Origin of the sequence: Streptomyces griseoaurantiacus, from assembly GCF_036189845.1 — a bacterium.
Lineage (GTDB): Bacteria > Actinomycetota > Actinomycetes > Streptomycetales > Streptomycetaceae > Streptomyces > Streptomyces griseoaurantiacus.
The window spans coordinates 1526553-1757238 of the sequence record NZ_CP108326.1; the positions used below are offsets into that span (position 1 = coordinate 1526553).

At 72.4% G+C, this 230686-nt stretch carries 198 protein-coding genes, 1 tRNA gene, 3 rRNA genes and 1 riboswitch (2 of these 203 only partly in view); of the genes, 92 read left to right on the forward strand and 110 right to left on the reverse strand.

The features are described from left to right. The 5 genes from OHB09_RS06940 to OHB09_RS06960 form a co-directional block, all read right to left on the reverse strand. Positions 1 to 815: the 5' portion of a ParA family protein gene (locus tag OHB09_RS06940; RefSeq protein WP_078630775.1), read on the reverse strand. Its footprint begins 319 nt before the window's first position; only the first 815 of its 1134 coding nucleotides appear in the window; the start codon lies at positions 813 to 815; the stop codon falls past the left edge of the window. 446 nt (positions 816 to 1261) lie between these two features. Continuing rightward, on the reverse strand, positions 1262 to 2386 hold the full coding sequence (gene ald, locus OHB09_RS06945) for an alanine dehydrogenase (protein WP_328921732.1): 1125 nt from the start codon (positions 2384 to 2386) through the stop codon (positions 1262 to 1264). 242 nt (positions 2387 to 2628) lie between these two features. Beyond that, positions 2629 to 4821: a tetratricopeptide repeat protein gene (locus tag OHB09_RS06950; protein WP_328919103.1), complete on the reverse strand. Its 2193-nt coding sequence runs from the start codon at positions 4819 to 4821 to the stop codon at positions 2629 to 2631. 173 nt (positions 4822 to 4994) lie between these two features. Further along, a complete protein-coding gene (locus OHB09_RS06955; RefSeq protein WP_006138347.1) occupies positions 4995 to 5621 on the reverse strand; it encodes an NUDIX domain-containing protein in 627 nt (208 codons plus the stop codon). A gap of 141 nt (positions 5622 to 5762) precedes the next feature. After that, entirely contained in the window at positions 5763 to 7430 is a 1668-nt protein-coding gene (locus OHB09_RS06960; protein WP_006138348.1) for a CTP synthase, read from the reverse strand. Positions 7431 to 8126: 696 nt separating this feature from the next. Between OHB09_RS06960 and OHB09_RS06965 the strand changes: the two genes are divergently transcribed. Next, a complete protein-coding gene (locus OHB09_RS06965) occupies positions 8127 to 9929 on the forward strand; it encodes a glycoside hydrolase family 15 protein (protein WP_006138350.1) in 1803 nt (600 codons plus the stop codon). Positions 9930 to 10025: 96 nt separating this feature from the next. Here the strand turns inward: OHB09_RS06965 and OHB09_RS06970 are convergent, their stop codons facing one another. From OHB09_RS06970 to OHB09_RS06990, 5 genes are all read right to left on the reverse strand, one after another. Then, a complete protein-coding gene (locus tag OHB09_RS06970) occupies positions 10026 to 11186 on the reverse strand; it encodes a glycosyltransferase family 4 protein (protein ID WP_191852327.1) in 1161 nt (386 codons plus the stop codon). A 461-nt stretch (positions 11187 to 11647) separates the two neighbouring features. Next, positions 11648 to 13417, reverse strand: coding sequence for a DNA repair protein RecN (recN, locus tag OHB09_RS06975; RefSeq protein WP_191852326.1), 1770 nt, complete (start codon positions 13415 to 13417; stop codon positions 11648 to 11650). A gap of 141 nt (positions 13418 to 13558) precedes the next feature. Continuing rightward, on the reverse strand, positions 13559 to 14464 hold the full coding sequence (locus OHB09_RS06980; RefSeq protein WP_006138353.1) for an NAD kinase: 906 nt from the start codon (positions 14462 to 14464) through the stop codon (positions 13559 to 13561). Beyond that, positions 14461 to 15276 carry a TlyA family RNA methyltransferase gene (locus OHB09_RS06985; RefSeq protein ID WP_006138354.1) on the reverse strand — a complete coding sequence of 272 codons (816 nt, stop codon included), beginning with the start codon at positions 15274 to 15276 and terminating at the stop codon, positions 14461 to 14463. Before OHB09_RS06985 ends, OHB09_RS06980 begins: the two co-directional genes overlap by 4 nt. 7 nt (positions 15277 to 15283) lie before the next feature. Then, positions 15284 to 15670: a hypothetical protein gene (locus OHB09_RS06990; protein WP_319119606.1), complete on the reverse strand. Its 387-nt coding sequence runs from the start codon at positions 15668 to 15670 to the stop codon at positions 15284 to 15286. A gap of 42 nt (positions 15671 to 15712) precedes the next feature. Between OHB09_RS06990 and OHB09_RS06995 the strand changes: the two genes are divergently transcribed. Then, positions 15713 to 16060, forward strand: coding sequence for a hypothetical protein (locus OHB09_RS06995; RefSeq protein ID WP_006138356.1), 348 nt, complete (start codon positions 15713 to 15715; stop codon positions 16058 to 16060). On the opposite strand, the gene OHB09_RS07000 is transcribed toward OHB09_RS06995, so the two are convergent. The 4 genes from OHB09_RS07000 to OHB09_RS07015 form a co-directional block, all read right to left on the reverse strand. Next, positions 16044 to 16961 carry an ABC transporter ATP-binding protein gene (locus OHB09_RS07000; RefSeq protein ID WP_191852324.1) on the reverse strand — a complete coding sequence of 306 codons (918 nt, stop codon included), beginning with the start codon at positions 16959 to 16961 and terminating at the stop codon, positions 16044 to 16046. The two genes, OHB09_RS06995 and OHB09_RS07000, sit on opposite strands and share 17 nt — an antisense overlap. Next, positions 16958 to 18001, reverse strand: coding sequence for a FecCD family ABC transporter permease (locus tag OHB09_RS07005; RefSeq protein ID WP_093592302.1), 1044 nt, complete (start codon positions 17999 to 18001; stop codon positions 16958 to 16960). The genes OHB09_RS07000 and OHB09_RS07005 overlap by 4 nt, the downstream gene beginning before the upstream one ends. Then, positions 17998 to 19044, reverse strand: coding sequence for a FecCD family ABC transporter permease (locus OHB09_RS07010; RefSeq protein ID WP_328921733.1), 1047 nt, complete (start codon positions 19042 to 19044; stop codon positions 17998 to 18000). Before OHB09_RS07010 ends, OHB09_RS07005 begins: the two co-directional genes overlap by 4 nt. Before the next feature lie 194 nt (positions 19045 to 19238). Next, on the reverse strand, positions 19239 to 20273 hold the full coding sequence (locus tag OHB09_RS07015) for an HAD hydrolase-like protein (RefSeq protein ID WP_328921734.1): 1035 nt from the start codon (positions 20271 to 20273) through the stop codon (positions 19239 to 19241). An 83-nt stretch (positions 20274 to 20356) separates the two neighbouring features. Between OHB09_RS07015 and OHB09_RS07020 the strand changes: the two genes are divergently transcribed. Then, on the forward strand, positions 20357 to 21646 hold the full coding sequence (locus OHB09_RS07020; RefSeq protein WP_328921735.1) for a DUF1015 domain-containing protein: 1290 nt from the start codon (positions 20357 to 20359) through the stop codon (positions 21644 to 21646). A 108-nt stretch (positions 21647 to 21754) separates the two neighbouring features. Here the strand turns inward: OHB09_RS07020 and OHB09_RS07025 are convergent, their stop codons facing one another. The 6 genes from OHB09_RS07025 to OHB09_RS07050 all read right to left on the reverse strand — a co-directional run bounded on the left by OHB09_RS07025 (position 21755) and on the right by OHB09_RS07050 (position 30327). Next, complete coding sequence (locus OHB09_RS07025; protein WP_328921736.1) at positions 21755 to 22501, reverse strand: tetratricopeptide repeat protein; 747 nt, start codon at positions 22499 to 22501, stop codon at positions 21755 to 21757. Next, positions 22438 to 23658: a hypothetical protein gene (locus OHB09_RS07030; RefSeq protein ID WP_328921737.1), complete on the reverse strand. Its 1221-nt coding sequence runs from the start codon at positions 23656 to 23658 to the stop codon at positions 22438 to 22440. Before OHB09_RS07030 ends, OHB09_RS07025 begins: the two co-directional genes overlap by 64 nt. A gap of 298 nt (positions 23659 to 23956) precedes the next feature. After that, positions 23957 to 24073: ribosomal RNA gene (rrf, locus tag OHB09_RS07035) — 5S ribosomal RNA — on the reverse strand. Between the two features lie 110 nt (positions 24074 to 24183). Then, positions 24184 to 27306: ribosomal RNA gene (locus OHB09_RS07040) — 23S ribosomal RNA — on the reverse strand. A 318-nt stretch (positions 27307 to 27624) separates the two neighbouring features. Beyond that, positions 27625 to 29148 (reverse strand): 16S ribosomal RNA (locus OHB09_RS07045). Together the 16S, 23S and 5S rRNA genes form the textbook arrangement of a ribosomal RNA operon. A gap of 537 nt (positions 29149 to 29685) precedes the next feature. Next, the gene (locus OHB09_RS07050) at positions 29686 to 30327 is read right to left on the reverse strand and encodes a DNA-3-methyladenine glycosylase (protein ID WP_191852752.1); all 642 of its coding nucleotides are present in this window, start codon (positions 30325 to 30327) and stop codon (positions 29686 to 29688) included. Positions 30328 to 30499: 172 nt separating this feature from the next. Here OHB09_RS07050 and OHB09_RS07055 point away from each other — a divergent pair, with 172 nt between their 5' ends. From OHB09_RS07055 to OHB09_RS07065, 3 genes are all read left to right on the forward strand, one after another. Next, complete coding sequence (locus OHB09_RS07055) at positions 30500 to 31282, forward strand: sporulation protein (protein WP_006143327.1); 783 nt, start codon at positions 30500 to 30502, stop codon at positions 31280 to 31282. A 120-nt stretch (positions 31283 to 31402) separates the two neighbouring features. After that, on the forward strand, positions 31403 to 31942 hold the full coding sequence (locus tag OHB09_RS07060) for a YbhB/YbcL family Raf kinase inhibitor-like protein (RefSeq protein ID WP_328921738.1): 540 nt from the start codon (positions 31403 to 31405) through the stop codon (positions 31940 to 31942). Positions 31943 to 32133: 191 nt separating this feature from the next. Continuing rightward, entirely contained in the window at positions 32134 to 32640 is a 507-nt protein-coding gene (locus OHB09_RS07065; protein ID WP_167794269.1) for an HNH endonuclease, read from the forward strand. An 81-nt stretch (positions 32641 to 32721) separates the two neighbouring features. Here OHB09_RS07065 and OHB09_RS07070 read toward each other — a convergent pair whose 3' ends face one another. From OHB09_RS07070 to OHB09_RS07080, 3 genes are all read right to left on the reverse strand, one after another. Continuing rightward, the gene (locus tag OHB09_RS07070; RefSeq protein ID WP_093598939.1) at positions 32722 to 33681 is read right to left on the reverse strand and encodes an SPFH domain-containing protein; all 960 of its coding nucleotides are present in this window, start codon (positions 33679 to 33681) and stop codon (positions 32722 to 32724) included. Between the two features lie 130 nt (positions 33682 to 33811). Beyond that, a complete protein-coding gene (locus OHB09_RS07075) occupies positions 33812 to 34246 on the reverse strand; it encodes an NfeD family protein (RefSeq protein ID WP_006143331.1) in 435 nt (144 codons plus the stop codon). A gap of 122 nt (positions 34247 to 34368) precedes the next feature. Further along, a complete protein-coding gene (locus OHB09_RS07080; protein ID WP_006143332.1) occupies positions 34369 to 35166 on the reverse strand; it encodes an ABC transporter ATP-binding protein in 798 nt (265 codons plus the stop codon). A gap of 165 nt (positions 35167 to 35331) precedes the next feature. Here OHB09_RS07080 and OHB09_RS07085 point away from each other — a divergent pair, with 165 nt between their 5' ends. Next, positions 35332 to 36123, forward strand: coding sequence for a hypothetical protein (locus OHB09_RS07085; protein ID WP_328921739.1), 792 nt, complete (start codon positions 35332 to 35334; stop codon positions 36121 to 36123). A 542-nt stretch (positions 36124 to 36665) separates the two neighbouring features. Here the strand turns inward: OHB09_RS07085 and OHB09_RS07090 are convergent. The 3 genes from OHB09_RS07090 to OHB09_RS07100 form a co-directional block, all read right to left on the reverse strand. Next, positions 36666 to 36905: a chaplin gene (locus OHB09_RS07090; RefSeq protein WP_006143334.1), complete on the reverse strand. Its 240-nt coding sequence runs from the start codon at positions 36903 to 36905 to the stop codon at positions 36666 to 36668. Positions 36906 to 37132: 227 nt separating this feature from the next. Beyond that, positions 37133 to 37774: a response regulator gene (locus OHB09_RS07095; RefSeq protein ID WP_191890768.1), complete on the reverse strand. Its 642-nt coding sequence runs from the start codon at positions 37772 to 37774 to the stop codon at positions 37133 to 37135. Continuing rightward, positions 37767 to 38912, reverse strand: a complete 1146-nt coding sequence (locus OHB09_RS07100; RefSeq protein ID WP_006143336.1) for a GAF domain-containing sensor histidine kinase — start codon at positions 38910 to 38912, stop codon at positions 37767 to 37769. Before OHB09_RS07100 ends, OHB09_RS07095 begins: the two co-directional genes overlap by 8 nt. Positions 38913 to 39121: 209 nt before the next feature. On the opposite strand from OHB09_RS07100, the gene OHB09_RS07105 reads away from it, so the two are divergent. The 3 genes from OHB09_RS07105 (at position 39122) to OHB09_RS07115 (ending at position 42198) form a co-directional block, all read left to right on the forward strand. After that, positions 39122 to 39823, forward strand: a complete 702-nt coding sequence (locus OHB09_RS07105) for an SDR family NAD(P)-dependent oxidoreductase (RefSeq protein ID WP_328921740.1) — start codon at positions 39122 to 39124, stop codon at positions 39821 to 39823. Continuing rightward, the gene (locus OHB09_RS07110; protein WP_328921741.1) at positions 39820 to 41067 is read left to right on the forward strand and encodes an S-adenosylmethionine:tRNA ribosyltransferase-isomerase; all 1248 of its coding nucleotides are present in this window, start codon (positions 39820 to 39822) and stop codon (positions 41065 to 41067) included. The genes OHB09_RS07105 and OHB09_RS07110 overlap by 4 nt, the downstream gene beginning before the upstream one ends. Positions 41068 to 41439: 372 nt before the next feature. Then, entirely contained in the window at positions 41440 to 42198 is a 759-nt protein-coding gene (locus OHB09_RS07115; protein WP_006143339.1) for a transglycosylase SLT domain-containing protein, read from the forward strand. Between the two features lie 97 nt (positions 42199 to 42295). Here OHB09_RS07115 and OHB09_RS07120 read toward each other — a convergent pair whose 3' ends face one another. Next, complete coding sequence (locus OHB09_RS07120; RefSeq protein ID WP_078631226.1) at positions 42296 to 44830, reverse strand: ABC transporter ATP-binding protein/permease; 2535 nt, start codon at positions 44828 to 44830, stop codon at positions 42296 to 42298. A 381-nt stretch (positions 44831 to 45211) separates the two neighbouring features. Between OHB09_RS07120 and OHB09_RS07125 the strand changes: the two genes are divergently transcribed. Beyond that, positions 45212 to 47281, forward strand: coding sequence for a streptophobe family protein (locus OHB09_RS07125; protein ID WP_234551944.1), 2070 nt, complete (start codon positions 45212 to 45214; stop codon positions 47279 to 47281). 112 nt (positions 47282 to 47393) lie between these two features. Further along, positions 47394 to 48605: a phosphoserine phosphatase SerB gene (serB, locus tag OHB09_RS07130; protein ID WP_006143344.1), complete on the forward strand. Its 1212-nt coding sequence runs from the start codon at positions 47394 to 47396 to the stop codon at positions 48603 to 48605. A gap of 126 nt (positions 48606 to 48731) precedes the next feature. Here the strand turns inward: serB and OHB09_RS07135 are convergent, their stop codons facing one another. The 4 genes from OHB09_RS07135 to OHB09_RS07150 all read right to left on the reverse strand — a co-directional run bounded on the left by OHB09_RS07135 (position 48732) and on the right by OHB09_RS07150 (position 51313). Next, positions 48732 to 49250 carry a SixA phosphatase family protein gene (locus OHB09_RS07135; protein ID WP_006143345.1) on the reverse strand — a complete coding sequence of 173 codons (519 nt, stop codon included), beginning with the start codon at positions 49248 to 49250 and terminating at the stop codon, positions 48732 to 48734. Positions 49251 to 49304: 54 nt separating this feature from the next. Next, a complete protein-coding gene (locus OHB09_RS07140) occupies positions 49305 to 49580 on the reverse strand; it encodes a hypothetical protein (RefSeq protein WP_267972651.1) in 276 nt (91 codons plus the stop codon). Between the two features lie 187 nt (positions 49581 to 49767). Beyond that, on the reverse strand, positions 49768 to 49884 hold the full coding sequence (locus OHB09_RS07145; RefSeq protein ID WP_086011014.1) for an SGM_5486 family transporter-associated protein: 117 nt from the start codon (positions 49882 to 49884) through the stop codon (positions 49768 to 49770). A gap of 136 nt (positions 49885 to 50020) precedes the next feature. Then, positions 50021 to 51313 (reverse strand): CynX/NimT family MFS transporter, encoded by a 1293-nt coding sequence (locus OHB09_RS07150; RefSeq protein WP_006143349.1) that lies wholly within the window; start codon positions 51311 to 51313, stop codon positions 50021 to 50023. A gap of 130 nt (positions 51314 to 51443) precedes the next feature. Here OHB09_RS07150 and OHB09_RS07155 point away from each other — a divergent pair, with 130 nt between their 5' ends. Further along, a complete protein-coding gene (locus OHB09_RS07155; RefSeq protein ID WP_006143350.1) occupies positions 51444 to 52136 on the forward strand; it encodes a FadR/GntR family transcriptional regulator in 693 nt (230 codons plus the stop codon). A gap of 93 nt (positions 52137 to 52229) precedes the next feature. On the opposite strand, the gene fabI is transcribed toward OHB09_RS07155, so the two are convergent. Together fabI and fabG are read right to left on the reverse strand one after the other, a co-directional pair. After that, on the reverse strand, positions 52230 to 52997 hold the full coding sequence (fabI, locus tag OHB09_RS07160) for an enoyl-ACP reductase FabI (protein WP_006143351.1): 768 nt from the start codon (positions 52995 to 52997) through the stop codon (positions 52230 to 52232). Positions 52998 to 53002: 5 nt separating this feature from the next. Further along, positions 53003 to 53707 carry a 3-oxoacyl-[acyl-carrier-protein] reductase gene (gene fabG, locus OHB09_RS07165; RefSeq protein ID WP_328921742.1) on the reverse strand — a complete coding sequence of 235 codons (705 nt, stop codon included), beginning with the start codon at positions 53705 to 53707 and terminating at the stop codon, positions 53003 to 53005. A gap of 278 nt (positions 53708 to 53985) precedes the next feature. Here fabG and OHB09_RS07170 point away from each other — a divergent pair, with 278 nt between their 5' ends. From OHB09_RS07170 to tyrS, 3 genes are all read left to right on the forward strand, one after another. Then, positions 53986 to 55509 (forward strand): TldD/PmbA family protein, encoded by a 1524-nt coding sequence (locus OHB09_RS07170; protein WP_093598921.1) that lies wholly within the window; start codon positions 53986 to 53988, stop codon positions 55507 to 55509. Next, positions 55506 to 56900: a metallopeptidase TldD-related protein gene (locus tag OHB09_RS07175; protein WP_328921743.1), complete on the forward strand. Its 1395-nt coding sequence runs from the start codon at positions 55506 to 55508 to the stop codon at positions 56898 to 56900. Before OHB09_RS07170 ends, OHB09_RS07175 begins: the two co-directional genes overlap by 4 nt. A gap of 94 nt (positions 56901 to 56994) precedes the next feature. Next, positions 56995 to 58266: a tyrosine--tRNA ligase gene (gene tyrS / locus OHB09_RS07180; protein WP_328921744.1), complete on the forward strand. Its 1272-nt coding sequence runs from the start codon at positions 56995 to 56997 to the stop codon at positions 58264 to 58266. 87 nt (positions 58267 to 58353) lie between these two features. Here the strand turns inward: tyrS and OHB09_RS07185 are convergent, their stop codons facing one another. Continuing rightward, on the reverse strand, positions 58354 to 58638 hold the full coding sequence (locus tag OHB09_RS07185) for a GlsB/YeaQ/YmgE family stress response membrane protein (protein WP_093598915.1): 285 nt from the start codon (positions 58636 to 58638) through the stop codon (positions 58354 to 58356). Positions 58639 to 58889: 251 nt separating this feature from the next. Here OHB09_RS07185 and OHB09_RS07190 point away from each other — a divergent pair, with 251 nt between their 5' ends. Together OHB09_RS07190 and OHB09_RS07195 are read left to right on the forward strand one after the other, a co-directional pair. After that, positions 58890 to 59285, forward strand: a complete 396-nt coding sequence (locus tag OHB09_RS07190) for a DUF3099 domain-containing protein (protein ID WP_040896843.1) — start codon at positions 58890 to 58892, stop codon at positions 59283 to 59285. A 213-nt stretch (positions 59286 to 59498) separates the two neighbouring features. Next, positions 59499 to 59753: a hypothetical protein gene (locus tag OHB09_RS07195; protein ID WP_191853199.1), complete on the forward strand. Its 255-nt coding sequence runs from the start codon at positions 59499 to 59501 to the stop codon at positions 59751 to 59753. On the opposite strand, the gene moaA is transcribed toward OHB09_RS07195, so the two are convergent. The 3 genes from moaA to OHB09_RS07210 form a co-directional block, all read right to left on the reverse strand. Further along, positions 59736 to 60725 (reverse strand): GTP 3',8-cyclase MoaA, encoded by a 990-nt coding sequence (gene moaA, locus OHB09_RS07200; protein ID WP_191852760.1) that lies wholly within the window; start codon positions 60723 to 60725, stop codon positions 59736 to 59738. The genes OHB09_RS07195 and moaA overlap by 18 nt on opposite strands. Before the next feature lie 164 nt (positions 60726 to 60889). Then, entirely contained in the window at positions 60890 to 62524 is a 1635-nt protein-coding gene (locus OHB09_RS07205) for a solute symporter family protein (RefSeq protein WP_093598906.1), read from the reverse strand. Next, positions 62521 to 62877: a DUF485 domain-containing protein gene (locus tag OHB09_RS07210; protein WP_006143361.1), complete on the reverse strand. Its 357-nt coding sequence runs from the start codon at positions 62875 to 62877 to the stop codon at positions 62521 to 62523. Before OHB09_RS07210 ends, OHB09_RS07205 begins: the two co-directional genes overlap by 4 nt. A gap of 382 nt (positions 62878 to 63259) precedes the next feature. Here OHB09_RS07210 and OHB09_RS07215 point away from each other — a divergent pair, with 382 nt between their 5' ends. The 7 genes from OHB09_RS07215 (at position 63260) to OHB09_RS07245 (ending at position 71274) form a co-directional block, all read left to right on the forward strand. Beyond that, on the forward strand, positions 63260 to 64786 hold the full coding sequence (locus tag OHB09_RS07215) for a S8 family peptidase (protein ID WP_391037567.1): 1527 nt from the start codon (positions 63260 to 63262) through the stop codon (positions 64784 to 64786). A 100-nt stretch (positions 64787 to 64886) separates the two neighbouring features. Next, complete coding sequence (locus OHB09_RS07220; protein WP_328921745.1) at positions 64887 to 66293, forward strand: CoA transferase; 1407 nt, start codon at positions 64887 to 64889, stop codon at positions 66291 to 66293. An 84-nt stretch (positions 66294 to 66377) separates the two neighbouring features. Continuing rightward, positions 66378 to 67388, forward strand: coding sequence for a DEDDh family exonuclease (locus OHB09_RS07225; protein WP_006143364.1), 1011 nt, complete (start codon positions 66378 to 66380; stop codon positions 67386 to 67388). A gap of 88 nt (positions 67389 to 67476) precedes the next feature. Then, positions 67477 to 67710 (forward strand): hypothetical protein, encoded by a 234-nt coding sequence (locus tag OHB09_RS07230; protein WP_078631246.1) that lies wholly within the window; start codon positions 67477 to 67479, stop codon positions 67708 to 67710. An 84-nt stretch (positions 67711 to 67794) separates the two neighbouring features. Continuing rightward, on the forward strand, positions 67795 to 68586 hold the full coding sequence (locus OHB09_RS07235) for an SURF1 family cytochrome oxidase biogenesis protein (RefSeq protein ID WP_167795407.1): 792 nt from the start codon (positions 67795 to 67797) through the stop codon (positions 68584 to 68586). Between the two features lie 79 nt (positions 68587 to 68665). After that, positions 68666 to 70468 (forward strand): glycoside hydrolase family 15 protein, encoded by a 1803-nt coding sequence (locus OHB09_RS07240; RefSeq protein ID WP_167795408.1) that lies wholly within the window; start codon positions 68666 to 68668, stop codon positions 70466 to 70468. Positions 70469 to 70518: 50 nt separating this feature from the next. Beyond that, positions 70519 to 71274: an SDR family oxidoreductase gene (locus OHB09_RS07245; protein ID WP_006143368.1), complete on the forward strand. Its 756-nt coding sequence runs from the start codon at positions 70519 to 70521 to the stop codon at positions 71272 to 71274. A 129-nt stretch (positions 71275 to 71403) separates the two neighbouring features. Here the strand turns inward: OHB09_RS07245 and OHB09_RS07250 are convergent, their stop codons facing one another. The 3 genes from OHB09_RS07250 to OHB09_RS07260 form a co-directional block, all read right to left on the reverse strand. Next, on the reverse strand, positions 71404 to 72207 hold the full coding sequence (locus tag OHB09_RS07250; protein ID WP_167796157.1) for an enoyl-CoA hydratase/isomerase family protein: 804 nt from the start codon (positions 72205 to 72207) through the stop codon (positions 71404 to 71406). A gap of 144 nt (positions 72208 to 72351) precedes the next feature. Then, positions 72352 to 72573, reverse strand: a complete 222-nt coding sequence (locus OHB09_RS07255) for a helix-turn-helix domain-containing protein (protein ID WP_006143370.1) — start codon at positions 72571 to 72573, stop codon at positions 72352 to 72354. Between the two features lie 417 nt (positions 72574 to 72990). Then, positions 72991 to 74589, reverse strand: coding sequence for an ABC-F family ATP-binding cassette domain-containing protein (locus OHB09_RS07260; protein WP_006143371.1), 1599 nt, complete (start codon positions 74587 to 74589; stop codon positions 72991 to 72993). A gap of 323 nt (positions 74590 to 74912) precedes the next feature. Here OHB09_RS07260 and OHB09_RS07265 point away from each other — a divergent pair, with 323 nt between their 5' ends. Then, positions 74913 to 75326, forward strand: a complete 414-nt coding sequence (locus OHB09_RS07265; RefSeq protein WP_093598891.1) for a VOC family protein — start codon at positions 74913 to 74915, stop codon at positions 75324 to 75326. An 88-nt stretch (positions 75327 to 75414) separates the two neighbouring features. Here OHB09_RS07265 and OHB09_RS07270 read toward each other — a convergent pair whose 3' ends face one another. From OHB09_RS07270 to OHB09_RS07280, 3 genes are all read right to left on the reverse strand, one after another. Beyond that, positions 75415 to 76863 carry a hypothetical protein gene (locus OHB09_RS07270; protein WP_191852766.1) on the reverse strand — a complete coding sequence of 483 codons (1449 nt, stop codon included), beginning with the start codon at positions 76861 to 76863 and terminating at the stop codon, positions 75415 to 75417. A gap of 217 nt (positions 76864 to 77080) precedes the next feature. Further along, positions 77081 to 78217, reverse strand: a complete 1137-nt coding sequence (locus OHB09_RS07275; RefSeq protein WP_006143374.1) for an alpha/beta hydrolase — start codon at positions 78215 to 78217, stop codon at positions 77081 to 77083. A gap of 91 nt (positions 78218 to 78308) precedes the next feature. Further along, positions 78309 to 79082 carry a class II aldolase/adducin family protein gene (locus OHB09_RS07280; protein ID WP_191852767.1) on the reverse strand — a complete coding sequence of 258 codons (774 nt, stop codon included), beginning with the start codon at positions 79080 to 79082 and terminating at the stop codon, positions 78309 to 78311. Positions 79083 to 79281: 199 nt separating this feature from the next. On the opposite strand from OHB09_RS07280, the gene OHB09_RS07285 reads away from it, so the two are divergent. The 10 genes from OHB09_RS07285 to cobI all read left to right on the forward strand — a co-directional run bounded on the left by OHB09_RS07285 (position 79282) and on the right by cobI (position 93038). Next, positions 79282 to 80001 carry a lysozyme gene (locus OHB09_RS07285; protein ID WP_328921746.1) on the forward strand — a complete coding sequence of 240 codons (720 nt, stop codon included), beginning with the start codon at positions 79282 to 79284 and terminating at the stop codon, positions 79999 to 80001. A gap of 134 nt (positions 80002 to 80135) precedes the next feature. Next, positions 80136 to 81467 carry an inorganic phosphate transporter gene (locus OHB09_RS07290; RefSeq protein ID WP_093598879.1) on the forward strand — a complete coding sequence of 444 codons (1332 nt, stop codon included), beginning with the start codon at positions 80136 to 80138 and terminating at the stop codon, positions 81465 to 81467. A gap of 11 nt (positions 81468 to 81478) precedes the next feature. Next, entirely contained in the window at positions 81479 to 81694 is a 216-nt protein-coding gene (locus OHB09_RS07295) for a hypothetical protein (protein WP_006143378.1), read from the forward strand. Between the two features lie 129 nt (positions 81695 to 81823). Next, positions 81824 to 81964, forward strand: a riboswitch (cobalamin riboswitch). Between the two features lie 100 nt (positions 81965 to 82064). Beyond that, positions 82065 to 83039 carry a cobalamin biosynthesis protein gene (locus OHB09_RS07300; RefSeq protein WP_191890754.1) on the forward strand — a complete coding sequence of 325 codons (975 nt, stop codon included), beginning with the start codon at positions 82065 to 82067 and terminating at the stop codon, positions 83037 to 83039. Next, positions 83036 to 84631: a cobyric acid synthase gene (locus OHB09_RS07305; protein WP_191852770.1), complete on the forward strand. Its 1596-nt coding sequence runs from the start codon at positions 83036 to 83038 to the stop codon at positions 84629 to 84631. The genes OHB09_RS07300 and OHB09_RS07305 overlap by 4 nt, the downstream gene beginning before the upstream one ends. Continuing rightward, positions 84628 to 88296, forward strand: a complete 3669-nt coding sequence (gene cobN / locus OHB09_RS07310; protein ID WP_093598870.1) for a cobaltochelatase subunit CobN — start codon at positions 84628 to 84630, stop codon at positions 88294 to 88296. Before OHB09_RS07305 ends, cobN begins: the two co-directional genes overlap by 4 nt. Then, positions 88293 to 90305, forward strand: a complete 2013-nt coding sequence (locus OHB09_RS07315; protein ID WP_093598867.1) for a putative cobaltochelatase — start codon at positions 88293 to 88295, stop codon at positions 90303 to 90305. Before cobN ends, OHB09_RS07315 begins: the two co-directional genes overlap by 4 nt. Then, positions 90305 to 90913 carry a cob(I)yrinic acid a,c-diamide adenosyltransferase gene (gene cobO / locus OHB09_RS07320; protein ID WP_006143384.1) on the forward strand — a complete coding sequence of 203 codons (609 nt, stop codon included), beginning with the start codon at positions 90305 to 90307 and terminating at the stop codon, positions 90911 to 90913. Before OHB09_RS07315 ends, cobO begins: the two co-directional genes overlap by 1 nt. Beyond that, positions 90907 to 92301, forward strand: a complete 1395-nt coding sequence (locus OHB09_RS07325; RefSeq protein WP_006143385.1) for a cobyrinate a,c-diamide synthase — start codon at positions 90907 to 90909, stop codon at positions 92299 to 92301. Before cobO ends, OHB09_RS07325 begins: the two co-directional genes overlap by 7 nt. Further along, positions 92298 to 93038, forward strand: coding sequence for a precorrin-2 C(20)-methyltransferase (cobI, locus tag OHB09_RS07330; RefSeq protein ID WP_006143386.1), 741 nt, complete (start codon positions 92298 to 92300; stop codon positions 93036 to 93038). Before OHB09_RS07325 ends, cobI begins: the two co-directional genes overlap by 4 nt. Positions 93039 to 93058: 20 nt before the next feature. Here cobI and OHB09_RS07335 read toward each other — a convergent pair whose 3' ends face one another. Continuing rightward, complete coding sequence (locus tag OHB09_RS07335) at positions 93059 to 93787, reverse strand: ZIP family metal transporter (protein ID WP_093598858.1); 729 nt, start codon at positions 93785 to 93787, stop codon at positions 93059 to 93061. Between the two features lie 212 nt (positions 93788 to 93999). Between OHB09_RS07335 and cobM the strand changes: the two genes are divergently transcribed. From cobM to cobC, 6 genes are read left to right on the forward strand one after another with little or no spacing between them, the layout of a single operon-like run. Then, positions 94000 to 94818 (forward strand): precorrin-4 C(11)-methyltransferase, encoded by an 819-nt coding sequence (gene cobM / locus OHB09_RS07340; protein ID WP_006143388.1) that lies wholly within the window; start codon positions 94000 to 94002, stop codon positions 94816 to 94818. Next, positions 94815 to 96206, forward strand: coding sequence for a precorrin-6y C5,15-methyltransferase (decarboxylating) subunit CbiE (cbiE, locus tag OHB09_RS07345; protein WP_328729647.1), 1392 nt, complete (start codon positions 94815 to 94817; stop codon positions 96204 to 96206). The genes cobM and cbiE overlap by 4 nt, the downstream gene beginning before the upstream one ends. Continuing rightward, positions 96203 to 97915 (forward strand): precorrin-3B C(17)-methyltransferase, encoded by a 1713-nt coding sequence (gene cobJ, locus OHB09_RS07350; protein WP_319118753.1) that lies wholly within the window; start codon positions 96203 to 96205, stop codon positions 97913 to 97915. The genes cbiE and cobJ overlap by 4 nt, the downstream gene beginning before the upstream one ends. Further along, positions 97912 to 98583 carry a precorrin-8X methylmutase gene (locus OHB09_RS07355; protein ID WP_328921747.1) on the forward strand — a complete coding sequence of 224 codons (672 nt, stop codon included), beginning with the start codon at positions 97912 to 97914 and terminating at the stop codon, positions 98581 to 98583. The genes cobJ and OHB09_RS07355 overlap by 4 nt, the downstream gene beginning before the upstream one ends. Continuing rightward, positions 98580 to 99506 carry a sirohydrochlorin chelatase gene (locus OHB09_RS07360; protein ID WP_006143392.1) on the forward strand — a complete coding sequence of 309 codons (927 nt, stop codon included), beginning with the start codon at positions 98580 to 98582 and terminating at the stop codon, positions 99504 to 99506. The genes OHB09_RS07355 and OHB09_RS07360 overlap by 4 nt, the downstream gene beginning before the upstream one ends. Beyond that, positions 99496 to 100548 carry an Rv2231c family pyridoxal phosphate-dependent protein CobC gene (gene cobC, locus OHB09_RS07365; protein ID WP_167793560.1) on the forward strand — a complete coding sequence of 351 codons (1053 nt, stop codon included), beginning with the start codon at positions 99496 to 99498 and terminating at the stop codon, positions 100546 to 100548. Before OHB09_RS07360 ends, cobC begins: the two co-directional genes overlap by 11 nt. A 34-nt stretch (positions 100549 to 100582) precedes the next feature. On the opposite strand, the gene OHB09_RS07370 is transcribed toward cobC, so the two are convergent. The 5 genes from OHB09_RS07370 to OHB09_RS07390 form a co-directional block, all read right to left on the reverse strand. Next, positions 100583 to 101521: an SCO1860 family LAETG-anchored protein gene (locus OHB09_RS07370; protein WP_328921748.1), complete on the reverse strand. Its 939-nt coding sequence runs from the start codon at positions 101519 to 101521 to the stop codon at positions 100583 to 100585. Between the two features lie 149 nt (positions 101522 to 101670). Continuing rightward, the gene (locus tag OHB09_RS07375; protein ID WP_328921749.1) at positions 101671 to 102774 is read right to left on the reverse strand and encodes an amidohydrolase family protein; all 1104 of its coding nucleotides are present in this window, start codon (positions 102772 to 102774) and stop codon (positions 101671 to 101673) included. 56 nt (positions 102775 to 102830) lie between these two features. Further along, positions 102831 to 103703, reverse strand: a complete 873-nt coding sequence (locus OHB09_RS07380) for an amino acid ABC transporter ATP-binding protein (RefSeq protein ID WP_328921750.1) — start codon at positions 103701 to 103703, stop codon at positions 102831 to 102833. 31 nt (positions 103704 to 103734) lie between these two features. Continuing rightward, on the reverse strand, positions 103735 to 104574 hold the full coding sequence (locus tag OHB09_RS07385; RefSeq protein WP_093598842.1) for an amino acid ABC transporter permease: 840 nt from the start codon (positions 104572 to 104574) through the stop codon (positions 103735 to 103737). Then, entirely contained in the window at positions 104571 to 105437 is an 867-nt protein-coding gene (locus OHB09_RS07390) for a transporter substrate-binding domain-containing protein (RefSeq protein WP_328921751.1), read from the reverse strand. The genes OHB09_RS07385 and OHB09_RS07390 overlap by 4 nt, the downstream gene beginning before the upstream one ends. A 357-nt stretch (positions 105438 to 105794) precedes the next feature. Here OHB09_RS07390 and OHB09_RS07395 point away from each other — a divergent pair, with 357 nt between their 5' ends. The 5 genes from OHB09_RS07395 to thpD all read left to right on the forward strand — a co-directional run bounded on the left by OHB09_RS07395 (position 105795) and on the right by thpD (position 110787). Further along, the gene (locus OHB09_RS07395) at positions 105795 to 106898 is read left to right on the forward strand and encodes a pyridoxal-phosphate-dependent aminotransferase family protein (RefSeq protein WP_093598839.1); all 1104 of its coding nucleotides are present in this window, start codon (positions 105795 to 105797) and stop codon (positions 106896 to 106898) included. 461 nt (positions 106899 to 107359) lie between these two features. Beyond that, positions 107360 to 107902, forward strand: coding sequence for a diaminobutyrate acetyltransferase (gene ectA / locus OHB09_RS07400; protein ID WP_374111812.1), 543 nt, complete (start codon positions 107360 to 107362; stop codon positions 107900 to 107902). A 185-nt stretch (positions 107903 to 108087) separates the two neighbouring features. Next, a complete protein-coding gene (ectB, locus tag OHB09_RS07405) occupies positions 108088 to 109359 on the forward strand; it encodes a diaminobutyrate--2-oxoglutarate transaminase (RefSeq protein WP_006143401.1) in 1272 nt (423 codons plus the stop codon). A 101-nt stretch (positions 109360 to 109460) separates the two neighbouring features. After that, positions 109461 to 109862, forward strand: coding sequence for an ectoine synthase (locus OHB09_RS07410; protein WP_006143402.1), 402 nt, complete (start codon positions 109461 to 109463; stop codon positions 109860 to 109862). Positions 109863 to 109869: 7 nt separating this feature from the next. Continuing rightward, positions 109870 to 110787, forward strand: coding sequence for an ectoine hydroxylase (gene thpD, locus OHB09_RS07415; protein WP_167793564.1), 918 nt, complete (start codon positions 109870 to 109872; stop codon positions 110785 to 110787). A 103-nt stretch (positions 110788 to 110890) separates the two neighbouring features. Here the strand turns inward: thpD and OHB09_RS07420 are convergent, their stop codons facing one another. The 4 genes from OHB09_RS07420 to OHB09_RS07435 form a co-directional block, all read right to left on the reverse strand. Continuing rightward, a complete protein-coding gene (locus OHB09_RS07420) occupies positions 110891 to 111895 on the reverse strand; it encodes an ArsR/SmtB family transcription factor (RefSeq protein WP_328921752.1) in 1005 nt (334 codons plus the stop codon). A 103-nt stretch (positions 111896 to 111998) separates the two neighbouring features. Continuing rightward, positions 111999 to 113093 (reverse strand): aminotransferase class V-fold PLP-dependent enzyme, encoded by a 1095-nt coding sequence (locus OHB09_RS07425; protein ID WP_374111809.1) that lies wholly within the window; start codon positions 113091 to 113093, stop codon positions 111999 to 112001. A 113-nt stretch (positions 113094 to 113206) separates the two neighbouring features. After that, positions 113207 to 113941, reverse strand: coding sequence for a DsbA family oxidoreductase (locus tag OHB09_RS07430; protein WP_328921753.1), 735 nt, complete (start codon positions 113939 to 113941; stop codon positions 113207 to 113209). A gap of 257 nt (positions 113942 to 114198) precedes the next feature. Next, positions 114199 to 115728, reverse strand: coding sequence for an aldehyde dehydrogenase (NADP(+)) (locus OHB09_RS07435; RefSeq protein ID WP_040896894.1), 1530 nt, complete (start codon positions 115726 to 115728; stop codon positions 114199 to 114201). Between the two features lie 185 nt (positions 115729 to 115913). Here OHB09_RS07435 and OHB09_RS07440 point away from each other — a divergent pair, with 185 nt between their 5' ends. Next, the gene (locus OHB09_RS07440) at positions 115914 to 116687 is read left to right on the forward strand and encodes an IclR family transcriptional regulator (protein ID WP_006143408.1); all 774 of its coding nucleotides are present in this window, start codon (positions 115914 to 115916) and stop codon (positions 116685 to 116687) included. A gap of 63 nt (positions 116688 to 116750) precedes the next feature. Here OHB09_RS07440 and OHB09_RS07445 read toward each other — a convergent pair whose 3' ends face one another. From OHB09_RS07445 to OHB09_RS07455, 3 genes are all read right to left on the reverse strand, one after another. After that, complete coding sequence (locus tag OHB09_RS07445; RefSeq protein WP_093598830.1) at positions 116751 to 117545, reverse strand: HAD family acid phosphatase; 795 nt, start codon at positions 117543 to 117545, stop codon at positions 116751 to 116753. A gap of 86 nt (positions 117546 to 117631) precedes the next feature. After that, positions 117632 to 118219, reverse strand: coding sequence for a TIGR03086 family metal-binding protein (locus OHB09_RS07450; protein ID WP_319350977.1), 588 nt, complete (start codon positions 118217 to 118219; stop codon positions 117632 to 117634). Between the two features lie 106 nt (positions 118220 to 118325). After that, complete coding sequence (locus tag OHB09_RS07455) at positions 118326 to 119483, reverse strand: hypothetical protein (RefSeq protein WP_093598823.1); 1158 nt, start codon at positions 119481 to 119483, stop codon at positions 118326 to 118328. A 307-nt stretch (positions 119484 to 119790) separates the two neighbouring features. Between OHB09_RS07455 and OHB09_RS07460 the strand changes: the two genes are divergently transcribed. From OHB09_RS07460 to OHB09_RS07490, 7 genes are all read left to right on the forward strand, one after another. After that, positions 119791 to 120600: an NAD-dependent epimerase/dehydratase family protein gene (locus tag OHB09_RS07460; protein WP_093598820.1), complete on the forward strand. Its 810-nt coding sequence runs from the start codon at positions 119791 to 119793 to the stop codon at positions 120598 to 120600. Between the two features lie 358 nt (positions 120601 to 120958). Then, on the forward strand, positions 120959 to 121729 hold the full coding sequence (locus OHB09_RS07465) for a DeoR/GlpR family DNA-binding transcription regulator (protein WP_006143413.1): 771 nt from the start codon (positions 120959 to 120961) through the stop codon (positions 121727 to 121729). A 145-nt stretch (positions 121730 to 121874) separates the two neighbouring features. Then, positions 121875 to 123245, forward strand: a complete 1371-nt coding sequence (locus tag OHB09_RS07470) for an ABC transporter substrate-binding protein (RefSeq protein ID WP_191852781.1) — start codon at positions 121875 to 121877, stop codon at positions 123243 to 123245. Next, positions 123242 to 124180 (forward strand): carbohydrate ABC transporter permease, encoded by a 939-nt coding sequence (locus OHB09_RS07475; RefSeq protein WP_006143415.1) that lies wholly within the window; start codon positions 123242 to 123244, stop codon positions 124178 to 124180. The genes OHB09_RS07470 and OHB09_RS07475 overlap by 4 nt, the downstream gene beginning before the upstream one ends. Beyond that, entirely contained in the window at positions 124177 to 125067 is an 891-nt protein-coding gene (locus OHB09_RS07480) for a carbohydrate ABC transporter permease (RefSeq protein ID WP_234527128.1), read from the forward strand. The genes OHB09_RS07475 and OHB09_RS07480 overlap by 4 nt, the downstream gene beginning before the upstream one ends. Continuing rightward, entirely contained in the window at positions 125064 to 126053 is a 990-nt protein-coding gene (locus tag OHB09_RS07485) for a zinc-dependent alcohol dehydrogenase family protein (protein WP_006143417.1), read from the forward strand. The genes OHB09_RS07480 and OHB09_RS07485 overlap by 4 nt, the downstream gene beginning before the upstream one ends. 214 nt (positions 126054 to 126267) lie before the next feature. Then, positions 126268 to 127461 carry a TerD family protein gene (locus OHB09_RS07490; protein ID WP_319351001.1) on the forward strand — a complete coding sequence of 398 codons (1194 nt, stop codon included), beginning with the start codon at positions 126268 to 126270 and terminating at the stop codon, positions 127459 to 127461. Between the two features lie 182 nt (positions 127462 to 127643). Here the strand turns inward: OHB09_RS07490 and OHB09_RS07495 are convergent, their stop codons facing one another. Beyond that, positions 127644 to 129197 (reverse strand): hypothetical protein, encoded by a 1554-nt coding sequence (locus OHB09_RS07495; RefSeq protein WP_319350978.1) that lies wholly within the window; start codon positions 129195 to 129197, stop codon positions 127644 to 127646. Positions 129198 to 129538: 341 nt separating this feature from the next. Here OHB09_RS07495 and OHB09_RS07500 point away from each other — a divergent pair, with 341 nt between their 5' ends. Further along, positions 129539 to 131365: an endonuclease/exonuclease/phosphatase family protein gene (locus tag OHB09_RS07500; RefSeq protein ID WP_319350979.1), complete on the forward strand. Its 1827-nt coding sequence runs from the start codon at positions 129539 to 129541 to the stop codon at positions 131363 to 131365. Positions 131366 to 131425: 60 nt separating this feature from the next. Here OHB09_RS07500 and OHB09_RS07505 read toward each other — a convergent pair whose 3' ends face one another. Both OHB09_RS07505 and OHB09_RS07510 read right to left on the reverse strand, forming a co-directional pair. Next, positions 131426 to 131785 carry a DUF3618 domain-containing protein gene (locus tag OHB09_RS07505; RefSeq protein WP_308117207.1) on the reverse strand — a complete coding sequence of 120 codons (360 nt, stop codon included), beginning with the start codon at positions 131783 to 131785 and terminating at the stop codon, positions 131426 to 131428. After that, entirely contained in the window at positions 131782 to 132219 is a 438-nt protein-coding gene (locus OHB09_RS07510; RefSeq protein WP_234527135.1) for a phage holin family protein, read from the reverse strand. Before OHB09_RS07510 ends, OHB09_RS07505 begins: the two co-directional genes overlap by 4 nt. Positions 132220 to 132382: 163 nt before the next feature. On the opposite strand from OHB09_RS07510, the gene dapA reads away from it, so the two are divergent. Next, a complete protein-coding gene (gene dapA / locus OHB09_RS07515; protein ID WP_328921754.1) occupies positions 132383 to 133288 on the forward strand; it encodes a 4-hydroxy-tetrahydrodipicolinate synthase in 906 nt (301 codons plus the stop codon). A 40-nt stretch (positions 133289 to 133328) separates the two neighbouring features. Here the strand turns inward: dapA and dapD are convergent, their stop codons facing one another. From dapD to OHB09_RS07565, 10 genes are all read right to left on the reverse strand, one after another. Then, positions 133329 to 134318: a 2,3,4,5-tetrahydropyridine-2,6-dicarboxylate N-succinyltransferase gene (gene dapD / locus OHB09_RS07520; protein WP_319350981.1), complete on the reverse strand. Its 990-nt coding sequence runs from the start codon at positions 134316 to 134318 to the stop codon at positions 133329 to 133331. A gap of 59 nt (positions 134319 to 134377) precedes the next feature. Next, positions 134378 to 134698, reverse strand: a complete 321-nt coding sequence (locus OHB09_RS07525) for a DMT family transporter (protein ID WP_040896851.1) — start codon at positions 134696 to 134698, stop codon at positions 134378 to 134380. A 174-nt stretch (positions 134699 to 134872) separates the two neighbouring features. Further along, positions 134873 to 135205, reverse strand: coding sequence for a metal-sulfur cluster assembly factor (locus OHB09_RS07530; RefSeq protein ID WP_006143426.1), 333 nt, complete (start codon positions 135203 to 135205; stop codon positions 134873 to 134875). Further along, positions 135202 to 135675 carry a Fe-S cluster assembly sulfur transfer protein SufU gene (gene sufU, locus OHB09_RS07535; protein ID WP_006143427.1) on the reverse strand — a complete coding sequence of 158 codons (474 nt, stop codon included), beginning with the start codon at positions 135673 to 135675 and terminating at the stop codon, positions 135202 to 135204. The genes OHB09_RS07530 and sufU overlap by 4 nt, the downstream gene beginning before the upstream one ends. 11 nt (positions 135676 to 135686) lie before the next feature. Continuing rightward, positions 135687 to 136943 carry a cysteine desulfurase gene (locus OHB09_RS07540; RefSeq protein WP_006143428.1) on the reverse strand — a complete coding sequence of 419 codons (1257 nt, stop codon included), beginning with the start codon at positions 136941 to 136943 and terminating at the stop codon, positions 135687 to 135689. Continuing rightward, complete coding sequence (gene sufC / locus OHB09_RS07545; protein ID WP_006143429.1) at positions 136940 to 137704, reverse strand: Fe-S cluster assembly ATPase SufC; 765 nt, start codon at positions 137702 to 137704, stop codon at positions 136940 to 136942. Before sufC ends, OHB09_RS07540 begins: the two co-directional genes overlap by 4 nt. A gap of 7 nt (positions 137705 to 137711) precedes the next feature. After that, positions 137712 to 138041: a non-heme iron oxygenase ferredoxin subunit gene (locus OHB09_RS07550; RefSeq protein WP_006143430.1), complete on the reverse strand. Its 330-nt coding sequence runs from the start codon at positions 138039 to 138041 to the stop codon at positions 137712 to 137714. Next, positions 138038 to 139219, reverse strand: a complete 1182-nt coding sequence (gene sufD / locus OHB09_RS07555) for a Fe-S cluster assembly protein SufD (RefSeq protein WP_006143431.1) — start codon at positions 139217 to 139219, stop codon at positions 138038 to 138040. Before sufD ends, OHB09_RS07550 begins: the two co-directional genes overlap by 4 nt. A gap of 85 nt (positions 139220 to 139304) precedes the next feature. Continuing rightward, positions 139305 to 140726: a Fe-S cluster assembly protein SufB gene (gene sufB, locus OHB09_RS07560; protein ID WP_006143432.1), complete on the reverse strand. Its 1422-nt coding sequence runs from the start codon at positions 140724 to 140726 to the stop codon at positions 139305 to 139307. After that, positions 140723 to 141445, reverse strand: a complete 723-nt coding sequence (locus OHB09_RS07565) for a helix-turn-helix transcriptional regulator (protein WP_006143433.1) — start codon at positions 141443 to 141445, stop codon at positions 140723 to 140725. Before OHB09_RS07565 ends, sufB begins: the two co-directional genes overlap by 4 nt. Before the next feature lie 228 nt (positions 141446 to 141673). Between OHB09_RS07565 and OHB09_RS07570 the strand changes: the two genes are divergently transcribed. The 3 genes from OHB09_RS07570 to OHB09_RS07580 are packed head-to-tail and all read left to right on the forward strand — an operon-like array spanning position 141674 to position 144431. Next, entirely contained in the window at positions 141674 to 142597 is a 924-nt protein-coding gene (locus OHB09_RS07570; RefSeq protein WP_006143434.1) for an ABC transporter ATP-binding protein, read from the forward strand. A gap of 53 nt (positions 142598 to 142650) precedes the next feature. Next, positions 142651 to 143367, forward strand: a complete 717-nt coding sequence (locus OHB09_RS07575) for an ABC transporter permease (RefSeq protein WP_213088196.1) — start codon at positions 142651 to 142653, stop codon at positions 143365 to 143367. Positions 143368 to 143426: 59 nt separating this feature from the next. Beyond that, entirely contained in the window at positions 143427 to 144431 is a 1005-nt protein-coding gene (locus tag OHB09_RS07580; RefSeq protein ID WP_328921755.1) for a COX15/CtaA family protein, read from the forward strand. A 99-nt stretch (positions 144432 to 144530) separates the two neighbouring features. On the opposite strand, the gene OHB09_RS07585 is transcribed toward OHB09_RS07580, so the two are convergent. Both OHB09_RS07585 and OHB09_RS07590 read right to left on the reverse strand, forming a co-directional pair. Continuing rightward, positions 144531 to 144902 carry a hypothetical protein gene (locus OHB09_RS07585; RefSeq protein WP_093598790.1) on the reverse strand — a complete coding sequence of 124 codons (372 nt, stop codon included), beginning with the start codon at positions 144900 to 144902 and terminating at the stop codon, positions 144531 to 144533. A 92-nt stretch (positions 144903 to 144994) separates the two neighbouring features. After that, positions 144995 to 145981, reverse strand: coding sequence for a heme o synthase (locus OHB09_RS07590; RefSeq protein WP_040896853.1), 987 nt, complete (start codon positions 145979 to 145981; stop codon positions 144995 to 144997). Positions 145982 to 146316: 335 nt separating this feature from the next. Here OHB09_RS07590 and tkt point away from each other — a divergent pair, with 335 nt between their 5' ends. The 5 genes from tkt to pgl are packed head-to-tail and all read left to right on the forward strand — an operon-like array spanning position 146317 to position 152955. After that, complete coding sequence (gene tkt, locus OHB09_RS07595) at positions 146317 to 148419, forward strand: transketolase (RefSeq protein WP_319350982.1); 2103 nt, start codon at positions 146317 to 146319, stop codon at positions 148417 to 148419. 34 nt (positions 148420 to 148453) lie between these two features. Next, the gene (gene tal, locus OHB09_RS07600; RefSeq protein WP_328921756.1) at positions 148454 to 149596 is read left to right on the forward strand and encodes a transaldolase; all 1143 of its coding nucleotides are present in this window, start codon (positions 148454 to 148456) and stop codon (positions 149594 to 149596) included. Between the two features lie 4 nt (positions 149597 to 149600). Then, complete coding sequence (zwf, locus tag OHB09_RS07605) at positions 149601 to 151130, forward strand: glucose-6-phosphate dehydrogenase (protein ID WP_006143442.1); 1530 nt, start codon at positions 149601 to 149603, stop codon at positions 151128 to 151130. Beyond that, on the forward strand, positions 151127 to 152176 hold the full coding sequence (opcA, locus tag OHB09_RS07610; RefSeq protein ID WP_093595692.1) for a glucose-6-phosphate dehydrogenase assembly protein OpcA: 1050 nt from the start codon (positions 151127 to 151129) through the stop codon (positions 152174 to 152176). Before zwf ends, opcA begins: the two co-directional genes overlap by 4 nt. Further along, positions 152173 to 152955, forward strand: coding sequence for a 6-phosphogluconolactonase (gene pgl, locus OHB09_RS07615; protein WP_328921757.1), 783 nt, complete (start codon positions 152173 to 152175; stop codon positions 152953 to 152955). Before opcA ends, pgl begins: the two co-directional genes overlap by 4 nt. Positions 152956 to 153039: 84 nt before the next feature. Here pgl and pgi read toward each other — a convergent pair whose 3' ends face one another. The 10 genes from pgi to uvrC form a co-directional block, all read right to left on the reverse strand. After that, positions 153040 to 154701, reverse strand: coding sequence for a glucose-6-phosphate isomerase (gene pgi, locus OHB09_RS07620; protein ID WP_328921758.1), 1662 nt, complete (start codon positions 154699 to 154701; stop codon positions 153040 to 153042). Between the two features lie 229 nt (positions 154702 to 154930). Continuing rightward, entirely contained in the window at positions 154931 to 155266 is a 336-nt protein-coding gene (locus OHB09_RS07625) for an RNA polymerase-binding protein RbpA (protein WP_003957010.1), read from the reverse strand. 171 nt (positions 155267 to 155437) lie between these two features. Next, a complete protein-coding gene (gene secG, locus OHB09_RS07630; protein ID WP_006143446.1) occupies positions 155438 to 155674 on the reverse strand; it encodes a preprotein translocase subunit SecG in 237 nt (78 codons plus the stop codon). Positions 155675 to 155786: 112 nt separating this feature from the next. Further along, complete coding sequence (tpiA, locus tag OHB09_RS07635; RefSeq protein WP_191892378.1) at positions 155787 to 156563, reverse strand: triose-phosphate isomerase; 777 nt, start codon at positions 156561 to 156563, stop codon at positions 155787 to 155789. A gap of 6 nt (positions 156564 to 156569) precedes the next feature. Continuing rightward, positions 156570 to 157781, reverse strand: coding sequence for a phosphoglycerate kinase (locus tag OHB09_RS07640; protein WP_319350985.1), 1212 nt, complete (start codon positions 157779 to 157781; stop codon positions 156570 to 156572). Positions 157782 to 157945: 164 nt separating this feature from the next. Continuing rightward, positions 157946 to 158956 (reverse strand): type I glyceraldehyde-3-phosphate dehydrogenase, encoded by a 1011-nt coding sequence (gene gap, locus OHB09_RS07645; protein ID WP_006143449.1) that lies wholly within the window; start codon positions 158954 to 158956, stop codon positions 157946 to 157948. Between the two features lie 234 nt (positions 158957 to 159190). Next, positions 159191 to 160180: a DNA-binding protein WhiA gene (gene whiA / locus OHB09_RS07650; RefSeq protein WP_006143450.1), complete on the reverse strand. Its 990-nt coding sequence runs from the start codon at positions 160178 to 160180 to the stop codon at positions 159191 to 159193. Then, positions 160171 to 161262, reverse strand: a complete 1092-nt coding sequence (locus OHB09_RS07655; RefSeq protein ID WP_328921759.1) for a gluconeogenesis factor YvcK family protein — start codon at positions 161260 to 161262, stop codon at positions 160171 to 160173. Before OHB09_RS07655 ends, whiA begins: the two co-directional genes overlap by 10 nt. Continuing rightward, the gene (gene rapZ, locus OHB09_RS07660) at positions 161259 to 162332 is read right to left on the reverse strand and encodes an RNase adapter RapZ (RefSeq protein WP_328921760.1); all 1074 of its coding nucleotides are present in this window, start codon (positions 162330 to 162332) and stop codon (positions 161259 to 161261) included. Before rapZ ends, OHB09_RS07655 begins: the two co-directional genes overlap by 4 nt. Continuing rightward, the gene (gene uvrC / locus OHB09_RS07665) at positions 162329 to 164374 is read right to left on the reverse strand and encodes an excinuclease ABC subunit UvrC (RefSeq protein ID WP_191852791.1); all 2046 of its coding nucleotides are present in this window, start codon (positions 164372 to 164374) and stop codon (positions 162329 to 162331) included. The genes rapZ and uvrC overlap by 4 nt, the downstream gene beginning before the upstream one ends. Positions 164375 to 164661: 287 nt before the next feature. On the opposite strand from uvrC, the gene OHB09_RS07670 reads away from it, so the two are divergent. Further along, positions 164662 to 165603, forward strand: a complete 942-nt coding sequence (locus tag OHB09_RS07670; protein WP_006143454.1) for a hypothetical protein — start codon at positions 164662 to 164664, stop codon at positions 165601 to 165603. A gap of 97 nt (positions 165604 to 165700) precedes the next feature. Here the strand turns inward: OHB09_RS07670 and OHB09_RS07675 are convergent, their stop codons facing one another. Continuing rightward, a complete protein-coding gene (locus OHB09_RS07675; RefSeq protein WP_006143455.1) occupies positions 165701 to 166141 on the reverse strand; it encodes a Rieske (2Fe-2S) protein in 441 nt (146 codons plus the stop codon). Positions 166142 to 166467: 326 nt separating this feature from the next. Between OHB09_RS07675 and OHB09_RS07680 the strand changes: the two genes are divergently transcribed. Then, positions 166468 to 167391 carry a carbohydrate kinase family protein gene (locus OHB09_RS07680; RefSeq protein WP_328921761.1) on the forward strand — a complete coding sequence of 308 codons (924 nt, stop codon included), beginning with the start codon at positions 166468 to 166470 and terminating at the stop codon, positions 167389 to 167391. A gap of 133 nt (positions 167392 to 167524) precedes the next feature. Here OHB09_RS07680 and uvrA read toward each other — a convergent pair whose 3' ends face one another. Then, a complete protein-coding gene (gene uvrA, locus OHB09_RS07685) occupies positions 167525 to 170458 on the reverse strand; it encodes an excinuclease ABC subunit UvrA (RefSeq protein WP_006143457.1) in 2934 nt (977 codons plus the stop codon). A gap of 222 nt (positions 170459 to 170680) precedes the next feature. Here uvrA and OHB09_RS07690 point away from each other — a divergent pair, with 222 nt between their 5' ends. Next, positions 170681 to 171367 (forward strand): maleylpyruvate isomerase family mycothiol-dependent enzyme, encoded by a 687-nt coding sequence (locus OHB09_RS07690; protein ID WP_191852794.1) that lies wholly within the window; start codon positions 170681 to 170683, stop codon positions 171365 to 171367. Between the two features lie 30 nt (positions 171368 to 171397). Then, positions 171398 to 172054 carry an MBL fold metallo-hydrolase gene (locus OHB09_RS07695; RefSeq protein ID WP_319118532.1) on the forward strand — a complete coding sequence of 219 codons (657 nt, stop codon included), beginning with the start codon at positions 171398 to 171400 and terminating at the stop codon, positions 172052 to 172054. A 305-nt stretch (positions 172055 to 172359) separates the two neighbouring features. Here the strand turns inward: OHB09_RS07695 and OHB09_RS07700 are convergent, their stop codons facing one another. From OHB09_RS07700 to OHB09_RS07735, 8 genes are all read right to left on the reverse strand, one after another. Then, positions 172360 to 172896, reverse strand: coding sequence for an EF-hand domain-containing protein (locus OHB09_RS07700; protein ID WP_006143461.1), 537 nt, complete (start codon positions 172894 to 172896; stop codon positions 172360 to 172362). Between the two features lie 214 nt (positions 172897 to 173110). Continuing rightward, on the reverse strand, positions 173111 to 173584 hold the full coding sequence (aroQ, locus tag OHB09_RS07705; protein ID WP_006143462.1) for a type II 3-dehydroquinate dehydratase: 474 nt from the start codon (positions 173582 to 173584) through the stop codon (positions 173111 to 173113). A gap of 137 nt (positions 173585 to 173721) precedes the next feature. Then, entirely contained in the window at positions 173722 to 174822 is a 1101-nt protein-coding gene (locus tag OHB09_RS07710) for a calcium:proton antiporter (RefSeq protein WP_006143463.1), read from the reverse strand. Between the two features lie 64 nt (positions 174823 to 174886). Next, positions 174887 to 175900 (reverse strand): TerC family protein, encoded by a 1014-nt coding sequence (locus tag OHB09_RS07715; protein WP_191852832.1) that lies wholly within the window; start codon positions 175898 to 175900, stop codon positions 174887 to 174889. A gap of 291 nt (positions 175901 to 176191) precedes the next feature. Next, positions 176192 to 178141: a TerD family protein gene (locus tag OHB09_RS07720; RefSeq protein WP_093595716.1), complete on the reverse strand. Its 1950-nt coding sequence runs from the start codon at positions 178139 to 178141 to the stop codon at positions 176192 to 176194. A 65-nt stretch (positions 178142 to 178206) separates the two neighbouring features. Continuing rightward, the gene (locus OHB09_RS07725; RefSeq protein WP_006143466.1) at positions 178207 to 178785 is read right to left on the reverse strand and encodes a TerD family protein; all 579 of its coding nucleotides are present in this window, start codon (positions 178783 to 178785) and stop codon (positions 178207 to 178209) included. Positions 178786 to 178982: 197 nt separating this feature from the next. Next, positions 178983 to 181145: an excinuclease ABC subunit UvrB gene (gene uvrB, locus OHB09_RS07730; RefSeq protein ID WP_319118529.1), complete on the reverse strand. Its 2163-nt coding sequence runs from the start codon at positions 181143 to 181145 to the stop codon at positions 178983 to 178985. Between the two features lie 84 nt (positions 181146 to 181229). Next, positions 181230 to 182099, reverse strand: a complete 870-nt coding sequence (locus tag OHB09_RS07735) for an MHYT domain-containing protein (RefSeq protein ID WP_006143468.1) — start codon at positions 182097 to 182099, stop codon at positions 181230 to 181232. A gap of 314 nt (positions 182100 to 182413) precedes the next feature. Between OHB09_RS07735 and OHB09_RS07740 the strand changes: the two genes are divergently transcribed. From OHB09_RS07740 to OHB09_RS07755, 4 genes are all read left to right on the forward strand, one after another. After that, complete coding sequence (locus OHB09_RS07740) at positions 182414 to 183286, forward strand: glycerophosphodiester phosphodiesterase (RefSeq protein WP_006143469.1); 873 nt, start codon at positions 182414 to 182416, stop codon at positions 183284 to 183286. Between the two features lie 60 nt (positions 183287 to 183346). Then, the gene (locus tag OHB09_RS07745; protein ID WP_191852834.1) at positions 183347 to 183919 is read left to right on the forward strand and encodes a methylated-DNA--[protein]-cysteine S-methyltransferase; all 573 of its coding nucleotides are present in this window, start codon (positions 183347 to 183349) and stop codon (positions 183917 to 183919) included. A 78-nt stretch (positions 183920 to 183997) separates the two neighbouring features. Beyond that, entirely contained in the window at positions 183998 to 184921 is a 924-nt protein-coding gene (locus OHB09_RS07750) for a pseudouridine-5'-phosphate glycosidase (RefSeq protein ID WP_328921762.1), read from the forward strand. A gap of 7 nt (positions 184922 to 184928) precedes the next feature. Continuing rightward, entirely contained in the window at positions 184929 to 185954 is a 1026-nt protein-coding gene (locus OHB09_RS07755) for a carbohydrate kinase family protein (protein WP_328921763.1), read from the forward strand. 70 nt (positions 185955 to 186024) lie between these two features. On the opposite strand, the gene OHB09_RS07760 is transcribed toward OHB09_RS07755, so the two are convergent. The 4 genes from OHB09_RS07760 to OHB09_RS07775 all read right to left on the reverse strand — a co-directional run bounded on the left by OHB09_RS07760 (position 186025) and on the right by OHB09_RS07775 (position 189038). Further along, positions 186025 to 186819 (reverse strand): methyltransferase domain-containing protein, encoded by a 795-nt coding sequence (locus OHB09_RS07760; protein WP_093595731.1) that lies wholly within the window; start codon positions 186817 to 186819, stop codon positions 186025 to 186027. A gap of 43 nt (positions 186820 to 186862) precedes the next feature. Continuing rightward, positions 186863 to 187501 carry a nucleoside/nucleotide kinase family protein gene (locus tag OHB09_RS07765; protein ID WP_040896904.1) on the reverse strand — a complete coding sequence of 213 codons (639 nt, stop codon included), beginning with the start codon at positions 187499 to 187501 and terminating at the stop codon, positions 186863 to 186865. Between the two features lie 370 nt (positions 187502 to 187871). Continuing rightward, positions 187872 to 188087, reverse strand: a complete 216-nt coding sequence (locus tag OHB09_RS07770; RefSeq protein WP_050811338.1) for a DUF397 domain-containing protein — start codon at positions 188085 to 188087, stop codon at positions 187872 to 187874. 90 nt (positions 188088 to 188177) lie between these two features. Then, entirely contained in the window at positions 188178 to 189038 is an 861-nt protein-coding gene (locus OHB09_RS07775) for a helix-turn-helix domain-containing protein (protein WP_006143476.1), read from the reverse strand. A 430-nt stretch (positions 189039 to 189468) separates the two neighbouring features. On the opposite strand from OHB09_RS07775, the gene OHB09_RS07780 reads away from it, so the two are divergent. Together OHB09_RS07780 and OHB09_RS07785 are read left to right on the forward strand one after the other, a co-directional pair. Further along, on the forward strand, positions 189469 to 190218 hold the full coding sequence (locus OHB09_RS07780; RefSeq protein ID WP_406308421.1) for an ATP-binding protein: 750 nt from the start codon (positions 189469 to 189471) through the stop codon (positions 190216 to 190218). Further along, positions 190209 to 190691, forward strand: a complete 483-nt coding sequence (locus OHB09_RS07785) for a hypothetical protein (RefSeq protein WP_093595736.1) — start codon at positions 190209 to 190211, stop codon at positions 190689 to 190691. The genes OHB09_RS07780 and OHB09_RS07785 overlap by 10 nt, the downstream gene beginning before the upstream one ends. Before the next feature lie 148 nt (positions 190692 to 190839). Here OHB09_RS07785 and OHB09_RS07790 read toward each other — a convergent pair whose 3' ends face one another. The 4 genes from OHB09_RS07790 to OHB09_RS07805 all read right to left on the reverse strand — a co-directional run bounded on the left by OHB09_RS07790 (position 190840) and on the right by OHB09_RS07805 (position 195027). Next, entirely contained in the window at positions 190840 to 191016 is a 177-nt protein-coding gene (locus OHB09_RS07790) for a hypothetical protein (RefSeq protein WP_006143479.1), read from the reverse strand. 132 nt (positions 191017 to 191148) lie between these two features. Next, positions 191149 to 193080 (reverse strand): FUSC family protein, encoded by a 1932-nt coding sequence (locus OHB09_RS07795; RefSeq protein WP_328921765.1) that lies wholly within the window; start codon positions 193078 to 193080, stop codon positions 191149 to 191151. A gap of 187 nt (positions 193081 to 193267) precedes the next feature. After that, positions 193268 to 194050, reverse strand: coding sequence for a uracil-DNA glycosylase (locus OHB09_RS07800; RefSeq protein WP_093596027.1), 783 nt, complete (start codon positions 194048 to 194050; stop codon positions 193268 to 193270). Positions 194051 to 194106: 56 nt separating this feature from the next. Continuing rightward, positions 194107 to 195027, reverse strand: a complete 921-nt coding sequence (locus tag OHB09_RS07805; protein WP_328921766.1) for an SDR family NAD(P)-dependent oxidoreductase — start codon at positions 195025 to 195027, stop codon at positions 194107 to 194109. Positions 195028 to 195125: 98 nt separating this feature from the next. Here OHB09_RS07805 and OHB09_RS07810 point away from each other — a divergent pair, with 98 nt between their 5' ends. After that, positions 195126 to 195791 carry a TetR family transcriptional regulator gene (locus tag OHB09_RS07810; RefSeq protein ID WP_319350993.1) on the forward strand — a complete coding sequence of 222 codons (666 nt, stop codon included), beginning with the start codon at positions 195126 to 195128 and terminating at the stop codon, positions 195789 to 195791. Between the two features lie 166 nt (positions 195792 to 195957). Further along, positions 195958 to 196452: an RNA-binding S4 domain-containing protein gene (locus tag OHB09_RS07815; protein ID WP_006143484.1), complete on the forward strand. Its 495-nt coding sequence runs from the start codon at positions 195958 to 195960 to the stop codon at positions 196450 to 196452. A 71-nt stretch (positions 196453 to 196523) separates the two neighbouring features. Here OHB09_RS07815 and OHB09_RS07820 read toward each other — a convergent pair whose 3' ends face one another. Further along, positions 196524 to 197201: a class I SAM-dependent methyltransferase gene (locus OHB09_RS07820; protein WP_006143485.1), complete on the reverse strand. Its 678-nt coding sequence runs from the start codon at positions 197199 to 197201 to the stop codon at positions 196524 to 196526. Positions 197202 to 197338: 137 nt separating this feature from the next. Between OHB09_RS07820 and OHB09_RS07825 the strand changes: the two genes are divergently transcribed. Continuing rightward, positions 197339 to 197602, forward strand: a complete 264-nt coding sequence (locus OHB09_RS07825; protein ID WP_006143486.1) for a DUF6343 family protein — start codon at positions 197339 to 197341, stop codon at positions 197600 to 197602. A gap of 41 nt (positions 197603 to 197643) precedes the next feature. On the opposite strand, the gene OHB09_RS07830 is transcribed toward OHB09_RS07825, so the two are convergent. The 4 genes from OHB09_RS07830 to rpsA all read right to left on the reverse strand — a co-directional run bounded on the left by OHB09_RS07830 (position 197644) and on the right by rpsA (position 201592). Next, positions 197644 to 198024, reverse strand: coding sequence for a tetratricopeptide repeat protein (locus OHB09_RS07830; protein WP_006143487.1), 381 nt, complete (start codon positions 198022 to 198024; stop codon positions 197644 to 197646). A gap of 49 nt (positions 198025 to 198073) precedes the next feature. Beyond that, complete coding sequence (gene coaE, locus OHB09_RS07835) at positions 198074 to 198703, reverse strand: dephospho-CoA kinase (RefSeq protein ID WP_006143488.1); 630 nt, start codon at positions 198701 to 198703, stop codon at positions 198074 to 198076. A 201-nt stretch (positions 198704 to 198904) separates the two neighbouring features. Then, complete coding sequence (locus OHB09_RS07840; protein WP_093595742.1) at positions 198905 to 199843, reverse strand: PAC2 family protein; 939 nt, start codon at positions 199841 to 199843, stop codon at positions 198905 to 198907. A 249-nt stretch (positions 199844 to 200092) separates the two neighbouring features. Continuing rightward, positions 200093 to 201592 (reverse strand): 30S ribosomal protein S1, encoded by a 1500-nt coding sequence (gene rpsA, locus OHB09_RS07845; protein ID WP_006143490.1) that lies wholly within the window; start codon positions 201590 to 201592, stop codon positions 200093 to 200095. Between the two features lie 373 nt (positions 201593 to 201965). Between rpsA and OHB09_RS07850 the strand changes: the two genes are divergently transcribed. Together OHB09_RS07850 and hrpB are read left to right on the forward strand one after the other, a co-directional pair. Continuing rightward, a complete protein-coding gene (locus OHB09_RS07850; RefSeq protein WP_191891530.1) occupies positions 201966 to 202778 on the forward strand; it encodes a class I SAM-dependent methyltransferase in 813 nt (270 codons plus the stop codon). A 48-nt stretch (positions 202779 to 202826) separates the two neighbouring features. Further along, positions 202827 to 205337: an ATP-dependent helicase HrpB gene (hrpB, locus tag OHB09_RS07855; protein WP_191852840.1), complete on the forward strand. Its 2511-nt coding sequence runs from the start codon at positions 202827 to 202829 to the stop codon at positions 205335 to 205337. Between the two features lie 39 nt (positions 205338 to 205376). Here the strand turns inward: hrpB and OHB09_RS07860 are convergent, their stop codons facing one another. Further along, entirely contained in the window at positions 205377 to 207119 is a 1743-nt protein-coding gene (locus tag OHB09_RS07860) for a lytic transglycosylase domain-containing protein (RefSeq protein WP_319350995.1), read from the reverse strand. Between the two features lie 312 nt (positions 207120 to 207431). Continuing rightward, complete coding sequence (polA, locus tag OHB09_RS07865; protein ID WP_006143494.1) at positions 207432 to 210152, reverse strand: DNA polymerase I; 2721 nt, start codon at positions 210150 to 210152, stop codon at positions 207432 to 207434. Positions 210153 to 210359: 207 nt separating this feature from the next. Here polA and OHB09_RS07870 point away from each other — a divergent pair, with 207 nt between their 5' ends. The 7 genes from OHB09_RS07870 to OHB09_RS07900 all read left to right on the forward strand — a co-directional run bounded on the left by OHB09_RS07870 (position 210360) and on the right by OHB09_RS07900 (position 219561). Further along, positions 210360 to 212639 carry an FdhF/YdeP family oxidoreductase gene (locus OHB09_RS07870; protein WP_319350996.1) on the forward strand — a complete coding sequence of 760 codons (2280 nt, stop codon included), beginning with the start codon at positions 210360 to 210362 and terminating at the stop codon, positions 212637 to 212639. A gap of 88 nt (positions 212640 to 212727) precedes the next feature. Then, a complete protein-coding gene (locus tag OHB09_RS07875; RefSeq protein ID WP_006143496.1) occupies positions 212728 to 213216 on the forward strand; it encodes a PaaI family thioesterase in 489 nt (162 codons plus the stop codon). 593 nt (positions 213217 to 213809) lie between these two features. Continuing rightward, entirely contained in the window at positions 213810 to 215033 is a 1224-nt protein-coding gene (locus OHB09_RS07880; protein WP_006143497.1) for a branched-chain amino acid ABC transporter substrate-binding protein, read from the forward strand. A gap of 125 nt (positions 215034 to 215158) precedes the next feature. Next, positions 215159 to 216088, forward strand: coding sequence for a branched-chain amino acid ABC transporter permease (locus tag OHB09_RS07885; RefSeq protein WP_006143498.1), 930 nt, complete (start codon positions 215159 to 215161; stop codon positions 216086 to 216088). Between the two features lie 4 nt (positions 216089 to 216092). Beyond that, entirely contained in the window at positions 216093 to 217901 is a 1809-nt protein-coding gene (locus tag OHB09_RS07890) for a branched-chain amino acid ABC transporter permease (RefSeq protein ID WP_093595751.1), read from the forward strand. A gap of 5 nt (positions 217902 to 217906) precedes the next feature. After that, positions 217907 to 218848: an ABC transporter ATP-binding protein gene (locus tag OHB09_RS07895; protein WP_093596030.1), complete on the forward strand. Its 942-nt coding sequence runs from the start codon at positions 217907 to 217909 to the stop codon at positions 218846 to 218848. Next, positions 218845 to 219561, forward strand: coding sequence for an ABC transporter ATP-binding protein (locus OHB09_RS07900; protein ID WP_006143502.1), 717 nt, complete (start codon positions 218845 to 218847; stop codon positions 219559 to 219561). The genes OHB09_RS07895 and OHB09_RS07900 overlap by 4 nt, the downstream gene beginning before the upstream one ends. 160 nt (positions 219562 to 219721) lie before the next feature. Here the strand turns inward: OHB09_RS07900 and OHB09_RS07905 are convergent, their stop codons facing one another. Continuing rightward, on the reverse strand, positions 219722 to 220378 hold the full coding sequence (locus tag OHB09_RS07905) for an ANTAR domain-containing response regulator (RefSeq protein WP_093595754.1): 657 nt from the start codon (positions 220376 to 220378) through the stop codon (positions 219722 to 219724). A 101-nt stretch (positions 220379 to 220479) separates the two neighbouring features. Between OHB09_RS07905 and OHB09_RS07910 the strand changes: the two genes are divergently transcribed. From OHB09_RS07910 to OHB09_RS07925, 4 genes are all read left to right on the forward strand, one after another. Then, positions 220480 to 220552, forward strand: a tRNA-Leu gene (locus tag OHB09_RS07910). A gap of 105 nt (positions 220553 to 220657) precedes the next feature. After that, on the forward strand, positions 220658 to 221434 hold the full coding sequence (locus tag OHB09_RS07915) for a hypothetical protein (RefSeq protein ID WP_006143504.1): 777 nt from the start codon (positions 220658 to 220660) through the stop codon (positions 221432 to 221434). Positions 221435 to 221511: 77 nt separating this feature from the next. After that, positions 221512 to 222867, forward strand: a complete 1356-nt coding sequence (locus OHB09_RS07920; RefSeq protein ID WP_234528257.1) for a pyridoxal phosphate-dependent decarboxylase family protein — start codon at positions 221512 to 221514, stop codon at positions 222865 to 222867. Next, entirely contained in the window at positions 222864 to 224279 is a 1416-nt protein-coding gene (locus OHB09_RS07925; RefSeq protein ID WP_006143506.1) for a lysine N(6)-hydroxylase/L-ornithine N(5)-oxygenase family protein, read from the forward strand. Before OHB09_RS07920 ends, OHB09_RS07925 begins: the two co-directional genes overlap by 4 nt. A gap of 16 nt (positions 224280 to 224295) precedes the next feature. Here the strand turns inward: OHB09_RS07925 and OHB09_RS07930 are convergent, their stop codons facing one another. Next, the gene (locus OHB09_RS07930) at positions 224296 to 226101 is read right to left on the reverse strand and encodes a bifunctional metallophosphatase/5'-nucleotidase (RefSeq protein WP_328921767.1); all 1806 of its coding nucleotides are present in this window, start codon (positions 226099 to 226101) and stop codon (positions 224296 to 224298) included. Between the two features lie 227 nt (positions 226102 to 226328). Between OHB09_RS07930 and pyk the strand changes: the two genes are divergently transcribed. Further along, positions 226329 to 227771 carry a pyruvate kinase gene (gene pyk / locus OHB09_RS07935; RefSeq protein WP_328921768.1) on the forward strand — a complete coding sequence of 481 codons (1443 nt, stop codon included), beginning with the start codon at positions 226329 to 226331 and terminating at the stop codon, positions 227769 to 227771. Positions 227772 to 227821: 50 nt separating this feature from the next. On the opposite strand, the gene pepN is transcribed toward pyk, so the two are convergent. Together pepN and OHB09_RS07945 are read right to left on the reverse strand one after the other, a co-directional pair. Further along, positions 227822 to 230329, reverse strand: coding sequence for an aminopeptidase N (gene pepN / locus OHB09_RS07940; protein WP_328921769.1), 2508 nt, complete (start codon positions 230327 to 230329; stop codon positions 227822 to 227824). A gap of 135 nt (positions 230330 to 230464) precedes the next feature. Then, positions 230465 to 230686, reverse strand: the 3' portion of a protein-coding gene (locus OHB09_RS07945; protein WP_006143511.1) for a chorismate mutase. 132 nt of this gene lie beyond the right edge of the window; the window shows 222 of its 354 coding nt (coding positions 133-354); its start codon lies beyond the right edge, outside the window — the gene reads right to left on this strand; the stop codon is at positions 230465 to 230467.

Genomic DNA, 230686 nt, shown 5'->3' on the forward strand with positions numbered 1-230686 from the left:
TCGCACTCCAGCGGCACGATCACCTTGTGCGCGGCGGTGAGCGCGTTCACGGTGAGCAGGCCGAGGGAGGGCTGGCAGTCGATGACGATGTAGTCGTAGTCGGCCATCAGCGGCTTGAGCGCGCGCTGCAGCGTGGACTCGCGCGCGACCTCGGAGACGAGCTGCACCTCGGCCGCCGACAGGTCGATGTTGCTGGGCAGCAGGTCCATGTTGGGGACCGCCGTCTTGAGCAGCACCTCGTCCGCGGCCATGCCCCGCTCCATGAGCAGGTTGTAGACCGTGAGGTCCAGTTCCATCGGGTTGACGCCGAGACCCACGGACAGGGCGCCCTGCGGGTCGAAGTCGACGAGCAGCACCCGGCGTCCGTACTCCGCGAGCGCGGCACCCAGGTTGATGGTCGACGTGGTCTTGCCGACGCCGCCCTTCTGGTTGCACATCGCGATGATCTTCGCGGGGCCGTGGTCGGTGAGCGGACCGGGGATGGGGAAGTACGGCAGCGGGCGCCCGGTCGGGCCGATGCGTTCACGCCGCTGGCGGGCCGCGTCGGGCGCGAGCGTGGCGGCGTACTCGGGGTCGGGCTCGTACTCCGCGTCGGGGTCGTAGAAGTGCCCGTCGGGCAGTTCGTCGTAGTCGGCGAAGTGGTTGTGCACCTCGCCCCTGCTGTCGCCGGCCATGGCGTTCACGTGTGGGCCATCCATGCTCTGGTGTGCTGTCGGAGCCATGTGGGGGCTGTGGCTCTGGTGGGCTGCGAAGGTACGGACAGCGACGGAGCCGACAGCCTCGAGCCTGGCGGAGTCGGAGCCCCGCGCAGGCATTCCTGGTTGACCACCCCCGGGAGTGAATGTCGACTCGTTCACAAGTCGTCTTACCTCCTTGGTGACCAGGAAACTTCTAGACAGGTCAGCGTGGCACCATGCCGACGGTTGGCGACTCTATGGCGTGTCGGCCGTCCGCAGCAACACAATCCGCCGGACCCGGCACGATGTGTCGGCAATGAAACACCCTGCTGTCAAGGGCGTACAGAGGGCGTACGGCCGCTGAATGCCGGATTCGTCCCGTGCGCGAATCGGTAGAACGGTTGTTTTTGCGACGAGTTGAACGAGCGTCGCAAAGTGACCATACACACACCCGGCCGGACCTTGTCGACAAGGTCCGGCCGGGTGCGCCTCGTTGACCACATATGTTGACCTGTCGCCTTGTGGTACAGGCGACTTGCGCGGGGCGGCGAGGCGTGTTCCGCGCCGCGGCGTGCTCCCGCCGCTCAGCCGAGCAGGGTGGACAGCTCCACGTGCTCCAGACCGTGTGCCTCGGCGACGCCCTGGTAAACCACCTTGCCGTCATGGGCGTTGAGGCCCTTGGCGAGCGCGGGGTCGCGGCGCAGCGCCTCGACCCAGCCCCGGTCGGCGAGTTCGACGATGTACGGCAGCGTGGCGTTGGTCAGCGCGTAGGTGGAGGTGTTGGGGACGGCGCCGGGCATGTTGGCGACGCAGTAGAACACCGACTCGTGGACCGGGAAGGTCGGTTCGGCGTGCGTGGTGGGGCGGGAGTCCTCGAAGCAGCCGCCCTGGTCGATGGCGATGTCGACAAGGACACTTCCGGGCTTCATCCGGGACACCAGCTCGTTGGTGACCAGTTTCGGCGCCTTGGCGCCCGGGATGAGCACCGCGCCGATGACGAGGTCGGCCTCCAGGCACGCCCGTTCCAGTTCGAAGGCGTTGGAGACGACCGTCTGGATGCGCGTGCCGAAGATCTTGTCGGCCTCGCGGAGCTTGCGGATGTCCTTGTCGAGCAGGGTCACGTGGAAGCCCATGCCGATCGCGATCTGCGCCGCGTTCCAGCCGGAGACGCCGCCGCCGATGACGACCGCCCGCCCGGCGGGCACCCCGGGGACGCCCCCGGGCAGCACACCGCGTCCGCCGCCCGCGCGCATCAGGTGGTAGGCGCCGACCTGGGGGGCGAGCCGGCCGGCCACCTCGGACATGGGGGCGAGCAGCGGCAGGGTGCGGCCGGGCAGCTCGACGGTCTCGTAGGCGATGGCGGTGGTGCCCGACTCCAGCAGGGCGTCGGTGCACTCCTTGGAGGCGGCCAGGTGCAGATAGGTGAAGAGGATCTGGTCCTTGCGCAGGCGGTGGTACTCCTCGGCCACCGGCTCCTTCACCTTCAGCAGCAGATCCGCCGTGGCCCACACCTCGTCGGGGGTGTCCAGGATGCGGGCGCCGGCGGCGGTGTACTCCGCGTCCGTGATGGAGGAGCCGAGGCCGGCGCCCCGCTCCACCACGACCTGGTGACCCCCTCGAACGAGCTCGTGCACACCGGCCGGGGTGATGGCCACGCGGAACTCGTTGTTCTTGACCTCGCGGGGAATACCGACCTTCACGTCGATCACGGTCCTTGGTTCGCAGGAAACGTCAATGACTACATACCCGGACGCGTGAGGGCACACCGGGGCAGACCGCGCGAGTGGCGCGGTCAAATCAGTCTAATGAAGGTGTTCCCTCTGTCCAGCCTTCCAAAGGGCAAATCTTCTGCGGATGCACTGCGGATTTCGTAGGTGTTTCCCGCCGTGTTCCTTGCCGTTGCCGACAGGATTCGAGCCGGGCCGCGTCGAACCGGCGCGGAGCCGTGCCCCTAGGCCCCGTCGGTTTCCGGCTCGGCGCGGCTCTCGCGCGGCCCGGCCTCCCGCAGCCGCGCGGCCGCGCCCCGGTGCAGACGGGCCCCCGCCGGGTCGCCGGTGCGTTCCAGTGCCTCGGCGAGCCGGGTGTGCAGCTCGGCCTGCAGGCCCTCCTCCTCCGCGCGCCGGGCCAGCTCGACCGCCTCCTGGCAGGTGTCCAGCGCCTCGTCCGGGTGCCCGGCGGCCTCCTGCACCCCGGCCAGTTCCCCCAGCGCCCGCGCCTGCGCGACGAGGTCGCCGCACCGCCGGTACCCGGTGACCGCGGACCGCCAGGAGCGCAGGGCCTCGGCGTACCGTCCCGCGCGGGCGTGCGCTCCGCCGATGCGGCCGTGCAGCCGGGCGGCGTCCGCGCGCTCGTCCCGCGCCAGCCGCTGGGCCAGCGCCCGGCCGAACCAGTCGGCGGCCCGGTCGGGGTCCCCCAGTGCCAGGTGGGCGGCGCCCACGGATTCCGTCGCGCGGCCGGTCGCGTACGCGTCGCCCGCCTCGCGTCCGGCGTCCAGCGCGGCCCGGTAGCGGGTCAGTGCCTCGCGGGTGCGGCCGGCCCTCACGTCCAGGTCGGCGAGGTTCATCAGCGCGGCCGCCCGCTCGCGGGGCAGAGCGCGGCGCTCGGCGACCTCGAGGACGAGCAGGTGGATGCCGTACAGATCGGGCGCCGCTGCCCGGGTTCCGAGGTGCGCCACCATGGCCCGCACGAGCTGGGACATCAGCCGGCGGGCCAGGGTGTCCAGTTCCCCGTCCTCGACGGCGAGCCGGGCGGCGGCGAGCAGCGCCGGTCTGCGGGCGCGCAGCCAGTCGGCGGCGGCGCGCGGATCGGGGAAGCGCAGCGCGGGCGGGGTGTTCAGCAGTTTCTCCCGCGCGCGCGGGCTGTCGGTCTCGGTGACGGCCCGGCAGGACTGGAGCAGCCGCAGTGTGCGTTCCAGCATCCGGGCGCGGGCCAGCCGCAGCTCCCCGGGGCGGTCCTCGGCCTCGGCGCGGGCGCGCAGCAGGGGCTGGAGGCAGCCGGGGACCTCGTACTGGGGCAGCGCGGTGGGCAGGCGGTGCAGGAACCCGGCGTCGACGCACTCGTCGAGGAGCGCGCGGGCGGCCTCCACGGAGCAGCCGGCCAGCGCGGAGGCGGTCTGCGGGTCGGCCGGGACGGCGGGCACGAGGGAGAGCAGCCGCAGCATCCGCCGCCCGGCGGCGGGCAGTCCGGCGTAGGCGAGCCGGAAGACCCTGGCGAGCGGGGTGCCGGGCGGGGTGCCGCCCTCGGTGTCGGCGTCGAGGTGCCGGGTGACGTCGGCGACGGCGGCCTTGGGGCGGGCGGCGAGCCAGCCCCCGGCGAGGACCAGCGCGGCGGGCTGGCCGCCGCAGGCCTCGGCGAGCTGCTCGGCGGCGCGGGGGTCGACGGTGACGCGGACGGCGCCGGTGCGGCGGGCGAGCAGTTCCACCGCGGACGCGGTGTCCAGGCCGCCGAGCGTGCAGGGCCGGACGTCGGAGATGCCGGTCAGCGGTCCCCGGGAGACGGCGACGACGAGGCAGTCGGGGCTGTCCGGCAGCAGCGCGTCGACCTGTTCGGCGCCCGCCGCGTCGTCCAGCAGGAGCAGCAGGCGCCGCTCGCCGAGTGCCTCGCGCAGCAGGTCGCTCAGCTCGTCCTCACCGGCGCCGGGCGGTACGGGCCGGCCGAGCGCGGAGAGCAGGTCACGGGCGGTGCGTTCGGTGGGGACGGGGGTGCCGTCCGGTTCGCCGAGCCGGGCGCGGAGCACCCCGTCGGGGTAGCGGTCGGCGACCCGGCGCAGCAGTTCCTCGGCGAGCGCGGTGCGGCCCTGGCCGGGGCGTCCGGCGATGAGCAGCACCCGGGCGCGCGGGGCCTTGCGGCCGGAGAGGGTGTCGAGTCCGGCCCGGGCGATGTCGGCGCGCAGTTCGCGCAACTCGTGGGCGCGGCCGAGGAATTCACGGCCGGAGTCCTCACGGCCCGCGGGCTCGCCGGTGGGGGGTCCGCCGCCGGGGGCCGGAAGGCCGTGGAGCCCGCCGTCGTCCTCGGACCGGCCGCCGGGCCTGCCGTCGGACCGGGTGTCGGCCCGGCCGCCGGGGGTCCGGGGGCCGGTGGGCGCGGTGTCCGGCGCGGGGCCGGGCAGTCCGCTGCCGTCGGTGTCCACCGCCTGTTCCGCCACGGGTCACGCTCCCGTCCCACTGCGCGCGCGGACCCGCCGCACTCCGCACGGGTCGTCCTCAGAGCCTAGTTGACTCCGCGTGACGTTCCGGGCGGCGCGGGGCGGCACGGCAGCACCTGTCGCCCGATCGGATCAGGCGATCGTAGGACTGGGGAAGGTGACCTGAAGGTCCGTCAGACCTCGAACGGGCGGGCCGGCCACGGGGCCAGTGCCGGGCGCAGGGCGTCGAGACCCTCCCCGTTCCGCGCCGCCACCAGCGACAGCGCGCCCACCACGAGGCAGTTGTTGTGCAGCTCACCGGCGAGCACCCCGCGCACCAGCTCCGCCACGGGCACCCGGGCCAGCTCCATGTCGGCCTCCTCGTGCTCGACCTCGAAGCGCTCGCCCTCCGCCTCGGCCAGATCGCGGGCGAGGAAGATCCGTACGGCCTCGTCGCAGCCGCCGGGGGTGGTGTACACGTCGGCGAGCACCCGCCAGTCCCCCGCCTTGACGTGCGCCTCCTCGAACAGCTCGCGCTGGGCGGCGTGCAGCGGGTTCTCGCCGGGCACGTCGAGCAGGCCCGCCGGGATCTCCCACAGCTTCTGCCGCACCGGGTGCCGGTACTGGCGCAGCACCAGGACCCGGTCCTCCTCGTCCAGGGCGAGGACGGCCACCGAGCCGGGGTGCACCTGGTAGTCCCGGCGCGCGACCGATCCGTCGGGCATGACCACCTCGTCGGTGCGGACGGAGGTCTTCTTGCCGCGGAACGGGGTCTCGGTGCCCCGGATCTCCCACTCCTCGGCGGCGTCCTTGATCGTCATGCCTGTCCTTCCCGATGTGCCGTGTGCCCGGTGCCCGGTGCCCGGAGCGCGAACCGGGGTGCCGGCCGCCGGACCTCGGAGGATCCACCGGCCGGCACCCCGGCCACCGTACCGCCGCCGCCCGGTGCGGCGGCCTTGCGGCTACTTCGCGGTCTTGCGCTCGACGGCCGCCTTGACCAGCCCGGCGAACAGCGGGTGCGGGCGGGTCGGGCGGGAGCGCAGCTCCGGGTGGGCCTGGGTGGCCACGAGGTAGGGGTGGACCTCGCGCGGGTACTCCAGGTACTCCACGAGCTTGCCGTCCGGGGAGGTGCCGGAGAACAGCAGGCCGGCCTTCTTCTCCAGCTCCGCGCGGTAGGTGTTGTTCACCTCGTAGCGGTGGCGGTGGCGCTCCTCCACGTACTCCTTGCCGTCGTACACCTCGCGCACGATGGAGCCCTCGGCGAGCTTGGCCGGGTACATGCCGAGCCGCATGGTGCCGCCCATGTCGCCCTCGCCGGCGACGATGTCGAGCTGTTCGGCCATGGTGGAGATGACCGGGTGGGTGGTGGCCGGGTCGAACTCGGTGGAGTTGGCGTCCTCGACGCCGGCCAGGTTGCGCGCGGCCTCGATCACGACGCACTGCAGGCCGAGGCACAGGCCGAGCAGCGGGATGCGGTTCTCGCGGGCGTACTGGATGGCGCCGACCTTGCCGGTCACACCGCGCTCGCCGAAACCGCCCGGGATGCAGATCGCGTCGACGTCGCCGAGTTCGCGGGCGGCGCCGGCCGGGGTCTTGCAGTCGTCGGAGGTGACCCACTTGATCGTGACGCGGGCCTTGTTGGCGAAGCCGCCGGCGCGCAGCGCCTCGGTGACCGAGAGGTAGGCGTCGGGCAGGTCGATGTACTTGCCGACCAGGGCGAGGGTGATCTCGTGGTCGGGGTTGTGGACGCGGTCGAGCAGGTCGTCCCAGGTCGTCCAGTCCACGTCGCGGAACGGCAGGTCCAGCTTGCGGACGACGTAGGCGTCCAGGCCCTCGCCGAACACGGTCTTGGGGATGTCGTAGATCGAGCGGGCGTCCGGGCAGGCGACCACGGCGGCCTCGTCGACGTCGCACATCAGCGAGATCTTCCGCTTGATGGCGGTGGGCACCTCGCGGTCGCAGCGCAGCACGATCGCGTCCGGCTGGATGCCGATGTTGCGCAGGGCGGCGACCGAGTGCTGGGTCGGCTTGGTCTTCAGCTCGCCGGAGGGGCCGATGTAGGGCAGCAGGGAGATGTGCACGACGAAGACGTTGTCGCGGCCCACCTCGTGGCGGACCTGACGGACGGTCTCCAGGAAGGGCAGCGACTCGATGTCGCCGACCGTGCCGCCGACCTCCGTGATGACGACGTCCACCTCGTCGGTGGCCATGCGCCGGATGCGGTGCTTGATCTCGTTGGTGATGTGCGGGATGACCTGCACCGTGTCGCCCAGGTACTCGCCGCGCCGCTCCTTGGCGATCACGGTGGAGTACACCTGGCCGGTGGTGACGTTGGCGGACCCGTCCAGGTCGCGGTCGAGGAACCGCTCGTAGTGGCCGATGTCCAGGTCGGTCTCGGCGCCGTCGTTGGTGACGAACACCTCACCGTGCTGGAAGGGGTTCATCGTGCCCGGGTCGACGTTCAGGTAGGGGTCGAGCTTCTGCATCACGACCCGCAGTCCCCGGGCCTTGAGCAGCATGCCGAGGCTGGAGGCGGTCAGGCCCTTGCCGAGCGAGGAGGCGACACCCCCGGTGACGAAGATGTGCTTGGTCGTCGTGGCTGTGCTGTTGCGGAAAGCAGCGGGCGGCATGGCCAAGAGGGGGCTCCCGTGGTCGCGGTCTGGAATGCGGAGCGGCGTTGGGGGTCCGGATTTTTCCGGGGGCGCCGTCGCTGCGGTTCGGGGGTCTTTAAGTCCACCGGTCCACGGGCTACCAGCGTAACAGCGACGGAGAGCGGTCGCTCCCGGCGTCCGCGGGAGCGGGCCGCGCGGGGCTCCCGGGGCACGTTTCGCGGGCGGATGCCGGGTTCCTCCCCGGTTGCCGCGAGGGGTCTCCGGACGCTTTCCGGTCCTGCCCGAAAGACCGCGGGAGCGTCTTCACGGTGCCGCCGGAGCGTCCGGAGCGTCCGGTTCCGACCCGTCTTCGGCCATTACGACTGACCGGTTTCGGCCACGCTCCGCACACGTGTCACCACGGACACGCGATACCTCCGCGCCTCTCACCCGATGCTCACTCGTTCGGGTCACTCGCGTTGCCCGGAGCGGCACGCGCACCACCCGGGTGCGTCGTATCCTGCTCGGACACTCGCTGCCGAGCGGCCCGGCAAACGGCACACCCCCGCCTGCCACCGGAACACCCAAGCTCGTCAGTTCGTTGCACATCGACCGCACATCTACCGCATATTTTCCCGAACGCGTCGGTGTACAACGACATCTCACACCGACCCCTTGACCGCAAAGAGCGACCGCCCCATGCGGGGCGACGTGGCCGTTCGACTGGAGTTGCACGTGGCCGGGCGTATCGAAGACTACGCACTCATCGGAGACATGCAGACCGCCGCACTGGTCTGCCGGGACGGCACAGTGGACTGGCTGTGCCTGCCCCGCTTCGACTCCCACGCCGTCTTCGCGGGCCTGCTCGGCACGGAGGAACACGGCTTCTGGCGCCTCGGGCCGGCCCACGCCCCCGAGGCCGAACCGCCGACGGCGACCCGCCGGACCTACCGCGGCGAGTCACTCGTCCTCGAATCCGAGTGGGACACACCGCGCGGAACGGTCAGAGTGACCGATTTCATGCCCCCGCGCGACGGCGCCCCGCAGCTCGTGCGGATCGTCGAGGGCGTCACCGGCCGCGTCCCCATGCGCTCGGTGCTGCGGATGCGGTTCTCCTACGGGCGGATCACGCCCTGGGTGCACAAGCACGAGGGCCGCACCGTCGCCGTCGCCGGCCCCGACTCGGTGTGGTTCGACACCGAGGCCGAGACCTACGGCAAGTCGCTGACCACGTACAACGACTTCACCGTCGCGCCCGGTGACCGCATCGCCTTCACCATCTCCTGGCAGCCCTCGCACAAGGAGCCCCCGCCGCTGCCCGAGCCGGAGCAGTCCCTCGAGGCCACCGAGGAGTTCTGGCGCGAGTGGGTCGGGCACTGCACGTACCACGGCCCCTACCGCGAGGCCGTGGTCCGCTCCCTGATCACACTCAAGGCCCTGACGTACGCCCCGACCGGCGGCATCGTCGCCGCGCCCACCACCTCCCTGCCCGAGCACCTGGGCGGCGTGCGCAACTGGGACTACCGCTACACCTGGCTGCGCGACGCGGCGATCACGCTCTCCTCGCTGCTGCGCACCGGCTACCGCGAGGAGGCCCGCGCCTGGCGCGAGTGGCTGCTGCGCGCGGTGGCCGGCGACCCGGAGAACCTGCAGATCATGTACGGCATCGCCGGCGAGCGCGAGCTCGGCGAGGCGGAGCTGGACTGGCTGCCGGGCTACGAGCACTCCGCGCCGGTGCGCATCGGCAACGGCGCCGCGAGCCAGCTCCAGCTCGACGTGTACGGCGAGGTCACCGAGGCCCTGCACCTGGGCCACATGACGGGCCTGGCCCGCAACGACTACGCCTCCGTCCTCCAGCTCCGGCTGATCCGCTACCTGGAGGACCACTGGGACGAGCCCGACGAGGGCATCTGGGAGGTGCGCGGCCCGCGCCGGCACTTCGTGCACTCCAAGGTGATGGCCTGGGTCGCGGTCGACCGCACCATCAAGCTGATCGAGTCCGGCGACGCCGACGGTCCGCTCGAGCGCTGGCGGGAACTGCGCGACGACATCCACCGGGACGTGTGCGAGCGGGGCTACGACAAGGAGCGCAACACCTTCACGCAGTCCTACGGCTCCAAGGAGCTGGACGCCTCCCTGCTGCTGATCCCGCAGATGGGCTTCCTGCCCCCGGACGACAAGCGGGTCATCGGCACCATCGAGGCCATCCAGCGGGAGCTGTCCACGCCGGACGGCTTCATCCTGCGGTACCCGACCTCGGGTTCCGAGGAGGGGGTGGACGGACTGCCGGGCGACGAGGGCGCCTTCCTGGCCTGCTCGTTCTGGATGGCGGACGACCTCGCGATGATCGGCCGGGTCGACGAGGCCCGCCGTCTCTTCGAGAAGCTGCTGTCCCTGCGCAACGACCTCGGTCTCCTGGCCGAGGAGTGGGACCCGCGCCTGCAGCGCCAGGTCGGCAACTTCCCCCAGGCGTTCAGCCATGTGCCCCTCATCGACACGGCCCTGCGCCTGACGGCCTCGGGCGCCTACGGGGGCTGAGGACACCGTGCCCCGCGCCCCCGAAGGGCGCGGGGCCGCCTTGTGTCTCGGGCCCCGGGTCCCGGGCCTCGTGCCCCATGCCTCGGGTCCCGGGCCTCAGGCGAAGGGCACCGGCCGGGTCAGCTCGTCGTAGACGCTGAGCACCTGCGCCACCGTCGCGTCCTCCGTGGGCCAGGTCCCCGCCTGCCACGTGCCCCGCTCGACCAGCCACTGCCGCCGGCCCGGGTCCCCGAGCAGCCGCACCACCGCGCCGCCGAGCGCCCCCGCATCCCCGTAGGGCACCAACTCCGCCGCGTCGCCGACGAGTTCCGGCGTGCCGCCCACCTCCGTGGCCACCAGCGGCACCCCCGCCCGCAGCGCCTCCTGCGCGAACACCGAGCGCGACTCCCAACGGCTGGGCAGCAGCGCGAGATCCGCTGCGGCGAGCAGTTCCGGGACGTCCCGCCGGCTGCCCAGCAGCCGCACCGGCAGGTCCTCCGTCTCGATGCGCCTCTGCAGGTCCGGCCGCAGCACCCCCTCCCCCGCGATCACGAGCAGCGGCACCGGGTCCAGCTCCCGCCACATCGCCGCGGCGTCGAGCAGCACCTCGTGCCCGCCGTGCCGCTCCAGCGCGCCGACGGCCAGGAGCAACGGCCGCTCCGTCGCGCCGAGTTCGGCACGGGCCTTGGGCCCGTCCGCCGCCTCATGGTGCTCCTCCCCCGCACCGTCGGCGGCCCTCCCGCCCGGTGCCGGAAGCGCGACGGCGGCGAGCCGGGCGTCCCGCGCGCCCCGGGCGCGCGCCCGGTCGACCAGGTCGGAGGAGGTGCCGAGCAGGACGGAGGCGGCCTTGGCGACGCGCCGTTCGAGCAGCCGCAGCAGATGGGCCCGGGGTCCCTCGGCGTGTGCCCGGGTGTGCCAGGTGACGACGAACGGCACCCGGCGGCCGAGCGCGAGGGAGGCCCGCAGTCCCGCGTGCAGCCCGTGCGCGTGCACGAGGTCGGCCTCGGCGCAGACGGCACGCAGCGCGGCCACGGAGGCCGGGTCGGTGCTGCGGTCCACGGCGACGTGGGCGGCACCGGTCCCGGTGAAGTCGTAGAGGTGTTCCGCCTCGTCGGGGGCGCACACGGTCACCCGCACGCCCCTGGCGACCAGCCCGGCGGCGAGCGAGCGCACATGCACGCTGCTGCCCGCGCTGCCGCCGCCGAGCACCTGCACGGCATGCAGCGGCGACTGCCCGTGCGGTCGTGCGTGCGGCGGCTGGCTGCTCACGAGGGTCACGTGGCCGGGGCTCCTGGTTCGGCGTCGGACGGTCGCGGAGAGACGTACACGGGCGCTCGCGGGAGGGTGTACCGCGCGGGCCGTCCGGGGCGTGCGTGGGGTCAAGGATGCCAGGGCGCACGGGCGTTGCGGCTCCGGCGCCCGAACACGCCCACGGCGAAGGAGCGTACCCGTTCCGCGGCCCGGAACCGGGCGCGCCGGGCGCCGGCGGTGATGCCGGCCGTGCCCGGGTGCTTCCGGTGCGGCGGACGGTGCCGCCCGGACCGGTCGGCGCCCAGGGCCCTTCGTTCGGATCAGGCCGGCTGGGAGGCGCGGTGCGTCCTCGGCCGGCCCGAGCGGGGTCCGGCGCGTGCGGCTGCACAGCGGAGGAGGGCGCCAGGGCGGAGCCCCGGCAACCGACGACAACGCCGCGGAGGCGCGTGCCAGGCCCCGCGACGCCGGAACGATCCGGACGAAGGGCCCTACGCGTCCCCGCGCGCCGAGGCCAGCAGTTCCTCCGCGTGCGCCCGCGCCGTCTCGGAGTCCTCCTGGCCCGCGAGCATCCGGGACAGCTCCCGCACCCGCTCCTCGCCCTCCAGGACCTTCACGCCCGAGCGGGTGACCGAGCCGTCGTCGGTCTTCTCCACCAGGAGCTGCCGGTCGGCGAACGCCGCCACCTGCGGCAGGTGCGTGACGACCACGACCTGCGCGCTCTTGGCGAGCTTCGCCAGCCGCCGGCCGATCTCGACGGCCGCCTTGCCTCCGACACCGGCGTCGACCTCGTCGAAGAGGTATGTCGGCACCGGGTCGGTGCCCGCGAAGACGACCTCCACCGCCAGCATCACCCGGGACAGCTCACCGCCGGAGGCGCCCTTGGCGATCGGCCGGGCCGGCGCCCCCGGGTGCGGGGCGAGCAGCAGCTCGACCTCGTCGGCGCCGGAGGGCCCGTAGGCGACCGTGCGCCCGCCGACCTCGACGCCCTCGGGGTCCTCGGTCTGCCGGACGGCGAACGTCACGCGCGCGTGCGGCATGGCGAGGGAGCCCAGCTCCGCGGTGACGGCGGCGGCGAACCGCTCGGCGGCGGCGGTCCGCGCGTCGGTGAGGGCCTGGGCGAGTCCGCCCAGCTCGGCCCGCAGCGCGTCCCGCTCGGCGGTCAGCTCCCCGATCCGGTCGTCGTCGCCGTCGAGCTCGGTCAGCCGTGCGGCGGCCCGCTCGGCCCAGGCGAGGACGGCGGCCACGCCCTCCGCGCCCTCCGCGCCCTTTACCGGCCCCCCGTACTTGCGGACGAGCTGGGTGAGGGCGGCCCGCCGCTCCTCGACCGCCGCCAGCCGCAGCGGGTCGGCGTCGAGGTCGTCGGCGTATCCGGCGAGCTCCCCGGACACGTCGGCGAGGAGGATCCCGATCTCCCCGATCCGCTCGGCGAGCCCGGCCAGCGCGTTGTCGTGCGACCGTACGGCCTCCAGTGCGCGGTGGGCGCCCGCGACGAGGGCGCCGGCGTCGATGCCCTCGGGGTCCTCCGGGTTGCCCGCGAGCGCGGCGTGCGCGGCGGTCGCGGCGGAGGCGAGGGCCTCCGCGTGCCCGAGCCGCTCGGCCTCGGCGGCCAGCTCCACGTCCTCGCCGGCCCGCGGCTCGACGGCCGCGATCTCGTCCAGGCCGAAGCGCAGCAGATCGGCCTCCTGCGCCCGCTCCCGCGCGCGCGTGGTGATCTCCTCGAGCTCGGCGGCGACGGCCCGCAGCCGCCGGTAGGCCCCGGTGTACTTGGCCAGGGGCACGGCGACGGTGTCCCCGGCGTACCGGTCGAGGGCCTGGCGCTGCCGGCTGAGCTTGAGCAGCCCCTGCTGGTCGGTCTGCCCGTGCACGGCGACCAGCTCGTCGGCGAGCTCCGCGAGCATGCCGACCGGCACGGACCGCCCGCCGAGGTGGGCCCGGGAGCGGCCCTCGGCGGAGACGGTGCGGCTGATGAGCAGCGCCCCGTCGTCCAGCTCGGCGCCGGCCTCCTCGGCCCGCACGGCCGCCGAACCGGCGTCGGGCACGCTGATGCGGCCCTCGACGACGGCGTTCTTCGCGCCGATCCGTACGAGTGCCGCGTCCGCGCGCCCACCGAGCAGCAGCCCCAGGCTGGTGACCACCATCGTCTTGCCGGCACCGGTCTCACCGGTGACGGCGGTGAAGCCGGGCGACAGCTCGACGACCGCGTCGTCGATGACCCCGAGCGACCGTATCCGCATCTCCTCCAACACGACGTCGACCATACGAGGTTTCGGCCACGATGTGCGACGCCACCCCACCCGACCGGGGAAGCCGCAGGTCGTGACTTCCCCGGAGGTCGCTCGTTGCGCCCGCCCTCAGCGCCGCGCACGAGGGCCCGGCGGGGGGGACACCTCGAACGCGCCCTAGTTCGGCGCGCCCCGCCAGCCCGACACCGGCAGCGCGAACTTCGCCACCAGGCGGTCGGTGAAGGAGGCGTGGTGCAGCCGGGCGAGCCGGACCGGCACCGCCCCCCGGCGCACCTCCACGCGGGCGCCCGGCGGCAGATCGACCGTGCGCCGGCCGTCGCACCACAGCACACCGGGCGGGATGTGCGGCAGCACCTCCACCGCGAGCACCGAGTCCGGGGAGGTCACGAGCGGCTTGGCGAACAGGGCGTGGGCGCTGATCGGCACCATGAGCAGCGCCTCCACCTCCGGCCACACCACGGGCCCGCCCGCCGAGAACGCGTAGGCCGTGGATCCGGTGGGCGTGGCGCAGACGATGCCGTCGCAGCCGAAGCCGGTCACCGGACGTCCGTCGATCTCCAGGACGACCTCGAGCAGCTTCTCGGCGCCGGCCTTCTGCACGGCGGCCTCGTTGAGCGCCCAGTCGGTGTGCACGATGTCGCCGTTGCGGTGCACGACGACGTCGACCGTCATGCGTTCCTCGACCTCGTAGGCCCGGTTGACCACCCGGTCGACGACCTTGTCGAGGTCGTCCCGCTCGGCCTCCGCGAGGAAGCCGACGCGCCCGAGGTTGACGCCGAGCATCGGCACGCCGGAGGCGCGGGCGAACTCGGCGCCGCGCAGCAGGGTGCCGTCACCGCCGAGGACGATGAGCAGCTCGCAGCCGTCCAGGCACTGCGGGGTGGCCTCCTTGACGAGCTGCACGCTCTCGGGCAGCGGCAGGTCGGCGGCCTCGGCCTCCAGGACCCGCACCCCGAGCCCGGCGCGCATCAGCCCGCCCACGACGAGCTCGGCACTGCGGATGGCCGCCGGACGCCCGGTGTGGGCGAGGAGGAATACGGTTCGAGCTTGGTTCTGTGTCAACGCGGCCCCTCCGCCACTGCACGGTCGATGTCGGCCGGGTCCGGTGCGGGTGCCCCGGCTCGCAGCCACAGAAAGTACTCGACATTGCCCGAGGGCCCGGGCAGCGGGCTGGCGGTCACCCCGTTCACCCCGAGCCCGATGTCCCACGCCCGCCCGGCCACCTGGCGCACGGCCTCCGCGCGCAGCTCGGGGCTGCGCACGACACCACCGCTGCCCAGCCGTTCCTTACCCACCTCGAACTGGGGCTTGACCATCATCACCAGGTCGGCGTCCGGCTTCGCGCACCGCGCGAGGGCGGGCAGTACCAGTCCGAGCGGGATGAAGGACAGGTCCCCCACGACAAGATCCACAGGCTCCCCATCGATCGCTTCGAGCGTCAACTCGCGTACGTTCGTACGGTCCTTGACGGTGACGCGTTCATCACTGCGAAGAGTCCAGGCGAGTTGTCCGTATCCGACGTCCACGGCGACGACGTGCGCGGCGCCCGCGCGCAGCAGCACGTCGGTGAAGCCGCCGGTGGAGGCGCCGGCGTCGAGCGCCCGCCGGCCCCGTACGAGGAGCCCGCGCGGGACGAAGGCCTCGAGCGCGCCGGCGAGCTTGTGGCCGCCCCGGGAGACGTAGTCGGGCTCGCCCTCGTTCTCCGCCACGAGGATCGCCGCGGCGGTCTCGACCTGGGTGGCCGGTTTGGTCGCGACGGTCTTGCCGACCGTCACCCGCCCGGCCGCGATGAGCTGGCTCGCGTGCTCCCGCGAGCGCGCCAGCCTGCGCCGTACCAGCTCGGCGTCCAGTCGGCGGCGTGCCACTCCTGCCACGTTCTCCTCAGCTCCTGGTCCCGTTGGTCCCGTTGTCCCGTGTTCCGGGTGTCGGTGAGGGCGGCGGAGGTCCCGGACGGGAGTCCAGCGCGGTCAGCGCGTCGCGCAGCCCTCGGTGTACATCCTCGTACACCTGGAGGTGGCCGTCGGTGGCGAGGTGGTCGGCGTCCGCCAGCCGGTCGAGGTGGGCGTCCACGCCTGGGTTGCCGGTGGGGGTGCGGGGCACCTGGAGCGGGGCGGGGGCCGCCGGGTCGCCACTCCCTTCGCCGGGCGCGCCGTGCCCGTCGCGCCCGGACTCGTCCTCGCGTGCGCCGGCGGTCGCCCGCCCGGCCCCGGCGTGCGCGGCGGCCTCGGCCTCGTGCGGGGCGCCCGGCTCCGGTCCTGCGTCGTTCATGCCCCGACGCTACCGCGTGGCGCTGGGGTACCGTCGACGCCGATGGCGACGATCGAGGAGTGCCGCAGGGCACTGGACAGGTTCTCCGAGGCGCTCGCGGGCGCCGAGGGCGACGCGGCACGGGCCGCCGCCCTGGACCGCTCGCTGAGCTGCCGGATCACCGACCTGGACGTCACGTTCGTCGGCCGGCTGCGGGACGGCCGTGTCGAGGTGCGCGACACGGTGCGCGGGCTGCCGCCCGAGAAGGCGCAGATACGGCTCACCACGACCGGCGACGACCTGGTGGCGCTGGTCGCCGGCGAGCTGCCGTTCGCCCGCGCCTGGGGCTCGGGCCGGGTCAGGCTGGAGGCGGGCCTGCGGGACCTGCTGCGGCTCAGGAAGCTCCTGTAGCCGAGGACTCCGCCACCTCGGCCGTCCCGGCCGTCCGGTCCCCTTCGACGTGCTCCGTCCGCTCCGCGGCGAGGCGTGCGCGGGCCCCGCGGGCCGCCGGCACCACCAGCGGCGTCCCCGTCTCCGGATCGTCGATGACCTGGCAGCGCAGCCCGAAGACCTCCTCGACCAGTTCCGCGGTGACGATCTCCTTGGGCGCCCCCTCGGCCACCACCCGCCCCTCCCGCAGCGCCACCAGGTGGGTCGCGTACCGGGCCGCGTGGTTGAGGTCGTGCAGGACGGCGACGAGTGTGCGCCCCTGCTCGTGCAGGTCGGCACAGAGGTCCAGGACGTCGATCTGGTGCTGGATGTCGAGGTAGGTGGTCGGCTCGTCCAGGAGGAGCAGCGGGGTCTGCTGGGCCAGCGCCATGGCGATCCACACCCGCTGCCGCTGCCCGCCGGACAGTTCGTCGACGTAGCGCTCGGCGAGGTCGCCGACGCCGGTGCGCGCCATCGACTCCCGCACGATCCGCTCGTCCTCGGCCGACCACTGCCGCAGCAGCCCCTGGTGCGGGTAGCGGCCGCGGCCGACCAGGTCGCCGACGGTGATCCCGTCCGGCGCGATCGAGGACTGCGGCAGCAGTCCGAGGGTGCGGGCCACCTTCTTCGCCGGCATCGACTGGATGACCTGCCCGTCCAGCAGCACCCGCCCCTCGTTCGGCCGGAGCATCCGCGACAGGGCGCGCAGCAGCGTGGACTTGCCGCAGGCGTTGGGGCCGACGATCACCGTGAAGGAGTTGTCGGGTATCTCCACCGACAGCCGCTCGGCGATCACGCGCTGATCGTAGGCGAGGGTGACGTTCTCGGCGGACAGGCGGTTCACGGTGCTCCTTCGGACGTTTCGGTTCGCCGGGCCGCTCATATCCGGCCCGCCCTGCGCTCGGTGACCAGCAGCCACAGCAGGTACGCCCCGCCGATCACGCCGGTGACCACGCCGACGGGAAGCTGGTCGGCCCCGAAGGCCCGCTGCGAGACGAGGTCGGCCACGATGAGCAGGGTGGCGCCCATGCACATGGCCGGCACGAGGTTGGGCCCGGGCGAGCGGGTCAGCCGCCGGGCGAGCTGCGGCGCGGTCAGCGCGACGAACCCGACCGGTCCGACGGCGGCGGTGGCACCGGAGGTGAGCAGCACCGCGGACACCATCAGCACCATGCGGACGCGTTCCACGCGCACCCCGAGGGCGTACGAGAGGTCGTCGCCCATCTCGGTCATCAGCAGCCCGCGCGCGTTGACGAGGACCAGCGGGACGAGGACCGCGCACAGCACGAGCAGCGGCCACACCTGGGTCCAGTCGCGGCCGTTGAGGGACCCGGTCATCCACACCACCGCGCGGGCCGCGTCGACGATGTCGGCCTTGGTGAGCAGATAGCCGTTGACGGCGGTGACGATCGCGGAGACGCCGATGCCGACCAGGACCAGCCGGTAGCCGTGCACGCCCCGCTTCCAGGCGAGCAGGTAGATCGCGAACCCGGTGACGAGCCCGCCGGCCAGCGCGCCGAGCGTGACGGCGGTGGCGCTGCCGGAGAACAGCACGATCACCACGAGCGCGCCGGCCGTGGCCCCCTGGCCGAGCCCGAGCACGTCCGGACTGCCCAGCGGATTGCGCGAGATGGACTGGAACAGCGCCCCGCCGAGCCCCAGCGCGGCCCCCACGAGGAGGCCGACGAGGACCCGCGGCAGTCGCAGGTCGCGAACGATGTACTCCTGGATCCGCGTGCCGTCGCCGGTCAGCGTCCGCAGGACGTCGGCGGCGGAGATCGGGAAGTCGCCGGTGCCTATGAGGGCGACGCTCGCGGCGAGCGCGGCGAGCACCAGCAGGACGACGACGGTGCACGCGCGGGCGTCCACCCTGAGGGAGAGCCCGCCGCGGGTGCGGACCGCCCGGATGCGTGTGGCCTTCACAGTTGCGTCGTCCTCCTGCGCCGGACGAGGAAGATGAACACCGGACCCCCGAGGAGCGCGGTGACGATGCCGACCTGGAGTTCGGCCGGCCGGACGATCATGCGCCCGATCACGTCGGCGCCCAGCAGCAGCACCGGGGACAGCACGGTCGCGTACGGCAGGATCCAGCGCAGGTCGGGCCCGGTGAAGGAGCGCACGAGGTGCGGGACCATCAGCCCGACGAACACGATGGGGCCGCAGGCGGCGGTGGCCGCGCCGCACAGCATGGTGGCGGCGAGCATCGACAGGGCCCGGGTGCGGTTGAGGTGGGCGCCGAGCGCGCGGGCGGTGTCGTCCCCCATGGCCATCGCGTTCAGCGGCCGGGCGAGCCCCAGCGCGAGCAGGGTGCCCACCACCATGAACGGGGCGACCTGGACGATGGTCGACTGCGTGGCCGAGGCCAGCGAGCCGACCGTCCAGAAGCGCATCCTGCCCAGCGCCGCGTTGTCCATGATCATGACGGCCTGGAGGTAGCCGTAGAGCGCGGCGCTGATCGCGGTGCCCGCGAGCGCGAGCCGTACGGGGGTGGCGCCCCGGCTGCCGCCGAGGAACCACACGAGGGCGCCCACCGCGGCGGCCCCGAAGAACGCGAACCACACATAGCCGTTCAGCGAGGTGACGCCGAGGAAGGTGATGGCGGTGACGACCGCCGCGGAGGCGCCCGCGTTGATGCCGAGGATGCCGGGGTCGGCCAGCGGATTGCGGGTCAGCGCCTGCAGCACGGCCCCGGCGAGGCCGAGCGCGGCCCCGGCGAGCAGCCCGAGCAGCGTGCGCCACACCCGCTCGCCCACGACGACGTCGGCGTACGTGCCCGTGTCGTGGAACAGCCCGTGCCAGACCTGGTCCAGGGGCAGCTGTTTGGCGCCGATCGCGATGCTCGCGAGCGCGACCCCGGCCAGCACCACCACCGCGAGGAGCAGCCCGAGGGCACGTGGCGCCGTCCGGCGGGCCGGCGGCGCGGGGGCTTCGGCCCCGCGCGGATGGGGAGGACTGTCGACCAACACCACGTTAGGTTAACCTAACCTGCCCACCGCCCCCGCGTGCGGGGCACGGAGGAACCTTCGGGGAGCCGGGCGGGATGGAACGCGGGCGGCAGCACGGCGAAGGCCCGGGGTCCGCCCGGTCACACCCGGGGCCTCACACCCGGGGCCTCACAGCCCGGGCCTCGCAGCCGGGGCCTCACAGCCGGGCCCGGGCCTCACAGTCCGAGCCGCGCCAGCGCCTTCCCCCCGTCCAGTTCGCACGCGCCCTCCCCGGCCGCCGTCCACGCCGCCGCGCAGAGCGCTCGCAGTCCGTCGAGCGCCTCGCCGTCCCCCTCCAGCCGGAGCACACTCCCGCCCGCCGCGGCCGTCCAGCCACCGCACCGGAAGCCCTCGTCACCCGCGGGCGACACCTCCGGCTGCCCCGTGAGCAGACCTCGCAGGTCCGCATCGACGTACGTCGGCCGGTGGTGCGGCGGCGCGGCCAGCAGCCGCGCCCCGTCCGTCACCCCGGTGAGCACCAGCAGCGAGTCCACCGACCCGTTGAACGCCCCCTCGATGTCCGTGTCCAGCCGGTCCCCGACCACCAGTGGCCGCTCGGCCCCGGTCCGCAGGACCGTCTCCCGGTGCATCGGCGGCAGCGGCTTGCCCGCCACCTGCGGCGTGGCCCCGGTCGCGATGCGCACGACCTCCACCGCCGCCCCGTTGCCCGGCGCGATGCCCCGCGCCCCGGGGATCGTCAGATCGGTGTTGGACGCGAACCACGGCACCCCCCGCGCGATCGCGTAACTCGCCTCCGCGAACCGCCCCCACGGCAGATCGGGGCCGCCGAAGCCCTGCACCACCGCGGCCGGCTCGTCCTCCGCCGACTCCACCGGCGTGAGGCCGCGCTCGCGCAGCGCCACCCGCAGTCCCTCACCGCCGATCACCAGCACCCGCGAACCCGCCGGCAGCTGCTCGGCGATGAGCCGGGCCACCGCCTGCGCCGAGGTCACCACGTCGGAGGCCGCGGCCGCGATCCCCAGCTCCGTCAGATGCGCCGCCACCGCGTCGGGCGTGCGCAGCGCGTTGTTCGTGACGTACGCCAGGCGCATCCCCCCGTCCCGGGCCGTGCCGAGCGACTCCACCGCGTGGCCGATCGCCGCGCCTCCCGCGTACACGACCCCGTCCAGGTCGAGCAGCGCCGTGTCGTACGCCTCGCTCAGGGGCCGTTCGCTGCCCTCGGGCCGCGTCCTGACCGCACTCCGGCTCATTCCGCATCGCTCCTCGTCCACTCGTCTCCCCCGATCATCCCCCACCCCACCGGCGGCCCCACCGGCGCACTTACGATGCCTGAATGAACTCTGCAGGTCCCGGGGACGCACCCGCGCACATGGGCCTTGACCTGGCACCCTTCCGGGGCCTGCGCTACGACCCCCGACGTGTCGGCAGCCTGGCCGCCGTGACGTCCCCGCCCTACGACGTGGTGGTGCGCCCCGACGGGCTGCTCCACCTGGAATCCGCCGACCCCCACAACATCGTCCGTCTGATCCTGCCGCAGGCCGGCACGCCCGCCGCCCGCAACGAACGCGCCGCGGACACCCTGAACCGCTGGATCGCCGAGGGCGTCCTCGCCCGCGACCCCGCGCCCGCCCTGTACGTCTACGAACAGCGCGACGGCGAGGGACTCCTGCAGCGCGGACTGATCGGCGCGCTGCGCCTGTCCGAGCCCTCCGACGGCCTCGTCCTCCCGCACGAGGACGTCATGCCGCACGTCGTCGCCGACCGTGCCGACCTGATGCGCGCGACCCGCGCCAACCTCGAACCGCTGCTGCTGACCTACCGCGGCAAGGGCGGCACCACCGGCGCGCACGCCGTCGTGGAGCGCGCGACGGGGCGCCCGCCCCTGCTGTCCACCACCACGGAGGACGGCTTCGGCCACCGCCTCTGGGCGGTCACCGACCCCGCCGACATCGCCGAGGCCCGCGCCGACCTGGCAGGCCACCAGGCCCTCATCGCCGACGGGCACCACCGCTGGGCCACCTACCTGCGACTGCGCGCCGAGCACCCCGCTCCCGGCCCGTGGGACTTCGGCCTGGTCCTGCTCGTCGACACCGCCCGCCATCCGCTGCGCGTCCGCGCCATCCACCGGCTGCTGCCCCGGCTCCCGGTGGCGGACGCCCTGGCCGCGCTGACGGACCTGTTCCGGGTACGGCACCTGCGGACGGCGTCGCTCGACGAGGCACTGGACGCGCTCGCGGAGGCGGTCCGCGACGGCAACGCCTTCCTGCTCGCCGGCGACGGCGCCTTCCACCTCGTCGACCGGCCCTCCCCCGACCTGCTCACCCGCACGGTCCCGAAGGACCGCCCCGAGGCCTGGCGCACCCTGGACGCGACGGTGCTGCACGCCACGCTCCTGGAACACGTCTGGCGCATCCCCGAGGACTCGCCGGAGCACGTCGCCTACATCCACGACACCGCGTCCACGGTGGAGAAGGCGGAACGCGAGAGCGGCACGGCGGTCCTCCTCCACCCGGTCCAGGAGGACATCGTGCGCTCCCTCGCCCAGCGCGGCGTCACGATGCCCCGCAAGTCCACATCCTTCGGCCCGAAGCCGGCGACGGGCCTGGTCTTGCGGACCCTGTAGACGACAAGACCGGGGGCGGAAGACCGGTGGAGGAAGACCGGGGGCGGAAATGCGAACGGGGCGGCCGGGGCGGGAAGTTCCCCGCACCGACCGCCCCGCCCCGGCCTCTCAGTCCTCCTCGGACTCCGGCCCCGTCACCTCACGCACAGGCTCCCCGGACTCCCCCGGCTCCCCGGACTTCTCGGATTCCTCGGGGTTCTCGGGCTCCTCGTCATCGTCCTCGACGAGCGCGTCGACGAACTCCACGCCGTCCAGCTCCGCCAGCCGGTCGGAGGCGTCGGTGCTGCCGTCCTTGTCGGACTCCACCGCCTTGGCGAACCACTCCCGCGCCTCGCCCTCACGTCCCGCCGCGAGCAGCGCGTCGGCGTAGGCGTACCGCAGGCGCGCGGTCCACGGCTGCACGGACGTGGACGCCAGCTCAGGGCTCTGCAGCGTCACGATCGCCGCGTCGAGCTGCCCCATGTCCCGCCGCGCCCCCGCCGCGACGAGGCGCATCTCGACCTGGCCGGCCTTGTCCAGCTTGTGCACCTCGGGCGCCCCGGCCATGTCCAGCGCCTTCTCCGGCCGGCCCAGCCCTCGCTCGCAGTCCGCCATGACGGGCCACAGGTCGGTGTTGCCGGTCATCCGCCGCGCCGCCCGGAACTCGGCGAGCGCCTCCCCGTACTTCTGCGTGGCGTAGGCCGCGAACCCGGCCGCCTCGCGCACGGCAGCGACCCGGGAGGCCAGCCGCAGGGCCACCCTGGAGTAGCCGTACGCGCCCTCGGGGTCCTCGTCGATGAGCCGGGCGACCATCACCAGGTTCTTCGCGACGTCCTCGGCGAGTGTCTTGGGCAGGCTCTGGAGCTCCTGCCGCACGTCCTTGTCGATCTCCTCGCCGGTGACGTCCTCGGGGATCGGCAGCCGCTTGATCGGCTCGCGGTCGCGGTCCCGGTGGTCCCGGTCCCGGTCGTCGCGGAACCGTCCACCGCCACCGCCACGCCGGTCGTCCCGCCCGCGGAACCCGCCGGGACGGCCACCGCGGTCGTCACGGCGGTCATCGCGCCGGTCGTCCCGACGGGGCCCGCGCCCACGGTCGTCACGCCGGTCGTCCCGACGGAACCCACCGCGGTCGCCCCGGTCGTCCTCACGCCGCCCGTAGCCCCGACGGTCGTCGTCACGCCGGAAGCCCTGCCCCTGGCCGCCACGGCCATGACCGTCCCGATCATCGCGCCGGAAACCACCACGGTCGTCACGGCGCTCGTCCCGACGGAAGGCGGGCCGGTCGTCACGACGGTCATCACGCCTGTCGTCACGACGATCGTCCCTACGGAAGCTGGGACGGTCATCACGCCTGTCGTCACGACGATCGTCCCTACGGAAGCTGGGACGGTCATCGCGCCGGTCGTCACGACGGAAGCCGGGGCGGTCGTCCCGACGGAAAGCCGGACGCTCGTCACGCCGGTCGTCACGGCGGAAGCCGGGGCGGTCGTCCCGACGGAACCCGCCGCGGTCCCCTCGGTCACCGCGGTCCCCGCGCTCCTCACGCCGGAACCCTCCACCACGGTCGTCCCGTCCCCGGAACCCCCCACGGTCGTCGTCCCGCCCGCGGAAGCCACCACGTCGGTCGTCACCACGCCGGTCGTCGCGCCGGTCGTCGCGGCGGTCATCGCGCCGGTCGTCCCGACGGAACGCCGGCCGGTCGCCGTCGCGGCGGGGACCGCGGTCCCGGTCGTCCCGACGGGGCGCCCCGGACCGGTCGTCCCGACGGAACGGAGGACGCCCACCCCGGTCGCCCTCCCGCCGGTCGTCACGCCGGCCATGACCACCACTGCGGTCGTCGTCACGCCGGTCGTCCCGACGGAACCCGGGACGGTCGTCCCTGCGGTACGCCGGACGGTCGTCGCGGCGGTCATCGCGCCGGAACGCGGGACGGTCGTCGCGGCGGTCGTCCCGACGGAACCCACCCCGGTCGTCCCCACGCCGCTCGCCACCCCGGCGGTCCTCACCACGGCGGTCGTCGCGGCGGTCGTCACGCCGACCGTAGCCACCGCGCCCGCTGTCGTCACGCGAGTCGCGGGTGTCGCGGCGCGGACCTCCTCGGAACCCGCCCCGGTCACCACTGTCCCGGCGGCGCTGCTCGCGCTCCGGTCGCTCGTCGGGAGAGTTGGTGGGCATGGGAAACTCCTGTCTTCGGTACCGCAGTCATTCTCACGTGTCGGGTACCCGACACGTTCAGGTGAAAAAATCCAAGAACCAAACCGGAAAACCGGGAAAACAAAAAAGGACCTCTGGTCCCAGCATGTCGCTGGGACCAGAGGTCCTCCAAAGATTGTTCGGCGGTGTCCTACTCTCCCACAGGGTCCCCCCTGCAGTACCATCGGCGCTGTAAGGCTTAGCTTCCGGGTTCGGAATGTAACCGGGCGTTTCCCCTACGCTATGACCACCGAAACCCTAATGGTTTCGAGCGAACAAGCACACTTTTCAATTGAAAGTAGCGTTCAGCTCTCTGCCGACAACTGTTCGTTGTCTCAGAACTGACACAGTGGACGCGAGCAACTGAGGACAAGCCCTCGGCCTATTAGTACCGGTCACCTCCACCAGTTACCTGGCTTCCAGATCCGGCCTATCAACCCAGTCGTCTACTGGGAGCCTTACCCCATCAAGTGGGTGGGAGTCCTCATCTCGAAGCAGGCTTCCCGCTTAGATGCTTTCAGCGGTTATCCCTCCCGAACGTAGCCAACCAGCCATGCCCTTGGCAGAACAACTGGCACACCAGAGGTTCGTCCGTCCCGGTCCTCTCGTACTAGGGACAGCCCTTCTCAAGACTCCTACGCGCGCAGCGGATAGGGACCGAACTGTCTCACGACGTTCTAAACCCAGCTCGCGTACCGCTTTAATGGGCGAACAGCCCAACCCTTGGGACCGACTCCAGCCCCAGGATGCGACGAGCCGACATCGAGGTGCCAAACCATCCCGTCGATATGGACTCTTGGGGAAGATCAGCCTGTTATCCCCGGGGTACCTTTTATCCGTTGAGCGACGGCGCTTCCACAAGCCACCGCCGGATCACTAGTCCCGACTTTCGTCCCTGCTCGACCCGTCGGTCTCACAGTCAAGCTCCCTTGTGCACTTACACTCACCACCTGATTACCAACCAGGCTGAGGGAACCTTTGGGCGCCTCCGTTACCCTTTAGGAGGCAACCGCCCCAGTTAAACTACCCATCAGACACTGTCCCTGATCCGGATCACGGACCCAGGTTAGACATCCAGCACGACCAGACTGGTATTTCAACGACGACTCCACCCGAACTGGCGTCCGAGCTTCACAGTCTCCCAGCTATCCTACACAAGCCGAACCGAACACCAATATCAAACTGTAGTAAAGGTCCCGGGGTCTTTCCGTCCTGCTGCGCGAAACGAGCATCTTTACTCGTAGTGCAATTTCACCGGGCCTATGGTTGAGACAGTCGAGAAGTCGTTACGCCATTCGTGCAGGTCGGAACTTACCCGACAAGGAATTTCGCTACCTTAGGATGGTTATAGTTACCACCGCCGTTTACTGGCGCTTAAGTTCTCAGCTTCGCCACCCCGAAGAGTGACTAACCGGTCCCCTTAACGTTCCAGCACCGGGCAGGCGTCAGTCCGTATACATCGCCTTACGGCTTCGCACGGACCTGTGTTTTTAGTAAACAGTCGCTTCTCGCTGGTCTCTGCGGCCACACCCAGCTCACCGTGCAAGACGGCTCACCAGACATGGCCCCCCTTCTCCCGAAGTTACGGGGGCATTTTGCCGAGTTCCTTAACCATAGTTCACCCGAACGCCTCGGTATTCTCTACCAGACCACCTGAGTCGGTTTAGGGTACGGGCCGCCATGAAACTCGCTAGAGGCTTTTCTCGACAGCATAGGATCATCCACTTCACCACAATCGGCTCGGCATCAGGTCTCAGCCTTGATGAACGGCGGATTTACCTACCGTCCGGCCTACACCCTTACCCCGGGACAACCACCGCCCGGGATGGACTACCTTCCTGCGTCACCCCATCACTCACCTACTAACCGCTTGGGCCGGCGGCTCCACCACTCCGAGATTGTCCGAAGACGCACCCGGCGGTTTCACGGCCTTAGCATCACGATGCTCGATGTTTGACGCTTCACAGCGGGTACCGGAATATCAACCGGTTATCCATCGACTACGCCTGTCGGCCTCGCCTTAGGTCCCGACTTACCCTGGGCAGATCAGCTTGACCCAGGAACCCTTAGTCAATCGGCGCACACGTTTCCCACGTGTGAATCGCTACTCATGCCTGCATTCTCACTCGTCAACCGTCCACAACTCGCTTACGCGGCTGCTTCACCCGGCAGACGACGCTCCCCTACCCATCCATACGGGCGTTGGCCCTCATGTATGAATGACACGACTTCGGCGGTACGCTTGAGCCCCGCTACATTGTCGGCGCGGAATCACTAGACCAGTGAGCTATTACGCACTCTTTCAAGGGTGGCTGCTTCTAAGCCAACCTCCTGGTTGTCTCTGCGACTCCACATCCTTTCCCACTTAGCGTACGCTTAGGGGCCTTAGTCGATGCTCTGGGCTGTTTCCCTCTCGACCATGGAGCTTATCCCCCACAGTCTCACTGCCGCGCTCTCACTTACCGGCATTCGGAGTTTGGCTAAGGTCAGTAACCCGGTAGGGCCCATCGCCTATCCAGTGCTCTACCTCCGGCAAGAAACACACGACGCTGCACCTAAATGCATTTCGGGGAGAACCAGCTATCACGGAGTTTGATTGGCCTTTCACCCCTAACCACAGGTCATCCCCCAGGTTTTCAACCCTGGTGGGTTCGGTCCTCCACGACCTCTTACAGCCGCTTCAACCTGCCCATGGCTAGATCACTCCGCTTCGGGTCTTGAGCGTGCTACTCAAACGCCCTGTTCGGACTCGCTTTCGCTACGGCTACCCCACCCGGGTTAACCTCGCAACACACCGCAAACTCGCAGGCTCATTCTTCAAAAGGCACGCAGTCACGAGAACAAGGCAAGCCTTGCTCCGACGCTCCCACGGCTTGTAGGCACACGGTTTCAGGTACTATTTCACTCCGCTCCCGCGGTACTTTTCACCATTCCCTCACGGTACTATCCGCTATCGGTCACCAGGGAATATTTAGGCTTAGCGGGTGGTCCCGCCAGATTCACACGGGATTTCTCGGGCCCCGTGCTACTTGGGTGTCTCTCAAACGAGCCGCTGATGTTTCGACTACGGGGGTCTTACCCTCTACGCCGGACCTTTCGCATGTCCTTCGCCTACATCAACGGTTTCTGACTCGTCTCACGGCCGGCAGACCGTAAAAGAGAGATCCCACAACCCCGCACACGCAACCCCTGCCGGGTCTCACACGCATACGGTTTGGCCTCATCCGGTTTCGCTCGCCACTACTCCCGGAATCACGGTTGTTTTCTCTTCCTGCGGGTACTGAGATGTTTCACTTCCCCGCGTTCCCTCCACACTGCCTATGTGTTCAGCAGCGGGTGACAGCCCATGACGACTGCCGGGTTTCCCCATTCGGAAACCCCCGGATCAAAGCCTGGTTGACGACTCCCCGGGGACTATCGTGGCCTCCCACGTCCTTCATCGGTTCCTGGTGCCAAGGCATCCACCGTGCGCCCTTAAAAACTTGGCCACAGATGCTCGCGTCCACTGTGCAGTTCTCAAACAACGACCAACCACCCACCACCCCACCCCGACAGGGGCGAGTTCACTGGGGCCGGCATCCCGAAGACCCAGCCTCACGGCCATGCCCTCAGACACCCAACAGCGTGCCCGACACGATCAGCCGACCAGATCAGCGTTCCACGCCTCCCGAAGGAAGCAGTACTAGCGCCTGGCCCGTCCTGGACCGTGCCGAGTAGTCAACGTTCCACCCATGAGCAACCAGCATCGGACATTCGCCGATGTACTGGCCTCTGGACTGCCGAAACAGCCTAGAAGTGCTCCTTAGAAAGGAGGTGATCCAGCCGCACCTTCCGGTACGGCTACCTTGTTACGACTTCGTCCCAATCGCCAGTCCCACCTTCGACCGCTCCCTCCCTTGCGGGTTGGGCCACGGGCTTCGGGTGTTACCGACTTTCGTGACGTGACGGGCGGTGTGTACAAGGCCCGGGAACGTATTCACCGCAGCAATGCTGATCTGCGATTACTAGCGACTCCGACTTCATGGGGTCGAGTTGCAGACCCCAATCCGAACTGAGACCGGCTTTTTGAGATTCGCTCCACCTCACGGTATCGCAGCTCATTGTACCGGCCATTGTAGCACGTGTGCAGCCCAAGACATAAGGGGCATGATGACTTGACGTCGTCCCCACCTTCCTCCGAGTTGACCCCGGCGGTCTCCCGTGAGTCCCCAACCTCCGAAGAGTTGCTGGCAACACGGGACAAGGGTTGCGCTCGTTGCGGGACTTAACCCAACATCTCACGACACGAGCTGACGACAGCCATGCACCACCTGTACACCGACCACAAGGGGGGCACTATCTCTAATGCTTTCCGGTGTATGTCAAGCCTTGGTAAGGTTCTTCGCGTTGCGTCGAATTAAGCCACATGCTCCGCCGCTTGTGCGGGCCCCCGTCAATTCCTTTGAGTTTTAGCCTTGCGGCCGTACTCCCCAGGCGGGGCACTTAATGCGTTAGCTGCGGCACGGACAACGTGGAATGTTGCCCACACCTAGTGCCCACCGTTTACGGCGTGGACTACCAGGGTATCTAATCCTGTTCGCTCCCCACGCTTTCGCTCCTCAGCGTCAGTATCGGCCCAGAGATCCGCCTTCGCCACCGGTGTTCCTCCTGATATCTGCGCATTTCACCGCTACACCAGGAATTCCGATCTCCCCTACCGAACTCTAGCCTGCCCGTATCGACTGCAGACCCGGGGTTAAGCCCCGGGCTTTCACAACCGACGTGACAAGCCGCCTACGAGCTCTTTACGCCCAATAATTCCGGACAACGCTTGCGCCCTACGTATTACCGCGGCTGCTGGCACGTAGTTAGCCGGCGCTTCTTCTGCAGGTACCGTCACTTTCGCTTCTTCCCTGCTGAAAGAGGTTTACAACCCGAAGGCCGTCATCCCTCACGCGGCGTCGCTGCATCAGGCTTTCGCCCATTGTGCAATATTCCCCACTGCTGCCTCCCGTAGGAGTCTGGGCCGTGTCTCAGTCCCAGTGTGGCCGGTCGCCCTCTCAGGCCGGCTACCCGTCGTCGCCTTGGTGAGCCATTACCTCACCAACAAGCTGATAGGCCGCGGGCTCATCCTGCACCGCCGGAGCTTTCCACCACCCGACCATGCGGTCAGTGGTTGTATCCGGTATTAGACCCCGTTTCCAGGGCTTGTCCCAGAGTGCAGGGCAGATTGCCCACGTGTTACTCACCCGTTCGCCACTAATCCCCACCGAAGTGGTTCATCGTTCGACTTGCATGTGTTAAGCACGCCGCCAGCGTTCGTCCTGAGCCAGGATCAAACTCTCCGTGAATGCTTCCGGGTAATCCCGGTAACACACACGAGAGCGGAACAGCCGGGCGGAATGAGCCCAGCCGTTCACAGCGTCCTCGCTGTGTTTTCTTCAAAGGAACCTCGCCCCAGCAGATGCTGGAGACGGGGTATCAACATATCTGGCGTTGACTTTTGGCACGCTGTTGAGTTCTCAAGGAACGGACGCTTCCTTCGTACTCACCCGAGAGACTCTCTCAGGCTTTCCTTTGGGCGCTTCCCTTCGGTCTTGCGTTTCCGACTCTATCAGACGTTTTCACTGTCCGATTCCCGGCCGGCGGGATTCTGATTGTCTCCGAACTCGGCCTTCGCCGCGCCTTTCGACATTCACCACGTTAACCGATTCCCCGCGCAGCTCATAATCGAGCTCCGCGAAAGCGAATTCGGACATGAAGACACGCCGATTCCGCCCTCTGTGAGGGAGGTAGTGAGTGGTGTGGTTGGCCGCTTCCGGCTGCAGGCTGAACGCCGTACCCGGTTCAAGCGGCTCGGACTACACTACGCATCCCCGATCCGCGAGTCAACTTCGTCGGCGCCTGGGCGCGTGGGCCCGGTAGGGGCTCACCGTCGGATCGTCCGCGACCCAGAACCGCCAGGGGTGCACGCCGCCCTCTCCGGCGACTCCCGTGCGCGGGCCACTGCGCACCAGGGCGGGGTCGACCGGGGCGCCCTCCAGCACCGTCAGTGGCTGATCCCCCGTCGTGCAGGCGTCGACGCCGTCCAGGCTGCGGTCCACGTCCAGGGCGGTGGCGAGGCGCGCGGGCCCCTTGGCCAGTTCCCGGTCGTTGCATGCCGAGGCACGGCGTTTGCGGGCGAGTTCGGCGCCCTCCACGATCTCGCCGGCCCGCAGGAGCACCCCGGACGCCCGCCCCTCGGGGCCGCAGACCAGGTTCATGCAGTGCCACATGCCATAGGTGAAGTAGACATACACATGGCCGGGGGGACCGAACATCACGCCGTTGCGGGCCGTGGGGCCGCGGTAGGCGTGCGAGCCCGGGTCGTTGGGGCCGTCGTACGCCTCGACCTCCGTGAGGCGCAGGGCGATCGGGCCGTCGGGGGTGGTGCGGAGGACGACGCGGCCCAGGAGGTCGGGCGCGACCTCCAGTACGGGCCGGTCGAAGAACGCCCTCGGCAGGGGCGTACGGTCGGGCGTCGCGATCATGTCGTACGAGCGTAGTCCAGGCGGCCGGTGGTGCGTCGGGGACGGGGACGGGCCGTGGGCTGGTCAGCGCGTGCCGTGCCTTGGGAGGGTGGGGTCGCGGAACCGGCCGTGGTCGGATCGCGTATGTAGGGAGCGGGAGCCGCCGTGTAGGGCGGCCTGGAGAGGGAGAGACATGGCGTTCAAGAAGCTGCTCGCGAGCCTGGGGGCCGGCGGTGCTTCGGTCGAGACCGTGCTGACCGAGGAGAACGTGGTTCCGGGTGGCGTCGTCCAGGGCGAGGTGCGGATCCAGGGTGGTTCCGTCGACCAGCAGATCGAGGGGCTGTCGGTCGGACTCCAGGCCAAGGTCGAGGTGGAGAGCGGCGACCAGGAGTACAAGCAGAACATCGAGTTCGCCACGCAGCGGCTGGGCGGGGCCTTCGAGCTGAAGGCGGGCGCGGTGCACGCGGTGCCGTTCGGGCTGGAGATCCCCTGGGAGACGCCGGTCACGATGATCGACGGGCAGTCGCTGCGCGGTATGCAGATCGGGGTGCGCACCGAGCTGCAGATCGCCCGGGCCGTCGACTCCGGCGACCTGGACCCGGTCAACGTGCACCCGCTGCCGGCGCAGAAGGCGATCCTGGACGCGTTCATCCAGCTCGGCTTCCGTTTCAAGGACGCGGACATGGAGCGCGGGCACATCCGGGGCACTCGGCAGCGGCTGCCGTTCTACCAGGAGATCGAGTTCTACCCGCCGCAGCAGTACCGGGGCCTCAACCAGGTGGAGTTGAGCTTCGTCGCGGACGACCACGAGATGGACGTCGTGCTCGAGATGGACAAGAAGCCGGGACTGTTCAGCGAGGGCAGTGACACCTACCGGGCGTTCCGGGTGGGGCTGCACGACTTCCACACCACCGACTGGTCGGCGTACCTCCACCAGTGGGTGTCCGAGGTCGGCAGCAAGCGCAACTGGTTCTAGGGTTCTAGGCTCGGAGGGCGGGATTCCGCGGTCGTGCGCGCGGGCGCGCGGCCGGCGGGCCGATACCGGCCGCTTCCGATCCCGCGCCCGACCTGTCCCGACCGATCTGGAGGTACCGAGGTGTCCGAGGGCAAGAGGCCGCCGCTCCCGCACGATTTCCATCCGCCCGTGCCGTCGTTCACGGTGACGAGCGAGGACGTCGAGCCGGGCTCCGCGTTGAAGGAGGCTCAGGTGCAGGCCGCGGGGAACACCTCGCCGCAGCTGCGCTGGGAGGGCTTCCCGGCGGAGACCAAGAGCTTCGCCGTGACGTGCTACGACCCGGACGCCCCCACGGGCAGCGGGTTCTGGCACTGGGTCCTGTTCGACGTTCCCGCCTCGGTCACCGAGCTGCCGGCGGGTGCGGGCGGCGGCACCTTCGAGGGGCTGCCCGAGGGCGCGGTGCACGCGCGCAACGACTACGGGAGCCGGGACTTCGGCGGGGCCGCACCGCCGCCCGGGGACGGGCCGCACCGCTATGTGTTCACGGTGTACGCCGTGGACCAGGAGAAACTGGGCCCGGACGCGGACGCCTCGCCCGCCGTCGTCGGCTTCAACCTGCGCTTCCACACGCTGGCGCGGGCCCAGTTGATCGGTGAGTACGAGGTGCCCGGCGAGAGCTGAGCCTGCCCCTCGCCGCCGGTCGCGTTCCGCGCGTCCCCGTGTCACTCGTTCAAGGCACGTTTGCCCGCCCCTGGTCTTGGAATTGATCAGGGGCGGGCACTTTTTTATTGCGTTGTCCATCTCGTCGTGCCCGGCCAGAGTTGATCCAGCCCGCCAGGGGGGTGGGCCGGAGCGCACAGGAGGTGGGCAGGATGCGTGACACGCTGGTACTGAACGCGAGTTTCGAGCCGCTGTCGACGGTGACCCTGAACCGGGCCGTCGTTCTGGTGCTGCAGGCCAAGGCCGTCGTCGAGCAGGCCCACCCCGGACTGCGCATGCGGGGCGCGCTGGTGGACATACCGGCGCCCCGGGTGATCAGGCTGTGCAGGTACGTGCGGGTGCCGTTCCGAAGACAAGCCCCGTGGTCGCGGAGGGGGGTGCTGGTCCGGGACCGGCACCGGTGCGCGTACTGCGGGGGACGCGCGACGACCGTGGACCACGTCGTGCCGAGGTCGCGGGGTGGTGGGGACACCTGGCTGAACACGGTGGCCTCGTGCGCCGAGGACAATCACCGCAAGGCGGACCGGACGCCCGAGCAGGCGGGCATGCCCCTGCTGACGCGGCCGTTCGAGCCGACGCCGGCGGACGCGATGCTGCTGGCGCTGGGGCAGGACGACGTCGAGGCCCTGCCGGAGTGGCTGTCGCCGACCGCGGCGTGAGAACCGCCCTCGTACGGGGGCGGCTTCGCCCGGTGGTTCCCCGTGCCACCTCGGGAGGGGCACGGGGAGGCGCGTCCTCGGTCAGTCGATCGGCGGGCGTTCGCGCCGGTCGTCCTGGGAGGAACGGGGGGCGGGCGGGGTCGCGTTGCCGTTGGGGGCGCCGGGCGGGGAGCCGAAGTTGCCGAAGGCGCCGGACAGGCCCTTGAGGGCGTCGCCGATCTCGCTGGGGACGATCCAGAGCTTGTTGGCGTCGCCCTCGGCGATCTTCGGCAGCATCTGCAGGTACTGGTAGGAGAGCAGCTTCTGGTCGGGGTCTCCGGCGTGGATGGACTCGAAGACCGTCCGGATCGCCTGGGCCTCGCCCTCGGCGCGCAGGGCGGCGGCCTTGGCCTCACCCTCGGCGCGCAGGATGGCCGACTGCTTCTCGCCCTCCGCGGTGAGGATCTGGGACTGGCGGATGCCCTCGGCGGTGAGGATCGCGGCGCGCTTGTCACGGTCGGCGCGCATCTGCTTCTCCATCGAGTCCTGGATGGAGGTCGGCGGCTCGATGGCCTTGAGTTCGACGCGGTTGACGCGGATGCCCCACTTGCCGGTGGCCTCGTCGAGGACACCGCGCAGGGCCGCGTTGATCTCCTCGCGGGAGGTGAGCGTGCGCTCCAGGTCCATGCCGCCGATGATGTTGCGCAGCGTGGTGACGGTGAGCTGCTCGATCGCCTGGATGTAGCTGGCCACTTCGTAGGTGGCGGCGCGGGCGTCGGTCACCTGGTAGTAGATGACGGTGTCGATGTTGACGACCAGGTTGTCCTGGGTGATCACCGGCTGCGGCGGGAAGGGCACGACCTGTTCGCGCAGGTCGATGCGGTTGCGGATGGAGTCGATGAACGGGACCACGATGTTGAGGCCGGCGTTCAGTGTGCGTGTGTAGCGGCCGAAACGCTCGACGATGGCCGCGCTCGCCTGCGGGATGACCTGAATCGTCTTGATCAGGGCGATGAAGACCAACACCACCAGAATGATCAGGACGATGATGACCGGTTCCATCGTCGTTCCCCGTACCCTTCTCCGCCTCGGCTCTTACGGCAGATCTTATGGTTGTCGAAGATCTTGCTGGTCGAGTCTGACAGACCGTCGCCCGTGCCGGGGCCGTTCCGTCGAGTTGCGTCGTCCGAGGTCACATGATGATCGCCGTGGCTCCCTCGATGTCGACGACGTCCACGGACTGGCCGACGTCGTAGGCCTGTCCGGAGTCGAGTGCGCGGGCGGACCAGATCTCGCCGGCGAGTTTGATCCGCCCGCCCTCGCCGCCGTCGACCCGTTCGAGGACGACGGCCTGTCTGCCCTTCAGGGCGTCGATGCCGGTCGCGTGCTCGGGCCGTTGCCTGGCGTGCCGGTTGGCGAGGGGCCGGACCACGGCGATGAGGGCCACCGAGACGAGGACGAAGACCAGGACCTGGGCCACGATGCCGCCGCCGATGCCCGCGGTGACCGCCGCGGCGACCGCGCCGACGGCGAGCATGCCGAATTCGGGCATCGCGGTGACGACGAGGGGGATTCCGAGCGCGGCCGCGCCGACGAGCCACCACACCCATGCGTCGATGTCGTTCACAGGGTCAATGGTAGGTCCGCGCCCGGCACTCGGACAGGGCGCGGTTCGGCCCACCACGGGTCTCCCGCACGGCGGTTGGGCCGTGCGCCGGCCGGAGGGGCGGCCGGGGAGCACGGGGCGGTTCAGGACATGGGCAGACCGCGCGCGGTCCAGCGGTCGCCGGACTGCTCGACGACGAGCGGGAGACCGAAGCAGAGGGAGAGGTTGCGGGAGGTGAGTTCGAGCTCCAGGGGACCGGCGGCGAGCACCTTGCCCTGACGGATCATCAGGACGTGGGTGAAGCCGGGGGCGATCTCCTCGACGTGGTGGGTGACCATGATCATGGAGGGGGCGATCGGGTCGCGGGCGAGCCGGCCGAGGCGGCGGACGAGGTCCTCGCGGCCGCCGAGGTCGAGGCCGGCGGCGGGCTCGTCGAGGAGGAGCAGCTCGGGGTCGGTCATCAGGGCGCGGGCGATGAGGGTGCGCTTGCGCTCGCCCTCGGAGAGGGTGCCGAAGCGCCGCTCGAGGTAGTCGCTCATGCCGAGGCGGTCGAGGAAGGCGCGGGCGCGCTGCTCGTCGATGTCCTCGTACTCCTCCTGCCAGCCGGCCGTCATGCCGTACGCGGCGGTCAGCACGGTCTGCAGGACCGTCTGGCGCTTGGGGAGCTTCTCGGCGAGCGCGATGCCGGCCACGCCGATGCGGGGGCGGAGCTCGAAGACGTCGGTGCCGGGGCGGCCGAGGGTCTCGCCGAGGATGCTGGCGGTGCCCTTGCTGGGGAAGAGGTAGCTGGAGGCGACGTTGAGGAGGGTGGTCTTGCCGGCCCCGTTGGGGCCGAGGATGACCCAGCGCTCGCCCTCCTTGACCGACCAGGAGACCTGGTCCACGAGGGCCCGGCCCTCGCGGACCACGGATACGTCCTGAAGTTCCAGAACCTCGCTCATGAGCGCGTTGTCTCCCCATTGCAGTGTCGGCCGGTCGCGACTGTCGCCCACGCCGGGCGCGCACCGGTCGGCGCGGCCCGCCGCGCCTGTGGGCGCAGTCCTCCAAGAAATCTACGCCACTGGTCGGCCGGGCTGTTCCATCGGTCCGGTCCTTAGGGTGGGGGGATGCTCACGGAACCACGTTCAGGCCGGTTGGCCGCATGGGGAAATGCCCTTCTCGCCGGAATCGCGTCGCCGGACGACGCGGTGTCGGCGGTCGTCGGAGAGGACGCCGTGCACCGGGTGGAGGGGCTGCCGGGCGAGTCCGGCCCCGTCGGGCTGTCGCTGGCGCTGGGGCGGCTGCGGGCGCTCGGGGTGACCGGGCTGCGGGTGGCGCTGCCGGTGCCGGGGCATCCGCTGGGGCTGAGCGGGCCGCCGGAGTTCAACGCGCGGGCACTGGAGGTGGAGGAGGCCGTGGTGTGCCACGGGGCCGCGTTCGGGCTGGTGCCGGAGGTGCGCGAGGCCGGACCCGCGGGCGATGTGCACGTCGAGGTGCTCTGGCGCTGTCTGCCGGTGCGGGAGGCGCCGCCGGCCGACGTGCCCTCGCTCGGGGAGGCGGAGCGGGAGCTGGCGGAGGCGCTGCGGGAGGCGACCGAGGCGTTGTCGCGGCTGGACGTGGCCGGTTCGGGCCCGGTCGCGGAGGCCGCGGTGGACGCGTACCGGGCGCGGGTGGAGGGCGGCGACGGTGAGGTGCTGGCGCCGGGGTATCCGCCGCGGGCGGTGCGGGTGCTGGAGCTCGCGCGACGAGTGGGGCTGCTGGTGTCGGTGGCGTACGGCAGCGGGCACGGGGGCGCGGTGAGCGCGTCCGAGATGGCGGCGCGCGGGGAGGCGTTGCGGCCGGTGGAGCGGACGGCGCGGCGGGCGCGGGTGGCGGCGTACAACTCCGTGGTGGAGGAGCGGGAGCGGGGGGTGCGCTGAGGGCGCGCGCGGCACCGGGTCCGCCGGGGTGCGTACAGGGGCGCCGGGGGTGCCTGCGCTGCCGAGGCGGACTCGCGCTCCGGCGTAGGTGCTGCCGAGCGTGCCGTGCGTTGGCGTGCCCGGCGTAGGCGCGGTGCGGGAGGTACCGGGCTCGGGCGTAGGTGGGGATGCGGGAGGTGCCGGCGTGCCGTGGCGGATCTCCGTAGGGGTCCGGCGTGCCGTGGCGGGTCTCCGTGGGGTGCCGGCGTGCCGTGGCGGTCCCGCGCTCGGGGACTGAGTGAGGCGCCGGGCGCGGTCGCGGCGGACGCCTGCTCCGGTGTGCGGAGGGGCGCCGGGCGCGGTCGCGGTGGACCCTCGCTCCGGCGTGCGTGGCGAGCCGTACGCCCGCCTGCCCGCCCCGTCGGCCCGGACGTCCGCGGTGCGGGTGTGGCGCCGGCCTCCCGGACGGATCCGGGAGGCCGGGGCGCGAGGCACGTGCGTCCGCCGCGGACGCGGAGTGGTCCGGGCGGGAGGGGCCCCGGGTCCGTGGGGCCCCCGCGGTCTCAGTGGTTGAGGCCGAGGTTGCCGAAGGCCGGGTTCAGGACGCCGATGACGTTCACCGAGTTGCCGACGGCGTTGACGGGGACGTGGACCGGGGCCTGGATCACGTTGCCGGAGCCGACGCCCGGGGATCCGGCGGCCTTGCCGCAGGCGCCGCTGTCGGCGGACGCCATCCCCGCACCCGCGGCGACGAGCCCTCCGGCGACGAGGGTGACGGCGGCGGCCTTCTTCAGGTTCTTCACTTCTCGGTTCTCCTTGCACTCACGGTGCGCCGGGCGCACTCGGTGCGTTCCGCGTGGGTGCCGCGGCGGGCGCCGGGGCACGCAGAGGAGAACGTCCGGGACCGACGAGGGATACGCCGTCCGGGTGATATACACCCGACAGTATGAATCTCTTCTCGTAGGGGAACCGCGGGAACCCGGGGCGCGATCGCCCGCCGGACCCCGCCGGCCGTGTCCACGGCTCTGTCTCAGCCGGTCACGCCGTGCCGTACCGCCCACAGTGCCGCCTGGGTGCGGTCGGACAGGTCCAGTTTCATCAGGATGTTCGAGACGTGCGTCTTGACGGTCTTCTCGGAGAGGACGAGTGCGCGGGCGATCTCGCGGTTGGAGCGGCCGTCGGCGATCAGCCCGAGCACCTCCCGCTCCCGCTCGGTGAGCGTCCCGGCCCTCCCCTGGGCCGGGCCGGTGTCGTCCTGGGCGAGCAGCGCGCCCGCCACCTCGGGCTGGAGCAGGACGTGCCCGGCGTGCACGGAGCGGATCGCGCCGGCGAGGGCGTCCGGGTCGATGTCCTTGTAGACGTATCCGGCGGCGCCCGCGCGCAGCGCGGGGACGACCGTGCGCTGTTCGGTGAAGCTGGTGACGACGAGGACGCGCGCGGGGTGGTCCAGTTCGCGGAGCCGACGCAGTGCGTCGATGCCGTCGACGCCCGGCATCTTGACGTCCATGAGGATGACGTCGGGCCGCAGTTCCTCGGCCCGGGCGACGCCCTCGGCGCCGTCGGCCGCCTCGCCGACGACCTCGATGTCGTCCTGCACCTCGAGGAAGGTGCGCAGGCCCCGGCGGACGACCTGGTGGTCGTCGACGAGGAGCACCCTGATCGCGTCAGCCACCGGGGACCTCCATCTCGATCGTGGTGCCCTTGCCGGGCGCGGATTCCACGGTCAGGGTGCCGCCGACGCCGCCGGCCCGGTCCCGCATGGAGACGAGTCCGAGGTGGCGTCCCGCGCGGCGCACCGTCCCGGGGTCGAAGCCCGCGCCGTCGTCGGTGACGCGCAGTACGGCGCCGTGGCCGCGGCGCTCCAGGACGACGTCCACGCGGGTGGCGCCGGAGTGCCGCAGCGCGTTGTGCAGGGCCTCCTGGGCGACGCGCAGGGCGGCCTCCTCCTGCGCGGCGGGCAGGGCGCGCACCGACCGGCCGGTGAAGGTGACGCGGGCGGTGTGGGCGCGGTCGAGGACCTGGACCTGGGTGCGCAGGGTCGCGGCCAGGCCGTCCTCGTCCAGGGCGGCGGGGCGCAGTTCGACGACGGCGGCGCGCAGTTCGTCGGCGGCCTCGGCGGCGAGCGCGGCGACCTGCCGCATCTCGTCCCTGGCGCGTGCGGGGTCGCGGTCGACGAGGGCCGCGGCGGCCTGGGCGGTCAGGCGCAGGGAGAACAGTTTCTGGCTCACGGCGTCGTGCAGTTCGTGGGCGAGGCGGGAGCGTTCCTCGGCGATGGTGAGTTCGCGGCTGCGCTCGTAGAGGCGGGCGTTGGTGAGGGCGATGGCGGCGTGCTGGGCGAGGATGCCGAGGAGTTCCTCGTCCTCCTCGGTGAAGCCGCAGCGGCCGGCGGGGGCGGCGCACCGCTTGTTGGCGAGGAAGAGGGCGCCGATGACCTCGTCGCCGTCGCGGACGGGCAGGCCGAGGAAGTCGGACATCTCGGGGTGGGCGGAGGGCCAGCCCTCGAAGCGGGGGTCGGTGCGGACGTCGGCCAGGCGCTGGGGGGTGGCCTCGCTGAGCATGGCGGCGAGGATGCCGTGCTGGCGCGGGAGCGGGCCGATGGCCTTCCACTGGGCGTCGCTGACGCCGTCCACGACGAACTGGGCGAAGCCGCCGTGGTCGTCGGGGACGCCCAGGGCCGCGTACTCGGCGTCGAGCAGTTCGCGGGCGGAGGCGACGATCGTCTTCAGGACGTCGCGCACCTCCAGGTGCCTGCTCATGGCCAGCAGCGCGGAACTCACCGCGGCCAGGCCCGACGTGGGTCCGGAACTCATGACCTCACGGTACCGGGGCCGGCGCGGGCGGGGATCGGTCCGGCGGCGGGTGCGGACCGGGACCCGGGACCCGGTCCGGGAGGGCCACGGGACTAGGCCGAAGGGCCCCGCCGGACTGGATCTCCCGTCCGAGGCGGCGGGTCCGGGCGCGTCCCTACGTTGAGGGCGTCGCCGGTCGTCGGCGGCATTCACGAGGGAACGGGACGGACATGCCGGTAGCGATCATCACGGGGGCTTCCAAGGGACTGGGCCGGGCGCTCGCCGGGGCGCTGGCCGCACGCGGCTGGGACCTGGTGCTGGACGCCAGGGATCCGGGGCCGCTGGCCGGGACGGCAGAGGGGCTGGCGGCGCACGGGACCCGGGTGACGGCGCTCCCGGGGGACGTCACGGAGGCCGGGCACCGCACGGAGCTGGTGGAGAGCGCCCGGGAGCTGGGCGGCGGGGGCGTCGATCTGCTGGTGCACAACGCGAGCGCGCTGGGCGCCGAGCCGCTGGTCCCGCTGGCGGCGCTGACGACGGAGGGGCTGCGCCGGGCGCTGGAGGTGAACGTGGTGGCGGCGCACGGCCTGGTGCGCCGGGCGCTGCCGCTGCTGCGGGAGTCGCCGGTGGGCGCGGTGGTCGCCGTCAGTTCGGACGCGGCGGTGGAGGCGTACGGGACGTGGGGCGGCTACGGGGCCTCGAAGGCGGCGCTGGACCATCTGGCGGCGGTGCTGGGCGTGGAGGAGCCGGGGCTGCGGGTGTGGGCGGTGGACCCCGGGGACATGGCGACGGACCTGTACGCGGCGGCCGTGCCGGAGGACGAGGAGCCGCGGCCCGCGCCGGAGAGCGTGGTGCCCGCCTTCCTCCGGCTGCTGGACGAACGGCCGCCGAGCGGCCGCTACCGTGCCGAGGGACTGGTGGCGGGGCGATGAGGGCCCTCGCGCGCGGGCGCGCGTGGTCGGTACCGGAGGAGCTGTCGGCGCGGGTGCCGGCGGAACGGCGCGGGCCGGGGCTCGGCCGGGACGCCGTGCGGCTGCTGGTGTCGCGCGGCACGGAGGTGACGCACCACGCGTTTCCGGAGTTGCCGGGGCTGCTGCGCGCCGGGGACCTGCTGCTGGTGAACACCTCCCCCACGCTGGCCGCCGCCGCGGACGGGCGCCTCGGGTCCGACCGTGTGGTCGTGCACTTCTCCACGCGGGGCGAGGACGGGCGCTGGGCGGTGGAGCTGCGCGCCCCGGACGGGCGGGGCACCACGCGCCCGCGGGCGGGCGGTCCGGCGGGCGCGGTGGTGGAGCTGGCGGAGGGTGTGCGGCTGGTACTGGAGGAGCCGCTCGCCGCGGGGAGCGAGCGGCTGTGGTGGGCCCGGGCCGTCGCATCGGGGGCACGGGACGGGCGCGTGCGGGGCGGGAACGCGCTGGGCGGGGGTCCGCACGACGGGGGCGCGCACGACGGAGATGCGACCGGCGCGGACGCGACCGGCACGGACGCACGGGACGGGGGCGCTGCGGACGCGGACGCACGGGACGGGGGCGCTGCGGGCCGTGTCGTGCGCCCCTCGGAGGTTGTGGACGTGCCCGGGCTGCTGCGGCGGCACGGGCGGCCCATCCGGTACGCGTACACGGAGCGGGACCAGCCGCTCTCGGCGTACCAGACGGTGTTCGCGCTGCCGGGCGCCGACGGGGCGGGCAGCGCGGAGATGCCGAGCGCGGCACGGCCCTTCACCCCGCGGCTGGTGGCGGAGCTGGTGAGCCGGGGCGTGCAGTTCGCGCCCCTGACGCTGCACACCGGGGTGGCCTCGGCGGAGGCGCACGAGCCGCCGTACCCGGAGGGGTTCGCCGTGCCGGAGGCCTCGGCACGGCTGGTCAACGCCGCCCGAGCGGGGGGCGGGCGGGTGGTCGCGGTGGGGACGACGGCGGTGCGGGCGGTGGAGTCCGCCGCCGGGGCCGACGGGATCGTACGGGCGTGTGCCGGATGGACGGACCTGGTGGTGACTCCCGGCCGGGGGGTGCGGGTGGTGGACGGGCTGCTGACCGGGCTGCACGAGCCGGAGGCCTCGCATCTGCTGATGCTGGAGGCGGTGGCCGGGCGGGAGGCGGTCGAGCGGGGGTACGAGGAGGCGCTCGCGGGACGCTACCTGTGGCACGAGTTCGGGGACGTGCACCTCCTGCTGCGGTAGGGCAGTCGGGAGGCGGAGCACCGGCCACGGGGCGTGCTCACGCAGTGCATTGCTCACGCAACCAACTGTGAGAGAGACGTGGAGCCCGTGTGAGCCCGCGCATAGGGCGCACATCACGTACGAAGCGGATTAGGAGGCAGGGAAAGGGCGCGTGAGCGGGGCGGATCGGGCGATCTGTCCCGTTTTGCCGTTCCTGTGTCCACTACCGGGGATCGTACGTCACACCTTTGCCTGGCGTTTTTGCGGCCGCTAAGAATTGCATCCGTCGCTCGGCGCCGCATGTACTACCCGCGGCGTCCGGACCGGAAACATCCCGTTGTCCGTCCCGGCCCGGGAGCGACCTCCGCGCTATTCGAAGAGGTCCTACCACCCATGCCCAAGTACACCGCCTTGCTTCGCGGCCGCGCCCTGGCCACGTCCCATCGCGCCGGCATCGCCGGTGTCGCCGCGCTCGGTGCAGCCGCCCTCGCGATATCCGCCGCTCCGAGCAGCGCGCAGTCCACCCCGAGCCACGAGGCAGCCGCCTCCGCCGCTCCGGTGAAGTACAGCACCCAGCGCATCGAGGGCGTCAAGGTGCAGGTGACCGACCAGATGGCGGGCCAGCAGCTCAAGGCCGAGGCCATCGCCGCGAAGAAGCAGGCCGCCGACGACGCGGCCGCCAAGAAGCGGGAGGCCGCCGAGGGCGGCGGCAAGGCCGCGCACAAGGCCCAGGAGAAGAAGGCGGCCGCCGAGGCCGGGAAGAGCCGCGGCGGCGACCGCTCCGCGAGCCGCTCGGCGCACCGCCCCGCGGCCCCCGCCCACAAGTCCTACGCGAACAACCTGGACGGCTGGATCCGGGAGTCGCTGGACATCATGGACAAGCACGACATCCCGGGCTCGTACAGCGGCCTGCACCGCAACATCATGCGGGAGTCCTCTGGCAACCCGCACGCCATCAACGACTGGGACATCAACGCGATCAACGGCATCCCCTCGAAGGGGCTGCTGCAGGTCATCCCGCCGACCTTCAAGACGTACCACGTGCCCGGAACCTCGTGGAACATCTACGACCCGGTCGCCAACATCACGGCCGCCTGCAACTACGCGGCGCACCGCTACGGCTCGATGGACAACGTCGACAGCGCGTACTGAGGCGGCCCGGACCCCCGTCCCACGCGGAAAGGGCGGCACCCCCGAGAGGGTGCCGCCCTTCGCCGTGCGCGCGGGGCCGGGCGCGCTCAGAGCGCCGTCACTTGCGCATGACCTCCGGCTCGTGGCGCCGCAGGAAGCGGGCCACGAAGAAGCCGCAGATCACGCCGAGGACGATCAGCGCGGCCATGTCCAGGCCCCAGGCGGAGGCCGTGTGGTTCCACAGCGGGTCGGTGCTGCCCGGGTCGTCGGTGTTGGGCGCGATGTTGTTGAAGTCCAGCGTCGTGCCGGCGGCGGCGACCGCCCAGCGGGACGGCATCAGGTACGAGAACTCGTTGACGCCGACCGTGCCGTGCAGCGTGAACAGGCAGCCGGTGAACACCACCTGGACGATGGCGAACATGACCAGCAGCGGCATGGTCTTCTCGGCGGTCTTCACCAGCGAGGAGATGACCAGGCCGAACATCATCGACGCGAAGCCGAGCGCCATGATCGGCAGGCACAGCTCGAACAGTGTGTTGCTCTTGAGGATGAGCCCCTCTCCGGGGATCTCCCGGCTGGAGAAGCCGATCACTCCGACCAGCAGGCCCTGCAGCACCGTGACGGCGCCGAGGACGACCACCTTCGACATCAGGTACGCCGACCGGGACAGCCCCGTCGCCCGTTCCCGTTCGTAGATGACCCGTTCCTTGATCAGCTCCCGGACGGAGTTCGCGGCGCCCGCGAAACAGGCGCCGACGGCGAGGATCAGCAGGACCGTGGTCGCCGTGCCGTTCGGGAAGGGCACGCCGGTCTGCGGATTGACCCGGTTGACCAGCAGGCCCTTGTCCGCGTCGATCAGCAGGCTGACCGCGCCGAGCACCGCGGGCAGGATCACCGTCAGCGCGAGGAAGCCCTTGTCGGAGGCGATGACCGAGACGTAGCGCCGGATCAGGGTGATGAGCTGGGAGGTCCAGCCCTGCGGCTTGGGCGGCCGGATCGCCTGCGGCGGCGGCATGTGCACCGACTGCGGGGCCACCGCGTCGATGTCGGCCGCGTACATCTGGTAGTGCTGCGAGCCCTTCCAGCGGCCCGCCCAGTCGTAGTCGCGGTAGTTCTCGAAGGCGGAGAAGACATCGGCCCAGGAGTCGTAGCCGAAGAAGTTCAGCGCCTCCTCGGGCGGGCCGAAGTAGGCGACCGAACCGCCCGGCGCCATCACCAGGAGCTTGTCGCAGATCGCCAGCTCGGCCACCGAGTGCGTGACGACGAGGACCGTGCGGCCGTCGTCGGCGAGACCGCGCAGCAGCTGCATGACGTCGCGGTCCATGCCCGGGTCCAGGCCGGAGGTCGGCTCGTCCAGGAAGATCAGCGAGGGCTTGGTGAGCAGCTCCAGGGCGACGGAGACGCGCTTGCGCTGGCCGCCGGACAGGGAACTGACCTTCTTGTCCTTGTGGATGTCGAGCTTGAGCTCGCGCAGCACCTCGTCGATGCGCGACTGGCGCTCCTCGCGCGTGGTGTCGGCGGGGAAGCGCAGCTTGGCCGCGTACTTCAGGGCCCGCTTGACCGACAGCTCCTTGTGCAGGATGTCGTCCTGCGGGACGAGGCCGATGCGCTGGCGCAGCTCGGCGAACTGCTTGTACAGGTTCCGGTTGTCGTAGAGGACGTCGCCCTGGTTGGCGGGGCGGTAGCCGGTCAGCGCCTTCAGCAGCGTCGACTTGCCGGAACCGGAGGGGCCGATGACCGCGATCAGCGACTTCTCGGGGACGCCGAAGGAGACGTCCCGCAGGATCTGCTTGCCGCCGTCGACCGTGACGGTCAGGTGCCGCGCGGAGAAGGAGACCTCGCCGGTGTCGACGAACTCCTCGAGCCGGTCGCCGACGACGCGGAACGTCGAGTGGCCGACACCGACGACGTCGGTGGGCCCGAGCTGGACGGAGCCGCCCTTGGGCACCGGAGCGCCGTTGACGTACGTGCCGTTGTGCGAGCCGAGGTCACGGATCTCGAGGCGGCCGTCGGGCGTCGCGTGGAACTCGGCGTGGTTGCGGGAGACCTGGAGGTCGGAGACGACCAGGTCGTTCTCCAGGGCACGGCCGATGCGCATCACGCGGCCCAGCGAGAACTGGTGGAACGTGGTGGGGCTGCGGTCGCCGTAACCGTGCGCCGCCGGCGCGCCGCCCGCCGGTCCGCCCGGATGGGCGGGCGCCGCGGCGGGGCCGTGGTTCTGCTGCTGCGGAATCTGCGGCTGCGGCGGGGCGGGCTGCTGCGCGGGGCCGCCGGGTGCCTGCGGCGCCCAGCCGGGGTCCGCCTGCCGGGCGGCGTACGGCTGTTGCTGGGGCCCCGCCTGCGGGGCGGCGACGGCGGCCTCGGCGGCGGAGAGATTCAGCCGCGGTCCGTCGGTCGCGTTGCCCAGGTTGACGACCGTGCCGGAGGCGAGCTCCACACGGTCCACCCGCTGCCCCCGCGCGAACGTGCCGTTGGTGCTGCCGTGGTCCACCAGCACCCAGCCCCGGCCGTCGAAGGAGACCGTGCCGTGCCGCCAGGAGACCCTGGCGTCGTCGAACACGATGTCACCCTGCGGATCACGGCCAAGGGTGTATGACCTGGACGGGTCGAGCGTCCAGGTCCGTCCATTTGCTTCCAGTACGAGTTCTGGCACTCCATGCCCCACTGAGTTGTCCCCCGAATTTGCCCCCGTCGCGGGGAGTCTAGGGATGTCGAACATCGTGGGGAACTATTTCAGGCGGGCACCCCTGACCGAAAGTCGGGCCGTGCGAAGACCGTGTACGACGGCTTTGGGGGTGTACGTGCCTTTGCCGTCGTCGGGGGTGCAAACCGGTCCGGGCAGTGGTAAACCACGCGAGGGGGACATCCGCCGGGCCGGGCACGTGGCCGGACACCTGACGGTGGGTGCGCCGCGACGCGGAGTACGCGGATCGGGGGATCGGTCATGGGTGCTGTGCCGGCCGGACGGGCCCGTGGGGACGGGTCCTTGGGGGGCGGGTCCGTCAGGGGCGGACCCGCGGGGCGCGGAGGCGGTGTGCCGTGGAAGGACGTGCTGCTGGGCGCGTCGGCGTGCGTCGGCTGGGCGGTCCTCGGGATGGCGTGCACCGCCGCGCTCGGGCTGCGTCTGCTGGAGGCGGACTCGCAGGGCGAACTGGCGCCGATGACCGCCGCGGTGGTCGCGCTCGGCGCGGGCGGGGCGGTCCGGCCCTCCGGTGACATGTCGGTGTGGGGGGTGGAGGGAGCGGAGGCGGCGACCGCGCTGCGGTTCACGCCCCTGGGTGTCGGGCTGGTCGGCGCGCTGCTGCTGTCCTGGTTCTTCCTGCGATCGCTGCGGGCGGCGGGCCGCGCGCCCTCGCCGGGGGAACTCCTCGCGCGGGCGGGCGCGGTGGTCGTGCTGTTCACGGCGGTGATCGGCGGACTCGGCCGGGCGGGACACGAGGTCGTCACGCTCGACGGGAGCGCGCTGGGCCTCGACTCGCTGCCGGGCCTGGGCGCGGGCTCGGGAGGCTCGGGTGGCGGCGGCTCGGGGGCGGGGGACCTGGACATTCCCGGACTCGGTGACCTCGGTGGCCTCGGGGATCTGGGCGGGCTGGGCGGCCTCGGGGATCTCGGCGGCGCGCTGCCGGACCGGCTGGGCGATCTGATGCGCGCGAAGGCCGAGATCGGGTTCACCGTGGACACCGGGCCCACGCTGCTGGGTGCCGCCCTGTGGGCGGCGGGGGTGCTGCTGCTCGCGCTGCTCGCCTCCCGCAGGACCCCGCTGCCGCCCGGCTGGGACGTCCTGCACCGTGTGGTGCGGCCGGCAGTGTCCGCGCTGGTCACGGTGGCTCTGACGGCCGTGACGGCGGGCCTCGCGGCGGCGGCGTACGCGGCGGTCGGCGACCCCCACCCCCGGCGGATCGCGGGCGCCGCCCTGCTGGGCGCGCCCAACGGCGTGTGGATGGGCGTGCCGATCGGTCTGTTCGTCCCGTGGGACGGCGGGGTCACCGGAGTCCTCACGCGCGTCCTGCCCGACCCCGTGGACCGTCTGCTCGGCACCCGGCCCGGTGAGCCCGTCACCCTCGGGCGGCTCGGGGAACTGGACGGGCGGGTGTGGCTCCTGGGGGTGGCGGCGGCACTGATGATGCTGCTGGCCGGGGTGCTGACCGCGGTACGCACGCCGATGCCCCCGCCGGTGCGGACTGGACCGTCGGCCGGAGCGTCGGGTACGGCGTCCGCCGGAGGGGGCGCTGCCGGGGGCGGCCCGGAGGCGGTGGGCCCCGCGGTACGAGGGACGGGTCCGCTCGGTTTCGCGGGGCGCTGCGCACTGCGGCTCGGCATCGCGACGGCGGTGGCACTGCCCCTGCTCGCCTGGTTGACGGAGGTGTCGGTGGACGCCTCGGTGACGGTGCTCGGCGTCCACGTCCTCGGGGCCGGACTGCGGCTGCGCGGACATCTCGGCACGGCGCTGCTGCTGGGCGCGCTGTGGGGCGCGGGGGCTGGCGCGGTGGGGGCCGGGCTGGCGTGGGTGTGCGGGGCCGCGGGGCGCGGGGCGGTGCCGGGGGACGTGGGGGTGCGTGCGCCCGCGGGGGAGGTGGGGACTTGGGAGGCGTCCTCCTCCGGGGCGACCGTGCTGCTCCGGAGGGCCGGGCAGCCCCGGGGGACCGCGCCCGCCCGCGAGGAGGCGGGTCCCTACCGGCCGACCGTGCCCCACCGGGCGCCCGACCCCGGGACCAATCCGTATCTGCGGGTACCGCAGGAAGCGGGGCGCGAGACGGACGAGGGAGCCGGACGCGAGCGGGCGGACGAGCGGGAACCGGAGGACGCGAGGCCCTACCCGGCCGGGGGGCCCGCCGGAGGGGAACCGGAGGACGCGAGGCCGCCGGGGGCCCAGGAACCACGAGCGCCCGGGGTGCACGGGGCGCCCACGGTGATCGCCCCCCTGGTGCCGCCGGGGCCGACCGGGCAGCCGGGTGCGAAGAGGCGGGGGCGGCCGGGGCGGCCGACGGTTCCGCCGCTGCCGGTGACGCCCCCGCCGCCGCCCGGTCGGCCCCCCGGTCCTCCGCCGGAACCCCCGCCGGAGCCGCCCCCGGCACCGCCCCGGGGGCGGCCGGGGCGGGGTTGAGGGGTCCGTCCGCGCAGGCCGCCGGGTCCGGCCGGTGTCCCCCGCCGCTCTGTGTCCGTCAGGCGGACCACGGGGGCGCGGGGAACGGCGTGACGGATACGGTGGAGGCACCATGAGCGCATCGCAGACCACCGACACGCCCACTCTCCTTGTCAAGATCTTCGGCAAGGACCGCCCCGGCATGACGGCCGGGCTGTTCGACACCCTCGCCGCCTACTCCGTCGACGTGGTCGACATCGAGCAGGTCGTCACCCGGGGCCGGATGGTGCTCTGCGCGCTCGTGACGCAGCCCGCCGCCGGCGCGGAGGGGGACCTGCGGGCCACCGTCCACAGCTGGGCGGAATCGATGAAGATGCAGGCGGAGATCATCTCCGGCACGGGCGACAACCGTCCGCGCGGTTCGGGGCGCTCGCTGGTCACGGTGCTCGGCCACCCGCTCACCGCGGAGGCCACGGCCTCGATCGCGGCGTGGATCTCCGGCACGGGCGCCAATATCGACCGCATCTTCCGGCTCGCCAAGTACCCGGTGACCGCCGTGGAGTTCGCGGTCTCCGGTGTGGAGACCGAGCCCCTGCGGACCGCGCTGGCCACCGGGGCCGCGACCCTCGGTGTCGATGTCGCCGTGGTCTCGGCCGGGCTGCACCGGCGGGCACAGCGGCTGGTGGTCATGGACGTGGACTCCACGCTCATCCAGGACGAGGTCATCGAGCTGTTCGCCGCGCACGCGGGCTGCGAGGAGCAGGTCGCCGAGGTGACCGCCGCCGCGATGCGGGGGGAGCTGGACTTCGCGCAGTCGCTGCACGCGCGGGTCGCGCTGCTGAAGGGGCTGGACGCCTCCGTGGTGGACAAGGTGCGCAGCGAGGTCCGGCTGACGCCGGGGGCGCGCACGCTGATCCGGACACTGAAGCGGCTCGGCTACCAGGTCGGGGTGGTCTCCGGCGGTTTCACGCAGGTGACCGACGATCTGCGGGAGCGGCTCGGGCTGGACTTCGCCCAGGCCAACACGCTGGAGATCGTGGACGGCAGGCTCACCGGGCGGGTCACCGGGGAGATAGTCGACCGGGCGGGCAAGGCGAGGCTGCTGCGCCGGTTCGCGGCGGAGGCCGGGGTGCCGCTGGCGCAGACGGTCGCGATCGGCGACGGCGCGAATGATCTGGACATGCTGAACGCGGCGGGGCTGGGCGTCGCGTTCAACGCGAAGCCGGTGGTGCGGCAGGCCGCGCACACGGCGGTGAACTTTCCCTTCCTCGACACCGTGCTGTACCTGCTGGGGATCACACGGGAAGAGGTCGAGGCGGCGGACACGCAGGACGATTCGCTGTAGACGGGGCCGCGGACGAGGGAGCCCGGGACCGCAGGGCTCCCGTCCCGGCACCCGGGCCCCGGAGTGCCGCGCGCGAACCCGGACTCCGGGCGCCCGCGCGGGAAGGACCCGGGGCCGGGCCCGCGGTCACTCCGAGGGGGCCCAGTAGTCGTCGAGGGAGGCGGCGCCGGGCTCCAGCGTCTTCCAGGGGCCGTCGAAGGTGAGGACGGCGAACGCGGAGGTGGGGAAGCCCCGACGGGTCATGCGGTCGCGGGCGCCGGCGTCCGCCCGGCCGGTGAGGACCTCGGCCAGGCCGTGGACGCCCGGGTTGTGGCCGATGAGGACGACAGTGCGGGCGTCCTCGGGGGTCTCGTTGAGCACGGCGACGAGTTCGCCGGGCGAGGCATCGTAGATCCGCTCCTCGTAGACGGTCTTCGGGCGGTGCGGGAGCTCGTGAACGGCGAGCTTCCAGGTCTCCCGGGTGCGTGTCGAGGTGGAGCAGAGGGCCAGGTCGAAGTCGAAGCCCGAGTCGGCCAGTCTGCGGCCGGCGACGGGGGCGTCCTTGCGTCCCCGTTCGGCGAGCGGGCGCTCGTGGTCGGCTACCTGCGGCCAGTCGGCCTTCGCATGACGGAGGAGGACGATCCTGCGGGGTTCTGCGACGCTCATGTGTCCCAGCTTCGCACGAAACAGGCCGATGGGCTCAGGGAGTTGGCCGAGGACCTACGGGTGCTCGATCAGCTGCACGGCGTGTTCGACCACGCGGGCGAGCCCGGTGTCCGCTCCGGCCGCCCCCGTGTGGGCGGGGTTGAGTATGAGGGCCAGAAGCGCGAGGAAGGCCGCGACGGGCAGGGCCAGCGCCCACCAGGGAAGCCGGATGTCGACGCCGCCCCCGGACACGGACGCCGCCACCGGGGCCGAGGCCACCGGGGTCGAGGCCACCGAGGACGCGGACGAGGACGCCGGGGAGCGGGGCGGGGTGTGCGTGCGGGCCGGCATGACGCCTCCAGGGTCTCCGTGTCCTCGTGATCCGCCGTACGCGGTCATAGTTCGAAGGTACGGAGTCGGGGCTCCCCGGCCCATCCGGTGATCCACCCACTTGACCCTGACACTCGCCCCCTAGGGGACAGGGGGGCCAGCCCCACCCCACTCGGCCCCGAAGGCGCGGCGGCCCCCGGAGCCGGGGTCAGGGGGCGGCGATCGTCGCGATGACGGCGATGACCACGAGGATGGCGAGGAACGCGCCGAAGATGATCAGCATCTTCTTCTGGCCGTTCTGCGGATTCGGTTCGAGGACGGGCATGGGCACAAGTCTCGCACTTCCCGCGTGCCCGACGGCGTGCGGGGGCATCGGCACGCCGCCCCCGCGTGGTCCCCACCGCCCGAGGCGTGAGCACGCCGCTCCCGCGTTGCCCCTCACCGCCGCACCGTCCGGAACGTCAGCGCGCCGCCGCCTCGTCCTCCACGGTGCGGTCACGGCCCGCCAGGACGCCGACGAGGATCTGCGGGACCATGAGGACGGCCATCAGCGCCAGGGGCTGCCCCCAGCCGCCGGAGTGCTGGTACAGGACGCCGACCAGCAGCGGACCGGGGATGGAGAGCAGGTACCCGGTGCTCTGGGCGAAGGCGGACAGCTGGGCCACGCCCGCGCCGGTGCGGGCCCGCATGCCGACCATCGTCAGCGCGAGCGGGAACGCGCAGTTGGAGATGCCGAGCAGGACGGCCCAGGCCCAGGCGCCGCCCGCGGGGGCGAGGTAGAGCCCCGCGTACCCGGCGAGCCCGCAGACGCCCAGGACGACGGCGATGGGCCCCTGGTGGGGCAGCCGGGTGGCCACCCGGGGGATGACGAAGGCGAGAGGGACGCCCATCACCATGGTGACGGCGAGCAGCAGTCCCGCCGTGCCGGCGGAGAGCCCGGCATCACGGTAGATCTGGGCCATCCAGCCCATCGTGATGTACGCGGCGGTCGACTGGAGGCCGAAGAAGACGGCCAGGGCCCAGGCGATCCGGCTGCGGGTGATGCGCAGGCGGCCCCCCGCGGCCTCGGGCACCGCGGGGGCAGGGGCGGGCGCGGGCTCGATCCGTTCGGCGCCGCGGACGCGGAGCAGCACGAGCCAGGGCAGCACGGCGACCGCGGCGAGCCCCGCCCACACCGCTAGCCCGGCGCGCCAGTCGCCGCCCAGCCCGTCGGTCACGGGCACGGTGACGGCGGCGGGCAGGGAGGTGCCGAGGGCGAGCGCCATCGAGTACAGGCCGGTCATGGGGCCGACCCGGTCGGGGAACCAGCGCTTGACGAGGACCGGCATCAGGATGTTGCTGACCGCGATGCCCATGAGCGCGAGGGCGGTGCCGGCCAGGAAGCCCACCGTGTTGCCGGCGTAGGGCCGGATCAGCAGCCCCGCGGCGATCGCGACCATGCCGGTGCAGACCACGACGGAGAGCCCGAAGCGGCGGGCCAGCCGGGGTGCCATGACGCCGAAGACGGCGAAGCACAGGGAGGGCACGGAGGTCAGCACTCCCGCGACGCTGCCGCTCATGCCGAGGCCGTCGCGGACCTCCTCCAGGAGGGCGCCGAGACTGGTGACGGCGGGGCGGAGGTTGAGGGCGGCCAGGACGATGCCCACGGGGAGCAGCCGCAGTACCCATACGCCGGCACCGGGCACGGAGTCGGTCTTCGTGCGCGTGCCGGGACGCGGGTGCGGTGTCGTCGTGCGTGTCCTGTCGCTGGCCATGCCACCCATCATAGAATCATGGGATGATTGGTTGTCCACTCCCCCATGGCCTGCACGGGTTACCCGGCTTGCCCGGCCCCCGTGCCCCCCTCGGCTCCCCGAGCCGCGCCCGTACCCCCGGAGGCGTGCCGTGCCCCTGACCCATCCCCGCCGTTCGGCGCTGTCCGAGCAGGTCATCGCGGCCCTGCGGGCGCAGATCACCTCGGGCGAGTGGCCGGTGGGCTCACGCATCCCGACCGAGCCGGAGCTGGTCGAGCAGCTCGGCGTCGCGCGCAACACGGTGCGGGAGGCCGTGCGCGCCCTCGCGCACAACGGGCTGCTGGACATCCGCCAGGGCTCGGGCACGTACGTCGTGGCGACGAGTGAGCTGGCGGGCGTGATGCACCGCAGGTTCGCCGGCGCGGACGCCGGTCACATCGCGGAACTGCGCGCGGCGCTGGAGTCCGCGGCCGCCCGGCTGGCCGCCGAGCGGCGCACGGAGCGGGATCTGAAGCAGTTGGAGACGCTGCTGGTGCGCCGGGAGGAAGCGTGGCGGTCCGGGGACCCGGAGGTGTTCGTGGCGGCCGACGCGACGTTCCACCTGGCCGTGGTCGCCGCGTCCGGCAACGAGGTCATGACGGCGATGTACGCGGACCTGAGCGAGGTGCTGCGGGACTGGCTGCGCGGCGACGTGGGCCCGGAGCTGACGCCGGAGACGTACATGGGCCACGACGTGCTGCTGGACGCGCTGCGCGAGGGGGACGGGGCGGCCGCCGCCGCGGCGGCCGGGAGCTACCCGGTGATGTGCCGCCCGGGGCGGCCCGCGCCGCCGTCCGAGGGCTGAGGCCGTACGCGCGGTGCCCCGCCCCGCGGGAGGCGGGAGCGGGGCACCGTGGAGACACGGGTACCGCGGGTATGGCGGGTACCGGCGCGGGGGTCAGGCGCCGATCGCGTGCAGACCGCCGTCGACGTGGACGATCTCGCCGGTGGTCTTGGGGAACCAGTCGCTGAGCAGGGCGACGATGCCCTTGCCGGCCGGCTCGGGGTCCTTGAGGTCCCACTCCAGCGGGGAGCGGCTGTCCCACACGGCGGCCAGGTCGCTGAAGCCGGGGATGGACTTGGCGGCCATGGAGCCGATCGGTCCGGCGGAGATCAGGTTGCAGCGGATGTTCTGCTTGCCGAGGTCGCGCGCCAGGTAGCGGCTGGTGGCCTCCAGGGCGGCCTTGGCCGGGCCCATCCAGTCGTACTGCGGCCAGGCGTACTGCGCGTCGAAGGTGAGGCCGACGACGGAGCCGCCGTTCTGCATCAGCGGCAGGCAGGCCGTGGTCAGCGACTTCAGGGAGTACGCCGAGACGTGCATCGCGGTGGCGACGGACTCGAACGGGGTGTTGAGGAAGTTGCCGCCGAGGGCGTCCTGCGGGGCGAAGCCGATGGAGTGGACGACGCCGTCGAGGCCGCCCAGCTCCTCGCCGACGATGTCGGCGAGCCGGCCGAGGTGCTCGTCGTTGGTGACGTCGAGCTCGATGACCTTGGTGGGCTTCGGCAGCTTCTTGGCGATGCGCTCGGTCAGGGTGGGGCGCGGGAACGCGGTCAGGATGATCTCCGCGCCCTGCTCCTGGGCCAGCTTGGCGGCGTGGAAGGCGATGGAGGACTCCATCAGCACACCGGTGATCAGGACGCGCTTGCCCTCGAGAATTCCGCTCATGGTGATCAGTGACCCATTCCCAGTCCGCCGTCAACGGGAATGACGGCTCCAGTGATGTACGAGGCGTCGTCCGAGGCGAGGAAGCGCACCGCCGCGGCGATCTCCTCCGACCGCGCGTACCGGCCGAGCGGCACCTGCGCGAGGATCTTCGTCTGCTGGTCCTCGGTGAGCTCCCGGGTCATGTCGGTGTCGACGAAACCGGGCGCGACGACGTTGAAGGTGATGTTGCGCGAGCCCAGCTCACGGGCGAGGGAGCGCGCGAAGCCGACCATCGCGGCCTTGGAGGCGGCGTAGTTCGCCTGTCCCGCGGAGCCGAGCAGGCCGACGACGGAGGAGATCAGGACGACCCGCCCCTTCTTGGCGCGCAGCATGCCGCGGTTGGCCCGCTTGACGACCCGGAAGGTCCCGGTGAGGTTGGTGTCGACGACGGAGGTGAAGTCCTCCTCCGACATCCGCATCAGGAGCTGGTCCTTGTTGATGCCGGCGTTGGCGACCAGGATCTCGACGGGCCCGTGCGTCTCCTCGATCTCCTTGTAGGCCTGCTCCACCTGCTCGGTGTCGGTGATGTCGCACTTGACGGCCAGGAACCCCTGGGGCGGCTCACCGGAGCGGTACGTGATCGCGACCTTGTCGCCGGCATCGGCGAAAGTGCGGGCGATGGCGAGGCCGATGCCCCGGTTGCCTCCGGTGACGAGAACCGAGCGGCTCAACGGATCACCCTTTCGATAACGGTCTGGAGCCCCTGCGAGACAGGCGCCTTCACCTGGGAAACCTATCGGTCCGTCCGCGTACGCGGGGAATCGGGCACCCACAGTGGCGTGCGGGCCTGGCTGTCGGGTCCCTACAGAAGGCCCGGTGGAGGGGCCGCGGGGGCGCGGGCGGGACGCTGATCGGCGCACGTCCGCGCACGGGCGCTGAAAGGTGTGGTCCGCCGCCCCGCCGACAGGACATCATCGGAACCGACAGGCCACGACAGCAGGGAGACCCCGTGCCGCATACCATCGACGAAGCCTTCACGGCGCTGCCCCTGAGGGCCCTGGCCGACGCCGCCCTCGCCCGGGCCCGGGCGCTGGGGGCCGAGCACGCGGACTTCCGGTTCGAGCGGGTGCGCGGTGCGTCCTGGCGGCTGCGGGACGCCCGGCCCGCCGGATCCTCGGACACCACCGACCTCGGCTACGCGGTGCGGGTGGTGCACGGCGGGTCCTGGGGGTTCGCCTCCGGGGTCGACATGTCGATGGACGCCGCCGCGAAGGTCGCCTCGCAGGCCGTGGCCATGGCGAAGCTGTCGGCGCGGGTGATCGCGGCCGCCGGGTCGAAGGAGCGGGTGGAACTGGCCCACGAGCCCGTGCACGCCGAGAGGACGTGGGTGTCCTCGTACGAGATCGACCCCTTCTCCGTGCCCGACGAGGAGAAGGCGGGACTGCTCGCCGAGTGGAGCGCGCGTCTGCTCGCGGCGGACGGCGTCGACCATGTGGACGCCTCGCTGCTCACCGTGCACGAGAACAAGTTCTACGCCGACACCGCGGGGACGGTGACCACCCAGCAGCGGGTCCGGCTGCATCCGCAGTTCACCGCCGTCTCCGTCGACGGGTCGACCGGCGAGTTCGACTCCATGCGCACCCTCGCGCCCCCGGTGGGCCGCGGCTGGGAGTACCTGAGGGGCACCGGCTGGGACTGGGCGGACGAACTCGACCGGATCCCCGAGCTGCTCGCCGAGAAGATGCGGGCGCCGAGCGTCGAGGGCGGGGTGTACGACCTGGTCGTCGACCCCTCGAACCTGTGGCTGACCATCCACGAGTCGATCGGGCACGCCACCGAACTGGACCGGGCGCTGGGCTACGAGGCCGCCTACGCCGGCACCTCCTTCGCCACCTTCGACAAGCTGGGCAGGCTGAAGTACGGCTCGGAGCTCATGAACGTCACCGGCGACCGCACCGCCGAGCACGGGCTGGCCACCATCGGCTACGACGACGAGGGCGTCGAGGCGCAGTCCTGGGACCTGGTGAAGGACGGCACCCTGGTCGGCTACCAGCTCGACCGGCGGATCGCGCGGCTGACCGGCTTCGAGCGGTCCAACGGGTGCGCGTACGCCGACTCCCCCGGCCATGTGCCCGTGCAGCGCATGGCCAACGTGTCGCTGCGGCCGGACCCGGCAGGGATGTCCACGGAGGACCTGATCGGGGGCGTGGACCGCGGGATCTACGTGGTCGGGGACCGCTCCTGGTCCATCGACATGCAGCGCTACAACTTCCAGTTCACGGGGCAGCGGTTCTTCCGGATCGAGAACGGGCGGCTCACCGGGCAGCTCCGGGACGTCGCCTACCAGGCGACGACCACCGACTTCTGGGGGTCCATGGCGGCCGTCGGCGGCCCCTCCACCTATGTGCTGGGCGGCGCCTTCAACTGCGGCAAGGCCCAGCCGGGCCAGGTCGCCTCGGTGTCGCACGGCTGCCCCTCGGCCCTGTTCCGGGGCGTCAACATCTTGAACACCACCCAGGAGGCCGGTCGATGAGCGCCCGCACCAACAAGCCGCACGAGATCGTCGAGAGGGCCCTGGAGCTGTCCCGGGCGGACGGCTGCGTCGTCGTCGCCGACGAGCACTCCACCGCCAACCTGCGCTGGGCGGGAAACGCGCTGACCACCAACGGCGTCACGCGCGGCCGCACGCTCACCGTGATCGCGGTCGTCGACGGCAAGGAGGGCACGGCCTCCGGCGTGGTCTCCCGCTCGGCGGTGACCGCGGAAGAGCTGGAGCCGCTGGTGCGGGCCGCCGAGGCCGCCGCGCGCGGCGCCGGCCCGGCCGAGGACGCGCAGCCGCTGGTCGCGGACGAGCCCGCCTCTCCCGGCTTCACCGAGCCGCCCGCCGAGACCTCCTCCGCCGTCTTCGACGGCTTCGCGCCCGCCCTCGGGGACGCGTTCGCCCGCGCCCGTTCCGGCGGCCGGGAACTGTACGGCTTCGCCAACCACGAGATGGTCTCCAGTTACCTGGGCAGCTCCACCGGCCTCCGGCTGCGGCACGACCAGCCCACCGGAACCCTGGAGATCAACGCCAAGTCCCCCGACCGCTCCCGTTCGGCGTGGGCCGGCCGCTCCACGCGGGACTTCACCGACGTGGACCCGGCGGCGCTCGACGCGGAACTCGCCGTGCGCCTGGGCTGGGCCGAGCGGCGGGTGGAGCTGCCCGCGGGGCGCTACCAGACGCTGCTGCCGCCGACGGCCGTGGCGGACCTGCTGATCTACCAGCTGTGGTCGTCGGCGGCCCGGGACGCCGCCGAGGGCCGTACGGTCTTCAGCCGGCCCGGCGGCGGCACCCGCGTCGGCGAGAAGCTGTCCGGGCTGCCGCTGACGCTGCGCAGCGACCCGCACGAGCCCGGCCTGGAGTGCGCCCCCTTCGTCCTCGCGCACTCCTCGGGGGACGACCGGTCGGTGTTCGACAACGGGCTGCCGCTCACCTCCACCGAATGGGTCTCCGGCGGTGCTCTGAAGCATCTGACCAGCACCCGGCACAGTGCCGCGCTGACCGGGCTGCCGGTGGCGCCGGCCATCGGGAACCTGATCCTGGACGGGGGCACCGACCGTTCGCTGCAGGAGATGGTCGCGGACACGGACCGGGGCTTGCTGCTGACCTGCCTGTGGTACATCCGCGAGGTGGACCCGGCGACGCTGCTGCTGACCGGGCTGACCCGGGACGGCGTCTACCTGGTCGAGGACGGCGAGGTGACCGGCGAGGTCAACAACTTCCGGTTCAACGAGTCGCCGGTGGACCTGCTGGGGCGGGCCGTCGAGGCGGGGCGGACCGAGAAGACGCTGCCGCGGGAGTGGAGCGACTGGTTCACCAGGGCCGCGATGCCGCCGCTGCGGGTGCCGGATTTCAATATGAGCTCTGTCAGCCAGGGCGTATAACCTCGTAGCGGGCCGTCACCCGACTGCCCGAGGACCCCGGGCGGCACCGCGAGGAGCGGCCCGGGAGCGGTATCACCGAGGAGACGCGAGAACCGTGACGGACATCGTCGACGAGCTGAAGTGGCGCGGGCTGTTCGCCCAGTCCACCGACGAGGACGCTTTGCGCAAGGCGCTCGCGGACGGTCCCGTCACGTTCTATTGCGGTTTCGACCCGACCGCCCCGTCCCTGCACGTGGGGCACCTGGTCCAGGTGCTCACCGTGCGCCGGCTGCAGCAGGCCGGGCACCGGCCGCTGGCGCTGGTCGGCGGGGCCACGGGCCAGATCGGCGACCCCCGGCCGACCGCGGAGCGGACGCTGAACTCGCCGGAGACCGTCGCGGGCTGGGTCGAGCGGCTGCGCGGCCAGATCGAGCCCTTCCTGTCCTTCGAGGGCGAGAACGCGGCCGTCATGGTCAACAACCTGGACTGGACCGCGGGACTGTCCGCGATCGAGTTCCTGCGGGACATCGGCAAGCACTTCCGGGTCAACAAGATGCTGACCAAGGACTCGGTCGCCCGGCGTCTGGAGTCCTCCGAGGGCATCAGCTACACCGAGTTCAGCTACCAGCTCCTGCAGGCGATGGACTTCCTGGAGCTGTACCGGCGGTACGGCTGCACGATGCAGCAGGGCGGCAGCGACCAGTGGGGCAACCTCACGGCCGGCCTCGACCTGCTGCACCGTCTGGAGCCGGACGCCGCCGTCCACGCCTACGCCACCCCGCTGATGACCAAGGCGGACGGCACCAAGTTCGGCAAGACCGAGGGCGGCGCGGTCTGGCTCGACCCGGAGATGACGACGCCGTACGCGTTCTACCAGTTCTGGCTGAACGTGGATGACCGGGACATCTCGGGCTACCTGCGCATCCTCTCCTTCAAGTCCCGCGAGGAACTGGAGGAGCTGGAGCGGCAGACCGAGGAGCGGCCGCAGGCGAGGGCGGCGCAGCGGGCGCTGGCCGAGGAGCTGACGGCGCTGGTGCACGGCCCCGAGCAGGCGGCCGCGGTGATCGCCGCGTCGAAGGCGTTGTTCGGGCAGGGCGAGCTGACCGGTCTGGACGAGGCCACGCTGGCGGCCGCGCTCTCCGAACTGCCGCACGTGAAGGTGGGTGAACTGGCCCCCGTCGTGGACCTGTTCACCGAGGTCGGGCTGGCCCCCAGCAAGTCCGCCGCGCGGCGCACGGTGAAGGAGGGCGGCGCGTACGTGAACAACGTCAAGGTCGCGGCCGAGGACGCGGTCCCCGCGGCGGAGGATCTGCTGCACGGGCGGTGGCTGGTGCTGCGGCGCGGGAAGCGGAACCTGGCGGCGGTGGAGTACACCGGCGGGGCGTGACGCGCGGCGTCCACGGCGGCCGGGCGGACCCGGGTGCGTGCGGTGCGGGGGTCCGTTTCGGGCCTCGCACCGTGGGCGGGTTCCGGTTCAGATCCGTTCGCGCTGCCGGCCCCGGCCGTGCATCGACATGTAGATCATCTCGCCGATGAAGACGAGCACGATCGCCGCGGCGAGCTGGAGGAGGTGCCGCCCCCAGTCGATGCCGCGGGTCTCCCCGATGCCGATGCCCCGGGCGACGGCGTTGCCGACGATGCCGCCGATGAGGCCCATCAGGGTGGTGAGCCAGAGCGGGCTGTGCTGCTTGCCCGGAATGATCAGCTTGGCGAGCAACCCCAGTACGAATCCGACGATGATCGCCCACAACCAGCCCATGATGTCCTCCTCGTACGGCCCGAAATGAGCAGTACGACCAGGCTGGGACGGTCCCCCGGACGGTGCACGCGGGCCGGGGCCGTCCGTGTGACGGCCGCCGCGAGGGCGCTCCCCCGGCGCCCCGGTCCCGTGCCGACCCGCTCTCGTGGCCGGCGCGGGAGGGGCGTACCGTTGAGACGTTCGGGTGCGGCCTGACCGGGTTCGCACCGGTACGGGCCGGGTGGACCGTGGGCAGGCGGGTGGTGGAAGTGATGGCCAGGCGGAGCGGCAACGGCGGCGCCCAGGTGTTCCGGATCACCGGCGCCCGGCAGGGTCTGGCCGAGGACGTGCGAGGACGGCAGCGGCGGTACGTCATCTCGATGGGACTGCGGACCGTCGCGGTGATCCTCGCCGCGAGCCTGTGGAACGTCGAGCGGTACGTGGCGATCGTCGCCCTGGTGCTGGGCGCGGTGCTGCCCTATGTCGCGGTCGTGATCGCCAACGCGGGCCGCGAGAACGCTCCGGGGCTTCCGTCGACCTTCGTGCGGATGCCCAGTGCTCCGATGATTCCGCCGCCGGCCCCCGACCGGGCGGCCGGTCACGACAGCGAGGAGCCCCCGCCCGGAGCGGCCACGGGCGCGCGCGGAGACGCGCACGAGCGGGCCTGACCACGGCGTATCCGCGCAACCGGAATTCCGACCCGTTCGGGAGCCCAAGAATCCTCGGATCAATCGTGCTGTTCCAGTGCCGGGCGACGGGCTACCCGTGACATACTTCGTACGCGCTCCGCATCCCCCGTCGGAGCGACAGACCGACGCCGGGCAGCTCCCCCCGTGGCTGCTCGGCGTCGCCTTGTGACCGGCCGGTATTGTCGCGGTGTGATGGTCCCCGATGATCCCGCCGTTCCGATCTGCTCCGCCAAGGGCTGCCGTGCCTCCGCCGTGTGGGTCCTGGCCTGGAACAACCCCAAGCTGCACACGCCCGAGCGCCGCAAGGCCTGGCTGGCCTGCGAGGAACACCGCGAGCACCTGTCCCAGTTCCTGGGCGTGCGGGGCTTCCTGAAGGACGTCGTACGGTTCGAGGAGTGGGAGCCGGTCGACGAGGGGCCGGGGGGCGGATCAGCCGCCGATCGCTGACATCGGGCGGTCGGGCTGCAGAAAGGTCGGGTCGTCCAGGCCGGATCCGGCCTTCTTCCCCCACATCGCCGCGCGCCAGATCCGGGCGATCTCCTCGTCGGGCGCGCCGGAGCGCAGGGCCTGGCGCAGGTCCGTCTCCTCCCGGGCGAAGAGGCAGGTGCGCACCTGTCCGTCGGCCGTCAGCCGGGTGCGGTCGCAGGCGGCGCAGAACGGGCGGGTGACCGAGGCGATCACGCCCACACGGTGCGGTCCGCCGTCCACGATCCACCGCTCGGCGGGGGCCGCGCCGCGCTCCTCGGCGCCCTCCGCGGTCAGCGTGAAGCGGGTGCGCAGCGCGGTGAGGATGTCCCCGGCGGTGACCATGCCCTCGCGCTTCCAGCCGTGCTGCGCGTCCAGGGGCATCTGCTCGATGAACCGCAGTTCGTAGTCGTGCTCCACGGCCCAGGCGAGGAGGTCGGGGGCCTCGTCCTCGTTGAGGCCGGGCATCAGGACGGTGTTGACCTTGACGGGGGTCAGTCCGGCGGCGCGGGCGGCCTGAAGTCCTTCGAGCACGTCCTTGTGGCGGTCCCTGCGGGTGAGGGTCTTGAAGACCTCGGGGCGCAGGGTGTCCAGGGAGACGTTGACCCGGTCCAGGCCCGCCGCCTTCAGGGCGGGCGCGGTGCGCTTCAGGCCGATGCCGTTGGTGGTGAGGGACATCCGGGGGCGGGTGTCCAGGGCCGCGACCCGTTCGACGATGCCGACGAGGCCGGGGCGCAGCAGCGGTTCACCGCCGGTGAAGCGGACCTCGGTGATGCCGAGCGTGCCGGTCGCGATGTCGATGAGGCGGACGATCTCGTCGTCCGTGAGCAGGTCCGGCTTGGCCAGCCACTGCAGGCCCTCCTCGGGCATGCAGTAGGTGCACCGCAGGTTGCAACGATCGGTGAGCGAAACGCGTAGGTCGGTGGCCACCCGGCCGTAGGTGTCGACGAGCACGTGGGCCCCTCCCTCGGGTCACTGTGAATCTTCCCGACACCCGCGAGCCTACGTGACGCCGCCGACAACGGCCGAAAGGGTTTCGGCCACCTCGTACGCCGGGGCCGCGTCGTGCGGTGCACGACGCGGCCCCGGCGTACGGTCCGGTTGCCCCAGGAGCACGCTCAGTGCGCCCCGGTGCCGGTGAGGGAACGGACCTCCAGCTCCGCGAACTTGCCCTCGTCGGGCTTCTCCTTGGAGAGCAGGGTGCCGATGACGCCCAGCAGGAAGCCGACGGGGATGGAGATGATGCCCGGGTTCTCCAGCGGGAACCAGTGGAAGTCGACGTCGGGGAACATCGAGGACGGCTTGCCCGAGACCACCGGGGAGAACAGCACGAGTCCGACGGCGGTGATCAGGCCGCCGTAGATCGACCACAGGGCGCCGGAGGTGGTGAACCGCTTCCAGAACAGGCTGTAGAGGATGGTCGGCAGGTTGGCGGAGGCGGCGACCGCGAAGGCGAGTGCGACCAGGCCGGCCACGTTGAGGTCGCGGGCCAGGGCGCCCAGCACGATGGAGACGGCGCCGATGCCGATGGTCGCCCAGCGGGCCGCGCGCAGTTCCTCCTTCTCGCTCGCCTTCCCCCTCTTGATGACGTTGGCGTAGATGTCGTGCGCGAACGACGAGGAGGAGGCCAGGGTGAGTCCCGCGACGACGGCGAGGATCGTGGCGAAGGCGACGGCCGAGATCGAGGCGAGCAGGACGGCGCCCCAGTTGGAGTCGACGCCGCCCAGATGGAGGGCGAGCAGGGGGGCCGCGGTGTTGCCCGCCTTGTTGGAGGCGATGATCTCGTCCGGTTTGATCAGCGCGGCGGCGCCGAAGCCGAGGGCGAGGGTCATCAGGTAGAAGGCGCCGATGAGGCCGATGGCCCAGTTGACGGACTTCCGGGCGGTCTTGGCGGTGGGCACCGTGTAGAAGCGGATCAGGATGTGCGGCAGTCCGGCGGTGCCGAGGACCAGGGCGACGCCCAGGGAGATGAAGTCCAGCTTGGTGGTGCCGGTGGCGCCGTACTTCAGTCCGGGTTCGAGGAAGGCGGAGCCCTTGCCGCTGTTCTCGGCGGCCTTGCCGAGCAGGTCGGAGATGTTGAAGTCGAACTTCAGCAGTACCAGGAAGGTCAGCAGGATGGCGCCGATGATCAGCAGCACGGCCTTGACCATCTGCACCCAGGTGGTGCCCTTCATGCCGCCGATGGTGACGTACACGATCATCAGGACGCCCACCAGGGCGACGATCGCGATCTTGCCGCCGTCGCTGGTGATGCCGAGCAGCAGGGAGACGAGGACACCGGCGCCCGCCATCTGGGCCAGCAGGTAGAAGATCGACACGACGATCGTGGAGGTGCCCGCCGCGGTGCGCACCGGGCGCTGCCGCATGCGGTAGGCCAGCACGTCGCCCATGGTGTAGCGGCCGGAGTTGCGCAGGGGTTCGGCGACCAGGAGGAGGGCGACCAGCCAGGCCACCAGGAAGCCGATGGAGTAGAGGAAGCCGTCGTAGCCGGCCAGCGCGATGGCGCCGGCGATGCCGAGGAAGGACGCGGCGGACATGTAGTCGCCGGAGACGGCGAGGCCGTTCTGGAAGCCGCTGAACTGGCGGCCGCCCGCGTAGAAGTCGGCGGCGTTCTTGGTCTGCCGGCCCGCCCAGATGGTGATGACGAGCGTGGCGGCGACGAACACCGCGAACAGGGTGATGATCAGAGTCCGGTGCTCGCTGGCCTCGCCGGCGGCGAGCAGGGTGTGCGTCGCGGGGTGTGCGGGGCTCATGCGCCGCCCTCCATCCGGGCCTTGATGGCATCCGCCTTGGGGTCGAGCTTGGCGGCGGCGTGCCGCGAGTACCACCAGGCGATGAGGAACGTGGTGAGGAACTGGGCGAGGCCGAGCACCAGGGCGACGTTGATGTTGCCGAAGAGCTTGGTGCCCATGAAGTCGCCCGCGTAGTTGGACAGCAGGACGTAGACCAGGTACCAGGCGATGAACGCGATGGTCAGCGGGAAGGCGAACGACCGGTGGGTCCGGCGCAGTTCACCGAACTCGGCGCTCTGCTGCACCGCTGTGAACTCCTCGGTCGACGGGAGCCGGGGTTCGGCTTTCGAAGGGGGAGGTGCGTCGGTGGCCACGAAGTCTCCTCGCGTTGCTGGTGCGTACGGGTGGTGACGACGGTGAACGAGGAGGGTGTGTTTCCGGTCACTCTCCCCGTTCCCTGCTCAAGGTCACGGACCGGCCCGGGGGCCGGTTCAACATCCGCGGCGGCTTTCAGGTGACGTTTCGGCGACGGTCGGGGGCGGGTGCCGGGCTCCCGGGCGCCGTCCGGTCGGGCGCCGTGTTCCGGTGCGGCGGCGCCGCGTTGACGGCTCCATCGAAAATCCGGGCGATTTTGCGAACTCATTGCTGACCAGCGAGGACGCGGGATAGCGTCACCCTGCACCACCCGTCATGTACCTGCCCGGGGCGTCACCCGCGTCCCGGCGCCTTCACGCTTACGGATGATGTGGAGATCCCATGCCTCGTCTGCGTCCGCGCACGCGCTCGCACCGTGTCATAGCCCTGCCGCTCGGAATGGCCATGGCGTCCGCCCTCGCCTTCCTGCCGAACACCGGCGCCTTCGCCGCCGAGGGAGCGCCGAAGGCCGCCACGACCGACGGCACCCCGCTCAGCTACGTCGTCAACACCGCCCCGGGGCACGGTGCTTCGGCGCACCTGAAGCGGGCCATCGCCAAGGCCGGCGGCACGGTCGTCACCTCGTACGACAAGATCGGCGTCCTCGTCGTCCACTCCTCGAACGCCGACTTCGCGAGAACCGTGCGCCGGATACCCGGCGTCCAGTCCGCGGGCGCGACCCGTACCGCCCCGCTGCCCGCCCAGTCGACCACCGACGTCGGCACCCCGAAGGCGCTCACGGCGCAGGAGGTGGCGGGCGCGAAGGCCGCCGCCGGCCAGGACCCGCTGGAGCCCCTGCAGTGGGACCTGCCCGCCATCAAGGCGGACAAGGCGCACCAGAAGACGCTGGGCAGCAGCAAGGTGACCGTCGCCGTCATCGACACCGGCGTCGACGACACCCACCCGGACATCGCGCCCAACTTCAACCGCAAGGCCTCCGTCAACTGCGTGTCCGGCAAGGCGAACACGGCCGACGGCGCCTGGCGGCCCTCCGCCGAGGAGAGCCCGCACGGCACGCACGTGGCGGGCGAGATCGCGGGCGCCAAGAACGGCGTCGGCATCACCGGTGTCGCTCCGGGCGTCAAGGTGGCCGGGATCAAGGTCTCCACGACGGAGGGCTTCTTCTACACCGAGGCCGTGGTGTGCGGCTTCATGTGGGCCGCCGAGCACGGCGTGGACGTCACCAACAACAGCTATTACACCGACCCCTGGTACTTCAACTGCACCGACGACCCGGACCAGAAGGCGCTCGTCACCGCGCTGACCCGGGCCACCCGGTACGCGGAGAAGAAGGGCACGGTCAACGTCGCCGCCGCGGGCAACGAGAACTACGACCTGGCCGCGGACGAGATCACCGACCCCTCCTCCCCCAACGACACCACCCCGGGCGACCGGGTGGTCGACACCTCCAAGTGCTTCGACATCCCGACCCAGTTGCCGGGTGTCGTCACCGTCGCCTCCACGGGCGCCAAGGGCATCAAGTCCTCGTTCTCGAACTACGGCCTCGGCCAGATCGACGTCGCCGCGCCCGGCGGTGACTCGACGGCCTACCAGGCCCCGGCCCCGCCCGCGAACAGCGGTCTCATCCTCGGCCCGCTGCCGGGCGGCTCGTGGGGCTACATGGCGGGTACGTCGATGGCGAGCCCGCACGTCGCCGGTGTGGCCGCGCTCATCAAGTCGACCCACCCGCACGCCCCCGCCGCGCTGGTGAAGGCGCTCCTCTACGCCGAGGCCGACGCCACTCCGTGCACCAAGCCGTACGACATCGACTCGGACGGCAAGGTCGACGCGGTGTGCCAGGGCTCGAAGAACCGCAACGGCTTCTACGGCTGGGGCACCGTGAACGCGCTCAAGGCGGTCACACGCTAGTCGCGTGACACCGGCCGCGCGTGGCAGCGGCCCGGAGGGGCCGGGTTCGTCCGGGGGCGGGCCCGGCCCCTCCGCACGCCCGGGCCCGCATACTGCGCTCATGACCGACGAGCACATCGACATCGCCACTGCTTGGACGGCGCTGGGCGGGGAGCCCTCGCTGCTCCCGGGGGTCTCGACCGTCGTACGGGAGGGGGCGCTCGCCGCCCGGCTGCCCGTGCGGGAACTCGCGCGGGCCTGCGTGGGAGCGTGCGCCCTGGCCGGAGCCGAATGGGGGGCGCGGCGGGCCGGGCTCGCACGGGCGCCCGAGGTGACGGTCGACGACGGGGCCGTCGCGACCGCCTTCCAGAGCGAACGGCATCTGCGGGTCGACGGGCGCGCGACGAGCCCGTTCGCGCCGCTGTCGCGTTTCTGGCGCACCGCGGACGGCTGGGTGCGCACGCACGCCAACTACCCCCACCACCGGGCGCGCCTGCTCGGCGCGCTGGGCCTCACGGCCGACGCCGCCCCTCAGACGGTGGAGGCGGTGCTCGCCGAACGGCCGGCACTCGAGGTGGAGGAGACCGTGTGCGCGGCCGGAGGACTCGCGGTGGCCCTGCGCACGCCCGGGGAATGGGCGGCGCACGAGCAGGGCCGCGCACTGCGCGCGCGCCCTCTCGTGGAGCGCGAGTGCCTGGACGACGCGCCGGCCCGCGCTCCTCTGCCCCTGCCGGAGACCCCCCTGCTCCCGATGGCGGGCCTGCAGGTGCTGGACCTCACCCGGGTCATCGCCGGACCCGTGTCCACCCGCGCGCTCGCCCTGCTCGGCGCCGACGTGCTGCGGATCGACAGCCCCCGGCTCCCCGAGATCCCCGACCAGCACCTCGACATGGACTTCGGCAAGCGGTCCACGACGCTCGACCTGACGGCCCCCGGCGACCGGGCCGCCTTCGAGGACCTCCTGGCCTCGGCCGACGTCCTCGTGACGGGGTACCGGCCCGGCGCGCTCGACCGCCTCGGGCTCTCCGCGCCGGCCCTCGCCGAGCGGCGGCCGGGGCTGGTGGTGGCCCAGTTGTCCGCCTGGGGCGCGTACGGCCCGTGGGGCGGGCGGCGGGGCTTCGACAGCCTGGTGCAGGTCGCCACCGGCATCGCGGTGACCGAGGGCACGGCCGACGGGCGGCCGGGGGCGCTCCCCGCCCAGGCGCTGGACCACGGCACGGGATACCTCATGGCGGCGGCCGTCCTGCGGTCCCTCACCGACCAGACGGAGCGGGGCGGTTCCCGCCTCCTCCGCTTCGCGCTGGCGCGGACGGCGGCCTGGCTGGCAGGGGACGGGACACCGGCGGGCGGCACGGTCGCGGCGAGCCCGGCGCCGCCCTACGAGGACGCCTCGCCCTGGCTCGCGGAGACGGACAGCGGGGCCGGCCGGCTGCGGTACGCCCTGCCGCCGGTGCGCTTCGCGGGCTCCCCCACGACCTGGGACCGGCCGCCGGGGACCTGGGGCGCCGACGCGGCCCGGTGGCGCTGAGGGAACGTCAGGAGGGCCGCGGGGCGCGGGGAGGGGTGAGGTCCGCGACGGGGCTGTCGGTCGGTGCCCGTATTCTCATTGACCATGCTCGAAGACCCTACGATCGCAGCGCCCCCGGCATCCTGGCCGGCCGCGTATCCGCAGGGATACGCGGTCGTCGACGTGGAGACCACCGGCCTGGCGCGGGACGACCGCATCATCTCCGCGGCCGTCTACCGGCTGGACGCGCGCGGCGAGGTCGAGGACCACTGGTACACGACGGTCAACCCGGAGCGCGATCCCGGCCCCGTGTGGATACACGGTCTGACGAGCGAGGCGCTCGAAGGGGCGCCCCTGTTCCACGAGGTGGCCGGGGAGTTCGCGGCCCGGCTTACGGGACGGGTGCTCGTCGCGCACAACGCGGTCTTCGACTGGTCGATGATCGCCCGGGAGTACGCGCGCGCCGGCCAGGAGCCGCCGGTCCGTCAGCGGCTGTGCACGATCGCGCTGTCCAAGGCGCTCGCGCTGCCGCTGCCCAACCACAAGCTGGAGACGCTGGCGGCCCACTTCGGCGTCGTCCAGCGGCGGGCGCACCACGCGCTGGACGACGCGCGCGTGCTCGCCGAGGCGTTCCGGCCGAGCCTGCACGCGGCGGCGCGGGACAACGTCCGGCTGCCGCTGCTGGAGTGCCTGCCGCTGACCGAGTGGTCCGCCACCCCGCGCATCGGCCGCCAGGCCACGCCCCCGGGCGCCTCACGGCCCGGGAGCTGGCGCCAGTCCCGCAAGCTGCCGCCGTGCCCCTACCCCAACCCCGGCCGGTACGAGGAGGGGCGTCCGCTCAAGCAGGGCATGCGGGTGGCCTTCTCCGGGGACACCTCGGTCGACCGCGAACTGCTGGAGGACCGCGCGGTGGACGCCGGACTGCACGTGGCGACGAGCCTGTCCCGCCTCACCAGCCTGCTCGTCACCAATGACCCCGACTCGGGCACGTCGAAGGTCCTCAAGGCCCGGCAGTTCGGCACGCCGGTGGTCGACGAGGCGGCCTTCGGCCAGTTGCTGCAGAACGTGGAGCCGGCCGCGGAGACCGAGGGAGCGAAAGGGAGCAAGCGGGCGTAGGCGGCATGCCGGACGTACGGGTGACGGTGCGGCGACTCGCCCCGGAGGTCGCCCGCCCGGTGCCGCACGGCACCGCACCCTGTCCCCCATGGCACGTTGCGAGGTCTGCGGAAACGACTACGGCATGACGTTCGAGGTGCACGCACAGGGTGCCGTGCACGTCTTCGACTGCTTCTCCTGCGCGATCCACCGGATGGCCCCGATCTGCGAGCACTGCCGGGTGCAGATCATCGGCCAGGGCGTCGAGGTGGACGGCCACTGGTACTGCGGCGCGCACTGCGCCCGCGCGGAGGGGAGGGCGGGCATCACCGACAAGGTCTGAGGCAAGGGCTGAGACCCGGGCCGCCGGGATGCGGCGGGGGACCCTACCGGCCGGGGCCCTCGGCCCAGGAGGTACCGTCGTCGGGTGTACCGCTTCCTGTTGTCCCGGCAGTGGGTGATCCTCACCCTCATCGCACTCCTGCTCATCCCGACGATGATCGAGCTGGGCTTCTGGCAGTTGCACCGGCACCAGCACAAGGTGGCGCTGAACACGGTGATAGGCGACTCGCTGGCCGCGAAGCCGGTGCCCGCCGAGTCGCTCACCGCCCCGGGCGGCGAGGTCAAGCACGTCGACCTGTACCGCAGGGTGACCGCCAGGGGCACCTTCGACACCGCGCACGAGGTCGTCGTCCGGCGCCGCACGAACACCGACGGCGAGGTCGGCTACCACGTGCTGACCCCGTTCGTCCTGGACGACGGCAAGGTGCTGCTGGTCAACCGGGGCTGGATCCCCGCGGACGGCGCGCAGACCGAGTTCCCGAAGATCCCGGCGCCCGCGCGCGGCGAGATCACGGTCACCGGGCGCCTCATGCCGGACCAGACGACCGCCGACAGCGGCATCAAGAACGTCAAGGGCCTGCCCGACCGCCAGGTCATGCTGATCAACAGCGAGGTGGAGGCCGACCGGCTGGGCAGGCCGGTGCTCGCCGGTTACGTGGAGCAGACGGCCCCCGAGCCCGCGGGCGGCGCCCCGGAACTGATCCCGGACCCCAATCACAGCGACATCGGCCCCCACATGGCGTACGCCGTCCAGTGGTGGCTGTTCTCCGCCGGCGTCCCGGTGGGCTGGGTCGTCCTCGCCCGGCGCGAGGCACGGGACCGGGCGGGCCAGAAGCGCGAGGACACGGCGAAGGCGCGGGAACCCGCGGCGGCATAGGTTCTCCGCACCGTCCGCGCCCGCCTGCCGGCCGGAAGTGCGTGATTGCGCCGGTCCCGATCCGGGAACCCCGAGGCGCATGGAAGTGCGCATCGAGGACTACGCCCTCATCGGTGACGAACAGACGGCCGCGCTGGTCAGCAGGACGGGTTCCATCGACTGGCTGTGCCTGCCCCGGTTCGACTCCGGGGCCTGCTTCGCCGCCCTGCTGGGTGACAAGCACAACGGCCACTGGCGTCTCGCGCCCAAGGGGGCCGGCCTCTGCGACCGGCGGGCCTACCGCCCCGACTCCCTCGTCCTGGACACCGAGTGGGACACCCCCGAGGGGTCGGTCCGCGTCACCGACCTGATGCCGCAGCGCGACCGGGCCCCCGACGTCGTCCGCATCGTCGAGGGCCTGTCCGGCGCCGTCACCATGCGCGGAGCGCTCCGGCTGCGCTTCGACTACGGCTCGATCGTCCCGTGGATGCGCCGCACCGACGGTCATCGGGTGGCGGTCGCCGGACCCGACGCGGTCTGGCTGCGCAGCGAGCCCCCGGTGCGCACCTGGGGCGAGGACTTCTGCACCCACTCGGAGTTCACCGTGCACGCGGGGCAGAAGGTCGCCTTCGTCCTCACCTGGCACCCCTCCCACGAGCCGCGCCCCCCGCTCGTCGACCCGCACGGCGCCCTGCGCACCAGCCTCGCGGACTGGCAGGAGTGGGCCGCCCGGTGCCGCTACGACGGGCCCCACCGGGACGCCGTCGTGCGCTCCCTGATCACGCTCAAGGCGCTCACCTACCGGCCGACCGGCGGCATCGTCGCCGCCCCGACCACCTCGCTGCCCGAGCAGCTCGGCGGGGTCCGCAACTGGGACTACCGCTACTCCTGGCTGCGCGATTCCACGCTCACCCTGAACGCGCTCCTCGGCGCCGGCTACCTGGAGGAGGCCGAGGCGTGGCGCGACTGGCTGCTGCGCGCGGTCGCCGGCGACCCCGCCGACCTGCAGATCATGTACGGCATCTCGGGCGAACGGCGGCTGCGGGAGGTGGAGCTGCCGTGGCTCTCCGGCTACGCGGGCGCCTCCCCCGTGCGCACCGGCAACGACGCGGTGACCCAGCTCCAGCTCGACGTGTACGGCGAGGTCATCGACTCCCTCTCCCTCGGGCTCAGCGCGGGCCTGCCCGAGAAGCCGCACATGTGGCAGGTGCAGCGGGCACTCATGGACTTCCTGCGCACCGCCTGGAAACAGCCCGACGAGGGCCTGTGGGAGGTGCGCGGCGGCCGCCGGCACTTCGTGTACTCCAAGGTCATGGCCTGGGTGGCCGCCGACCGCGCGGTCCGCGCCCTGGAGGAGAACCCCCAGCTCGGCGGCGACCTGGAGGGCTGGCGGGCGATGCGGGAGGAGGTGCACCAGGAGGTGTGCGCACGCGGGTACGACCCGAAGCGGAACACGTTCACCCAGTTCTACGGCTCCAGTGAGCTGGACGCCTCGCTGCTGCTCATCCCCCGGGTCGGTTTCCTGCCGCCGGAGGACCCCCGGGTCGTCGGCACGGTCGACGCGGTCCGGGAGGAGCTCGGCCACGATGGCTTCGTGCGCCGCTACAGCACGGCGGGCCCGAACGTCGACGGGCTGCCCGGCGACGAGGGGACGTTCCTGGTGTGCTCCTTCTGGCTCGCGGAGGCGCTGCATCTGACGGGCCGCACGCGGGAGGCCCGGGAGCTGTTCGAACGGAGCGTCGCCCTGGCCAATGACGTCGGGCTGCTCGCCGAGGAGTACGACCCCGTGGACGGCCGCCAGCTCGGCAACTTCCCGCAGGCCTTCAGCCACCTGGGCCTGGTGAACACCGCGCTGTGCCTGTACGGGGGCAAGGGGGCAAGTCCCGCTTTCCCCGAGCGGTGAGACCCCTCGGACGGGTGTGCGCGGGGCGGGCGGAGAGGCAGGATGGGGCCATGGATCTTGGACTGAAGGATCGTGTGTACGTGGTCACCGGGGGGACCCGGGGGCTGGGCAACGCCACGGCGCGGGAACTGGTGGCCGACGGCGCCAAGGTGGTGCTCACCGGGCGCGAGGAGAAGGGCGCGGCCGCGGCCGCCGCGGAGCTGGGGCCGGACGCGGTGGGCGTGGCCGCGGACAACGGCGACCCGGAGGCCCCGGCCCGGCTGGTCGCGACAGCCCGGGAGCGCTTCGGCGGCTTCCACGGCGTACTGGTCAGCGTGGGCGGGCCGCCGCCCGGACTCGTGGCCGACAACACCGACGCCCAGTGGGCCGCCGCGCTCGAATCCGTGTTCATGGGCGCGGTGCGGATGGCACGCACGGCCGCGGCGGAACTCCCCGAGGGCGGGGTCATCGGGTTCGTGCTGTCGGGCTCGGTGTACGAGCCGGTTCCCGGGCTGACGATCTCCAACGGGCTGCGCCCGGGACTGGCGGGGCTCGCCAAGTCGCTCGCGGACGAGCTGGGGCCGCGCGGCATCCGGGTGGTGGGGCTGCTGCCGGTCCGGATCGACACCGACCGGGTGCGCGAGCTGGACGCGGCGTCCGCCGATCCGGCGGCCACCCGCCGCGAGCAGGAATCGCGGATTCCGCTGCGGCGCTACGGGACGCCGGAGGAGTTCGGGCGGGTCGCCGCCTTCGTGCTCTCACCGGCCGCCTCGTATCTCACGGGGCTGATGCTGCCGGTGGACGGCGGCGCGCTGCGCGGCTTCTGAGCCGGGGGCGCCCGACGCGGGGATCGAGAGCTTTCCCGTGTCACGTCGCGGGCGAGGCGGGGCGGCTGCCTCCCGGCTCCCCGCCCCGCCCGCCCGCACTGCACGTGATCCCGGTCCCCTCGGGCCGGCTCAGTCGGCCAGGCCCGCCAGGTCCCGGAGCCGACGGGCCTGGGCGGCCCGTTCCGCCGCGCGCTGCTCGTCGAAGGTGCGGTCCCGCGCCCCGCGCAGCAGGGCCTTCGTCTCCACCACGGCGTCCCTCGGGGCGGCCAGCAGCGCGTCCACGAGATCGCGCACCGTGTCGTCGAGCTGCTCGCCGGGGACCGCGGCGTTGGCCAGGCCGGTGCTGACGGCCTCCTCCGCGTGCACGAAGCGGCCCGTGGCGCAGATCTCCAGCGCGCGGGCGTAACCGACGAGGCCGACGAGCGGGTGCGTACCCGTGAGGTCCGGCACCAGTCCGAGGCTGGTCTCGCGCATGGCGAACTGCACGTCGTCCGCGACGACGCGCAGGTCACAGGCGAGCGCCAGCTGGAAACCGGCGCCGATGGCATGCCCCTGCACGGCGGCGACGGACACGAGGTCGTTGCGCCGCCACCAGGTGAACGCCTCCTGGTACGCGGCGATCGTGGCGTCCAGTTCGGCGTCCTCGCTCCGGGCGAGGCCGATGAACGAGGGCTCGCCGGGAATTCCCTCGGGCGTGAGCATCTGCCGGTCGAGGCCCGCCGAGAAGGACTTGCCCTCGGCGCGCAGCACGACCACCCGCACGGAACCCGGCAGCAGCCGGCCGACCTCGATCAGCGTGCGCCACAGGGCGGGGCCCTGGGCGTTGCGCTTGGCGGGGTTGGCCAGCGTCACCGTGGCGACCGCGTCGTCCACGGTGAGGCGTACGCCGTCCTTGTCGAGTACCGGTTCGAGGTCGAGTCCGAGCGAAGCCATGGGGGCGCCTCCGAAGGGGTGCGGTCGTCGGGGACGCCGTGCTCCGGCATCCCAAGTGACTGCACAGTAACCACCCGGTCGGTCACCCGACCGTCCGGGTGGTCACCATCGGAGAACCGATGGCCGCCTTCGGACTCGAGGGCCTCAGGCGGAGGCGGACTTCTTTCCGCGGGTCGCTCCGCCGCGTCCACGCAGCGTGACGCCCGACTCGCTGAGCATCCGGTGCACGAAGCCATACGAGCGGCCGGTCTCTTCGGCCAGCGCCCGGATGCTCGCACCGGAGTCGTACTTCTTCTTCAGGTCTGCCGCGAGCTTGTCGCGCGCGGCGCCGGTCACCCGGCTGCCCTTCTTCAGAGTCTCGGCCACCCGTGCCTCCTCATGGGAAGTGCGCTCTGGTCCTCTCATGATCACCCCTCCGGGGCGGGTTGGCCACCCATTCGGCAAGGTCGATGAGAGACGGTTTTGACGACAGGAGCGGGTCCCCACAAACGGAGGGAAGTATTCCGATCGCTGATTTCCCGCACGCCCGCACGAGCGCGCCCATGAACCAGCAGGTCACGGACGCGCGACGGCCGGGCCCCCGCGAAAGGGGGGCCCGGCCGGAAGAGCGGTGCGCGACGCACCGGGGTACGAGGAGATCTCACACAGATGGTGGATCACGCGTGGGTCGAATGATCCATGCGCAAGGGATCATGTCCCGGTCCCGGGAGGGACACGGGACGAGGGAAGCGGCCCACGGGCGCGGACGGGGGCCGCAGGGGGCGGCCGAGGCGCGCCCCGGGGTCAGGCGAGGGCGACCAGGTCCGCGTAGTCGGAGCCCCACAGGTCCTCGACGCCGTCCGGGAGCAGGATGATCCGCTCCGGCTGCAGCGCCTCCACCGCGCCCTCGTCGTGCGTGACCAGGACGACGGCGCCCTTGTAGGTGCGCAGCGCGCCGAGGATCTCCTCGCGGCTGGCCGGGTCGAGGTTGTTGGTGGGCTCGTCCAGGAGCAGCACGTTCGCGGAGGAGACGACGAGGGTGGCCAGCGCGAGCCGGGTCTTCTCACCGCCGGAGAGGACACCGGCCGGCTTGTCCACGTCGTCGCCGGAGAACAGGAAGGAGCCGAGCACCTTGCGGACCTCGACGAGGTCCATGTCGGGCGCGGCCGAGCGCATGTTCTCCAGCACCGTGCGCTCGGGGTCGAGGGTCTCGTGCTCCTGCGCGTAGTAGCCGAGCTTGAGGCCGTGGCCGGGGACGACCGCGCCGGTGTCGGGCTGCTCGACGCCGCCCAGCAACCGCAGCAGCGTCGTCTTGCCGGCGCCGTTGAGGCCGAGGATGACGACCCGGGAGCCCTTGTCGATGGCCAGGTCGACGTCGGTGAAGATCTCCAGGGAGCCGTACGACTTCGACAGGCCCTCCGCCATGAGCGGGGTCCTGCCGCAGGGGGCCGGCTCGGGGAAGCGGAGCTTGGCGACCTTGTCGGACTGGCGGACCGCCTCCAGGCCGGCCAGGAGCTTGTCGGCGCGGCGGGCCATGTTCTGCGCGGCGACCGTCTTGGTGGCCTTGGCGCGCATCTTGTCGGCCTGCGAGTGGAGCGCGGCGGCCTTCTTCTCGGCGTTCTGCCGCTCCCGCTTGCGCCGCTTCTCGTCGGCCTCCCGCTGCTGCTGGTACAGCTTCCAGCCCATGTTGTAGACGTCGATCTGGGAGCGGTTGGCGTCCAGGTAGAACACCTTGTTGACGACCGTCTCGACCAGGTCGACGTCGTGGGAGATGACGATGAAGCCGCCGCGATAGGTCCGCAGGTAGTCGCGCAGCCAGACGATCGAGTCGGCGTCGAGGTGGTTGGTGGGCTCGTCCAGCAGCAGGGTGTCCGCGTCGGAGAACAGGATGCGGGCCAGCTCGATGCGGCGGCGCTGACCGCCGGAGAGGGTGTGCAGGGGCTGGCCGAGCACGCGGTCGGGCAGGTTGAGCGCGGCGGCGATGGTCGCGGCCTCGGCCTCGGCGGAGTAACCGCCCTTGGTGAGGAACTCGGTCTCCTGGCGCTCGTACTGCTTCAGCGCCTTCTCCCGGGTGGCGCCCTGCCCGTTGGCGATGCGCTGCTCGTTCTCGCGCATCTTGCGCAGCAGTGTGTCGAGGCCGCGCGCGGAGAGGATGCGGTCGCGGGCGAGCACGTCGAGGTCGCCGGTGCGGGGGTCCTGCGGGAGGTAGCCGACCTCGCCGGAGCGGGTCACGGTGCCGGCGGCGGGCATGCCCTCGCCCGCCAGGACCTTGGTGAGGGTGGTCTTGCCGGCGCCGTTGCGTCCGACCAGTCCGATGCGGTCGCCCTTGGCGACGCGGAAGGTGGCGGACTCGATGAGGATGCGGGCACCGGCACGCAGCTCGATGCCGGAAGCGGAAATCACGGACAGACTCCAGTAGCGGGTGAGGCGGGACGGGCGGCTGAGGGCGTTCCCGCTGTCTAATGCGCGAGGAGAATGGCCATGGGCCAAGTCTAACGGGGGTGCGCAAGCGGTTTGCCCCGTCCGCGGGACTGCGCCGCGGACCGCACTCGGGCCGCCCTCCCGCCTGCCTCGCCCGTGCCGTGCGCGCCGCCCGCTTACTCCTCCCGGGTAGGACCGCGCCGTTTCCCGAGGCGTTGTCAGTGGTGGGTGCCAGACTGTGAAGCAGGCCACATTCCGGGCGGGCGGAGCGCGGAGGCACGGGCCGCGAGAGGAGCGTGAACGACATGGCAGGCAGGGGTGGCGGGCGTCCGAGCGTCTTTCCCACGTTGCTGTACGCGGACGCGTCGGCGGCGATCGGTCAGCTCACCGCGGCGTTCGGTTTCACCGAACTCGCGGTGTACGAGGGCGAGGACGGCAAGGTGGTGCACGCCGAACTGGTGCAGGGCGAGGGCGCGGTGATGCTCGGCTCCCGGGGCCGGGGCGGCCGCTTCGACGAGGCGATGAAGGGGGGCGGCCCGGCCGGGGTCTACGTCGTGGTGGACGACGTGGACGCGCACCACCGAAGAGCGGTGGAGCACGGCGCGGAGATCCTGATGCCCCCGACGGACCAGGACTACGGCTCGCGGGACTACATGGCCCGGGACGTGGAGGGCAACATCTGGAGCTTCGGCACGTACGCGCCGGACACCGGGGGCTGAGCGCCGGGCGGTCCCCCGACGGCCCGGGCCGGCCGGCCCGGTGGCACGGAACGTCGGGCCGCCGGGCCGCTGCCGGGAGGGCGTGGGTTCAGCCGCCGGTGTGGACCTGGAAGGCGGCTCTTCGCACGGCTCTGGCCAGCGCCGGGTCGGGGTGGGCGGCGGCGAGCGCGACGAGCACCTGCACGGTGCGCGGGTGGCCGACGGCACGCACCTCGTCCAGGAGCGCGGGCACGGTGGGCTGCACGGCGGACTCCAGGTGGCGTACGAGGAGCGGCGCCTCCCCGTGGTCGGCGACGGCGGCGGCGGTGTCCACCCACAGCCAGGTGGCCTCCTCGCGGGTGAGCACCTCGTGGGCGTCCTCGGGGTCGACGCCCTCCTGCTCGGCGAGCCAGAGCAGGGCGTAGGGGCGCAGCCCGGCCTCCTCGGCGGCGGCGCGCACCTCGGGTTCGGCGGGGGCGCCGACGACGCGCAGGGCCTCGAAGGCGAGGCCGCGCAGCAGCGCGTCCTCACCGCGGGCGGCCTCGAGGAGTTCGGTGACAGCGCCGCCGACGGGGCGGGCGGCGAGCCAGGCGCGGTACTCGGCGCGGGCGGCGTTGGGCCGGAGCTGGGCGCAGCCGCGGAGCATGTCCTCGGCGGCGACCTCGATGTTGCCGGCCGGGCTCTGCGCGGCCACGCAGATCTGCTCGAGCTTGACCCAGACCGCCCAGCTCCCGAGCGGGGTGAGCGTGGCCTGTCCCTCGCCGTAGGTCAGCGCACCGACGGCGGCGAGCGCTCCCAGCGCCCAGTCCAGGAGGGGGGCGAGGGTGACGGCGTCGGCCGGCTCGGGGAGCACGACGGGGGCGGCCGGGTCGACGGCCCTCAGGCCGCCGCCGGTCGGGGCGACGGGATCGGGCGCCGGGCCGTAGGGGACCTCGCAGCGTTCGGTGCGCAGTTCGGTGACGCGCTGGCGCAGCAGGTCGAGGAGCTGCTCCACGGGGACGGGCCCGGCGGAGAGCTGGAGGAAGGAGAGGAGCTGGGGCATCGCGGAGACGACCTCGGCGATGTCGGCGTGTTCCCGGTCCGAGGGTTCCGGGGAGGCCAGCGACCAGGCGTCGAACAGGGCGACCCAGCCCCGCAGTACGGCGCTGTCGTCGCGGTCCCAGGCGCGCAGCCGCCAGCCGGAGCGGGCGCTGTCGCCGTGCACCTCGACGAGACCGGCGAGGCGTGCGGTGTCCCAGTCGGCGCGCACCTGAGCGACGGTCAGACCCAGTTCCGCGGCGGCGGATTCGGCGGTCCGGGCGGAGAGGGTGCCCCCGCCCCCGGGCCCCGCCCCGTCGCGGCCGGGACGCAGGGCGGTGTCGGCCCAGCGGGCGACCGTGGCGGCGGCGGACAGCCGGGCGCGGGCCATGCGGGCCAGTTCCGCCGGTGGCGGGGTGCCCTCCGGCGGCCGGGGCGCGGGGCGGCGCGTGCGGTGCTGGTTCACCGCTCGGGGAGCGGCGGCCAGGGGCCGCGGGCGGACGAGACGGAGCCTGGAGTCGCGCGGGGTACGGGACGTCACAGGGGCAGTCTTCCGGTTGACGGTCCGAAAACCCAAACGGAAGGCGGGCGCCGGGCCCGCGCCACGCCGCGGAGGCTGCGCGAGCACCGTCCCGCACCCCGCCGACCGGAAGGAAACCGGGCCGAACCGGAACCGGGAGGGCGGCCGTCGGCCGCGCGCTCCCGGCGGGGTGCGGCGCCCCGGCCGGCGGGGATCTCACACCGGTGGTGCCGGGGTCTCACACCAGTGGTGTGAGGAAGCGCCGCAGCGTCTCCTCGTACTCCTCGGGGTCGGCGTTCCACATCGCCCCGTGCGCCCCTTCCCGCACGGTGTGCAGCACGACCAGTTCCGGCCGCTCGGCCGCCAGCCGCCGGGAGGTTCCCCAGGGCGCGACGGCGTCCCCGGGACCGTGGAAGATCAGCACCGGCTTCGTCAGCCGCCCGGGGTCCACCCGCTGCCGCAGCCGTTCCGGGTCCCAGCGCAGCTTTCCCTGGGCCGCCCGCACCGCGAGCGGCAGCAGGAAGCGCGGGGCGTGCCGGGCCCGCGCCAGCGCGCGCAGCGTCGCCTCCCGGTCGAGCACGGGCGAGTCGAGCACGAGGCCCACGACGCGGTCCCGCAGCGCGGAGCGGGCCGCGGCGGCGAGCGCCGCGGTCGCGCCGGTCGACCAGCCGTACAGCACGACGCGCCGGGCACCGTGGCGCACGGCGTGGTGGAGCGCGGCGTCCACGTCCCGCCACTCGGTGTCCCCGAGGTGGTGCAGCCCGTCGGGTGAGGGGGGCGCGCCCGGGTCCCCTCGGAGGGAGGGGGCGAGGACCGTGAGGTCGTGGCGGTGCAGGAACCGCATGAGGTTCATCGGGTGCGCGCGGCTGGACCCGAGCCCGTGCACGGCGATCACCCAGGTGTCCCGCACGCCGGGCACGCGCCAGGCGGGGAGCGGGCCGAGTTCGCCGGACAGGGTCACGTCGCTGTGGTCGAGCCCGAGGGCGCCGCCCGGGTCGCCGACGTGCAGTTCGGGGGTGAACCGGACCTTGTCGCCGGTCTCCAGGCTGCCGTGGGTGACGCGTTCGAGACGGCGTACGACGGTGTCGGCGGAGCGGTCGGCCCCGGTGAGGACCTGGCCGACGACCGCGTGCACGCCCTCGCCGACGAGGCCGTAGGCGCCCGGGCGGAGGGAGGCCAGGGCGCGGGTCAGGGTGATCTGGCCGGCGGCGGTGCCGTGCACGGCGAGCCGTGGTTCGGTGGGCAGGGGGCGGCCGGGGGGTGCCTTGAGTGTGGCGTCGCCGGCGAGGCGGCCGGCGGCGACGCCGGCGGCCCCGGCGAGGCCGGCGGCGAGGGCTACGGTGACGGCGGCGGCCGTCGGCCTGACAGTGCGCACCGGTCCAGTGTGGTGGCTGGGGAGGGCTTCGGCCAGCGGAACGCCTCTCTCTCCGGCCGTCGGGCCCTCGCTCCGGGCGGCGGAACGTCCCTCAGGGGGCGTCCGGCTGCCCGTAGTTCTCCAGCCGGGCCGTGACCTCGGCGAGCTGTGCGGGCGTCAGGAGACTGGGCGGGCCGGCCGGCGAGGCCGTCGCGGTGAGCCAGAGGCGGCACATCCATTCCAGCTGGGCGGTGCGGTCGTACGCCTGGTCGAGGGTGTCGCCGTGGGTGAGGGTGCCGTGGTTCCGCAGCAGGCAGGCGGTGCGTCCGGTGAGGGCGCGGAGCACGTGCCCGGCCAGTTCGTCCGTGCCGTAGGTGGCGTAGGGGGCCACCCGGACCGGGCCGCCGAGAGCCGCGGTCATGTAGTGGATCGGCGGCAGTTCGTCGACGAGCGTGGAGACCGCCGTGGCGTGCACGGCGTGCGTGTGCACGATCGCGCGGGCTCCGGTGGCGCGGTACACCGCGAGGTGCAGCGGGAGTTCGCTGGTCGGCCGCAGCGAGCCGAGCACCTGGCGGCCGTCGAGGCCGAGGCCGACCATGTCCCCGGGGCCCAGCCTGTCGTACGGCACGCCCGTGGGGGTGACCAGCACCGTGGCCCCCACCCGGACCGACACGTTGCCCGAGGTGCCGACGACCAGTCCGTCGGCGACCGTCCGGCGGGCGGTGGCGACAAGCGCCTCCCAGGCGCGGGCCAAGGCCAGCCGGTCCCGGTCGCCTTCGGCGTTCCGCCTGCCGGCCCCGTCCCGGTCGCCGCACCCGTCGCCCTCGCCGTGGGGTGTCCGCTCTCCCCGCCGCTCCGGCTCCCGTTCCCCACGCTGCTCAGTCATGGCGCGATCATGCCAGGTGGCGCGAGCCGAGGTCCGCTCTCCCCGGCAGAGAGATCTCCCGAACGCCCCAGTACAAGCCGATTGGATGATGATGTGCTGATTTCGGACGTCTTTCGGCTACTCTCTGGGGCTCCCGCGGGACTCTCCGTGCACGGTGGTCCCACGGATCCCTGCCGAACCACGCTCACCGGGGGAGCCGATGACCTCACGCCACGCCGCCCGCACCCTGGCGCTGACCCTCTGCGTCGCGTTCCTCGCCGCCGGGGCGGGGACCGCCCGGGCCGCCGACCCGCCCAAGGGGCACGACGTCTCCTCGCACCAGGGCGGTGTCGACTGGACCCGGGCGAAAGCGGACGGGGCTCGGTTCGTGTACGTCAAGGCGACCGAGTCCACCGACTACCGCAGCCCCGACTTCGAGAAGCAGTACGCCGGGGCGCGCGCCGCCGGCATCCTGCGGGGCGCGTACCACTTCGCGACGCCCGGCACCTCCTCCGGCGCCGCGCAGGCGGCGTACTTCGTACGCAACGGCGGCGCCTGGCAGGCGGACGGGCGGACCCTGCCGCCCGCGCTCGACATGGAGTACAACCCGTACGGCAGGCACAAGTGCTACGGGCTGGGCAAGGCCGCCATGGTGCGCTGGATGGGGTCGTTCAGCGAGGAGGTGCTGCGGCTGACCGGGCGCCGCCCCGTGCTGTACACGACGGCCGACTGGTGGCGACTGTGCACCGGTGACAGCACCGCCTTCGCGGCCGACCACGCGCTGTGGATCGCCCGGCACGACCCCTCGGGCACGGGCGCCCTGCCCGGCGGCTGGACGACCTGGACGTTCTGGCAGTACGCCACCTCGGGCACCCTGCCCGGCGACCAGAACGTCTTCAACGGCTCCCTCGCCGGGCTGAAGCGGTTCGCGCGGGGCTGAGGGGCGGCGGGGGCGCGAAAGCGGAACCCGGGCACTCCGTTCGGGTCACCGCACCGCCCGCCCTCGTTCACCTGCCGTTCACCCAGGTTGCCTACGGTCCTAGGGCCACTGACGTCCAACAGAAGCCTGGGTAAATGGAACACATCACGCTCCTTCTGGGTATCGTGATTGTCACCGCACTCGTGTTCGATTTCACGAACGGTTTCCACGACACGGCCAACGCGATGGCCACGACCATCTCGACCGGCGCTCTGAGGCCCAAGACGGCGGTGGCCATGTCCGCCGTGCTGAACCTCGTCGGCGCGTTCCTCTCCGTGGAGGTCGCCAAGACGATCTCCGGCGGCATCATCGACGAGGAGGGCCTGCGCACCGAGGTCATCTTCGCCGCCCTCGTCGGCGCGATCCTGTGGAATCTGCTGACCTGGCTGCTGGGTCTGCCCTCCAGTTCCTCCCACGCACTGTTCGGCGGTCTGATCGGCGCGGCGGTCATGTCGGCCGGCTGGTCCTCGGTGAACGGTTCGACCGTCGTCACCAAGGTCCTCATCCCCGCGGTCGCCGCGCCGGTCGTCGCCGGTCTGGCCGCGATGCTCGCCACCCGGCTCACGTACGCCATCGGCGACCGGGCCGACCGGAAGGCCACCGCGAAGGGCTACCGGGCCGGGCAGATCGCCTCGGCCGGGCTGGTCTCCCTCGCGCACGGCACCAACGACGCGCAGAAGACCATGGGCATCATCACCCTCGCCCTCGTCACCGGCGGCGTCCTCTCCCCCGGCTCCAACCCGCCGATGTGGGTCATCCTCTCGGCGGGCACGGCGATAGCGCTCGGCACCTACCTCGGCGGCTGGCGGATCATCCGCACCCTCGGCAAGGGGCTGACCGACCTGGCACCGCCGCAGGGTTTCGCCGCGCAGACCAGTGCGGCGACGGCGATCCTCGCCTCCTCCCACATCGGCTTCTCGCTCTCCACCACCCAGGTCTGCTCGGGCGCGGTGATGGGCTCGGGGCTCGGCCGCCGGGGCGGGGTGGTCCGCTGGTCCACCGCGACCCGCATGCTGGTCGCCTGGTGCCTGACGCTGCCGGCGGCGGGTCTGGTCGGAGCCGGGGCCGAGGTGCTCACCAAGCAGGGCACGTGGGGCACGGTCGTGACCGGCGCGCTGCTGCTCGCCGGTTCGGGCACGATCTGGGTGCTGTCCCGGCGCAAGCCGGTGACCGTGGACAACGTCAACGACCTCGACGGCGTCGGGGACATCGACGCCGCCGAGGCCGACGGGGGTGTCCCCGCCGAGTCCCCGGGCGTCGTGACCGCGGCCATCGCCGCGGTGGCGCCGCCGCCGGCGGGCCCACTCGTCGAGGCGGACACCGCCGGAACGGCCGGGGCCAACACGCCGGTTGTAGAACTGCAGGCCACCATCCCCGCCCCGGACACCGGGTCCGCGGCGGAACCGACTCGTCCCGCCGCGGTGTGAGGAACGGACAGATGAAGATCGACTGGGCAGCACTCGGATCAGTGTTCGGGGTCTCGCTCGTGGTGACGGTGGGACTGGTGGGCCTGTTCACGCTCGGCATCGTCGGGCTCACGAAGAAGGAGTCCGCGCGCGGCGGGAGCGCCGTGCTCGCCGCCACGGGGGCCTACGCGTGCTTCGCCGCGTGCGCGGCCGCGGTGGCGTACGGGATCCATCTGATCGTGGTCTGACGCGTCGTGACCTGACGGCGTGAAGGGCGCGCGCGGGGGTGGGAGCGGCTTCGACCGCCCCCACCCCCCTTTCGCGCGCCCGGAAACGCGCGTGTGGGACTCCGCACAGCAGGTCAAGGCCAGGTTGACTGAGGTCGGGGGGCGTGGTGAACTGCCGAAGCCAATGCGGCGGCAGGAGAGGAAGTCCGGTGTGAATCCGGCGCGGTCCCGCCACTGTCACCGGGGTAGCCATCCCGGGAGCCAGGAACTCTCACCGCCCATCTCGTCGAACCAGGGCGTGGACACCCTGAGTGAGGACACTTCGCCATGCGCGGCTGCCGACCGAGGTTCACCAGCGACAACCTGACCGATCCCACGGCCGGTTGACCCCGTGGGTGCCGAACGCCTCCACGCGTACGGCGCCACCGCCGGCCTCCTCGGTGACCTGCTCCTCGGCGATCCCCGCCGCGGGCATCCCGTCGCCGTGTTCGGGCGGGCCGCGGCAGCCGTGGAGCGCGTGCTGTGGCGTGACCACCGAGGCTGGGGCGCACTGCACACCCTCGTGTGCGCCGGTGGTGCCACCGCGCTCGGGGCTCTTGCCGTACGCGCCGTACGCCACTCCCCCGCCGCCTCCCTCGCCCTGACCGCGAGCGCCACCTGGGCGGTCCTCGGCGGCACCTCGCTCATCCGCGAGGCGCGGGCCGTCGGACGGGCGCTGGAGAGCGGTGACGTGGACGCCGCACGGGCGCGGCTGCCGCACCTGTGCGGGCGCGACCCGCAGGCCCTGGACGCCGAGGGGATCGCCCGGGCCGTCGTGGAGTCCGTCGCCGAGAACACCTCCGACGCCGTCGTGGGCGCCCTCGTCTGGGGCGCCGTCGCCGGGGTGCCCGGACTGCTCGGCTTCCGGGCCGTCAACACCCTGGACGCCATGGTGGGCCACCGCTCCGTGCGCCATCTGCGGTTCGGCTGGGCCTCCGCGCGCCTGGACGACCTCGCCGGCGCGCCCGGGGCACGGCTCACCGCCGTCCTCGCGGCCGCCGCCGGACCGGACCCCCGGGGCGCGGTACGGGCCTGGCGGGCGGATGCGCACCGCCATCCGAGCCCCAACGCCGGTCCCGTGGAGGCCTCCTTCGCGGGGGCGCTCGGGGTGCGGCTGGGCGGGACCCTGTCGTACGGGGGGCGTGTGGAGCACCGCCCGGTGCTCAACGGTGCCGGGCGCGCCGTGCGGGTGGGGGACATCGAGCGGGCGGCACGGCTCTCGCGGCGGGTCGGCTGGCTCGCGCTGGGCGTGTGCGCGGGCGTCCGGCTCGCCTGCGCGGGCGGGAGGCGCGCCGGCGCGCCCCGGACGAAGGGACGTACGTCATGAGCGGCGGGACCGAACGGCCGAGGGGCGGCGGGCTGCTCGTCGCCGGCACCACCTCCGACGCGGGGAAGAGCGTCGTCACCGCCGGGATCTGCCGGTGGCTGGCGCGGCAGGGCGTGAAGGTGGCGCCGTTCAAGGCGCAGAACATGTCCCTCAACTCCTTCGTCACACGGGGGGGCGCCGAGATCGGGCGGGCGCAGGCCATGCAGGCGCAGGCCTGCCGGATCGAGCCGACCGCGCTGATGAACCCGGTGCTGCTCAAGCCGGGCGGCGAGCGGAGCAGCCAGGTGGTGCTGCTAGGCAGGCCGGTCGGCGAGATGAGCGCCCGCGGCTACCACGGCGGCCGGCAGCGGGAGTTGCTCTCCGTCGTGCTCGACGCGCTGGCCGAACTGCGCGCCACTCACGACGCGGTGATCTGCGAGGGCGCGGGCAGCCCCGCCGAGATCAACCTGCGCCGGACCGACATCGTCAACATGGGGATCGCGCGGAACGCGAAGCTGCCCGTGCTCGTCGTGGGCGACATCGACCGGGGCGGCGTCTTCGCCTCCTTCTTCGGCACGGTCGCCCTGCTCTCCCGCAAGGACCAGGAGCTGGTCGCCGGGTTCCTCGTGAACAAGTTCCGGGGCGACGTCTCGCTGCTGGAGCCGGGCCTGGACATGCTGCACGGTCTCACCGGCCGCTCCACGTACGGCGTGCTGCCGTTCCGGCACGGCCTGGGCATCGACGAGGAGGACGGCATGGGGGTCCCCCCTGCTCGAACGAAGGTGAGAGCGGGGGGGAGGATCTCGCTGCGCGGGACCGTACGGGAGTCGGACACCGCGCCGCCGGTGGGCGAGGACGTGCTGCGGGTGGCGGTGTGCGCCCTGCCGCTGATGTCCAACTTCACGGACGTCGACGCGCTCGCGGCCGAACCCGGTGTGCTGGTGCGCTTCGTGGACCGGCCGGAGGAACTGGCCGACGCCGACCTCGTCATCGTGCCCGGCACGCGCGGCACCGTCCGGGCCCTGGAGTGGCTGCGGGAGCGGGGGCTCGCCGACGCCCTGCGGCGCAGGGCCGCCGAGGGGCGGCCGGTCCTCGGGATCTGCGGCGGCTTCCAGATCCTCGGCGAGCAGATCGAGGACGAGGTCGAGTCGCGCGCCGGGCGCGTGGACGGCCTCGGGCTGCTGCCCGTGCGCGTCCGCTTCGCCCGGGAGAAGACCCTCGCCCGGCCCGTCGGCCGCGCCCTCGGCGAGAGGGCCGAGGGGTACGAGATCCACCACGGGGTCGCCGAGGTCACCGGCGGCGACCCCTTCTTCTCCGACGGTGCCGGACAGGCCCTGGACGGCTGCCGGGTCGGCGCCGTCCGGGGCACGCACTGGCACGGCTCGCTGGAGTCCGACGGCTTCCGGCGCGCCTACCTGCGCGAGGTCGCGGCCGCCGCGGGCCGCCGCTTCGTGCCCGCCCCGGACACCTGCTTCGCCGCGCTGCGCGAGGAGCGGCTCGACCGGCTCGGCGACCTGATCGAACAGCACGCGGACACGGACGCGCTGCGGCGGCTCATCGAGTCCGGCGCGCCACGAGGACTGCCCTTCATCCCCCCGGGAGCGCCCGCATGAGCACTGTGTTGTTGTTGTCGACCGCCGACACGGACCTGCTGGCGGCGCGTGCCTCCGGCGCCGGCTACCGGATCGGCAACCCCACCCGCGTGGACGTCGCCGGGGAGCTGCCCGCGCTGCTCGACGGCGCCGACCTCGTCCTCGTGCGGCTGCTGGGCGGCAGGCGGGCGTGGGAGGACGGGCTCGCCGCCCTCGAGGCGTCCGGGGTGCCGACCGTGCTGCTCGGCGGGGAGAACGTCCCGGACGCCGAGCTGATGGCCCTGTCCTCGGTGCCGGCGGGCGTGGTGGCCGAGGCGCTGCGCTACCTGGTCGAGGGCGGCCCTGGGAACCTGGCCCAGCTCGCCCGGTTCCTCTCGGACACCGTGCTGCTGACCGGCGAGGGCTTCGAGGAGCCGCGGAAGATGCCCGAGTACGGCGTGCACGGCGCGCGCGCCCGCGTGCCGGGGCGGCCGACCGTGGGCGTGCTCTTCTACCGCGCCCACGAGCTCAGCGGCAACACCGCCTTCGTGGACACCCTGTGCGAGGCGGTCGAGGCGCGCGGCGCCAACGCGCTGCCCGTGTACTGCGGTTCGCTGCGCGGCGCGGACCCCGGCCTGTACGCGCTGCTCGCGGAGGCCGACGCGCTCGTCACCACCGTCCTCGCCGCCGGCGGCAGCCACGCCTCGCAGGCCTCGGCGGGCGGTGAGGAGGAGGCCTGGGACGTCGGGGCGCTCGCCGAACTGGACGTGCCCGTGCTGCAGGGCCTGTGCCTGACCACCTCGCGCGCCCAGTGGGAGGCCTCCGACGCCGCCCTGTCCCCCATGGACGCGGCGATGCAGGTCGCCATCCCCGAGTTCGACGGCCGGCTGGTCACCGTCCCGTTCTCCTTCAAGGAACAGGGTCCCGACGGTGTGCCGGTGTACGCCGCCGATCCCGAGCGGGCCGCCCGGGTCGCCGGGATCGCGGTGCGGCACGCGGCGCTCGCCCACAAGCCGAACGCCGAGAAGAGGATCGCGCTCGTCTTCACCGCCTACCCCACCAAGCATTCGCGGGTCGGCAACGCCGTCGGCCTGGACACGCCCGCCTCGGCGGTACGGGTCCTGGACGCGCTGCGGGAGGCCGGGTACGGGGTGGAAGGACACCCCTCCGAGGGCGACGAGTTGATCCACCGGCTCATCGAGGCGGGCGGCCACGACGTGGAGTGGCTGACCGAGGACCAGCTCGCCGCCGCTCCGGCCCGTGTGCCCCTCGCCCACTACCGGAAGTGGTTCGAGACGCTGGACCCCGGGCTGCGCGCGTCCATGCGGGAGGCGTGGGGCGAGCCGCCGGGCTCCCTCTACGTCGACGGCGAGGACATCGTCCTGGCCTCCCTGCGCTTCGGCAACGTGGTGGTCATGATCCAGCCGCCGCGCGGCTTCGGCGAGAACCCCATCGCCATCTACCACGACCCCGACATGCCGCCCTCCCACCACTACCTGGCCGCCTACCGCTGGCTTCAGGCCCCGCCCTCGGAGGGCGGGTTCGGCGCCGACGCGGTCGTGCACATGGGCAAGCACGGCACGATGGAGTGGCTGCCGGGCAAGGGGCTCGGGCTGAGCGCCGGCTGCGCTCCGGACGCCGTGCTCGGCGAGCTGCCGCTGGTCTACCCGTTCATCGTCAACGACCCCGGCGAGGGGACCCAGGCCAAGCGGCGCGGGCACGCGACGGTGGTCGATCACCTGGTGCCGCCGATGGCCCGTGCCGACACCTACGGGGATCTGGCGAAGCTGGAGCAACTCCTCGACGAGTACGCCCTGGTGAGCGACCTCGACCCGGCGAAGGCCCCGGCCGTGCGGGCGCAGATCTGGACGCTCGTCAAGGCCGCCGAGCTCCACCACGACCTGCACGTGGACGACCAGCCGGACGAGGACGAGTTCGACTCCTTCGTCATGCACATCGACGGTTATCTGTGCGAGATCAAGGACGTGCAGATCCGCGACGGCCTGCACATTCTGGGCGGCGGCCCGGTCGGCGAGCCCCGGGTGAACCTGGTCCTCGCGGTGCTGCGCGCCTCCCAGGTGTGGGGCGGGCGGGCGAACGCGCTGCCCGGGCTGCGGGCCGCGCTGGCCGCCCGCTTCGGCCTTGTGGAGAAGGAGTTGCTGGCCGAGCCGGGCGCCGGGGCGGAGGTCCCGGCGGCGCTCACCGCTCTGGTGGACGGCCCGGCCCGTACCGCCTCCGACGCGATCGACCTGCTGGAACAGCTCTGCCGTCGGCTCGCCGAGGGCATGGAGGCGCGCGACTGGGCGGCGGACGCGGCCGGGGACCTCGTCCGCGAGGTGCTCGGCACCGATCTCCCCGAGGCGGCTGCCGTGCTGCGGTTCGCGGGCGAGGAGGTCGTGCCCCGCCTCGCCCGTACGAGCGACGAGATCGGGAACATCCTGCGCGCCCTGGACGGCGGTTACGTCCCGGCGGGCCCGTCCGGCTCCCCCACCCGCGGCCTCGTCAACGTCCTGCCGACCGGACGGAACTTCTACTCCGTCGATCCCAAGGCGATCCCGTCCCGGCTGAGCTGGGAGGTCGGGCAGTCGCTGGCGGACTCGCTGGTGCGGCGGTACCTCGACGACACGGGCGCCCACCCCAGGTCCGTGGGGCTCACCGTGTGGGGCACCTCGGCGATGCGCACGCAGGGCGACGACATCGCCGAGATCCTCGCGCTGCTGGGCTGCCGCCCGGTCTGGGACGAGGCCTCGCGCCGGGTCACCGGCTTCGAGGTCGTCGGCCTGGAGGAGCTGGGCCGGCCGCGCATCGACGTCACGGTCCGCATCTCCGGCTTCTTCCGGGACGCCTTCCCGCACGTGGTGAGCCTGATCGACGACGCGGTCCGGACGGTGGCCGAACTCGACGAGCCCGCCGAGTCCAACTACGTGAAGGCGCACGCCGACGAGGACACCGCCGCGCACGGGGACCGCCGCCGGGCCACCGCCCGCGTCTTCGGCTCCAAGCCGGGCGCGTACGGGGCGGGCCTGCTGCCGCTGATCGACGCCCGCAACTGGCGCTCCGACGCCGACCTCGCCGAGGTGTACGCGGTGTGGGGCGGCTACGCCTACGGGCGCGGGCTCGACGGGCGGGCGGCGCGCGGCGACATGGAGACGGCGTTCCGGCGGATCGCGGTGGCGGCGAAGAACGTCGACACCCGCGAGCACGACCTCGTCGACGCCGACGACTACTTCCAGTACCACGGCGGCATGGTCGCCATGGTGCGCCATCTGACGGGCGAGAGCCCGGAGGCGTACGTGGGCGACTCGGCCGTGCCGGACCAGGTGCGGACCCGCACGCTGGGCGAGGAGACGCACCGGGTGTTCCGGGCCCGGGTGGTCAACCCGCGCTGGATGGCGGCCATGCGGCGCCACGGCTACAAGGGCGCCTTCGAGATGGCGGCGACGGTGGACTACCTGTTCGGCTACGACGCCACGGCCGGCGTCGTGGACGACTGGATGTACGAGAAGTTGTCGGCCGAGTACGTCTTCGACGCCGAGAACCGGGACTTCATGAGGAAGTCCAACCCCTGGGCGCTGCGCGGCATCACGGAACGCCTCCTGGAGGCGGCCGACCGGGGCCTGTGGGCGGAACCGGACGCGGAGACGCTGGAGCGGCTGCGCGCCACCTACCTGGAACTCGAAGGCGATCTGGAGGGCGACGAGAAGTGAGTACCCCCTTTCCGTTCACGGCCGTTGTCGGCCAGGACGACCTGCGGCTCGCGCTGCTGCTGAACGCGGTGTCCCCGGCGGTCGGCGGCGTCCTGGTGCGCGGCGAGAAGGGGACGGCCAAGTCCACCGCCGTGCGGGCGCTCACGGCGCTGCTGCCCGCGGTGGACGTCGTCCCCGGCTGCCGCTTCTCGTGCGATCCCGCGCGGCCCGATCCGGGGTGCCCGGACGGGCCGCACGAGCCGGGCCCCTTCGAGTCCCGCGCGGCCCGCATGGTCGAACTCCCCGTCGGTGCCTCGGAGGACCGGCTGGTGGGGGCGCTGGACATCGAGCGGGCCCTCGCGGAGGGCGTGAAGGCCTTCGAGCCGGGGCTGCTGGCCGGGGCCCACCGGGGCATCCTGTACGTCGACGAGGTCAACCTCCTCCACGACCACCTCGTGGACCTGCTCCTCGACGCCGCCGCGATGGGCGCCTCGTACGTCGAGCGCGAGGGCGTCTCCGTGCGGCACGCGGCGCGCTTCCTGCTCGTCGGGACGATGAACCCGGAGGAGGGCGAGCTGCGCCCGCAGCTCCTGGACCGCTTCGGGCTCACCGTCGAGGTCGCCGCCTCCCGGGAGCCCGACCTGCGCGTGGAGGTCGTGCGGCGGCGGCTCGCGTACGACGACGACCCCGCCGCCTTCGCCGCGCGCTGGGCGGAGGAGGAGGCCGCCGTACGGCGACGGATCGTCGCGGCACGGGAGTTGCTGCCCTCGGTGCGGCTCGGCGACGGGGCGCTGCGGCAGATCGCGGCGACCTGCGCGGCCTTCGAGGTGGACGGCATGCGCGCCGACATCGTGATGGCCAGGACGGCGACCGCGCTGGCGGCCTGGGCCGGGCGGACCGACGTGCTCGCCGAGGACGTACGGCAGGCCGCGCTGCTGGCGCTGCCCCACAGGCGCCGTCGCAATCCCTTCGACGCGCCCGGTCTCGACGAGGACAAGCTGGACGAGACGCTGGAGGAGTCCGGCGGGTCCGAGGGACCCGGCGGGTCCGGCGGTGACGACGATCCGGACCCGGACGGCGGGGGACCCGGCGGTGGCGGCGGGCAGCCCGGCCCCGAGGACGGCGGGCCCGGGGACGGGGACGCCGCCGCCCGGCCCGAGGCGGGCGAGGGCGGCGAACCCCGGCCGTCCGGTGCCGGCGAGCAGTCGCCGGTGCGGGCCGCCGAGCCCTTCCGCACGAAGGTGCTCAGCGTCCCCGGTCTCGGCGAGGGTGCGGCCGGGCGGCGCTCGCGGGCGCGCACCCGGCACGGCCGGACGACGGGTGCCCGGCGGCCGCGGGGCACGCTGACCGAGCTGCACCTGGCGGCGACCGTACGGGCCGCGGCCCCGCACCAGCGGGCACGCGGGCGCTCGGGCCCCGGCCTTGTCGTGCGCCGGGACGATCTGCGGCAGGCGACCCGTGAGGGCCGCGAGGGCAACCTCGTGCTGTTCCTCGTGGACGCCTCCGGGTCGATGGCGGCGCGGCAGCGGATGAGCGCGGTGAAGGGCGCCGTGCTCTCGCTGCTGCTCGACGCCTACCAGCGGCGGGACAAGGTGGGCCTGGTGACCTTCCGGGGCACCTCCGCCGAGGTGGCGCTCCCCCCGACCTCCTCCGTCGACGCGGCGGCGGCCCGCCTGGAGTCGCTGCCCACGGGCGGGCGCACCCCGCTGGCTGCCGGGCTGCTCAGGGCGCACGAGGTGCTGCGGGTGGAACGGCTGCGGGACGCGGCGCGGCGTCCGCTGCTCGTGGTGGTGACGGACGGGCGGGCCACGGGTGGTCCCGAGCCGGTGGCCCTGGCCTCGCGGGCGGCACGGCTGTTCGCGGCCGGGGGGACCGCCTGCGTGGTCGTGGACTGCGAGGCGGGCCCCGTGCGGCTCGGGCTCGCCGGGCGGCTGGCGGCCGACCTGGGCGGCACGGCGGTGACGCTCGAGGAGCTGCGGGCCGACTCGATCGCCGGACTGGTGAAGGACGTACGCGGGAGGGCCGCCTGATGCCGCAGGGACAGCCGAGCGTCGTGCCGGACGACGGGCTGACGACCCGTCAGCGCCGCAACCGTCCACTGGTCGTCGTCCACACGGGGGTCGGGAAGGGCAAGTCGACGGCCGCCTTCGGGCTGGCGCTGCGCGCCTGGAACCAGGGGTGGCCGATCGGGGTGTTCCAGTTCGTCAAGTCCGCGAAGTGGAAGGTCGGCGAGGAGAACGCGCTGCGGGTGCTGGGGGCGTCCGGCGAGGGCGGGTCCGTGGCCTGGCACAAGATGGGCGAGGGCTGGTCCTGGGTGCAGCAGGGGACCCGGGGCGACAACGCGAGCAACGAGGAGAAGGCCCGCGAGGGCTGGGAGCAGGTCAAGCGGGACCTGGCCGCCGAGACGTACCGGCTGTACGTGCTGGACGAGTTCGCGTACCCGCTGCACTGGGGGTGGATCGACACCGGGGAGGTGGTCGAGGTGCTGCGGCACCGTCCCGGCACCCAGCACGTCGTGATCACCGGGCGGAACGCCCCCGAGGAGCTGGTGGAGTTCGCGGACCTGGTCACCGACATGTCGAAGGTGAAGCACCCGATGGACGCCGGTCAGAAGGGCCAGAGGGGCATCGAGTGGTGACGTCCACGGCACTGCCCCGGCTGGTCCTCGCCGCGCCGGCCTCCGGCAGCGGCAAGACCACCGTGGCGACCGGGCTGATGGCCGCGCTCACCGCGCGGGGGCTGCGGGTGTCCCCGCACAAGGTGGGCCCGGACTACATCGACCCCGGCTACCACGCGCTCGCCACCGGGCGGACGGGGCGCAATCTCGACGCCTACCTGTGCGGGCCGGAGCTGATCGCCCCGCTGTTCCTGCACGGGGCGCGGGGGTGCGACCTCGCCCTCGTCGAGGGCGTGATGGGGCTGTTCGACGGGGCGGCCGGGGAGGGCGAGCTGGCGTCCACGGCGCAGGTGGCGAAGGTGCTGGGGGCGCCGGTGGTGCTGGTGGTCGACGCCTCGGCGCAGTCCCGGTCGGTGGCGGCGCTGGTGCACGGGTTCGTGACCTGGGACCCGGAGGTGCGGATCGGGGGCGTGATCCTCAACAAGGTCGCCTCGGACCGGCACGAGGCGCTGCTGCGGGAGGCGCTGGAGTCGGTGGGGGTGCCGGTGCTGGGGGTGCTGCGGCGGGCGGCGCCGGTGGAGGTGCCCTCGCGGCACCTCGGCCTGGTGCCGGTGGCCGAGCGGGGGGCCCTGGCGGTGGAGGCGGTGGCCGCGATGGGGGCGCGGGTGGCCGCCGGGTGCGATCTGGAGGCGGTGCTCGCGCTGGCACGCTCGGCGGCTCCCGTGCCGGGTGCGGCGTGGGACGCGGTGGAGGCCGTGGGGGGTGGCCCGCGGGAGGCGTCCTCGGGTGGGGGGAGGCCGGGGTCCCGGCCCGTCGTCGCCCTCGCCGGGGGCCCCGCCTTCACGTTCTCCTACGCCGAGCACGCCGAGCTGCTCGCCGCCGCCGGCGCGGACGTCGTGCCCTTCGACCCCCTGCGCGACGAGGGACTCCCCGAGGGCACCGCCGGACTCGTCCTCGGCGGCGGTTTCCCCGAGGTGTACGCCGCCGAGCTGTCCGCGAACGAGCCGCTGCGCAAGGCCGTGGGCGAGCTGGCCCGGGGCGGCGGTCCGGTCGCGGCGGAGTGCGCGGGGCTGCTGTACCTGTGCCGGGAGCTGGACGGCCTGCCGATGTGCGACGTGCTGGACGCCACCGCACGGATGTCCGAGCGGCTCACCCTCGGCTACCGGGACGCCGTCGCCCTCACCGACAGCCCCCTGGCCGCCGCCGGTACCCGTGTGCGCGGCCACGAGTTCCACCGCACCGTGGTGGAGCCGGGCGCCGGGGAGTCGCCGGCCTGGGGGTTCCGCGGCGAGGGGCGCCGTCTGGAGGGGTTCGTACGGCGTGGCGCGCACGCCAGTTTTCTGCACACGCACTGGGCGTCCGCGCCCGGTGCCGCCCACAGGTTCGTCGAGAGGTGCCGGACGTCATGAGCAGCAGGCTGATCGGGATCGGGGTGGGCCCCGGCGACCCCGAGCTGGTGACCGTGAAGGGCGTGGGCGCGCTGCGCGCGGCGGACGTGGTCGTCGTCCCGGTGATGGACGGCGGCGAGCGCGGCCGTGCCGAGGCGACGGTGCTGCACTACGTGCCCGCCGGGAAGGTCGTGCGGGTGGTGTTCGCGCTGAACGAGCGCTCGGACCGGGCGCGCCGCGAGGCGGCGTGGGACGCGGCGGGCGAGCGGGTCGCCGGGCTGCTGCGCGCGCACCCGGGCGGCTCGGTGGCCTTCGCCACGATCGGCGACCCGAACGTGTACTCGACGTTCACGTATCTCGCGCACACGGTCGCCGCGCTGGTGCCGGGGACGGTGGTGGAGACGGTGCCCGGGATCACCGCGATGCAGGACCTGGCGGCCCGGTCGGGTGCCGTGCTGACGGAGGGCACCGAGCCGCTGACGCTGGTCCCGGTGACCGCCGGGGCGGCGGTGCTGAAGGAGGCGCTGAGCGGTCCCGGCACGGTCGTCGCGTACAAGTTCGGGCGGCAGGCCGACGAGGTGGCCGGGGCGCTGCGGGAGACGGGGCGGCTGGCGGACGCGGTGTGGGGTTCGGCGCTGGGGCTGCCGGAGGAGTCGATCCGCCCGGCCGCCGAGCTGACCGGCGGGGGCCCGCTCCCCTACCTGTCGACCCTGATCGCGCCGGCCCGCCGCGACGGCACCCGGGGCGGCAAGCTGTGACCGCCCTCCTGCCGCGGCCCTCAGCCCGCCAGGCCCACCACCACCCAGATGAAGCCCACGCCCGCGACCGTGCACAGCAGGGTCGAGCGGGCGGGGTGGACGTGGTGCGCCTCGGGCAGGATCTCGGCGGCCGCGAGGTAGAGCAGGACGCCGCCGAAGAGGCCGAGGTAGGCGCCGAGCGCCTGTTCCGGGATGGTGAGGAACAGGGTGGAGGCGGCGCCGACCATCGGGGCGACGGCGTCCGCGAACAGCATGATCAGGGCCTTGCGGCGGGCGTTCCCGTACAGGCTGGTGAGCGTGTAGGTGTTGAAGCCGTCGGCGAAGTCGTGCGCCACGACGGCCAGGGCGACGGCCGCCCCCATGCCGCCGCCGACCTGGAAGGCGGCGCCGATCGCGACGCCGTCCATCGCGCTGTGTCCGACCATCGCCCCGGCGGCCGTCAGGCCCACCTCGGGCGCCCGGTGGTTGTGCTCGTCGGCGCCGTGGGAGGCGCGGCGGGCGGCGAGCAGCCGTTCGACCAGGTGGGCCAGAAGGAAGCCGCCGACGAAGAGCAGCAGGGCCTCGGGGACGCCGAAGACGTCCTCGCCGGCCGCCTCCAGCGCCTCGGGCAGCAGGTCGAGGCCGACCACGCCGAGCATCAGGCCGCCGGCCAGGCCCAGGACCAGGTGGCGGCGGTCGGTCACATGCTGTGCCGTCCAGCCGCCGGCCAGCGTCATCAGGAACGCGCCGAGCGCGACGAGTACCGCCATGGGCCCTTGCTATCCGATCAACCCCCGTTCGCGCACATCCGGCCACCAGGCGGGCCCCGCACACCATGACATTCCGGCCCACATCCCCCACCCCCTCCGCCCCTCCCGGCACACCGGTCCCGAGCGGCCCACCGCTGCCCACCCCCCTTCCCACCACCCCTTCGCCGCCCGCCCTCCCGCGGCCGGCCTCCTGTACGAGAGGACCCGAGCCCATGGCCGATGCCCCCGCAGGCAAGGTGACCTTCGTCGGCGCCGGCCCCGGTGCCGCCGACCTGCTGACCTTCCGTGCCGCCCGCGCGATCGCCGAGGCGGACGTGGTGATCTGGGCGGCCAGCCTGGTGCAGGCGGAGGTGCTGGAGCACGCGCGCGCGGACGCGGAGGTCCTGGACTCGGCGACGATGTCGCTGGAGGACGTCGTCGCCGTGTACGCGCGGGCCCGGGCCGAGGGGCTGCGGGTGGCGCGGATCCACTCGGGGGACCCCGCGCTGTGGGGCGGCACGCAGGAGCAGCTCGACCGGTGCGCGGACCTCGGCGTGGAGACCGAGATCGTGCCGGGCGTGTCCGCCTTCTCCGCCGTGGCCGCGCTCGCGGGGCGCGAGCTGACGATTCCGGAGGTGGCGCAGTCGGTGATCCTCACCCGGCTGGGCGGCGGCAAGACGCCGATGCCGCCCGGGGAGGAGGTCCGGGAGTTCGCCCGGCACGGCACCACGATGGCGCTGTTCCTCTCGGCGGCGCGCAGCGGTCAGCTCGTACGGGAGCTGCTGGAGGGCGGCTATCCGACGACGACGCCGGTCGTGGTGGCGTACCAGGCCACCTGGCCGGAGGAGCTGCTCGTGCGCTGCACGATCGGCACGCTGGAGGAGACGGTCAAGAAGCACAGGCTGTGGAAGCACACGCTGTTCCTGGTCGGCCCGGCCCTGGACGCCCACGGCACGCGTTCGCACCTGTACCACCCTGGGCACTTCCACGGCTTCCGCAGGGCCGATCCACAGGCCCGCCGGGCCCTGCGCGCCCGGAACGCGACGCCGTGAACGGCCTGGGAAGGATCACGGTTCTCGGCACGGGCACGGGCGCTCCGCTCGACGAGGGAGCCCGGGCCGCCGTGGCGGGTGCGGGTCTGGTCGTGGGCGGGCGACGGCATCTCGCGGCGGCGCCGGTGCCGGACTCCGCCGGGCGGGTGACGCTCGGACCGCTCGCCCCGGCCCTGGAGGCGATCGCCCGGCACCTGGAGAAGGGCGCCGGCGGCGGCCCGGTGGTCGTGCTGGCCTCCGGCGACCCCGGCTTCTTCGGGATCGTACGGGTGCTGGCGGAGCGGTTCGGCGGGGAGCGGCTCGACGTGCGACCCGGCGTGTCCTCCGTGGCGGCCGCGTGGGCGCGGGCCGGGCTGCCGTGGGACGACGCGGTCGTGGTGAGCGCGCACGGGCGCGCCCTGCGGACCGCCGTGAACGTGTGCCGGGCGCATCCCAAGGTGGCGGTGCTGACCGGCCCCGGCGCGGGCCCGGCGGAGCTGGGCGCGGCACTCGCGGAGGGTTCCGGCGGGCCGGGGGGCCGGGTCCTGGTGGTGCTGCGGGCGCTCGGCGACCCGGGCGCCGCACGGGTGGACCGGGTGTCCCCCGCCGAGGCCGCCGCCCGCGACTGGGGCGGCTCGGTGAACGTCGTCCTCTGTCTGGACCCGGCGCGCGCCCTGGGCCCCGCGCGGACGGTGGCCGGTCCGCCCGCCGGGCCCGAGGGCGGCTGGGCGCTGCCGGAGGAGGCCTTCGCGCACCGCGACTCGATGATCACCAAGGCGGAGGTGCGGGCGCTGGCCCTGGCCCGGCTGGGCCCCCGGCTCGGCGAGCTGGTGTGGGACGTGGGCGCGGGTTCGGGCTCGGTGGCGGTGGAGTGCGCGCGCCTCGGCGCGGCGGTCGTGGCCGTGGAGCGGGCGGCGGACGGCGTCGGCCGGATCCGCGCCAACGCCGCCGCGCACGGGGTCGACGTGCGCGTGGTGCACGGCGAGGCCCCCGGGATCCTCGCCGCTCTCGCCGACGACCCGGACGCCGTGTTCCTCGGCGGGGGCGGCGCCGGGCTGCCGGACCTGGTCGCCGCCTGTGCGCGACGGGCCCGGCGGACGGTCGTGGTGGCGCTGGCCGCCCTCGACCGGGTTCCGGCGGCCCGCGCTGCGCTCACCGCCGCCGGATGGGAGGTGGACGGCGTCCTGCTGCAGTCCTCCCGGCTCGCGCCGCTGCCGGGGGACGTGACCCGGCTGGCGGCGGCCAATCCCGTGTTCCTGCTGTGGGGCGTACGGCCCCCGGAGCCCCCCGCGGACCCCGTAGAGCCCGCAGAGTCCGCAGAGTCCGCCGCACCCGTAGATCCCGCAGAGCCCGTAAGCCCTGTACGTCCCGAAGGTCCCGTAGGTCCCGTAGAAGGAGTCGCCCTGTGATCGGCCTGATTTCCGCCACCGCGGCGGGCGCGGCCGCCCGTGACCGGCTGGCCGCGGCCTGGCCGGACCGCACGCGCGTGTACGAAGGTCCCGTCGGGGACGCCGTACGGCGGGCGTTCGGCGAGTGCGAGCAGCTCGTGTGCTTCCTCGCGACGGGCGCGGTCGTACGTCTCCTCGCGCCGCTGCTCGGCGACAAGCACGCCGACCCGGGCGTGGTCTGCGTGGACGAGGCGGGGCGGTTCGCGGTCTCGCTGGTGGGCGGCCACGGCGGCGGGGCCAACGAGCTGGCGCGCGCGGTGGGCGGCGTCCTGGGCGCGGAGCCCGTGGTGACGACGGCGACGGACGCCGCGGACCTGCCCGGCCTGGACACGCTCGGCCTGCCGGTGGAGGGCGCGGTGGCCGCCGTGTCGCGGGCCCTGCTCGACGGGGAGCCGGTGGTGCTGCGGGCGGAGGTGGCGTGGCCGCTGCCGCCGCTGCCGCTCGCGGACCGGGGCGCGTACACGGTGCGGGTCACGGACCGCGTGGTGGAGCCGGACGCGAGGGAGGCGGTGCTGCGGCCGCCGACCCTGGTGGTGGGCGTGGGCGCCTCCCGGGGCGCGCCGGTGGCGGAGGTGCTCGGTCTCGTCGAGGACACCCTGCGCGGGGCGGGACTGTCGGCCGCCTCCCTCGCCGAGCTGGCCACCGTGGACGCGAAGGCGGACGAGCCGGGTCTGCTCGGGGCGGCCGAGCGGCTGGGCGTGCCGCTGGTGACGTACTCCGCGGCCGAGCTGGCGGAGGTCGACGTCCCGAACCCCTCGAAGGCGCCGCTCGCCGCCCTCGGCACCCCCTCGGTGGCGGAGGCGGCGGCGCTGCTGCGCGGGGGCGAACTCCTCGTGCCCAAGCGGAAGTCGGCGGGGCGGCCCGCCATGGCGACCTGTGCGGTGGTGCGCCGGCCGGGGCGCGGGCGGCTCGCGGTGGTCGGGATCGGCCCGGGCGCGCGCGACCTGCTCACCCCGCGCGCGGCGGCGGAGCTGCGCCGGGCTTCGGTGCTGGTCGGCCTCGACCAGTACGTCGACCAGATCCGCGACCTGCTGCGGCCGGGGACCCGGGTGCTGGAGTCGGGGCTCGGCGCGGAGGAGGAACGGGCGCGCACGGCGGTGGCCGAGGCCCGGCGCGGGCACGCGGTCGCGCTGATCGGCAGCGGGGACGCCGGGGTGTACGCGATGGCCTCGCCCGCGCTCGCGGAGGCCTCCGGCGACATCGACGTGGTCGGTGTGCCGGGGGTGACGGCGGCGCTGGCGGCCGGGGCGGTGCTCGGCGCGCCGCTGGGCCACGACCACGTGTCGATCAGCCTGTCCGACCTGCACACGCCGTGGGAGGTCATCGAGCGGCGGGTGCGGGCGGCGGCCGAGGCCGACCTCGTCGTGACGTTCTACAACCCGCGCAGCCGGGGCCGCGACTGGCAGTTGCCGAAGGCGCTGGGCATCCTCGCCGGGCACCGGGAGCCGACGACCCCGGTCGGGGTGGTCCGCAACGCCTCCCGGCCGGACGAGTCGAGCCTGCTGACGACGCTGGCCGCCCTGGATCCGGCGGTCGTCGACATGATGACGGTCGTGACGGTCGGCAACACCGCGACCCGACAGGTCGCCGGCCGCATGGTGACCCCGCGCGGCTACCGCTGGCAGGAGACCCGTCCGGCGGACCGGAACGCGCCGGAGGAGCCGAAGTGAACCGTGTCGTGCACCCGATCGAGCATGAGTCCTTCCGGCGGCTGCGCGCCCGCCTGGACACCTCGTCCCTCCCGCCGCTGACCCGGGCGGTCGTGGAACGCGTGATCCACTCCGCCGCCGATCTCGACTACGCGGAGGATCTCGTCCTGGACGAGGGCGAGTTGAGGGCCGCGCACGCCGCGCTGCACGCGGGCGCGCCGGTGGTGGTGGACGTGGAGATGGTCGCGGCCGGCATCACCCGCCGCGACACCGTGTGCCGGCTGAAGGACGCGCGGTCCGGTCCCGGGCTGACCCGCTCCGCGCACGCCGTGCGGCTCGCGTACGAGCAGGTGGGCCCCGGGGCGTTGTGGGTGATCGGCTGCGCGCCCACCGCGCTGGAGGAACTGCTCACCCTGGACGCCTCTCCCGCGCTCGTCATCGGCCTGCCCGTCGGTTTCGTCGGCGCGGCCGAGTCCAAGGCCGCGCTGCGCGCGAGCGGGCTGCCCGCCGTGAGCAACGTGTCCGAGAAGGGCGGCTCGGCGGTGGCCGCGGCCGCCCTGAACGCCTTGCTGTACCACCCCGCTTCCGTCGAACCGACGACCGAACCGACCCCACCGACCGCACCGACCACACCGACCGCACCGACCGCACCGACCGCACCGACCGCACCGACCGAGGAGAACCCGTGACCGCCCCGACACCCCCCGCCCTGCTCATCGCCGGACACGGCACCCGGGACGAGGCCGGGGCCGAGGCATTCCGCTCCTTCGTCCGGGAGTTGGGCCGCCGGCACCCCGAACTGCCCGTCGCGGGCGGCTTCATCGAGCTGTCCCCGCCGCCGCTGGGCGAGGCGGTGGCCGAACTGGTGGAGCGCGGGGTGCGCCGGTTCGCCGCCGTCCCGCTGATGCTGGTCTCCGCCGGGCACGCCAAGGGGGACATCCCCGCCGCGCTGGCCCGTGAGAAGGAACGGCACCCGGGGATCTCGTACACCTACGGCCGCCCCCTGGGCCCGCACCCCTCGCTGCTGCGGGTGCTGGAGCGGCGCCTCGGCCAGGCCCTGGAGGGCACCGGCTGGGACCCGGCGGAGGTGACGGTGCTGCTGGTGGGGCGCGGTTCCACCGACCCGGACGCCAACGCGGAGGTGCACCGGGCGGCCCGGCTGCTGTGGGAGGGGCGCGGATACGCGGGCGTGGAGCCGGCGTTCGTCTCGCTCGCGGCGCCGGACGTGCCGAGCGGCCTGGACCGCTGCGCGAGGCTGGGCGCGCGCCGGATCGTCGTCCTGCCCTACTTCCTGTTCACCGGCATCCTCCCGGACCGGGTGCGGGAGCAGACCCGGGCCTGGGCGGAGGCGCACCCGGAGGCGGAGGTGCGGTCGGCGGACGTGATCGGGCCGGAGCCCGAGCTGCTCGACCTGGTGTGGGAGCGCTACGAGGAGGCCGCGAAGGGGGCCGTGCGGATGAACTGCGACGCGTGCGTGTACCGGATCGCGCTGCCGGGCTTCGAGGACAAGGTGGGGCTGCCGCAGCAGCCGCACTTCCACCCGGACGACGAGGGCCACGACGGGCACGGCCACGGGCATCACCACGGGCACACGCACTCCCATGCGCACTGACGAGGCCGGTGCGCTGCGCCACCACGGGGACGCGGAGGTGCGGGACGGCGGCCCCGGGCTGGTCGACCTCGCCGTGAACGTCCGCGCGGACACGCCCCCGGCGTGGCTCCGCGCGCGCCTGGCCGCGTCCCTGACCGGACTCGCCGCCTACCCGGACGGCCGGGCCGCGCGGGCGGCGGTGGCGGCACGGCACGGTCTGCCGGTGGAACGGGTGCTGCTCACGGCGGGCGCGGCGGAGGCGTTCGTCCTGCTGGCCCGGGCGCTGGAGGTGCGCCGGCCGGTGGTCGTGCACCCCCAGTTCACGGAGCCGGAGGCGGCGCTGCGGGACGCGGGGCACGAGGTGGGCCGGGTCCTGCTGCGGGAGGCGGACGGTTTCCGGCTGCTCCCGGGGGCCGTGCCCGAGGACGCGGACCTGGTGGTGCTCGGCAATCCGACCAACCCCACCTCCGTCCTGCACCCGGCGGCCGCGCTCGCCCGGCTCGCCCGCCCCGGACGGACGCTGGTGGTGGACGAGGCGTTCATGGACGCGGTGCCGGGCGAACCGGAGGCGCTGGCGGGCCGCACGGACCTGCCGGGGCTCGTGGTGCTGCGCAGTCTGACGAAGACGTGGGGGCTGGCCGGTCTGCGCGTCGGCTACGTCCTGGCGGCGCCGGACACGATCCGCGCGCTGGAGCGGGCGCAGCCGCTGTGGCCGGTGTCGACTCCGGCGCTGGTGGCGGCGGAGGCGTGTGTCTCGCCCGGGGCGCTGGCGGAGGCGGAGCGGGCGGCACGGGCGACCGCGGCCGACCGTGCCGTCCTGGTCGAGGGCCTGCGGGAGGCGGGCCTCACGGTGGTCGGCCCGCCGCGGGCCCCCTTCGTCCTCGCCCGCGTGCCCGAGGCGGCACGGGTGCGCCGCGAGCTGCGCGCGCTGGGGTTCGCGGTGCGGCGGGGCGACACCTTCCCGGGTCTGACGGGGGACGCGTGGCTGCGGCTGGCGGTCCGCGACCGGGGGACGACGGAGGCGTTCCTCAAGGCGCTGCGGGAGGTGCGTGGAGGGGGCTGAACGGCCTGTACAGCCCCCTCCCCCGGCACCGCCGTCAGCCTCTGCGGCGCGCCAGGGCGAACGCGGCCCCGCCCGCCGACAGCGCGAGGACGGACCCGCCCGCGAGGTACGGGGTCATCGAGCCGCCGCCCGTCTCCGCGAGCCCTTCCTCGGTGCGCTCCCCCTGGGGCCGCACGTCGGCCTCGCCCGCTTGGCCGCCGCCCGCCGGCTTCGCCGGTTCCGCGGCGGTCCGCTCCTCGACCGCGGGCGCCTCGCACTCCGCCCTCGCCAGGCTCAGGGTGCCCTCCACCTCGGCCACGTTCAGCTTCAACGGGTTGACGGACACGGTCAGTTCGAGCGCGGTCGCGGCGGCCGTGCGGGAGGTGGTCTCCTTCTTGGAGAGCTCGAGGCGCACCTCCCCCACGCCCGGCACCTTCACCTCGGTCGGGCCGCTCGCGCTCACGGTCACCTTCTTGCCGAGCACGGTCACCGGGCCGAGGAGGTTCGCGGAGGCGACCGGTGCCTTCCCGGCCTCGCAGGTGGCCGTGGAGGTGACCTGGGCCAGCTCGATCAGGGACAGCAGCGGCAGCCCGGGCACGTGCAGCCGGGCGTGCGCGAGTTCGGTGCGCGCCTCGGCCTTCCCGCCGGACACGGTGGCCTTCGCGGAGGCGACGTCGGCGCGCAGCACGCTGAACGGGCGGCCGTGGTCGACGCCGTCGAGGCGTGCGGTGAGCGCGGTCTTCTCCGCGCTCCGGGGCGCGCTCACCTCGTTGAGGCTGACCGCGAGGGGCACGCGGACGGTCTTGGCGGCGAGGGAGACGTCGAGGCCGGTGCGCAGGACGAGGGCGTGCGCGCTGCCGGCCTCGCCGCCTTCGACGCCGGTCGCGGCGGCGGACCCGGCGCCGGCGAGGACGCCCGGCACCGCCGCCAGTGCGGTGGCGGCGGCGACGGCGCCGAGACGGCGTGCGGGCATGCGGAAGATGGTGCCGTTCACGGAGTGGGACCTCCAGGGGACACGTGGGACGGGTGAGGGGACCCGGTAAGACTTACCTACTGTCAGTGAATGGTCAGCACTTCTGGGTTACTTCACTCCATCGTGGGGTTTCCGTGAACGGGTTCGAATGCGGCTCCCGCGCCTACGGCTCAGCCGACGACCCGCCCGCCCAGCACGATCCGCCGGGGCGCCGCCAGCACCCGTACGTCCGCCCGCGGGTCCGTCTCGTAGACGACGAGGTCGGCCGGGGCGCCCTCCTCCAGTCCGGGGCGGCCGAGCCACCGCCGCGCGCCCCAGGTCGTCGCGGACAGTGCCTGGACCGGGGGGATGCCCGCGGTGACCAGTTCCGCGACCTCCGCCGCGACCAGGCCGTGCGGGAGGGAGCCGCCCGCGTCGGTGCCGACGTAGACCGGGATGCCGGCGTCGTGGGCGGCGCGGACGGTGTCGTAGCGGCGGGCGTGCAGTCGGCGCATGTGGGCCGACCAGCGCGGGAACTTGGCCTCGCCGCCCTCGGCGAGCCTCGGGAACGTGGCGATGTTGACCAGGGTGGGGACGATCGCCACGCCCCGCTCCGCGAACAGCGGGATGGTGTCCTCGGTCAGCCCCGTGGCGTGCTCGACGCAGTCGATGCCCGCCTCGACCAGATCGCGCAGGGAGTCCTCGGCGAAGCAGTGCGCGGTGACCCGGGCGCCGAGCCGGTGGGCCTCGGCGATGGCCGCCTCGACGGCGCCGCGCGGCCAGCACGCGGTCAGGTCGCCGGCGTCCCGGTCGATCCAGTCGCCGACGAGCTTGACCCAGCCGTCGCCCCGCCGCGCCTCCCGGGCCACGTGGGCGGCCAGGTCCTCCGGCTCGACCTCCCAGGCGTAGTTGCGGATGTAGCGGCGGGTGCGGGCGATGTGCCGGCCGGCCCGGACGATGCGCGGCAGGTCGGCCCGGTCGTCGATCCAGCGGGTGTCGGACGGGGACCCGGCGTCCCTCAGGAGCAGTGCCCCGGCGTCGCGGTCGGTCAGCGCCTGCTTCTCGGAGACGTCGTCCGGGACGGGTCCGTGCGCGTCGAGCCCCACATGGCAGTGCGCGTCGACGAGCCCGGGGAGCACCCAGCCCTCCACGGTGCGGACGTCCCGGCCCGCGGCACCGGTGGGCCGCTCGTGGGTGATCCGCCCGCCGACCACCCACAACTCGTCCCGCACCTGCCCGTCGTCCGCCCCGAGAAGCACCCGCCCCTTCACGTGCAGCACCACGTCATCGCTCATGCAGGGCACCCTAAGGGGTGACCGCGGCGGGCGGGCCGGGTCGTCCCGCCCCTTGTTCAGACCCCGCGCCCCGGCGGTGTCGGGGGCCGCTCCTGCTTGGTGACCGGGGGCTTCGGGGCGCCCTGCACCAGATCCGAGGTCTCCTCCTCCACCTCGGCCATCGCGGGGTCGAGGAGGCGGGAGAGGAAGTGCCGGGTGCGGGTGTGCCTCGGGTCGGTGATGACCTGGTCGGGGGTGCCGTCCTCGACGATCACGCCGCCGTCCATGAAGACGACGCGGTCGGCGACTTCCCGGGCGAAGGTCATCTCGTGGGTGACGACCATCATCGTCATGCCCTCGTGGGCCAGCCGGCGCATGACCGCGAGGACGTCGCCGACGAGTTCGGGGTCGAGGGCGGAGGTGGGCTCGTCGAAGAGCATCACCTCGGGGCCCATCGCCAGCGCGCGGGCGATGGCGACCCGCTGCTGCTGGCCGCCGGAGAGGGAGGAGGGAAAGGCCTCCGCCTTCTCGGCGAGGCCCACCCGTTCCAGGTTCTCCGCGGCCACCCGGGCCGCCGTCGCCTTGTTGCGGCCGAGCACCCGGCGCTGCGGCAGGGTGAGGTTCTCGGTCACCGTCAGGTGCGGGAACAGGTTGAACTGCTGGAAGACCATGCCGATCCGCCGGCGCACGGCGTCGATGTCGACGTCCGGGTCGGTCAGTTCGGTGCCTCCGACGAAGACCTGGCCCTTGGTGGGCTCCTCCAGGAGGTTCACGCAGCGCAGCAGCGTGGACTTTCCGGAGCCGGAGGGGCCGATGACGCAGACGACCTCGCCCTGGCGGATCTCCAGGTCGATGCCGCGCAGCACCTCGTTGTCCCCGAAGGACTTGTGCAGCCCGCGGACGTCGATCTCGGCGGCGCCGGCGGTGGCGCTGGACTTGGGGGCGCTCACTGGGCTGCCTCTCCGGTACGGGTGCGGACGCTCACTTGGTGGCCTCCCCCGCCTTGGCCTCCAGCCGGCGGACGACGAATCCGAGCGGCACCGTGACCAGCAGGTAGCACAGGCCGGCGACGAGGATCGGCGTGGAGTTGGCGGTCTGGCTGGCCAGGTCGCGGCCGAACTTGGCCAGTTCGCGCTCCTCCAGTGTGACGCCGAGGAACAGCACCAGCGAGGAGTCCTTGAACAGCAGGACGAGTTCGTTGGTGAGCGGCGGGATCACGATGCGGAACGCCTGCGGGATGACGACGGAGATCATGGCCCGCGCGTGCGAGAAGCCCAGCGAGCGGGCCGCCTCCATCTGCCCCTTGGGCACCGCCTGGATGCCGGCCCGGATGGTCTCCGCCATGTAGGCGGCGGAGACGAGGCCGAGCGCGATGGCGACCTTGCCGTAGGTGCCGCCGGGGATCTCCGTGCCGGGGAAGGCCAGCGGGACGGCCACCCCGACGAAGATGAAGATCAGCAGAGCGGGCAGGCCGCGGAAGATCTCGATGTAGATCCCGGAGACCCAGCGGTAGGGGCCCACCGAGGACAGCCGCATCAGCGCGATCACCATGCCGAGCACGAGTCCGACGACGAAGCCGGACAGCGTGTAGAGGACGGTGTTCTTCAGGGCCAGCGTGATGATGTCCGGGAAGAGCTGCTTGGCCAGGTCCACCTGGGCGAACTGGTTCTGCAGCCGCCCCCAGTCGGCGCCCACCGCGAGCGCGACCACGGCGGCGACGAAGATCAGGTACTGCGCCCCGCGCGAGAGCGCCCGCTTCTGCCGCCGGGTCAGTCCGGACCTGCGGGGCGTCAGTGCCGTCTCGTTTCCGGTGTCCGTCATGAGGCGGAGGCGGTGGCCGAGGCGGACGGGGAGGCCGCCGACTCGTCGTAGGGGCCGATCCACTTCTCGTACAGCTTCTTGTACGTGCCGTCGGCCTTGGCCTCGGCGAGCGCCTTGTTGACGGCGGCCAGCAGCTTGGTGTTGCCCTTCTTCACCGTGAAGCCGTACTGCTCGCCGGTGTTGATGTTGTCGGCGACCTCGAAGGCGTCGGCGTTGGCCTTGTTCTTCAGCCAGCCCTGGACGACCGGGTAGTCGATGACGACGGCCTGGACCTGGCCGGTGCGCAGACCGTTGAGGACGGCGTCGGAGGACTCGAAGGAGACCGGGTCGAAGCCCTGCTTGCGGGCGTAGTCCTCACCGGTGGTCTGCGCCTGGGCGCCGAGCATCTTGCCCTTGGACTTGACGTCGGCGAGCGAGGTGAGCCCGCTCTTCTTGTTCACCAGGACGGCCTGGGTGGCCTCGAAGTACGGGTCGGAGAAGTCGACGTTCTTCTTGCGCTCCTCGGTGATCGTCATACCGGCGGCGGCGAGGTCGCACTGGCCGGAGTTGAGGAAGGCGCCGGTCTTGAAGTTCTCGAAGGGCGTGTCGACGATTGCCTGCTTCACCCCGAGGTCGTCCGCGACCAGGTCGACGAGGGAGACGTCGAAGCCCTGCACCTTGCCGTCGATCTCGGACTGGAACGGGGGGTACGGCAGGTGGGTGCAGGTGGTGATCTGGCCGGCCTTGACCAGCGGCACGCCCTTGGCCGTGGCCTTCTTGCCGCCGTCGTCGCCGCCGGAGGAGCAGCCGGCCGCGAGGAGCAGTCCGGCGACCGCGGCGGTGACGGTCAGCACGCGGGTCCGGCGTCCGGGGACGGTGTTCACGACGGGGGCCTCCTGTGAGGGCGGGTGCGGCGGGGGCTTGCAAGACGGGTGCGGTGGGGGTGCCGCGGGGCGGGCGAGGGGACTGCTGTCCGTCCGTGAGGCATGGACAGCCTTCTGATTATAAGGAGATCTTTGAGGTTCTCAAACCAAACCGATGGACGAAGCGGGCTCACGGCCTGCGGTTCGGAAGCGAGCGGTCCCGCGGGGTGGGGCTGGGGGAGGCGGGGGCGGAGAGGGTCGGCGGGGGGCGGAAGGGGCGGGATTAGGCTGGTCGTGCGGTGCGATACGCGGGTGACACCGGTGTTCCCTACCCGTCTCGGCACCTGTTAAGTGACCCGTTGAGCGAAGAGAGCCGCCGTGACCCACCCCCTGCTGGACCTGGCCCCGCTGACCGCCGCGCGCTTCGCGTCCGTCGAGGATCGCGTGGCCCGGCTGCTCGGCACGCGGAACGACGTGGTGATCATGCAGGGCGAGGCGCTGCTGCCGCTGGAGGGCGCGATCCGCGGGTGCGCCGGACCCGGCACCACCGCGCTGAACGTGATCACCGGACCGTACGGACAGACGTTCGGGGACTGGCTGCGGGAGTGCGGGGCGCACGTCATCGACCTCGCGGTGCCCTTCCACACGGCGGTGAGCGCGGAGCAGGTGCGGGTGGCGCTCGGGGAGCACCCGGAGATCGACTTCGTGTCGCTGGTGCACGCGGAGGCGGCCACCGGCAACACCAACCCGGTCGCGGAGATCGGCGAGGCCGTCCGGGAGCACGGCGCGCTGCTCTATCTGGACGCGGTGGCCTCGGTCGGTGCGGAGCCGGTGCGGGTGGACGCGTGGGGCGTGGACCTCTGCGTGATCGGCGGCCAGAAGGCGATGGGCGGGCCCGCGGGGGTGTCCGCGGTCTCGGTGAGCGAGCGGGCGTGGGCCCGGATGGCGGCCAATCCGCGGGCTCCCCGGCACTCCTACCTCTCGCTCCTCGACTGGAAGGAGCGGTGGATCGACGGGGGCCGGCGGGCGCTCCCGCACGCACCCGCCCAACTGGAGATGCTGGCGCTGGAGGCGTGCCTGGAGCGGATCGAGGAGCGGGGGCTCGAGGCGGTGATGCGGGCGCACGCCTCGGCCGCGGCGGCGACCCGGGCGGGCGTGAAGGCGCTGGGCGGCGGGCTCGAGCCGTATGTGTACCGGGCGCGGGAGGCCGCGCCGGTGGCCACGACGCTGCGGGTGAAGGGGGCGGCGAGCGCCTCGGACCTCGTCGCGCGGGCCCTGGAGTCGGATCCGGGGCTGCCGCTGGCGGCGGGCGGGGGCGCTCTGGCCCGGGAGATGGTGCGGGTGAACCACTACGGGCCGGACGCGAGCCCCGAGGTCGTGGAACGCTGCCTGCGCGCGCTGGGCACGGCACTGGCCGGGACCGGGGCGGCCGGAGCGGACGAGGTGGACGTGGAGGCGGCGCTGCGGGCGGCCCGGGGCTGAGACGGGAGCGGGGCGGCCCCGCCGCCCCGCGGGGGGAGCCCGCGGGCACTTCCCCGGCCGCCGTATTCACCGGGGGATTTCGGGACGGCGATTCCCCTTCTCATTCCTCAGGCATTCACCCCTTGTTCTTCTATTCTTCCTGAGCAGCTTCCCATTAGCTCCTGCCCGCTCTTCCGCGGGCTAAACGCAACGATCTGACGAACCCGAACCGACATAATCCGGACACGGATCCGAAGGGTTACATGGTTGTGATGCGTTCCACAAGCTGACCTTTTCATCCCGTTTCATCCCCCACTTACCAGGACATTCCGCCGTCGGCTCGCCCGGACGCCCGCGCCCGCCCGATAACACACGTGCCGTCCACACGTAACCCCCCTCCACGATGCAATTTTCAATTTACCTGGGTAAGTTCATTCTGCATGACCGCCGCACGAGCCGACCTGTCAGCGGAATTCATGGGAATGACCGGAAAAACCGGAGACGTAACCACAGACCGTCCGGAAGTGGCGGACGGCGCCGCACTGTGGCGCATCGCCAAGGACTCCGGAACCCTCGACCTCAACTCGTCCTACAGCTACCTGCTGTGGTGCCGTGATTTCGCCGGCACCTCGGTGGTGGCCCGCGCCGCCGACGGCACCCCCGTCGGATTCGTGACCGCCTACCTGCGTCCCGACCGCCCCGGCACGCTGCTGGTCTGGCAGGTCGCCGTCGACGCCTCGTACCGCGGCCGCGGCCTCGCCGCCCGCATGCTCGACGACCTGGCCGCCCGGGTGCTCGCCGAGCACGGCGTGACCGGCCTGGAGACGACGATCAGCCCAGGGAACACCGCCTCCGAGCGCCTGTTCGCCTCGTTCGCCCGCCGCCACGGTGCGACCGTCGAACACGAGGTGCTGTTCGAGGCGGACCGGTTCCCCGACGGACCGCACGACCCCGAGGTGCTGCACCGCATAGGCCCGCTCTCGTCCGGTACCGCCGCCGGCAGCGCGTCGCCCTCCGCGGCCTGAGCCGCGGGCCGCCGCACCCCGCCTCCCCCTGTTCCCGTCTTCCTCCCACTCGCCCGGACCTCCGCCGCGTTCACCGGCCGTGCGCGCGAGCCCGCTCGCCGCGGGCCGTTCGCCGCGGCCCGCCCACGACCTCATCCCGCGACGTCCGAGTCCCACTCCCACCCCACCTCCGAGGAGCGATTCGCGTGACCATCACCCAGCCCGACCTCAGCGTCTTCCAGACCCTCGAATCCGAGGTACGCAGTTACTGCCGAGGCTGGCCCACCGTCTTCGACCGCGCCCGCGGCAGCCGCATGTACGACGAGGACGGCCACGACTACCTCGACTTCTTCGCCGGCGCCGGCTCGCTCAACTACGGCCACAACAACCCGGTGCTGAAACGCGCGCTGATCGACTACCTGGAGCGGGACGGCGTCACGCACGGCCTCGACATGTCGACCACGGCCAAACGGCAGTTCCTGCAGACCTTCCAGGACCTGGTGCTGCGCCCTCGCGACCTGCCGTACAAGGTCATGTTCCCCGGCCCGACCGGCACCAACGCCGTCGAGTCCGCGCTCAAGCTGGCCCGCAAGGTCAAGGGCCGCGAGGCCATCGTGTCCTTCACCAACGCCTTCCACGGCATGTCGCTGGGCTCGCTCGCCGTGACCGGCAACGCCTTCAAGCGGGCCGGCGCGGGCGTTCCGCTGGTGCACGGCACGCCGATGCCGTTCGACAACTACTTCGACGGGGCCGTCGAGGACTTCCTGTGGTTCGAGCGGCTGCTGGAGGACCAGGGCTCCGGCCTCAACAAGCCGGCCGCCGTGATCGTCGAGACGGTGCAGGGCGAGGGCGGCATCAACGTCGCCCGCCCCGAGTGGCTGCGCGCCCTGGCCGAGCTGTGCGAGCGCCAGGACATGCTGCTCATCGTCGACGACATCCAGATGGGCTGCGGCCGCACCGGCGCGTTCTTCTCCTTCGAGGAGGCCGGCATCACGCCGGACATCGTCACGGTCTCCAAGTCGATCAGCGGCTACGGCCTGCCGATGGCACTGACCCTGTTCAAGCCGGAGCTGGACGTCTGGGAGCCGGGCGAGCACAACGGCACCTTCCGCGGCAACAACCCGGCGTTCGTCACCGCCACCGCCGCGCTGGAGACGTACTGGACCGACGGCTCCGCCATGGAGAAGCAGACCCGCGCACGCGGGGAGCAGGTCGAGCAGGCGCTCATCTCCATCACCGAGGAGAACCTGGCCGACATCAAGGAGTACCGCGGCCGCGGCCTGGTGTGGGGCCTGGAGTTCCACGAGAAGGAGCGGGCCGGCCGCATCGCCAAGCGCGCCTTCGAACTCGGCCTGCTGATCGAGACCTCCGGTCCGGAGAGCGAGGTCGTCAAGCTGCTGCCCGCTCTCACCACGACCGGCGAAGAGCTGGACGAGGGTCTGCGGATCCTCGCCCGCGCGGTCCGCGAGACGGCCTGAGCCGCCGGCGCGCACACCGCACACCACCGGGGCGCACACTCGCGCGCCCCGGTGGCACCACCGAAGCCGCCAGAACCACGAGAAGGAGGCGTCACCCCACCGTGATCGTCCGATCGTTCAAGGAAGTCGAAGGCACCGACCGGCACATCAAGTCCGAGTCCGGTACCTGGGAGAGCAAGCGCATCGTCCTCGCCAAGGAGAAGGTCGGCTTCTCCGTGCACGAGACGATCCTCTACGCGAACACGGAGACGTCGATGTGGTACGCCAACCACATCGAGGCCGTCGTCTGCACCGAGGGCGAGGCGGAGCTCACCGACCGCGAGACCGGGAAGACCTACACGATCACCCCGGGCACCATGTACCTGCTCAACGGCCACGAGCGGCACACGCTCAAGGTCAAGGAGAAGGACTTCCACTGCATCTGCGTGTTCAACCCGCCCGTGACCGGACGGGAGGATCACGACGAGAACGGCGTCTACCCGCTGCTCACCGAGGAGGTGTGAGGACCCCATGACCGCTCCCACCACCACGTCCGCCGCCGGATCCGGCGTCACCGACCTGTACCCGACCCGCGGGGCCACCGAGGTGACCGTGCCCCGGCAGGACCCGGTCGTCTGGGGAGCCCCGGACACCCCCGGGCCCGTCTCGGCGGACGAACTGCACGACCTCGACCGCGACGGCTTCCTCGCCGTCGACCAGCTCATCAGCCAGGACGAGGCCGCGACCTACCGCGCGGAGCTGGAGCGGCTCGTCGCCGACCCGGCGATCCGGGCCGACGAGCGGTCGATCGTCGAACCGAAGTCGCAGGAGATCCGCTCGGTCTTCGAGGTGCACAGGATCAGCGAGGTGTTCGCCGCCCTGGTCCGCGACGAGCGGGTCGTCGGCCGGGCACGGCAGATCCTCGGCTCGGACGTGTACGTCCACCAGTCGCGGATCAACGTCAAGCCGGGCTTCGGCGCCAGTGGCTTCTACTGGCACTCGGACTTCGAGACCTGGCACGCCGAGGACGGCCTGCCGAACATGCGGACCGTCTCCGTCTCGATCGCGCTGACCGAGAACTACGAGACCAACGGCGGCCTCATGATCATGCCCGGGTCGCACAAGACGTTCCTCGGGTGTGCGGGGGCCACGCCGAAGGACAACTACAAGAAGTCGCTGCAGATGCAGGACGCGGGCACTCCCTCCGACGAGGCGCTGACCTCGATGGCGAGCGAGTACGGCATCAAGCTGTTCACGGGCAAGCCCGGTTCCGCGACCTGGTTCGACTGCAACTGCATGCACGGTTCGGGCGACAACATCACGCCCTACCCGCGCAGCAATGTGTTCATCGTGTTCAACAGCGTGGAGAACGCCGCCGTGGAGCCGTTCGCGGCGCCGGTGCGCCGGCCCTCCTTCATCGGGGCGCAGGACTTCACGCCCGTGAAGTGAGCCCGCCCGCGCGATGACCGCCTCCGGGGCCCCTCCCCCGCGTACCCCGTGTACGCGCAGGGGAGGGGCCCCGGGCGTGCCCGCGGGGAGGGCGGCCGGACGGTCAGAGGGCGCCGGGCCGCCCGCTGCGCCCCAGCAGGGCGAGGCCCAGGGACGTGGCCGTGTGCAGGACCGCCTTGCCCTCGCGCCGGGTGGTGATCAGACGGGCCCCGCGCAGCACCGTCGCGTGGTGGCTCACGGTCGCCGGGGACACGCGCAGCCGGCGGGCCGGCTCCGTCGTGCCGCAGCCGGTGACGACCGCCGCGAGGATGGCGGCCCTGGTGCGCCCGAGCAGTTCGTCGAGCGAGGGGGCGGCGGACCCGTCGGCGGCCTCCCAGAGCGTGCTGTCGAGCGGGGCGTCGCCGGTGGGGACGGCGAGGACGGGTGCCCGTCCGGGGTCGAGCGGCGCCTGGAGGAGCTCGATCTGCTGGGTGGAGAACATCGCCGGAGCGATGACGAGCCCCCGCCCGTTCAGGTGGACGTCCGCCTCGCGGGGATGGTCGAACTCCAGGACGGGCGGGCGCCAGCGGACCATCGGGGGGCAGACCGCGGCGAGCAGCGCCCCGACCCCGCCCTCGGCCATCGCGGCCACGTAGCCGGCACGGACCTCGTCCAGGTGGGAGCGCACCCCGCCCCAGTAGGGGGCGACGGTGACGCCGTGGCAGACCCTGAGCGCCGCGGCCAGTTGACGGCGGGGCTCCCGGTCCCCGTCCATCAGGCTCTGGACCCAGGTCCGGTGCGGGGAGCGGGGGTCGCACACCTCCAGTTCGAGGCGCAGCAGGGCGCGGGGGGCCGCCATCAGGTTCTCCACCGCCTCGTCGAGGGAGGCCGTGTCGCCCATGAGGCTCGCCGCGTCGACCACCGGACCGCGCGCGGGGGTCAACGCGGCGACCGGGGCGACCCGTTCGTCCAGCCGGCCGCGCACCGCCACCCGCCAGCGGCGGAAGGCGAGGCCGGAGCCGCGGTCCTGGGCCAGTCTCACGGTGTCGAACGTCTCGGCCGCCACACCGATGGTCGCCGCCACCCGGGTCCGCGCCAGGTCCTCCGCCGTGAAGTGGATGCGTTTCACCGAGCGTCCCGTCCTCCCCGCGTAGCCGTCCGGCCCCCAGCAGTGTCGGTGCGCGGTCGGAGTCCCGCAATGATCAATCAAGCCAGGGCGGGACGGCCGGACTTCAGGACTCCAGGGCGTTCAGCAGACGGTCGACGTCTGCCGGGGTGTTGTAGAGGTGGAAGGCGGCACGCAGATTGCCCGCGCGGTCGGAGACCTCGATGCCGGCCTCGCTCAGCTGCGGTTGCCGGGCGCCGAGTCCGGGCACGGAGACGATCGGGGAGCCCGGCGCGGGCACCGGCGCGTGCCCGAGGGCGGCCAGGCCGGTGCGGAACCGCTCGGCGAGGGCGAGGTCGTGCGCCCGTACGGTGTCCACACCCACTTCCTCCAGGAGGGCGAGGGAGCGGCGGGCGCCGGTCCAGGAGTAGAGGGCGGGGCTCTCGTCGAAGCGGCGGGCGGAGTGGGCGAGTTCCTCGACCGGGCCGTAGCAGCTGTCCCAGGGCCGCTCCCCCGCCACCCAGCCGGCGAAGACCGGTTCGAGGCCGAGGGGCTCCTCGGGGACCACGAGGAAGGCGACACCGCGCGGGCAGAGCAGCCACTTGAAGCCGACGGCGGAGACGTAGTCGTACGCTCCCGCGTCGAGGTCGAGCCATCCGGCGGCCTGGGAGGCGTCGATGTAGGTGCGTGCCCCGTGGGCGCGGGCAGCGGCGCCGATCGCGGGCAGGTCGGCGACGCGGCCGTCGGCGGACTGGGCGGCGCTGACCGCGACCAGGGCGGTGCCGGGGCGCACCGACTCCGCGAGCGCCTCCAGGGGCACCGTGCGGACCTTCAGGTCGCGGCGCACGTGGAAGGGGTTCACCACGGAGCTGAAGTCGCCCTCGGCGGTGAGGACTTCGGCACCGGCCGGGAGGGAGGTGGCGATCAGCCCGGTGTACGTGGCGACCGAGGCGCCGGTGGCGACCCGGGTGGCGGGCACGCCGACGAGGTGCGCGAAGGAGGCGCGGGCGGCCTCGACGTCCGCGAACATGTCGGTGGGCCGGCCGGCGGCCGCCGCCTCCAGGGCGGTGCGCATGGCGGCGACCGTGCGGGCCGGGGGCAGCGAGGTGCTCGCGGTGTTCAGATAGGTGGTGGCCGGGGCGAACTCGGCGCGGACGAGGGCGGTGAAGTGCTCGGGAATCTCGGTGCTCTCGGTGCTCTCGGTGCTCTCGGTGCTCTCCATGGAACAACTGTGCGCCGCGCCGACCGCCCCGTCCATTGCCCGTTTCTGCGCGATACCCCCAAGAGACGCTTATGAAAAGCCGTCGACCTGCGGATTCCTGGTTCTGCGGTGTCCTAGTCCCGCGGCACCGCGCAGCCGTCCGGGCCACAGGCGGCGTCCGCGGCGTTCTCGCGGTCGCCGCCCCCGTCGAGCAGTCGCAGGGGGGTGTGCGCCTCCCAGGCCTGGGTGAGGGCGCGGGTGAAGACCTCGGCGGGCTGGGCGCCGGAGACGCCGTACTTCCGGTCGAGGACGAAGAAGGGCACGCCGTTCGCGCCGAGCTCGGCCGCCTCGCGCTCGTCGGCGCGCACGGCCTCCGCGTACGCGTCCGGGTCGGCGAGGACCGCCCGTACGGCCGCCTCGTCCAGACCGGCCTCGACCGCCAGCTCCACCAGCCGCTCGTCGGACTCGGAGAACACGGACCGTTCCTCGGCGAAGTTGGCCCGGTAGAGGATCTGCAGCAGTTCGGCCTGCCTGCCGTGCTCCTTGGCGAGGTGGAGGAGGCGGTGCATGTCGAAGGTGCTGCCGTTGTCACGGCCGCGGGTGCGGTAGGCGAGCCCCTCGGCGGCGGCCTGCGCACCGAGGTTGGCCTCCCCGGCCCTGGCCTGCTCCTCGCTCATGCCGTACTTGCGGCTGAGCATGGTCAGCACGGGCTCGACGTCCCCCTTGGCCCGCCCGGGATCGAGCTCGAAGGAGCGGTGCACGACCTCCACCCGCTCCCGCTCCGGGAACGCGGCGAGCGCCTTCTCGAAGCGGGCCTTGCCCACGTAGCACCACGGACAGGAGACATCGCTCCAGATCTCGACACGCATGCTCGGCTCTCTCCACTCGTACCGGTAGGAACGCAGGACCATCGGTCGCACCCGGTACGTGAACCTTCAACAGTCCCTCGGCATTCCCCATCCAGGGGCGCGGGGCCGTGACATTCCGCGGCTCCTTCGCGTGGGCGCGACCAGCCACCCACGACCGACAGCCGCCGACGACCCGCCCCCCTCCCCACTCCCCCGCACGAAGGAAAGGGGGCACGGGGCCGCAAGGCCCCGCACCCCCGCCCGCTCTCAGCGGAGCGTCACCGCTCCAGCCGCCCGTCGAACCGCCGCGGCACCCCCGCCTCGTTCGCGTCGCGCAGTTCCACCGGCAGCAGCGCCTCCGGCACCCCCTGGTACGCCACCGGCCGCAGCCACCGCTCGATCGCCGTGCCGCCCACCGACGTGGACGTCGACGTCGTGGCCGGGTAGGGCCCGCCGTGGTGCTGCGAGGGTGCCACGGCGACGCCCGTCGGCCACCCGTTGACCAGGACCCGCCCGGCCAGCGGCGTCAGCTCGGCGAGGAGCTCCGCGCCCCGGCCCTCGCCGGCGCCCTCCGCCTCGGACAGGTGCAGTGTGGCGGTGAGGTTGCCCGGGAGGCGGGACAGCACCGCGGTGACCTCCTCGGGGCTCTCGTAGCGGGCGACGACGGTCACCGGGCCGAAGCACTCCTCGATGAGCACGTCGTACGCGCCCTCGGCGGTCAGCCGGCTCGCCGGGACGGTGAGGAAGCCGGCACTGACCGTGTGCTCGCCGCCCGCGCCCGGCGTCACCGGGCTCTCCACGTCGGCGAGCCGTGTGCGCTCCTCGATCCCGGCGAGGAAGTGGTCCCGCATCCGGTGGTCGAGCAGCACCCCGGCGTCGGTGTCGCTGACGCCGTCGACGAGCGACTTCAGCAGCCGGTCGCCGGCCTCCCCGGCGGGGGCGAGCACGAAGCCCGGCTTGGTGCAGAACTGGCCCACGCCCATCGTCATGGAGCCGGCCAGCCCGGTGCCGATCGCCTCGGCGCGCTCCTCGGCCGCCGCCTCGGTGACGACGACGGGGTTGAGGGAGCCGAGTTCGCCGTGGAAGGGGATCGGCACGGGGCGGGCGGCGGCCGCGTCGAAGAGGGCCCGCCCCCCGCGTACCGAGCCGGTGAACCCCGCGGCGGCGACGAGCGGGTGCTTCACCAGCTCGACGCCCGCCTCGAAGCCGTGGACCAGACCGAGCACGCCCTCGGGAACGCCGTGCTCCGCGGCGGCCCGGCGCAGCACCTTGGCGACCAGCTCGGACAGCGCCGGGTGGTCGGGGTGGGACTTGACCACGACGGGGCAGCCGGCCGCGAGCGCGCTCGCGGTGTCGCCGCCGGCGACGGAGAACGCGAAGGGGAAGTTGGACGCCGAGTAGACGGCGACGACGCCGAGCGGCACCTTGTAGCGGCGCAGGTCGGGGGTGGGCGGCACGGTGGTGTCGTCGGGGTGGTTGATCACCACGTCGAGGAAGGCGCCCTCGTCGACGATGCCGGCGAAGGCCCGGAGCTGGAAGCAGGTGCGGGCGAGTTCCCCGGTGAGCCGGACGGGTCCGAGCGCGCTCTCCGCGTCGGCGACCTCGATGAGCGTGTCCTTGGCGTCCTCCAGCCGCTGGGCGGCGGTCCGCAGGAACGCGGCGCGCACGGCGCGGTCGGCCAGGGCGCCGCGCGCCTCGTGCGCGGCGCGGACGGCGGCGTCCACCTCCTGGGCCGTGGCCTCGACCGCGACCTGCTCGCGCTGCTTCCCGGTACGGGGGTCGACACTCCAGACTGGTGCTGCTGCCACCGCGGGTCCCTCCACTTCATCCGCGCCCCACGCGGGTGACGCGGGCAACGCCTGCCGTTCGTTCGACGTGTTCAGTACGTTCAGCACATTCAGTGCGTGCAGCCCGTTCGATATACTGAACAGCGTCTCTGATGGTGAATATGCTGTGTGAGACTATTTCGCGTCCAACGAAGGGGTCAAGGGCGATGTCGGCGAGCGAGACGGGCGGCGGGGCGCAGGTCAAGTCCGCGGTGCGGACGGTGGAGCTGCTCGAGTACTTCGCCGGGCGGCCCGGCATGCACTCCCTGGCCGCCGTGCAGGAAGCGGTCGGGTACCCCAAGTCCAGCCTCTACATGCTGCTGCGCACCCTGGTGGACCTCGGCTGGGTGGAGACCGACGCGACCGGCACGCGGTACGGCATCGGGGTGCGGGCGCTGCTGGTCGGCACCTCGTACATCGACGGCGACGAGGTGGTGGCGCTGGCCCGCCCCACCCTGGACCGGCTCTCGGACGACACCACGGAGACCATCCACCTGGCCCGCCTCGACGGCACCAACGTGGTCTACCTCGCCACCCGCCAGTCGCAGCACTACCTGCGCCCCTTCACCCGGGTCGGCCGCCGGCTGCCCGCGCACTCCACCTCCCTCGGCAAGGCGCTGCTGTCCACGTACACCGACGAGCAGGTGCGGGGGCTCCTCCCGGAGGAGCTGCCGGCGCTGACCGAGCACACGATCACGGACCGGGAGAAGCTCATCGAGGAGCTGCACCAGATCCGCGAGCGGGGCATCTCCGTCGACCGCGAGGAGAACACGCTGGGGCTGCGCTGCTTCGGTGTGGCGATCCCCTACCGCACGCCCGCCCGGGACGCGATCAGCTGCTCGGTGCCGGTCGCGCGGCTGACGCCGGCGCACGAACAGCTCGTGCAGGACGCCCTGTTCGACGCGCGGGACCGGCTGACCCTGGCGACGCGCCGCCTGTGAAAGCTTCCGCGTTCCTCGCGGGCGCGGACGCGTGCCCGCGAGGAACGCACGGAGACAACGTGCCTAGCCGACGAAGTACGTAGGGTTCGGCAGCTTGTACTTCTTGTCGGCGTAGCCGCCGTCCAGGTCGGAGTACTGGTCGCCGAAGTTGGCGACGATGTCGTACCCGAGCGACTCGATGTGCTTGCGCGTGCCGGACTTGAACTCGACCGTGGTGCACTTCCACGCGCCCGGCGCGGCGCAACCGCTCAGGTACGCGGGCGGGTTGGCCGCGTCCTTGAGGAACATGTGCCCGGCGTCGAGGTTGACGTCGGCGCCGACCTTCTTCAGGTTCTCGACGGCGGCGGTGCGCTGCGCCTCGTTCAGGCCCGAGTTGTAGAACACCTCGATGCCCTTCTTCTCGGCGTACCGCACGAGGGCGGGGCTGCCGAAGACCTCCGGGCGGTCGGCCCGGTTGACGTACTCGGCCCAGGTGGCGCTGTTGTAGCCGTAGTTGTTCTTCTTCTCGTAGTCGAGGCTGAGCAGCAGCGTGTCGTCGATGTCGAAGACGACGGCCGGCTTCACCCGGTGGTGCCTGCCCTGGTGGGCCACCTTGTCGAGGTACCGCTTCGCCTCGGCGTCGACCCGGGCGAGGTCCTTGGCGTAGGGGCTGTCCGGGGACGCCTGGTAGACGCCCTCGGCGTCGAGCGCGGTGCCGTAGTAGGTGTCGATGTCCTTGGTCAGCAGCCCGATGTTGTAGGGCTCGTGGGTCGAGTTGGCCGTGGACTGCCCGGCGGTGGCGGCACCGGCACCGTAGAGCGCGGCGGCGGCGACGGCACAGGCGGCGGCGACTGCCGTGGTGCGGAGTGGCTTATTCATGACAGGTTTCTACGCGCGTCACCCCGCCGAGCGCGAGGCCCGTTGCCCTATCGATACCTGAACGGCGGACAAAACGGGCCCTGCGGCTACGGGCGCCAGTCGGGGGTGCGGCCGCTCAGGCCGACCGTCCGGTCCAGCAGGGGCGCCCCCTCCGGCACCGCGACGACGGGCCCGAACATCCCGCGCCCCTCACCCGTCTCCGCGGCCGCGCCCTCCAGCAGCCCGTGCGCCAGCCGCAGTGCCGCCTCGTCCGGCGCGTACTCCTGCCCCGTCGCCCGCGCCAGGTCCCAGCCGTGGACGACGAGTTCGTCCGCCACGACCGCCCCGGCGACCGCGCCCGGCAGGTCCAGGCCGCCCGCGCGTGTCATCCCGCCCCACGCCGCCGGCTCCCGCCACACGGCGGCCAGTTCCTCCAGCGCCTTCGGCAACTCCGCGCGCCAGCCGGGCGGGAGGACCGCGGCCGCCGGGTCCGGGGCGCCGTCCGTCATCGGGCCGAGCCGCTTGCGCCCGGCGTCGCGGAAGGCGAGGGACAGCGTCAGGAGGTGGGCCAGCATCCCGCTCACCGTGTACGCGGGGCAGGGCGTGGGGCCGTCGAGCTGTCCGTCCCCGATGCCTTCCGCGAGCCGCGCGAGGATCAGCGTCTGCGGGCCCAGGTCGACGGTGGTGGCGTCCATGTGTGTCCTCCTCGGGGCGAAGGGCGCGGAACGCGCCCGTGGAACTGGGGACCGCCCGGGGCCGCGGAACTCATCGGTGCCGCCGGGAGGAATCTCCCCCGCTCCCTCAGCCGAGTTCCGCCAGCCCCCGCCGCACCGCCTCGAGGTCCGCGTCCGAGGCCAGTCCGGCGTGGTAGAGCCGCAGCTCCGTGGCGCCCAGGCCGGCCGCGCGCCGGGCGTCCTCCGCGAGCGTCCCGGGGCTGCCGCCCATCCCGGAGACCACCGTGAGGTTCGCCGCGAGCACCGTGTCCCCGGCCGCCCGCTCCGCGAAGGGCGCGAGCGGCTCCGGCCCGCCCGTGCACGGGAGGACCACCCCGTCCGCGATCCCGAGCACATGGCCCGGGTCCACGCCCGCGTTGGCGCCCACGTGGTACCAGACCGGGTCCGCGTGCAGCAGCACCCGGAAGCCGTCCGGCGCCGCCGCCCGCACCGCGGCGACCGCCTCCTCCTGCAGCGAGCGCGCCACCGGCTCGCGCCACGCGCGGGTGAGCGCCGCCCGTTCCGCGCCGAGCAGGTCCTCCACCGCCGCCCAGCCCCCGCCGGAGGGCGCCCCCCGCCACACCGGCTCCAGCGCCTCCCGTACGGCCGCCGCCAGCGCGTCCGCGTCCGTGCCGTACCCCGTGCGGCACGTGGCGCAGAAGCACAGCGACATCAGGTACTGCCCTGCGTCGCCGAGCGTGATACCGCCGATCTTGTCGTGGGCGTGCAGATGCGCGAGCCCGTACCAGCCGAGCGACTCCAGTTCCGTACCGGCCGCCCCAGGCCGCACGGCCGCCTCCGCCGCGAGGTCCACGAGAAGGGCGCGGGTGGCGGGCTGGGCGACGCAGGGCGCCCACGGGTAGCGGTCGCCGTAGGCGTTGACGACCGAGGTGTCCGGATGCTCCGCGCCGAGCCGGGAGTTGTGCGCGAGCACGACCCAGGTGTGCACCTCGAGACCGGCGTCCACGAGCGCCCCGGCGGCCTCGCCGAAGGCGTCGCCGGGCGCCCAGTCTCCGGCGGCGTACGGCCGCAGGGCGCGCCCCCGCCAGCGCTCCCCCGGCGGGTACAGCACGGCGGCGTGCGCGGCGGTCACGACCCGGTGCCGCGGGTGGCGGGGGGTCAGGGCGCGCGTGGAGTGGTACGCGGAGGCCAGGGTCACCCCGCGGACCCCGAGCGCGGCGAGACGACCGGGCGCCGCCGGGTCCCCGTTGACGTCCCAGGGGTAGACGAATGCCGACGCCTTCACCGTTCTCCTCCGGCGGCGCACACCCGGCGCGCCTTTCCATGACTCTGATTGAGGTACATATGCGTGAACGGCCTCACGCTAGGACCCCGTCCGGCGCCGGTCAAGCACGGCACGGGTCGGGAAATGGCAGGAGGCAAGCAGGGAGGGGGCTTCCGCACGCCGGACGGAGCCTTGACGCGGAAGTTCGTCCCTTCGTAGCGTGTCCACGCATGTGAATAAGGTGGCGAGCCTCCACATGTCACCTGCCGCCCCCGCTCACCCCGCACGCGTACCCCCGCGCGACCCGGCCGACTCAAGGAGACCGAGGATGCCCGCTCCCCGCACCGTTCTGCTCACCGGCGCCGCCGGCGGACTCGGCACGCTGATGCGGGAGTTGCTGCCCTCGTACGGTTACGCGCTGCGGCTGTTCGACGTCCGCCCGATCGAGGGCGAACCGGACGCGATCGTCGCCGATCTCGCCGACCGGGAGGCCGTCCGGGAAGCGGTGCGCGGCGTCGACGCGGTGCTGCACCTCGCGGGGATCTCCGTGGAGTCCACCTTCGAGAAGATCCTCGCGGCCAACATCGAGGGCACGTACCACCTGTACGAGGCGGTGCGCGAGGAGGGCGTGGGGCGGGTCGTCTTCGCCTCCTCCAACCACGCGGTGGGGTACACGCCGGCGCCGGGGCAGGGGGAGCCGCCGGTCCCGGTCGGCACCCCGCGCCGTCCCGACACCTTCTACGGCCTCTCCAAGTCCTTCGGCGAGGACCTCGCCCAGCTCTACTGGGACAAGCACGGGGTGGAGACGGTCTCCGTGCGCATCGGCTCCTGCTTCCGGGAGCCCTCGGACGTGCGGATGCTGTCCCTCTGGCTGAGCCCCGAGGACGGCGCCCGCCTCTTCCACGCGGCGCTGACGGCGGACGGGGTGGGCCACACGGTGGTCTACGGCTCCTCGGCCAACACCCGCCTGTGGTGGGACCTGTCCGGCGCGCGGGCACTGGGCTACGAACCCCGCGACGACTCCGAGAGGTTCGCCCCGGCGCTGCTGGCCGAGCACGGTGAGCTCGACCCCGCCAACCCCGCGCACACCCACATCGGCGGCCGCTTCCTGACGGACCCCCCGCTCTGGGCCCACTAGGGCGCGCCACCGCTCCGGTCGCCCGGGCACCCCCTCACGGCATCTTCGCGCGCCCCCCGAGCGCCCCCGTGACCGCCCCCGCCGCCCCCTCGGGCGCGAAACGGGCCCCCGTCCCCCGCGAGGCGGGCAGGTCCGCTGCCCGTTCCCACTCCCCTCGCTCCCGCCCCGCAGGTCGTCGCCGACCGTCCGGCCCCCGAAGCGGGCACAAACGGGCCCACTCGGACCGGCAACAGACCTGGTCAGCATCGCGCACCCGCTGTAGAACTCTCCCCAAGGCCCAGCAGGGCCCGAACGGGCACAGGAGTGCCACAGCGGAACGGAGCCGTCCGGCGCCGATGAAAGGGCAGGTGAACCAGCCATGACGACACGATCGGCCGAGGAGCGGCAGCGCGAGATCGTCACGGTCGCCCGCCGCACCGGCTCCGTCGACGTCGCCGCCCTCGCCACCCGGCTCGGCGTCGCCAAGGAGACCGTCCGCCGCGACCTGCGCGCACTGGAGGACCACGGCCTGGTCCGCCGCACCCACGGAGGCGCCTACCCCGTGGAGAGCGCCGGCTTCGAGACGACGCTCGCCTTCCGCGCCACCAGCCACGTCCCCGAGAAGCGCCGGATCGCGGCGGCCGCCGCGGAACTGCTCGGCGACGCGGAGACCGTCTTCGTCGACGAGGGGTTCACCCCGCAGCTCATCGCCGAGGCACTGCCCCGCGACCGTCCGCTCACCGTGGTCACCGCCTCCCTCGCCACGGCCGGCGCCCTGGCCGACGCGGGGAACATCAGCGTCCTGCTCCTCGGCGGCAGGGTGCGCCCCGGCACGCTCGCCACCGTCGACCACTGGACGACGAAGATGCTGGCCGGTTTCGTCATCGACCTGGCCTACATCGGCGCCAACGGCATCTCCCGCGAGTACGGACTCACCACCCCCGACCCGGCCGTCAGCGAGGTCAAGACCCAGGCCATCCGCGCCTCCCGGCGCACGGTGTTCACCGGCGTGCACACCAAGTTCGGCGCGGTGAGCTTCTGCCGCTTCGCGGAGGTCGGCGCGCTGGAGGCGATCGTCACCAGCACCCTGCTGCCCACCTCCGAGGCCCACCGGTACTCCCTGCTGGGCCCGCAGGTCATCCGCGTCTGACCCCGCCCCACCGGACCTCACGCCCCGCCCCGTCCACCCCACCCCGACCCCTCCGCACCCACCGACGCCCCATATGCCCTTTACATCCCGTACGCCCCTTACCTCGCCACACCCGTTCACCCATCCCCTCCTCCAGGAGCGATCCATGCGCACCCAGAGCCGACGGAGGCCGCGAGTCACGCTCGCCATGGCCGCCGCGGGAACGCTGCTCGCACCGCTGCTCTCCGGCTGCTGGGTCGGAGCGGGCGGATCCGGTTCCGGCGGTGACTCCGTCAACGTCCTGATGGTCAACAACCCGCAGATGGTGGAGTTGCAGAAGCTGACCGCCTCGCACTTCACCAAGGAGACCGGCATCAAGGTGAATTTCACCGTGCTGCCGGAGAACGACGTCCGCGACAAGATCAGCCAGGACTTCGCCAACCAGGCCGGTCAGTACGACGTCGCGACCCTCTCCAACTACGAGATACCGATCTACGCCCGCAACGGCTGGCTGCACGAGATGGACTCGTACGTCGCCAAGGACCCCAAGTACGACGAGAAGGACGTCCTCAAGCCGATGCGCCAGTCGCTCACCGGCGACGACGGCAAGCTCTACGGCCAGCCCTTCTACGGCGAGTCGTCCTTCCTGATGTACCGCAAGGACGTGTTCGAGGCGAAGGGCCTGAAGATGCCCGCGCACCCCACCTGGGACCAGGTGGCGGACCTCGCCGCGAAGGCGGACGGCGCCAAGCCCGGGATGAAGGGCATCTGCCTGCGCGGACTGCCCGGCTGGGGCGAGATCATGGCACCGCTGACGACGGTGGTGAACACCTTCGGCGGCACCTGGTTCGACAAGGACTGGAAGGCCCGGCTCACCGACCCCGCCTTCGAGAAGGCGACCACGTTCTACGTCGACCTGGTGCGCGAGCACGGCGAGTCCGGCGCCCCGCAGTCCGGCTTCGCCGAGTGCCTGAACAACCTCACCCAGGGCAAGGTCGCCATGTGGTACGACGCCACCTCCGCGGCCGGCTCCCTGGAGGCGGCCAAGTCGCCGGTCAAGGGCAAGATCGGCTACGCGCCCGCGCCGGTGAAGGAGACGAAGTCCGCCGGCTGGCTCTACACCTGGGCCTGGGGCATCCAGAAGGCCTCCCGCAACACCGACAAGGCGTGGAAGTTCGTCTCCTGGGCCTCCGGCAAGGAGTACGAGCAGCTCGTCGGCGACACCTCCGGCTGGTCCAACGTGCCGGCCGGCAAGCGGGCCTCGACGTACGAGAACCCCGCCTACCGCGCGGAGGCCGGCGCCTTCCAGGAGATGACCCGCGAGGCCATCGAGAGCGCCCGCCCCAACGATCCCGGCGTACAGCCGCGGCCCGCGCCCGGCATCCAGTTCGTCGGCATCCCCGAGTTCACCGATCTCGGCACCAAGGTCTCGCAGGAGATCAGCGCGGCCATCGCCGGACGCCAGTCCGTCGAGTCGGCCCTGAAGAAGTCCCAGAAGCTCGCCGAGCAGATCTCCGAGGAGTACGAGGGACGATGACCGCCACCACCGCGGCCCCCGTGGCCGCCCCTCCCGAGCCGCACGTGAAGCAGCCCTCCGCGCGACTGCGCGCCTGGGCCACCCGGGCACCCCTGCTGCCCGCCCTGATCTTCATGATCGCCGTGACCCAGCTCCCCTTCGTGGCCACGCTGGTGATCTCCTTCTTCGACTGGAACGCGCTCTACCCCAAGGCCCGCAAGTTCACCGGCGTCGACAACTACCAGCAGGTCCTCACCGACGCCGATCTGCGGCACTCGGTGTGGACGACGATCCTGCTGACCGTCGCCGTCGTCCTGGTCAGCCTGGTCCTCGGCCTCGCGCTCGCCCTGCTCCTGGACCGGAGGTTCCCGGGCCGGGGCGCGGTCCGCACCCTGCTGATCGCCCCCTTCCTGGTGGTGCCCGTCGCGGCGGCGCTGCTGTGGAAGCACGTGCTCTACAACCCCGAGTACGGCCTGTTCAACGGGTTGCTGCACTACGTGGGCGGCCCCCAGCCGGAATGGATCTCCGACACCCCGCTGCTCGCCGTCGAGGCCTCGCTGGTGTGGCAGTGGACGCCCTTCATGATGCTGATCCTGCTGGCCGGCCTGCAGAGCCGCGACCACCAGCAGATCGAGGCCGCCCGGGTGGACGGCGCGAGCGACTGGCAGATCTTCGTCCATCTGACACTGCCGCACCTGCGCCGCTACCTCGAACTCGGCGCCCTGCTCGGCTCGATCTACATCGTGCAGAACTTCGACGCGGTCTTCACGATCACGTCGGGCGGCCTGGGCACCGCCAACCTGCCGTACACCGTCTACCAGAGCTTCTACCAGGCCCACGAGAACGGCCTCGCCTCGGCGGCCGGCGTCCTGGTGGTCATCGGCTCCCTGATCATCGCCACCTTCGCGTTGCGCGTGGTGTCGTCCCTGTTCCGCGAGGAGGTGTCCCGCGCATGAGCGCCACCGCAAGTCGCGTACGACCGTCCCGGCCCACCGGCGAGGCCGGTGCCGTCAAACGCCCCGGAAGGACCCGGGGGGCGGGCCTCGGCCTGCTGGCCTGGGTGCTGGGGGTGCTGTTCTTCCTGCCCATCGCCTGGATGGCGCTGACCTCCTTCCACTCGGAGGCCGACGCCGCGACCAACCCGCCGTCCTTCGCCGCCGCCCTCACCCTCGACGGCTACCGCGACTTCTTCGGCGTCGGCGGCGGGGCCAGCCCCTGGCCCGCGCTGATCAACTCGGCGGTGGCCTCCATCGCCTCGACGCTCCTCGTCCTGGTGCTCTCCTTCCCGGCCGCCTACGCGCTCTCCATCAACCGGGTGCGCAAGTGGACCGACGTGCTGTTCTTCTTCCTGTCGACGAAGATGCTGCCGGCGGTGGCGGGGCTGCTGCCGATCTACCTCTTTGCCAAGAACGTGGGGATGCTCGACAACATCTGGCTGCTCGTCATCCTCTACACCTCGATGAACCTGCCGATCGCGGTGTGGATGATGCAGTCCTTCCTCGCCGAGGTGCCGGTCGCGGTCATCGAGGCGGCCCGGGTGGACGGGGCGCGGCTGCCGACGGTCCTGGCCCGTGTGGTGGCGCCGATCGCGCTGCCGGGCATCGCCGCCACCGCGCTGATCTGCTTCATCTTCAGCTGGAACGAACTGCTCTTCGCCCGGGTGCTGACGGGTGTGGCCGCCGAGACCGCGCCCGTCTTCCTGACCGGCTTCATCACCAGCCAGGGCCTGTTCCTGGCCAAGGTGTGCGCCGCGTCGCTCGTCATCTCCCTGCCGGTGCTCGCCGCGGGGTTCGCCGCCCAGGACAAGCTGGTCCAGGGCCTGTCGTTGGGAGCCGTGAAATGAAGGCCGCCGTCATCGAGTCCGTGGGCCGCGCCGTCGTCACCGAGGTCCCGGACCCGACGCCGGGCCCGCGCGAGGTCGTCGTCGAGGTCGCCGCGTGCGGACTGTGCGGCACCGATCTGCACATCCTGCAGGGCGAGTTCGCGCCGAAGCTGCCGATCGTGCCGGGGCACGAGTTCGCCGGCGAGGTGGTCGGGGTCGGTGCCCAGGTCACCGAGGTCGCGGTCGGCGACCGGGTGGCGGTGGACCCCTCCCTGTACTGCTACGAGTGCCACTACTGCCGCAGCGGGCACAACAACATGTGCGAGCGGTGGGCGGCGATCGGGGTGACGACGGCGGGCGGCGCCGCGCAGTACGCGGTGGCGCCGGTGGCGAACTGCGTGAAGCTCCCCGAGCACGTCCGCACCCAGGACGCGGCGCTCGTCGAGCCGCTGTCCTGCGCGGTGCGCGGCTACGACGTCCTGAAGTCGCAGCTCGGCGCGCACGTCCTGATCTACGGGTCCGGGACGATGGGCCTGATGATGCTGGAGCTGGCCAAGCGGACGGGCGCGGCGAGCGTGGACGTCGTCGACATCAACCCGGCGCGGCTGGAGACGGCGCGGCGGCTCGGGGTCTCGGGGACGGCCGGCAACGCGGACGAGCTGGACCGGCCGCAGGGCTGGGAACTGGTGGTCGACGCGACGGGGAACGCGGCGGCGATCCAGGACGGCCTGGGCCGGGTGGCGAAGGCGGGAACGTTCCTGCAGTTCGGGGTCGCGGACTACGCGACCCGGGTGGAGATCGACCCGTACCGCATCTACAACCAGGAGATCACCATCACCGGCTCGATGGCGGTGTTGCACAGCTACGAGCGGGCGGCCGAGCTGTTCGCCGCGGGCGTCCTCGACCCGGAGGTCTTCATCAGCGACCGCCTCCCGCTGACGGAGTACCCGAAGGCCCTGGAGCAGTTCGCGGCGGGCGTGGGCCGCAAGATCGTGGTGGTGCCCTAGGAACTCTCGTTCGGATCGGGCCGACGACGAGAAGGCCCTGGGCGCCGCGGGCCGCGGCTCCCGGTGGTTCCCCGTGCCCACCCGGGCGCGGGGAGCCGGGCGTTCTCCCCGGTTCCCCGCGCCCGGGCGGGCCGGCGGCTGCGGGGCCGCGCCTCGGCCATTCGGGTAAGGGAACGGTAAAGCGCCCCCGCTCGTTACCCCCCACATGACAGCTATGACCCCCGGCTCGAACATCCCTCTCCCCGTCACCCAGGTGACGGTGGACGTCGCCGCCCCCGTGCGACTCGACGTATCGGGCCTGCTGCTCACCTCCGACGGCAAAGTACGCAGCGACGACGACTTCATCTTCTACAACCAGCCCGCCGGCCCCGGCGTGAGCTACCGCTCGGGCGGCGGCACCGCCCCGGACGCCATCGTCGTGGACACCGCCGCCGTTCCCCCCGGCATCGAGAAGATCGTCGTCACCGCCAGCCCCGACGCGGCCGGCCAGACCTTCCAGGGCATCGAGCCCACCGCCACCCTCCGCGACGCGGCCGGCGGCGCCGTGCTCGCCACGTTCACGCCCCCGCAGCTCGGCGCGGAGACCGCGCTGGTCGTGATGGAGATCTATCTGCGCAACGGCGCCTGGAAGGCCCGCGCGGTCGGCCAGGGGTACGCCAACGGGCTCGCCGGGATCGCCACGGACTTCGGCGTCTCGGTGGAGGAGCCGGCACCCGCCGCCCCGCCGCAGCCGACGGCTCCGCCGCGGCCCGCCTCGCCCCCGCAGACCGCCCCCGCCGCCCGGCCCCCGGCGCCGCCCGCAGCCGCCGCACCGCCCGCGCCCGGCGCCGGCAAGGTCAACCTCGACAAGGGCCGCGTCAATCTGACGAAGAACCAGACGGTCTCCCTCGTCAAGGGCGGCCGCCCGCTGCTCGCCCAGGTGAAGATGGGTCTCGGCTGGGAGCCGGCGTTCCGGGGCAAGGACATCGACCTCGATGCCTCGGTCATCGCCTACGGCGCGCAGCGCGAGCACATCGACAGCTGCTACTTCGGCAAGCTGTCGATCCTGAACGGCGCGATCAAGCACTCCGGCGACAACCTCACCGGCGAGGGCGGTGGTGACGACGAGGTGATCGTGGTCGACCTCGGCCGCATCCCGCAGGAGGTCACGGGCCTGGTCTTCACGGTGAACTCGTTCTCGGGCCAGAAGTTCACGGAGGTCGCCAAGGCGTACTGCCGCCTGCTGGACGCCGCGACCGGCGAGGAACTGGTCCGCTTCGACCTCACCGGCGCCGAGGCGCAGACCGGCGTGATGATGGCCAAGCTGGTCCGGCAGTTCTCCGGCGAGTGGGACATGACGGCGATGGGCAACTTCGTCAAGTCCCGCACGGTACGGGGCATGGTGAAGCCGGCCGCGCAGGCGCTGTAGGGCGCGCGGCCGCCCTCACGGGCCCGGCTCGCGGCAGCCACCGGGGCGCCTCCGCCGAGGAGGAGGCGCCCCGGGCGCGGCCCGCGCACGGCCCCCTCGCGGCCGCCGCACCCCGTGTCCCTGAGGCGATCCGTCGCACCCACCGCACCCGGTGTCCGTGGCGGCGTCCCCCTTATGCCGCCCTATTCGCCCTGTTCGCCCCGCTGCGAACGCGCCTTGAACGCCGCCTTGCGGGCCTCCTTGGCCACCTTCTTGTCCGGGTGCAGCCGCCCCATCGCCTCCAGGACCTCCGCCGTCGCCGGGTGCTCCACCCGCCACGCCGACGCGAAGAACCCGCTGTGCCCGGCCGCCAGCCCCTCCACCAGTTCCCGCAGCTCCGCCGAGTTCCCCTCGGCCGCGAGCTGCGCCGCCAGCGTGTCGATGGTCAGCCAGAACACCATCGACTCCGGCGGCGCCGGCACGTCGGCCGCCCCGTGCTCGGCCAGCCACACCCGGGCGAGCCCGCCCAGTTCCGCGTCGTCCAGCACCTCACGCAGGGCCGGTTCCGCCACCGCGCCCACCAGCGACAGCGCCTGCTGGCAGCGCAGCCGGCGCAGTGGTGCCCCGGCGTCGGTGCCCCGGGCCGCGCTCAGCAACTCCCGGGCCGCCGCGAGCGGTTCACGGCGGGCGAGCCACTGCTCGGTCTCGGCCCTGGCGGCGCCGGGCGGGAAGGCGCCGGTGCCGTCGAGGAGCACGTCGGCGCCCTTGTCGGCGAGTTCGCCCACCACGGGGGCCTCGTAACCCGCCTCCAGCAGCCGGGCGCGCAGTCCGTACAGCCCGAGCGGCGTCAGCCGCACCATGCCGTACCGGCTGACGTCGGCCTCGTCGATCCCGGACCCCCCGGCGCCGTCGCTCCCGCCCTCCTCGGTCAGCACCTCCTCGTCGACGGGCCGGAACTCGACGAGCCCGATCGGTTCGAGGAGCCGGAACTGGTCGTCGAGCCGCATCAGCGCGTCCGAGACCTGTTCGAGCACCTCGTCGGTGGGCTCCTCCATGTCCTCGGGGACGATCATCGACGCGGCGAGCGCGGGCAGCGGCACCGGCCCCTCGCCGGGCCCGTCCTCGCCGGCCGTGAGCAGGTACAGGTTGCCGAGCACCCCGTCGAGGAACGCGGCCTCCGCCTCCGGGTCCCAGTCGAGGGAGGACAGGTCGACCTCGCCGTCCTCGCCCGCCTCCTCCAGCAGGGCCTCCATCTCGCCGAGGTCGGGCACGCTCGCGTCGGCCAGCACGGCCTCCAGGGCGCCGAGCCACACCTCCAGCACGTCGCGCGGGGAGCCGGAGGTGAGCAGCCGCAGTGCCTCCCCCGCCTCGACGGTGCCCCGCTCCTCGTCCGTGACGGTGACGAGCCCGGTGTGGACGGCCACCTGCCACGCCTCGTCGGCGAGCCCCACGGCCTCCTCCACGGCCCCGGCGCCCTCGGCGCTCGCGGCACCCCCGGCGCTCGCGGCACCCCCGGCGCTCGCGGCACCCCCGGCGCTCGCGGCACCCTCGGCGTTCGCGCCCACGAGTCCGAGCACCTCGGCCGCCGCCGGCAGTTGCTCCTCGGCCAGTTCGCCGCCGGGGTCGACACGGGTCTCGGGCCCGGCCCAGCGGGCCAGCCGGGCGGCGCGTGAGAGCAGCGGGGTGGCGAGCGCGTCCCGCGCGAGTTCCGCCTCGGGGCGCAGCCGGACCGGCGGCAGGGGGGAGCTGTCTGACATCGGCTGGTTCTCCTCGTGCGCCTGTGAGCGGTCCCGCGTGGCGCCGTTCCGCGGCGTGACGCGCGGACGGCCCGACCGCTCAGCCTAGACGGATTTCCACCCATGCGGCCCGGTTCATCTTCCGGAGGCCGTGCGTACATGGCCGAAACCTTGACAACGGGCGGGACTTGGCAGGAGATTGACGCGCGTAGAAACCGACGGACAGTCGTCCGCCGGACACTCGCCGTCAACCGATCGCGTGTCACCGGCCGGATCCCGCGGCCCTCCGGCCACCCCGGGGCGGCCGGATCCGGTGGTCCGGCCGAGCTCGTCCTCGTCATCCGGTACCCGGAGGGATCCCCTTGCCGAGCAAGTCATCCGCGCGTCTCGCCGCGCTCACCGTCGCCGCCGTCTGCTCCGCGGTCTCCGGCGTGGTCCTCACCGCGCCGGCGCACGCGGACGGTGTGCGCGTCCACGACGTCCAGGGCACGACCCGCATCTCCCCCTACGCCGGACAGCAGGTCACCGACGTGGCCGGAATCGTCACCGGCGTGCGTGACCACGGGTCCTCCAAGGGCTTCTGGATGCAGGACCCGGAGCCGGACGCCGACCCGGCCACCAGCGAGGGCGTGTTCGTCTTCACCAGCTCCGCGCCGAAGGTCTCGGCCGGCGACGCGGTGACGGTGACGGGCACCGTCTCGGAGTACGTGCCCGGCGGCACGTCGAGCGGCAACCAGTCGGTCACCGAGATCACCAGGCCGCAGGTGACGATCGTCTCCAGCGGCAACGCGCTCCCGGCCCCGGCGAGGATCGACGCCCGCTCGGTGCCGGACGCGTACGCCCCGGCGGGTGACGCCGCCGCGAACAACTCGGTCAACGGGCTGACGCTGCGCCCGAAGAAGTACGCCCTGGACCTCTACGAGTCCCTGGAGGGCATGAACGTACGGGTGACCGACGCCCGCGTGGTCACGGCCACCGACCCGTACACCGAGCTGTGGGTGACGGTGAAGCCGCACGAGAACCCGACCCGCCGCGGCGGCACCGTGTACGGCTCCTACGCCTCCCAGAACACCGGCCGGCTGCAGATCCAGACCCTGGGCCCGACGGCCGACTTCCCGTCCGCGACGGTCGGCGACACCCTCGCCGGCGCCACCACCGGCCCGCTGGACTACACCCAGTTCGGCGGCTACACCCTGGTCGCGAGCGAGCTGGGGACCCTGCGCGCGGGCGGCCTGGAGCGGGAGTCCACGCACCGGCAGAGCAGCCGCGAACTCGCGGTGGCCACGTACAACGTGGAGAACCTCGACCCGTCCGACGGCACGTTCGCCGATCACGCCGACGCGATCGTGCACCACCTGAAGTCCCCCGACATCGTGTCCCTGGAGGAGATCCAGGACAACAACGGCGCCACCGACGACGGCACGGTGGCCGCCGACCGGACGCTGGGCAAGCTGATCGACGCCGTCGTGGCGGCGGGCGGCCCCCGTTACGAGTGGCGGGGCATCGACCCGGTCGACGGTCAGGACGGCGGCGAGCCCGGCGGCAACATCCGTCAGGCGTTCCTGTTCAACCCCGCCCGGGTGTCGTTCACCGACCGGCCCGGGGGGACGTCCACGACGGCCGTCGGCGTGGAGAAGGTGAAGGGCGCGGCACGGCTGACGGCCTCCCCGGGTCGGATCGACCCGGCGGACGCGGCCTGGCGGAACAGCCGCAAGCCGCTGGCCGGCGAGTTCGTCTTCCGCGGGAAGACGGTCTTCGTGATCGCCAACCACTTCGCCTCCAAGGGCGGCGATCAGGGCCTGACGGCCCAGTACCAGCCGCCGGTGCGCAGCTCGGAGACCCAGCGGCACGCCCAGGCGACGGAGGTGAACGCCTTCGCCAAGGACATCCTCGAGGCACAGAGGAACGCGAGGGTGATCGCCCTCGGCGACCTCAACGACTTCGAGTTCTCCGGCACCGCGCGGCTCCTGGAGGACGGCGGGGCGCTGTGGTCCGCGATCAAGTCGCTGCCGAAGAGCGAGCGGTACACGTACGACTACCAGGGCAACAGTCAGGTGCTGGACCAGATCCTGATCAGCCCCTCGCTGCGCCGCCCGGGCGCGTACGCCTACGACAGCGTCCACCTCAACGCCGAGTTCCCCACACAGATCAGCGACCACGACCCGCAGGTGCTGCGGATCCGCCCGTAGCGGCGGGTGCCCCCGCGCCCACCGGGGCGCGGGGGCACGCCGGACCCGGGCGGGGAACCGTCACCGTCCCCCGCGCCGCCCCCACCACACTCCCGCCGCGACGACCGCGCCGGCGCCCACGCCCGCGAGGACCAGCGGCACCCGCTGCTCCCCCGCGCGGGCCGCCGTGCTGCGCAACTGCACCGTCATCGCGCCCGCCCGGTCCCTCAGGTCCTCGGCCCGTGCGCGGGCCCGTCCCTTCACGTCGGTCTTCCCGGCGAGTTCCGCCACCGTGTCGCCGAGCTTCCCCCTCGTCTCCTCGATCTGTGCGAGCAGTTCCTCGGGCCCCTTGGCGCCCGTCGCGTTCCGCCCGGACGCGGGCACGGACCCCGCCAGTTGCCCGGCGTCCGTCTTCGCCCGGTGGTCCCTGCCTCCGGTCACCGGTGCGCCCTCCCCTTGATCTCGTCGACGTCCGCCTTGACGCTGTCGAGGGTCTGCTCCGGCTTGGCCGGTGTCGCGCGCTTGAGCTGCGCCCGCCCCATCATCCCGAGCACGCCCGCCACCAGGAACAGCGCCGCCGTCACGATCAGCGCGGCGGCCCACACGGGCAGCGCCACCGCGATCGCGGCGATCGCCGTGGCCGCCAGCGCCATCAGCCCGACGTAGGCCACGGCTCCCGCGCCGCCGAGCAGCCCGCCGCCGCGCCCGGCCCGGCGCCCCTTCTCGGCGAGTTCCTCCTTGGCGAGGCTGACTTCCTGACGTACGAGCCGGGAGAGCTGTTCGGTCGCCTGTCCGACGAGTTCGCCCACCGAATGGTGGTCCTGGCGGTCCGGGTAGGGGACGGTGCGCACGGGCTTGGCCTCGGTCGTGGTCACGGTCGCCTCCTCTCGTTTCGGGAAGGCTCCGGGTACCCCGGGCCGGGGGCCCCTACCCTCCCCGCCACGCCCGCGAGGCCCCTCCATTCATTAGCGAACCACTCCCTCACCTCGTAGAAGATTTAAGTGGTGCTACACGGTCATGCCGGTCGACACTGCCGGTATGACACCCACCCCGCCCCGCCCCGCCCCCTTCGGCCGCGTCCTGTGCGCGATGGTCACCCCCTTCACCGCCGACGGCGCCCTCGATCTCGACGGCGCGGGAGCCCTGGCCTCCCGGCTGGTGGAGGAGGGGTGCGAGGGGCTGGTGCTGTCCGGCACCACCGGCGAGTCGCCGACCACCACGGACGCGGAGAAGACGGCTCTGCTGCGGGCGGTGCGGGAGGCCGTCGGCGGGCGGGCTGCGCTCGTGGCCGGGGTCGGCACGGCCGACACCGCGCACACCCTGGAACTGGCCCGCGCGGCGGAGAAGGCGGGCGCCGACGGTCTCCTCCTCGTCGCCCCCTACTACAGCCGGCCCCCGCAGACGGCCGTGGAAGCCCATCTGCGCGAGGTCGCCGAGGCCACGGCACTGCCCGTCATGCTGTACGACATCCCGGCCCGCACCGGCACCCGCATCGAGCCGGAGACGATGCTCCGGCTGGCCGGCCACCCCCGGATCGTGGCGGTCAAGGACTGCTCCTACGACCTCCTGGGCGTCCAGAAGGTGCTGCACCGCACGGACCTGGCCTACTACGCGGGCTGCGACGAGCAGGCGCTGGCGCTGTACGCGGTGGGCGGCGCCGGCTGGGTGAGCACGGTGGCGAACGTCGTGCCCCGCCACGTCCGCGCGGTCCTCGACGCCTTCGACGCCGGGGACACGGCCGGGGCGGCCCGCCGTCAGTTGGCGGCGAACGACCTCATCGAGGCGATGACGGCGGCGGGCCTTCCGGGAACGGTCACCGCGAAGGCCCTGCTGGCCCGCCTCGGTCTGCCCGCGGGCCCGGTCCGGCCACCCCTGCTGCCCGCCGGCCGTGAGACGGCCGACGGGCTGGGGGTGCTGTACGAGCGGCTGACGGGCGGGGTCTGACCCTGCCCGCCGCCGCGCTCCCCCGTGGTTCTCCGGCCCGTCAGTTGTGCGCGTGCAGGACGTCGTTCAGGCCGCCCCAGACCGCGTTGTTCGGGCGGGCCTCGACGGTGCCGGTGACCGAGTTGCGGCGGAACAGGATGTTCGAGGCGCCGGACAGCTCTCGGGCCTTGACGATCTGCCCGTCGGGCAGGGTGACCCGGGTGCCCGCGGTGATGTAGAGGCCGGCCTCGACCACGCACTCGTCGCCGAGCGCGATGCCCACGCCCGCCTCGGCGCCGACCAGGCAGCGCTCGCCCAGGGAGATGATCACGTTGCCGCCGCCGGACAGGGTGCCCATCGTGGAGGCGCCGCCGCCGATGTCCGAGCCGTCGCCGATGACGACACCGGCGGAGATGCGGCCCTCGACCATGGAGGTGCCGAGCGTGCCGGCGTTGAAGTTGACGAAGCCCTCGTGCATGACGGTGGTGCCCGCGGCGAGGTGGGCGCCGAGCCGGACCCGGTCCGCGTCGGCGATCCGCACGCCCTTGGGCACGACGTAGTCCGTCATGCGCGGGAACTTGTCGACCGAGGTCACCTGGAGGTGCAGGCCCTCGGCGCGGGCGTTGAGCCGCACCTTCTCGATGTCGTCGACGGCCACCGGGCCGAGCGAGGTCCAGGCCACGTTGGCGAGGAAGCCGAACTGGCCCTCCAGGCTCAGCCCGTGCGGCTTGACCAGGCGGTGCGAGAGCAGGTGCAGACGCAGGTAGACGTCGTGCGCGTCGAGCGGCTTGTCCTCCAGGGAGGCGATGACCGTGCGGACCGCGACGACCTCGACGCCGCGCCGGGGGTCCGGGCCGATCGCCTTGGCCGCGCCCTCGCCGAGCAGCTCCACGGCACGCTCGGCGGACAGCCGCTCGGTGCCGGCCGGGCCGGGGTCCTCGGTGAGCCCGGGAGCGGGGAACCAGGTGTCGAGAACGGTGCCGTCGGCGGTGAGCGTGGCGAGGCCGGTGGCGGCGGCGCCGGTGGTGCGGGGAGTCGTCGTGTCGGTCATGAGGGCAACCTAACCGGCAGGGGCGGCCGGGAGCCAACCGGCGGGGTGCGGCACCGCTCTCAATGCGCCCCGCCCGTGTTCAGCACGACCACGCCCGCCACGATCAGGGCCAGACCCGCCAGCTTCGCCGCGGTCAGCGGCTCGTCGAAGACCAGGAGGCCGATCACCGCGATCGCCGCCGTCCCCACTCCCGACCAGATCGCGTACGCCGAGCCGATCGACACCGTCTTCAGCGTCTGCGCCAGCAGCACGAACGACACCAGGTAGCCGGCGACGGTGAGCACCGAGGGCCAGAGCCGGGTGAAGCCCTCGCTGTACTTCATCGCGGAGGTGGCCGCCACCTCCGCCGCGATGGCCCCGCCCAGCAGCACGTATCCCATTCCCATGCGGGCGACTGTACGGCTCCCCGGGCCCGCCCCGGCCGGCCCGGGCGCCGGGGGTCCGGGGACGCGGCGGCCCCCGGCGCGCGTGGCACGCCGGGGGCCGTGGTCCGTGATCCCGGTTTCGGCTCTCGGGTTTCGCGCACTTCCGCGCGCGACGACCGCTCGGACGTCTCAGACGTTGAAGCCGAGCGCCCTCAGCTGCTCACGGCCGTCGTCCGTGATCTTGTCGGGGCCCCACGGCGGCATCCAGACCCAGTTGATGCGCAGCTCGCTGACGAGGCCGTCCGTGGCGGACTTGGCCTGGTCCTCGATGACATCGGTCAGCGGGCAGGCCGCCGAGGTGAGGGTCATGTCGACGGTGGCGATGTTCGCCTCGTCGACGTGGATGCCGTAGATCAGGCCGAGGTTGACGACGTCGATGCCCAGTTCGGGGTCGACGACGTCCATCAGGGCCTCGCGGAGCTCCTCCTCCGAGGCCGGCTTCATCTCCACGGTGTCGGTCATGCCGTTGTCCTTCCGGGTTCGGCGCCGGCGTCCTGAAGGGCCTGGGCCGTCGCGTCCTTCCACGCCATCCAGCTGAGCAGCGCGCACTTGACGCGCGCGGGGTACTTGGAGACCCCGGCGAACGCGACCGCGTCCTCCAGGACCTCCTCCATCTCCTCGTCGGGCTCGACCCTGCCCTTGGACTGCATCAGTTCCAGGAAGGTCTCCTGGATCCGCTGCGCCTCGGCGAGGTCCTTGCCCACGAGGAGATCGTTCAGCACGGAGGCGGAGGCCTGGCTGATGGAACAGCCCTGCCCCTCGTAGCTGACGTCGCTGATGGTGGTGCCCTCGTACTTCACACGCAGCGTGATCTCGTCACCGCACGTCGGGTTGACGTGGTGCACCTCGGCGTCGCCGTCCCGCAAGCCCCGACCGTGCGGGTTCTTGTAGTGGTCGAGGATGACTTCCTGGTACATCGAGTCCAGCTTCACGCCTCAGCCCTTCATCCGAAGAAGTTCCGTACGTGCTCCAGACCGTCGATCAGCGCGTCGACCTCGCCCGGCGTGGAGTACAGATAGAACGACGCGCGCGTGGTCGCGGGAATTCCGTACCGCAGGCAGACGGGCCGCGCGCAGTGGTGTCCGACCCGGACCGCGATGCCCAGTTCGTCGAGGACCTGGCCCACGTCGTGCGGGTGGATGTCACCCAGCGTGAACGAGAGCGCGGCGCCGCGGTCCTCGGCCGTGGTGGGGCCGATGATCCGCAGGTCCGGGACCTCGAGCAGCCGCTTGACGGCGTACTCGGTCAGCGCGTGCTCGTGGGCGAGCACCTTGTCCATGCCGATCGAGTTCAGGTAGTCGATCGCCGCGCCGAGACCGACCGCCTGGGCGATCGGAGGGGTGCCCGCCTCGAACTTGTGCGGGGCGGGGGCGTAGGTCGAGGAGTGCATCGAGACCGTCTCGATCATCTCGCCGCCGCCGAGGAAGGGGGGCAGGTCCTCCAGCAGCTCCTGGCGGCCCCACAGCACGCCGATGCCGGTCGGGCCGCACATCTTGTGGCCGGTGAAGGCCACGAAGTCGGCCTGGAGGGCCTGGACGTCCACGGGCATGTGCGGCGCGGCCTGGGAGGCATCGACGCACACCAGGGCGCCGACCTCCTGGGCGCGGCGGACTATCGCCTCGACCGGGTTGAGGGTGCCGAGGATGTTGGAGACCAGCACGAAGGAGACGATCTTGGTCTTCTCGGTGATGATCTCGTCGATGCGGGAGAGGTCGAGCCGGCCGTCGTCGGTCAGCCCGAACCACTTCAGCTTCGCGCCCGTGCGCTGCGCGAGCAGCTGCCACGGCACGATGTTGGAGTGGTGCTCCATCTCCGTGATGACGATCTCGGTCTCGGAGTCCACCCGGTAGGGCTCGTCGGCCCAGCCGAGCATGTTGGCCACGAGGTTGAGCGACTCGGAGGCGTTCTTGGTGAAGATCACCTCGTCGCGGCTCGGGGCGTTGATGAACGCGGCGACCTTGTCGCGCGCGCCCTCGTACAGCGCCGTGGCCTCCTCGGCGAGCACGTGCACGCCCCGGTGGACGTTGGCGTTGTGCTGCTCGTAGTACTCGTCCAGGACGTCGATCACCTGGCGCGGTGTCTGCGAGGTGGCCGCGTTGTCGAGGTAGACGAGCCTGCGGCCGTCGTGGACCCGGCGGTCCAGGATCGGGAAGTCCTTGCGGATCGCCTCGGTGTCGAGGAGGCCCGGCAGCTGTGTCACTCGGATGCGCCGCCCTTCGTGTATGCCTCGTAGCCCTCTTCCTCCAGCTTGTCGGCGAGCTCGGCGCCGCCGGACTCGACGATGCGGCCCGCGGAGAAGACGTGGACGTGGTCGGGCTTGATGTAGCGCAGGATGCGCGTGTAGTGCGTGATCAGCAGGGTGCCGACCTCGCCGGTCTCGCGGACCCGGTTGACGCCCTCGGAGACGACGCGCAGGGCGTCGACGTCCAGGCCGGAGTCGGTCTCGTCGAGGATCGCGACCTTGGGCTTGAGCAGCTCGAGCTGGAGGATCTCGTGGCGCTTCTTCTCACCGCCGGAGAAGCCCTCGTTGACGTTGCGCTCGGCGAAGGAGGGGTCCATGTGGAGACGCTCCATGGTCTCCTTGACCTCCTTGACCCAGGTGCGCAGCTTGGGGGCCTCGCCGCGGACGGCGGTGGCGGAGGTGCGCAGGAAGTTCGACACGGAGACGCCGGGGACCTCGACCGGGTACTGCATGGCGAGGAAGAGGCCGGCGCGGGCGCGCTCGTCGACGGACATCTCCAGGACGTCCTCGCCGTCGAGGGTGACGGTGCCGCCGGTGATCGTGTACTTGGGGTGACCCGCGAGGGAGTAGGCGAGGGTCGACTTGCCGGAGCCGTTGGGGCCCATGATGGCGTGCGTCTCGCCCTGCTTCACGGTGAGGTCGACGCCCTTGAGGATCTCCTTCGTGGCGTTGTCGGCCTCGACGGTGACGTGCAGGTCTCGGATTTCAAGCGTTGCCATGGGTGCCTCAGGACTCCTGGGTGAGGGAGGCGCGTACGTCCACGAAGACGCTGCCCCCTTCGATCTTTACGGGGTATACGGGGACCGGACGTGTCGCCGGAAGACTGTCGGGCTTGCCGGAGCGGAGGTCGAAGCGCGAGCCGTGCAGCCAGCACTCGATGTGGCAGTCGTCGACCTCGCCCTCGGCGAGCGAGACGTTCGCGTGCGAGCAGATGTCGTGGATCGCGAACACCTCGCCCTCGGTCCGCACGAGGGAGAGGGGCGTGCCGTCGAGTTCCACCCGCTTGGGGGTGTCCTCCTCCAGCTCGTCCGCTCCACAGACGCGTACGAAGGTCATGCGACCGAGGCCTCCAGCTCCTCCTCGATCTTGGCGAGCAGGCGCTCCTCGATGTCCGGGACACCGATCTGCTGCACGAGCTCGGCGAAGAAGCCGCGCACGACCAGACGGCGGGCGTCGGTCTCGGGGATGCCGCGGGCCATCAGGTAGAAGAGCTGCTCGTCGTCGAAGCGGCCGGTGGCGGAGGCGTGGCCGGCACCGACGATCTCGCCGGTCTCGATCTCCAGGTTCGGCACCGAGTCGACGCGGGCGCCGTCGGTGAGGACCAGGTTGCGGTTCATCTCGTAGGTGTCGGTGCCCTCGGCCTTGGCCTCGATGAGCACGTCACCGATCCACACGGCGTGCGCGGACTCGCCCTGGAGGGCGCCCTTGTACACGACGTTGGACTTGCAGTGCGGGGTGTTGTGGTCGACCAGGAGGCGGTGCTCGTGGTGCTGGCCCTTGTCGGTGAAGTACAGGCCGATCAGCTCGGCCTCGCCCCCGGTGCCGGCGTAGGTGACGCGCGGGTGGATGCGCACCAGGTCGCCGCCGAAGGTGACCACGATGTGCCGGAAGCCGGCGTCCCGGCCGACCAGGGCGCCCTGCTGCGAGGTGTGGACGGCGGTGCGGTCCCAGTCCATCACGGTGACGACGGTGAGCTTCGCGCCGTCCCCGACGACGTACTCGACGTTGGCCGCGCGCACGGTGTCGCCGGTGTGGTCGATGACGACGGTGGCCTCGGCGAAGGCGCCGAGCTCGAAGACGGTGTGCCCGTAGGTCACGCCGCCCTCGCCGTGCAGGGCCAGGCGGACCGGTTCGGTCAGCACGGTCTCCTTGGGCACGGTGACGATCGTCGCCTTCTCGAAGGCGGAGTAGGCCTGGGCCGCGACCCGGTCCACGGGGGCGCCGGCCCGGCCGAGCCGTGCGTCGTCCCGCGCGACGGTCTCGACGCGCACGCCGTCGGGTGCGGAGATCTCCGCCTTGATCGAGCCGTCCGCGACCGCGGTGCCGTCGTGCAGCCCGCGCAGGCGGTCGAGGGGGGTGAAGCGCCACTCCTCCTCACGGCCGTGCGGGACGGGGAAGTCCGCCACGTCGAAGGACGGCGGCGCGCTCATGCGCGTGGCGACGGTCGACTCGGCGGCCACCGCGATCGAGCCGGCGGTGGTGGACCCGCCCGGGTTGTTGTGGGCCTCGGCCATAACTGTCGTCGTGCTCTCTTCCTGCGTGTTGTCGTTTCCGCGGCCCGCCCGGGAGGGCGGGCCGACGGCTGTGCGCGGCGGCGGGTCAGCCGACCGCGCCCTCCATCTGCAGCTCGATCAGCCGGTTGAGCTCCAGCGCGTACTCCATCGGCAGTTCCTTGGCGATCGGCTCGACGAAGCCGCGCACGATCATCGCCATCGCCTCGAACTCGCTCAGACCGCGGCTCATCAGGTAGAAGAGCTGGTCCTCGGAGACCTTGGAGACGGTCGCCTCGTGGCCCATGGACACGTCGTCCTCACGGACGTCGACGTACGGGTACGTGTCGGAGCGGGAGATGGTGTCGACGAGCAGGGCGTCGCACAGCACGTTCGACTTGGAGCCGGGGGCGCCCTCGCCGATCTCGATGAGGCCGCGGTAGGAGGTGCGGCCGCCGCCGCGGGCCACGGACTTCGACACGATGTTGGACGACGTGTTCGGGGCCATGTGGACCATCTTGGCGCCCGCGTCCTGGTGCTGGCCCTCGCCCGCGAAGGCGATGGACAGGGTCTCGCCCTTGGCGTGCTCGCCCATCAGGTACACGGCGGGGTACTTCATCGTCACCTTGGAGCCGATGTTGCCGTCGACCCACTCCATCGTCGCGCCCTCGTAGGCGACGGCGCGCTTGGTGACCAGGTTGTAGACGTTGTTCGACCAGTTCTGGATGGTCGTGTAGCGGCAACGGGCGTTCTTCTTGACGATGATCTCGACGACCGCGCTGTGCAGCGAGTCCGACTTGTAGATCGGCGCCGTGCAGCCCTCGACGTAGTGCACGTAGGCACCCTCGTCGACGATGATCAGGGTCCGCTCGAACTGGCCCATGTTCTCCGTGTTGATACGGAAGTAGGCCTGGAGCGGGATCTCGACGTGCACGCCCTTCGGCACGTAGATGAAGGAGCCACCGGACCACACCGCGCTGTTCAGCGAGGCGAACTTGTTGTCGCCGACGGGGATGACGGTCCCGAAGTACTCCTTGAAGAGCTCCGGGTGCTCCTTCAGCGCCGTGTCGGTGTCCAGGAAGATGACGCCCTGCTCCTCCAGGTCCTCACGGATCTGGTGGTAGACGACCTCCGACTCGTACTGGGCGGCGACACCGGCGACCAGGCGCTGCTTCTCCGCCTCCGGGATGCCCAGCTTGTCGTAGGTGTTCTTGATGTCCTCGGGCAGGTCCTCCCAGGACTCCGCCTGCTTCTCCGTGGAGCGCACGAAGTACTTGATGTTGTCGAAGTCGATCCCCGACAGGTCCGAGCCCCAGTTCGGCATGGGCTTCTTCTCGAAGAGGCGCAGGCCCTTCAGGCGCAGCTTCGTCATCCACTCCGGCTCGGACTTCTTCGCCGAGATGTCCCGGACGACGTCCTCGTTGATGCCGCGCTTCGCAGAGGCGCCGGCCGTGTCGGAGTCGGCCCAGCCGTATTCGTACTTGCCCAGGCCCTCGAGTTCGGGGTGAGCAGTCTCCGTGGGGAGAGTCATGCGGGGTTCCTCCCGGCCGTGCGTGCGGATGCTTCGTGGGAAATCTTGGGGATGAACGTCGTGCAGACGCCGTCGCCGTGCGCGATCGTCGCCAGTCGCTGCACGTGTGTGCCCAACAATTGGGAGAACACTTCTGTTTCCGCCTCGCAGAGCTGCGGGAACTGTTCCGCGACGTGGGCGACCGGGCAGTGGTGCTGGCACAGCTGCTCGCCGTGGTGCGGGAGGGGCGCACTGCGTGCGGTGGCAGCGTACCCGTCCGCGCTCAGCGCCCTGGCCAGGGCCTCGGTCCGCTCCTCGGGTCCGGCGGCCTCGATCGCCGCGCGGTAGGCGGCGGCCTGCTCGGCGATCCGGGCGCGGGCGAAGGCGACGACCGCCTCGTCACCGCCGAAGCGCTCCCGGATGAACCGGAGCGCGTCCGCGGCGAGCTGGTCGTAGGACTGGTCGAAGGCGTCCCGGCCGCAGTCGGTCAGGGCGAACACCTTGGCGGGGCGGCCCCGGGTGCGCGCGCCGTAGACCCGCCGCTCCCGGGCCTCCACGACGTTGTCCGAGGCCAGCGCGTCGAGGTGGCGGCGCACGGCGGCCTGGGTGAGGCCGAGGCGGCCGGCCAGCTCGGCGACGGTCGAGGGGCCGTGGTCCAGGATGGAGCGCGCGACGCGGTTGCGGGTGGACCGCTCACCGGTCGCGAGTTCCTCCTGCGGAGCCTCGCCGACGTTTTTCACAACGCCATTGTTGCGTAATTCGTCGGGCCCGGGCAAGCGAGGCCCCGCCGGGCGAGTGGTGGGCTGGATCACTTAGGCCTACCTAAGGTGACCTGCGGAAACGGGTGCGGGTCGGGCGAGGGGCCGTCGGCGGCGCGCCCACCAGGGGGAAGGCGCCCGGAGCCGGAGGTCCGCCCCGCTCACCACCCCCGCGCGGAGCGCCCCCGTCGCGAACCTAGACTTCGCCCCATGCGAAGCGACCCGGTCGTCCAGGTGCGCGCCCTGGTGAAGCGGTACGGCGCCAAGACCGCCGTCGACGGTCTCGACCTCGTGGCCCGCCCCGGCGTCACCGCCGTGCTCGGCCCCAACGGGGCGGGCAAGACCACCACCGTGGAGACCTGCGAGGGCTACCGCAGACCGGACTCCGGGACCGTCCGCGTCCTCGGCCTCGACCCGGTGCGCGAGGGCGCCGCGCTGCGCCCCCGCATCGGCGTGATGCTCCAGTCCGGCGGCGTCTACTCCGGCGCCCGCGCCGAGGAGATGCTGCGCCACGTGGCGAAGCTCCACGCCCACCCGCTGGACGTCGACGCGCTGATCGAACGGCTCGGCCTCGACTCCTGCGGCCGTACGAGCTACCGCCGCCTCTCCGGCGGCCAGCAGCAGCGCCTGGCACTCGCCATGGCCGTCGTCGGCCGCCCCGAACTGGTCTTCCTCGACGAGCCGACCGCCGGTCTCGACCCCCAGGCCCGCCGCGCCACCTGGGACCTCGTCCGGGACCTGCGGGCCGACGGCGTCTCCGTCATCCTCACCACGCACCACATGGACGAGGCCGAGGAGCTCTCCGACGACGTGGCCATCATCGACGGCGGCCGGGTCGTCGCCCAGGGCTCCCCCGAGGAGCTGTGCCGCGGCGGCGCCGAGAACACCCTGCGCTTCACCGGCCGCCCCGGGCTCGACGTGGGCTCGCTGCTCAAGGCGCTGCCCGCCGACAGCTCCGCCGCCGAGCTGACCCCCGGCTCCTACCGGGTCGCGGGCAAGATCGACCCGCAACTGCTGGCCACCGTCACCTCCTGGTGCGCGCAGCACGGGGTGATGCCGGACCGCATCTCGGTCGAACGGCACACCCTCGAAGACGTCTTCCTGGAGCTCACCGGCAAGGAGCTGCGCTCGTGACCACCGCCACCGGCACCTACGCCCCGAGGCCCGGCGCGGCCCCGCTGCCGCGCATGATCGGTGCGCAGGCCGTGCTCGAGACGAAAATGCTGCTGCGCAACGGCGAACAGCTCCTGCTGACCGCCGTGATCCCCACCCTGCTGCTCGTGCTGTTCAGCTCGGTCGACATCGTCGACACGGGCAAGGGCGAGGCCGTCGACTTCCTGGCCCCCGGCATCCTGGCGCTCGCCGTGATGTCGACGGCCTTCACCGGGCAGGCGATCGCCACCGGCTTCGAGCGGCGCTACGGGGTGCTGAAGCGGCTCGCCGTCTCCCCGCTGCCCCGCTGGGCCCTGATGACCGCCAAGACGCTGTCCGTGCTGGTCACCGAGGCGCTGCAGGTGGTCCTGCTGACGGCGATCGCCTTCGCGCTCGGCTGGTCGCCGCACGGCAACCCCGGCGCCGTGCTGCTCCTGCTGGTGCTGGGCACCGCCGCGTTCTCCGGCCTCGGGCTGCTGATGGCCGGCACGCTGAAGGCGGAGGCCACGCTGGCGGCCGCCAACCTGGTGTTCCTGCTGCTGCTGATCGGCGGCGGCGTGATCGTGCCGCTGGACAGATTCCCGGGCGCCGCCCAGGACGTGCTCGGGCTGCTGCCCATCTCGGCGCTCTCGGACGGACTGCGGGACGTGCTGCGCGACGGCGCCGGGATGCCCTGGGGCGACCTCGGGATCCTGGCCGTCTGGGCGGTCCTCGGGCTCGCGGCGGCCGGGCGCTTCTTCCGCTGGGAGTGAGCGGAGGCACACCCCTCGGGGGCGCCCCTCGTGAATCGGTGCACAAGCGGCGGCCTACGATGGTGCCCGTGCCCAAGCTGACCCGCGCCGAGGCCGTGCAGGCCGTGCGCAACCCGCTCGCCTTCATCGCCGCACGCTGGACCCCGTCCCCGCGGACCGTCCAGCGGGCCGCCCTCCTCGCACTCGCCATGTCGGTCGTCCTGGTCGTCACCGGTGGCGCGGTACGGCTCACCGGCTCCGGCCTCGGCTGCCCGACCTGGCCCAAGTGCACGGACGACTCGCTCGCCACCACCGGCGCGATGGGCTTCCACGGGGTCATCGAGTTCGGCAACCGCATGCTGACCTACGTGCTGTGCGCGGCGGTCGGCTGGGCGATCATCGCCGCACGCGCCGAGAAGCCGTGGCGGCGGGGGGTGACCCGGCTGGGCTGGGCGCAGTTCTGGATCGTCATGGGCAACGCGGTGCTCGGCGGCATCGTGGTCCTGGTCGGCCTCAACCCGTACACGGTCGCCGCGCACTTCCTGCTGACCTCGGCGCTCATCGGGGTGGCCACCGTCATGTGGCAGCGCACCCGCGAGGGCGACGGGGCGCCCCGGCCGCTGGTCGGCCCGGCGGTGCGGCAGCTCGTCTGGTTCCTGGTCGTCGCCTCCGTGCTGCTGATCGCGGTGGGCACGGTGGTGACCGGTGCGGGGCCGCACGCGGGCGACTCCAGCGACGTGAAGCGGATGCCGCTGGACTGGGAGACGGTGAGCAAGCTGCACGCGGTGCTGGCGTGGATCGTGGTGACGCTGACGTTCGCGCTGTGGTTCGTGCTGAAGGCGGTCGACGCGCCGAAGGGCCCGTCGGCGCGGACCCGGGAGCTGTTCGTGATCCTGCTGGCGCAGGGCGTGATCGGTTACGTGCAGTACTTCACGAACCTGCCGGAGGCACTGGTGGGGTCCCACATGCTGGGTTCCGCGCTGATCTGGGTGGGCGTCCTGCGCGTCCTGCTCTCCCTGCGGGAACGCCCCACTCCGGCGGCCGACCTCCCGGCAACCCCCAGCACGACGCTGACCAACGCGTAGTTCCCCAGGAGTTCTGGGAAGGGCGTGGGCGGCCGCGGAGCACCCGCGGCCGCCCACGCGCCCCGTCCGCCCGTGCGCCCGTCACCGGGGCGGACGGGCTCAGTCGTTGCTCGGGCCGCCCACCTGGATGCCGGCCATGCGCGACCACTCGTAGCGGCCGGTGCGCACCCGGCCCGCGAGCTCTCCGTCGAACGTCTCGTGCACGGTGAGGCCCGCCCGGGTCACCGCCTGCTCGGCGATCGCGTGGGTCGGTGCGACCAGGTCCCCCCAGCCGCCGTCCGCGCCGACGAGGACGATGCGGGCGCCGCGCTGCCCGAGGTGGGCGATCTGCCCCTCGGCGCCCCCGTGGGCCTTGGCGAAGGCGCCGATCTCCTTGGCCAGCCGGTTGGCCCGGCGGGCGTCCCGGGCGGCGTGCCGGGCATCGGTGGAGCTGCCGTCCTGCGTGGTCTCGTCTGCCGTGTCGTCTGCCATGGCCAGGATGCTACCGGCGAGTAGGGGGAACGGCGACGGGCGGGCGCGTGGTCTTGCCCACGCGCCCGCCCGTCGCCGTCCGTCGTCCGCGTCTACCGCAGGAAGGGGTCCACCGCGACCGCCACGAAGACGATCGAGACATAGGTGATGCTCCAGTGGAACAGGCGCATCTCCTTGAGCTTCGCGCCCGTCACCTCCGCCTTCGCGCGGTTCATCAGCGCGTGCGCCTCCCAGAGCCACATGCCGCCGGCCGCCAGCGCCACCGCGAAGTAGAACCAGCCGGTGTAGCCGAGCGGGGTGAGCAGCAGGGACGCGCCGACCATCACCCAGCTGTAGAGGACGATCTGCCGGGCGACCACCTTGTTGGAGGCGATGACCGGGAGCATGGGCACGCCCACGCGGGCGTAGTCGTCCTTGACCTTCATGGAGAGCGGCCAGTAGTGCGGCGGCGTCCAGAAGAACATCACCAGGAAGAGGACGATCGGCGCGTAGGACACCGTGTTGGTGACGGAGGACCAGCCGATCAGCACCGGCATGCAGCCCGCGATGCCGCCCCACACGATGTTCTGCGAGGTGCGCCGCTTCAGGATCATCGTGTAGACGACGACGTAGAAGAGGAGCGCGCCGAGCGCCAGCCAGGCGGAGAGCCAGTTGACGGTGAGGCCGAACAGCAGCGTCGAGACGACCGCGAGACCGATGCCGAAGACCAGGCACTCCCAGGGGCGCACGATCCCGGTGACCAGCGGCCGCTTCGAGGTGCGCTCCATGAGGGCGTCGATGTCGCGGTCGATGTACATGTTCAGCGCGTTGGCGCCGCCCGCGGACAGATAGCCGCCGAGGCAGGTGAGCAGGACCAGCCCGAGGTCGGGCACTCCCTGCTGGGCGAGGAACATCACCGGAACGGTGGTGATGAGGAGCAGCTCGATGATCCGTGGCTTGGTCAGCGCCACGAACGCCTTCACCCGGGCTCCGAACGAGTACCGGACCCGGTTGCTGTCCGCCCCCGGTTCCCCCGCGGCCTCGACGGTACGGGTGGTGCCCCCATCCGCTGGTCGGGATTCGACGGCCGTCACGCACACCCCTGACATGGACATCAAAGCGAGCCATACCCGCACCAATGGCGGGTAAAGGACTCGCGCGTACCACGCCACTTTAGACGTTGCCCCTCTTCCGCTCCGCGCGGGGGTGGCCGTGTGGTGCACCCCCGCGCGGCCACCGTGTTGAGCACTCGGGTGACGTGATCCGTATGGAGGGGCCGGAGGGCGGGAACGACCGGGTCCGGGAAGGGCCCGAAGGACAGGTCCGGCATCCGGGACGAGTCGAAAGAACGCACTACCTCCAGGGGTAGGCTCATCACGGCCGGTACGCGCCGCGTGACCGGCATTCGACATGTGGAGAGGAGCCCTGACCCAGGGTGAGCACCAAGCCGACCACCACAGACCTCGAGTGGACCGAGTGGGACCAGCGGGCCGTGGACACCGCCCGTGTCCTGGCCGCCGATGCCGTACAGAAGGTCGGGAACGGCCATCCGGGCACGGCGATGAGCCTGGCACCGGCCGCCTACACCCTCTTCCAGAAGGTGATGCGCCACGACCCGGCGGACGCCGACTGGGTGGGCCGCGACCGTTTCGTGCTGTCCGCCGGCCACTCGTCCCTGACCCTCTACATCCAGCTCTACCTCGCCGGCTTCGGCGTGGAGTTGGACGACCTCAAGTCCTTCCGGACCTGGGGCTCGAAGACCCCCGGTCACCCGGAGTACGGCCACACGGTGGGCGTGGAGACCACGACCGGGCCGCTGGGCCAGGGCGTGGCCAACGCGGTCGGCATGGCGATGGCCGCCCGCTACGAGCGCGGTCTGTTCGACCCGGAGGCCGCCCGCGGCGAGTCCCCCTTCGACCACTACGTCTACTGCATCGCCGGTGACGGCTGTCTGCAGGAGGGCATCTCCGCCGAGGCGTCCTCGATGGCCGGACACCAGAAGCTGGGCAACCTCATCCTGCTGTGGGACGACAACCACATCTCGATCGAGGGCGACACGGAGACCGCCGTCTCCGAGGACACCGCCAAGCGGTACGAGGCCTACGGCTGGCACGTGCAGCGCGTGGAGCCCCAGGAGAACGGCGACCTCGACCCGCGGGCGATCCACGCCGCGATCGAGGCCGCGAAGCAGGTCACCGACCGGCCGTCGTTCATCGCGATGCGCTCGATCATCGCCTGGCCCGCCCCGCACGCGCAGAACACCGAGGCCGCGCACGGCTCGGCGCTCGGCGAGGACGAGGTCGCGGCCACCAAGCGCGTCCTGGGCTTCGACCCGGACAAGAGCTTCGAGGTCTCCGAGGAGGTCCTCGCGCACACCCGCAAGGCCCTGGACCGGGGCGCGGAGGCCAAGGCCGCGTGGAACAAGGGGTACGAGGCCTGGCGCGGCGCCAACCCGCAGCGGGCCGCCGACTACGACCGGGTCGCCAAGGGCGAGCTGCCGGCCGGCTGGGAGGCCAAGCTCCCGGAGTTCGAGCCGGGCAAGGCCGTCGCCACCCGTGCCGCCTCCGGCAAGGTGCTCCAGGCGCTCGGCGCGGTGATCCCCGAGCTGTGGGGCGGCTCCGCCGACCTCGCGGGCTCCAACAACACCACGATCGACAAGACCAGTTCCTTCCTGCCCGAGGGCAACCCGCTGCCGGAGGCCGACCCGTACGGCCGCACGATCCACTTCGGCATCCGCGAGCACTCCATGGCCGCGGAGATGAACGGCATCGCGCTGCACGGCAACACCCGCATCTACGGCGGCACCTTCCTGGTGTTCTCCGACTACATGCGCAACGCCGTCCGCCTCTCGGCGCTGATGCACCTGCCGGTGACGTACGTGTGGACGCACGACTCCATCGGCCTGGGCGAGGACGGTCCGACCCACCAGCCCGTCGAGCACCTGGCCTCGCTGCGCGCGATCCCCGGCCTCAACGTCGTGCGCCCGGCGGACGCCAACGAGACCGCGCTCGCCTGGGCGGAGATCCTGCGCCGCTGGACGAAGGAGTTCGGCAAGGGCGCCCCGCACGGGCTGGCCCTCACCCGGCAGGGCGTGCCCACATACCCGGCCAACGAGGACACCGTCAAGGGCGGTTACGTGCTCTTCGAGGCCGAGGGGAGTGACGGGCAGCGCGTCACGCCCGAGGTCATCCTCCTCGCGACCGGCTCCGAGGTGCATGTAGCGGTCGAGGCACGGGAACGGCTCCAGTCGGAAGGTGTTCCGACCCGGGTGGTGTCCATGCCGTCGGTGGAGTGGTTCGAGGAGCAGGACCAGGGGTACCGGGAAGCGGTGCTGCCCCCGTCCGTCAAGGCCAGGGTCGCCGTGGAGGCGGGGATCGGCCTGACGTGGCACAAGTACGTCGGGGACGCCGGACGCATCGTCTCCCTGGAGCACTTCGGCGCCTCCGCGGACGCGAAGACGCTCTTCCGCGAGTTCGGCTTCACCGCCGAGAACGTGGCCGACCAGGCCCGGGAATCTCTCGCCGCCGCCCGGCGCTGACGCTCATATACGACACGTAGGAGATGCATTTTCCATGACAGACGCACTCAAGCGCCTCTCCGAGGAAGGCGTGGCGATCTGGCTGGACGACCTGTCGCGCAAGCGGATCACGTCCGGCAACCTCGCCGAGCTGATCGACCAGCAGCACGTCGTGGGCGTCACCACCAACCCGTCGATCTTCCAGAAGGCCATCTCGCACGGCGACGGTTACGACCAGCAGCTGTCCGACCTCGCCTTCCGCAAGGTGACGGTCGAAGAGGCCATCCGCATGATCACCACGGCGGACGTCCGGGACGCGGCCGACATCCTGCGCCCGGTCTTCGACGCCACCGACGGCCAGGACGGCCGGGTCTCCATCGAGGTCGACCCGCGCCTGGCCCACAACACCAAGGCCACCGTGGCCGAGGCCAAGCAGCTCGCCTGGCTGGTGGACCGCCCCAACACGCTCATCAAGATCCCGGCCACCCGCGCGGGCATCCCGGCGATCACCGAGACGCTCGGCCTGGGCATCAGCGTCAACGTCACGCTGATCTTCTCGCTGGAGCGCTACCGCGAGGTGATGGACGCCTACCTGGCCGGTCTGGAGAAGGCCAAGGAGCGCGGCCTGGACCTGTCGCAGATCCGTTCCGTGGCGTCCTTCTTCGTGTCCCGCGTGGACACCGAGATCGACAAGCGGATCGACGCGCAGGGCACCGACGAGGCGAAGGCGCTGCGCGGCAAGGCCGGCCTGGCCAACGCCCGGCTCGCCTACCAGGCGTACGAGGAGGTGTTCGGCTCCGCCAACAACTCGACACCGCCCTCGGACCGCTGGGCGGCCCTGGAGAAGGCGGGCGCCCGCAAGCAGCGTCCGCTGTGGGCCTCCACCGGCGTCAAGGACAAGGCCTACAAGTCCACCCTGTACGTCGACGAGCTGGTCGCGCCCAACACGGTGAACACCATGCCGGAGGCGACGCTGCTGGCCACCGAGGAGAGCGGCGAGATCCGCGGCGACGCGGTGTCCGGCACCTACGAGCAGGCCCGTGCCGACATCGACGCGCTCGCCGAGATCGGCATCTCCTACGACGAGGTCGTCGAGCTCCTGGAGAAGGAGGGCGTCGACAAGTTCGAGGACGCCTGGAACGACCTGCTCAAGTCGACCGAGGCGGAGCTCGAGCGCCTCGCCCCTTCGGAGGGCTGACCCCTTGACCGCACACGGAGCGAACCCGCTCCGTGACGCCGCGGACCGACGGCTCCCGCGTATCGCGGGGCCGTCGGGCCTGGTCATTTTCGGCGTCACGGGGGATCTGTCGCGCAAGAAGCTGATGCCCGCCGTCTACGATCTGGCCAACCGCGGCCTGCTCCCGCCGGGTTTCTCCCTGGTGGGCTTCGCCCGCCGCGAGTGGGAGCACGAGGACTTCGCGCAGGTCGTGCACGACGCGGTGAAGGAGCACGCGCGCACGCCCTTCCGCGAGGAGGTCTGGCAGCAGCTCGTCCAGGGCATGCGCTTCGTCCAGGGCACCTTCGACGACGACGAGGCCTTCGAGCGGCTGCGCGGCACGATCGACGAGCTGGACAAGGCGCAGGGCACGGGCGGCAACTTCGCCTTCTATCTGTCGGTGCCGCCGAAGTCGTTCCCGGTCGTCATCCAGCAGCTCAAGAAGCACGGACTGGCCGACCAGTCCCGCGGCTCCTGGCGCCGTGCGGTGATCGAGAAGCCCTTCGGGCACGATCTCGCCTCCGCCGAGGAACTGAACGCGATCGTGCACGAGGTGTTCGCCCCGGACCAGGTGTTCCGGATCGACCACTACCTGGGCAAGGAGACCGTCCAGAACATCCTGGCGCTGCGCTTCGCCAACCAGATGTTCGAACCGATCTGGAACCGGTCCTTCGTGGACCACGTGCAGATCACGATGGCCGAGGACATCGGCATCGGCGGCCGGGCCGGCTACTACGACGGCATCGGCGCCGCCCGCGACGTCATCCAGAACCACCTGCTGCAGCTCATGGCGCTGACCGCGATGGAGGAGCCCGCCTCCTTCGGCGCGGACGCGCTCGCGGCGGAGAAGACCAAGGTGCTCGGCGCGGTCCGGCTGCCCAAGGACCTCGGCACGGACACCGTGCGCGGGCAGTACGCGGCCGGCTGGCAGGGCGGTGAGAAGGCGGTCGGATACCTCCAGGAGGAGGGCATCGACCCCCAGTCCAAGACCGACACCTATGCGGCGATAAAACTCGGCATCGACAACCGCCGCTGGGCGGGCGTGCCCTTCTACCTGCGCACCGGCAAGCGGCTGGGCCGCCGGGTCACCGAGATCGCGGTGGTCTTCCAGCGGGCCCCGCACTCCCCCTTCGACTCGACCGCCACCGAGGAACTCGGGTCCAACGCCATCGTCATCCGGGTCCAGCCCGACGAGGGCGTCACGGTCCGCTTCGGCTCCAAGGTGCCGGGCACCTCGATGGAGATCCGGGACGTGTCCATGGACTTCGCCTACGGCGAGTCCTTCACCGAGTCGAGCCCCGAGGCCTACGAGCGGCTCATCCTGGACGTCCTGCTCGGCGACGCCAACCTCTTCCCGCGCACGGAGGAGGTCGAGCTGTCCTGGAAGATCCTCGACCCGATCGAGCGGTACTGGGACACCCACGGCAAGCCCGCGCAGTACGCCTCGGGCACCTGGGGGCCGGCCGAGGCCGATCAGATGCTGGAGCGAGACGGACGGAGCTGGCGCCGGCCATGAAGATCGATCTCACCGACACCACGGCCAGCAAGATCAACAAGGCGCTGGTGCAGGGCCGTCGCGCGATCGGCACCCCGGCGGTCGGCCTGGTGCTCACCCTCGTCATCGTCACCGACGAGGAGAACGCCTACGACGCGCTGAAGTCCGCCGGCGAGGCTGCGCACGAGCACCCCTCGCGCACGCTGGTCGTCATCAAGCGGGTCTCGCGCTCGCTGCGGGACCGCACCACCTCCCGGCTGGACGCGGAAGTCCGGCTCGGCGCCGAGGCGGGCACCGGCGAGACGGTGGTGCTGCGCCTGTACGGCGAGGTCGCCGACCACGCCCAGTCCGTGGTGCTGCCGCTGCTGCTGCCCGACGCGCCCGTCGTCGTCTGGTGGCCGGTCAACGCGCCGCTGGACCCGGCCGGCGACCCGCTCGGCGCGCTCGCCCAGCGCCGGGTCACCGACACCTACGCGGCCGAGGAGCCGGTGCGGGAGCTGACCGCCCGCGCCGACTCCTACACGCCCGGCGACACGGACCTGTCGTGGACGCGGATCACGCCCTGGCGCTCGATGCTGGCGGCGGCCCTCGACCAGATCGCCTGCCAGGTGCAGGCGGTCGAGGTGGAGGGCGAGGAGGCCAACCCGAGCTGCGAGCTGCTGGCGATGTGGCTCGCGGACCGGCTCGAGGTCCCCGTGCGGCGGTCCTCGTCTTCCGGCCCCGGGCTCACCGCGGTCCGGATGTCCACCGACTGCGGCCCGATCACCCTGGACCGCGCCGACGGCCGGCTCGCCACCCTCACCATCGAGGGGCAGCCGGAGCGGGCGGTGGCGCTCAAGCGCCGCGACACCGCCGAGCTGATCGCGGAGGAACTGCGCCGGCTCGACCCGGACGACACCTACGCCTCCGCGCTGCGCTTCGGGGTGGACCGGCTGCAGGCGGGGCACGCGGGCGCCGCCGACGCCGCGTGGGAGGCGGCCGGGAAGGCCGCCGCGAAGAAGTCCGGCGAGGAGTCGGCGGACGGGGCCGCCGGGAAGGCCGCCGCGAAGGAGGCGGCCGCCAAGTGAACGCGCCCCAGCTCGTCGTCCACCGCGACAAGGAACTGATGGCCCAGGCCGCCGCGGCCCGGCTGATCACCAAGGTGGTCGACGCCCAGGCCTCCCGCGGCTCCGCCTCCCTGGTGCTGACCGGCGGGCGCAACGGCAACGGCCTGCTGGCCGCGCTCGCCGCCGCGCCCGCCCGGGACGCGATCGACTGGGGACGCCTTGACCTGTGGTGGGGCGACGAGCGGTTCCTGCCCGAGGGCGACCCCGAGCGCAACGTCACCCAGGCCCGCGAGGCGCTGCTCGACGCGGTGCCGCTGGATCCCGCGCGGGTGCACGCCATGCCCGCCTCGGACGGGGCGTACGGCTCCGACGCGGAGGCGGCGGCCGAGGGGTACGCGGCGGAGCTGGCCCGGGCCGTCGGACCGGGAGAGCACGGCGGGGTACCGGCCTTCGACGTGCTGATGCTGGGCGTCGGGCCGGACACGCACGTCGCCTCGCTCTTCCCGGAGCTGCCGGCGGTGCGGGAGACGGAGCGGACGGTGGTGGGCGTGCACGGAGCGCCGAAGCCGCCGCCGACCCGGATCTCGCTGACGCTGCCGGCGATCCGGGCGGCACGCGAGGTGTGGCTGCTCGCGGCGGGGGACGACAAGGCGGGCGCGGTGAAGATCGCGCTCTCCGGCGCGGGCGAGGTGCAGGCTCCGGCGGCGGGGGCGTACGGCAGCGCCCGCACCCTGTGGCTCCTGGACGAGCCCGCGGCCTCGCAGCTCCCGCGTTCGCTGTACCCGCCTGCCTCGGCGTAGGCAAGCCCGGCACTTCTGACAGCGCGGTGCCCCGCGCCCCCTGCGAGGGGCTCGGGGCACCGCGCTGTCGTGCTCCCGGGCCCCCTACCGGCCGCGCAGCGCCCGGTACTTGGCGACCAGGGCCCGGCTGGAGGCGTCCAGACCGGGCACGTCCGCGCCCTCCGTCAGGGCGGGCTCGACCCGCTTGGCGAGGACCTTGCCCAGCTCGACGCCCCACTGGTCGAAGGAGTCGATGTTCCACACCGCGCCCTGGACGAACACCTTGTGCTCGTAGAGGGCGATGAGCTGCCCGAGGACCGAGGGCGTCAGTTCCCGCGCGAGGATCGTCGTCGTCGGGTGGTTGCCGCGGAAGGTGCGGTGGGCGACCTGCTCCTCCTGGGCGCCCTCGGCGCGCACCTCCTCGGCGGTCTTGCCGAAGGCCAGGGCCTGCGTCTGGGCGAAGAAGTTCGCCATCAGCAGGTCGTGCTGCGCCTTCAGTTCCTCGCTCAGCTCCGCCACCGGCTCGGCGAAGCCGATGAAGTCCGCCGGGATGAGCTTGGTGCCCTGGTGGATCAGCTGGTAGTAGGCGTGCTGCCCGTTGGTGCCGGGCGTGCCCCACACCACCGGCCCGGTCTGCCATTCCACCGGGTGCCCGTCACGGTCCACGGACTTGCCGTTGGACTCCATGTCGAGCTGCTGGAGGTAGGCGGTGAACTTGGACAGGTAGTGGGAGTACGGCAGCACGGCGTGGGACTGGGCGTCGTGGAAGTTGCCGTACCAGATGCCCAGCAGACCGAGCAGCAGCGGCACGTTGGACTCGGGGGGCGCCGTGCGGAAGTGCTCGTCGACCAGCCGGAAGCCGTCGAGCATCTCGCGGAAGCGGTCGGGGCCGATGGCGAGCATCAGCGAGAGACCGATGGCGGAGTCGTAGGAGTAGCGGCCGCCGACCCAGTCCCAGAACTCGAACATGTTGGCCGTGTCGATGCCGAAGTCGGCGACCTTCTCCGCGTTCGTCGAGAGCGCCACGAAGTGCTTGGCGACGGCCTCCTGACCGGCCTTCAGCTCGCCCAGCAGCCAGTTGCGGGCGGAGGTGGCGTTGGTGATCGTCTCGATCGTGGTGAACGTCTTGGAGGCGACGATGAACAGCGTCTCGGCGGCGTCCAGGTCGCGGGTCGCCTCGTGCAGGTCGGCGCCGTCCACGTTGGAGACGAAGCGGACCGTGAGGCCGCGGTCGGTGAAGGCGCGCAGCGCCTCGTAGGCCATCGCGGGGCCGAGGTCGGAGCCGCCGATGCCGATGTTGACGACGTTCCTGATGCGCCGGCCGGTGTGCCCGGTCCACTCCCCGGAGCGGACCCGCCCGGCGAAGTCGGCCATCCGGTCGAGGACTTCGTGCACCTTCGGCACGACATTCCCGGGGGTCTCGCCGTCCACCTCGACCACCGCGTCCCGCGGGGCACGCAGCGCGGTGTGCAGGACGGCCCGGTTCTCGGTGGTGTTGATCCGCGCACCGCCGAACATCGCGTCCCGCAACTCGAACACGCCGGTGGCGGCGGCCAGCTCGCGCAGCAGCCGGAGGGTGTCCTCGGTGACGAGCTGCTTGGAGTAGTCGACGTACAGGTCGCCGACCTGGAGCGTGTATCCGGTGCCGCGCGCGGGGTCGGCCTCGAACAGCTCCCGCAGGTGGGTGCCGGCCAGTTCCTCGCGGTGCGCGGCCAGCGCGGACCACTCGGGAGTGCGGTCGAGCCGGGTACGGCTGTCTGCGTTCATCTCGGACTTCAGCCTTCTTCCTTGCCTTGCCTGTGCGTGCTGTGCCCCGCTGCCGGTTCCAACCTAATTGATCAGCGCAGGTGGAGGCGGTACGACGCCGTCACCGGCGCGACAAGGGGTACGGCCGAGGCGGCCCGTGCGTTCGGCGCACGCCTGTGGGAGCGGCCGCGCGCGCCCGCGGAAAAGACTCCGGCCAGGCATCCACCGGATGCCTGGCCGTCTCGTCGTGTCAGATCTCGCCGCGCAGTTTCGCGAGCGCCTCGGCGAGGATCGCCTCGCCGTCCGCGTCGCTGCGCCGCTCCCGTACGTAGGCGAGGTGCGTCTTGTACGGTTCCGTGCGCGGGGGGTCCGGCGGGTTGTCCCGGTCCTGTCCGGCGGGGAAGCCGCAGCGCGGGCAGTCCCAGGTGTCGGGGACCTGCGCGTCGCTGGCGAAGCTCGGCTGCGTCTCGTGCCCGTTGGAGCACCAGAAGGAGATGCGAAGACGCGGGGCGGACTCGCCGCGCTCGGCCTCGCCCATCGGCCCAGCCCCGACCCGGCTACCTCGGATCGCGTTGCCACTTGCCACGGTCGTAACTCCCTGCGTGATGGTGCCGCGAAGCGAGTCGGCGTTCCGCTTCGCTGCGAGCGCCTCAGTCTACGTAAGGCCCAACGCGCGTCCAGTGAGGGGAGTTACCCCCCGGCCCGGGACGCAACCCCATGATAGGCCGCGTCCCAAGGGCTGGTCGTGGCCTCCGTACTAGTGATTGCTCTTGATGACCAGACCGAGCACGACAATGCACGCGAACCACAGCAGACCGACCGCGACGGTGATGCGGTCCAGGTTGCGCTCGGCGACCGAGGAGCCGCCGACCGACGACTGCATGCCGCCACCGAACATGTCGGAGAGACCGCCGCCCTTCCCCTTGTGCATCAGCACCAGCAGCATCAGCAGCAGGCTGAACACGATCAGGGCGATTGAGAACCCCAGAACCACGGCTGGACCAACTTCCTCGGATGCGAATCGACGACGGGGGCCGGTGGCGGTGCGGCACACGGCCCCACCACTGGCCCCCGCAAGGGTACGACGGATCGCCGCTAAGGCGTACTCACTGGTCGCGGAAGCGCACGATCTTGACGAACTCCTCGGCGTCCAGCGAGGCACCACCGACGAGCGCGCCGTCGATGTCGGGCTTCGCCATGATCTCGGCGACGTTGCCCGACTTCACGGAGCCGCCGTACTGGATGCGGACCTGGTCGGCCAGCTCCTGCGAGTACAGCTCGGCCAGCTTGCCCCGGATCGCGGCGCACACCTCCTGGGCGTCGTCGGCGCCGCAGACCTTGCCGGTGCCGATGGCCCAGACGGGCTCGTAGGCGATGACGATCGTGCCGGCCTGCTCGGCGGGGACGTCCTTGAGACCGCCCTCGACCTGGGCGAGCGTGTGCGTGACGTGGTTGCCCGCCTCCCGCACGTCCAGCTCCTCGCCGACGCACAGGATCGGGGTGAGGCCGTGCTTGAAGGCCGCCTTCACCTTGGCGTTGACGATCTCGTCGGTCTCGGCGTGGTACTGCCGGCGCTCGGAGTGGCCGACGGCCACGTAGGCGCACTTCAGCTTGGCGAGCAGCGGGCCGGAGATCTCACCGGTGTAGGCGCCCGAGTCGTGCGCGGAGATGTCCTGGGCACCGTACTTGATCTTGAGGTTGTCGCCCTCGACCATGGTCTGCACCGAGCGCAGGTCGGTGAAGGGCGGCAGGACGGCGACCTCGACGGCGTCGTAGTCCTTGTCGGCCAGGGCGAAGACGAGCTTCTGGACGTGCGCGATGGCCTCGAGGTGGTTGAGGTTCATCTTCCAGTTGCCCGCCATCAGCGGCGTGCGAGTGGTCATACGGGGTCAGTCCTCCAGTGCGGCGAGGCCGGGGAGCGTCTTGCCCTCGAGGTATTCGAGGGAGGCGCCGCCGCCGGTCGAGATGTGGCCGAATGCGGTCTCGTCGAAGCCGAGCGTACGCACGGCCGCGGCGGAGTCTCCGCCGCCGACGACGGTGAAACCGTCCGAGTCGACGAGAGCCTGGGCGACCGCCTTGGTGCCCTCGGCGTAGTCGGGGTGCTCGAAGACGCCCATGGGACCGTTCCAGAAGACGGTCGCGGCGTCGGCGAGCTTGCTCGCGTACAGTTCGCCGGTCTTCGGGCCGATGTCGAGGCCCAGCTGTCCCTCGGGCATCTTGTCGGCGTCGACGGCGGAGTGCTCGGTGGGCGCCTTGGCCTTCAGGTCCGGGAAGCCCGGGGAGACCACGACGTCGATCGGGAGCACCAGCTCGACGCCCTGCTTCTCGGCGCGCTCCAGGTACTCGGTGACGGCCGGGATCTGGTCCTCCTGCAGGAGGGAGGCGCCGACCTCGTGGCCCTGGGCCTTGAGGAAGGTGAAGGCCATGCCGCCGCCGATGAGGATGCGGTCGGCCTTGCCGAGGAGCTGGTCGATGACGGCGAGCTTGTCGGAGACCTTGGAGCCGCCGAGCGCCACGACGTAGGGGCGGGCGACGTCCTCGGTGAGCTTCTTCAGGACACCGACCTCGGTGGCGATGAGGAAGCCGGCGTAGTGCGGCAGCCGTTTCGGCAGGTCGAACACCGAGGCGTGCTTGCGGTGCACGGCGCCGAAGCCGTCGCCGACGTAAGTGTCGGCGAGGCCGGCCAGCCTGTCGGCGAAGGCGCCGCGCTCGGCCTCGTCCTTTGCGGTCTCCCCGGCGTTGAAGCGCAGGTTCTCCAGGACCGCGACCTGTCCGTCGGCGAGGCCGGACACGGTGGACTCGGCGGACTCGCCGACCGTGTCCTCGGCGAAGGCGACGTCGGCGCCGAGGAGTTCACCGAGGCGGGCGGCGGCCGGGGCGAGGGAGAAGGCGGGGTCGGGCGCGCCCTTGGGGCGGCCGAGGTGCGAGGCGACGATCACGCGGGCGCCCGCCTCGGACAGGGCCTTGACCGTCGGGACGACGGCGCGGATGCGGCCGTCGTCGGTGATCGTGGTGCCGGACAGCGGCACATTGAGGTCGGCGCGGACGAAGACGCGCTTGCCCGCGACGCCGTCCGAGAGGAGTTCGTCGATCGTCTTCATGCAGGGACTCCCTGATGCTGTGGGTCGCTCTGATCGTCGCGATCACTGGTGACCGCGGATGACGGCGCGGAAGCCGGTCGTTTCTGGACGCGCGTCAGGGCTCGGACGGCGCGACCTTGCGCCGTCCGAGCCCTGCTGCGCATCGAGCTGTCTGCTCCGGTCGGTCAGAGCTGGTTGCCGACGAAGACCGTGAGGTCGACGAGGCGGTTGGAGTAGCCCCACTCGTTGTCGTACCAGCCGAGGATCTTCACCGTCTTGCCCTCCTGGACCATGGTCAGGGAGGAGTCGAAGGTGCAGGAGGCCGGGTCGCCCACGATGTCCGAGGAGACGATCGCGTCCTCGGTGTAGAACAGGAAGCCCTTGAGGTCGCCGTCGTCGGCGGCCTTCTTGAACGCGGCGTTGACCTCGTCCTTGGTGACCTCGCGCTGCAGCTCCACGACCAGGTCGGTGGCCGAGCCGGTGGGCACCGGGACGCGCATCGCGATGCCGTCGAGCTTGCCCTTGAGCTGCGGCAGGACCAGCGCGGTGGCCTTGGCGGCACCCGTGGTGGTCGGGATGATGTTCTCCGCGGCGGCACGGGCGCGGCGCAGGTCCTTGTGCGGGAAGTCCAGGATCCGCTGGTCGTTGGTGTACGCGTGCACCGTCGTCATCAGGCCCTTGACGATGCCGAAGTTCTCGTCGAGCACCTTCGCCATCGGCGCCACGCAGTTGGTGGTGCAGGAGGCGTTGGAGATGACGTGGTGGTTGGCGGCGTCGTACTTGTCCTGGTTGACGCCCATCACGATGGTGATGTCCTCGTCCTTGGCCGGAGCCGAGATGAGGACCTTCTTGGCGCCGCCGGCGATGTGCTTCTCGGCGTCCGCCTTCTTGGTGAAGATGCCGGTCGACTCGATCACGATGTCGACGCCGAGCTCACCCCACGGGATGTCGGCGGGGTTGCGCTCCGAGAGGACCTTGATGGTCTTCCCGTCGACGGTGATGGTGTCCTCGGTGTGCGACACCTCGGCCTTGAGACGGCCGAGGATGGTGTCGTACTTCAGCAGGTGAGCGGTGGTCGCGGTGTCACCCAGGTCGTTGACAGCCACGATCTCGATGTCTGCACCCTGCTCCAGCAGCGCGCGGAAGTAGTTACGACCGATGCGGCCAAAGCCGTTGATGCCTACGCGGATCGTCACGAACCGATCTCCTCGTTGGTACGCCGGGTTCGACGCCGGCGAGCTGTATGGGATGTCCCCGACCGCCTACGACCCTACCTCCCCGGGGCCTCCCGGGTGACATTGAGACGCCCGGTATGCCGCGAGGCGGACCTTACCGGCAAGTAGGGGGTGGATCATCCGGAACCACCGGCCGCCCGGACCGTCCGGAGGGGGCGGCGCGGCGGCCCGGCGGACAGGCCCGCGGCGGCCTTCTCAGCCCACGAGGTTGTCCGCCATCTCCTCCGTCAGATTGGACTCCGTGCCGGGGATGCCGAGGTCGGAGGCGCGCTTGTCGGCCATGGCGAGCAGCCGGCGGATGCGGCCTGCCACCGCGTCCTTGGTGAGCGGCGGGTCGGCGAGCGCGCCGAGTTCCTCCAGGGAGGCCTGCTTGTGCTCCATGCGCAGCCGGCCGGCGGCGGCGAGGTGCTCGGGGACGTCGTCCGCGAGGATCTCCAGGGCGCGCTGCACGCGGGCGCCGGCGGCGACGGCCGCGCGGGCCGAGCGGCGCAGGTTGGCGTCGTCGAAGTTGGCGAGCCGGTTGGCGGTGGCCCGGACCTCGCGCCGCATCCGGCGCTCCTCCCAGGCGAGCACCGACTCGTGCGCGCCGAGCCGGGTGAGCAGCGCGCCGATCGCGTCGCCGTCGCGGACCACGACCCGGTCCACGCCGCGCACCTCGCGGGCCTTGGCGGCGATGGAGAGCCGGCGGGCGGCGCCGACCAGGGCGAGCGCGGCCTCCGGGCCGGGGCAGGTGACCTCCAGGGAGGAGGAGCGGCCCGGCTCGGTGAGCGACCCGTGGGCGAGGAAGGCCCCGCGCCAGGCGGCCTCGGCGTCGCAGGTGGCCCCCGAGACCACCTGCGGCGGCAGGCCGCGGATCGGGCGGCCGCGGCCGTCGACCAGGCCGGTCTGGCGGGCGAGCTGGTCACCGCCGGCGACCACCCGGACCACGTAGCGCGAGCCGCGGCGCAGCCCGCCGGGTGCCATCACGATCAGTTCGGAACCGTGGCCGAAGATCTCCAGGATGTCCCGCTTGAGGCGGCGGGCCGCCATCGCGGTGTCCAGCTCCGCCTCGATCACGATGCGGCCGCTGACCAGGTGCAGTCCGCCCGCGAACCGCAGGATCGCCGAGACCTCCGCCTTTCTGCAGCAGGTCCGGGTGACGGGTAGCCGGGAGATCTCGTCCTTCACCGCTGCCGTCATCGCCATGGGCCGATCCTTCCATGCATCCGAAAAATACGGTCGTACGCGGCGGCCAACAGCTCCGGGTCGTGCCGCGGAGTGCCGTCGGTCCGGGCCACCGGCGCCAGCTCGACCGCGGCACCGAACCGCTGTGCGGCATCGGTGAGCACCTCGCGGTCGGGCACGGCGGCCTCGTCGGCCAGCACCACGTCCAGGGCGAGTTTAGGGGCGTGTCGTGCCAAAACCTCCAAATGACGCTGCGGGGAGAAGCCCTCGGTTTCTCCGGGCTGCGGGACGAGGTTCAGCGAGAGGACCCGGCGGGCCTTCGTGGACGTCAGCGCGTCGAGCAGTTGGGGCACCAGCAGGTGCGGGATGACGGAGGAGAACCAGGAGCCCGGGCCGAGCACCACCCAGTCGGCGTCGAGGACCGCCTCGACCGCCTCGGGGACGGCCGGCGGGTCGTTCGGCACCAGGTGGACGGACTGCACCTCGCCCGGGGTGAGCGCGACGGTGGCCTGGCCGCGGACGGTGTCCACGTCGTCCGGCCGTGCCGGATCGTGGCCCCTGACCAGCGCCTGGAGTTCCAGCGGCACGGCGGACATGGGCAGCACCCTGCCGTGCGCGCCGAGCAGCCGGCCGACCAGGTCCAGGGCCTGGACGTGGTCGCCGAGCTGTTCCCACAGGGCGACGATCAGCAGGTTGCCGACCGCGTGTTCGTGCAGGTCGCCCTGGGACTGGAAACGGTGCTGGATGACGCGGGCCCAGGTCTGGCCCCAGTCGTCGTCGCCGCACAGCGCGGCCAGCGCCTTGCGCAGGTCCCCGGGCGGCAGCACACCCAGTTCGTCGCGGAGGCGTCCGCTGGAGCCGCCGTCGTCGGCGACGGTGACGACGGCCGTGAGGTCCCCGGTGATGCGGCGCAGCGCGGCGAGCGAGGCGGACAGCCCCATGCCGCCGCCGAGGGCGACCACCTTGGGCTGGGCGCCCCGGCGGCGCGGCTTGCCGCCGCGCGCCTCGGCGGGCCGGGCCGGGCGGCCCTCGGCCGGCCGGCCGCCGCGGCTCTCGGGCACCGCCCGGCGCAGCCGTCCCAGCCGCGGCGTGCGTCCGGTCACTCGCGCCCCATGTCCCGGTGGACGACGACCGTCTCCACGCCCTCGGCCGCGAGGCGGGCGGCGAGCTTCTCCGACATGGCGACCGAGCGGTGCTTGCCGCCGGTGCAGCCGACCGCGATCGTCACGTAGCGCTTGCCCTCGCGCCGGTAGCCGGCGGCGACCAGGCGGAGCAGCTCGGCGTAGCGGTCGAGGAACTCCTTGGCACCGGGCTGGTTGAAGACGTAGGCGGCGACCTCCTCGTTGAGGCCGGTGAAGGGACGCAGTTCCGGGACCCAGTGCGGGTTGGGCAGGAACCGCATGTCCACGACCAGGTCGGCGTCGACGGGGAGGCCGTACTTGAAGCCGAAGGACATGACGGTGGCCCGCAGCTCGGGCTCCTCCTCGCCGGCGAACTGGGCGTCCATCTTGGCGCGCAGCTCGTGCACGTTCAGGCTGGAGGTGTCGATCACCAGGTCGGCGTCGCCGCGCAGTTCGCGCAGCAGTTCGCGTTCGGCGGCGATGCCGTCGACGATGCGGCCGTCGCCCTGGAGGGGGTGCGGGCGGCGCACCGACTCGAAGCGGCGCACCAGGGCCTCGTCGGAGGACTCCAGGAAGACGATGCGCCGGGTGACGTGCCGGGCCTCGAGGTCGGCGAGGGATTCGCGGAGGTTGTCGAAGAAGCGGCGGCCGCGCACGTCGACCACGACGGCGATGCGCGCCACGTTGCCCTGGGAGCGGGCGCCCAGCTCCACCATGGTGGGGATGAGCGCGGGCGGCAGGTTGTCGACGACGAACCAGCCGAGGTCCTCCAGACACTTGGCCGCCGTGGAGCGGCCGGCTCCGGACATGCCGGAGATGATCACCAGCTCGGGGATGGCCGTCTCGGGCGCCCCGGGCGTCCCGGCCGTGTCGCTGCCCGTACTCACCTGTGCTCCGTCGTCGTGGGGTGTGCCGCGCCCTGGGGCGCGTGGCACGGGGGTCTCCTGAGCGGCCCCCTGGCCATTGTCCTGCCTTCCGCCGCGGCTGGTGCCCTCGGCCGTGATGTCCTCGGGCGGGATGCCCTCCGGTCGGTCGGCGCTGTGCTCGGTCATGTCTCCTGCCCCCGTCGTTCCTGCGAGGTGCCCGCGGACACGGGCTCCTGAGGGGGATCCGCCGTCCCGGCCGGGCCGGCGGGCTCCTCCTCTTCAATGATCTCTCCCGTCGCGGTGTTCACGGCGGGCGCGGCCGGGGCCGAGCGGGCGAGGGCGACGGCGATGGTCTCGGCGGTCTTGCGGCCGATGCCCGGAACCTCCTGTATCTGGTCCAGGGTGGCGGCGCGCAGCCGCTTGACCGAGCCGAAGTGCTTGATCAGTGCCTGCTTGCGCGTCTCGCCGAGACCGGGGACGTCGTCCAGCGGGCCGGAGCGCAGGCGCTTGGCCCGCTTGGTCCGCTGGTAGGTGATCGCGAAGCGGTGGGCCTCGTCCCGGATGCGCTGGAGGAGGTAGAGGCCCTCGCTGGTGCGGGGCAGCACCACCGGGTCGTCCTCGCCGGGCAGCCAGACCTCCTCCAGCCGCTTGGCCAGTCCGCACACGGCGATGTCGTCGATGCCGAGTTCGTCCAGCGCCCGCTGGGCGGCCGCGACCTGGGGCTGACCGCCGTCGACCACGACGAGCTGCGGCGGGTACGCGAACCGCTTGGGCCGGCCGTCCTCCTCGGTGAGCGCGGCCTCGCCGTCGGACCACTCCCCCGTCTTCTCCTTGTCGGCGAGGTAGCGCCGGAAGCGGCGGCCGAGCACCTCGTGCATCGACCGGACGTCGTCCTGGCCCTCGAAGCCGCGGATCTGGAAGCGCCGGTACTCGCTCTTGCGCTGCAGCCCGTCCTCGAAGACGACCATGGAGGCCACGACGTCCTCGCCCTGGAGGTGGGAGATGTCGTAGCACTCGATGCGCAGCGGGGCGCTGTCCAGGCCGAGGGCCTCGGCGATCTCCTCCAGGGCGCGTGAGCGGGTGGTGAGGTCGGAGGCGCGCTTGGTCTTGTGCAGCACGAGCGCCTGCTGGGCATTGCGCTGCACCGTCTCCATCAGCGACTTCTTGTCGCCGCGCTGCGGGACGCGCAGGGAGACGTGGGCGCCCCGGCGGGTGGTGAGCCATTCCTGGACGGGTTCCACGGGCTCGGGCAGCGCGGGGACGAGGACCTCCTTGGGCACCGAGTCGCCCGTCTCCTCGCCGTAGAGCTGCTGCAGGGCGTGCTCGACGAGGGCGCCCGTGGTGATGTCCTCCACCTTGTCGGTGACCCAGCCGCGCTGGCCGCGGACCCGGCCGCCGCGCACGTGGAAGATCTGGACGGCGGCCTCCAGCTCGTCCTCCGCGACCGCGACGAGGTCGGCGTCGGTCGCGTCGGCGAGCACGACCGCGTTCTTCTCCATGGCCTTCTTCAGGGCCCCGATGTCGTCGCGCAGCCGGGCGGCCCGCTCGTACTCCATGTCCTCGGCCGCCTCCGCCATCCGCGCCTCCAGACGGCGGATGTAGGTGCCCGTGCGGCCGGTCATGAAGTCGCAGAACTCCTCGGCCAGTTCCCGGTGGTCCTCGGCGGAGATCCGCTCCACGCAGGGCGCCGAGCACTTGCCGATGTAGCCGAGCAGGCAGGGGCGGCCGGTGCGGGCTGCGTTCTTGAACACCCCGGCGGAGCAGGTGCGCACGGGGAAGACGCGCAGCAGCAGGTCGACGGTGTCGCGGATCGCCCACGCGTGCGCGTAGGGGCCGAAGTAGCGCACGCCCTTCTTCTTGTGACCGCGCATCACCTGCACGCGCGGGAACTCCTCGTTCATCGTGACCGCGAGATAGGGGTAGCTCTTGTCGTCGCGGTACTTGACGTTGAAGCGGGGGTCGTACTCCTTGATCCAGGAGTACTCCAGCTGCAGCGCCTCCACCTCAGTGGACACCACCGTCCACTCCACGGACGCGGCGGTGGTGACCATGGAGCGCGTGCGCGGGTGGAGGTTCGCCAGGTCCTGGAAGTAGTTGGCCAGGCGCTGGCGCAGGCTCTTGGCCTTCCCGACGTAGATCACCCGGCGGTGCTCGTCGCGGAAGCGGTACACGCCCGGGGAGTCCGGGATCTGGCCCGGCCTGGGGCGGTAGCTGGAGGGATCGGCCATGTCACACACCCTACTGGCGGGCACCGACAGCCGGTCCTCGTGCGCCAGGCCGCCCCAGGCCGGGAACCCGCGCGGGGGTCGGGCCCCGGCCAGGTTCCCGGCGGGGGGCGACCGGCTTGCGCACTCTTGTTGTCCTTACATGGTCAACACGCTTCAATGCGGGGAAACCCCCGGGTCCGGAAGACGGCGTTCCCCCTCGGTGCCCCGGCGCCCCGCGCCCGTCACCGCGCCCGGCCCCCGCGCGCGGTCCGACCAGCCGTCGCGCACCGAAGAGAAAGGCCCCCTGCATGCCGCATGGCACACAGCACGCGGATCCCGGCACCGCGGAGTTGGAGACGGCACTGCGCCGCGGCCCCTTCCATGTCGCCCTGCGCGCCGCGATCACCGCGCGCGGGCTGCCGCTGCAACGCGTCCAGCACCATCTGTCGCGGCACGGGGTCAAAGTCGGGGTGACGAGTCTCAGCTATTGGCAGCAGGGCGCACGCCGCCCCCAGCGCCCCGAGTCGCTGCGTGCGGTGCGCGCGCTGGAGGAGATACTCCACCTCCCCGAGGAGTCCCTGATCCGGCTGCTCGCCTCGGCCGAGGAGGAGCCGGGCCGGACGGCGGGCCGCTCCTATCGCTCCCTGATGGAGGCGTCGGGCGTGCTGGAGGAACTGCTCGCCGAGCTCGACGCCCCGCGCGACGGCGGCCTGCACAGCATCGGTCACCACGAGTACGTGCGGATCGGGGGGCGCCGGGAGCTGCTGGGGCGGGACTCCCAGCACATCGTGCGCGCCCACCGGGACGGGGTGGACCGCTTCCTCGCCGTCCACCACGGCGACCCTGGCTCCGTCCCGGAGCACGTCGTGGTGCGCGCGCTGGAGAACTGCCGCACGGGGCGCGTGCTGCGGCACGACGGGACGGGGATGGTGGTGGCCGAACTCCTCTTCGACATGCGGCTGCGCGCCGGGGACACGTTCCTGTTCCGCTACGGGTTCGAGGACGGCACGGCGGGCCCCAGCCGCGAGTACGTACGGGGCTTCCGGGGCGCGGGCGGCCAGTACGCGCTGCAGGTGCGGTTCGACGGCGCGGCGCTGCCGGTGCGCTGCCACCGGTTCAGCCAGCACTCGACCGCGGCGCCGCGCGGCGGGCGCCAGGAGCTGCGGCTGAGCCGGGAGCACCGGTCGGTGCACCTCGTCGAGCAGCGGGTGCGCTCGGGGATCGTGGGGATCGCCTGGGACTGGGAGTGACGGGCGCCGGGGGGCGCCGGTGCGGGGGCGGTGCAGGGGGCGGTGTCCCGGGGCCCGGGGGCCCGCGCCGCGGGGGGCCGGCCTCGTGGCAGGTCGCTCAGGCCTTCGGGCCCGCGACGATCCTGCCGCCCTTCGCCTCGACGGGCAGGGCGTGCAGCGGCTCGGTGGCCGGGGCCTGGAGCACCTTGCCGGTCGTGGCGTCGAACTCACTGCCGTGGCAGGGGCAGGTGAGGGTGGTGCCGGACAGCTTGTTGATGGCGCACCCGGCGTGCGTGCAGATCGAGCTGAACGCCTTCAGCGCGCCGTCGCCCGACCTGCTGACCACCACGTTCGCGTCCCGGTAGAGCTTCGCGCCGCCCTCGGGGACCTCGCTCTCGGCGCCCAGGTCCACCGGCGCGGTGGGCGTGGCGGGGGCCTTGCCGCCCTCGCCGGTCGAGCAGGCCGCGAGCCCGAGGCCGGCCACGGGAGCGAGCGCCGCTCCGCGCAGCACGGTGCGGCGCCGGGCGGTCGTCGGGCTGCCGGTCGGGACGGTCTCCACAGGGCTCTCCTCGTCGTGGTGCGGGCCCTGCTGGTGCGGGCCGTGGTGCGGGTGCCGACGATACCGGCACGGAGCATTCCGCCCGTATCCGGCCACCGGGAGCCGGGTTCCGGACACCGACTCCCCCGGTCACCGGCCGGCGCTCGATCCTGAGCGCGTCCGTCCGTTTCGTGGCGGGAGCCGCCCGTTTCGGTCCGGTCGGCGGCCCGGTTTCCCCGGCACGCGCCCGTACCGGTCCGGTGCCCCGTACCGCTGTTTACGTGCGCGGTCCGCATCGGATACCTTCGCGCCCCGTATCCCAGCCGGCCCGAGAAGGGACCCCTTTCGTGATCGTCGTCGCCGGTGAGGCACTGATCGATCTGGTACCGCAGGGCGCCGGGGCGCTCGCGGCGCTCACTCCGGCGCTCGGTGGCGGCCCGTACAACACCGCCGTGGCGCTCGGCCGCCTCGGCTCCCCCACCGCCTTCTGCTCCCGGGTCTCGCGCGACCCCTTCGGCGAGGCCCTGCTCGAACGGCTGCGGAAGTCCGGGGTGGACGTCTCCGCCGTCCAGCGCGGCCCCGAGCCGACGTCACTGGCGGTCGCCACGCTCGACGAGGGCGGCTCGGCGGCGTACTCCTTCTACGTCGAGGGGACCGCCGACCGGTTGTTCACGGTGCCGCAGGGGCTGCCCGAGGGCACCCGGGCCGTGTCCTTCGGCACCTGTTCCCTGGTGCTGGAGCCGGGCGCGAGCACCTACGAGGAACTGCTGCGGGAGGCCTCGGGGCGTGGTCTGTTCACCACGCTCGACCCCAATGTCCGCACGGGACTGATCGCGGACCCGGACGCCTACCGGGCCCGCTTCCGGAGCTGGCTGCCGTCGGTGACGCTGCTGAAGCTGTCCGCGGAGGACGCCGAGTGGCTGGGCGGTACGCCCCGCGAGTGGCTGGAGGCCGGTCCCGCCGCCGTCGTGGTCACCCACGGCGGGGACGGGCTGACCGCCTTCGTCCGGGAGCCCGGCGGGGTGGACTCCGTGTACGTGGCCCCGGGCGAGAAGGTGGACGTGGTGGACACGATCGGTGCCGGTGACACGGTCAACGCGGCCTTGCTGCACGGCCTCGCCGCCCGTGACGCGCTGTCCGCGGCCGCGCTCACGGGGCTCGGCCCCGAAGGCTGGCAGCGGCTGCTCCGCTTCGCGGCCCGCGCGGCGGCCGTCACCTGCTCCCGCGCGGGCGCGGAACCACCGTACGCCGCGGAACTGACCGGCGCGTGACGGCGCCGACCGGGGCGTGACAGGGCGGTCCGGGCCGCGCGAGGGGCGGCCCTGACCCGGCCCAAGGGTCCGGCCGGCCGGGCGAGGGTCCCGGCCGGCCGGGACCTGCGAACCTGTCCGGGCCCTCGGCCGGTCAGCCCTTCGCCGCCGTCTTCCTGCGGGCCGTGGTCTTCTTGGCCGCCTTCTTCGCGGGCTTCTTCACCGGCGCCGCCGCGTCGCTGATCCGCTCCGGCGAGAGGATCTCCCGCAGGAACTTGCCGGTGTGGCTGGCCGGGACGCCCGCGACCTGCTCCGGGGTGCCCTCGGCGACGACGAGTCCGCCGCCCGCGCCGCCCTCGGGGCCCATGTCGACGAGCCAGTCGGCGGTCTTGATGACATCGAGGTTGTGCTCGATGACGATGACCGTGTTGCCCTTCTCGACCAGTCCTTCGAGCACCTTGAGGAGCTTGCTGATGTCCTCGAAGTGCAGGCCGGTGGTCGGCTCGTCCAGGACGTACACCGTCCGCCCGGTGGAGCGGCGCTGCAGCTCGCTGGCGAGCTTGACGCGCTGGGCCTCACCGCCGGACAGCGTGGTGGCGGCCTGGCCGAGCCGGACGTAGCCGAGTCCGACCTCGGTCAGCGTCTTCAGGTAGCGCGAGATCGCCGGGACCGCCTCGAAGAAGTGGCGGGCCTCCTCGATCGGCATGTTCAGGACGTCGGCGATGGACTTGCCCTTGTAGTGGACCTCCAGCGTCTCCCGGTTGTACCGGGCGCCGTGGCAGACCTCGCACGGGACGTAGACGTCCGGGAGGAAGTTCATCTCGATCTTGATCGTGCCGTCGCCCGAGCAGTTCTCGCAGCGGCCGCCCTTGACGTTGAAGGAGAAGCGGCCCGGCAGATAGCCGCGCACCTTCGCCTCGGTGGTCTCCGCGAACAGCTTGCGCACGTGGTCGAAGACGCCGGTGTACGTGGCCGGATTGGAGCGCGGGGTGCGGCCGATGGGCGACTGGTCGACGTGCACCACCTTGTCGACGAGGTCGTCGCCCTCGACCCTCGTGTGCCGTCCGGGGACGTTGCGCGCGCCGTTCAGCTCGCGGGCCAGGTGGGTGTACAGGATGTCGTTGACCAGCGTGGACTTGCCGGATCCGGAGACACCGGTGACGGCGGTGAAGACGCCGAGCGGGAACGAGACGTCGATGTCCTGGAGGTTGTTCTCCCGGGCGCCGTGCACGGTGAGCCGGCGGGAGGGGTCGATCGGCCGGCGGACCTCGGGCAGCGGAATGGCCTTGCGGCCCGAGAGGTACTGCCCGGTCTGCGACTCCTCGTTGTCGAGCAGTTCCTTGACGGAGCCGCTGTGCACGACCTTGCCGCCGTGCTCGCCCGCGCCGGGGCCGATGTCCACGATCCAGTCGGCGACCTTGATGGTGTCCTCGTCGTGCTCGACGACGATGAGCGTGTTGCCCATGTCGCGCAGCCGCACGAGGGTCTCGATCAGCCGGTGGTTGTCGCGCTGGTGCAGCCCGATGGACGGCTCGTCCAGGACGTAGAGCACGCCGACGAGTCCGGAGCCGATCTGGGTGGCCAGCCGGATGCGCTGGGCCTCGCCGCCGGAGAGCGTGCCGGCCGCGCGGTTGAGCGAGAGGTAGTCCAGGCCGACGTCGACCAGGAACCGCAGCCGCTCGTTGACCTCCTTGAGGACGCGCTCGGCGATCTTCTTGTCCCGGGCCTCGAGCTTCAGCTCGCCGAGGAAGTCGGCGCAGTCGCTGATCGACATCGCGGAGACCTCGGCGATGGACCGGCCCATGACCGTGACCGCGAGGACGACCGGCTTGAGCCGGGTGCCTTCACAGGTCGGGCAGGGCACCTCGCGCATGTAGCCCTCGAAGCGCTCGCGGCTCGTGTCGCTCTCGGCCTCGCCGTGCCGCCGCTTGACGAAGTTGACCGCGCCCTCGAAGGAGGCCATGTAGACGCGCTCGCGGCCGTACCTGTTGCGGTAGCGGATCTCGATCTGCGTCTTGTGGCCGTACAGCAGGGCCTTGCGGGCGCGCTGCGGCAGTCCCGCGAACGGGATGTCCGTGCGGAAGCCGAGGGCGTTTGCGAGGGCGTGGATCTGGCGGTCGAAGTAGTCCTTGGTGTGTCCGTGCGACCAGGGGTGGATCGCGCCCTCGTCGAGCGACTTGTCCGGGTCGGGGACGATCAGCTCGGGGTCGACCTCCATGCGCGTGCCGATGCCGGTGCACTCGGGGCAGGCGCCGAAGGGCGAGTTGAAGGAGAAGGAGCGGGGCTCGAGCTCCTCGAAGGACAGGTCGTCGTACGGGCAGTAGAGGTGCTCGGAGAACATGCGCTCGCGCTCGGGGTCGTCCTCGGGGAGGTCGACGAAGTCGAGCACGACCATGCCGCCGGACAGGCCGAGGGCGGTCTCGACGGAGTCCGTGAGGCGGCGCTTGGCACTGTCCTTGACGGTGAGGCGGTCGACGACCACCTCGATGGTGTGCTTCTCCTGCTTCTTCAGCGTGGGCGGGCTGGAGAGCTGGATCGTCTCGCCGTCCACACGGGCGCGGGAGTAGCCCTTGGTCTGCAGGTCGGCGAAGAGGTCGACGAACTCGCCCTTGCGCTCGCGCACCAGCGGCGAGAGCACCTGGAAACGGCTGCCCTCCGGCAGTTCGAGCACCCGGTCGACGATGGCCTGGGGCGACTGGCGGGAGATGGGCCGGCCGCACTCGGGGCAGTGCGGCTTGCCGATGCGCGCGAAGAGCAGCCGGAGGTAGTCGTAGACCTCCGTGATGGTGCCGACCGTGGAGCGCGGGTTGCGGGAGGTCGACTTCTGGTCGATGGAGACGGCCGGGGAGAGGCCCTCGATGAAGTCGACGTCCGGCTTGTCCATCTGGCCGAGGAACTGCCGCGCGTAGGAGGACAGCGACTCGACGTAACGCCGCTGCCCCTCGGCGAAGATGGTGTCGAAGGCAAGCGAGGACTTGCCCGAACCCGACAGGCCCGTGAAGACGATGAGCGAGTCCCTGGGCAGGTCGAGCGAGACGTTCTTCAGGTTGTGCTCACGCGCGCCACGGACGATGAGACGGTCGGCCACGCCGGTCCGCACCTTTCTTGAGGGAAGTGACAGGGGCGGGGCCCCCGTCATTTCCAGACTAGGGGGAGCCACTGACAACGCCGGTCGGATTCTGTGCTCCGTAACAACCCCGGACCATCCAGCATGCCCGACGCCACGGTCGAGCTTATAGCACGTACATTCGATTTCCGGGCGGAGTGAGCCACCTTCACCCGAAGGAGTGGCGGGGCTAGGGTCGGCGGCATGATGGATCACGCCCGCGACCTGGCCTCTCTCCGTGACGCGACCGACCGGCTGCTGAGCGCAGCCGCCGCACTGGACAACGCCGCTGTGACGGAACCGTCACGGCTGCCGGGCTGGACCCGAGGTCACGTCCTCGCCCATCTCGCCCGCAACGCCGACGCCCTTGTCAACGTGCTCCAGGGGCGCCCGATGTACACCTCGGCGAAGGCCCGTGACGCCGACATCGAGAGGGACGCCCCGCGCCCGCTGGACGTGCACCTCGCCGACGTGCGGGAGAGCGCGGACCGCTTCGCACGCGCGGCGGACGGGATCACCGACTGGTCGCGCACGGTGGAACTGCGCAACAGGGTCACCGACGCTGCGGCCCGGGTCCCGTTCCGGCGCTGGATCGAGGTCGCGCTGCACCACGTCGACCTCGGCATCGGCCACGAGCTGGAGGACCTGCCGCCGGAGTTCACCGCGCGCGAGACCGCCTTCCTGGCCGAGCGCTTCACCGGCAACCCCGAGGTGCCGGCCACGCGTCTGACGGACGGCACGCGCGCGTGGACCACGGGGCGGGTCGCCGGCGCCCCCGAGATCACCGTGACGGGCCGCCCGGCGGATCTGCTCGGCTGGCTCTCCGGCCGCCGCGACGGCGCAGCGCTGGGCGTGGAGGGGGCCGGCCTGCCCGTCCTGCCCCCGCTGTGACGCCCGGCACGCCGCTATAGGCTGGCGGTCATGACGTACAGCGGAGCGGTGAGGGTCGGCGGTCCGGCCGATGTGCACGAGCTGCAGGACCTGATGATCACCAAGATCGCGGTCGGCCCCATGGACAACAACGCCTATCTGCTGCGCTGCCGGGCCACCGACGAACAGCTCCTGATCGACGCCGCGAACGACGCCCACACCCTGCTCGGCACGATCGGTGACGACGGCATCGCCTCCGTCGTCACCACGCACCGGCACGGCGACCACTGGCAGGCACTCGCCGAGGTCGTCGCGGCCACGGGCGCGCGCACGTACGCCGGCCGGGAGGACGCCGAGGGCATCCCGGTCCCCACGGACGTGCCCGTCGACGACGGCGACACGATCCGCGTGGGCCGCGTGACGCTCACCGCACGCCACCTGGTCGGGCACACCCCGGGTTCGATCGTCCTCGTCTACGACGACCCGCACGGGCATCCGCACGTCTTCACCGGGGACTGCCTCTTCCCGGGCGGGTTGGGCAACACCCGCAAGGACCCGAAGGCCTTCGCGAGCCTGGTCCACGACGTCGAGACCAAGATCTTCGACGTGCTCCCGGACGAGACGTGGGTCTATCCCGGCCACGGCAACGACACCACCCTCGGCACGGAACGGCCCCACCTTCCGGAGTGGCGCGCACGAGGCTGGTGACCCGGACCGCGGATCAGCCGGCGGCCCCTCGAACATCCGCCCGGGGGGCCGAGTAGTGGTCGGCGTCCTCGGCGGTCAGCGCACGGATCCTCGCCGTGTCCCCTTCGCCGCGGAGCGAGACGTACGAGTGGGAGAGGCGGAGGAGCGCTCGACCGCCACGCCGTCCGGGAGCCGTGCGGTCAGCGCGCCGAGCACGCGCTCGAAGACGTCCGCGCCCTCGGGTCCGGTACCCCGCCCGATCGCGAGACCGATGACGGGTTTCGCGGTGCGTAACGGGGTTCCCGCTCCGGGGACGCCCGCAGGGGTCATCGGGTCGCGCCCGCGACGAGGTGGTCGCCGGGGATGCCGTCCTTCTCCGGGCGGTAGTAGTCCCGGATGCCGTCCGCCCAGACGGCCACGGGGACGCGGTCGCCCTCGACCGGCCCGAAGGCCTCGAACAGGGCGTCGATGTTGGCGCGGCGGAAGCCGATGGCCGTCATCAGCGCGGTGAAGTGGGGGCGCTCCACGAAGCCGTCGCCGTTCGGGTCGCCCATGGCGGCCAGGGCCTCCGCGAACTCGTCGACCGTGGGCTCGAAGCGCTGGGGGTCGAGCACGATCGCGGTGAACTCCTCGGGGCTGATCCGGCCGTCGCCGTCGGCGTCCAGTTCGCGGACCAGCGTGTCCCAGTAGCCGCGGAAGGCGTCGAGCATCCTGCTCTTCGCGCGGTCGCCGGCCTCGGGCACCGCCGCGGTGACCCGCTCCCCCATCAGCGCGAAGTCCTCCGGTTCCAGGACGCCGTTGCCGTCGGCGTCGAAGAGGGAGAAGACAAGTGCGACGCGGTCGTTCGCCTTGGTCGTGGGCATGGTGTGTCACCTCTGTGTGGGCGCTGTTCGGCAGGACGCCGCCGGATTCGGCCCCGGCGGCACCACCCACTGTCCGGTCCCCACGGGGGCCCTGGCGGAGAAAGCCGGGCACGTGCACACGAAGGGAGGGAATTCGCGGCGGCGCGCATGAACGGCACGCCCATGGAGAACGCCGCCCCACGAGGGGGCGGCGCGGGCGTTTTGGAGGAGCCGCTCAGGTGGCCGCGCGGCCCTCCGCCGCCAGTGCCGCGACCCGCTCCACCGCGAAGGCGTACCCCTGCGCCCCGCACCCGGCGATGACCGCGTCGGCGCGCAGGGAGACGTAGGAGTGGTGCCGGAACTCCTCGCGCCGGTGGATGTTGGAGAGGTGGACCTCCACGACCGGCAGCCCGTCGCAGGTGTTCAGGGCGTCGAGGACGGCGACCGAGGTGTGCGAGTAGGCGGCGGGGTTGATCACGATGCCGGCGTGGTGCAGGCGCGCCTCCTGGATCCAGTCCACGAGTTCCCCCTCGTGGTTGGACTGCCGGAAGTCCACCGTGCCCCCGTGCGCGGCCGCGGCCTTGACGCAGAGCGCCTCGATGTCGGCGAGGGTGTCCCGGCCGTAGATCTCCGGCTGCCGCTGCCCCAGGAGATTGAGGTTGGGCCCGTTGAGAATCATGATCGGGGCGCTGGCGAGGGTGCGCGGCACGGTACCTCCGGTCCTTGGGAACTGTCGGCGGCCCGTCCGGACCGCCGCTCGACCCCGGTCTATCACGGCGTGCCGGGGGACGGTGCTCCGCTCCCGGGGCTCCCGGGCGGACCGGTCAGCGCGGCGGCGGTCACGGCTCAGGGGTTGATCGCGAGCTCCAGGTAGGCGGCGAAGAGGACCAGGTGGACGCCGCCCTGAAGAGGCGTGGCGCGGCCCGGGACCACGGTCAGGGAGCTGACGACGACCGTGAGCAGGAGGAGCACCATGTGCAGCGGGGCCAGTCCCAGTTCCAGGGGTCCGGCGAGCCAGACGGAGGCCGCGGCCACGGCGGGGATGGTGAGGCCGATGCTGGCCATGGCGGAGCCGAGGGCGAGGTTCAGGCTGGTCTGCACGCGGTCGCGGCGGGCCTGACGCAGCGCGGCGATGGTCTCGGGCAGCAGTACGAGCAGGGCGATCGCCACGCCGACGACGGCCTGCGGCAGTCCGGCGGCCGCCACCCCGGACTCCAGGGTGGGCGACACCCCTTTGGCCAGGCCGACCACCCCCACCAGCGCGGCACCGAGCAGGGTCAGGCTGATCCAGGACTCCCGCACGGACGGCCGCGAGGCGTGGTCCTCGGCCCGGATCACCTCTCCCTGCCGGGTGATGGGGAGGAAGTACTCCCGGTGGCGCACGGTCTGGGTGGTCACGAACAGCGCGTAGAGGATCAGCGAGGAGACCGCGGCGAAGACGAGCTGGGGGGTGGAGAACTCGGGGCCGCGCTTGCTCGTGGTGAAGGTCGGCAGCACGAGGCTGAGGGTGGCCAGCGTCGCCACGGTGGCGAGCGCGGCGCCGGTGCCCTCCGGGTTGAAGACCGCCGTGCCGTGCCGCAGCGAGCCGACGAGGAGGCTCAGGCCGACCACGCCGTTGCAGGTGATCATCACCGCCGCGAAGACGGTGTCCCGGGCGAGCGTGGCGCTCTTGTCGCCGCCGTCCGCCATGAGGGTGACGATGAGGGCGACCTCGATGACCGTGACGGCGACGGCGAGCACCAGGGAACCGAAGGGCTCGCCCACCCGGTGCGCGACCACCTCGGCGTGGTGGACCGCGGCCAGGACCGCCCCGGCCAGCACCAGGGTCACCACTGCGACGACCGGCCCGGGCAGCTCGCGTTTCCAGGTGAGGACCAGCAGGACGACCGCCAGCAGGGGCACGACGGTCGTCCACCGGGTGACGGTGCGCCCGTACCGAACGATCATGACGCGATCGTCGCAGAGTCGTACGAGGCACGCATGTCCGGCCGATGCTCCCTTGCCGGCACCGTCACACGTCCACGCTGTTCCGGTCGGCTTCCCCGTTCCCGGTCCCGGTCCCGGCCTCGGCCGCCGCGGCGGTCTCCTGTTTCCGCGAGGCCATGAGGCTGGTGATCGTGGTGACGATCAGGACGCCGCAGATCACACCGAGCGAGACCGGTATGGAGATCTCGGGCACGTGCACCCCGGACTCGTGCAGCGCGTGCAGGACCAGCTTCACTCCGATGAAGCCGAGGATGACGGACAGACCGTAGGAGAGATGGACCAGCTTCCTCAGCAGTCCGCCGATGAGGAAGTACAGCTGCCTGAGCCCCATCAGGGCGAAGGCGTTGGCGGTGAAGACGATGTACGGGTCCTGGGTCAGGCCGAAGATCGCCGGGATCGAGTCGAGCGCGAACAGCACGTCCGTCGTGCCGATCGCCAGCATGACGACGAGCATCGGGGTCATGACCCGCTTGCCGTTCTGCCGTATCCACAGCTTGGTGCCGTGGTAGCGGTCGGCGACCCCGAACCTGCGCTCGACGGCCTTGAGCAGTTTGTTCTCCTCGAACTCCTCGTCCTCGTGGTCGGCCCGCGCCTCCTGGATCAGCTTCCAGGCCGTCCAGATGAGGAAGGCCCCGAAGAGGTAGAAGACCCAGGCGAAGCTGGCGAGGATGGCGGCGCCCGCGGCGATGAAGGCCGCCCGCAGCAGCAGGGCGATGAGGACGCCGACCAGGAGCACACGCTGCTGGTACTTCGAGGGCACCGAGAACTTCGCCATGATCAGGACGAAGACGAAGAGGTTGTCGACGCTGAGCGACTTCTCGGTGATGAAGCCGGCGAAGAACTCGCCCGAGGGCTCGCCGCCGCCGAAGACGAGCAGGCCGAGCCCGAACAGCGCGGCCAGGACGATCCACACGATCGTCCAGACGCCGGCCTCCTTGAGGGACACCTCGTGCGGTTTTCGCCCGATGAGGAAGTCGACGGCGATGAGGGCGGCCAGGCCCACGATCGTGAGAACCCACAGGGTCACGGATACGTCCACGATGCCTCCGGTCGTATGTCACGGCGTTGTCGGTCGTGTCACCGGAGGTCTCTTCCACCCGTGTCGCCCGGAACGCGAGGGCGCGTCCGGCGCACGGGCCGACGCCCCGGGATCCGTTGGCCGGTCCGTATTGACGGGTGCGTCGCGCAGACGGGGAGTACTCCCCTCCGTACGGACGAGAGTACCCGAATCACCAAGGAAAGGTAAAGCGAGAAGTAAAGAAACAGCCAAACACGCAGGTGGTGGCGGCTTTACCGTTGCTTGACAGAAGTCGTCGGAGAGCGGAACATCTCAGCGGTTCCACTCGCGGCGGGCCGTGGCGACGCGTTCCAGCACCTGCGCGAGCACCCGGCTCCCGAGCGGGGCGCCGGGCGGCTCGTAGGTCCAGGCGTGTCCGACCCACGGGTCCGCGAGATGGTCGTCGGGCACCGGGGTGAGCCGCAGCAGCGCCCGCCACAGCGGGTCCAGGAGCGGCCCGTACCCGGCGGCGTCCTCACGGTCGGCGACCAGCATCAGATGGACGCCCACCGCCGGCCCCTCGTCCGCGAGATAGCGCAGCTGGGTCACCGCGCGGTCGTCGAAACCGTGGGGGAAGTCGTTGACGACGAGCAGTTGCTCGGCCGTGTCGAGGTCCGGGGGCAACGCGTCGGGGGCACCGCCGCGGAACGCCATCTGCAGCAGGTCGACCCGCTGAGTGAGCGCCCCCAGGACCTGGGCGACCGCGGCCGGGCCCGCGCCCGGCGGAGCGGCGAGCACACCGGCCTCGACCAGGGGCGCGAACGCCTCGGCCCCGGAACCCGCCGGGTCGATCACGTGGACGGCGAACTCACCCGCCGGATAGGCGGCGAGCAGCCGCGCGGCATGCGTCACCGCCGTGTCGAGGGCGAGCCGGCGCACCTCCTCGGGATCGACGAGCATGCCCACACCCCCGGGGGCGCGCCCGCTGTCGATCCACATGCCGCGCTCCAGGGGCAGCCGGACCAGCATGGGTATCCGGACGTCCCCGCACTCCGGCAGATGGAGATCTCCCAGGCGCAACGCCATCGGCATCTCCATCGGGACCCGGAAGTCCTGCCAGACGGGACTGTCCCAGCGGGCGAACGCCGGGGGCAGCGCGGGTTCCACGACCTCGGACTCCGCCCGGAGCTGGGCGAGGTCCCGGTCGAGCACCGCCCTGGCCTGTTCCACGAGGTCCGCGTACCGTGCGCGGGCCGCCTCCCGGGCCGCTTCGCCCTGGCCGCCGAGGCGGGCGCGGGGGTCGGCGAGGGCCGCGTCCAGTTCCCGTTCCCGGCGCTGGTCGGCGAAGTCGACGGCGCTGCGGTAGGCGGCCGCCGTCCGGGCCAGGTCCTCGAACATGCCCCACACCTGGTTGTAGAGCCGTTCCTCCATGGACCAGCCGGTCGCGTCCCCCGCGACCGGCGCCGCCGGCCGTCCCGGCGGGGCCGGAGGTGCGGAGGGTGGGGGCGGCGGAGGCGCGGTGCGCCGCCGGGCGGGGTGTGTGTAGTCGACGGGGCCGCCGCCCGCGTCCGGCAGTGGCCGCGGGCTCCCCGTGCCGGTGTCGCCGGTGGTGTCGGCGGGTTCCTGGGACGGCGTCGGCCGGCCCGGTTGCGTGGCGGGCCGTCCCCCCTGGGCGGCGGAGCCGTCGGAGGTGACGCGTGGCGGCGCCACGGAGCGGGAGAGTCCCCGCGTCACCGCGTCGGCCACCTCGTCCGCGAGCCGCCGTGCCTCGGCGGCGTCCCGGCCGGCGAGGAGGTCGGCGAAGAGCGCGGCGAGCCCGCCCGCGTAGCCCTGGCCGACCGCGCGCACCTTCCAGGCGTCCTGTCTGCGGTAGAGCTCCAGGACGACCACCGCGGACTCGCTGTCCAGTCCGGTGACGGTGTAGTTGGCGATCTCGGAGCCGTCCGGCGCGGTCACCGCGACGTAGGGCGCCGGGAGGGCGCCGAAGCGGGCCGGTCCGCCGGTGCCCGTCGGCAGTGCGAGCAGCACCGAGAGGCGGTGGGCGTCCTCGGGCAGCGCCGCCAGGTCGACGGCGAGCCGGTGGTCGGCCGCGACCTGCTGGGAGACCTCGAGGCCGGGCAGGGCGGGTGTGCCGGGGTGGGCCACCCAGGCGGGGCCGGGTGTGCGGCCCTGTGCGTCGCTCAGCACCGCGCCCGCCACGATCGGCTTGCCGGCCGAGATCCGGATCTCCAGTCGGGCCCCGGGCAGTGGATGGTTCTGTCCCCGGACCAGCTCGGCCGTCATCGCCGTTCGCCCCCCTGCGTGCTGTCCTGCGTGTGCTGTTCTGCCTGCTGTCGTGCCGCGGCCGGTTACAGGTGCGGCAGGATCGTCGGCATCAGGTCCTGGAAGGTCCGCCCGTTGGCCGGGGTGCCGAGGGCCGTCATCGACCAGCCGGAGCCGGTACGGTGCACCTTCGCCATGATCTGCGCGGTGTACGCCCCGCCGCCCGCGAGGGTGTAGCGGGCCAGTTCCTGCCCGTTGGTCTCGTCGACCAGGCGGCAGAACGCGTTCTGCACCTCCTGGAACGTCTGCCCCGTGAAGGAGTTGACGGTGAAGACGATCTGGTCGATGTGGACCGGCACCCGCTGCAGGTCGACGAGGATGGCCTCGTCGTCGCCGCCCTGGCCGGCGCCGCCGACGAGGTTGTCGCCGGTGTGCCGGACGGAGCCGTCGTCGCTCACGAGGTGGCGGAAGAACACCACGTCGACCGGCTGCTTGTCCGCGAAGAGCACCGCGGAGGCGTCGAGGTCGATCTCACGGGTGCGCGTGCCGAACAGTCCGCGCCGGGGCGCCGCCTGCCAGCCGAGCCCCATGCGTACCGCGGTCAGCGTGCCCCCGTCGCTCTTCTGCAGACTGATGGCCTGACCCTTGGTCATGTTGACGGTCACGCGCTGTTCCCCTCTCGCAATGTCCCCTGTTGCCGTGGAAGTCCACGGATGACCAGCACTTTACGCAGCGGCAGCGACAGTGCCGAGCCTCGGCGGGAGCTTTGTGTCGGTCTTGCAACACAGTGCGTGCACACCGTGCGGAGAGCCGGAACCGGCCGCCCCGGTCCCTCTCGCACCCCTGCCCGCAGTGCGCCTCCTCAGGCCAGGCCGGCCTCCCTCATCTGCCGCAGTTCCTTCTTCATCTCGGAGACCTCGTCGCGCAGCCGGGCCGCGATCTCGAACTGCAGGTCGGCCGCCGCCGCCCGCATCCGCGTGGTCATCTCCTCGATCTGCTCCGCCAGTGCGGCGGCCGGCCGGTCGGTGGGGACCGTCTCGGCCGGCTTGCCCTTGGCGGCCCTGCCCTTGCCGGCCGGGGTCTCCGGGCCGCCCGGGACCTGGTGGTTGGCCAGCGCGGGAACCGGCGTCCTGGCCCCCTTGCCGTCCTTGCCCTTGCGGTAGCCCGTCCCCAGGAGCTGCTCGGTGTCGACGTCCTCGCGGGCGATCTGGGCCACGATGTCGTTGATCTTCTTGCGCAGCGGCTGGGGGTCGATGCCGTGTGCCGTGTTGTAGGCGATCTGCTTCTCGCGGCGGCGGTTGGTCTCGTCGATGGCCCGTTCCATCGCCGGGGTGATCTTGTCGGCGTACATGTGGACCTGGCCGGAGACGTTGCGCGCGGCGCGGCCGATGGTCTGGATGAGGGAGGTCCCCGAGCGCAGGAAGCCCTCCTTGTCGGCGTCGAGGATCGCCACCAGGGAGACCTCGGGCAGGTCCAGGCCCTCGCGCAGGAGGTTGATGCCGACCAGCACGTCGTACTCGCCGGCCCGCAGTTCGCGCAGCAGTTCGACACGACGCAGGGTGTCGACGTCGCTGTGCAGGTAGCGCACCTGGATGCCGAGCTCGACGAAGTAGTCGGTGAGGTCCTCGGCCATCTTCTTGGTGAGCGTGGTGACCAGGACCCGCTCGTCCTTCTCGGTGCGGGTGCGGATCTCGTGCACCAGGTCGTCGATCTGGCCCTCGGTGGGCTTGACGACGACCTCGGGGTCGACGAGGCCGGTGGGGCGGATGATCTGCTCGACGTGCCCGTCGCCGCGGGACAGCTCGTAGGTGCCCGGGGTCGCCGACAGATAGACGGTCTGGCCGATGCGCTCCTGGAACTCCTCCCACTTCAGCGGGCGGTTGTCCAGGGCGGAGGGCAGCCGGAAGCCGTGGTCGACGAGGGTGCGCTTGCGGGAGGCGTCGCCCTCGTACATGGCGCCGATCTGCGGCACGGTGACATGCGACTCGTCGATGACGAGGAGGAAGTCCTCGGGGAAGTAGTCGAGGAGCGTGTTCGGCGCCGTGCCGGGCCCGCGGTCGTCGAAGTGCATCGAGTAGTTCTCCACTCCGGAGCAGGTGCCGATCTGGCGGAGCATCTCGATGTCGTACGTGGTGCGCATGCGCAGGCGCTGGGACTCGAGCAGCTTGCCCTGCCTGTCCAGCTCCGCCAGGCGCTCCTCCAACTCCTTCTCGATGCCGTTGATCGCCCGCTCCATGCGCTCGGGGCCGGCGATGTAGTGGGAGGCGGGGAAGACGTAGAGCTGCTCGTCGTCGCTGATGATCTCGCCGGTGAGCGGGTGCAGGGTGGACAGGGCCTCGATCTCGTCGCCGAACATCTCGATCCGGACGGCGAGTTCCTCGTAGACCGGGAAGATCTCGATGGTGTCGCCGCGGACCCGGAAGGTGCCGCGGGCGAAGGCCATGTCGTTGCGCGTGTACTGGATGTCGACGAAGCGGCGCAGGAGCTGGTCGCGGTCGATCTCGTCGCCGACCCGCAGGGGGACCATGCGGTCCACGTACTCCTGCGGGGTGCCCAGGCCGTAGATGCAGGAGACGGAGGCGACCACGATGACGTCACGGCGGGTGAGCAGGGAGTTGGTGGCGGAGTGGCGCAGCCGCTCCACCTCCTCGTTGATCGAGGAGTCCTTCTCGATGTAGGTGTCCGACTGGGGGACGTACGCCTCGGGCTGGTAGTAGTCGTAGTACGAGACGAAGTACTCGACCGCGTTGTTCGGGAGCAGCTCGCGGAACTCGTTGGCGAGCTGGGCCGCGAGGGTCTTGTTCGGCGCCATCACCAAAGTGGGCCGCTGCAGCTTCTCGATCATCCACGCGGTGGTGGCGGACTTGCCGGTGCCGGTCGCGCCCAGCAGGACGACGTCCTTCTCACCGGCGCGAATGCGCCGCTCGAGCTCGGCGATGGCCGTGGGCTGGTCGCCGCTGGGCCGATAGGGACTGACGACCTCGAAGGGCGCCACCGTACGTTCGATCGTGGAAACGGGCCGCATGTCATCAACCGTACGACCCCCCACTGACAACGGGGCCCGGTCGGCGGTTCCGCCGGGTGCGGTCGGTGGTTCCGCGGGGCCCGGTCAGCGGTTCTGCGGGGTGCGTTCGTGCCGCGGGACCGTGTACCGGCCGGACCGGACGAGGGTGTGGCGCAGTCCGGGATCGGCGGCCGGGGGGTGGGCGGGGACGCCGGGGCGGCGCTCCACCGGGAGCCGGTCGGGCCGGCCCATGACCATCATCGGGTCGAACAGCACGACGACGCCGGCCAGGCAGAGGAAGAGCAGCGGTCCGACCATCAGGGGCGCGAGGAGGGAGGCCGGGGAGTCCCCGGCCGGGCTGCCGGAGGCGGTGTGCAGATGGACGCTGACGGCGGCCATGCCGGTGTAGTGCATGCCGCTGACGGCGAGCCCCATGACGAGGCTCGCGCCCACGCTCCACAGGAAGCCGCGGGCCTGTCCGGCGGCCCAGAGCGCGGCCGTCGCGGCGGCCATGGCGATCACCACGGAGGCGGAGACGGTGACGGTGTTGTACTCCAGCGCCCCGTTGAGCCGCATCCCGGCCATGCCCAGGTAGTGCATCGTGGCGATGCCCAGGCCGGTGATGGTGCCCCCGGTGAACAGCGGCACCCCCGTGGCGCCGCGGTAGCCGACGATGAACACGCCGACGCCGACCACGAGGACGCCCACTCCGAGGCTGGCGAAGGTGATCGCCTGGTCGTAGTGGATGGGGGTCTCCTCGACGGTGAACCCCATCATGGCGATGAAGTGCATCGTCCAGATGCCGGAGCCGATGGCGGCCGATCCCAGGGCGAGCCAGCCGGCCCGCCAGGACTGGGTGACGAACATCGATCTCGTGGTGCAGCGCAGCCCCAGGGCCCCGCCGAGGAAGGCCATGAAGAACGCGACGAGTGGTGTGACGATTCCGTAGCTGAAGCCGTCGACGGTGCCCTGCATGCGCGGCTGCCCTTCCCGCCGTTCTGCGTTGTCGCGTGTTCGCGTGGTGCGTACCGCGTCACGTGTGCTGCGAATCCCTGCCTTGTCCCCCGCCCCAGCAACCGCGCGAACGGTCAGGGCCAGGCAGAGAGTATGACCCGGACCTGAATGGTCGAACGATTTTCCGGCAAACAATCACGGCGTGCCCTCACTTGTGCATCCTGTGTGAGCGCAGTTGGGCAACTTCTGCCCCTCCACGCCCCTCACGCGACTTGCCCAGTGACGCCTTGCTGTCACTCTTGTGCTGTCAGTGATCAGCGACGCGAGGAGTACGCATGCACGCGCGCGTAGCCGCCGCCACGACCACCGCGCTCCTGGGGACGAGCATCGTCATACTGCCCCCGTCGCACGCCGGGGCCTCGGAGCACGACGCCCCCGTGATCGTGGCCCACCGGGGAGCTTCCGGTTACGCCCCGGAGAACACCCTGCCCGCCGTCGACAAGGCCGCCGCGATGGGCTTCGACTGGGTGGAGAACGACGTCCAGCGCACCAAGGACGGGCAGCTCGTCGTGATCCACGACGACACCCTGGCACGCACCACCGACGTCGAACAGGTGTACCCCGACCGGGCGCCGTGGAAGGTCGGTGACTTCACCGCGCGGGAGATCGCCCGGCTGGACGCGGGCGGCTGGTTCGACGACCGGTACACCGGCACCCGCGTGCCCACGCTGCGCCAGTACCTGGACCGGGTCACCCTGCGCCACCAGAAACTGGTGCTGGAGATCAAGAACCCCGAGCTGTACCCCGGCCTCGCCCGGCAGACCCTGAACACCCTCGCCGACCGGGGATGGCTCGACTCCGACCACGTCCGGCGGCGACTGGTGGTGCAGAGCTTCGACGCGGACGCCGTGCGGACCGTGCACGAGCTGCGGCCCTCGGTACGGACCGCCTACCTGGGCACACCCCGGGTCGAGGAGCTGCCCCGGTACGCGGAGTTCGCCGACGGCGTCAACGGTGCCCACCCCACGCTGTCGGCCGCGTACGTGTCCCTCGCCCGCCGGGTGGAGGGCCCGCACGGCCGCCCGCTGCGGGTGATGGCCTGGACGGTGAACGACGCGGAGACGGCCCGCCGTGTCGCCGGGTACGACGTGGACGGCATCATCACCAACGTGCCGGACGTGGTGCGGCGGGCGGTGGCGGAGGACTGAGGCCCCGCCGGTGCCGTCCGCGCCGGGGGCGTTGTCAGTGGGGCGCCGTACCGTGGGCGCATGAACGGTGAGGACCCTGGAGACGGCGGGGGCCGCGTCCCCCGGCGGGCCGCGTGGACGGTGCTCGGCACGGACATCGGCCCGCTGCTGCTTGCCGCCACGGAGAACGGCCTGGTGAACGTCGTGTTCCACGCCGGCGACGCGGTGCGCGGCAGGGCGCTGGCGCGGCTCTCGGCGCGGCTCGGCGCCGAGCCGCGCCAGGACGCCGACGCCCCGCCGCTGGCGGAGGCGAGGTCCCAGGTCGAGGAGTACTTCGCGGGCCGGCGGCGGGACTTCACGCTGCCGCTGGACTGGTCGCTCATATCCGGCTTCCCCCGCGAGGTGCTGCGCGCCCTGGCCTCCGACGTGCCGTACGGCACCGTGGTGGGGTACGGCGACCTGGCCCGGAGGGTGGGTCGGCCGGGGGGCGCCCAGGCCGTGGGGCTGGCGATGGGTGCCAATCCGCTGCCGGTGGTGGTGCCCTGCCACCGGGTGGTGGAGAGCGACGGCGGTCTCGGGGGCTTCGGCGGCGGTCTGGAGACCAAACGCACCCTGCTGGCGCTGGAGGGCGTCCTTCCCGCACCGCTCTTCTGACCTCCTGCCCGCCCGCACGTTTGGCGGGGTGCGGCGCCCGCCAGAGATGAGGCAGGGGCCGAGGACAGGAGGCAGTGCGTGTTAGTGGTGTCCGAAGAGGTGCGGGAAGCGCTCGTCGCGAGCCGGCCGGTGGTCGCGCTGGAGTCCACGATCATCGCGCACGGGCTGCCGCGACCGCGCAATCTGCGGGTCGCGCACGAGTTGGAGGACCTGGTGCGCGCGGGCGGCGCGACCCCGGCGACGATCGCCGTGCTCGACGGGCGGCCGCACATCGGTCTCGACAAGGACCAGCTGGAACGCATCGCCCACGAGGACGGGATCCGGAAGCTGGGCCACCGGGACCTGCCGCTCGCGGCGGCGACCGGCGCGAGCGGCGCCACGACGGTGTCGGCGACGGCCCTCCTCGCCTCGCTCGCGGGCGTACGGGTGTTCGCGACCGGTGGGCTGGGCGGGGTCCACCGGGAGTGGACGGTGACGCAGGACGAGTCGGCCGACCTGGCGCTGCTCGCACGGACCAGGATCACCGTGGTGTGCGCGGGGGTGAAGTCGATCCTGGACGTGCCGGCGACCCTGCAGCGGCTGGAGACCCTGGGCATCTCGGTGGCCGGGTACGGCACGAACCGGTTCCCCGGCTTCTACCTGTCCGACTCGGGGCACGCCGTGGACTGGCGGCTCGACTCGCCGGAGGAGGTCGCGGCGGTGATGCGGGCCCAGACCTCGCTGCGCGGACCCGCCTCGGCGCTGATCGTGGCCCATCCCGTCCCCGAGGAGGAGCAGCTCGACCCCGCGCTCCACGGGCGGGTGCTGGCCGAGGCGCTGCGGGCGTGCGAGGAGCGCGGGGTGACCGGGCAGGCCGTCACCCCCTTCCTCCTGGACCACCTGGTGCGGCACACGGACGGCGCCTCGCTCGCGGCCAATCTGGCGGCGGTACGCGGCAACGTACGGCTCGCGGCCCGGATCGCCGTCGCCTGGGCGGGGCGTGAGCGGCCGGGGCATGAGTGACCGTGCCATGAGTGACTGGGGCATGAGCGGCCGGGCAGGACCGAGGGACGGCACGGACGAGGAGGTGTATCAGGCAGGTCGGGCGGACACGGACAAGGAGCCCGGGGGCGGGGCGCTGCTGGTCGTCGGTGACGTGGTGACGGACGTCGTGGCCCGGCACCGGGGGCCACCGACGCCGGGGACCGACACGGCCGCCGTGATCCGTGCCGTGCCCGGCGGGGCGGGCGCCAACGTGGCCTGCTGGGCGGCGCACCGGGGCCTGGCCGACGTCCGGCTGCTGGGCCGGGTGGGCGCCGAGGCGGCCGCCTGGCACGCGCGCGAACTAGCGGCGTGCGGGGTGCGGCCCCGGCTCGTCGTCGACCCGGACACGCCCACCGGCACCGTGATCTGCCTGGTGGACGCGGAGGCCTCGGCCGAGCGCACGTTCCTCACGGACGGCGGGGCCTCGCTGCGGCTGGCGCCCGAGGACTGGTCACCGGCGCTGCTCGACGGCGTCGCGCGACTACACCTGTCGGGTTATCTGCTCTTCTCCGCCCCGGGCAGGGCCCTGGTGACGGCGGCCCTCGCGGACGCGCGGGCGCGGCACGTGCCCGTCAGCCTCGATCCCGCCTCGGCCGGTTTCCTCGCCACGCTGGGAACGGACCGCTTCCTGACGCTGACGGAGGGCCTGGAGGTGCTGCTGCCCAGCCGGGACGAGGCGTGTCTGCTGACCGGCCTGCCCGATCCGGAGGAGGCGGCGCGCGTGCTGAGCCTCCGGGTGCCGCTGGTCGTGCTGAAACAGGGGGCGCGGGGTGCGCTGGTGGCCGCCGCGGGGGCCGTGCGGGGCCGGGTTCCGGCGCTGCCCGCAGACGTCCGGGACACCACGGGCGCGGGGGACGCCTTCACCGGGGCCTTCCTCGCCGCCCTGCTGGGGGGCGCGGGCCCGGTGGCGGCGGCCCGGGAGGGCTGCCGGGCCGGCGCGTCGGCCGTGGGCGAGGTGGGCGGCCGGCCACCGGGCGGCGAGGACCGGCGGGGAAGCGGGGAAACCGGCTGAGCAGCCTCGCGCCCCGTCTCCCGGCACCCCGCCCCACCGAGCTTCTCTCCCCCTCCGGTGCTCCCTCCCGTCACTCCTTGCGCCCCCAGGCGGAGATCATCGGGGACGTGGCCAGGTCCATCGTCCCGGAGGCCAGATGGGCGAGGTGCCGGTCGATCTCCTCGTCGGTGGCGAGTCCGGCGGCGACGAGGCGGCCGCGGACCTGACGGACCGTGGCCGCCTCCAGCTCCGTGCAGGCCGGCGAGGTGATCGGGAAGTACGCGTCCGCCCGCACGTCCTTCAGTCCCGCCTCCCGCAGCAGCCGCGGCAGCCTGCGCCCGTACGACAGGTCGGCGCCGCGTTCGGCGAGCAGGGAGCGGAAGCCCCGGCGCAGCCTGTTGGCGAGTTCCTGGGCGGGGCCGTACTCCTCGGGGCACAGCAGCGGCTGCAGCGCCGGGTCGGCGTCCTCGATCAGCAGGTGACCGCCCGGGCGCAGGGAGTCGATCATCGTGCGCAGGGCTCGGTCCCGGTCCGGCACGTGCACCAGCACGAGCCGGGCGTGCACCAGATCGAATCGCTCGCCGGGCGGTTCCCCGGTGCCCACGTCGTGGGTGCGCACCTCGACCGGGGGCCGGGCGGCGGCGGTGGCCCAGGAGGTGTCGATGTCGGTCGCGAGGACCCGGCCGGCGGGCCCGACCCGCTCGGCCAGCCAGGAGATCACCGAGGTGCCGCCGGCGCCGACCTCCCAGCAGCGCCCTCCGGGAGCGACGCCGAGATTCTCCAGGTGCCGGAAGGTGCCCGGGTCGAACAGGGTGGCGAGCGCGGCGAAGCGCCGGCCGGCCTCGCTCTGCCCGTTGTCGAGGAGGTATCCGTCGGAGCGCGTCATGCCGCCGATGATCGCAGCCGGGCCGTGCGGGGGCGCGTCCTTCTCAGCCGCCGCCGTTCCAGGCCGGGTGCCGGGGATCGTCCGCGCGGACCAGTACGTCGACGGTGCCGGCCGGGTCCGTCTCGGCCTCGTAGCGCGCGTGGGCGGGCAGGGTCCAGTGCTGGTCCTCGGGGGTGCGGCGGCGCAGGGCGCCGGCGGAGAGGAGCACGTGGACGGTCAGGTCGAACGGGAACCAGTGGTTGAGCAGGAAGGGTCCGTGCAGCAGGAGCACCCCGCCGGGCGGGAGCGGCACGTAGGGGCTGCGGGTGGCCCGGTCGGTGGCCGGGTCACGCAGGTCGGGCAGTACGCGTCCGTCGGCGCCGGGTTCGAGGGGCCCGAACACCTCGCGCCACAGGGCGCCGGTGTCCAGCCAGCCCTCGTAGTAGGAGTCGGGGTCGTGGTGTCCGTGCTCGAGGCGCAGCGAGGCGGGGCGCCAGAACCCCTCCGCGGCGACGGTCAGGGACGGGCGGCCGCGCGCCCGGAGCGCCTCGCCGACGCGCTCGGCGAGCGCGCCGGTCCGCGCGGCCGCGGCTCCGTCCACCGCGACCCGCGGCCGGGAACCGCCGTCCTCCGGTGTCAGGTCGAGCAGACGGTCGGCGAGCGCCTCGGCGAGGCGCTCCCAGGTGATCGCTTCGAGTCGCACACGGCCCATGATGCCGCCCCGGAGCGGCGCGCCCGTGCGCACCCCGGAGGGCGGAGCCGTTCGGGGGCGGGGGCGGCCGGGCCGGTGGTGCGCGCGGTGTTCCGGCGGGTCAACTCAACATCGTTTAAAGGAAGACGCTTAGTCAATGTGGCGATCGAGGCGATCGGGGTGCTGCGTATGCGGTTGGTGCCTATGTGGTTGGTACGTGTCGGGTGGTGCGTGTCGGGATGGTGTCTGTCGGGTGGTGCGAGGGGCTCGTGACCGGCGTGTCGGGCCGATCGGGAGGGACGGGGGTCACAACAGGGTCCGGGGGCAACGGCCGGGCCGGTGTCCGTCGGGAAGGCCGTCGGCGAGGCCTTCGGGACGCACGTCAGGAGAGCAGGAAGTCGGCCTCACCCGCCTTCGCTCCCTCGATGAACGCGGTCATCTCGGCGGAGGTGTAGATCAGCGCGGGTCCGTCGGGGTCCGTGGACTGGCGGACGGCTATGCGGCCGTCGGAGAGTTTCATGGCCTCCAGGCAGTTGCCTCCGTTTCCGCCGCTCCACGGCTTGTGCCAGCCCTCGCTGCCCAGTTCCCGCGCGGGCATGCCGTTGTAGACGCGGTTGCGGGTCAGGGAGCCGGCCGCGGCCCGGCGGTCCTGCTTGGTGGTGACGCGGTCGTGTGTGATGCGGTCCATTCACAGCTCCTTGCGAAGATCCTCGAGGATCTCCTTCGTGCGTTGTGCCGTGGCGGCCTGGGCCGCCATGCGGTCCATGACCTCGAGGTGGGTCGCCACCTCGGAGCGCGAGTCGAGGTAGACCGCGCCGGTCAGGTACTCGCTGTAGACCATGTCCGGGAGTTCCGGCATGGCGAACCGGAAGAGGACGAACGGCCCGTAGGTGCCCGGGTGGGGTCCCGAGGCGAACGGGATCACCTGGAGTGTCACGTTGGACAGCTCGCCGAGTTCGATCAGCTTGTCGATCTGGGCGCGCATCACCTCCCCGGTGCCGACAGGTCGGCGTAGTGCGGTCTCCTCCATCACGGCCCAGAAGTGGGGCGCGTCCTCGCGGGTGAGGAGTTCCTGGCGGCGCATGCGCAGTGCCACGTGCCGGGAGATCTCCTCCGGGTTGGCCTGTCCGACGGCTCCCGACTTCAGGACGCCGCGGGCGTAGTCCTCGGTCTGCATCAGCCCGGGGACGAAATGGGGCTCGTAGGAGCGGATGCGGGCGGCGGCCCCTTCCAGGCTGACGTACATCGAGAACCAGCCCGGGAGGATGTCGTGGTACCGCTGCCACCAGCCGGGCTTGTTGGCGTCCTCGGCCAGCCGGACGAACGCCGCGGCCTCCTCCTCGTCGACCCCGTACGCCTGCAGCAGGAGCTGGAGGTACGGGATCTTCAGGGCGACCTCGGCGGTCTCCATCCGGCGGACGGTGGCGGGCGCGACGCGCAGGATGCGCGCCGCCTCCTCACGCTTGAGATGCGCGCGTTCCCGCAGGTCGAGCAGGCGCCGGCCGAGGACGACCTGCCCGACCGTCGGCGCGGACCGCGGTTCGCTCATCTCGCCCCTCCTCCTGGTCCGGACAGGCCGGGCGGCGCCGTTCGGAGACCTCCCCGCTCTTGTTCGAACAGTGGTGCGGAACGGTTCTTCGGGCGGGAAAGAGTCACTCCCGGCCCGTATGGCCACGTTCCGTACAGAGGATCCAACTGGCGCCGCTCGGCATGCTGTTGCGAGCAGTGTGCCACGCCCTCTCCTGAGCGCACACAGCACTCTGCAATTTTCAGAGTGACTCTTGCCAAGTGCATCCGACGGGGAGATAGTGGCAAGCGTGACTCCGCCCGCGCGTTTAGAAACAGACGCCGAGGACCGGAAGGGTCTGCACGCCGTCCCAGGGGTACGCCCCGAGGCGACCGCAGAGCACCGGTTCCGCTTCCAGCTGTCCGCCCATCCGGGTTCCGTCGCACGGGCCCGGCAACTGACACGGCAGCGGCTGAGTGACTGGGGGGCCTGCGGGGACACCTGCGACTCGGCCGCCCTGATCGTCTCCGAGCTCGTCACCAACGCGATCGTGCACACCGCCAGCGAGAACGTCGTGTGCGAGCTGCGCGACGACGCCGAGCTGGTGCGCATAGCCGTGTGTGACGAGGGCTGTGCCCCGGGCGAACCGCATCCCTCCCCGCGCCGACCGGAGGAGGAGCACGGCCGGGGTCTGCTCCTGGTCGAGGCACTGTGCCGGGCCTGGGGCGCCCAGGAGACCGGGCCGGGGCTGCTGGTCTGGGCGGAGCTTCCGCGCCGGGCCGATGTTCCGGTCCCCCGGGACCTGTCGTGTTCCGGCGACAGGTCCCGCCCCGACTCCCCCGAGGACGCCGCCGCGGCGCGGCGGGAGCCCGCGGCGCCCCCGGCGTCCTCGACGCCGGACACCGCCCCCTCCCGGCCCGCCCGGGAACAGGAGACCTCGGACCCGGGGGCCTCGGACGCCCCCGGGACCACCGGCCACGCACGGCCCGGCCGGGAGCCCTCCGACGGCTCTCCGGCCGCCGGCGGTGCCCCGGGCACCCGCCCCACCGCCGGCCCCGCGCCCGCTCACCGCACGGCACCACCCCCCGCCCCCCACGCCGATCTGGGGTGGAGCGCGAAGAAGCCCCCGGCCGAGGGCGGACGGGGCGAGGAGGCCGAAGCGTTCCGGGACCTGGGGTCCGTGGACATGCGCTCCGTGGACATGAGGTCCGTATGGATGTGACGGGCGCCTCCTCCGGCGGCCGTCACGGCGCTCGGGTACTTTCCCTGGCCACCCTGGCCGGTCTCGACCGCGCCCGGCGCACGCCCTCCGTCTCCGACCGGCTCCCCATCCCCGCCGGCATGACGTTGCCCCTCGGCTGCGACGCGGTGGCGGTGCCCGCCGCCCTCGGGGCTCAGCTCCTGCCCCGGCTCCCCCACGTCGGCTGCGTGTACGCGGACCGCGCGCACTGGTGGTGGATCGTGCCCTCCGACTCCGACGTGGCCCTGGAGTGGCCTACGCCCGCGCGCTACACGGCGGGCGCGGTGGTCACCCGCCGGGAGCACGGCTCCGGTTCCGGTGCGGGTCCCGGGCCCGTGGAGCTGATCCACCGCCCGCACGGCACTCTCCCGTACACCCCGCCGATCCCGCTGTACCTGGCGCTGTGCCGGGTCACGGGCGCGACCCCGGCGTGGTCACGGCCCCTCAGCGCCTGAGGGGCCGCTCCGGCGCGGTGAACGCCACCCCTTCGTGACCGGCCGACCCTTCGGTTCCGTGACGGCCGGCCTCTCGGCTTCGACGGCGCCCCTTCGGCCTCCGCGACGAGGGCCGCCCGGCTGCTCGACGCGCGGCCGGCCGAGTCGTTCAGTCGACCACGGCCTCCGCCGCGCGCACGATCACGAGAAAGGTGTCCGTGGCGAGGTCCATGACGACCTCGGCGGGAGTCCCCTCCAGACGGCGTGCCTGTGCGAACTCCTCCGCGGGCCACGAGCCGCGCGGGCCGCCGGCGGGGAACCGCTCCAGCACCGTTCTCCCGTTCACCTGTACACCTCCGTGTCACGCGCCGTACTCCCCGGAACCTCTCCCGGAACGGTCGTGGTTCGTAGAGTTAAACGCCTGACACAGGGTATAGGTCTCCGGACGTGACGGTACTGAGATGTTGTTGACACTCGTTCACCGTATTTGTGTGACGCCCGTCTCCTTCCGGCCCGCGCGCGAGATGGCCCCCGAGAGCCCTTCGGGCGTCCGGCCCCCGTCGGCGGTGCCGAGTCCCGCGCGCCTGCGGCGTGCGGCGAGTTCCGTGAACAGCTGTTCCAGCCGCTCGCGGTGGCGGACGTCGAGGCTCCCGGTGTCGTCGAGGTGCACGGCGCAGGCGGTGGTGGTGTCCACGAGCCGTTCCAGGGTGGCGGCCACCTCGGCGGTCCCCTCCGTGTGCCGGGCGAGGGCCGGCAGTTCGGCCGCGGCCCTGCCGATGGCGGCCTGGGCCTCGGCCAGCGTGCGGTAGGCGTCACGGCGCAGCGTCCACCGGCGGGCCCGCTCCCCCGGCTCGTCCAGGACGTGCGCGAGGTAGGTGTACGCCGCGTCCGCCGCCACCGTCAGCCGGGCCCGTACGCCGCCGGCCCGCTCGCCGGGCACCGGCAGATGGCCGGCGATCAGCACGAGGGCGCAGGCCAGCAGTGTCTCGCCGATCCGGTTCCAGGAGGCCCCCGGCTCCCCGCCGACCATGAGCAGGGCGAGCACGAGCGCCGTGATCACGGCGGTCAGGGCGGCGAAGTGCCGTGCGGCGACCGGGATGAGGGCCCCGCACAGCGCGACCACCGCGATCAGTCCGCCGGGGCGGGGCACGACGGCGGCGACCCCGGCGAAGACGAGAGCGCCCAGCACCGTTCCCGCCGCCCGCGACAGCACGCGCGAGACGAGCGGGCCGAGGTCGGGCTTGACGAGGAAGACGGCGGTGGCCGGGAGCCAGTACCAGTGGGGGTGGGGGCCGTACCAGCCGGTCCGGTGCAGGGCCTGCGCGAGGGCCGCGCTCGCCCCGAAACTCGCGGCGACGCGGAAGCCGTACTCGCGTCCGCCGGCGCCGAGCACGATCCGCAGCAGGGCGCGGGCACCGCGCCTGCGGGTGTGCAGCCGGCCGCCCTCGCCGCTGTCGAAGGCCTCGGCCGCCCGCAGCAGCGCGTCGTCGAGCGCGCGCAGGGCGGGGACGGTACGGGCCGGCGCGGGCAGGGGCCCGGTGGCGCGCACCCCCGCGCGGACGGCCACCGCGAGCCGGCGCGGTCCCTCCCCGGCCCGTGCCGGAACCGGCCGCTCGGCCCAGGCCAGCGCGGTCGCCGCCTCCGCGAGCGGCAGGGCGGCGGCGTACTGCGCGTGCAGCCGCCGCTCGGCCGCGGAACCGGCGTGCCGGCGCAGCCGGGGTCCGGCCAGGGCGTCCTGGGCCTGGTCGAGTGCGGCGGTCAGGGCCGCCCGGCGGGCCGTGGCCCCGGGGGTGCCGGCGGCGTCGAGAAGAGCGGCGACGGCCTCGTACACGCCGGCGACCGCCGCCCGCTCCCCGTCGAAGCGGTAGCCGAGCCGTGCGCCGCGCGCGGCGGAGCTCGGCGTGGGCAGCAGAAGGCGCAGACCCAGCAGCCAGCCCGCGCCGGCGAGGTAGAGGAGCGCGCTCTCCCAGCCCGGCTCCGGCAGCATCATCCCGGCGCCGAGGGCGGAGGTCACCAGGAGCTGGGTGCCCACGGCGGAGGCGACCGGCCCGACGGCGCTGACCGCACCCCCGAGCAGTCCCAGAAGGGTGAGCAGCAGGGTCAGGGTCACCGCACCGGTGTGCCGTCCGGCGTAACTGCCGGCCAGCAGCCCGGCCGCACCGGCCAGCGCGGGCAGACCGAGCCGGCCGACCGAGGCGCGTCGGCTGCCGGGGCGGTCGTTGACGCCGGCGAGCATGGCGCCGAGCGCGGCGACGACTCCCAGGGAGGTGCGTCCGGCGAGCACGCCCGCGAGCAGCAGTGGACCCGCGGCCAGCGCCCCGCGCACCACCGCGCTCCAGGGGACGGGCCCGCGCTGGGCGCTCAGTGCGTGGGCGATCCAGGGCGGCAGGCGCGGGGCGGGGCGGTTCACGGGACTCCTGTCGGACGAGGGCGGGAGGGCCTTCGGGCGACGGTGGCCGGGCTCTTCGGGGTCTCCTACGGTACGGCGGGAACGGGCGGGAACGGGAACGCCGGTGTTTCGCCGGCGTGACACTCGCCCCTGCCGGCCGGTGGGGCGGTCCGCGACGGCCGTCCCCCGGTGCCCGGCCGGGTGCCGGTCAGCCGGCCGGCGGGGTGGTCGGCAGCCCCGCCGAGGTGGCCGCCGTGCGCAGCACTTCCCGCAGCATGGCGGGGGTGAGCCGGCCGGTGAAGGTGTTGCGCTGGCTGACGTGGAAGCAGCCGTGGAGCGCGAGGGAGCCGTCGCCCGGCACGCCCGCGCCGCCGCCGAGGTCCTCCCGGCTGCCGGGGGGCTCGCCGCCGTCGGCCCGGTGCAGTCGGACGTGGGCGCCGTGGGCGAAGGGCGGGCGGGGGCGGGGTACCGTCCAGCCGGCCGCGGTGAAGGCGGGCAGTGCGGCCTGCCAGCCGAAGGCACCCAGCACCACCACGGCGCGCAGCGAGGGCCGGAGCAGGGTCAGCTCGCGTACCAGCCAGGGCCGGCAGGTGTCCCGCTCCCCCGGGGTCGGCTTGTTGGCGGGCGGGGCGCAGTGGACCGGCGAGGTGATCCGTACGCCGTACAGCTCCAGCCCGTCCCCGATCCGTTCCGCCCTCGCCTGCGAGGCGAGGCCGACCTCGTGCAGGGCCGCGTAGAGCACGTCCCCGGAGCGGTCACCGGTGAACATCCGTCCGGTGCGGTTCCCGCCGTGGGCCGCCGGGGCGAGCCCGAGGATCAGCAGCGAGGCGTCGGGCGGCCCGAAGCCCGGCACCGGCCGTCCCCAGTAGGTCCAGTCGGCGAACGCGGCCCGCCGGGTGCGGGCCACCTCCTCCCGCCAGGCGACCAGCCGCGGGCACGCCCGGCAGCCGGCGATCCGCTCGTCCAGTTCCTCCAGCGCGCTGCCGTCCATGTCTCCACCGTAGAGGCCGCGCCCGGCCGCCGTGCCACCGCGCCCCACCGCCGGGTTCAGGCCGGGAGCACCGCCTCGCCGACGGGGAACGTCACCCCGGTGAGCTCCTCGGAGACGGCCCACAGGCGCCGCTGCACGGCCTCCTCGTGCGACTCGGGGCTGGACTCGACGCGCCTGGGGTGCCCGCGGGTCTCGCCGCGGTTGCCGGGGCCGTAGTACTCGCCGCCGCGCACCGCCGGATCCGTCGCGGCCCGCAGGGTGGGCAGGGCCCCCATCGCCGACTTCTGGATGAGCACCGGCGCGAGCAGGTTGACGGGGACGCGGAGCACGGCGGGCGCGTTGCGCATCAGGTCGGTGTTGGACACTCCCGGGTGGGCGGCCACCGCGCTCGTGGTGCCACGTGCCGCGAGACGGCGGTTCAGTTCGTACGTGAACATGAGGTTGGCGAGCTTGGCCTGGCCGTAGGCACCGACGCGGCTGTAGGAACGCTCCCACTGCAGGTCGTCGAAGTGGATGGCGGCCTTGATGCGGTGGCCGGTGCTGCTGACCGTGACGACGCGGGAGCCCGGGACGGGCAGGAGCCGGTCCAGCAGCAGGCCGGTGAGGGCGAAGTGGCCGAGGTGGTTCGTCGCGAACTGCAGCTCGAAGCCGTCGACGGTGGTCTCCCGCGGGGTGTACATCACGCCCGCGTTGTTGATCAGCAGATCGATGCGGGGGTGGGCGGCGCGCAACTCGGCCGCCGCGGACCGGATCGAGTCCAGGGAGGTCAGGTCGAGGACCTGGACGTCGACGCGGCCGTCGATGCGGTCGGCGGCCTGCCTCCCCTTCTCGATGTTGCGGACGGCCAGGACCACGTGCGCCCCGCGGGCGGCGAGCGCCCGGGCGGTCTCGAAGCCCAGTCCGGTGTTGGCGCCGGTGACGATCGCCACCCGGCCGTGCTGGTCGGGGATGTGCCGCTCAGTCCATTTGTCGCTCATGACCCACTCCTAAAGAACCATCGGTCTGTTATTGGAACAGTAAGAGACCGGTGGTCTGATGTCAAGAGACCGGCGGTCTGTAAGTTAGGCTGGGCGTCGTGACTTTCCAGCGGGCGCGAAACGAGGAGCAGCGGGAGATCCGCCGCAGGGCGATCCTCGACACGGTGGCGGCGATGCTCGAGGAGATGCCCGTCGCCGAGGTGAGCCTCAACGAGATCAGCCGCCGGGTGGGCCTGGCCAAGTCGAACGTCCTGCGGTACTTCGAGTCCCGCGAGGCGGTACTGCTCGAACTGCTGGACTCCTTCCTGGAGAGCTGGATCGCCGAGCTGACGGAGGAGCTGGCCGCGGGCGTCGAGGCGGACGCGCCGCTTCAGACCCGGGCGCGCGGGACGGCGGAGATCCTCAGCCGGACACTGGCGAACCGCGTGGTGCTGTGCGACCTCTTCGGCGCACAGGGCGGCGTCCTCGAACGCAATGTCTCCGTCGAGGTCGTCAAGCGGCACAAGCGCGCCTCCCTCGCGAAGCTGTCGGACATGTCCGAGCTGCTCCGCCGCCATGTGCCCGAACTCGGCGACCAGGCGCCGATGTTCTGTCTGATGGGCCTGGCCTCGGCGGGCGCCCTGTCGACCTATGTCCCGCCCCCGGCGAGCCTCCTCACCGCCTACGCGGAGGAGCCCGCCCTCGGCGTCCTCAATCTGGAACTGCGGGAGGCCCTGAAGATCTCCTTCACCTCCTCGCTGCTGGGCATGCTGCCCCGCACCTGAACCCACGCGCCCACCGGCCACCGGCCCTCGGGCGTCGACCGTCGGGCGTCGGGCGTCGGGCGTCGGGCGGCACCTGTCGGTTGTCGGCGTGCCGGGTTCTCTCTCCCGGCGAGCGAGAACCCGTGGTCGTGGAACGTCTTCCCACCGAGTTCATTAAGGTCGGGGCATGGCTTCTGAGGGCAGAGACGGAGACACCGGCGCCGCACCCGGCGCCGGGACCCACCCCGATGCCGTGGCCGCCGCCGTGGCGGCGCGGCCCGCCGGGGGCGAGAGCGTGCGCATCGACAGCTGGATCTGGTCCGTGCGCCTGGTCAAGACCCGCTCGATGGGCGCCACCGCCTGCCGGGGCGGTCACGTCCGTGTCAACGGCGAGCGCGTCAAGCCCGCGTACGCCGTGCGCGTCGGCGACGAGGTGCGGCTGCGGCAGGCCGGCGGACGCGAGCGGATCGTCCTGGTGAAGCGTCTGATCCGCAAGCGGGTCGGCGCCCCCGTCGCGGCCGAGTGCTACGTCGACAACAGCCCGCCTCCGCCGCCGCGCGAGGCGGTCGCGCCGATCGCGGTCCGTGACCGGGGCGCGGGCAGGCCCACCAAGCGCGACCGCCGCGAACTGGACCGGCTGCGGGGCCTGGCCGCGGGGGACGCCGAGCCGGACCGCCCCTGAGGCTCGCGGGGGTCTGCTCCCCGGTACGGACGGCACCGCGACGGGGGGTCCGGGTCCGGTCCTCGGGTCCCCTACACCGGCACCGCCCGTACCCAGGTCCCGTCCTGTGTCAGACAGCGGTCCACGCGTAGTCCGGCCTCGGCGAGCGCCTCCTCGAACCGCTCCTCGGTCAGGGGCCGCGACAGGAAGGTCTGTGTCCAGGTCGCGTCCGGGAACTCGTACTCCGCGCGCACCTCGTTCACGCCGTCACCGACCGGCTCCGCCGCGCGTATGCGCACGGTGAAGCCGCCCGGGTCCACCCGTTCCCTCGGCAGGTCGGTGTGGTAGCCCTCGCCCTCCCGCTGGATCAGTACGCATCCCTCTGCCGCCACGTGCCGCGCGCAGGTGCGCAGCAGGCCGCGCCGCACCTCCTCGTCCCCCGCGTGGACGAGGAAGGAGGCGAGCAGCACCACGTCGAAGCTCTCGTCGAGCCGGAGGTCCTCGATCGGGCGGCGTATCGTGCGGGCCCCGCGGACCCGCTCCAGCATCTCCGCGGACTCGTCCACCGCCGTGACCCGGAAGCCCCGCTCCAGCAGGGGGTGGGTCATCCGCCCCGCCCCGCAGCCCAGTTCCAGGATCCGCGCCCCGGCCGGTACCGCGGCGGCGATGATGTCCGGTTCCTCCCCCACGGGCAGCCGGCTGTACAGCTCGACCGCGCAGCCGTCCGGGGTGATCGCTCCCGGCCCCGTCCCCGCGTACCCCGCTCGCATCTGTGTCCTCAAAGCCCTCATGCCCCGAAAACGGACGGGCGGAGGGCCCCGGTTCCCCGGCGCCCGTCACTCGTGGGAGTGAACGTTCGACGGGGGAACCCGATAGCGGGGCGCGACAATGGGAAGGGGTGAGGCCGATGCGTACGGGCAGTGAACCGACGACGGCCCGCAGTCCGCTGCGGATGCGTTTCTGGCTGAGTGTCTGGGGCGAGGTCTGGACGATCGGCGGCACGGTCGCGCTCGTGCTGGCGGGCCGGCCGGGCTGGGCGGCCGTCTGTGCCGCGCTGTGGCTGATCGTGACCGTCGACCTGATCGTGGTGGTGCGGCACATCCGGCAGGGTCCGCACTGGCAGCCGGGCCGCGACGTGCCGCCCTACCGGCCGCCGGAGGGGCGTCCCTGAAGCGGCCTCCCCGAAGCCGCGGCCCCGATCCCGGGCCCGGGTCACACCTCGAAGCGGGCCGCCTGCAGATAGCGCGGGTTGGGGTCGAGGGCCGCCGCGAGGCGGAAGTGCCGCTTGGCCGGCTCGGGGCGCGCCTGCCGCTCGTAGGTGCGGGCGAGCGCGAAGTGGGCGTAGGCGTTGTCCGGTTCGCGTTCGAGGACGAGGCTGAACTCCAGCTCGGCGGGGCGGAGCTGGGCGGCGGCGAAGAAGGCGCGGGCGCGCAGCAGCCGGGCCGCGGTGTTCTCGGGATGCGCGTCGATGAGGCCGTCGAGCAGCTTGACCGCGCCGCGCGGGTCGCGCGCGGCGAGCAGTTGCTCGGCCGCGCGGAAGTCGATCACGTCCGTCTCGGGAGTCCGGCCACGGGAACCGCTGGTCTGGGGCACGACGAAGTCCTTCCCTCACTCGGGGGCGTCAACGCCCCCCTCGGGGCGGCTATTCCGTGGCCCGTGCACCCGGTGGTGCCGTCCGCCGCGCGCGCCGGACGAGGTCGTCCCACAGCTCCCGCACCCGCCGCTCCAGTTCGGGCAGGGGGACGTCGTTGTCGATGACGACGTCCGCGACCGCGCGCCGCTCCTCGCGGGAGGCCTGGGCGGCCATGCGGGCGCGGGCGTCCTCCTCGCTCATGCCGCGCAGCCGGACCAGCCGGTCGAGCTGGGTCGCGGGGTCCACGTCGACGACCACGACGAGGTCGTACAGGGACGCGAGGCCGTTCTCGGTGAGCAGCGGCACGTCATGGACGACGACGGCGTCCTCGGCCGCGGCGGACTGCAGTTCCCGGGAGCGGGCCCCGACCAGGGGGTGCACGATCGAGTTGAGTACGGCGAGCCGGTCGGGATCGGCGAAGACGACCGCTCCGAGGCGGGGGCGGTCCAGGCTGCCGTCCTCGGTGAGGATCTCCTCGCCGAAGGCCTCCACGACCGCCGCGAGCCCGGGCGTGCCCGGCGCCACGACCTCGCGCGCGATACGGTCCGCGTCGATCAGTACGGCGCCGCACGCGACGAGCAGTCGGGACACCTCGCTCTTGCCGGCGCCGATTCCGCCGGTCAGGCCCACGGACAGCATGACCGCGCCTTCACCTCACCCACTCCCGCACCGGCGGGGACCACATGCCGAATCCGATGGACACCGCGGGTCGAGCCCACCGGATCGTCCACGCCACGGCGGGGTACGGGCAGGTCACGGCCTTCCGCAGACTATCGGATCACTTTCGGGGCCGACCGTCTCCCCCAGCCGTCCGCCCCGCCTCGACCGTCTCCCGCGCTCTCAGCCGTCCCCCTCGCGCTCCGCCAGGAAGCGCTCGAACTCCTGCCCGATCTCGTCCGCCGACGGGATGTCCACCGGCTCGGCCAGCATGTTGCCCCGCGTCTCGGCACCGGCCGCGGCGTCGTACTGGTGCTCGAGCCCCTGGACCAGGGCGACCAGTTCCTCGTCGCCCTCCTGGATCTGCCGGTCGATCTCCGTCTGGGTCCGGTGGGCGTCGGTGCGCAGGGAGTGCGCGACGCCCGGCAGAACCAGTCCGGTCGCGGCGGTGACGGCCTCCAGGACCGTCAGCGCGGCGTCCGGGTACGGGGAGCGGGCGATGTAGTGCGGGACGTGCGCGGCGACACCCAGGACGTCGTGTCCGGCCTGCGCCAGGCGGTACTCGACGAGCGCCTCGGCGCTGCCGGGCACCTGCGCCTCCTCGAAGGGGCTGCGGTGGCCCGGCACCAGGTCGATGCGGTTGCCGTGCGGGGTGAGGCCCACCGGGCGGGTGTGCGGGACGCCCATCGGGATGCCGTGGAAGTTCACGGACAGCCGGACTCCGAGCCGCTCCACGATCTGCCCCACCGCCGCGGCGAAGCGCTCCCACTCCACGTCCGGCTCGGGGCCTGACAGGAGCAGGAAGGGGGCTCCGGTGGCGTCCTGGACGAGCCGCACGTCGATCGTGGGCTCGTCGTAGTCGGTCCAGGTGCTGCGCTTGAAGGTCAGCAGCGGCCGGCGGGCGCGGTAGTCGACGAGCCGGTCGTGGTCGAAGCGGGCGACGACCTGGTGGGGCAGCGAGTCGAGCAGCCGGTCGACGATCTGGTCGCCGGTCTCGCCGGCGTCGATGTAGCCGTCGAAGTGGTAGAGCATGACAAGTCCGGCCGACTCCTGCGCGAGCGCCATGTCGACGACGGCCAGGCCCTTGGGCTCCCATGCGTACAAACTCTGCGGATCAAGCACTGTGACCGCTCCTCCTCGTGTCCATCCTGAGACAACGTGGCACGGGACACGGGCATTCCCGGACTCCCGGGACGGGTCCGGAGATCGGACGGCCCGTCAGAGGGCGGACGGGAAGCGTCGACGGGCGGCGCGGCCTCCGCCGGGCAACGCGGAAGGCCCGCACCCCGGGGGGTGCGGGCCTTCCGTTCTGCTCGGTGCTCCGGTCTCAGCGACGGGCGCTCAGGCCGGGAGCCGGCGCGTGGCCGCGGTTCAGCTCTGGCCGCCGGCCAGCTTCTCCCGCAGCGCGGCGAGCGCCTCGTCCGAGGCGAGCGCACCGGAGTTGTCGCCACCCTCGGAGGAGTACGAGCCGCCGCCACCGCCGGACGCGACCGGGGCAGCGGTCTCGACGCCCTCGGCAGCGGCCTTCTCGTCCGCCTCGCGGGACTTGATGACCTGCGCCTGGTGCTGCTCGAAGCGGGACTGCGCCTCGGCGTACTGGGTCTCCCACACCTCGCGCTGGGTCTCGTAACCCTCGAGCCAGTCGTTGGTCTCGGGGTCGAAGCCCTCGGGGTAGATGTAGTTGCCCTGGTCGTCGTAGGACGCGGCCATGCCGTACAGGGTCGGGTCGAACTCGACGGCCGACGGGTCGGCGCCGAAGGCCTCGTTGGCCTGCTTCAGCGAGAGGCTGATGCGGCGGCGCTCGAGGTCGATGTCGATGACCTTGACGAAGATCTCGTCGTTGACCTGGACGACCTGCTCCGGGATCTCCACGTGGCGCTCGGCCAGCTCGGAGATGTGGACCAGACCCTCGATGCCCTCGTCCACGCGGACGAACGCACCGAACGGAACCAGCTTCGTGACCTTGCCGGGCACGACCTGGCCGATCTGGTGCGTGCGGGCGAACTGCTGCCACGGGTCTTCCTGGGTCGCCTTCAGCGACAGGGAGACGCGCTCGCGGTCCATGTCGACGTCCAGGACCTCGACCGTGACCTCCTGGCCGACCTCGACGACCTCGGAGGGGTGGTCGATGTGCTTCCAGGACAGCTCGGAGACGTGCACCAGGCCGTCGACGCCACCCAGGTCCACGAAGGCACCGAAGTTGACGATCGAGGAGACGACGCCGGAACGGACCTGACCCTTCTGCAGGGTCGTGAGGAACGTCTGGCGGACCTCGGACTGGGTCTGCTCCAGCCAGGCACGGCGGGACAGGACCACGTTGTTGCGGTTCTTGTCCAGCTCGATGATCTTGGCCTCGAGCTCCTTGCCCACGTAGGGCTGGAGGTCGCGGACACGACGCATCTCGACGAGGGAGGCCGGCAGGAAGCCACGGAGGCCGATGTCGAGGATGAGACCACCCTTGACGACCTCGATGACGGTACCGGTGACGATGCCGTCCTCTTCCTTGATCTTCTCGATCGTGCCCCAGGCCCGCTCGTACTGGGCGCGCTTCTTCGAGAGGATCAGGCGGCCTTCCTTGTCCTCCTTCTGGAGAACAAGGGCTTCGATCTCGTCACCGACGGCGACGACCTCGTTGGGGTCGACGTCGTGCTTGATCGAGAGCTCGCGGCTCGGGATGACACCTTCGGTCTTGTAACCGATGTCGAGCAGGACCTCGTCCCGGTCGACCTTCACGATGACGCCGTCGACGATGTCGCCGTCGTTGAAGTACTTGATCGTCTCGTCGATCGCGGCGAGGAAGGCTTCCTCGTTACCGATGTCGTTGACCGCAACCTGCGGGGTGGTGGCGGTGGTCTCGGTGCTGCTCGTCATGTGGGAAAGGGCTCCGGTACGGACATTGAAGTCGTAGGTACTGCTTACGCCGGGAGCCCGTTTCGCTCTGCAGAAGCCGGACAGCCAAGGAAGCGCCCCGCGACAACGCGTGGCACCTCGAGAACCGAGGGGACATACAACAGATGCGAGCGCGACCTGCTACGTCTGAGGTGCGCAGGCCCGCAGCGCAACTTGTAGCATACGGGGGCAGCCGGGCAGGGTCAATGCGCGAAGGCGCACACCCGGGGCGCATCACCGCATTCCCGGCACAATTGCCGTCCTGGGAGGCCACGCGGCATCGGCGGGCACCCCTCACGGGCACCGCCGGGACGGCGACGCCGAGATGTGACGGAAGAGTACGACGAGGGAGCCGATCATCCAAGAGTCCGAACCGCTCGAACCCGAGGCCACGCGGCGTGTCGCGGGGGTGACGGAGAGCTCCCGCGCCAACCGTGGCTGGTGGGACCGCAACGCCGACGAGTACCAGGTCGAGCACGGCACGTTCCTCGGCGACGCCCGCTTCGTCTGGTGCCCCGAGGGGCTCGACGAGATCGAGGCCGAGCTGCTCGGCCCGGCGGAGGAACTGGCCGGCCGCGACGTCCTGGAGATCGGCGCCGGCGCGGCCCAGTGCTCGCGCTGGCTGGCCGCGCAGGGCGCCCGCCCGGTCGCCCTCGACCTCTCCCACCGCCAGCTCCAGCACGCGCTGCGCATCGGCGGCGCGTTCCCGCTGGTGTGCGCCGACGCCGCCGTGCTGCCCTTCGCCGACGCCTCCTTCGACCTGGCGTGCTCGGCGTACGGGGCGCTGCCCTTCGTCGCCGACCCGCGGCTCGTGCTGCGCGAGGTGCGCCGGGTGCTGCGGCCCGGCGGCCGTTTCGTGTTCTCGGTGACGCACCCGGTCCGCTGGGCCTTCCCCGACGAGCCCGGGCCCGAGGGGCTGACCGTGTCCGCCTCCTACTTCGACCGCACGCCCTACGTGGAGCAGGACGAGAGCGGACGCGCGGTCTACGTCGAGCACCACAGGACCCTCGGCGACCGCGTCCGGGACGTGGTGACCTCGGGCTTCCGGCTGGTGGACCTGGTGGAGCCCGAGTGGCCGTCCTGGAACACCTCCGAGTGGGGCGGCTGGTCCCCGTTGCGGGGCGCCCTGCTCCCCGGTACGGCCATCTTCGTGTGCGAGCGGGACTGAGCACGGGCCCCGGACCGGGCCCCCTCGGGGCCGTACGACACTGAGGGCGTGATTCGTGACGACGCCCTGGAGGCGCTGCCCGTCCGCGCGGCGCTGCCCGCCCTGAACCACGCCCTGGCGGATGACGGCGCCGCCGTGCTGGTGGCGCCGCCCGGCACCGGCAAGACCACCCTGGTGCCGCTGGTCCTGGCGGGGCTGGTGGGCGGGGGCCCGGCGCGCCGGGTGCTGGTGGCCGAGCCGCGGCGGATCGCGGCGCGGGCGGCGGCGCGGCGGATGGCGTGGCTGCTCGGGCAGGACGTGGGCGAGGACATCGGGTTCACCGTGCGCGGGGAGCGCGTGGTCGGGCGCCGGGCGCGCGTGGAGGTCGTCACCACCGGTGTGCTGCTCCAGCGCCTCCAGCGCGACCAGGAACTGCCCGGGGTGGACGTCGTCGTGCTCGACGAGTGCCACGAGCGGCATCTGGACGCCGACACGGCCGCCGCCTTCCTGCTGGACGTGCGCGGGACGCTGCGCCCGGAGCTGCGGCTGCTCGCGGCCTCGGCGACGACCGACGCGCAGGGGTGGGCGCGGCTGCTGGGCGGGGCCCCGGTGGTCGAGGCCGAGGGGGTGTCCCATCCGGTGGAGGTGGTCTGGGCGCCGCCCGCCCGGCCCGTGCGTCCGCCGCACGGCATGCGGGTGGACCCGGCGCTGCTCGCCCACACGGCCTCGGTGGTGCGGCGGGCGCTGGCCGAGCGGCCGGGCGACGTCCTCTGCTTCCTGCCGGGCCTCGGGGAGATCGCCCGGGTGGCGGGGCTGCTGGGGGACCTGGGCGCGGTGGACGTGCTCCAGGTGCACGGGCGGGCGCCCGCGGCCGTGCAGGACGCGGTGCTGTCCCCCGGTGCGCGGCGCCGGGTGGTGCTCGCGACCTCGGTGGCCGAGTCCTCGCTGACGGTGCCCGGGGTGCGGGTGGTCGTGGACGCGGGGCTGGCGCGGGAGCCGCGCGTCGACCACGCGCGCGGGCTGAGCGGTCTGACGACCGTGCGGTCCTCCCGGGCGGCCGGACGGCAGCGGGCCGGACGGGCCGGGCGGGAGGCCCCGGGGGTCGTCTACCGGTGCTGGGCGGAGGCGGAGGACGTCCGGCTGCCGCCCTTCCCCGCCCCGGAGATCAAGGTGGCCGACCTGACCGCGTTCGCGCTCCAGGCGGCCTGCTGGGGCGATCCCGAGGCCTCCGGTCTGGCCCTGCTGGACCCGCCGCCGGGCGGGGCGATGGCGGCGGCCCGCCAGGTCCTGACCGCCGTCGGGGCGGTGGACCCCCGCGGGCGGGCCACCCGCCGGGGCACGCGGCTGGTGCGGGGCGGCCTGCATCCCCGGCTGGGCCGGGCCCTGCTGGACACCTCGGGCGCCGCGGCCGAGGTGGTGGCCCTGCTGTCCGAGGAGGTCCCGCGGAGCTACGGCGACGACCTGTCGGCTGCACTGCGCACCGCCCGCCGCGGGGGCGACGCCTACGCGGCCCGGTGGCGCGCCGAGGTCCGCCGGCTGCGGGCGGTCGCCGCGGAGCGCGGGGGCCGGAACGGGACCGGCGGGGTCCCGGAGGACGACGGGGCCCGGGGTGACGGGCTCGTGGGCCGGGCCGTGGCGCTCGCGTTTCCCGAGCGGGTGGCCCGGCTGGAGGGCGGGTCGTATCTCATGGCCTCGGGGACGCGGGCCGAGCTGGGTGAGGGCTCGGCCCTGCGGGGGACGCCGTGGATCGTCGTGGCCGTCGCCGACCGCCCGGCGGGCAGTGGGCACGCGCGGGTGCGGCTGGCCGCCCCCGTCGAAGAGGACGTGGCCCGGGAGGCGGCCGCGGCCCTGCGGACGGAAGAGGAGGAGGTCCGCTGGGCCGAGGGGGACGTCCTGGCGCAGCGGGTCGAGCGGCTCGGCGCGATCGGGCTGACGGTGCGTCCGCTGAAGGACCCGCCGCCCGGTCTCGTCCGCGAGGCGCTCCTGGAGGGGCTGCGGCGGGAGGGGCTCGGGCTGCTGCGGTGGTCGCCGGAGGCTGTGGCGCTGCGGCAGCGGCTGGCGTTCCTGCGGCTGCGGCGCGGCGAGCCCTGGCCGGACGTGTCGGACGGGGCGCTGCACGCGCACGTGGCGCAGTGGCTGGAGCCGGAACTGGGCCGGGCCCGGCGGCGGGCGGACCTGGCCCGGATCGACGCGGGGCAGGCGCTGGCCCGGCTGCTGCCGTGGGCCTCGGGCGAGGCGGCCCGGCTGGACGAGCTGGCCCCGGAGCGGATCACCGTGCCGAGCGGGTCGAGGATCCGCGTCGACTACGGCGATCCCGAGCGGCCGGTGCTCGCCGTGAAGCTGCAGGAGATGTTCGGTCTGGACAGCTCGCCGGTGCTCGCCGGGGTGCCGGTGCTGGTGCACCTGCTCTCCCCCGCCGGGCGCCCCGCCGCCGTCACCGCCGACCTCGCCTCGTTCTGGCGGGAGGGCTACCGGGCCGTGCGGGCGGAGCTGCGCGGCCGGTACCCGAGGCACCCGTGGCCCGAGGACCCGGCGGCCGCGGAGCCGACCCGGCACACCAAGGCCCGGCCGCGCCGTTGAGGCGCCGGCCGGGCCGGTGGGGCGAGCTCCCCCGGATGCCTACGAGGCCGCCTCGGCGACCTTCAGTTCGAGGGTGACGGTGGCGCCGCCCGCCGTGGTGACGCGGAGGAGGAACGTGCCGGTGGTGTCGTCCGCGTACAGCTTCGGCAGCTTGAGCACGCCCTTCGCGTCGGTGGTCAGCGCGAGGGTGCGCACCTTCTTGTCGGACTTCCCGGAGGTGCCGGAGGGCTGGTCGGCCTCGTCGGCGGGGTCCTTGAAGTAGGGGCCCTTGTCGTTCTCCGCCGGATCCTCCGCCGAGGTGAGGAGTGTGGCGGTGACGGCGACCTTGCCGGGCGCGGCGCCCTTGAAGGTGGCCTTGAGTTCGATCGGCTCGGCGAACTCGCCGCCGGGGGTGCAGGTCAGGGGCGCGTCGCCGACGCGGGTGAGGGCGTCGGCGGTCCGTTCGGTGACGGTCGCGGTGTGTTCGAGGGCGGCCACGGTGCGGCCGACGACCAGGGCGCGGACGGTGAAGGTGCCGGTCTTCTCGCCGGCCACGAGGGCGGGCGCGGTGGCGGTGCCGGTGCCGCCGGTGACGACGGTGGCGGTCTTCTCCCCGCCGGTGAAGGTGGCGTCGGTGTCGCCGGTGATGACGAAGCGGACCCGGACCTTGGCCACGGCGGTGCCCGCCTTGGTCTCCGGGCGGACCACGATCTTCTCGTCGAAGGTGTCGCCCGCCCTGGCGGTCAGCCTGCCGGTGCCGGCGTCGTCGAGGTGGTCGACGGTGTCGGTCGGCGTGGGGGCCGGGCTCGTCGGGGTCGTGCCGGGCTTCGTCGGCTCGGTGGAGGGCTTGCCGCCGTGGTGTGAGCCGGAACCCGAGCCGGTGTGGCCGGGCTTGGGGGTGTGGTGCGTCGACGGCCTCGTGGTGGACGGCGGGGTGGAGCCGGGGGTCCGGCCCGGGCCGGTGCTCTCGTCGCTGCGGTGGCGGGGCAGGGTGCCCGTGCCGTCCGGCACCGAGTGGGTGCCCTTGCGGTAGTACTCCAGCCACGACAGGACGGTGTTGAGGTAGTCCTGGGAGTGGTTGTAGCTGAGGATCGCCGCGTCGAGGTTGGCCTGGACGGACAGGTCGCGGTCGGCGCGGCACAGGTAGTGGCCGGCGGCGAGGGCGGCGTCGTAGACGTTGTTGGGGTCCTTGACGCCGTCGTCGTTGCCGTCGCGGCCGGCCCAGGCCCAGGTCGAGGGGATGAACTGCATGGGGCCGACGGCACGGTCGTAGGTCTTGTCGCCGTCGTAGGCACCGTGGTCGGTGTCGGAGATGTGGGCGAAGCCGCTGCCGTTGAGGACGGGGCCGAGGATCTTGGAGTAGGTCGTGCCCTGGGCGTCGACGCGGCCGCCGCGGGCCTGCCCGGACTCCACGTGGCCGATGGCGGCCAGGAGTTCCCAGGGCAGGTTGCAGCCGGGCTTGGACTCGCGGAGTTCGGCCTCGGCCTTCTTGTAGGCGTCGAGGACCGTGGCGGGGATGCCGGAGTCGTCGCCGGAGCCGGTGCCCGCGGAGCCCTTGGCGTCGCCGGGGGCCGGGGTGGGGCTGTTGAGCGGGGGCAGGTCGGTGTAGTAGTGGCCGTCGCCGCTCGCGGTGCTGTCGCCGCCCGGGTCGGGGGCGTCCTGGGCGGATCCGGCGGTCCGTCTGCCGTGGTCGTCCGCGGTCACTCCGGGGGCCTGGGACGCGGACAGTGCCGCGACTGCTGCCGCTGCGAGGGCGGTGGTTGCCGCTCCCTTGCGGAGCCTGCTGCCGAAATGCGCCGCCATAGAGTGCGCCCCTCCCGTGGACGACCGTCCGTGTGCTCGGTACCGGTTCTCCGACCGTGCCTGCGGGCACCGTGCCGCAGGTGACCCTACGGCAACCCGCTGCCACTGGGCACCCGTTGGGGCGCGGTCTTCACCGGTTGGCCATGTGCGCGCCGCCTGCCGCGTGCGCGTCACTCTTACTTGACGGTCGTGATCGCCGGACGGTTGTGGTGCGGGGGCGGGTTTTTCCCCGGACGGGCGGACGGGGTGGCGAACGACGCGGCTCCGCGCCCCCTTTCGCGGGGCGCGGAGCCGTGTGTCCCGCGAGTGGTGTCAGTGGGCCGCCGATTCCCAGTCCCGGCCCACGCCCACCGAGACGTCCAGGGGGGCCTTGAGGTGGACCGCCGTGGTCATCTCCCGGCGGAGCAGGGCCTCCACCCGCTCCCGTTCGCCGGGGGCGATCTCCAGGACGATCTCGTCGTGGACCTGGAGCAGCATGCGGGAGGCCAGACCGGCCGCCCGCAGCGCCTCGCCGACCCTCAGCATGGCGATCTTGACGATGTCGGCGGCCGTGCCCTGGATCGGGGCGTTCAGGGCCATGCGCTCGGCGGCCTCGCGGCGCTGGCGGTTGTCGCTGTTGAGGTCGGGCAGGTAGCGGCGGCGGCCGAACAGCGTCGCCGTGTAGCCCGTCGCCCGGGCCTCTTCGACCACGCGGCGCAGATAGTCCCGTACGCCGCCGAAGCGCTCGAAGTAGGCCTCCATCAGCGTGCGGGCCTCGGCGGCCTCGATGCCCAGCTGCTGGGAGAGGCCGAAGGCCGAGAGCCCGTACGCCAGGCCGTAGGACATCGCCTTGATCTTGCGGCGCATCTCCGCGTCCACCGCTGAGCGCTCCACGCCGAAGACCTGGGAGGCGGCGGTGGTGTGCAGGTCCTCGCCGGAGGTGAAGGCCTCGATGAGACCGGCGTCCTCGGAGAGGTGGGCCATCACCCGCAGCTCGATCTGGCTGTAGTCGGCCGTCATCAGGGACTCGTAGCCCTCGCCGACGACGAAGCCGCGGCGGATGGCGCGGCCCTCGTCGGTACGGACCGGGATGTTCTGCAGGTTGGGGTCGGTGGAGGAGAGCCGGCCGGTGGCGGCGACGGTCTGGTTGAAGGTGGTGTGGATGCGGCCGTCGGCGGCGATCGTCTTGATCAGGCCCTCGACGGTGACGCGGAGCTTGGCCTGCTCACGGTGCCGGAGCATGATCACCGGGAGTTCGTTCTCCGTCTGGGCGGCCAGCCAGGCCAGCGCGTCGGCGTCCGTGGTGTAGCCGGTCTTGGTCTTCTTCGTCTTCGGCAGGCCCAGTTCGCCGAAGAGGACCTCCTGGAGCTGCTTGGGCGAGCCGAGGTTGAACTCGTGGCCCGCCGCCGCGTGCGCCTCCCGCACGGCCTGCTGGACGGCGCCCGCGAACATCTGCTCCATGGACTCCAGATGGGCGCGGTCGGCGGCGATGCCGTGCCGCTCCATGCGGGCGAGGAGGGCGGAGGTCGGCAGTTCCATGTCGCCCAGCAGGTCGGCCGCGCCGACCTCCTTCAGCCGGCCGGTGAAGGCCTCGCCGAGGTCGAGGATGGCGCGGGCCTGCACCATCAGCGCGTCGGCCTCGGCCTCCTCGTCGGCGCCGAAGGCGAGCTGGCCGTCCGCGGCGGCCGGCGGCGCGAGTTCCCGGCCGAGGTACTCCAGGGTCAGCGCGTCCAGGTCGAAGGAGCGGCGGCCGGGCTTGACCAGGTAGGCGGCCAGGGCGGTGTCCATCGTGACGCCCTCGATCGTCCAGCCGTGCTCGGCGAAGACGCGCATCGCGCCCTTGGCGTTGTGCAGCACCTTGGGGCGGGCGGGGTCGGCGAGCCAGGCGGCGAACGCCCGCTCGTCCTCCTCGTCGACCTCCGTCGGGTCGAACCAGGCGGCGGGCCCGGCAGCCGTGGCCAGGGCGACCTCGGCGACGGAGCCGGTGCCGAGGGCCCAGGTGTCGACGGTGGCCAGGCCGAGCGGAACCGTGCCGTGCTCGGCGAGCCAGGGCTTCAGCGCGCCCGCGCCCAGCACCGCGCCGTCCACCGCGACACCGGCGGCGACGGGGGCGGCCTCGACCTCCTCCGCGCCCGGGTCGACGGCGAAGAGCCGCTCCCGCAGGGAGGGGTTGCGGATCTCCAGACTGTCCAGGAGCAGCGTGACGGCCTTGCGGTCGTAGGCGACGCGCTCCAGGTCGGCGACCGTGCGGTCCAGCTCGACCTGCCGCTCCAGCTCGGTGAGCCGGCGGTTGAGCTTGACCGACTCCAGGTGCTCGCGCAGGTTCTGCCCCGCCTTGCCCTTGACCTCCTCGACCCGCTCGACCAGTTCGGCGAAGGAACCGAACTGGTTGATCCACTTGGCGGCCGTCTTCTCGCCGACGCCGGGGATGCCGGGCAGGTTGTCCGAGGGGTCCCCGCGCAGGGCCGCGAAGTCGGGGTACTGGGAGGGCGTCAGCCCGTACTTCTCGAGGACCTTCTCCGGGGTGAACCGGGTCAGCTCGGAGACGCCCTTGGTGGGGTACAGCACCGTGACGTGCTCGCTGACGAGCTGGAAGGAATCGCGGTCGCCGGTGACGATCAGGACGTCGAAGCCCGCGGCCTCGGCCTGCGTGGCGAGGGTGGCGATGATGTCGTCCGCCTCGAAGCCCTCGACGGCGAAGCGGTCCGCGTGCATCGCGTCCAGCAGTTCGCCGATGAGCTGGACCTGGCCCTTGAACTCGTCGGGCGTCTTGGAGCGGTTCGCCTTGTACTCGGTGAACTCCTCCGAGCGCCAGGTCTTGCGGGAGACGTCGAACGCCACCGCGAAGTGCGTGGGCGCCTCGTCGCGCAGCGTGTTCGCCAGCATCGACGCGAAGCCGTAGATCGCGTTCGTCGGCTGGCCCGTCGCGGTGGTGAAGTTCTCCGCGGGCAGCGCGAAGAACGCGCGATAGGCCAGCGAGTGCCCGTCCATGAGCATCAGCCGTGGGCGGTCGCCGGAGGTCGTGTCGGTCTTCTTCGCTGCTGTCTCTGCCACGTCCCCGATCCTGCCACGCCCCACCGACAGCCCGGCCCCGCGCCGCCCCGGCCCGGCCGCTCCCGCCGCCGGCCCGGAGGCCGTACCAGCCACGTCCCGCCCCGCCGCCGCCCCACCGCCGCCCCGCCCCGGCCGGTCCCGGCCGCGGAACACGCGTGCGAGGATCGGAGAGGCAGTTCACACCCAGGGCGCAAGGGAGAGCGTGCGATGGCGACGAAGCCGCCGAAGGCAGATCCGGTGCAGGACGCCCCCAGGGTCGCCGGCGCCCAGCATGTGGCGGCCGGTCTCCCGGCCGTCCGGCACAGCCTCGTCATGGCCCAGCAGCAGATGGGAGTGCGGCGCACCGCGCTGACCCTGCTGCGCGTCAACCAGAAGGACGGGTTCGACTGCCCCGGCTGCGCCTGGCCCGAGGGCGAGCAGCGGCACACCGCCGAGTTCTGCGAGAACGGCGCCAAGGCGGTCGCGGAGGAGGCCACCCTGCGCCGGGTCACCCCGGAGTTCTTCCGCGCGCACCCGGTCTCCGACCTCGCCGGCCGCAGCGGTTACTGGCTGGGCCAGCAGGGCCGGCTCACCCACCCCATGTACCTGCCCGAGGGCGCCGACCACTACGAGCCGATCGGCTGGGACCGCGCCTTCGACATCGTCGCCGAGGAACTGCGCGCGCTCGCCTCCCCCGACGAGGCGGTCTTCTACACCTCGGGCCGCACCAGCAACGAGGCGGCGTTCCTCTACCAGCTCTTCGCCCGCGAGCTGGGCACCAACAACCTGCCCGACTGCTCCAACATGTGCCACGAGTCCTCCGGTTCGGCCCTGACGGAGACGATCGGCGTCGGCAAGGGCAGCGTCCTGCTGGAGGACCTGCACAAGGCGGACCTGATCATCGTGGCCGGGCAGAACCCGGGCACCAACCACCCGCGGATGCTCACCGCGCTGGAGAAGGCGAAGGCGGGCGGCGCGCGCATCATCAGCGTCAACCCACTGCCCGAGGCGGGCCTGGAGCGCTTCAAGAACCCCCAGACCCCGCGGGGCCTGCTCAAGGGCGCCGCCCTCACCGATCTGTTCCTGCAGATCCGGCTCGGCGGCGACCAGGCGCTGTTCCGCCTCCTCAACAAGCTGATCCTCGAGACGGAGGGCGCGGTCGACGAGGAGTTCGTCGACGCGCACACGCACGGCTACGAGGAGTTCGCCGAGGCGGCCCGCGCCGCCGACTGGGAGGAGACCCTCACCGCGACCGGCCTGACCCGCGAGGACATCGAGCGCGCCCTGCGGATGGTGCTCGACTCCCAGCGCGTCATCGTGTGCTGGGCGATGGGCCTGACCCAGCACAAGCACGCGGTGCCCACGATCCGCGAGATCGTCAACTTCCTGCTGCTGCGCGGCAACATCGGCCGTCCCGGCGCGGGCGTGTGCCCGGTGCGCGGCCACTCCAACGTGCAGGGCGACCGCACCATGGGCATCTTCGAGCGGCCCGCCCCCGCCTTCCTGGACGCGCTGGAGAAGGAGTTCGGCTTCGCGCCGCCCCGCGCCCACGGCTACGACGTCGTCCGGGCCATACGGGCCCTGCGCGACGGCGAGGCGAGGGTGTTCTTCGCGATGGGCGGCAACTTCGTCTCCGCCTCCCCCGACACGGAGGTCACCGAGGCCGCGATGCGCCGCGCCCGGCTCACGGTGCACGTGTCGACGAAACTCAACCGCTCCCACGCGGTCACCGGCGCCCGGGCGCTGATCCTGCCCACCCTCGGCCGCACCGAGCGGGACGTGCAGGCGAGCGGGGAGCAGTTCGTGACCGTGGAGGACTCCATGGGCATGGTGCACGCCTCCCGGGGCCGTCTGAAGCCCGCCGGCCCCCACCTGCTGTCCGAGCCCGCCATCGTGTGCCGGCTGGCGCGGCGGGTGCTCGGCGCGGACAGCCGGGTGCCCTGGGAGGAGTTCGAGCGGGACTACGCCACCGTCCGTGACCGGATCGCCCGCGTCGTCCCCGGCTTCGAGGACTTCAACGCCCGGGTGGCCCGCCCCGGCGGCTTCGCCCTCCCGCACGCCCCGCGCGACGAGCGGCGCTTCCCCACCGCCACCGGCAAGGCCAACTTCACCGCCGCCCCGGTCGAGTACCCGGCGCTGCCGGAGGGCCGGCTGCTGCTGCAGACGCTGCGCTCGCACGACCAGTACAACACCACGATCTACGGCCTGGACGACCGCTACCGGGGCATCCGCGACGGCCGCCGGGTGGTGCTCGTCAACGCCGAGGACGCCCGCGCCCTGGGTGTCGCGGACGGCTCCTACGTCGACCTGGTGAGCGAGTGGCGGGACGGCGTGGAGCGGCGCGCGCCCGGCTTCCGCGTCGTGCACTACCCCACCGCCCGGGGGTGCGCGGCGGCGTACTACCCGGAGACCAATGTGCTGGTCCCGCTGGACGCCACCGCCGACACGAGCAACACCCCCGCCAGCAAGTCCGTCGTGGTCCGCCTGGAACAATCGACGACCGACTGAGCGTTCGCTCAGCGAAGCCGGCGGCAACACGCCGGCGCCCGGTCACGGACGGAATCCGTCCACGACGACATGAACGGAGCCAGCGCCCATGGGTGAACAGCGGAACGTGACCTTCCCGCAGGAGGTCGTCGACGAGTACGCCGCGCTCGGGATCGACCTGGAGGCGCTGTTCTCCGCGGGACACCTGGGCACGCGGATGGGCGTGCGGATCGTCGAGGCCTCGGCCGAGCGGGTCGTGGGCACCATGCCCGTCGAGGGCAACACCCAGCCGTACGGACTGCTGCACGGCGGCGCCTCCGCCGTCCTGGCGGAGACCCTCGGCTCGGTCGGCGCGATGCTCCACGGGGGCAGCGGGAAGCTCGCGGTCGGCGTCGACCTCAACTGCACCCACCACCGCGGCGCCCGGTCCGGCCTGGTCACGGGCGTGGCGACGCCCCTGCACCGGGGCCGCTCCACGGCCACGTACGAGATCGTGATCAGCGACGAGGACGGGCGGCGCGTGTGCAGCGCACGGCTGACCTGCATGCTCCGCGAGGCCGACCCCACCGCCGTGCGGGACGTCTCACCGCGGGCCTGACGAAGAGCCGGCGAAGGACCGGCCGACGGGCCGGCCGACGGCCGAAAAGCACCCCTCCGTGCCGGAGCGCCCCCCTCGCGCTCCGGCACGGACGCGTTTCCGGTACCGCTGCCGGCGCCCCCGCCTCCCCCGAATCCGCGTATGGGCCGACATGCGCGCACTGCCGGAGAATGCCGGATTGCCTTTCCTGATCGTAACCCTCCGTAATATGCAGGCAATACGCGCCCAAACACCACCGGGGCGGCACGGCGCACCCCTCTCACCGGAATCACCAGCAGTCACCCCTGGCAACGTTTTCCGTCATTACCAAAACCGCTGAGACTCCTGAACGAAATCGCCCCGGTGCTGGGCGTTCTCAGCATGCGGACCGGACGAATGGGTCAGAATTCCATCGTTCCCCCCAGTCGGTACCGCTCTGCATTACCTCGTGTCATAACAAGAGCGTCACAGCCTTGGCCAAGTCCTCCTCTGCCTTCCACACCCGCGCTTAGAGTCACCGCCAGTCACCGCGCAGCCGAAAAGCCAGACCGGCCGCCGTACGACTCGGCTGCTTCCACGGGGAAACAGCTGCGCCAGTGAAAGGACTTACGATCGTGCGCCCACGTTCGCTCATCGCCATCACCGCCGCGCTGGCGGCGGGAGCACTCACCCTCACCGCCTGCGGCTCCCGGGACGACAAGGGCGGCAGCGACGACAAGGAGAACACCACCGTCGTCATCGGTGTCGACGCCCCGCTGACCGGTCAGAACTCCGCCACCGGCCTGGGCATCCAGTACGGCGTGCAGATCGCCGTCGACGACGCCAACAAGAAGAAGACCGTCCCCGGCGTCACCTTCAAGGTGAAGGCACTCGACGACAAGGCCATCCCCGCCACCGGCCAGCAGAACGCCACCGCGCTCGTCGCGAACAAGGACGTCCTCGGTGTCGTCGGTCCCCTCAACTCCGGCGTCGCCACCCAGATGCAGCAGGTGTTCGACACCGCCAACCTGGTCGAGATCTCGCCGTCCAACACCGCCCCCGAGCTGACCCAGGGCAAGGACTGGCAGACCAAGAAGTCGCGGCCGTACAAGTCGTACTTCCGCACCGCGACCACCGACGCCCTTCAGGGCGGCTTCGCCGCGCAGTACGCGCACGACACGCTCAAGAAGAAGAAGGTCTACGTCGTCGACGACAAGCAGACCTACGGCGCCGGCCTCGCCAAGCTGTTCACCTCCAGCTTCAAGAAGCTGGGCGGCAAGATCGCCGGCACCGACCACGTCAACACCGGCGACAAGGACTTCTCCACCCTCGTCACCAAGGTCAAGAACTCCGGCGCCGACATGCTGTACTACGGCGGCCAGTACGACGAGTCGCAGATCCTCACCAAGCAGCTCAAGGACGCCGGCGCCAAGATCCCGCTCTTCGGCGGCGACGGCATGTTCTCCGACACCTACATCAAGACCGCCGGCAAGACCTCCGAGGGAGACCTCTCCACCTCCGTCGGCGTCCCCGTCGACACCATCCCCGCCGCCAAGGAATTCATCGCGGCCTACAAGGCCAAGAAGTACCCCGGTGACTACGGCACCTACGGCGGCTACTCCTACGACGCCGCCACCGCCATCATCAAGGCCGTCGGTGAGGTCGTGAAGGACGGCAAGGTTCCCGACGACGCCCGCCAGCAGATCGTGGACCAGGTCCAGAAGGTCAAGTTCGAGGGCATCGCCGGACCGGTCGCCTTCGACGAGTACGGCGACACCACGAACAAGCAACTGACCGTGTACCAGGTCAAGGACGGCAAGTGGAAGGCCGTCAAGAGCGGCACCTACGACGCCGGCTGACCCCACCGCACCACCCCCGGGCCGCGCGGCAGACCACCCGTCACCGCGCGGCCCTCCCCCTTATCCAGGTCCGGCCGACCCACCGGGCCGGTCCACTCCCTCACTTCACACACGGAGGCCGCGCGGTGAACACACTGCCGCAGCAGCTGGCCAACGGGCTGTTCCTCGGCTCGATGTACGGGCTGATAGCCATCGGTTACACGATGGTGTACGGCATCGTCCAGCTCATCAACTTCGCCCACGGCGAGATCTTCATGACCGGGGGCTTCGGCGCCCTCTCGGTCTACATCTGGCTCCCCGGCAACACCAGCATGTGGCTCGCCCTGCCGCTGATGCTGGCCGGCGGTGCCGTCGTCGCCGTCCTCGTCGCCGTAGGAGCCGAACGCTTCGCCTACCGCCCGCTGCGCGGCGCACCACGACTGGCCCCCCTCATCACCGCCATCGGTCTCTCGCTCGCCCTGCAGCAGGCCGTCTTCAACTGGTACCCCGACGCCAAGACCGACCGCGTCTTCCCGCAGCTCCCCTTCGGGCCGTACCACATCGGCTCCGTGCGCATCCAGAGCGGCGACATCTTCCTCGTCGTCGCCGCCATCCTGTGCATGACCGCCCTGGCCTTCTTCGTCCGCCTCTCCCGCACCGGCCGCGCCATGCAGGCCACCGCCCAGGACCCGGACACCGCCCAGCTCATGGGCATCGACACCAACCGCATCATCGTGATCGCCTTCGCCATCGGCGGCCTCTTCGCCGCCGTCGCCGGCGTCGCCTACGGCCTCAAATACGGCTCCGTCAAGTACGACATGGGCTTCCAGGCCGGCCTCAAGGCATTCACCGCCGCCGTCCTCGGCGGCATCGGCAACATCTACGGCGCCATGCTCGGCGGCCTCGTCCTCGGCGTCGCCGAAGCCATGGCCACCGCCTACATCGCCGACATCCCCGGCATGGAGCAGCTCGGCGGCCAGGGCTGGGCCTCCGTCTGGGCCTTCGTCCTCCTCATCCTCGTCCTCCTGTTCAGGCCACAAGGCCTCCTAGGCGAACGCGTCGCGGACAGGGCGTGATCGCATGACCTCCACCACCACCCCCGAACCGACGACTCCGGAAGCCGCCGCCACCCCGGCCCCGCCCGCACCCCGCGGGCTGGTCCCCCTGCCCACCGGCGCCGGCCTCGGCCTCGTCCTCCTCGGCGGAGTCGGCACCATCGCCTCCGCCTTCATGTCCTGGACCTGGACGGCCAAGTTCCCCGGCGACCTCACCGTGTACGGCTACCCGGCCGGCCTGCAGATCCTCGCCATCGTCGCCGGAGCACTCGCCCTGCTCCTCGGCGCCGCCCGCCTCGGACTCCTCAGGCTCCCGAACGCCGAGCGGATCGCCAACCCCTCGGCCGTCTTCTACGCCGCCGCCTCCGCGTTCGCCCTCTGCTGGTTCGCGGCCATCGCCATCGCCGTCGACCTCGGCGGCCTGGCCAACCTCGACCCCGGCGCCTACATCGCGGCCGCCTCCAGTGCCCTCGCCCTCATCGGCGCACTCGCCGTCCCGGCCGGCCCCGGCGGCATCCGCCCCTACCTGAGCGCCACCGACCCGGGCCGCATCAGCGTCCCGGACAACCCCTGGGTGCGCCGGCTCGTCATCACCCTCGGCACCGCCCTCGCCCTCGTCGCCTTCACCTACGGCATCGGCATCGACAGCGACGACAGCGAGACCTTCATCGGCTTCGTCCTGCTCGTCGCCTTCGGCGCCCTCACCCTCAACCGCTCGGGACTGCTCGCCCGCTACACCGCGATCAGCAGCCGCCACACGGGCTTCGCCGTCGCCCTGGCCTTCCTCGCCGCGGTGGTCTTCCCCTTCACCCAGAGCGACGACCACAACGCCAACCTCGGCGTCAACATCCTCACCTTCGGCACCGTCGCCCTCGGCCTCAACATCGTCGTCGGCCTCACCGGCCTCCTCGACCTCGGCTACGTCGCCTTCCTCGGCGTCGGCTCCTACACCGCGGCCCTGGTCTCCGGCAGTGAGTACAGCCGCTTCACCGGCACCGAGTTCCCCTTCTGGGCCGCCGCCCTGACCGGCATGGCCGTCACCCTCGTCTTCGGCGTCCTCATCGGCGCCCCGACACTCCGGCTGCGCGGCGACTACCTCGCCATCGTCACCCTCGGCTTCGGAGAGATCTTCCGCATCGCCGTCAACAACATGGACGGCAGCTCCGGACCCAACATCACCAACGGCCCCAACGGCATCAGCCGCATCCCCGACCTGGAGATCTTCGGGTTCAACCTCGGCGACAGCCACGACGTCGCCGGCCACACCCTCGGCCGGTTCGCCAACTACTTCTTCCTGATGCTGATCGTCACGGCCATCGTCGTCCTGGTCTTCACCCGGGCCGCCGACAGCCGCATCGGCCGCTCCTGGATCGCCGTCCGCGAGGACGAGACCGCCGCGACCGCCATGGGCATCAACGGCTTCCGCGTCAAGCTCGTCGCCTTCGCCCTCGGCGCCTCGCTGGCCGGCCTCGCCGGCACCGTCGGCGCGCACGTCTCCTACAGCGTCAACCCGGCGCCCTACCAGTTCGCCGGCGCCGCCCCGCCCAACAGCGCCTTCCTGCTCGCCGCCGTCGTCCTCGGCGGCATGGGCACCGTCAGCGGCCCCCTCCTCGGCGCCTCCCTGCTCTACCTCATCCCGGAGAAGCTCGGCTTCCTCCAGAACTACGAGCTCTTCGCCTTCGGCATCGCGCTCGTCCTGCTGATGCGGTTCCGCCCGGAGGGCGTCATCGCCAACCGGCGCCGCCAGCTCGAATTCCACGAAATCGACCAGCTCGACGTCCCCGAGCGAGGCCTTTCCGACTCCACCCTCGGCGTCACCAAGGCAGGGGCGTGACCACCATGACCACACCCGCACTCCAGGCCCGCGACGTCACCATGCGCTTCGGCGGCCTCACCGCCGTGCGCTCCGTCGACCTCACCGTCAACACCGGCGAGATCGTCGGCCTGATCGGACCCAACGGCGCCGGAAAGACCACCTTCTTCAACTGCCTCACCGGTCTCTACGTGCCCACCGAGGGAACCGTCAGCTACCACGACAAGGTCCTCCCGCCCAAACCCCACCTCGTCACCAAGGCCGGCATCGCCCGGACCTTCCAGAACATCCGGCTCTTCGCCAACATGACCGTTCTGGAGAACGTCCTCGTCGGCCGCCACACCCGCACCAAGGAAGGGCTCTGGTCCGCCCTCCTGCGCGGACCCGGCTTCCGCAAGGCCGAGAAGGCGAGCGAGGAACGGGCCATGGAGCTCCTCGAGTTCATCGGCCTCGCCCACAAGCGCGACCACCTCGCCCGCAACCTCCCCTACGGCGAGCAGCGCAAGCTGGAGATCGCCCGCGCCCTCGCCAGCGAGCCCGGCCTGCTCCTCCTCGACGAGCCCACGGCCGGAATGAACCCGCAGGAGACCCGCGCCACCGAGGAACTCGTCTTCGCCATCCGCGACAAGGGCATCGCCGTACTCGTCATCGAGCACGACATGCGCTTCATCTTCAACCTGTGCGACCGCGTCGCCGTCCTCGTCCAGGGCGAGAAACTCATCGAAGGCACCTCCGAGGTCGTCCAGGCCGACGAGCGCGTCGTCGCCGCCTACCTCGGCGAACCCTTCGAGGGCGCCCCCGGGGACGCCGAGGCGGCGGAGGTCGAGGCCGCCGAGGCGGACGCGGCCGCGGCGGGGGCCGCGGCCCCCGTGACCGACGCGGCCCCGGCCGACGCGGCCGAGACCGGCACGGCGCCGAGCACCGACGGCGACAAGAGCGCCGGCACCACCAAGGGAGAAGCCCAGTGACCGCACTCCTGGAGGTCGAGGACCTCAAGGTCGCCTACGGCAAGATCGAAGCCGTCAAGGGCATCTCGTTCAGCGTCGAGGCCGGCCAGGTCGTCACCCTCATCGGCACCAACGGCGCCGGCAAGACGACCACCCTGCGCACCCTCTCCGGCCTGCTCAAGCCCAGCTCCGGACGGGTCGTGTTCGACGGCAAGCCGCTCAGCGGCGTCCCCGCGCACAAGATCGTCTCCCTCGGGCTCGCCCACTCCCCCGAGGGCCGGCACATCTTCCCCCGGCTCTCCATCATGGAGAACCTCCAGCTCGGCGCCTTCCTCCGCAAGGACAAGGACGGCATCGAGAAGGACATCCAGCGCGCCTACGACCTCTTCCCCATCCTGGGCGAACGACGGAAGCAGGCCGCCGGCACCCTCTCCGGCGGCGAGCAGCAGATGCTCGCCATGGGACGCGCCCTGATGTCCCAGCCGAAGCTCCTCATGCTCGACGAGCCCTCCATGGGACTCTCGCCGATCATGATGCAGAAGATCATGGCGACCATCGCGGAGCTGAAGGCCCAGGGCACCACGATCCTCCTCGTCGAGCAGAACGCCCAGGCGGCGCTCTCCCTCGCCGACCAGGGTCACGTCATGGAGATCGGCAACATCGTCCTCTCCGGCAGCGGACAGGACCTCCTCCACGACGAATCGGTCCGCAAGGCCTACCTCGGCGAGGACTGAGGCCGGCCCACCGCGACACGACGAGGCCCGCGCACCCCTGGGCAGGGGGCGCGGGCCTCGTGGCGTGTGCGCGGGGGTCAGCGCGGATCAGCCGAGACCGCGGTGGGCGGCCCACAGGCCACTCGCCCGGCGGCGGCCTCCGCGACCAGGGCACAAGGGCTCAGCCCTTCGCCGCCTTCTTCTCCTCCGCGTCCTGGATCACGGCCTCCGCGACCTGCTGCATCGACATCCGCCGGTCCATCGACGTCTTCTGGATCCACCGGAACGCGGCCGGCTCCGTCAGGCCGTACTCCGTCTGCAGCACCGACTTCGCCCGGTCCACCAGCTTGCGCGTCTCCAGCCGCTGCGAGAGGTCCGCGACCTCCTTCTCCAGCTCCTTCAGCTCCGTGAACCGCGAGACGGCCATCTCGATGGCCGGGACGACATCACTCTTGCTGAACGGCTTCACCAGGTACGCCATCGCCCCCGCGTCGCGCGCCCGCTCCACCAGGTCGCGCTGCGAGAACGCGGTGAGCATCAGCACCGGGGCGATGCGCTCCTCGGCGATCCGCTCCGCCGCCGAGATGCCGTCCAGCTTCGGCATCTTCACGTCGAGGATCACGAGATCCGGCCGGTGCTCCCGGGCCAGCTCCACGGCCCGCTCCCCGTCCCCGGCCTCACCGACGACGCTGTAGCCCTCCTCCTCCAGCATCTCCTTGAGGTCGAGCCGGATGAGCGCCTCGTCCTCGGCGATGACAACACGCGTCGTCGACGGAGGCACGTGCGACGTGTCCTCATCGGCTGCGTCGGCGGACTGGGGCGACTCGGGCGCGGTCACGGGGGCTCCTCGTTCGGGGCGGGGTACTACTGACAAGAGCGTACCCAGCTGCGGTAGGGTGTTGGCACGGCGGGTGTCCGCCGACCTTCTTTTTGAAGGAAGCCCCGGTAGCCCAGCGGTAGAGGCACGGTGCTCAAACCACCGACAGCGTGGGTTCGAATCCCACCCGGGGCACTTCTCCTGCATTTCGAAGGTCACGATTTCCAGCGGAGTTTCACGTTCTCGTGAACCTCCGCTTTTTGCTGCGTGTCGTCCGGAACAGCATCGCAGTGTGGCCGCATGTACGACCTCAGCACACGCAAGCGAACCCTTGATCTGCTCGCCCAGGGCCGCAGTCTGAATTCGGTCAGCACACAGACCGGAATCTCCCGTGCGGCCATCCGCGCATGGCAAACACGGCTCGAGCCCTTGAACCGCACCCGCGCCCGCCCGTGTCCCCGGTGCGCCGACGTACCGGAGAAGCCCGAGCAGCCCGCCGCCTACGCATACCTGCTCGGCCTGTACCTGGGCGACGGTTGCATCAGCTACGCACGCAGGGGTGTCTACTTCCTCCGCGTCACCTGCGCCGACGCCTGGCCGGGCCTGATCGACGCCTGCGTCGAAGCCATGCAGCTCGTCCGTCCGGCCAACAAGGTGTTTCGCGTCCAACGTCAGGGGTGTCAGAACGTCACCTGCTACAGCAAGCACTGGCCCTGCCTCTTCCCACAGCATGGGCCTGGGAAGAAGCACGAGCGCGCCATCGCACTCGCGCCCTGGCAACAGGAACTCGTCGACGCCCACCCTTGGGAGTTCATCCGCGGCCTGATTCACTCCGACGGCTGCCGGATCACGAATTGGACGACTCGCCTCGTCGGCGGTGAGCGCAAGCGGTACGAGTATCCGCGGTACTTCTTCACGAACGTCTCCGGCGACATCCGGCAGCTCTTCACGGACACCCTGGACAAGCTCGGTGTCGCGTGGACCCTCTGCACGCGCGAGGGGAACCCGTTCAACATCTCCGTCGCCCGTAGAGCCTCCGTCGCCCTCATGGACGTCCACGTCGGTCCCAAGTATTGACCCGTTGCCTCACCCCGCGCGGTGTCGTTGGGGGTGCGGGGCGCGGCTTCCCGCGCCGTGTGCCCGGAGGGTGTCGTATGTGCGGGTCAGCCCTGGCTTCCGGTCCGTGTGGCGCGGACGCGGTGCGGCCGTTGGTCGAGAGTGTGCTCGGTGCGCTTCAGGAGGGCCGCCGGGAGCGTGGTGGTCCCCTGCCCGCCGGTGGGCCGGCGGTGGTGGCGGCCCGGGTGGCGCGGGCGCTCGGTGAGGTGCTGCCGGAGGAGGGTGACCCGGGGGCGCTGGGCGAGCTGGTGCGGGTGCTGGCGGCGGGGGCGGCCGATCCGGCGGACCCGTGGTGCGCGGCGCATCTGCACTGTCCGCCGCTGGCGGTGGCCGTCGCGGCGGATCTGGCCGTGAGCGTGCTGAACCCCTCGCTGGACTCCTGGGACCAGGCGCCGTCCGCCTCGGCTCTGGAGGGCGTGGTGACGCGGGCGCTGGCGCGGGAGGCGGGGATGGCGGAGGCGTTGGTGACGTCGGGGGGTACGGAGGCGAATCAGCTCGCGGTGCTGCTGGCGCGGGAGGCGTGCGGGCCGGGGGTGCGGCTGGTGTGCGGGGAGAACGCGCACCATTCGCTGTCGAGGGCGGCGTGGTTGTTCGGGCTTCCGGAGCCGCTGGTGGTGCCGGCGCCCGGCGGGGTGCTGGGGGCCTCGGTGCTGGAGGGGGCGCTGTCGGAAGTAGCGGGTCCCGCGCTGGTCGCGGCGACGGCGGGGACGACGGACGCAGGGTTGATCGATCCGCTGCCGGAGGTGGCGGCGGCGTGCGCCCGGTTCGGGGCGCGGCTGCATGTGGACGCCGCGTACGGGGGCGGGCTGTTGTTCAGTGGCCGGTACCGGGGTCTGCTGGCGGGGTTGGAGGCCGCGGACAGTGTGGCGCTGGATCTGCACAAGCTGGGCTGGCAGCCGGCGGCGGCGGGGTTGTTCGCGGTGCGGGAGGCCGGTGATCTGGCGGTGTTGGGTCAGCGTGCCGATTATCTGAGCGCGGCGGACGACGTGGAGGCGGGGTTGCCGGATCTGCTGGGGCGGTCGCTGCGGACGACGCGGCGTCCGGATGTGTTCAAGGTGGCGGTGACGCTGCGTGTGCTGGGGCGTGCGGGGCTGGGGGCGCTGGTGGACCGGGTGTGTGCGGGGGCGCGGGAGTTCGCCGGGCTGGTCGCGGCGCATCCCGGGTTCGAGTTGTTCGGCCGGCCGGTGATCAGCACGGTGGTGTTCCGTCCCGTGGGGGTGGGGGACGACATCGTTGCCGAGGTGCGGCGGCGGTTGTTGGTGGAGGGGCGGGCGGTGCTGGGGCGGGCGCGTCTCGGCGGCCGGTTGTGGTTCAAGGTCACTCTTCTCAATCCGCGGGTCCGCGACGGTGAGTGGGCGGGTCTGCTGCGCCTGGTGGAAGGACAACTCCGATGATGGCGTCCGCGTCTGTCCGTGATCTCGTCGGTGTCGGCATCGGGCCGGCCAATCTGTCGTTGGCGGCTCTCGCGCAGCCGCTGGCCGGGTTGGACGCGGTCTTCTTCGAGCAGCGGCGGGGGTTCGAGTGGCATCCGGGTCTGCTGATCGAGGGGGCGCGCCTGCAGGTGCCGTTCCTGGCGGATCTGGTGTCCTTGGCGGATCCGACGAGCCGGTGGTCGTTCCTGAATCATCTGCGTGCGCGGGAGCGGTTGTTCCCGTTCTATTTCTCGGAGCGGCCGCACATTCTGCGGGCGGAGTACGAGGGGTATTGCCGTTGGGTGGCGGAGCGGCTGCCGTCCTTGCGTTTCGGGCATCAGGTGGATGCGGTGCGGTGGAATCCGCGTGCGGAGTTGTTCGAGGTGGATTTCGGTCAGGTGGACGCGGGGGGCGGGGTGGAGGCGCTGGGCCGGGTGCGTACCCGGAATGTGGTGCTGGGGGTGGGGACGGAGCCGTATGTGCCGGAGCCGTTGCGGCCTTTGGTGGGTGCGCCGGAGGTGGCGGTGTGTCATGCGGCGGATTATCTGGAGCATCGTGAGCGGATGTTGGCGGCGCGTCATGTGACGGTGGTGGGTGCGGGGCAGTCGGGGGCGGAGGTGTTCCTGGATCTGCTGCGGCACCGTCCGGTGGGGCGGGAGCGGTTGCACTGGGTGGCGCGGACGGAGGCGTTCGCGCCGATGGAGTATTCGAAGCTGGGGCTGGAGCATTTCACGCCGGATTACGCGGGGTATTTCCACGGGTTGGAGGAGTCGGTGCGGGACCGGCTGCTGCCCTCGCAGTGGCGTTTGCACAAGGGGATCGACGCGGGGACGATCGCGGCGGTGCAGGAGGAGTTGTACCGGCGGGCGGTGGCGGGGGGCTGGCCGGACGTGGTGCTGACTCCGGGGGTGCGGGTGCGGACGGCGGGGTGGCTGTCGGGTTCGCGGGTGGAGTTGCATCTGGAGCATGTGGAGCAGGGGGTGCGGACGTGTCTGGCGACGGACGCGGTGGTGCTGGCGACGGGGTTCCGTGAGCGTCCGGTGGGTTCGCTGCTGAGGTCGCTGGATCCGTACGTGTGCCGTGATGCGGCGGGGCGTCCGCGTGTCGACGCGGGGTATCGCATGGTGCTGGCGCGGGAGGTCGCGGCGACGGGGTGTGCGGTGTACGTGCAGAACGGGGAGGCGCACGCGCACGGGGTGGGTGCGCCGGATCTGGGGATGACGGCGTGGCGCAGTGCCACGATCCTGAACGGGGTGACGGGTGGGGAGCCGTATCCCTTGCCGCGGCGGACGGCGTTCACGTCGTTCGGGCTGCGGGAGCGTGTGGTGCCGGGGGTCCCGTCCACGCGGGGCGCGGCCGCGGTGGCGTTGACGCCTCTCGTGGACGGGGTGTGAGTGTCTTTTCCCGGGGTCAGAAGACGGGGGTGCCGTCGCGGGTGAGCTTCCAGTCGGTGGAGGCGAAGTCCTTGGGGTCGAGGACGCCCTTGGCGGTGACCCATTCGGCGATGCGGGTGCGGATCTCGGTGGATTCGGACCAGAGTTCCTTGGCGTTCGCGACGTGTGGGAAGGCTCCGCCGCCGTTGGCGCGGTAGTTGTTGACGGCGAGGACGAACTGGGCGGTGTCGTCGAGTGGTTCGCCGTTGTGGGCGAGGTTCTTGATGCGGCTTCCGGCGGGCTGGGCGATGTCGATGTCGTAGGTGAGGCCGGAGACGTAGTCGTAGTTGTAGTCGGGGCGGCCGCCTTCGTTGGTGAGGGCGTCGATGTCGACGGGGGCGTCGGGGGCGGTGCGTTCGTAGTACTGGGCGGAGTATTCGAGGTAGGCGCGGAGCTGGGCGCCGGTGAGGAGTTTGGCGACGAGGGTGTTGTCGTAGACGTAGAGGCTGGAGAGGGCGCGGATGGTGACGTCGCCGGCGGGGATCTCGGAGGTGCGGGAGAAGGGGGATGCCTGGGCGAGGACGGGGAGGTCGGCGTATGCGGTGCCGGTGAGTGCTTCCTTGACGACGTCCTCCTGGACCTTGGTGATGAGGTCGATGATGGGGGCGTCCTTGTAGCGGGCGTCGACGGTGGTGAGGGTCTCGGTGGCGGTGCCGACGACCTGGTTGACGTAGGCGACGACGGCGCGGTGCTGGTGGTCGAGGAGCTTGGTGATGCGGGGGTCGTCCTCGACCTCGCTGGTGTCGCGGAGGGAGGCGCTGACCTTGTCGACGGTCCAGTGGCCCTTGTCGAGGGTGAGTTCGATGTCGAAGAGGGTGAGGCGTTCGGCGAAGCAGAGGGGTTCGGAGAGGACGACGGTCTTGCCGGTGGTGTCGTTGGTGACCTTGCGTTCGGGGATCTCGACGTGGGCGTGGCCGACGAGGATGGCGTCGATGCCGGGGACGGTCTTCGCGATGTCGGCGGCGGCGTTCTCGACGTAGGGGAGCTGGTCGCCCCAGGAGGAGGTGCCGTCGGCGCCGGAGTGGGCGGAGACGATGACGACGTCGGCGCCCATGGAGCGGAGTCTGGGCACCCAGGTGGCGGCCTGTTCCTCGAGTCCGGGGAAGGCGAGTTTGCCCTGGACGTAGGCCTTGTCCCAGATGGCGATGCCGGGGTTGGTGAGGCCGAGGACGGCGACCTTGACGGGCGGGCCGCCGGGGACGTGGAGCTTCTTGAGGAGGTAGGGGGCGAAGGCGGGTTTGAGGGTGGTGGCGTCGACGGCGTTGGCGCCGAGGAGGGGGAAGTCGAGCTGGGACTCGAACTTCCTGAGGGTGTCGATGCCGTAGTTGAACTCGTGGTTGCCGAGGGCGGCGGCGTCGTAGCCGATGGTGTTCATGGCGCGGGCCATGGGGTGGACGGGGCCGCCCTTGGCGGTGATGGGGTCGACCTTGGCGTAGTAGTAGGTGAGCGGGGTGCCCTGGATGGTGTCGCCGGCGTCGATGAGGAGGGTGTTCTCGCGGCCTCGTTCCTGGCGGATCTGCTGGACGAGGGTGGAGATGCGGGCGAGTCCCTGGGCGTTGCCCTCGGGGTCGGTGTAGGTGGCGTCCTTGTAGTAGTCCCAGTTGAAGAGGTGGCCGTGGAGGTCGGTGGTGCCCATGACGGTGAGGGTGTGGCGTCGTGGGGGCTTCTTGTGGGGGGTGGGGGCGGCGGCGTGGGCGGCGGCAGTGGTGGTCACGGTGGTGAGGGTGGCAGCGCCGGTGGTGAGGGCGGCGTTTTCGAGGAACCTGCGGCGGTTCAGGGGCATGGGGGGAGCTCCTTGGGCGGGGAGGGGTCGCCGGTGTGGTGACGCGCGTAGATTGTGGCCCGGTGGGGTGGGGGTGCGACAGGGGGGCCCTGGTTGCGATCTGATGACCGGTGGGTTCTGCGGGTTCGCTCCGCCGGTGGAGGCCGTGGCGCGTCCGTGTTTCCTCACCGCGCCGCCGGCGTTTCCTCACCGCGCCGTCGGCGGAGGGGTGTCTTAGTGTCGGAGCCATGCGTCGAGTGAAGATCGTGTGCGCTTTGGGGTCCGCCACCGACTCGTACGAGCAGGTCAGGGCTTTGGTCGAGGCCGGGATGGATGTGGCGCGCCTGGGTCTGGGCCACGGTGGGGGGCGCGGTGCGGACGAGGAGCGGTACCGGTGGGTGCGGAAGGCGGCCGACGAGACGGGGCGGAGTGTGTGTCTGCTCGCCGATCTGCGGGGGCGGAAGACGCGGCTCGGCCGGTTCCGTGCGGGGCCCGTAGTGCTGGGCGCCGGGGACGAGTTCACTCTGACGGGCGAGGAGGGCGTCCTCGGTGACCGGCACGGGTGCGGGACGACCTGCGTGGGGCTCGCGGGTGCGGTGGGCCCCGGGCAGCGGGTGCTCGTGGACGAGGGCCGGGTCGTGCTGGAGGTCGTGTCCGTGGACGGGTCCCGGGTGCGTACGAGGGTCGTGGAGGGCGGTGGGGTGGCGGACCACGCGGGTCTGAATCTGCCCGGTGTCCTCACGTCGGCGCCCGCGCTGGGTGCGGCGGACGAGGACGATCTGCGCTGGGCGTTGCGGACGGGTTTCGACGTGGTGGCGCTGTCGTTCGTGTGTTCCGGGCGGGATGTGGCGGCCGTGCACCGGGTGATGGACGAGGAGGGCCGGCGTCTTCCCGTCCTCGCGAAGGTGGAGAAGCCGCAGGCGGTGGAGGCGATCGAGGAGATCGTGGCCGCGTTCGACGGGATCGTGGTGGCCCGGGGTGATCTGGGGGCGGAGATGCCGCTGGAGCGGGTGCCCTCGGTGCAGAAGCGGGTGGTGGAGCTGGCCCGGCGCGCTGCGAAGCCGGTGGTCGTGTCCACGCAGTTGCTCGACTCGATGACGGGGCGTGTGCGGCCGACGCGGGCGGAGGCCAGTGATGTGGCGAACGCGGTTCTCGACGGCACGGACGCGGTGATGCTGTCGGGTGAGACGAGTGCGGGGGCGCATCCCGTCGAGGCGGTGGCGACGATGGTGAGGATCGTCGAGGCGGCGGAGGAGGACTTCCTCGGTGCGGGGCTCGCGCCGCTGACGGACGGGGACAGGCCGCGCAGCCGGGGCGGGGCGGTGGCGCGGGCGGCGGCGGGGATCGGGGACTGTCTGGGTGCGCGGTATCTGGTGGCGTTCACTCAGAGCGGTGACACGGCGCGCCGTCTGGCGCGGCACCGTTCACCGATCCCGGTGCTGGCGTTCACCGCCGAGCAGGCGACGCGCTCGCGGTTGAGTCTGACGTGGGGGGTGGAGACGTTCCTGGAGCCGGCCGCCGGTTCCACGGACGCGATGATCACTCAGGTGGAGGAGGCGCTGCTGCGGTACGGGCGGTGTCGTCGCGGGGACGTCGTGGTCCTCACGGCGGGGTCGCCGCCCGGGGTGCGGGGGACGACGAACATGGTGCGGGTGCATCGGGTCGGCGGGGGCGGCGCCGGCTCCGGGTGACCGCGCGGGGCGGGGCGGTGTCCCGGCCCTTCCCCGCGCGGCGGTGCCGGTCAGGCCTCGCGGACGCGCAGGGCGCGGGCGAGGTCGTCGAGCTGGTCGGCGAGCCGGCGGCGCAGGGAGGGCACGGGGTCGCTCTCGCGCAGGAAGGTCTCGCCCTTTCGCAGGTGGCCGGTGTCGACGGCGTAGGCGGGGAAGGCCCAGCGGCCGATCGCGTCGGCGATGGCGGGGCCGCGGCGGGCGGCGAGGGCGGTGGCGTCCTGGTAGTAGCGGTCGACGTACTCCCCCAGCAGGTCGGCCTGTTCGGGCTGCCAGAAGCCTTGGGCGGTGGCGGTGAACAGGTAGTTGGACAGGTCGGCGGCGGGGTCCTCGGTGAACATGGCCGCCCAGGCGCGTTCCTTGGCGGCGGGGTCGGGCAGTGCGGCGCGGCAGCGGGCGGCGCCCTCCTGGCCGGTGGCGCTGGGGTCGCGTGCGAGTTCGGCGGCGAGGGTGTCCTCGTCGACGGCGCCGAGGGCGGCGAGCCGGCTCAGGACGCGCCAGCGCAGTTCGGGGTCGAGTTCGGGGCCGCCGGGGACGGTGCCCTCGGCGAGCCAGGCGGCGATGGTGTGGGGGTGGGCGGCGACGTCGATGCGGTGGCGCACGGCGGTCAGGCGCAGCCCGGGGTGGGAGCCGTCCTCGGTGCGGCGGACGAGGTCGCGGCAGAGTTCGGTGAGGGTGGCGAGGGCGGCGGGCCGGCGCTCGGGGGTGAGGTAGCGGTCGGCGATCTGGCCGGCGGCGAAGGCGAGGACGCCCTGGACGAGGGCGACGTCGGTCTCGCGCGGGAGGTGGGCGCGGGCGATGTCCAGGTAGGCGTCCGGGGCGAGTTCGCCGTCGCGGACGGCGTCGCGCAGGGAGTTCCAGACGACGGCGCGGGTGAGGGGGTCGGGGAGGCCGGAGAGGGATGCGCGGAGGGTGGCGTACGACTCGGGGTCGAAGCGGACCTTGGCGTAGGTGAGGTCGGAGTCGTTGGGGACGAGCAGCACGGGGCGTTTGCCGAGGGGGTGGTCCGTGGTGCCGGGGACGTCGACCTCGAGGCGGGTGCGCAGGTGGAGGCCGTCCTCGTCGGTGAGGTCGCGGTCGTAGAGGCCGACGGCGATGCGGTGGGGGCGGCTTCCGTCGTGGGTGACGGTGAGGGTGTGGGTGCCGTCCTCGGCGCGGGTGAGGACCGGGGTGAGTGTGTCGACGCCCGTGGTGCGCAGCCATGCGTCGGCCCAGGCGTGGACGTCGCGTTCGGTGGCGGAGGCGAGGGAGTCGAGGAAGTCGGCGAGGGTGGCGTTGGCGAATCTGTGGCGGGCGAAGTGGGTGTTGATGCCGGCGAGGAAGTCCTTCTCGCCGAGCCAGGTGACCAGTTGGCGCAGGGCGGAGGCGCCCTTGGCGTAGGAGATGCCGTCGAAGTTGAGGAGGGCGGAGGCGGTGTCGGGGACGGCCTCGGGGGCGACGGGGTGGGTGGAGGGGCGCTGGTCGGCCTCGTAGCCCCAGGCCTTGCGGGAGACGCCGAACTCGGTCCAGGAGTCGGTGAAGCGGGTGGCCTCGGCGGTGGTCTGGTAGCCCATGTACTCGGCGAAGGACTCGTTGAGCCAGATGTCGTCCCACCACCGGAGGGTGACGAGGTCGCCGAACCACATGTGGGCCATCTCGTGGGCGATGACCATGGCGCGGGTCTGGCGTTCGGTGTCGGTGACGGCGGAGCGGTAGACGAACTCGTCGCGGAAGGTGACCAGTCCGGGGTTCTCCATGGCGCCGGCGTTGAACTCGGGGACGAACGCCTGGTCGTAGGAGTCGAAGGGGTAGGGCTCCTCGAACTTCTCGTGGTAGCGGTCGTAGCAGGCGCGGGTGATGTCGAGGATCTCCTCGGCGTCGGTGTCGAGGTACGGGGCGAGCGAGCGGCGGCAGTGGATGCCGAAGGGCAGTCCGCGGTGTTCGGTGCGTACCGAGTGCCAGGGGCCGGCGGCGAGGGCGACGAGGTAGGTGGAGATCGGCGGGGTGGTGGTGGCCTTCCAGGTGCCCTCGCCGGTGTGTTCGGTGACGCCGTTGGCGAGGACGGTCCAGCCCTCGGGGGCGGTGACGGTGAGGTCGAAGACGGCCTTGAGGTCGGGCTGGTCGAAGGCGGCGAAGACGCGCTGGACGTCGTCCATGAACATCTGGGTGTAGACGTACGTCTCGCCGTCGCTGGGGTCGGTGAAGCGGTGCATGCCCTCGCCGGTGCGGGAGTACCGCATGGAGGCGTCGACGCGCAGTTCGTGTTCGCCGGGGGTGAGGTCGCGCAGCGGCAGCCGGTTGTCCTCGAGGAGCGAGGGGTCCAGGGGCCGCCCGTCCAGGGTGGCGGAGCGCAGTGCGGCCGGCTTGAGTTCGACGAAGGTGTCCGTACCGGCCGTGTCGGAGGAGCCGCGCACGGTGAACCGGACGACGGTGCGGGAGTCGAAGGTGTCCTCGCCGACGGTGAGGTCGAGGCCGACCGTGTAGTGGTGGACGTCGAGGAGCTTGGCACGGGTCTGCGCTTCGTCGCGCGTCAGTACGGACATGGTGGCCATGCTGCCCGATGCCGTCCGCACGGCACAGGGGGGCCCTGCGGACGGCGGGCGCCGCCGCGGAGCGCGGACGGGCGCTCAGGGGGCACCGGCGGGCGCCGAGGGGCGCCGCCGGATGGCGCGGGCGGCTCAGGAGGGGTTCGTGGGGGCGCCCGGGGCGGGGTCGGCCGAGGTGTCGGCGATGCGCTCGTGGTGGCGGATCACCTCGGCGATGATGAAGTTGAGGAGTTTCTCGGCGAACGCGGGGTCGAGCTTGGCGCTCTCCGCGAGCCTGCGCAGCCGGGTGATCTGGCGGGTCTCCCGTTCGGGGTCGGCCGGGGGCAGCCGGTGCGCGGCCTTGAGATGGCCGAC

Bases quoted from the DNA above. Each gene is read 5' to 3' on its own strand.
- OHB09_RS06955 (WP_006138347.1), bottom strand. From the start codon at position 5,621: ATGACGATCAAGGACGCCGCCGAGGAGTGGGAGATCCGGGGCACCGAG.
- OHB09_RS06960 (WP_006138348.1), bottom strand. From the start codon at position 7,430: ATGCCGCCCGCTGCTTTCCGCAACAGCACAGCCACGACGACCAAGCAC.
- recN (WP_191852326.1), bottom strand. From the start codon at position 13,417: ATGGTCGACGTCGTGTTGGAGGAGATGCGGATACGGTCGCTCGGGGTC.
- OHB09_RS06990 (WP_319119606.1), bottom strand. From the start codon at position 15,670: ATGAACGACGCAGGACCGGAGCCGGGCGCCCCGCACGAGGCCGAGGCC.
- OHB09_RS06995 (WP_006138356.1), top strand. From the start codon at position 15,713: ATGGCGACGATCGAGGAGTGCCGCAGGGCACTGGACAGGTTCTCCGAG.
- OHB09_RS07000 (WP_191852324.1), bottom strand. From the start codon at position 16,961: ATGAGCGGCCCGGCGAACCGAAACGTCCGAAGGAGCACCGTGAACCGC.
- OHB09_RS07015 (WP_328921734.1), bottom strand. From the start codon at position 20,273: ATGAGCCGGAGTGCGGTCAGGACGCGGCCCGAGGGCAGCGAACGGCCC.
- OHB09_RS07020 (WP_328921735.1), top strand. From the start codon at position 20,357: ATGAACTCTGCAGGTCCCGGGGACGCACCCGCGCACATGGGCCTTGAC.
- OHB09_RS07050 (WP_191852752.1), bottom strand. From the start codon at position 30,327: ATGATCGCGACGCCCGACCGTACGCCCCTGCCGAGGGCGTTCTTCGAC.
- OHB09_RS07055 (WP_006143327.1), top strand. From the start codon at position 30,500: ATGGCGTTCAAGAAGCTGCTCGCGAGCCTGGGGGCCGGCGGTGCTTCG.
- OHB09_RS07065 (WP_167794269.1), top strand. From the start codon at position 32,134: ATGCGTGACACGCTGGTACTGAACGCGAGTTTCGAGCCGCTGTCGACG.
- OHB09_RS07070 (WP_093598939.1), bottom strand. From the start codon at position 33,681: ATGGAACCGGTCATCATCGTCCTGATCATTCTGGTGGTGTTGGTCTTC.
- OHB09_RS07080 (WP_006143332.1), bottom strand. From the start codon at position 35,166: ATGAGCGAGGTTCTGGAACTTCAGGACGTATCCGTGGTCCGCGAGGGC.
- OHB09_RS07085 (WP_328921739.1), top strand. From the start codon at position 35,332: ATGCTCACGGAACCACGTTCAGGCCGGTTGGCCGCATGGGGAAATGCC.
- OHB09_RS07100 (WP_006143336.1), bottom strand. From the start codon at position 38,912: ATGAGTTCCGGACCCACGTCGGGCCTGGCCGCGGTGAGTTCCGCGCTG.
- OHB09_RS07105 (WP_328921740.1), top strand. From the start codon at position 39,122: ATGCCGGTAGCGATCATCACGGGGGCTTCCAAGGGACTGGGCCGGGCG.
- OHB09_RS07110 (WP_328921741.1), top strand. From the start codon at position 39,820: ATGAGGGCCCTCGCGCGCGGGCGCGCGTGGTCGGTACCGGAGGAGCTG.
- OHB09_RS07115 (WP_006143339.1), top strand. From the start codon at position 41,440: ATGCCCAAGTACACCGCCTTGCTTCGCGGCCGCGCCCTGGCCACGTCC.
- serB (WP_006143344.1), top strand. From the start codon at position 47,394: ATGAGCGCATCGCAGACCACCGACACGCCCACTCTCCTTGTCAAGATC.
- OHB09_RS07135 (WP_006143345.1), bottom strand. From the start codon at position 49,250: ATGAGCGTCGCAGAACCCCGCAGGATCGTCCTCCTCCGTCATGCGAAG.
- OHB09_RS07140 (WP_267972651.1), bottom strand. From the start codon at position 49,580: ATGCCGGCCCGCACGCACACCCCGCCCCGCTCCCCGGCGTCCTCGTCC.
- OHB09_RS07145 (WP_086011014.1), bottom strand. From the start codon at position 49,884: ATGCCCGTCCTCGAACCGAATCCGCAGAACGGCCAGAAGAAGATGCTG.
- OHB09_RS07150 (WP_006143349.1), bottom strand. From the start codon at position 51,313: ATGGCCAGCGACAGGACACGCACGACGACACCGCACCCGCGTCCCGGC.
- fabI (WP_006143351.1), bottom strand. From the start codon at position 52,997: ATGAGCGGAATTCTCGAGGGCAAGCGCGTCCTGATCACCGGTGTGCTG.
- OHB09_RS07175 (WP_328921743.1), top strand. From the start codon at position 55,506: ATGAGCGCCCGCACCAACAAGCCGCACGAGATCGTCGAGAGGGCCCTG.
- OHB09_RS07185 (WP_093598915.1), bottom strand. From the start codon at position 58,638: ATGGGCTGGTTGTGGGCGATCATCGTCGGATTCGTACTGGGGTTGCTC.
- OHB09_RS07190 (WP_040896843.1), top strand. From the start codon at position 58,890: ATGGCCAGGCGGAGCGGCAACGGCGGCGCCCAGGTGTTCCGGATCACC.
- OHB09_RS07195 (WP_191853199.1), top strand. From the start codon at position 59,499: ATGGTCCCCGATGATCCCGCCGTTCCGATCTGCTCCGCCAAGGGCTGC.
- OHB09_RS07205 (WP_093598906.1), bottom strand. From the start codon at position 62,524: ATGAGCCCCGCACACCCCGCGACGCACACCCTGCTCGCCGCCGGCGAG.
- OHB09_RS07215 (WP_391037567.1), top strand. From the start codon at position 63,260: ATGCCTCGTCTGCGTCCGCGCACGCGCTCGCACCGTGTCATAGCCCTG.
- OHB09_RS07220 (WP_328921745.1), top strand. From the start codon at position 64,887: ATGACCGACGAGCACATCGACATCGCCACTGCTTGGACGGCGCTGGGC.
- OHB09_RS07225 (WP_006143364.1), top strand. From the start codon at position 66,378: ATGCTCGAAGACCCTACGATCGCAGCGCCCCCGGCATCCTGGCCGGCC.
- OHB09_RS07230 (WP_078631246.1), top strand. From the start codon at position 67,477: ATGGCACGTTGCGAGGTCTGCGGAAACGACTACGGCATGACGTTCGAG.
- OHB09_RS07240 (WP_167795408.1), top strand. From the start codon at position 68,666: ATGGAAGTGCGCATCGAGGACTACGCCCTCATCGGTGACGAACAGACG.
- OHB09_RS07245 (WP_006143368.1), top strand. From the start codon at position 70,519: ATGGATCTTGGACTGAAGGATCGTGTGTACGTGGTCACCGGGGGGACC.
- OHB09_RS07250 (WP_167796157.1), bottom strand. From the start codon at position 72,207: ATGGCTTCGCTCGGACTCGACCTCGAACCGGTACTCGACAAGGACGGC.
- OHB09_RS07265 (WP_093598891.1), top strand. From the start codon at position 74,913: ATGGCAGGCAGGGGTGGCGGGCGTCCGAGCGTCTTTCCCACGTTGCTG.
- OHB09_RS07280 (WP_191852767.1), bottom strand. From the start codon at position 79,082: ATGACTGAGCAGCGTGGGGAACGGGAGCCGGAGCGGCGGGGAGAGCGG.
- OHB09_RS07285 (WP_328921746.1), top strand. From the start codon at position 79,282: ATGACCTCACGCCACGCCGCCCGCACCCTGGCGCTGACCCTCTGCGTC.
- OHB09_RS07290 (WP_093598879.1), top strand. From the start codon at position 80,136: ATGGAACACATCACGCTCCTTCTGGGTATCGTGATTGTCACCGCACTC.
- OHB09_RS07295 (WP_006143378.1), top strand. From the start codon at position 81,479: ATGAAGATCGACTGGGCAGCACTCGGATCAGTGTTCGGGGTCTCGCTC.
- OHB09_RS07305 (WP_191852770.1), top strand. From the start codon at position 83,036: ATGAGCGGCGGGACCGAACGGCCGAGGGGCGGCGGGCTGCTCGTCGCC.
- cobN (WP_093598870.1), top strand. From the start codon at position 84,628: ATGAGCACTGTGTTGTTGTTGTCGACCGCCGACACGGACCTGCTGGCG.
- cobO (WP_006143384.1), top strand. From the start codon at position 90,305: ATGCCGCAGGGACAGCCGAGCGTCGTGCCGGACGACGGGCTGACGACC.
- cobI (WP_006143386.1), top strand. From the start codon at position 92,298: ATGAGCAGCAGGCTGATCGGGATCGGGGTGGGCCCCGGCGACCCCGAG.
- OHB09_RS07335 (WP_093598858.1), bottom strand. From the start codon at position 93,787: ATGGCGGTACTCGTCGCGCTCGGCGCGTTCCTGATGACGCTGGCCGGC.
- cobM (WP_006143388.1), top strand. From the start codon at position 94,000: ATGGCCGATGCCCCCGCAGGCAAGGTGACCTTCGTCGGCGCCGGCCCC.
- cobC (WP_167793560.1), top strand. From the start codon at position 99,496: ATGCGCACTGACGAGGCCGGTGCGCTGCGCCACCACGGGGACGCGGAG.
- OHB09_RS07375 (WP_328921749.1), bottom strand. From the start codon at position 102,774: ATGAGCGATGACGTGGTGCTGCACGTGAAGGGGCGGGTGCTTCTCGGG.
- OHB09_RS07385 (WP_093598842.1), bottom strand. From the start codon at position 104,574: ATGACGGACACCGGAAACGAGACGGCACTGACGCCCCGCAGGTCCGGA.
- ectA (WP_374111812.1), top strand. From the start codon at position 107,360: ATGACCGGAAAAACCGGAGACGTAACCACAGACCGTCCGGAAGTGGCG.
- thpD (WP_167793564.1), top strand. From the start codon at position 109,870: ATGACCGCTCCCACCACCACGTCCGCCGCCGGATCCGGCGTCACCGAC.
- OHB09_RS07425 (WP_374111809.1), bottom strand. From the start codon at position 113,093: ATGGAGAGCACCGAGAGCACCGAGAGCACCGAGAGCACCGAGATTCCC.
- OHB09_RS07430 (WP_328921753.1), bottom strand. From the start codon at position 113,941: ATGCGTGTCGAGATCTGGAGCGATGTCTCCTGTCCGTGGTGCTACGTG.
- OHB09_RS07440 (WP_006143408.1), top strand. From the start codon at position 115,914: ATGTCGGCGAGCGAGACGGGCGGCGGGGCGCAGGTCAAGTCCGCGGTG.
- OHB09_RS07445 (WP_093598830.1), bottom strand. From the start codon at position 117,545: ATGAATAAGCCACTCCGCACCACGGCAGTCGCCGCCGCCTGTGCCGTC.
- OHB09_RS07450 (WP_319350977.1), bottom strand. From the start codon at position 118,219: ATGGACGCCACCACCGTCGACCTGGGCCCGCAGACGCTGATCCTCGCG.
- OHB09_RS07460 (WP_093598820.1), top strand. From the start codon at position 119,791: ATGCCCGCTCCCCGCACCGTTCTGCTCACCGGCGCCGCCGGCGGACTC.
- OHB09_RS07465 (WP_006143413.1), top strand. From the start codon at position 120,959: ATGACGACACGATCGGCCGAGGAGCGGCAGCGCGAGATCGTCACGGTC.
- OHB09_RS07470 (WP_191852781.1), top strand. From the start codon at position 121,875: ATGCGCACCCAGAGCCGACGGAGGCCGCGAGTCACGCTCGCCATGGCC.
- OHB09_RS07475 (WP_006143415.1), top strand. From the start codon at position 123,242: ATGACCGCCACCACCGCGGCCCCCGTGGCCGCCCCTCCCGAGCCGCAC.
- OHB09_RS07480 (WP_234527128.1), top strand. From the start codon at position 124,177: ATGAGCGCCACCGCAAGTCGCGTACGACCGTCCCGGCCCACCGGCGAG.
- OHB09_RS07485 (WP_006143417.1), top strand. From the start codon at position 125,064: ATGAAGGCCGCCGTCATCGAGTCCGTGGGCCGCGCCGTCGTCACCGAG.
- OHB09_RS07490 (WP_319351001.1), top strand. From the start codon at position 126,268: ATGACCCCCGGCTCGAACATCCCTCTCCCCGTCACCCAGGTGACGGTG.
- OHB09_RS07495 (WP_319350978.1), bottom strand. From the start codon at position 129,197: ATGTCAGACAGCTCCCCCCTGCCGCCGGTCCGGCTGCGCCCCGAGGCG.
- dapA (WP_328921754.1), top strand. From the start codon at position 132,383: ATGACACCCACCCCGCCCCGCCCCGCCCCCTTCGGCCGCGTCCTGTGC.
- dapD (WP_319350981.1), bottom strand. From the start codon at position 134,318: ATGACCGACACGACGACTCCCCGCACCACCGGCGCCGCCGCCACCGGC.
- OHB09_RS07525 (WP_040896851.1), bottom strand. From the start codon at position 134,698: ATGGGATACGTGCTGCTGGGCGGGGCCATCGCGGCGGAGGTGGCGGCC.
- OHB09_RS07530 (WP_006143426.1), bottom strand. From the start codon at position 135,205: ATGACCGACACCGTGGAGATGAAGCCGGCCTCGGAGGAGGAGCTCCGC.
- sufC (WP_006143429.1), bottom strand. From the start codon at position 137,704: ATGGCAACGCTTGAAATCCGAGACCTGCACGTCACCGTCGAGGCCGAC.
- OHB09_RS07550 (WP_006143430.1), bottom strand. From the start codon at position 138,041: ATGACCTTCGTACGCGTCTGTGGAGCGGACGAGCTGGAGGAGGACACC.
- sufD (WP_006143431.1), bottom strand. From the start codon at position 139,219: ATGGCCGAGGCCCACAACAACCCGGGCGGGTCCACCACCGCCGGCTCG.
- sufB (WP_006143432.1), bottom strand. From the start codon at position 140,726: ATGACTCTCCCCACGGAGACTGCTCACCCCGAACTCGAGGGCCTGGGC.
- OHB09_RS07570 (WP_006143434.1), top strand. From the start codon at position 141,674: ATGCGAAGCGACCCGGTCGTCCAGGTGCGCGCCCTGGTGAAGCGGTAC.
- OHB09_RS07575 (WP_213088196.1), top strand. From the start codon at position 142,651: ATGATCGGTGCGCAGGCCGTGCTCGAGACGAAAATGCTGCTGCGCAAC.
- OHB09_RS07580 (WP_328921755.1), top strand. From the start codon at position 143,427: ATGGTGCCCGTGCCCAAGCTGACCCGCGCCGAGGCCGTGCAGGCCGTG.
- OHB09_RS07585 (WP_093598790.1), bottom strand. From the start codon at position 144,902: ATGGCAGACGACACGGCAGACGAGACCACGCAGGACGGCAGCTCCACC.
- tal (WP_328921756.1), top strand. From the start codon at position 148,454: ATGACAGACGCACTCAAGCGCCTCTCCGAGGAAGGCGTGGCGATCTGG.
- opcA (WP_093595692.1), top strand. From the start codon at position 151,127: ATGAAGATCGATCTCACCGACACCACGGCCAGCAAGATCAACAAGGCG.
- pgi (WP_328921758.1), bottom strand. From the start codon at position 154,701: ATGAACGCAGACAGCCGTACCCGGCTCGACCGCACTCCCGAGTGGTCC.
- tpiA (WP_191892378.1), bottom strand. From the start codon at position 156,563: ATGACCACTCGCACGCCGCTGATGGCGGGCAACTGGAAGATGAACCTC.
- OHB09_RS07640 (WP_319350985.1), bottom strand. From the start codon at position 157,781: ATGAAGACGATCGACGAACTCCTCTCGGACGGCGTCGCGGGCAAGCGC.
- whiA (WP_006143450.1), bottom strand. From the start codon at position 160,180: ATGGCGATGACGGCAGCGGTGAAGGACGAGATCTCCCGGCTACCCGTC.
- rapZ (WP_328921760.1), bottom strand. From the start codon at position 162,332: ATGACCGAGCACAGCGCCGACCGACCGGAGGGCATCCCGCCCGAGGAC.
- uvrC (WP_191852791.1), bottom strand. From the start codon at position 164,374: ATGGCCGATCCCTCCAGCTACCGCCCCAGGCCGGGCCAGATCCCGGAC.
- OHB09_RS07670 (WP_006143454.1), top strand. From the start codon at position 164,662: ATGCCGCATGGCACACAGCACGCGGATCCCGGCACCGCGGAGTTGGAG.
- OHB09_RS07690 (WP_191852794.1), top strand. From the start codon at position 170,681: ATGATGGATCACGCCCGCGACCTGGCCTCTCTCCGTGACGCGACCGAC.
- OHB09_RS07695 (WP_319118532.1), top strand. From the start codon at position 171,398: ATGACGTACAGCGGAGCGGTGAGGGTCGGCGGTCCGGCCGATGTGCAC.
- OHB09_RS07700 (WP_006143461.1), bottom strand. From the start codon at position 172,896: ATGCCCACGACCAAGGCGAACGACCGCGTCGCACTTGTCTTCTCCCTC.
- OHB09_RS07710 (WP_006143463.1), bottom strand. From the start codon at position 174,822: ATGATCGTTCGGTACGGGCGCACCGTCACCCGGTGGACGACCGTCGTG.
- OHB09_RS07720 (WP_093595716.1), bottom strand. From the start codon at position 178,141: ATGACGGCCGAGCTGGTCCGGGGACAGAACCATCCACTGCCCGGGGCC.
- uvrB (WP_319118529.1), bottom strand. From the start codon at position 181,145: ATGCGGCCCGTTTCCACGATCGAACGTACGGTGGCGCCCTTCGAGGTC.
- OHB09_RS07735 (WP_006143468.1), bottom strand. From the start codon at position 182,099: ATGCAGGGCACCGTCGACGGCTTCAGCTACGGAATCGTCACACCACTC.
- OHB09_RS07740 (WP_006143469.1), top strand. From the start codon at position 182,414: ATGCACGCGCGCGTAGCCGCCGCCACGACCACCGCGCTCCTGGGGACG.
- OHB09_RS07745 (WP_191852834.1), top strand. From the start codon at position 183,347: ATGAACGGTGAGGACCCTGGAGACGGCGGGGGCCGCGTCCCCCGGCGG.
- OHB09_RS07755 (WP_328921763.1), top strand. From the start codon at position 184,929: ATGAGTGACTGGGGCATGAGCGGCCGGGCAGGACCGAGGGACGGCACG.
- OHB09_RS07760 (WP_093595731.1), bottom strand. From the start codon at position 186,819: ATGACGCGCTCCGACGGATACCTCCTCGACAACGGGCAGAGCGAGGCC.
- OHB09_RS07770 (WP_050811338.1), bottom strand. From the start codon at position 188,087: ATGCCCGCGCGGGAACTGGGCAGCGAGGGCTGGCACAAGCCGTGGAGC.
- OHB09_RS07775 (WP_006143476.1), bottom strand. From the start codon at position 189,038: ATGAGCGAACCGCGGTCCGCGCCGACGGTCGGGCAGGTCGTCCTCGGC.
- OHB09_RS07785 (WP_093595736.1), top strand. From the start codon at position 190,209: ATGGATGTGACGGGCGCCTCCTCCGGCGGCCGTCACGGCGCTCGGGTA.
- OHB09_RS07800 (WP_093596027.1), bottom strand. From the start codon at position 194,050: ATGGACGGCAGCGCGCTGGAGGAACTGGACGAGCGGATCGCCGGCTGC.
- OHB09_RS07805 (WP_328921766.1), bottom strand. From the start codon at position 195,027: ATGAGCGACAAATGGACTGAGCGGCACATCCCCGACCAGCACGGCCGG.
- OHB09_RS07815 (WP_006143484.1), top strand. From the start codon at position 195,958: ATGGCTTCTGAGGGCAGAGACGGAGACACCGGCGCCGCACCCGGCGCC.
- OHB09_RS07820 (WP_006143485.1), bottom strand. From the start codon at position 197,201: ATGCGAGCGGGGTACGCGGGGACGGGGCCGGGAGCGATCACCCCGGAC.
- OHB09_RS07825 (WP_006143486.1), top strand. From the start codon at position 197,339: ATGCGTACGGGCAGTGAACCGACGACGGCCCGCAGTCCGCTGCGGATG.
- coaE (WP_006143488.1), bottom strand. From the start codon at position 198,703: ATGCTGTCCGTGGGCCTGACCGGCGGAATCGGCGCCGGCAAGAGCGAG.
- rpsA (WP_006143490.1), bottom strand. From the start codon at position 201,592: ATGACGAGCAGCACCGAGACCACCGCCACCACCCCGCAGGTTGCGGTC.
- OHB09_RS07860 (WP_319350995.1), bottom strand. From the start codon at position 207,119: ATGGCGGCGCATTTCGGCAGCAGGCTCCGCAAGGGAGCGGCAACCACC.
- OHB09_RS07870 (WP_319350996.1), top strand. From the start codon at position 210,360: ATGGCGACGAAGCCGCCGAAGGCAGATCCGGTGCAGGACGCCCCCAGG.
- OHB09_RS07875 (WP_006143496.1), top strand. From the start codon at position 212,728: ATGGGTGAACAGCGGAACGTGACCTTCCCGCAGGAGGTCGTCGACGAG.
- OHB09_RS07890 (WP_093595751.1), top strand. From the start codon at position 216,093: ATGACCTCCACCACCACCCCCGAACCGACGACTCCGGAAGCCGCCGCC.
- OHB09_RS07895 (WP_093596030.1), top strand. From the start codon at position 217,907: ATGACCACACCCGCACTCCAGGCCCGCGACGTCACCATGCGCTTCGGC.
- OHB09_RS07915 (WP_006143504.1), top strand. From the start codon at position 220,658: ATGTACGACCTCAGCACACGCAAGCGAACCCTTGATCTGCTCGCCCAG.
- OHB09_RS07920 (WP_234528257.1), top strand. From the start codon at position 221,512: ATGTGCGGGTCAGCCCTGGCTTCCGGTCCGTGTGGCGCGGACGCGGTG.
- OHB09_RS07925 (WP_006143506.1), top strand. From the start codon at position 222,864: ATGATGGCGTCCGCGTCTGTCCGTGATCTCGTCGGTGTCGGCATCGGG.
- OHB09_RS07930 (WP_328921767.1), bottom strand. From the start codon at position 226,101: ATGCCCCTGAACCGCCGCAGGTTCCTCGAAAACGCCGCCCTCACCACC.
- pyk (WP_328921768.1), top strand. From the start codon at position 226,329: ATGCGTCGAGTGAAGATCGTGTGCGCTTTGGGGTCCGCCACCGACTCG.
- pepN (WP_328921769.1), bottom strand. From the start codon at position 230,329: ATGTCCGTACTGACGCGCGACGAAGCGCAGACCCGTGCCAAGCTCCTC.